201 protein-coding genes, 1 tRNA gene, 1 other RNA gene, 2 pseudogenes and 1 riboswitch (1 of these 206 running past the window's edge) are annotated in these 229195 nt (G+C 61.1%); of the genes and pseudogenes, 97 read left to right on the forward strand and 108 right to left on the reverse strand.

From position 1 onward, the window contains the following. Nucleotides 1-731: 731 nt before the first annotated feature. Nucleotides 732-1247, reverse strand: coding sequence for an ATP-dependent zinc protease (locus NAV33_RS05595; RefSeq protein ID WP_255977748.1), 516 nt, complete (start codon nt 1245-1247; stop codon nt 732-734). A gap of 146 nt (nt 1248-1393) precedes the next feature. On the opposite strand from NAV33_RS05595, the gene dbpA reads away from it, so the two are divergent. Then, nucleotides 1394-2773 carry an ATP-dependent RNA helicase DbpA gene (dbpA, locus tag NAV33_RS05600; protein WP_255977750.1) on the forward strand — a complete coding sequence of 460 codons (1380 nt, stop codon included), beginning with the start codon at nt 1394-1396 and terminating at the stop codon, nt 2771-2773. A 168-nt stretch (nt 2774-2941) separates the two neighbouring features. On the opposite strand, the gene NAV33_RS05605 is transcribed toward dbpA, so the two are convergent. After that, nucleotides 2942-4414, reverse strand: a complete 1473-nt coding sequence (locus NAV33_RS05605; RefSeq protein ID WP_255977752.1) for a PhoX family protein — start codon at nt 4412-4414, stop codon at nt 2942-2944. Between the two features lie 189 nt (nt 4415-4603). Here NAV33_RS05605 and yccS point away from each other — a divergent pair, with 189 nt between their 5' ends. Next, the gene (gene yccS / locus NAV33_RS05610; RefSeq protein ID WP_255977754.1) at nt 4604-6787 is read left to right on the forward strand and encodes a YccS family putative transporter; all 2184 of its coding nucleotides are present in this window, start codon (nt 4604-4606) and stop codon (nt 6785-6787) included. Here the strand turns inward: yccS and NAV33_RS05615 are convergent. Next, entirely contained in the window at nt 6778-7536 is a 759-nt protein-coding gene (locus tag NAV33_RS05615; RefSeq protein ID WP_255977756.1) for a substrate-binding periplasmic protein, read from the reverse strand. The two genes, yccS and NAV33_RS05615, sit on opposite strands and share 10 nt — an antisense overlap. A 161-nt stretch (nt 7537-7697) precedes the next feature. Between NAV33_RS05615 and NAV33_RS05620 the strand changes: the two genes are divergently transcribed. Continuing rightward, a complete protein-coding gene (locus NAV33_RS05620) occupies nt 7698-8882 on the forward strand; it encodes an NAD(P)/FAD-dependent oxidoreductase (RefSeq protein ID WP_255977758.1) in 1185 nt (394 codons plus the stop codon). A gap of 51 nt (nt 8883-8933) precedes the next feature. Here NAV33_RS05620 and NAV33_RS05625 read toward each other — a convergent pair whose 3' ends face one another. The 5 genes from NAV33_RS05625 to NAV33_RS05645 all read right to left on the reverse strand — a co-directional run bounded on the left by NAV33_RS05625 (nt 8934) and on the right by NAV33_RS05645 (nt 11624). Further along, a complete protein-coding gene (locus NAV33_RS05625) occupies nt 8934-9119 on the reverse strand; it encodes a hypothetical protein (protein ID WP_255977760.1) in 186 nt (61 codons plus the stop codon). A gap of 58 nt (nt 9120-9177) precedes the next feature. Further along, nucleotides 9178-9597, reverse strand: coding sequence for a hypothetical protein (locus NAV33_RS05630; protein ID WP_255977762.1), 420 nt, complete (start codon nt 9595-9597; stop codon nt 9178-9180). 319 nt (nt 9598-9916) lie between these two features. Further along, nucleotides 9917-10390, reverse strand: coding sequence for a hemerythrin domain-containing protein (locus NAV33_RS05635; RefSeq protein ID WP_255977764.1), 474 nt, complete (start codon nt 10388-10390; stop codon nt 9917-9919). 130 nt (nt 10391-10520) lie between these two features. Further along, a complete protein-coding gene (locus NAV33_RS05640) occupies nt 10521-10799 on the reverse strand; it encodes a DUF3509 domain-containing protein (RefSeq protein WP_255977766.1) in 279 nt (92 codons plus the stop codon). A 204-nt stretch (nt 10800-11003) separates the two neighbouring features. Continuing rightward, complete coding sequence (locus NAV33_RS05645; protein ID WP_255977768.1) at nt 11004-11624, reverse strand: class I SAM-dependent methyltransferase; 621 nt, start codon at nt 11622-11624, stop codon at nt 11004-11006. Between the two features lie 217 nt (nt 11625-11841). Here NAV33_RS05645 and NAV33_RS05650 point away from each other — a divergent pair, with 217 nt between their 5' ends. Continuing rightward, nucleotides 11842-12219: a response regulator gene (locus NAV33_RS05650; protein WP_255977770.1), complete on the forward strand. Its 378-nt coding sequence runs from the start codon at nt 11842-11844 to the stop codon at nt 12217-12219. Between the two features lie 102 nt (nt 12220-12321). On the opposite strand, the gene fba is transcribed toward NAV33_RS05650, so the two are convergent. The 7 genes from fba to NAV33_RS05685 form a co-directional block, all read right to left on the reverse strand. Next, nucleotides 12322-13386, reverse strand: coding sequence for a class II fructose-bisphosphate aldolase (fba, locus tag NAV33_RS05655; RefSeq protein ID WP_255977772.1), 1065 nt, complete (start codon nt 13384-13386; stop codon nt 12322-12324). Nucleotides 13387-13569: 183 nt separating this feature from the next. Beyond that, nucleotides 13570-13902, reverse strand: a complete 333-nt coding sequence (locus NAV33_RS05660) for an MliC family protein (protein ID WP_255977774.1) — start codon at nt 13900-13902, stop codon at nt 13570-13572. A gap of 27 nt (nt 13903-13929) precedes the next feature. Next, nucleotides 13930-14124: a hypothetical protein gene (locus NAV33_RS05665; protein ID WP_255977776.1), complete on the reverse strand. Its 195-nt coding sequence runs from the start codon at nt 14122-14124 to the stop codon at nt 13930-13932. A gap of 113 nt (nt 14125-14237) precedes the next feature. After that, the gene (locus NAV33_RS05670; RefSeq protein WP_255977778.1) at nt 14238-15401 is read right to left on the reverse strand and encodes a phosphoglycerate kinase; all 1164 of its coding nucleotides are present in this window, start codon (nt 15399-15401) and stop codon (nt 14238-14240) included. A gap of 46 nt (nt 15402-15447) precedes the next feature. Then, nucleotides 15448-16491, reverse strand: a complete 1044-nt coding sequence (epd, locus tag NAV33_RS05675) for an erythrose-4-phosphate dehydrogenase (protein WP_255977780.1) — start codon at nt 16489-16491, stop codon at nt 15448-15450. A 141-nt stretch (nt 16492-16632) separates the two neighbouring features. Next, nucleotides 16633-18630, reverse strand: coding sequence for a transketolase (gene tkt / locus NAV33_RS05680; RefSeq protein ID WP_255977781.1), 1998 nt, complete (start codon nt 18628-18630; stop codon nt 16633-16635). A 106-nt stretch (nt 18631-18736) separates the two neighbouring features. Further along, nucleotides 18737-19657, reverse strand: a complete 921-nt coding sequence (locus tag NAV33_RS05685; RefSeq protein WP_255977783.1) for a LysR substrate-binding domain-containing protein — start codon at nt 19655-19657, stop codon at nt 18737-18739. Nucleotides 19658-19824: 167 nt separating this feature from the next. Between NAV33_RS05685 and NAV33_RS05690 the strand changes: the two genes are divergently transcribed. The 6 genes from NAV33_RS05690 to NAV33_RS05715 all read left to right on the forward strand — a co-directional run bounded on the left by NAV33_RS05690 (nt 19825) and on the right by NAV33_RS05715 (nt 26351). Then, nucleotides 19825-20721, forward strand: a complete 897-nt coding sequence (locus tag NAV33_RS05690; protein WP_255977785.1) for a TauD/TfdA family dioxygenase — start codon at nt 19825-19827, stop codon at nt 20719-20721. After that, nucleotides 20718-21320 (forward strand): LysE family translocator, encoded by a 603-nt coding sequence (locus tag NAV33_RS05695; RefSeq protein WP_255977787.1) that lies wholly within the window; start codon nt 20718-20720, stop codon nt 21318-21320. The genes NAV33_RS05690 and NAV33_RS05695 overlap by 4 nt, the downstream gene beginning before the upstream one ends. A gap of 82 nt (nt 21321-21402) precedes the next feature. Further along, nucleotides 21403-22404, forward strand: coding sequence for an ArsR/SmtB family transcription factor (locus tag NAV33_RS05700; protein WP_255977789.1), 1002 nt, complete (start codon nt 21403-21405; stop codon nt 22402-22404). Nucleotides 22405-22418: 14 nt separating this feature from the next. Further along, nucleotides 22419-23609: a methionine adenosyltransferase gene (metK, locus tag NAV33_RS05705; protein ID WP_255977791.1), complete on the forward strand. Its 1191-nt coding sequence runs from the start codon at nt 22419-22421 to the stop codon at nt 23607-23609. Between the two features lie 193 nt (nt 23610-23802). After that, nucleotides 23803-25716 carry a phospholipase effector Tle1 domain-containing protein gene (locus NAV33_RS05710; RefSeq protein WP_255977793.1) on the forward strand — a complete coding sequence of 638 codons (1914 nt, stop codon included), beginning with the start codon at nt 23803-23805 and terminating at the stop codon, nt 25714-25716. Continuing rightward, entirely contained in the window at nt 25713-26351 is a 639-nt protein-coding gene (locus NAV33_RS05715; protein ID WP_255977795.1) for a DUF2931 family protein, read from the forward strand. Before NAV33_RS05710 ends, NAV33_RS05715 begins: the two co-directional genes overlap by 4 nt. A 64-nt stretch (nt 26352-26415) precedes the next feature. Here NAV33_RS05715 and NAV33_RS05720 read toward each other — a convergent pair whose 3' ends face one another. Both NAV33_RS05720 and NAV33_RS05725 read right to left on the reverse strand, forming a co-directional pair. Then, the gene (locus NAV33_RS05720; RefSeq protein ID WP_255977797.1) at nt 26416-27177 is read right to left on the reverse strand and encodes an ABC transporter permease; all 762 of its coding nucleotides are present in this window, start codon (nt 27175-27177) and stop codon (nt 26416-26418) included. Next, nucleotides 27174-28103: an ABC transporter ATP-binding protein gene (locus tag NAV33_RS05725; protein WP_255977799.1), complete on the reverse strand. Its 930-nt coding sequence runs from the start codon at nt 28101-28103 to the stop codon at nt 27174-27176. The genes NAV33_RS05720 and NAV33_RS05725 overlap by 4 nt, the downstream gene beginning before the upstream one ends. Before the next feature lie 290 nt (nt 28104-28393). Between NAV33_RS05725 and ligB the strand changes: the two genes are divergently transcribed. After that, complete coding sequence (gene ligB, locus NAV33_RS05730; RefSeq protein ID WP_255977801.1) at nt 28394-30064, forward strand: NAD-dependent DNA ligase LigB; 1671 nt, start codon at nt 28394-28396, stop codon at nt 30062-30064. A 54-nt stretch (nt 30065-30118) separates the two neighbouring features. Continuing rightward, the gene (locus NAV33_RS05735; RefSeq protein ID WP_255977803.1) at nt 30119-30499 is read left to right on the forward strand and encodes a DUF1090 family protein; all 381 of its coding nucleotides are present in this window, start codon (nt 30119-30121) and stop codon (nt 30497-30499) included. A 24-nt stretch (nt 30500-30523) separates the two neighbouring features. Here NAV33_RS05735 and NAV33_RS05740 read toward each other — a convergent pair whose 3' ends face one another. Then, nucleotides 30524-30970: a c-type cytochrome gene (locus NAV33_RS05740; RefSeq protein WP_255977805.1), complete on the reverse strand. Its 447-nt coding sequence runs from the start codon at nt 30968-30970 to the stop codon at nt 30524-30526. Between the two features lie 72 nt (nt 30971-31042). Further along, nucleotides 31043-31477: a hypothetical protein gene (locus tag NAV33_RS05745; protein WP_255977807.1), complete on the reverse strand. Its 435-nt coding sequence runs from the start codon at nt 31475-31477 to the stop codon at nt 31043-31045. A gap of 159 nt (nt 31478-31636) precedes the next feature. Here NAV33_RS05745 and NAV33_RS05750 point away from each other — a divergent pair. The 4 genes and pseudogenes from NAV33_RS05750 to NAV33_RS05765 all read left to right on the forward strand — a co-directional run. Beyond that, nucleotides 31637-31756: pseudogene (locus NAV33_RS05750) on the forward strand (sodium:proton antiporter); the annotation flags it as partial. Nucleotides 31757-31926: 170 nt separating this feature from the next. Beyond that, a riboswitch (S-adenosyl-L-homocysteine riboswitch) is annotated at nt 31927-32012 on the forward strand. Nucleotides 32013-32035: 23 nt separating this feature from the next. Further along, nucleotides 32036-33445, forward strand: coding sequence for an adenosylhomocysteinase (gene ahcY, locus NAV33_RS05755; protein ID WP_255977809.1), 1410 nt, complete (start codon nt 32036-32038; stop codon nt 33443-33445). A 72-nt stretch (nt 33446-33517) separates the two neighbouring features. Beyond that, nucleotides 33518-34369 (forward strand): methylenetetrahydrofolate reductase [NAD(P)H], encoded by an 852-nt coding sequence (metF, locus tag NAV33_RS05760; protein WP_255977811.1) that lies wholly within the window; start codon nt 33518-33520, stop codon nt 34367-34369. Between the two features lie 234 nt (nt 34370-34603). Further along, nucleotides 34604-36433, forward strand: coding sequence for a DEAD/DEAH box helicase (locus NAV33_RS05765; RefSeq protein WP_255977813.1), 1830 nt, complete (start codon nt 34604-34606; stop codon nt 36431-36433). 95 nt (nt 36434-36528) lie between these two features. Here NAV33_RS05765 and adeC read toward each other — a convergent pair whose 3' ends face one another. The 5 genes from adeC to NAV33_RS05790 form a co-directional block, all read right to left on the reverse strand. After that, a complete protein-coding gene (adeC, locus tag NAV33_RS05770) occupies nt 36529-37959 on the reverse strand; it encodes an AdeC/AdeK/OprM family multidrug efflux complex outer membrane factor (RefSeq protein ID WP_255977816.1) in 1431 nt (476 codons plus the stop codon). Beyond that, the gene (locus tag NAV33_RS05775) at nt 37956-41093 is read right to left on the reverse strand and encodes an efflux RND transporter permease subunit (protein WP_255977818.1); all 3138 of its coding nucleotides are present in this window, start codon (nt 41091-41093) and stop codon (nt 37956-37958) included. Before NAV33_RS05775 ends, adeC begins: the two co-directional genes overlap by 4 nt. Nucleotides 41094-41118: 25 nt before the next feature. Then, nucleotides 41119-42243, reverse strand: a complete 1125-nt coding sequence (locus NAV33_RS05780) for an efflux RND transporter periplasmic adaptor subunit (protein ID WP_255977820.1) — start codon at nt 42241-42243, stop codon at nt 41119-41121. Between the two features lie 240 nt (nt 42244-42483). Next, the gene (locus tag NAV33_RS05785; protein ID WP_255977823.1) at nt 42484-43056 is read right to left on the reverse strand and encodes a YceI family protein; all 573 of its coding nucleotides are present in this window, start codon (nt 43054-43056) and stop codon (nt 42484-42486) included. Nucleotides 43057-43077: 21 nt separating this feature from the next. Next, the gene (locus NAV33_RS05790) at nt 43078-43632 is read right to left on the reverse strand and encodes a cytochrome b (protein WP_255977825.1); all 555 of its coding nucleotides are present in this window, start codon (nt 43630-43632) and stop codon (nt 43078-43080) included. A gap of 167 nt (nt 43633-43799) precedes the next feature. On the opposite strand from NAV33_RS05790, the gene NAV33_RS05795 reads away from it, so the two are divergent. Beyond that, nucleotides 43800-45206, forward strand: a complete 1407-nt coding sequence (locus NAV33_RS05795) for an adenosylmethionine--8-amino-7-oxononanoate transaminase (protein ID WP_255977828.1) — start codon at nt 43800-43802, stop codon at nt 45204-45206. 94 nt (nt 45207-45300) lie between these two features. Further along, a complete protein-coding gene (locus NAV33_RS05800) occupies nt 45301-46017 on the forward strand; it encodes a 16S rRNA (uracil(1498)-N(3))-methyltransferase (protein WP_255977830.1) in 717 nt (238 codons plus the stop codon). Nucleotides 46018-46105: 88 nt separating this feature from the next. On the opposite strand, the gene NAV33_RS05805 is transcribed toward NAV33_RS05800, so the two are convergent. From NAV33_RS05805 to pilG, 8 genes are all read right to left on the reverse strand, one after another. Then, nucleotides 46106-46576, reverse strand: a complete 471-nt coding sequence (locus tag NAV33_RS05805) for a chemotaxis protein CheW (protein ID WP_255977832.1) — start codon at nt 46574-46576, stop codon at nt 46106-46108. Beyond that, nucleotides 46573-47625 (reverse strand): chemotaxis protein CheB, encoded by a 1053-nt coding sequence (locus NAV33_RS05810; protein ID WP_255977834.1) that lies wholly within the window; start codon nt 47623-47625, stop codon nt 46573-46575. Before NAV33_RS05810 ends, NAV33_RS05805 begins: the two co-directional genes overlap by 4 nt. Continuing rightward, entirely contained in the window at nt 47618-54844 is a 7227-nt protein-coding gene (locus NAV33_RS05815) for an Hpt domain-containing protein (RefSeq protein WP_255978171.1), read from the reverse strand. Before NAV33_RS05815 ends, NAV33_RS05810 begins: the two co-directional genes overlap by 8 nt. 11 nt (nt 54845-54855) lie before the next feature. Further along, complete coding sequence (locus NAV33_RS05820) at nt 54856-55722, reverse strand: CheR family methyltransferase (RefSeq protein WP_255977836.1); 867 nt, start codon at nt 55720-55722, stop codon at nt 54856-54858. A gap of 58 nt (nt 55723-55780) precedes the next feature. After that, nucleotides 55781-57829, reverse strand: a complete 2049-nt coding sequence (locus tag NAV33_RS05825) for a methyl-accepting chemotaxis protein (protein ID WP_255977838.1) — start codon at nt 57827-57829, stop codon at nt 55781-55783. 77 nt (nt 57830-57906) lie between these two features. Then, nucleotides 57907-58443, reverse strand: a complete 537-nt coding sequence (locus NAV33_RS05830; RefSeq protein WP_255977840.1) for a chemotaxis protein CheW — start codon at nt 58441-58443, stop codon at nt 57907-57909. Nucleotides 58444-58484: 41 nt separating this feature from the next. Then, the gene (pilH, locus tag NAV33_RS05835; protein WP_021206021.1) at nt 58485-58850 is read right to left on the reverse strand and encodes a twitching motility response regulator PilH; all 366 of its coding nucleotides are present in this window, start codon (nt 58848-58850) and stop codon (nt 58485-58487) included. A gap of 44 nt (nt 58851-58894) precedes the next feature. Then, nucleotides 58895-59302, reverse strand: a complete 408-nt coding sequence (gene pilG / locus NAV33_RS05840; RefSeq protein WP_255977842.1) for a twitching motility response regulator PilG — start codon at nt 59300-59302, stop codon at nt 58895-58897. Between the two features lie 236 nt (nt 59303-59538). On the opposite strand from pilG, the gene gshB reads away from it, so the two are divergent. The 7 genes from gshB (at nt 59539) to NAV33_RS05875 (ending at nt 65512) form a co-directional block, all read left to right on the forward strand. Continuing rightward, the gene (gene gshB / locus NAV33_RS05845; protein WP_255977844.1) at nt 59539-60489 is read left to right on the forward strand and encodes a glutathione synthase; all 951 of its coding nucleotides are present in this window, start codon (nt 59539-59541) and stop codon (nt 60487-60489) included. 177 nt (nt 60490-60666) lie between these two features. Continuing rightward, the gene (locus NAV33_RS05850) at nt 60667-61563 is read left to right on the forward strand and encodes an energy transducer TonB (RefSeq protein ID WP_255977846.1); all 897 of its coding nucleotides are present in this window, start codon (nt 60667-60669) and stop codon (nt 61561-61563) included. Between the two features lie 123 nt (nt 61564-61686). Further along, nucleotides 61687-62256, forward strand: coding sequence for a YqgE/AlgH family protein (locus NAV33_RS05855; protein ID WP_255977848.1), 570 nt, complete (start codon nt 61687-61689; stop codon nt 62254-62256). Beyond that, a complete protein-coding gene (ruvX, locus tag NAV33_RS05860) occupies nt 62253-62702 on the forward strand; it encodes a Holliday junction resolvase RuvX (protein ID WP_255977850.1) in 450 nt (149 codons plus the stop codon). Before NAV33_RS05855 ends, ruvX begins: the two co-directional genes overlap by 4 nt. Continuing rightward, a complete protein-coding gene (gene pyrR / locus NAV33_RS05865; protein WP_255977852.1) occupies nt 62702-63214 on the forward strand; it encodes a bifunctional pyr operon transcriptional regulator/uracil phosphoribosyltransferase PyrR in 513 nt (170 codons plus the stop codon). The genes ruvX and pyrR overlap by 1 nt, the downstream gene beginning before the upstream one ends. Before the next feature lie 10 nt (nt 63215-63224). Next, nucleotides 63225-64241, forward strand: coding sequence for an aspartate carbamoyltransferase catalytic subunit (locus tag NAV33_RS05870; protein WP_255977854.1), 1017 nt, complete (start codon nt 63225-63227; stop codon nt 64239-64241). After that, nucleotides 64241-65512: a dihydroorotase gene (locus NAV33_RS05875; RefSeq protein ID WP_255977856.1), complete on the forward strand. Its 1272-nt coding sequence runs from the start codon at nt 64241-64243 to the stop codon at nt 65510-65512. Before NAV33_RS05870 ends, NAV33_RS05875 begins: the two co-directional genes overlap by 1 nt. A gap of 59 nt (nt 65513-65571) precedes the next feature. Here the strand turns inward: NAV33_RS05875 and NAV33_RS05880 are convergent, their stop codons facing one another. Then, nucleotides 65572-65967, reverse strand: coding sequence for an NINE protein (locus NAV33_RS05880; RefSeq protein WP_255977858.1), 396 nt, complete (start codon nt 65965-65967; stop codon nt 65572-65574). Nucleotides 65968-66104: 137 nt separating this feature from the next. Between NAV33_RS05880 and NAV33_RS05885 the strand changes: the two genes are divergently transcribed. After that, the gene (locus NAV33_RS05885; protein WP_255977860.1) at nt 66105-67316 is read left to right on the forward strand and encodes a putative DNA modification/repair radical SAM protein; all 1212 of its coding nucleotides are present in this window, start codon (nt 66105-66107) and stop codon (nt 67314-67316) included. Next, nucleotides 67316-68140 carry a TIGR03915 family putative DNA repair protein gene (locus tag NAV33_RS05890; RefSeq protein ID WP_255977863.1) on the forward strand — a complete coding sequence of 275 codons (825 nt, stop codon included), beginning with the start codon at nt 67316-67318 and terminating at the stop codon, nt 68138-68140. The genes NAV33_RS05885 and NAV33_RS05890 overlap by 1 nt, the downstream gene beginning before the upstream one ends. Before the next feature lie 8 nt (nt 68141-68148). Here NAV33_RS05890 and NAV33_RS05895 read toward each other — a convergent pair whose 3' ends face one another. Continuing rightward, nucleotides 68149-69294 (reverse strand): PilT/PilU family type 4a pilus ATPase, encoded by a 1146-nt coding sequence (locus NAV33_RS05895; RefSeq protein WP_255977865.1) that lies wholly within the window; start codon nt 69292-69294, stop codon nt 68149-68151. Nucleotides 69295-69375: 81 nt separating this feature from the next. Continuing rightward, the gene (pilT, locus tag NAV33_RS05900) at nt 69376-70410 is read right to left on the reverse strand and encodes a type IV pilus twitching motility protein PilT (protein WP_255977867.1); all 1035 of its coding nucleotides are present in this window, start codon (nt 70408-70410) and stop codon (nt 69376-69378) included. A gap of 66 nt (nt 70411-70476) precedes the next feature. Between pilT and NAV33_RS05905 the strand changes: the two genes are divergently transcribed. The 10 genes from NAV33_RS05905 to NAV33_RS05950 all read left to right on the forward strand — a co-directional run bounded on the left by NAV33_RS05905 (nt 70477) and on the right by NAV33_RS05950 (nt 79140). Next, nucleotides 70477-71190, forward strand: a complete 714-nt coding sequence (locus tag NAV33_RS05905; protein WP_255977869.1) for a YggS family pyridoxal phosphate-dependent enzyme — start codon at nt 70477-70479, stop codon at nt 71188-71190. A 12-nt stretch (nt 71191-71202) separates the two neighbouring features. Beyond that, the gene (gene proC, locus NAV33_RS05910; protein WP_255977872.1) at nt 71203-72030 is read left to right on the forward strand and encodes a pyrroline-5-carboxylate reductase; all 828 of its coding nucleotides are present in this window, start codon (nt 71203-71205) and stop codon (nt 72028-72030) included. Nucleotides 72031-72039: 9 nt separating this feature from the next. Beyond that, nucleotides 72040-72630: a YggT family protein gene (locus NAV33_RS05915; RefSeq protein ID WP_131649514.1), complete on the forward strand. Its 591-nt coding sequence runs from the start codon at nt 72040-72042 to the stop codon at nt 72628-72630. Nucleotides 72631-72750: 120 nt separating this feature from the next. Then, nucleotides 72751-74712, forward strand: a complete 1962-nt coding sequence (locus NAV33_RS05920) for a dynamin-like GTPase family protein (RefSeq protein ID WP_255977875.1) — start codon at nt 72751-72753, stop codon at nt 74710-74712. An 80-nt stretch (nt 74713-74792) separates the two neighbouring features. Further along, nucleotides 74793-75932, forward strand: a complete 1140-nt coding sequence (gene metX, locus NAV33_RS05925; protein WP_255977877.1) for a homoserine O-succinyltransferase MetX — start codon at nt 74793-74795, stop codon at nt 75930-75932. Nucleotides 75933-75941: 9 nt separating this feature from the next. Then, the gene (gene metW / locus NAV33_RS05930) at nt 75942-76541 is read left to right on the forward strand and encodes a methionine biosynthesis protein MetW (protein ID WP_255977880.1); all 600 of its coding nucleotides are present in this window, start codon (nt 75942-75944) and stop codon (nt 76539-76541) included. A gap of 24 nt (nt 76542-76565) precedes the next feature. Beyond that, entirely contained in the window at nt 76566-76988 is a 423-nt protein-coding gene (locus NAV33_RS05935) for a DUF4426 domain-containing protein (protein ID WP_255977882.1), read from the forward strand. After that, nucleotides 76985-77581 carry an RdgB/HAM1 family non-canonical purine NTP pyrophosphatase gene (gene rdgB / locus NAV33_RS05940; protein ID WP_255977884.1) on the forward strand — a complete coding sequence of 199 codons (597 nt, stop codon included), beginning with the start codon at nt 76985-76987 and terminating at the stop codon, nt 77579-77581. Before NAV33_RS05935 ends, rdgB begins: the two co-directional genes overlap by 4 nt. 89 nt (nt 77582-77670) lie before the next feature. Next, complete coding sequence (gene hemW / locus NAV33_RS05945; RefSeq protein WP_255978173.1) at nt 77671-78807, forward strand: radical SAM family heme chaperone HemW; 1137 nt, start codon at nt 77671-77673, stop codon at nt 78805-78807. A 9-nt stretch (nt 78808-78816) separates the two neighbouring features. Next, the gene (locus NAV33_RS05950; protein ID WP_046161601.1) at nt 78817-79140 is read left to right on the forward strand and encodes a DUF3392 domain-containing protein; all 324 of its coding nucleotides are present in this window, start codon (nt 78817-78819) and stop codon (nt 79138-79140) included. A gap of 74 nt (nt 79141-79214) precedes the next feature. Here NAV33_RS05950 and NAV33_RS05955 read toward each other — a convergent pair whose 3' ends face one another. The 5 genes from NAV33_RS05955 to NAV33_RS05975 form a co-directional block, all read right to left on the reverse strand. Continuing rightward, nucleotides 79215-80552, reverse strand: a complete 1338-nt coding sequence (locus NAV33_RS05955) for a DUF1329 domain-containing protein (protein ID WP_255977887.1) — start codon at nt 80550-80552, stop codon at nt 79215-79217. 175 nt (nt 80553-80727) lie between these two features. Beyond that, the gene (gene trmB, locus NAV33_RS05960; RefSeq protein WP_272887227.1) at nt 80728-81438 is read right to left on the reverse strand and encodes a tRNA (guanosine(46)-N7)-methyltransferase TrmB; all 711 of its coding nucleotides are present in this window, start codon (nt 81436-81438) and stop codon (nt 80728-80730) included. A gap of 68 nt (nt 81439-81506) precedes the next feature. Beyond that, nucleotides 81507-82301 carry a thiazole synthase gene (locus tag NAV33_RS05965; RefSeq protein WP_255977889.1) on the reverse strand — a complete coding sequence of 265 codons (795 nt, stop codon included), beginning with the start codon at nt 82299-82301 and terminating at the stop codon, nt 81507-81509. Nucleotides 82302-82390: 89 nt separating this feature from the next. After that, a complete protein-coding gene (thiS, locus tag NAV33_RS05970; protein WP_255977891.1) occupies nt 82391-82591 on the reverse strand; it encodes a sulfur carrier protein ThiS in 201 nt (66 codons plus the stop codon). 106 nt (nt 82592-82697) lie between these two features. Then, nucleotides 82698-83072 carry a DUF423 domain-containing protein gene (locus NAV33_RS05975; RefSeq protein WP_255977893.1) on the reverse strand — a complete coding sequence of 125 codons (375 nt, stop codon included), beginning with the start codon at nt 83070-83072 and terminating at the stop codon, nt 82698-82700. A 70-nt stretch (nt 83073-83142) separates the two neighbouring features. Between NAV33_RS05975 and mtgA the strand changes: the two genes are divergently transcribed. Both mtgA and NAV33_RS05985 read left to right on the forward strand, forming a co-directional pair. Beyond that, nucleotides 83143-83859: a monofunctional biosynthetic peptidoglycan transglycosylase gene (gene mtgA / locus NAV33_RS05980; protein ID WP_255977895.1), complete on the forward strand. Its 717-nt coding sequence runs from the start codon at nt 83143-83145 to the stop codon at nt 83857-83859. A gap of 187 nt (nt 83860-84046) precedes the next feature. Next, a complete protein-coding gene (locus NAV33_RS05985; RefSeq protein ID WP_255977897.1) occupies nt 84047-86611 on the forward strand; it encodes a hybrid sensor histidine kinase/response regulator in 2565 nt (854 codons plus the stop codon). Between the two features lie 97 nt (nt 86612-86708). Here NAV33_RS05985 and rpoH read toward each other — a convergent pair whose 3' ends face one another. The 4 genes from rpoH to ftsY all read right to left on the reverse strand — a co-directional run bounded on the left by rpoH (nt 86709) and on the right by ftsY (nt 90662). Further along, on the reverse strand, nt 86709-87563 hold the full coding sequence (gene rpoH / locus NAV33_RS05990) for an RNA polymerase sigma factor RpoH (protein WP_255977899.1): 855 nt from the start codon (nt 87561-87563) through the stop codon (nt 86709-86711). A 110-nt stretch (nt 87564-87673) separates the two neighbouring features. After that, complete coding sequence (gene ftsX / locus NAV33_RS05995; RefSeq protein WP_255977901.1) at nt 87674-88684, reverse strand: permease-like cell division protein FtsX; 1011 nt, start codon at nt 88682-88684, stop codon at nt 87674-87676. Next, entirely contained in the window at nt 88681-89352 is a 672-nt protein-coding gene (gene ftsE, locus NAV33_RS06000) for a cell division ATP-binding protein FtsE (protein ID WP_025243434.1), read from the reverse strand. The genes ftsX and ftsE overlap by 4 nt, the downstream gene beginning before the upstream one ends. Next, nucleotides 89349-90662, reverse strand: coding sequence for a signal recognition particle-docking protein FtsY (ftsY, locus tag NAV33_RS06005; RefSeq protein ID WP_255977903.1), 1314 nt, complete (start codon nt 90660-90662; stop codon nt 89349-89351). Before ftsY ends, ftsE begins: the two co-directional genes overlap by 4 nt. A 236-nt stretch (nt 90663-90898) precedes the next feature. On the opposite strand from ftsY, the gene NAV33_RS06010 reads away from it, so the two are divergent. From NAV33_RS06010 to NAV33_RS06025, 4 genes are all read left to right on the forward strand, one after another. After that, nucleotides 90899-92251, forward strand: coding sequence for a M16 family metallopeptidase (locus tag NAV33_RS06010; RefSeq protein WP_255977905.1), 1353 nt, complete (start codon nt 90899-90901; stop codon nt 92249-92251). Next, the gene (locus NAV33_RS06015; protein WP_255977907.1) at nt 92244-93785 is read left to right on the forward strand and encodes a M16 family metallopeptidase; all 1542 of its coding nucleotides are present in this window, start codon (nt 92244-92246) and stop codon (nt 93783-93785) included. Before NAV33_RS06010 ends, NAV33_RS06015 begins: the two co-directional genes overlap by 8 nt. Next, entirely contained in the window at nt 93785-94384 is a 600-nt protein-coding gene (gene rsmD / locus NAV33_RS06020) for a 16S rRNA (guanine(966)-N(2))-methyltransferase RsmD (RefSeq protein ID WP_255977909.1), read from the forward strand. Before NAV33_RS06015 ends, rsmD begins: the two co-directional genes overlap by 1 nt. 106 nt (nt 94385-94490) lie before the next feature. Next, nucleotides 94491-95516: a hydrolase gene (locus tag NAV33_RS06025; RefSeq protein WP_255977911.1), complete on the forward strand. Its 1026-nt coding sequence runs from the start codon at nt 94491-94493 to the stop codon at nt 95514-95516. Nucleotides 95517-95532: 16 nt separating this feature from the next. Here the strand turns inward: NAV33_RS06025 and pelG are convergent, their stop codons facing one another. From pelG to NAV33_RS06065, 8 genes are all read right to left on the reverse strand, one after another. Next, complete coding sequence (pelG, locus tag NAV33_RS06030; RefSeq protein ID WP_255977913.1) at nt 95533-96903, reverse strand: exopolysaccharide Pel transporter PelG; 1371 nt, start codon at nt 96901-96903, stop codon at nt 95533-95535. Nucleotide 96904: 1 nt separating this feature from the next. Next, nucleotides 96905-98425: a GT4 family glycosyltransferase PelF gene (gene pelF / locus NAV33_RS06035; protein WP_255977916.1), complete on the reverse strand. Its 1521-nt coding sequence runs from the start codon at nt 98423-98425 to the stop codon at nt 96905-96907. Then, nucleotides 98422-99411: a HEAT repeat domain-containing protein gene (locus tag NAV33_RS06040; RefSeq protein ID WP_255977918.1), complete on the reverse strand. Its 990-nt coding sequence runs from the start codon at nt 99409-99411 to the stop codon at nt 98422-98424. The genes pelF and NAV33_RS06040 overlap by 4 nt, the downstream gene beginning before the upstream one ends. Then, on the reverse strand, nt 99389-100762 hold the full coding sequence (locus NAV33_RS06045) for a PelD GGDEF domain-containing protein (protein ID WP_255977920.1): 1374 nt from the start codon (nt 100760-100762) through the stop codon (nt 99389-99391). Before NAV33_RS06045 ends, NAV33_RS06040 begins: the two co-directional genes overlap by 23 nt. Then, nucleotides 100762-101280, reverse strand: a complete 519-nt coding sequence (locus NAV33_RS06050) for a penicillin-binding protein activator LpoB (protein ID WP_255977922.1) — start codon at nt 101278-101280, stop codon at nt 100762-100764. Before NAV33_RS06050 ends, NAV33_RS06045 begins: the two co-directional genes overlap by 1 nt. Nucleotides 101281-101306: 26 nt before the next feature. Further along, on the reverse strand, nt 101307-104852 hold the full coding sequence (locus tag NAV33_RS06055; protein WP_255977924.1) for a tetratricopeptide repeat protein: 3546 nt from the start codon (nt 104850-104852) through the stop codon (nt 101307-101309). Next, nucleotides 104830-107694, reverse strand: a complete 2865-nt coding sequence (locus NAV33_RS06060) for a bifunctional glycoside hydrolase 114/ polysaccharide deacetylase family protein (protein WP_255977926.1) — start codon at nt 107692-107694, stop codon at nt 104830-104832. The genes NAV33_RS06055 and NAV33_RS06060 overlap by 23 nt, the downstream gene beginning before the upstream one ends. Nucleotides 107695-107859: 165 nt before the next feature. After that, nucleotides 107860-108510: a TetR/AcrR family transcriptional regulator gene (locus NAV33_RS06065; protein WP_255977928.1), complete on the reverse strand. Its 651-nt coding sequence runs from the start codon at nt 108508-108510 to the stop codon at nt 107860-107862. 137 nt (nt 108511-108647) lie between these two features. On the opposite strand from NAV33_RS06065, the gene NAV33_RS06070 reads away from it, so the two are divergent. The 4 genes and pseudogenes from NAV33_RS06070 (at nt 108648) to NAV33_RS06090 (ending at nt 111802) form a co-directional block, all read left to right on the forward strand. Beyond that, a complete protein-coding gene (locus NAV33_RS06070) occupies nt 108648-110078 on the forward strand; it encodes a coniferyl aldehyde dehydrogenase (RefSeq protein ID WP_255977930.1) in 1431 nt (476 codons plus the stop codon). A gap of 29 nt (nt 110079-110107) precedes the next feature. Next, nucleotides 110108-110633 (forward strand): annotated as a pseudogene (locus NAV33_RS06075) (twin-arginine translocation pathway signal protein). 296 nt (nt 110634-110929) lie between these two features. Continuing rightward, the gene (coaD, locus tag NAV33_RS06085; protein WP_255977932.1) at nt 110930-111412 is read left to right on the forward strand and encodes a pantetheine-phosphate adenylyltransferase; all 483 of its coding nucleotides are present in this window, start codon (nt 110930-110932) and stop codon (nt 111410-111412) included. A 138-nt stretch (nt 111413-111550) separates the two neighbouring features. Next, complete coding sequence (locus NAV33_RS06090; RefSeq protein ID WP_255977934.1) at nt 111551-111802, forward strand: YfhL family 4Fe-4S dicluster ferredoxin; 252 nt, start codon at nt 111551-111553, stop codon at nt 111800-111802. Nucleotides 111803-112068: 266 nt separating this feature from the next. On the opposite strand, the gene NAV33_RS06095 is transcribed toward NAV33_RS06090, so the two are convergent. From NAV33_RS06095 to NAV33_RS06105, 3 genes are all read right to left on the reverse strand, one after another. Further along, nucleotides 112069-112410, reverse strand: coding sequence for a multidrug transporter (locus tag NAV33_RS06095; RefSeq protein ID WP_255977936.1), 342 nt, complete (start codon nt 112408-112410; stop codon nt 112069-112071). Nucleotides 112411-112536: 126 nt separating this feature from the next. Continuing rightward, nucleotides 112537-113349 carry a bifunctional DNA-formamidopyrimidine glycosylase/DNA-(apurinic or apyrimidinic site) lyase gene (gene mutM, locus NAV33_RS06100; protein WP_255977938.1) on the reverse strand — a complete coding sequence of 271 codons (813 nt, stop codon included), beginning with the start codon at nt 113347-113349 and terminating at the stop codon, nt 112537-112539. Nucleotides 113350-113404: 55 nt separating this feature from the next. Continuing rightward, nucleotides 113405-114268, reverse strand: coding sequence for an HDOD domain-containing protein (locus NAV33_RS06105; protein WP_255977940.1), 864 nt, complete (start codon nt 114266-114268; stop codon nt 113405-113407). Between the two features lie 118 nt (nt 114269-114386). Here NAV33_RS06105 and NAV33_RS06110 point away from each other — a divergent pair, with 118 nt between their 5' ends. The 4 genes from NAV33_RS06110 (at nt 114387) to NAV33_RS06125 (ending at nt 120490) form a co-directional block, all read left to right on the forward strand. After that, on the forward strand, nt 114387-114929 hold the full coding sequence (locus NAV33_RS06110; RefSeq protein WP_255977941.1) for a type 1 glutamine amidotransferase domain-containing protein: 543 nt from the start codon (nt 114387-114389) through the stop codon (nt 114927-114929). A 119-nt stretch (nt 114930-115048) separates the two neighbouring features. After that, entirely contained in the window at nt 115049-116245 is a 1197-nt protein-coding gene (locus NAV33_RS06115; RefSeq protein WP_255977943.1) for a class I SAM-dependent rRNA methyltransferase, read from the forward strand. A gap of 512 nt (nt 116246-116757) precedes the next feature. Further along, nucleotides 116758-118596, forward strand: a complete 1839-nt coding sequence (gene ilvD, locus NAV33_RS06120) for a dihydroxy-acid dehydratase (RefSeq protein ID WP_255977946.1) — start codon at nt 116758-116760, stop codon at nt 118594-118596. 355 nt (nt 118597-118951) lie between these two features. Further along, complete coding sequence (locus tag NAV33_RS06125) at nt 118952-120490, forward strand: nucleobase:cation symporter-2 family protein (RefSeq protein WP_255977948.1); 1539 nt, start codon at nt 118952-118954, stop codon at nt 120488-120490. Between the two features lie 106 nt (nt 120491-120596). Here the strand turns inward: NAV33_RS06125 and NAV33_RS06130 are convergent, their stop codons facing one another. Continuing rightward, nucleotides 120597-120956 (reverse strand): DUF1090 domain-containing protein, encoded by a 360-nt coding sequence (locus NAV33_RS06130; RefSeq protein ID WP_255977951.1) that lies wholly within the window; start codon nt 120954-120956, stop codon nt 120597-120599. A 211-nt stretch (nt 120957-121167) separates the two neighbouring features. On the opposite strand from NAV33_RS06130, the gene NAV33_RS06135 reads away from it, so the two are divergent. Next, nucleotides 121168-122556: a uracil-xanthine permease family protein gene (locus tag NAV33_RS06135; RefSeq protein ID WP_255977953.1), complete on the forward strand. Its 1389-nt coding sequence runs from the start codon at nt 121168-121170 to the stop codon at nt 122554-122556. Here NAV33_RS06135 and NAV33_RS06140 read toward each other — a convergent pair whose 3' ends face one another. Then, the gene (locus tag NAV33_RS06140) at nt 122557-123666 is read right to left on the reverse strand and encodes an NAD(P)/FAD-dependent oxidoreductase (RefSeq protein ID WP_255977955.1); all 1110 of its coding nucleotides are present in this window, start codon (nt 123664-123666) and stop codon (nt 122557-122559) included. 116 nt (nt 123667-123782) lie between these two features. On the opposite strand from NAV33_RS06140, the gene NAV33_RS06145 reads away from it, so the two are divergent. After that, nucleotides 123783-124238 carry a metallophosphoesterase family protein gene (locus tag NAV33_RS06145; protein WP_255977957.1) on the forward strand — a complete coding sequence of 152 codons (456 nt, stop codon included), beginning with the start codon at nt 123783-123785 and terminating at the stop codon, nt 124236-124238. 76 nt (nt 124239-124314) lie between these two features. Here NAV33_RS06145 and folA read toward each other — a convergent pair whose 3' ends face one another. Then, nucleotides 124315-124830: a type 3 dihydrofolate reductase gene (gene folA, locus NAV33_RS06150; protein WP_255977959.1), complete on the reverse strand. Its 516-nt coding sequence runs from the start codon at nt 124828-124830 to the stop codon at nt 124315-124317. Between the two features lie 151 nt (nt 124831-124981). Here folA and NAV33_RS06155 point away from each other — a divergent pair, with 151 nt between their 5' ends. Next, nucleotides 124982-126100: a glycerophosphodiester phosphodiesterase gene (locus NAV33_RS06155; RefSeq protein WP_423836642.1), complete on the forward strand. Its 1119-nt coding sequence runs from the start codon at nt 124982-124984 to the stop codon at nt 126098-126100. Nucleotides 126101-126365: 265 nt separating this feature from the next. Here NAV33_RS06155 and NAV33_RS06160 read toward each other — a convergent pair whose 3' ends face one another. Further along, a complete protein-coding gene (locus NAV33_RS06160; RefSeq protein WP_255977961.1) occupies nt 126366-127556 on the reverse strand; it encodes a CaiB/BaiF CoA transferase family protein in 1191 nt (396 codons plus the stop codon). Between the two features lie 217 nt (nt 127557-127773). Between NAV33_RS06160 and NAV33_RS06165 the strand changes: the two genes are divergently transcribed. The 6 genes from NAV33_RS06165 to NAV33_RS06190 all read left to right on the forward strand — a co-directional run bounded on the left by NAV33_RS06165 (nt 127774) and on the right by NAV33_RS06190 (nt 133846). Beyond that, entirely contained in the window at nt 127774-128751 is a 978-nt protein-coding gene (locus NAV33_RS06165; protein WP_255977963.1) for a Bug family tripartite tricarboxylate transporter substrate binding protein, read from the forward strand. Between the two features lie 10 nt (nt 128752-128761). Next, nucleotides 128762-129259, forward strand: coding sequence for a tripartite tricarboxylate transporter TctB family protein (locus NAV33_RS06170; protein WP_255977965.1), 498 nt, complete (start codon nt 128762-128764; stop codon nt 129257-129259). 24 nt (nt 129260-129283) lie between these two features. Beyond that, nucleotides 129284-130804 (forward strand): tripartite tricarboxylate transporter permease, encoded by a 1521-nt coding sequence (locus NAV33_RS06175; RefSeq protein WP_255977967.1) that lies wholly within the window; start codon nt 129284-129286, stop codon nt 130802-130804. Nucleotides 130805-130915: 111 nt separating this feature from the next. Then, the gene (locus NAV33_RS06180) at nt 130916-132310 is read left to right on the forward strand and encodes a DUF2868 domain-containing protein (protein WP_255977969.1); all 1395 of its coding nucleotides are present in this window, start codon (nt 130916-130918) and stop codon (nt 132308-132310) included. After that, nucleotides 132303-132476, forward strand: a complete 174-nt coding sequence (locus NAV33_RS06185; RefSeq protein ID WP_255977971.1) for a hypothetical protein — start codon at nt 132303-132305, stop codon at nt 132474-132476. Before NAV33_RS06180 ends, NAV33_RS06185 begins: the two co-directional genes overlap by 8 nt. After that, nucleotides 132473-133846, forward strand: coding sequence for a GTPase/DUF3482 domain-containing protein (locus tag NAV33_RS06190; RefSeq protein ID WP_255977973.1), 1374 nt, complete (start codon nt 132473-132475; stop codon nt 133844-133846). The genes NAV33_RS06185 and NAV33_RS06190 overlap by 4 nt, the downstream gene beginning before the upstream one ends. Nucleotides 133847-134059: 213 nt before the next feature. On the opposite strand, the gene NAV33_RS06195 is transcribed toward NAV33_RS06190, so the two are convergent. Beyond that, a complete protein-coding gene (locus NAV33_RS06195) occupies nt 134060-135019 on the reverse strand; it encodes a DMT family transporter (protein ID WP_255977976.1) in 960 nt (319 codons plus the stop codon). A gap of 88 nt (nt 135020-135107) precedes the next feature. On the opposite strand from NAV33_RS06195, the gene NAV33_RS06200 reads away from it, so the two are divergent. Next, the gene (locus tag NAV33_RS06200) at nt 135108-136022 is read left to right on the forward strand and encodes a LysR family transcriptional regulator (protein WP_255977978.1); all 915 of its coding nucleotides are present in this window, start codon (nt 135108-135110) and stop codon (nt 136020-136022) included. Between the two features lie 320 nt (nt 136023-136342). On the opposite strand, the gene phoU is transcribed toward NAV33_RS06200, so the two are convergent. From phoU to NAV33_RS06225, 5 genes are all read right to left on the reverse strand, one after another. Beyond that, nucleotides 136343-137068 (reverse strand): phosphate signaling complex protein PhoU, encoded by a 726-nt coding sequence (gene phoU, locus NAV33_RS06205; RefSeq protein WP_255977980.1) that lies wholly within the window; start codon nt 137066-137068, stop codon nt 136343-136345. 174 nt (nt 137069-137242) lie between these two features. Then, entirely contained in the window at nt 137243-138073 is an 831-nt protein-coding gene (pstB, locus tag NAV33_RS06210; RefSeq protein ID WP_255977982.1) for a phosphate ABC transporter ATP-binding protein PstB, read from the reverse strand. Between the two features lie 80 nt (nt 138074-138153). Beyond that, nucleotides 138154-139824: a phosphate ABC transporter permease PstA gene (gene pstA, locus NAV33_RS06215; RefSeq protein WP_336605354.1), complete on the reverse strand. Its 1671-nt coding sequence runs from the start codon at nt 139822-139824 to the stop codon at nt 138154-138156. Nucleotides 139825-139907: 83 nt separating this feature from the next. Next, nucleotides 139908-142184, reverse strand: a complete 2277-nt coding sequence (locus NAV33_RS06220; protein WP_255977984.1) for an ABC transporter permease subunit — start codon at nt 142182-142184, stop codon at nt 139908-139910. A 218-nt stretch (nt 142185-142402) separates the two neighbouring features. Then, nucleotides 142403-143374 carry a PstS family phosphate ABC transporter substrate-binding protein gene (locus tag NAV33_RS06225; RefSeq protein ID WP_255977986.1) on the reverse strand — a complete coding sequence of 324 codons (972 nt, stop codon included), beginning with the start codon at nt 143372-143374 and terminating at the stop codon, nt 142403-142405. Between the two features lie 219 nt (nt 143375-143593). On the opposite strand from NAV33_RS06225, the gene NAV33_RS06230 reads away from it, so the two are divergent. Next, nucleotides 143594-143995: an acyl-CoA thioesterase gene (locus NAV33_RS06230; protein WP_255977988.1), complete on the forward strand. Its 402-nt coding sequence runs from the start codon at nt 143594-143596 to the stop codon at nt 143993-143995. Nucleotides 143996-144005: 10 nt separating this feature from the next. Here NAV33_RS06230 and NAV33_RS06235 read toward each other — a convergent pair whose 3' ends face one another. Further along, entirely contained in the window at nt 144006-145208 is a 1203-nt protein-coding gene (locus NAV33_RS06235) for a GGDEF domain-containing protein (RefSeq protein ID WP_255977989.1), read from the reverse strand. Between the two features lie 169 nt (nt 145209-145377). On the opposite strand from NAV33_RS06235, the gene NAV33_RS06240 reads away from it, so the two are divergent. Then, the gene (locus NAV33_RS06240) at nt 145378-146286 is read left to right on the forward strand and encodes an AEC family transporter (protein ID WP_336605355.1); all 909 of its coding nucleotides are present in this window, start codon (nt 145378-145380) and stop codon (nt 146284-146286) included. A gap of 16 nt (nt 146287-146302) precedes the next feature. Here NAV33_RS06240 and NAV33_RS06245 read toward each other — a convergent pair whose 3' ends face one another. From NAV33_RS06245 to recC, 4 genes are all read right to left on the reverse strand, one after another. After that, nucleotides 146303-146752: a hypothetical protein gene (locus tag NAV33_RS06245; RefSeq protein ID WP_255977991.1), complete on the reverse strand. Its 450-nt coding sequence runs from the start codon at nt 146750-146752 to the stop codon at nt 146303-146305. Between the two features lie 134 nt (nt 146753-146886). Continuing rightward, the gene (gene recD / locus NAV33_RS06250; protein ID WP_255977993.1) at nt 146887-148740 is read right to left on the reverse strand and encodes an exodeoxyribonuclease V subunit alpha; all 1854 of its coding nucleotides are present in this window, start codon (nt 148738-148740) and stop codon (nt 146887-146889) included. A gap of 199 nt (nt 148741-148939) precedes the next feature. Next, entirely contained in the window at nt 148940-152488 is a 3549-nt protein-coding gene (gene recB / locus NAV33_RS06255) for an exodeoxyribonuclease V subunit beta (RefSeq protein WP_255977995.1), read from the reverse strand. Next, the gene (gene recC / locus NAV33_RS06260) at nt 152485-155796 is read right to left on the reverse strand and encodes an exodeoxyribonuclease V subunit gamma (RefSeq protein ID WP_255977997.1); all 3312 of its coding nucleotides are present in this window, start codon (nt 155794-155796) and stop codon (nt 152485-152487) included. The genes recB and recC overlap by 4 nt, the downstream gene beginning before the upstream one ends. A 224-nt stretch (nt 155797-156020) precedes the next feature. On the opposite strand from recC, the gene NAV33_RS06265 reads away from it, so the two are divergent. Then, a complete protein-coding gene (locus NAV33_RS06265) occupies nt 156021-157706 on the forward strand; it encodes a Na/Pi cotransporter family protein (RefSeq protein ID WP_255977999.1) in 1686 nt (561 codons plus the stop codon). 122 nt (nt 157707-157828) lie between these two features. On the opposite strand, the gene NAV33_RS06270 is transcribed toward NAV33_RS06265, so the two are convergent. The 4 genes from NAV33_RS06270 to NAV33_RS06285 form a co-directional block, all read right to left on the reverse strand. Then, entirely contained in the window at nt 157829-160378 is a 2550-nt protein-coding gene (locus NAV33_RS06270; RefSeq protein WP_255978002.1) for a TRAP transporter permease, read from the reverse strand. A gap of 151 nt (nt 160379-160529) precedes the next feature. After that, complete coding sequence (locus tag NAV33_RS06275; protein ID WP_255978004.1) at nt 160530-161495, reverse strand: TAXI family TRAP transporter solute-binding subunit; 966 nt, start codon at nt 161493-161495, stop codon at nt 160530-160532. A 369-nt stretch (nt 161496-161864) separates the two neighbouring features. Beyond that, nucleotides 161865-163283, reverse strand: coding sequence for a sensor histidine kinase (locus NAV33_RS06280; protein ID WP_255978006.1), 1419 nt, complete (start codon nt 163281-163283; stop codon nt 161865-161867). Further along, entirely contained in the window at nt 163276-163947 is a 672-nt protein-coding gene (locus tag NAV33_RS06285) for a response regulator (RefSeq protein ID WP_255978008.1), read from the reverse strand. Before NAV33_RS06285 ends, NAV33_RS06280 begins: the two co-directional genes overlap by 8 nt. A 403-nt stretch (nt 163948-164350) precedes the next feature. On the opposite strand from NAV33_RS06285, the gene NAV33_RS06290 reads away from it, so the two are divergent. From NAV33_RS06290 to NAV33_RS06305, 4 genes are all read left to right on the forward strand, one after another. Beyond that, nucleotides 164351-165325 carry a tripartite tricarboxylate transporter substrate binding protein gene (locus NAV33_RS06290; RefSeq protein ID WP_255978010.1) on the forward strand — a complete coding sequence of 325 codons (975 nt, stop codon included), beginning with the start codon at nt 164351-164353 and terminating at the stop codon, nt 165323-165325. Nucleotides 165326-165560: 235 nt separating this feature from the next. Beyond that, on the forward strand, nt 165561-166004 hold the full coding sequence (locus tag NAV33_RS06295; RefSeq protein ID WP_255978012.1) for a tripartite tricarboxylate transporter TctB family protein: 444 nt from the start codon (nt 165561-165563) through the stop codon (nt 166002-166004). Nucleotides 166005-166007: 3 nt separating this feature from the next. Then, nucleotides 166008-167519, forward strand: a complete 1512-nt coding sequence (locus tag NAV33_RS06300) for a tripartite tricarboxylate transporter permease (RefSeq protein ID WP_255978014.1) — start codon at nt 166008-166010, stop codon at nt 167517-167519. 1 nt (nt 167520) lies between these two features. After that, nucleotides 167521-168546: an AbrB family transcriptional regulator gene (locus tag NAV33_RS06305; RefSeq protein ID WP_255978016.1), complete on the forward strand. Its 1026-nt coding sequence runs from the start codon at nt 167521-167523 to the stop codon at nt 168544-168546. A gap of 171 nt (nt 168547-168717) precedes the next feature. Here NAV33_RS06305 and NAV33_RS06310 read toward each other — a convergent pair whose 3' ends face one another. The 4 genes from NAV33_RS06310 to NAV33_RS06325 all read right to left on the reverse strand — a co-directional run bounded on the left by NAV33_RS06310 (nt 168718) and on the right by NAV33_RS06325 (nt 171542). After that, nucleotides 168718-169947, reverse strand: a complete 1230-nt coding sequence (locus NAV33_RS06310; RefSeq protein ID WP_255978018.1) for a nucleoside recognition domain-containing protein — start codon at nt 169945-169947, stop codon at nt 168718-168720. Nucleotides 169948-170431: 484 nt separating this feature from the next. Beyond that, nucleotides 170432-170602, reverse strand: a complete 171-nt coding sequence (locus tag NAV33_RS06315) for a DUF1328 domain-containing protein (protein ID WP_003282841.1) — start codon at nt 170600-170602, stop codon at nt 170432-170434. Nucleotides 170603-170673: 71 nt separating this feature from the next. Next, a complete protein-coding gene (locus NAV33_RS06320; RefSeq protein WP_255978020.1) occupies nt 170674-170910 on the reverse strand; it encodes a hypothetical protein in 237 nt (78 codons plus the stop codon). Nucleotides 170911-171107: 197 nt separating this feature from the next. Then, nucleotides 171108-171542 (reverse strand): ferritin-like domain-containing protein, encoded by a 435-nt coding sequence (locus tag NAV33_RS06325; protein ID WP_255978022.1) that lies wholly within the window; start codon nt 171540-171542, stop codon nt 171108-171110. Nucleotides 171543-171823: 281 nt separating this feature from the next. Here NAV33_RS06325 and algB point away from each other — a divergent pair, with 281 nt between their 5' ends. From algB to NAV33_RS06340, 3 genes are read left to right on the forward strand one after another with little or no spacing between them, the layout of a single operon-like run. Further along, nucleotides 171824-173170, forward strand: a complete 1347-nt coding sequence (gene algB, locus NAV33_RS06330; protein ID WP_255978024.1) for a sigma-54-dependent response regulator transcription factor AlgB — start codon at nt 171824-171826, stop codon at nt 173168-173170. Then, nucleotides 173167-174954, forward strand: coding sequence for a KinB sensor domain-containing domain (locus NAV33_RS06335; protein ID WP_255978026.1), 1788 nt, complete (start codon nt 173167-173169; stop codon nt 174952-174954). Before algB ends, NAV33_RS06335 begins: the two co-directional genes overlap by 4 nt. 37 nt (nt 174955-174991) lie before the next feature. Then, on the forward strand, nt 174992-175399 hold the full coding sequence (locus tag NAV33_RS06340; protein ID WP_255978028.1) for a DUF1330 domain-containing protein: 408 nt from the start codon (nt 174992-174994) through the stop codon (nt 175397-175399). A 9-nt stretch (nt 175400-175408) separates the two neighbouring features. Here the strand turns inward: NAV33_RS06340 and NAV33_RS06345 are convergent, their stop codons facing one another. From NAV33_RS06345 to NAV33_RS06365, 5 genes are all read right to left on the reverse strand, one after another. Beyond that, nucleotides 175409-176185: an N-acetylmuramoyl-L-alanine amidase gene (locus NAV33_RS06345; protein WP_255978031.1), complete on the reverse strand. Its 777-nt coding sequence runs from the start codon at nt 176183-176185 to the stop codon at nt 175409-175411. Between the two features lie 160 nt (nt 176186-176345). Continuing rightward, nucleotides 176346-178163 (reverse strand): GGDEF domain-containing protein, encoded by a 1818-nt coding sequence (locus NAV33_RS06350; protein ID WP_255978033.1) that lies wholly within the window; start codon nt 178161-178163, stop codon nt 176346-176348. Further along, nucleotides 178160-179029 (reverse strand): endonuclease/exonuclease/phosphatase family protein, encoded by an 870-nt coding sequence (locus tag NAV33_RS06355; protein ID WP_255978035.1) that lies wholly within the window; start codon nt 179027-179029, stop codon nt 178160-178162. Before NAV33_RS06355 ends, NAV33_RS06350 begins: the two co-directional genes overlap by 4 nt. Nucleotides 179030-179035: 6 nt before the next feature. Then, nucleotides 179036-179665: a thiol:disulfide interchange protein DsbA/DsbL gene (locus tag NAV33_RS06360; RefSeq protein WP_255978037.1), complete on the reverse strand. Its 630-nt coding sequence runs from the start codon at nt 179663-179665 to the stop codon at nt 179036-179038. A 178-nt stretch (nt 179666-179843) separates the two neighbouring features. Next, nucleotides 179844-180476: a c-type cytochrome gene (locus tag NAV33_RS06365; protein ID WP_255978039.1), complete on the reverse strand. Its 633-nt coding sequence runs from the start codon at nt 180474-180476 to the stop codon at nt 179844-179846. A 273-nt stretch (nt 180477-180749) separates the two neighbouring features. On the opposite strand from NAV33_RS06365, the gene yihA reads away from it, so the two are divergent. Next, nucleotides 180750-181376: a ribosome biogenesis GTP-binding protein YihA/YsxC gene (gene yihA, locus NAV33_RS06370; protein WP_255978040.1), complete on the forward strand. Its 627-nt coding sequence runs from the start codon at nt 180750-180752 to the stop codon at nt 181374-181376. Nucleotides 181377-181573: 197 nt separating this feature from the next. Here yihA and gcvP read toward each other — a convergent pair whose 3' ends face one another. From gcvP to NAV33_RS06415, 9 genes are all read right to left on the reverse strand, one after another. Beyond that, the gene (gene gcvP, locus NAV33_RS06375) at nt 181574-184450 is read right to left on the reverse strand and encodes an aminomethyl-transferring glycine dehydrogenase (protein WP_255978042.1); all 2877 of its coding nucleotides are present in this window, start codon (nt 184448-184450) and stop codon (nt 181574-181576) included. Between the two features lie 106 nt (nt 184451-184556). Beyond that, the gene (gene gcvH / locus NAV33_RS06380) at nt 184557-184946 is read right to left on the reverse strand and encodes a glycine cleavage system protein GcvH (protein ID WP_255978044.1); all 390 of its coding nucleotides are present in this window, start codon (nt 184944-184946) and stop codon (nt 184557-184559) included. Between the two features lie 78 nt (nt 184947-185024). Further along, nucleotides 185025-186107, reverse strand: coding sequence for a glycine cleavage system aminomethyltransferase GcvT (gcvT, locus tag NAV33_RS06385; RefSeq protein WP_255978046.1), 1083 nt, complete (start codon nt 186105-186107; stop codon nt 185025-185027). A gap of 144 nt (nt 186108-186251) precedes the next feature. Further along, nucleotides 186252-187868: an ABC transporter permease gene (locus tag NAV33_RS06390; RefSeq protein ID WP_255978048.1), complete on the reverse strand. Its 1617-nt coding sequence runs from the start codon at nt 187866-187868 to the stop codon at nt 186252-186254. 81 nt (nt 187869-187949) lie between these two features. Then, the gene (locus NAV33_RS06395; protein ID WP_255978050.1) at nt 187950-188951 is read right to left on the reverse strand and encodes an extracellular solute-binding protein; all 1002 of its coding nucleotides are present in this window, start codon (nt 188949-188951) and stop codon (nt 187950-187952) included. A gap of 108 nt (nt 188952-189059) precedes the next feature. Then, the gene (locus tag NAV33_RS06400; RefSeq protein WP_255978052.1) at nt 189060-190280 is read right to left on the reverse strand and encodes a 2-octaprenyl-3-methyl-6-methoxy-1,4-benzoquinol hydroxylase; all 1221 of its coding nucleotides are present in this window, start codon (nt 190278-190280) and stop codon (nt 189060-189062) included. Nucleotides 190281-190379: 99 nt separating this feature from the next. Then, entirely contained in the window at nt 190380-191558 is a 1179-nt protein-coding gene (gene ubiH / locus NAV33_RS06405; RefSeq protein WP_255978054.1) for a 2-octaprenyl-6-methoxyphenyl hydroxylase, read from the reverse strand. Between the two features lie 2 nt (nt 191559-191560). Continuing rightward, the gene (gene pepP / locus NAV33_RS06410) at nt 191561-192892 is read right to left on the reverse strand and encodes a Xaa-Pro aminopeptidase (RefSeq protein WP_255978056.1); all 1332 of its coding nucleotides are present in this window, start codon (nt 192890-192892) and stop codon (nt 191561-191563) included. Nucleotides 192893-192906: 14 nt separating this feature from the next. Continuing rightward, on the reverse strand, nt 192907-193461 hold the full coding sequence (locus NAV33_RS06415) for a YecA family protein (protein WP_255978058.1): 555 nt from the start codon (nt 193459-193461) through the stop codon (nt 192907-192909). A 123-nt stretch (nt 193462-193584) separates the two neighbouring features. Here NAV33_RS06415 and NAV33_RS06420 point away from each other — a divergent pair, with 123 nt between their 5' ends. The 5 genes from NAV33_RS06420 (at nt 193585) to NAV33_RS06440 (ending at nt 195770) form a co-directional block, all read left to right on the forward strand. Next, the gene (locus tag NAV33_RS06420) at nt 193585-193794 is read left to right on the forward strand and encodes a TIGR02449 family protein (RefSeq protein ID WP_255978060.1); all 210 of its coding nucleotides are present in this window, start codon (nt 193585-193587) and stop codon (nt 193792-193794) included. After that, nucleotides 193791-194105 (forward strand): cell division protein ZapA, encoded by a 315-nt coding sequence (locus NAV33_RS06425; RefSeq protein ID WP_255978062.1) that lies wholly within the window; start codon nt 193791-193793, stop codon nt 194103-194105. Before NAV33_RS06420 ends, NAV33_RS06425 begins: the two co-directional genes overlap by 4 nt. 33 nt (nt 194106-194138) lie before the next feature. Then, a non-coding RNA gene (gene ssrS / locus NAV33_RS06430) (6S RNA) lies at nt 194139-194317 on the forward strand. Nucleotides 194318-194323: 6 nt separating this feature from the next. Continuing rightward, a complete protein-coding gene (locus NAV33_RS06435) occupies nt 194324-194926 on the forward strand; it encodes a 5-formyltetrahydrofolate cyclo-ligase (RefSeq protein ID WP_255978064.1) in 603 nt (200 codons plus the stop codon). A gap of 394 nt (nt 194927-195320) precedes the next feature. Further along, nucleotides 195321-195770 (forward strand): EVE domain-containing protein, encoded by a 450-nt coding sequence (locus NAV33_RS06440; RefSeq protein WP_255978066.1) that lies wholly within the window; start codon nt 195321-195323, stop codon nt 195768-195770. A 31-nt stretch (nt 195771-195801) separates the two neighbouring features. On the opposite strand, the gene NAV33_RS06445 is transcribed toward NAV33_RS06440, so the two are convergent. Beyond that, the gene (locus NAV33_RS06445) at nt 195802-196206 is read right to left on the reverse strand and encodes a flagellar basal body-associated protein FliL (protein WP_408101793.1); all 405 of its coding nucleotides are present in this window, start codon (nt 196204-196206) and stop codon (nt 195802-195804) included. Nucleotides 196207-196385: 179 nt separating this feature from the next. On the opposite strand from NAV33_RS06445, the gene NAV33_RS06450 reads away from it, so the two are divergent. Further along, nucleotides 196386-197363, forward strand: a complete 978-nt coding sequence (locus tag NAV33_RS06450) for an NADPH:quinone oxidoreductase family protein (protein WP_255978068.1) — start codon at nt 196386-196388, stop codon at nt 197361-197363. A gap of 102 nt (nt 197364-197465) precedes the next feature. Here the strand turns inward: NAV33_RS06450 and secB are convergent, their stop codons facing one another. The 3 genes from secB to NAV33_RS06465 form a co-directional block, all read right to left on the reverse strand. After that, nucleotides 197466-197960 (reverse strand): protein-export chaperone SecB, encoded by a 495-nt coding sequence (secB, locus tag NAV33_RS06455; RefSeq protein WP_255978070.1) that lies wholly within the window; start codon nt 197958-197960, stop codon nt 197466-197468. A 90-nt stretch (nt 197961-198050) separates the two neighbouring features. Continuing rightward, the gene (grxC, locus tag NAV33_RS06460; RefSeq protein WP_255978072.1) at nt 198051-198305 is read right to left on the reverse strand and encodes a glutaredoxin 3; all 255 of its coding nucleotides are present in this window, start codon (nt 198303-198305) and stop codon (nt 198051-198053) included. A gap of 2 nt (nt 198306-198307) precedes the next feature. Then, entirely contained in the window at nt 198308-198721 is a 414-nt protein-coding gene (locus tag NAV33_RS06465; RefSeq protein ID WP_255978074.1) for a rhodanese-like domain-containing protein, read from the reverse strand. Between the two features lie 145 nt (nt 198722-198866). Here NAV33_RS06465 and gpmI point away from each other — a divergent pair, with 145 nt between their 5' ends. The 4 genes from gpmI to NAV33_RS06485 all read left to right on the forward strand — a co-directional run bounded on the left by gpmI (nt 198867) and on the right by NAV33_RS06485 (nt 204025). Further along, the gene (gene gpmI / locus NAV33_RS06470) at nt 198867-200402 is read left to right on the forward strand and encodes a 2,3-bisphosphoglycerate-independent phosphoglycerate mutase (RefSeq protein WP_255978076.1); all 1536 of its coding nucleotides are present in this window, start codon (nt 198867-198869) and stop codon (nt 200400-200402) included. A 154-nt stretch (nt 200403-200556) separates the two neighbouring features. Further along, on the forward strand, nt 200557-201816 hold the full coding sequence (locus tag NAV33_RS06475) for a murein hydrolase activator EnvC family protein (protein WP_255978078.1): 1260 nt from the start codon (nt 200557-200559) through the stop codon (nt 201814-201816). A 43-nt stretch (nt 201817-201859) separates the two neighbouring features. Beyond that, on the forward strand, nt 201860-203197 hold the full coding sequence (locus NAV33_RS06480) for a S41 family peptidase (protein WP_255978080.1): 1338 nt from the start codon (nt 201860-201862) through the stop codon (nt 203195-203197). A gap of 132 nt (nt 203198-203329) precedes the next feature. Then, nucleotides 203330-204025, forward strand: a complete 696-nt coding sequence (locus NAV33_RS06485) for a divergent polysaccharide deacetylase family protein (protein ID WP_423836643.1) — start codon at nt 203330-203332, stop codon at nt 204023-204025. A 159-nt stretch (nt 204026-204184) separates the two neighbouring features. Here the strand turns inward: NAV33_RS06485 and hisF are convergent, their stop codons facing one another. The 5 genes from hisF to hisB all read right to left on the reverse strand — a co-directional run bounded on the left by hisF (nt 204185) and on the right by hisB (nt 207299). Next, nucleotides 204185-204955 (reverse strand): imidazole glycerol phosphate synthase subunit HisF, encoded by a 771-nt coding sequence (hisF, locus tag NAV33_RS06490; RefSeq protein WP_255978084.1) that lies wholly within the window; start codon nt 204953-204955, stop codon nt 204185-204187. A gap of 74 nt (nt 204956-205029) precedes the next feature. Continuing rightward, complete coding sequence (gene hisA / locus NAV33_RS06495) at nt 205030-205773, reverse strand: 1-(5-phosphoribosyl)-5-[(5-phosphoribosylamino)methylideneamino]imidazole-4-carboxamide isomerase (protein ID WP_255978086.1); 744 nt, start codon at nt 205771-205773, stop codon at nt 205030-205032. A 34-nt stretch (nt 205774-205807) separates the two neighbouring features. Then, nucleotides 205808-206068, reverse strand: coding sequence for a DUF2164 domain-containing protein (locus NAV33_RS06500; protein ID WP_025243529.1), 261 nt, complete (start codon nt 206066-206068; stop codon nt 205808-205810). Beyond that, on the reverse strand, nt 206068-206706 hold the full coding sequence (hisH, locus tag NAV33_RS06505) for an imidazole glycerol phosphate synthase subunit HisH (protein WP_255978089.1): 639 nt from the start codon (nt 206704-206706) through the stop codon (nt 206068-206070). Before hisH ends, NAV33_RS06500 begins: the two co-directional genes overlap by 1 nt. Beyond that, the gene (hisB, locus tag NAV33_RS06510; RefSeq protein ID WP_255978090.1) at nt 206706-207299 is read right to left on the reverse strand and encodes an imidazoleglycerol-phosphate dehydratase HisB; all 594 of its coding nucleotides are present in this window, start codon (nt 207297-207299) and stop codon (nt 206706-206708) included. The genes hisH and hisB overlap by 1 nt, the downstream gene beginning before the upstream one ends. Nucleotides 207300-207477: 178 nt before the next feature. Here hisB and panM point away from each other — a divergent pair, with 178 nt between their 5' ends. The 12 genes from panM (at nt 207478) to NAV33_RS06570 (ending at nt 219936) form a co-directional block, all read left to right on the forward strand. Then, complete coding sequence (panM, locus tag NAV33_RS06515) at nt 207478-207876, forward strand: aspartate 1-decarboxylase autocleavage activator PanM (protein ID WP_255978092.1); 399 nt, start codon at nt 207478-207480, stop codon at nt 207874-207876. Between the two features lie 162 nt (nt 207877-208038). Then, the gene (locus tag NAV33_RS06520; RefSeq protein ID WP_255978094.1) at nt 208039-210264 is read left to right on the forward strand and encodes an AsmA family protein; all 2226 of its coding nucleotides are present in this window, start codon (nt 208039-208041) and stop codon (nt 210262-210264) included. A gap of 11 nt (nt 210265-210275) precedes the next feature. Continuing rightward, a complete protein-coding gene (gene mutY, locus NAV33_RS06525) occupies nt 210276-211343 on the forward strand; it encodes an A/G-specific adenine glycosylase (RefSeq protein WP_255978096.1) in 1068 nt (355 codons plus the stop codon). After that, complete coding sequence (locus NAV33_RS06530; RefSeq protein WP_255978098.1) at nt 211340-211612, forward strand: oxidative damage protection protein; 273 nt, start codon at nt 211340-211342, stop codon at nt 211610-211612. The genes mutY and NAV33_RS06530 overlap by 4 nt, the downstream gene beginning before the upstream one ends. A gap of 169 nt (nt 211613-211781) precedes the next feature. Then, nucleotides 211782-211857: transfer RNA gene (locus NAV33_RS06535), tRNA-Phe, on the forward strand. A 438-nt stretch (nt 211858-212295) separates the two neighbouring features. Continuing rightward, entirely contained in the window at nt 212296-214350 is a 2055-nt protein-coding gene (locus tag NAV33_RS06540; RefSeq protein WP_255978100.1) for a BCCT family transporter, read from the forward strand. 234 nt (nt 214351-214584) lie between these two features. Beyond that, complete coding sequence (locus NAV33_RS06545) at nt 214585-215358, forward strand: ABC transporter ATP-binding protein (RefSeq protein ID WP_255978102.1); 774 nt, start codon at nt 214585-214587, stop codon at nt 215356-215358. Between the two features lie 14 nt (nt 215359-215372). Continuing rightward, on the forward strand, nt 215373-216128 hold the full coding sequence (locus tag NAV33_RS06550; protein WP_255978104.1) for an ABC transporter substrate-binding protein: 756 nt from the start codon (nt 215373-215375) through the stop codon (nt 216126-216128). Between the two features lie 63 nt (nt 216129-216191). Continuing rightward, nucleotides 216192-216887, forward strand: coding sequence for an ABC transporter permease (locus NAV33_RS06555; RefSeq protein ID WP_255978106.1), 696 nt, complete (start codon nt 216192-216194; stop codon nt 216885-216887). Next, nucleotides 216884-217573: an ABC transporter permease gene (locus NAV33_RS06560; RefSeq protein ID WP_255978108.1), complete on the forward strand. Its 690-nt coding sequence runs from the start codon at nt 216884-216886 to the stop codon at nt 217571-217573. The genes NAV33_RS06555 and NAV33_RS06560 overlap by 4 nt, the downstream gene beginning before the upstream one ends. A gap of 158 nt (nt 217574-217731) precedes the next feature. After that, on the forward strand, nt 217732-218628 hold the full coding sequence (locus tag NAV33_RS06565) for a D-hexose-6-phosphate mutarotase (RefSeq protein WP_255978110.1): 897 nt from the start codon (nt 217732-217734) through the stop codon (nt 218626-218628). A gap of 228 nt (nt 218629-218856) precedes the next feature. Beyond that, on the forward strand, nt 218857-219936 hold the full coding sequence (locus tag NAV33_RS06570; RefSeq protein ID WP_255978112.1) for an FAD-dependent oxidoreductase: 1080 nt from the start codon (nt 218857-218859) through the stop codon (nt 219934-219936). A 6-nt stretch (nt 219937-219942) separates the two neighbouring features. Here NAV33_RS06570 and NAV33_RS06575 read toward each other — a convergent pair whose 3' ends face one another. The 6 genes from NAV33_RS06575 to NAV33_RS06600 all read right to left on the reverse strand — a co-directional run bounded on the left by NAV33_RS06575 (nt 219943) and on the right by NAV33_RS06600 (nt 224306). Then, a complete protein-coding gene (locus NAV33_RS06575) occupies nt 219943-220647 on the reverse strand; it encodes a uracil-DNA glycosylase family protein (protein ID WP_255978114.1) in 705 nt (234 codons plus the stop codon). Next, entirely contained in the window at nt 220631-221158 is a 528-nt protein-coding gene (locus tag NAV33_RS06580) for a DUF3299 domain-containing protein (RefSeq protein WP_255978116.1), read from the reverse strand. Before NAV33_RS06580 ends, NAV33_RS06575 begins: the two co-directional genes overlap by 17 nt. Before the next feature lie 55 nt (nt 221159-221213). Further along, nucleotides 221214-221465, reverse strand: a complete 252-nt coding sequence (locus NAV33_RS06585) for a GlsB/YeaQ/YmgE family stress response membrane protein (protein ID WP_255978118.1) — start codon at nt 221463-221465, stop codon at nt 221214-221216. Nucleotides 221466-221566: 101 nt separating this feature from the next. After that, the gene (locus tag NAV33_RS06590) at nt 221567-222652 is read right to left on the reverse strand and encodes a 5-(carboxyamino)imidazole ribonucleotide synthase (RefSeq protein WP_255978120.1); all 1086 of its coding nucleotides are present in this window, start codon (nt 222650-222652) and stop codon (nt 221567-221569) included. Continuing rightward, a complete protein-coding gene (purE, locus tag NAV33_RS06595) occupies nt 222653-223144 on the reverse strand; it encodes a 5-(carboxyamino)imidazole ribonucleotide mutase (protein ID WP_255978122.1) in 492 nt (163 codons plus the stop codon). A gap of 262 nt (nt 223145-223406) precedes the next feature. Beyond that, entirely contained in the window at nt 223407-224306 is a 900-nt protein-coding gene (locus NAV33_RS06600) for a LysR substrate-binding domain-containing protein (protein ID WP_255978124.1), read from the reverse strand. Between the two features lie 194 nt (nt 224307-224500). Here NAV33_RS06600 and NAV33_RS06605 point away from each other — a divergent pair, with 194 nt between their 5' ends. Then, on the forward strand, nt 224501-225925 hold the full coding sequence (locus NAV33_RS06605; RefSeq protein WP_255978126.1) for an aspartate ammonia-lyase: 1425 nt from the start codon (nt 224501-224503) through the stop codon (nt 225923-225925). Between the two features lie 233 nt (nt 225926-226158). Here NAV33_RS06605 and NAV33_RS06610 read toward each other — a convergent pair whose 3' ends face one another. Next, on the reverse strand, nt 226159-226980 hold the full coding sequence (locus tag NAV33_RS06610) for a helix-turn-helix domain-containing protein (protein WP_255978128.1): 822 nt from the start codon (nt 226978-226980) through the stop codon (nt 226159-226161). Nucleotides 226981-227141: 161 nt separating this feature from the next. Between NAV33_RS06610 and NAV33_RS06615 the strand changes: the two genes are divergently transcribed. Together NAV33_RS06615 and NAV33_RS06620 are read left to right on the forward strand one after the other, a co-directional pair. Next, entirely contained in the window at nt 227142-228590 is a 1449-nt protein-coding gene (locus NAV33_RS06615; protein ID WP_255978129.1) for an alanine/glycine:cation symporter family protein, read from the forward strand. A gap of 55 nt (nt 228591-228645) precedes the next feature. After that, a protein-coding gene (locus NAV33_RS06620; RefSeq protein WP_255978131.1) for an asparaginase crosses the window boundary here: on the forward strand, nt 228646-229195 show its 5' portion. 449 nt of this gene lie beyond the right edge of the window; 550 of the gene's 999 nt are visible here — the first part of the coding sequence; it begins with the start codon at nt 228646-228648; its stop codon lies off the right edge, out of view.

Raw genomic sequence — 229195 nt, forward strand, 5'->3', positions numbered from 1 at the left:
CCACATCGTGAATTTAACAAGGAAGCGTGCTGAAAAGTAAGCCCCGACTTTAGTCTGACGGGGGCTGAATTGCCCGGCTGAGACGCCGTTTCTCTATTTCCTACGGACGGGAGGAAGGCCCCATTCATATTTCGTGAACTACGGCACAGGCAGCGCATACTTGCAGCGGGCGGGGCGCACATGACAGGGATGAGCCCTCACGATGTTCCTTCAAAAGCAAAGAACCACACCAGACTCACGCGAACCGTATGACCGTTCGGTTCAATCAACCCGCCAGACACAGCAAAACCGAGATCAACATCTTTTATTCCGCTATCGATCAATTACTTGCTTTCATCCAATAACGAGTCGCTTCTTAACGATTTCACAAGCAACACAAGAAAAACAACCGGCAGCACATTTAGTATTTAAATCCGCACGGCGATTAAATCTCGTTAAGACATAGTGTTTTATCTACACGGGCGGCATGCAAGCCGCACACACTTTCTTCATGCGAGCCGATGCGTTGTATTACTTCGGTTCTCTTCACGTACAGGCCCACGCATAGGATAGGAAGCAAACGAAACGCTGAAGTAGTGATAGGGCAGCGGATGTGCCTGAGCGACGTCAAGGACACGGCCGCTTGAAGTTACGGCCGATCAGCCCTTTCCAGGCATCGCTCGGAGCGAGCCACACGCCAGCGTTATAAATCTACCGACCGCCAATCGCCTGTTAGCAGCCTGACAGCTGCCTCAGCAGGTCGGACGACCTGCCGTGTACTTCTGCGCGGGATCGATGGCCGCTTCGAGATCGCTGATAGCCGTGGCGCCGATCAACAGCGGATAACTGAAATGACTGCGATCGGTAAGGTTCACTTCCGTTTCGCGCAACTGATCACCGATGCACAACTGCATTTCGACTACTGGGCGCTCGGCGACACCGGGGCCGCGCTCGGCATCGTTATTGGAGTTCGCGGCTTCTTCTGCGCGGGTCTTGATCTCAGCAATGCGCGCCAAGGGACGCTCATAAAACGTATCGCCAGCCCCCTCCACAGCCAGGCGGAACCGTACCCAGTCCTCGCCGTCACGCTCGAAATATTCGATGTCTCGAGCCGACAGCGACGCAGTCATGGCGCCGGTGTCCATTTTGGCTTTGAGGGTCTTGCCGAGGTCTTCGATCTTGATCTGTTCATAGCGGCCGAAGAGCGTTGGCTCTGCGGCGATGGCGGGAAGTGATAACGCGCTCAACAGCAACAACAAACGGGACAAAACAGCCTCCAAGATGTCCATTGACCTACTTGGGACCCGCCTGCACCTGCAACCGTTCCACCCGCAACGTTCCGCTTTGCCAGTAGCCACGCGACGTCGCATGGGCCTGTTAGACTGCGCACCACTTCCCCTTGCAGATGACTACCGTGCCCAGTTCAGCCTTCGCTACCCTGCCCCTCAGCCCCGCGACGCTAGCCAATCTCGACGCACTCGGCTACACCGAGATGACGCCGATTCAGGCCCAGAGTCTGCCCGTGATGCTCAAGGGCATGGACCTTATCGCGCAGGCCAAGACCGGCAGCGGCAAGACCGCCGCGTTCGGTATCGCATTGCTCGAACCGCTCAATCCGCGCTATTTCGGCTGCCAGGCATTAGTGCTGTGTCCAACCCGAGAACTGGCCGATCAGGTCGCCAAGGAGCTGCGCCGGCTGGCGCGCTCGGCCGACAACATCAAGATCCTCACGCTGTGCGGCGGCGTCTCCATCGGCCCGCAAATCGGCTCGCTGGAACACGGCGCGCACGTCATCGTTGGCACGCCCGGGCGCATTCAGGAGCACCTGAAAAAAGGCACACTGAAACTCGACGGGCTCAACACGCTTGTACTCGACGAAGCGGACCGCATGCTCGACATGGGCTTTTACGATGCCATCGCCGAAATCATTGGGCAGACCCCGAGCAAGCGTCAGACCCTGCTTTTTTCAGCCACTTACCCCAGCAGCATCAAGCAGCTCTCGGCCACGTTCATGCGCGACCCGCAGCAGGTCAAGGCCGAGGCGCTGCATGACGATTCGCAAATCGAGCAGCGCTTCTACGAGATCGACCCGGAAAACCGAATGGATGCCGTGGTGCGCATTCTCGCCAGTTTCCGTCCGGAAACCTGCGTCGCCTTCTGCTTCACCAAACAGCAATGCCAGGAACTGGTCGATCAGCTGACTGCCAAGGGCATCTCAGCCATGGCGCTCAATGGTGATCTGGAACAGCGCGACCGCGATCAAGTGCTGGCGATGTTCGCCAACCGCAGCCTGTCAGTGCTGGTCGCCACCGACGTCGCCGCCCGCGGTCTGGATATCGATGCACTAGACATGGTGATCAACGTCGAGCTGGCGCGCGATTCGGAGATTCACATCCATCGCGTCGGACGTACTGGACGCGCCGGCAAGAAGGGCATCGCCATCAGCCTGGTCGCCCCTGCCGAAGCCCATCGCGCGCGGGCCATCGAAGACCGCCAGGAGGCGCCGCTCAACTGGCAACCGCTGAGCGATCTGAAAGCGCAGCCCGGCGAGCCGCTGCAGCCGCCGATGATCACCTTGTGCATCGGTGCTGGCCGCAAGGACAAGTTGCGCCCTGGCGACATTCTTGGCGCACTAACCGGCGATGCTGGCATCCCAGGCACTCAGGTTGGCAAGATCGCAATCTTCGATTTCCAGGCCTTTGTCGCCGTCGAGCGCAGCGTCGCCAAGCCGGCGCTGAACCGCCTCAACGCAGGGAAGATCAAGGGACGGTCGTTGAAGGTACGGCAGCTATAGGCTGGAAGCTGGTAGCTGGAAGCTGGAAGCTGGAAGCTGGAAGCTGGACAGACCGTAGGGTGGATCACGATCCACCGATCCACCGAACCAAAGCAAGGTGGATGTAAAAAGCGACATCCACCCTACGTCAGGCCGGACGCTCTCAGCGTCCCGCCTCCGCCGCTCCCGTTACAACGACCCGCGCGCCCAAGGGCCCCAGATGGCGAATGTGATGCCCGGAGTTTGCGCATTCACAAAAAGAAAATGACCGCTGGGGTCGAAGCAGGCGCCGCAGAATTCCTTGTTCCGGTAATCGCCGCCGGAAACCCGCTTACCGGCAGCGGCAGCCTGAACGTCATCGAAGACTATGTTGTTCTTGGCGAAGATGTAGGCTTCGCCCGTGGTAGTCAGGCCGAGCAGCCGCTCACCAAAGCCGTACACATCCTGTGCGCCGCCGCCGTCTTCGCAAAGCAACAAGCCGCCCCGAGGGCTGACGGTGATGTTGTCCGGATTGTTGGCGATTTCTGCGTCGGTGGAAGCGAAGATGCAGGTCAGGCGGTCCTTGGTCAGGTCGTGCATCCATACCGCGCCGCGGCCATAACCGGCACGCCCTTGACTGTCGGTACCTGCACTGGTGTCGACAATGAACAGCTTTCCTTCGCTGTGCCAGATGCCCTCGCCGCGGCTCATGCTCAGCCCACCGGCTCGCCGCGCCTGGGCAAAGGGGCCGCTGCCTTCGGGCTGCGGCTCGAGATTTGGATTAGGTACTTCGACCCACTCGAGTTGATAGCTGTCGCCCTGCTTCGGCGCGAGCAGATCGGCCTGAGCGCTATTGCGCACCCGCGCTGCCTGCAGAATTCCGCCAGCCGCAAGGGAGCCGGGCTGCTGGCTCGCGTCGGTGGGAATGTAACGGTAGTAGCCGGCCTGGTTGCGTGCGTCTTCAGTCAGGTACACGTAGCTGTTGCGCGGATCCACCGCCACCGCCTCATGGGCGAAGCGGCCCATCTGGACGATTGGTTGGCCAGTCGTCAACGCCGGATCGGCGGTCACTTCGAAGACGTAGCCATGCGGGCGACCGCCGGCAGTGCTGTTATCGGCCGTGGTTTCCTCACAGGACAACCAGGTACCCCACGGCGTCACGCCGCCGGCGCAGTTGGTTCGGGTGCCACCCAGACTCGGCACGGTGCGTACCTCATGTTCGATACCACGTGAAAAGTACAGGTTGGTGGTACCGCCTGCCAGGCGCTGGCCGTTGGCGAGCGTGACGCCATCGTAAATACCGTTGGCCTCGATCAGCGCACCAGTGCCGGCTTCATGGTTGCGCACCAGCACGATTTCCGGGCCATGCTGCCCCCGGCGCACCTCAATTACGCCCATACCGTCATGGGAACCGGGCACCGGCTGGCCGTTTTCCATCATGTCCCCGGTCCAGGAAAAGCTCTTGTACTGAAAACCGTCGGGTAGCTGGAGCAACTCCAGGCCCGTGCTCAGATCTTTGGTCGGGCGCAACGGGCCGTAGCTGCTACGGGCCAGTCCGCGGCCTTGTGCGTTGCGCGCGGCAAAAGCCTGCAGCGTGCCGAGTAACGGCGTGGTGGCGACAACGGCGGCAATGGCGCTGCCCTTGAGCAGGTTTCGGCGGCTGGCATCATGTTCACGGTTCATGCGGTGTCCTCTTTTATCGAAGTGGGGAGGGGCGACATGAATCAAGCCAGCCGAATACGGCGAAACGATGACCAAGCGATTGCGTTCCGGTGATGCGGGACGGATGGTCGGTATAAGCTTTGCAGAGCTAGCCGTGACGTCCGCGCGAGATAGGCGTCCAACTCCCTTTACAGCCAGGCCGACTGCCGTATGCGTTCACCATCGATCAGCCAATCCCTGCGCCGTCTTTGGGCACTGGAGAAGTTCGGCTACAGCCTGCGCGTGTTGATCGCGCTGGCCGGCAGCATGGGCCTGAGCTGGTCTCTTGAGCAGCCTTCGATGGCGATCCCGCTGTTTCTCGGTGTGATTGCCAGCGCCCTGGCGGAGACCGACGACAGCTGGCTCGGCCGGCTTTCGGCGTTGCTGGTCACCCTTTTGTGTTTCAGCGTCGCAGCCGCCTCGGTGCAACTGCTGTTTCCCTACCCGCTGCTGTTCGCCTTCGGCCTGGCCGGCGCCGCGTTCGCCCTGGTGATGCTCGGTGCGTTAGGCGAACGCTATGCCACCATCGCCCAGGCCACGCTGATTCTCTCTATCTACAGCATGATCGCTGCCGACCAACGCGGCGGTGCGGCACTCTACCCGTGGCGTGACCCCTTGCTGCTGCTCGCTGGCGCGACCTGGTACGGGCTGCTTTCGGTGCTGTGGAATGCACTGTTCGCGCACCAGCCGGTGCAGCAGAGTCTGGCCCGCCTGTATCGCGAACTGGGTCAGTACTTCAAGCTCAAGGCGGCTTTGTTCGAGCCGTTGCGCCAGCTCGACGTGGAAGAGCGCCGGCTGCAGTTGGCGCAGCAGAACTGCCAGGTGGTCAGCGCACTGAACGCTACCAAAGAAACGCTTCTGCACCGCCTCGGCAATGGACGTCCGGGCGTGAAAATCAGCCATTACCTCAAGCTCTATTTCCTCGCCCAAGACCTGCACGAGCGCGTCAGCTCCTCGCATTACCCCTATCAAGCGCTAGCCGAAGCGTTCTTCCACAGCGATGTGCTGTTCCGCTGCGGGCGGCTGCTGCGGCTGCAGGGCGTGGCCTGTGCCGAGCTGGCCAACGCGATTCAACTGCGCCAGCCCTTCCGCTACAGCGAAGCCAATGCCCAGGCGCTGGCGGACCTGGAAGCCTCGCTCGACCACTTGCGCCTGCAGAGCAACCCCGCCTGGCGCGGCCTGTTGCGGTCGTTGCGTGCCTTGTCGGGCAATTTATCGACGATGCAACGCCAGCTCGCCAGTGCCAGCAACCCCGATGCGCTGGAAGGCGAGCAAGACAGCAGTTTGTTGGATCGCCAGCCGCAATCGCTGCGCGACGCCGTAAACCGTATCCGCCTGCAGCTGACGCCGACCTCGCTGCTGTTTCGCCACGCCCTGCGCATGAGTCTGGCGCTGATCTGCGGTTATGCCGTACTGCACGCGATCCACCCGGAACAGGGCTATTGGGTACTGCTGACGACCGTCTTCGTCTGCCAGCCGAATTACGGCGCGACGCGGATCAAGCTGGTGCAGCGAGTGACTGGTACCGCGCTCGGCCTGATAGCGGGCTGGGCGCTGTTCGACCTGTTCCCGAGCCAGCAGATGCAGGCGTTGTTCGCCGTGGTCGCCGGCGTGGTGTTCTTCGCCACCCGCAGCAGCCGCTACACCTTGGCGACCGCGGCGATCACGCTGTTGGTGCTGTTCTGTTTCAATCAGGTTGGTGACGGATATGGGCTGATATGGCCGCGCTTGGTCGATACCCTGCTGGGTAGCCTGATCGCCGCTGCCGCGGTTTTTCTGATCCTTCCCGACTGGCAGGGCCGCCGCCTCAATCAAATGGTTGCCAACACCCTCAGCCGCAGCGCCGACTACCTGCGTCAGATCATGCATCAGTACGAGAGCGGCAAACGCGACGACCTGGCTTACCGGCTGGCCCGACGCAACGCCCACAATGCCGATGCGGCGCTTTCCACCACATTGTCGAACATGCTTCTGGAGCCGGGACATTTCCGCAAGGATGCCGAGACCGGCTTTCGCTTCCTGATTCTTTCTCACACCCTGCTCAACTACCTCTCGGGCCTGGGCGCGCATCGCGAAAGCCTGCCGCACGACGCCCGCGACGAGATGCTCGAAACCGCCGCACAAAAACTGGCGATCAGCCTCGACGAACTGGCGACGGCGCTGAAGAACAATCAATCCGTGGCCGTTTACAGCGAAGAGGAAGAAGCCCTCGCGCAGCAGCTCGAGCAGGCGTCCGAAGACCTGGATGACAGCCACCGCTTGTTGCAGACGCAGCTGGGCTTGATCTGCCGCCAGTTGGCACCGCTGCGCAGCATGGTCAGCCACTTGATTCGCCAGGTACAGCCTCAGGGCTGAGGCAGCGACTCGGGCGCTGGTAGCCCGTGGCGGCGAAATATCTCGGCATAGGTGCCGTCCTTGAACATCGCGGCGATCTCGCGATCGAACGCGGCGATGATCGCAGCCTGTTGCGGATGGTCATTGCGTACCACGAGCGAGAGATTACTCAGGCTGAATTCTCCCGGCACGAATCGATAGGCATCGTGCCGATCCTTGAGCTCCCTGGCGAAATGAAACTGCGCCGTGCGCTCATCTTCCCGCGTCAGGTCGATTCGTCCGGCAACGAGCATTCTGGCAGCCTGAACGAAGTTGGAGGCGTAGCCCTTGTTGAGCCGAGCATCATTTTGCAGCGCTTCGCTATAGGCGTAACCACGAATAAGGGCAATTCGATAAGGAGCAAGGCTTTCCAAACCACGATAAACGATACCGCTATCGCGCCGCTGAACCCAACGCATGCGGTTGCTCAGAAACGGCCGCGTGTAACGGGCATAGGCCGCATGATGAGCGTTGGGCCAACCATTGATCATGTCGTAATGACCGAGTTTTAAGCCCAGCACAGCTCGCGCCCAAGGCACCTCGACATAGGACACTTGGTAACCCGCTCGACCAAGTGCCGTGCTGATTAGTTCTACTGACAACCCACCCGCGGGCAAGCGCTGATCCGTATAGGGCGGCCATGCGTTGCCAGCCAGGCGCAGCACCTGCGCGCCTGACGGGATGCTGATCAAAAGAGGCGTCAGCAGTAGGAAAAAACGTATCCATCTCACAAGGTTTTGTTCCGCTCCGATCCATGGCTAAGCGCCAGTTAGATTCAGAAAAGCACAAAACGGGCCGAGTCACGGTGCCCATATCTATGTTTGCTATCAGCCAACCCTGCACGCGTTTGGCCGGCGGAGTAACATGCCGCGTTTTCAGAACGAGGTGCGCGGTGGTGCGGACAGATGTAGTGGTGATAGGCGCAGGTGCAGCCGGCTTGATGTGCGCCTTCACGGCCGCAGCGAGAGGTCGCCGGGTTCTGCTGCTCGACCATGCCAACAAGGCCGGCAAGAAGATCCTCATGTCTGGCGGCGGGCGCTGCAACTTCACCAACATGTACACCGAGCCCGGAAATTTCCTTTCCGCCAATCCGCATTTCTGCAAATCCGCACTGGCCCGCTATACCCAGTGGGATTTCATCGAGATGGTCACCCGCCACGGCGTTCCGTATCACGAAAAAAAACTCGGCCAGCTATTTTGCGACAACAAGGCCAGCGACATCCTCGGCATGCTGCTGGATGAATGCCAGCAGGCCGGTGTCGACCTGCGCCTGAACACCGTGATGCAATCGGTCGAACGATCCGAAGACGGTTATTTGCTGCTTGCCAGCACTGGCGAAATCATCTGTCAGTCATTGGTGGTCGCAACGGGCGGTTTATCGATCCCAACCCTTGGGGCCAGCGGTTTCGGCTACCAGATTGCGCGCCAGTTCGGCCACACGGTGCTGCCGACGCGTGCCGGCCTGGTGCCCTTTACCATCACCGAGCCGCAGCTCAAGGGGATGTGCGAGGAGCTATCCGGCACGTCGGTGGAGGACTGCCTGGTGAGCTGCAACGGCCAGAGCTTCCGCGAAAACATCCTGTTTACCCATCGCGGGCTCTCTGGTCCAGCGATCCTCCAGGTTTCCTCGTACTGGCAGCCTGGTGATGCCATCGAGATCAATTTGTTGCCGCACCTGAGCCTCGTTGAATGGCTGAATGAGCAACGACACGAACGGCCCAATACCGAGCTGAAGACGCTCCTCGGTGAGCTGTTCACACGCAAGATGGCAGGGCTGCTTGCCGAACACTGGTTCACGTCCAGACCGCTTAAGCAATACAGCCCGGATGAACTTGAAGAGGTGGCGCAAAAGCTAGGTAATTGGCGGCTGGTCCCGGCGGGAACCGAAGGCTATCGCACCGCGGAAGTGACGCTGGGCGGGGTGGACACGCGTGAGGTGTCGTCGAAGACCATGGAATCGCAGAAGGCGCCGGGATTGTATTTTGTCGGCGAAGTGCTGGATGTCACCGGACACCTAGGCGGTTTCAATTTCCAGTGGGCCTGGGCGTCCGGCTACGCCGCGGCGCAATACGTCTAGCAGCCTCTATCGGTTGCACGCAGGTAAGGCCGGCTTAGCCATATTCAAGCTCTATTCGTTGGTACGATTCGACGGTGGCGAAATCTCGCGAGGTCCAGCCGGGTCGGTCGCAGTGTTCTGGTACTCCTGCTGATTTTCACTGGTGTTATCCAGCGCTGACGGCTCGTCGTCGGGCGAGCAAGCAGCTAGCAACAGTGAAAGGGGCAGCGCGGCGACGGCTATAAAAACTGATTTCATGCTGTTCTCCTGCGAGGGCGCTTCGTGAATTGCGTGAGGCGCCCAGCGTGCCAGTAAATTACTGCGAGGCACCCGTGCCGCTGCCCGTGGTGTTGGGCGCGGTGCCGGCACCCGATTCGGTGCCCATGCCGCTGCCGTTGTCAGCCGGCGCTGTGTTCATGTCGCCTGTAGCACCCGTGCCCATTCCGGTGCCGCTGCCTGACTCGACACCCGCGCCAGTACCGGTGCCCGTGGTGCCTGGGCCTGCGCCTGTACCGGCGCCTGTACCGGCGCCAGTGCCAGTGCCAGTGCCAGTGCCAGTGCCAGTGCCAGTGCCAGTGCCAGTGCCAGTATCGGACGGCGGCATACCGGTCGATGGTGCTGCAGGCTGTTCGGTGGTGGGCTGCGGTGGTGTTACCTCTCGTTCAGGGTCTTCATCCGGGCCGCAACCGACCAGCAGCAGACCGAGGACAGGGGCGGATAGATAAGCAAGACGCATGGGTAAACCTCCAGTAGTGGAGCCGACGGTGACATCGGCAAAAGCGGATATTGAAATCCTCTCGAAATTGACCCTGTCCTGCGCAGAGAGTGCCCAGGAGGTTGGGACCGAACCCTGCCGACCGCTCAACGGTGCCGAGCCCGGCACGGCGATGCCTCGGCGCTGCGCTCTGTGGAAACCTTTGGAGTTAAGCGGATCGAAACTGATGCCAGGCGAACGAACGTCGATCAATTTGCAGGAAAAAAACGGAGGGATTGCGGAACGTGGACTTAGCGTTTCGTGCCAGCGATGCCGGGGCGTTGCGCCCCGGCTCGGATGATCAGGCAGCCTGACGGGTGGTGAACTCTTTCTTCAGTCGATCCCTCAGCTCTACCATCTGCTGGCCCATTTCTTCCAGCCGCGCCTGATCGAACAGCTCGCGTGCCTTGGGGAACATTTCCGACTCCTCCTCCTCGATGTGATGCTCGAGCAGCTCCTTGCACACCTTCGCGCGACCGGAAAATTCCAGGCTCGCAGGGTCAGTGGCTTTGAGGTCGGGCAATACCAGGGAGTCCACCGCACGGTGTTCTTCCTTGGCCTCGTGGTACATCTTCACCTCTTCCTTACCACCCGCTTCTTTATAAGCGGGATAAAGAATCTGCTCCTCGAGCTGGGTGTGGATAGTGACTTCCATTTCCAGCTTCTGCAGCAATTCGGTACGGGTCTTGACAGCGCGCTCGGTGCTTTCAGTCAGGCGCGTCAGTATGTCCTTCACTTTCTCGTGATCGTCAATCAACAGGTCAATAGCGTTCATGCGGATTCCTCACGGCTTTTCATCAGGTTTTGCGAAGCATCCAGGCTCTTTTGGCCCGGTCGGATCGTCTGTGCCATCGCGCAGCGTCTGGAGGTCGACAGGTTTGCAGCAGCACACCTGCCGTTCGACCTCAGGCGTACTGATACGTCGGCAGTCCGGTGCGGCTCTGGCTCTGCAACCGCGCAATAGCGGGCGACATGCCGGCCTCTAAGGCCAGGTCGCGGCGGACCGAGCTGATAACCCATTCCAGCTGAACGTTGGTCTGGGTTTGTCCTTTGGATAAGGCACGCTTGATGATGTCCCGATCATCGTTGCGCAGGGTCAACAGAAGCCCGCCATCCGGACGAGCAGTGGTGACTACTTCAAACTCAGGAAACGCGGCAGCGAGAATTTTTTCAGCAACGATCATTATTGTGTACTCCGGTTATGTTCCAGCACTCAGGGGTAGAGCACCCTTCATGCCAACCGAAGCAACAAATTAAAATCCTAAAAAACAGTGACTTGCGTCACATAATAGCGTTTTGTACACATGCAAAACGCATGACGGTGCCGCTTTCGGCTTGCATTCTGCTCTGCCTGACGAAACAACCGCTGCCTACTGTTGTCCTGTAGCTCACGTCTTTCGCCAGACACTGGCGAGCCAGGGTTGCTGCTCGCGGGGCAAACCTGTCGGCCTGTAATAATGCTCGAGTTCAGCGAACCCGACCGACTGTAGCAACCCGCACCAAGTCGGCCAGTCATACCAGGTACCGTAGCGTGCACCGCTCCAGCCTTCCTGATTGTTGCCACGAGGATTGGAGCTGAACAGCACACCACCAGGGCGAAGCGCGGCATGCAGCTTCAGCAGCACCGCAGCGATTTCACGACTGGGAAGATGGAACAGCACTGCGTTGGCGAAGATACCGTCGAACGCTTCGGCTGGCAGATCCAACTGCAGAAAATCCTGATGCAGCACCTCGCAGCCGGTCTCGGCGCTCGCCATGCGCACGAAAGGCTCTGCACCATCCAGTCCAACGGCGATATGGCCGCGCGCGGTGAATGCCTTGAGATCGCGCCCGGGACCACAGCCCAGATCGAGAACCCGGAATGGAGGCTCGCCGCGAATGTGCCGCAGCAATGCATCGATATTCTGGCTGACATCATGATCGCGAGTGCCGTCGCGGAACGCCTCGGCATTGTTGCGGTAGTCGTCCAGGGTCAGGTCGGCGATGGCGCGGGCGTTTTCGTCAGGCATGGTTGGCTCCCGGATTTAACAGCCCGAGCCTAGCCGGACTGGACACAATTGCCAACGCGGGTGCGAGCCGCTAAGACAGCTAATACCAATAAGCGATTGACGGATGGCCGCGCTTCCCTGAACTTGCAAAGCGCCACAACGCTCCAAGTGCTGTCCCTGAGCCAAGTATTGCCGGACCGACGCAATACGTTCACAAAAAACATCGAGAATCGCTCCGATGAGCCAAGCACCTGCCAAAGTCGTTCTGCTCGTTGAGGACGAGCCCCATATTCTCTGCCTCTTATCTGACTATCTGGCCGGCGAAGGCTATAAAGTTCTGGAAGCGTCGGGCTCCGCTCAGGCTTTTGAAATATTGGCGACCAAGCCGCAGCTCGATTTGCTGGTGACCGACTTCAGATTGCCCGGTGGCGTTTCCGGGGTGATGATCGCCGAGCCGGCGCTGAGGTTGCGGCCAGAGCTGAAAGTTATCTTCATCAGCGGATACCCGATCGAGATCCAAGAGTCCGGAAGCGCCATTGCTCGCTCCGCCCCGATCCTCGCCAAACCTTTTTCACTGGATACCCTACGCTGCCAGATTCAGCAGCTGCTGGCCTGAGTCTCGCTATTAATCACAGCAAGACCGGAAGTTTCTAATCCCAACTAACCCCCAATAACGCAACGAGCCCGCACAGGGCGGGCTCGTTGTTCAGGGTGGGGCTCAGTTGACCTTGGGGTCCAACTCGCCGCGCGCATAGCGTTCGAACATAGCCTCCAGCGAGATCGGCTTGATCTTCGAGGCATTGCCGGCAGTGCCGAAGGCTTCGTAACGCGCAATGCAGATGTCGCGCATGGCGGTTACGGTCTTGGCCAAGTACTTGCGCGGGTCGAACTCGCTGGGGTTCTTCGCCATGAACTCGCGAATCGCACCGGTGGACGCCAGGCGCAGGTCCGTGTCGATGTTGACCTTGCGCACGCCGTACTTGATGCCCTCGACAATTTCCTCGACCGGCACACCGTAGGTTTCCTTGATGTCACCACCGTACTCGTTGATGATTTTCAGCCACTCCTGCGGGACCGAGGAAGAGCCGTGCATCACCAGATGGGTGTCGGGAATGCGCTTATGGATTTCCTTGATGCGCTGGATCGACAAGGTGTCGCCGGTTGGCGGCTTCGTGAATTTGTAGGCACCGTGGCTGGTGCCGATAGCGATCGCTAGCGCGTCGACCTTGGTCTTGGCGACGAAGTCGGCTGCCTCTTCAGGATCGGTCAGTAGCTGACTGTGATCCAGCGTGCCTTCGGCGCCGACGCCGTCTTCTTCACCGGCCATGCCGGTTTCCAGGCTACCCAGGCAACCCAGCTCACCTTCCACCGATACGCCACAGGCGTGGGCGAAGGCAACGGTCTGCTGGGTGACACGAACGTTGTATTCGTAATCGGACGGCGTCTTGCCGTCTTCCTTAAGCGAGCCGTCCATCATCACGGAGCTGAAGCCCAGCTGGATCGAGCGCTGGCAAATGTCCGGGCTGGTGCCGTGATCCTGATGCATGACCACAGGGATGTGTGGAAATTCTTCCACCGCGGCGAGGATCAGATGGCGCAGGAACGGCGCGCCGGCATATTTGCGAGCTCCGGCCGAAGCCTGGACGATCACCGGGGAGTCGGTCTTGTCGGCCGCTTCCATGATGGCTCGCATCTGCTCGAGGTTGTTCACGTTGAAGGCCGGCACGCCGTAGCCGAATTCGGCGGCGTGGTCGAGCATCTGGCGCATGCTGATGAGTGCCATGTTTTCCTTTCTCCCGGTTAGGGTCGATTAATCATGTAGAGCCTGCCGCAGGGGCTGGCGGTGTTCAAGCACCGCGCGATATGGCGTGGCATTGTAGAGGCGGACGGGCCAAAAGCCATCAGCTCTGGCAAAAACGCTGCAAATTCGCCAAGTACCGATCCGCAGGCATGGACCGCCGAGTCATTAAATGGTGATCAACGAAGCGCTGCAGCCATGGGCCAGCAACTTATCGTCGGCCACCTGGAAGACCAGCGCCCCACTACCCTTGTTGTGAAAAGCCACAACGCCGTCGCTATAGAAAGCACCACGGGTGGCAGGTTCCTTACGCAACGTATGTACCTGTTCGCTATTGCCGATTTTCAGGTCCACCGCCTGGCGACTTTCATCAGCATAGCGCCAGGCGATGTCCTGCTGGCTTTGGCATTTCCAACGTACAAAGGGTGCATCGGGACCGGATTGCCAATGACCGCAGCCGCTGAGCAGCAGCGCGGCAAACAGGATGGACAGGCCTTTCATCGCTTCTCCTTGCTTGGCTGCGTCGGGTCAGGGGCATTCCTGAGCGTCAGCGGCGGTTCCAGCGGTTGGGTCGCCAGTGCTTTGCATTTCAATGCGCTGGTCGTTCTGCGCGGTCGGGCTTTCAGCTGGCGGCGGGTCGATCACTTCGCAGAGCGAGTCCGGCGCGCCCCCGGCACAACCGGCCAGTCCAATACAGCAAACAGCTATAGCTGCGTAACGCATGGTGAGTCTCCATTCCTTATTGGGACAGAACAGAGACAGCACCAAACCCCAGGGGTTGCCTTAACCGTTGCGCTTGTTGCGCAAGAACAACCGAGCCCGCCCGGTGCAGACAATTACTGCGCCGCGCGCTGCTCTAAGACTTCTACCGCCGGAAGCACCTTCCCCTCGACGAATTCGAGAAAGGCGCCACCACCGGTAGAAATATAGGAGATCTGCTCGCCGACACCATACTTGTCGATAGCAGCCAAGGTGTCGCCACCACCGGCAATGGAGAACGCAGGGCTTTCTGCGATCGCCTGGGCCAGTACCTTGGTGCCGTTGCCGAACTGATCGAATTCGAACACGCCGACCGGACCGTTCCAGAGGATGGTCTTCGAGGACTTCAGCAGATCGGCAAAATTGGCAGCGGTCTGCGGGCCGATGTCGAGAATCATGTCGTCGTCGGACACATCGGCAACGGCTTTTACCGTGGCCTCGGCGTCCTCGGCAAAGGCCTTGGCCACCACCACGTCAACCGGCAGAGGCACGCTAACCTTGGCGGCGATGGCCTTGGCGGTATCGACAAGATCAGCTTCATACAGCGACTTGCCGACCGGAAAACCGGCGGCGGCGAGGAAGGTATTGGCGATGCCCCCGCCTACGATCAACTGATCGCAAACCTGGCTCAGGCTGTTCAGCACGTCCAGCTTGGTCGATACCTTGGAGCCGGCGACGATAGCCGCCATCGGCTTGGCCGGGCTCTTCAGCGCCTTGCCCAGCGCATCGAGCTCGGCGGCCAACAGCGGGCCGGCACAGGCAATCTTGGCGAACTTGGCCACACCATGGGTCGAACCCTGGGCGCGATGCGCGGTACCGAAGGCGTCCATGACGAAGACGTCGCACAGCGCGGCATATTTCTGCGCCAGTTCGTCGGTGTTCTTCTTTTCGCCCTTGTTGAATCGCACGTTCTCCAGCAGCACCAGCTCACCAGCCTGCACCGGCACTCCTTCGAGGTAATCCTTGACCAGCGGAACCTCGCGATTCAGCGCCTTGGACAGGTAATCGGCGACCGGCTTGAGACTGTCTTCCTCGCTGTAGACGCCCTCTTCCGGACGCCCAAGGTGCGAGCAGACAAGCACCGCGGCGCCCTTCTCCAGCGCCAGTTTGATGGTTGGCAGGGACGCCAGGATGCGTGCATCGCTTTTTACTGCGCCATCCTTTACCGGCACGTTGAGATCCTCGCGAATCAACACGCGCTTCCCCTGGAGGTCGAGGTCGGTCATCTTCAAAACGGTCATGTGATCTTCCTTAAGTTCAAGAACGGCGATTCGTTGGTGCGTCCGGCTAAGCGCGGTGGGCAACTCGCAGATAGTGTTCGGCCACGTCGAGCATGCGGTTGGCGAAGCCCCATTCGTTATCGAACCAAGCCAGCAGATTCACCAGCCGCGGCCCAGAAACTCGCGTAAGGCTGCCATCGACGATCGCTGAATGCGGATCGTGGTTGAAATCGCAGCTGGCATGGGGCAGCTCGGTATACGCGAGCAAACCCTTCAGAGGCCCGCCTTCAGCGGCTTCACGCAGTATCCGGTTGATTGTCTGCGCATCGGTATCGCGGGATGTCTGCAGCGTGATATCCAGGCAAGACACGTTCACCGTAGGCACCCGCACCGCTTTGGCCTGAATCCGCCCCGAGAGTTCCGGCAGCAGCCGTTCGATGCCGCGCGCCAGGCCGGTCGACACTGGAATCACTGACTGGAAGGCCGAGCGCGTGCGGCGCAGATCGTCGTGGTGGTAGGCGTCGATCACCGGCTGATCGTTCATCGCCGAGTGAATGGTGGTGATGGATACGTAGTCGAGGCCAACCGCGTCATTGAGCAGCTTGAGCAATGGCACACCGCAGTTGGTGGTGCAGGAAGCGTTGGAAACCAGCTGCTCGGCACCGCTTAGCTGGCCATGGTTGATACCCATCACCACGGTCGCATCGACATCCGCAGCGCCGGACATCGGCTGCGAGAACAGTACCCGCGGCGCGCCGGCGTCAATGAAGCGCTGACCACCGGCACGGGTGTTGTAGACGCCGGAACACTCCAGCACCAGGTCCACACCCAGCGCGCGCCAGTCGATGCCCTCCGGTGTCGATTCGCGCAGCACCTTCACGCAATGACCGTTGAGGTGCAGACAATCGCCCTCGACCCTGACTTCGCCAGGGAAACGGCCATGAGTGGAGTCGAAGCGGGTGAGGTATTCGAGGCTGGCCATGTCGGCCAAATCGTTGAGGGCAACGATTTCGAAGTCGAACGCCGCGTTACGCTCGTAAAAGGCGCGCAATACGCAGCGACCGATACGGCCGTAGCCGTTGAGGGCGATGCGATAGGATCGATTGGGCATGGTGCGTCCTGGTTATGTAGGAGCGAGGGGGACGCCTCGTCCTTCCGCGAACGGCTGGGCGCGTGTTCGCGAGCAAGCTCGCTCCTACATTCGGCAGCTACGTAGGGTGGATGACCGAAGCCATCCACCGAATCGTCGCGATCAGTCCTCAAGCAGCTCCTCAGCCACCGCAAGGATGTTGTCGACGGTGAAGCCGAAATGCTCGAACAGCTGGCCCGCCGGGGCCGACTCGCCGTAGGTGGTCATGCCGATGATCCGGCCGTCGAGACCGACGTACTTGTACCAATAATCAGCATGCGCCGCTTCGACGGCAATCCGCGCGCCGACTTCAACCGGCAGCACGGCCTGTTTGTACGCGGCATCCTGGGCGTCGAACACACTGGTGCAAGGCATGGAAACCACACGCACGTTGCGGCCCTGCGCGGTCAACTTGTCATAGGCCTGCACGGCCAGACTGACTTCCGAACCGGTAGCGATAAGGATCAGTTCCGGCTCACCCACGCAGTTCTTGAGGACATAGCCGCCTTTGGAAATCGAGGCTTCGGTCTCGTTGTCGCGGATGTGATACGGCAGGTTTTGCCGCGAGAAGATCAGCGCACTCGGACCGTCCTTGCGCTCGACGGCATGCTTCCAGGCCACGGCCGACTCGACGGTATCGGCCGGACGCCAAGTATCCAGATTCGGCGTACTGCGCAGGGCAGTCAGTTGCTCGATCGGCTGGTGCGTCGGACCGTCTTCACCGAGGCCGATGGAATCGTGGGTGAAGACGTAGAGCACGCGCTGCTTCATCAACGCGGACATCCGCACCGCGTTGCGTGCGTATTCCATGAACATCAGGAAGGTCGCGCCGTAGGGGATCAGGCCGCCGTGCAGGGCAACGCCGTTCATGATCGCGCTCATGCCGAACTCGCGCACGCCGTAGTACATGTAGTTGCCCGAAGCATCCTCGGCGACCACCGGCTTGCAGCCCTTCCATAGCGTCAGGTTGGACCCGGCCAGATCAGCGGAGCCGCCGAGCAGTTCCGGCAACAGCGGACCGAAGGCATTCAGGCAATTCTGGCTGGCTTTGCGGCTGGCTATGGTTTCGCCCTTGGTCGCCACTTCGCGGATGAAGTCAGAGGCTTTCTCGGCGAAATCTTCTGGCAGTTCACCCGCCATGCGGCGCTTGAACTCGGAAGCCAGTGCCGGGAATTCGGCCTCGTACGCAGAGAAGCGCTTGTTCCACTCGTTTTCGGCGTCAGCACCCTTCTGCTTGGCGTCCCACTCGGCGTAGATGTCGGCCGGGATTTCAAACGGGCCATGAGCCCAGCCCAGCGCTTCACGAGTCAGCGCGATTTCAGCGTCACCGAGGGCGGCACCGTGGGATTCTTCCTTGCCCTGCTTGTTCGGCGAGCCAAAGCCGATGATGGTTTTGCAGCAGATCAGTGTCGGCTGATCGCTCTTGCGCGCAGTGTCGAGGGCGATCTGGATTTCATCCGCGTCGTGGCCGTTGACATTGCGGATCACCTGCCAGCCATAGGCCTCGAAGCGACGCGGGGTGTCATCGGTAAACCAGCCGTGCACTTCGCCATCGATCGAAATCCCGTTGTCGTCGTAAAACGCGATCAGCTTGTTCAAGCCCAGAGTGCCGGCAAGCGAGCAAACTTCGTGGGAAATACCTTCCATCAGGCAGCCATCACCCATGAACACATAGGTGTTGTGGTTGACGATCTCATGGCCCGGACGATTGAACTGCGCCGCCATGATCTTTTCCGCCAGTGCGAAGCCAACGGCATTGGCCAGCCCTTGTCCCAGCGGGCCGGTAGTGGTTTCGACGCCTGCGGTATAACCGAACTCCGGATGGCCCGGGGTCTTGCTGTGCAGCTGGCGGAAGTTTTTCAGATCGTCAATGGACAGGTCATAGCCGGTCAGATGCAGCAGCGAGTAGATCAACATCGAGCCGTGGCCGTTGGACAGCACGAAGCGGTCACGGTCGGCCCACAGCGGGTTGGTCGGGCTGTGCTTGAGGTGGTCGCGCCAGAGTACTTCGGCGATGTCCGCCATGCCCATCGGGGCACCCGGGTGGCCGCTGTTGGCTTTCTGCACGGCATCCATGCTGAGGGCGCGGATGGCATTGGCTCGCTCACGACGGCTGGGCATCGCTGATCTCCTGCGGGGGTGTACGAAGAAAAAGGCCGCCATTTTCCCCTACCACGGGTGGCGGGGCAATGACTGAATAACGTGGCGATCTGCCGCTCCGACCCGCTTAGTCGAGCAGGCTTACGCCACGGCTGCCGATATCCGGTAGACGCTGCAGCAGGTAATCCTTCATCCGAGTGAGCGTACTCGGGGTTTCGCCGGACGCCGGCCAGACCAGGTAGTAGCTGTCGCCGGAGCGCACCGCCTGTTCAAATGGCAGCACCAGCGTGCCCTTGTGCAGCTCGGTGCCGACCAATGCCAGATCACCGATGGAAACGCCATGGCCCTGGGCCGCAGCGGAAATGCCAAGTTCCAGTGTGTCGAACAGCTTGCCCTGCTGCCAGGCAATCGCATCGATGAGTCCGACCCGCTGCAGCCAGCGCCGCCAATCGCGGCAATCGCGGGATGGGTGGATAAGCTCGGCGCTGGCCAAATGCTCCGGGGTCCAACGCCCGTCACCGAAAATATCTGGTGAACACACGGGCACCAGCCACTCGTCGAACAGCTTCACGCGGTTCCAATCGGCTGGAAATCCGCCGTGCCCGAGCAGAATCGCGCAATCGAACGGCTCGTTGTGAAAGTCCACCGCATCCAGATCCATCCAGGCGCTGGTGAGCTGCACCCGGTTTTGCGGGTGGGCCAGCTGGAAATTTTCCAGCTGGCCCAGCAACCAGCGCATGGTCAACGTCGAAGGTGCTTTCAGCCTAAGTGCGTTCTGCTGGCGATTGACCGAGATGCAGGCATTCTCGATGGTTCGAAAGCCCACCTTGAGCTCCTGCGCCAGCATACGTCCTGTGTCGGTCAGCGCCAGCTTGGAGCCGCGCCGCTCGAAGAGCTGGCAGCCAAGGTTTTCTTCCAGGGTTTTCACGTGCCGGCTGATTGCACTCTGGGTAATGCAGAGGCTCTCGGCAGCCTGAGTGAACGAGCCGAAACGTGCGGCGACCTCGAAGGCACGCAGCGCGTACAGCGGTGGCATCCGCAGCGTCATGCTACCTCGCTCCAGCATGAGTAAAACTCATCAAAGACGGCCGTTTTTTCCATTTTGCAACCCTCCGAACCCCACCAATACTGCGCCAGCAACCGAGCCAGCACTGCGATGGCATCGACACAAGAAAGAGGCATGTGCCTCTAAAAAAATGCTCAGGGAAGGATGACATGTCCAATCGCGACTTTGACCAGCTTTTGTCCGCCAGCGTCAGCAATGGAGGTCTGAGTCAGGAACAGATGGCGCAGATCCTGAACTTCAAACTGTTCGGCAACAAGCAGGGTTTTCTGTTGCTGGAAGACGCCTCGATAGGTGAAATACCGCCAACCCCCGCCTCGCGCGCCGACATGCACAAGCCTGACGACAGCAGCGAACGGCTGCTGCTGCAAGCGACCGCTCTGCTTGGGGAGCCGATCGGCTATGTACAGGAATCCAGCGGCTGTATCGTCAACAACTGCTTCCCGCAACAGACACAATCTCGCGCTGCCACGTCCGACAGCTTCGATACCGAGCTGGACCTGCACACCGAGAACGCCTTTCATTCGATCCAGCCAGACTATTTACTGTTGCTCTGCCTGCGCCAGGATCCTGCGGCGGAGGCGATCACCTATATCGCCTCGGTCGATCGCATCCTCGACTGCCTGGACCATGAGCAGCAGGCATTCTTCCTCAACGAACCGTACAACTTTCTCTCCGATTACGGCGCGACCGAAAAGAACCAGCGCATCGATATCAACAAGCACCAAACCGTGCTGTACGGGGACCCCGACGCACCCTTCTTTCGTTTCGATCCGCAGTTCATGATCGCCTACAGCGACCGCGCGCAAAGCGCACTGGACAAGCTGCGAGCCATCGCCTGGGAAGCGGTTGAACCGGTCAGGCTCACCCGTGGCGACCTGCTGATCATCGACAACCGCCGTACTGCGCACGCGCGCAGTCCCTTCACCGCCCGCTTCGATGGCAGCGACCGCTGGATGCAGCGCACCTTCGCCAGCTGCAACCTGCGTTATTACACCGAAAAACTGGGCAAACAGTCGCGCATATTCGAACTGGTAACCGAACTATGAATGCTACCTACCTCGCCTTTGCCGCCGCGGTCGCCTTACTGATCGCCTCCCCCGGTCCGGTCGTCGCACTGGTCATTGCCGATGCTCGGCGCAGCTGGCCTGCCTGGACCATTCTCGGCGGCGTAATCTCCGCACAGCTCCTGCTGGTCGCCGCGCTGGTACTGATCTACCTGGCACTCGACCTGGAGCCGGTCATTCTCGAATGGGGCCAAGTGCTCGGTGGGCTCTACCTGATCTGGCTCGGTGCCGACGGCCTGTGTGGCGGAGGAGAAGGAAATACGAACCTGCCTCGGTCAGAAGCCCACTATTTCTGGCGCGCCATGGCGGTGGGCCTGTCCAACCCCAAGGACATCCTGTTCTTCCTCGCGTTTCTACCGGGCTTTATCCTTCCGGCGCAGCCCTTCGCTCCACAGGCTTTGGCATTGATTGCCATCTGGGCGCTGGTCGATGTATCGATCCTGATCGCCTACAGCTTGTTATCGCGGCACCTGTCCAGCCACGAGAGGCTGCAGCGAGTACTCGATCTGTTGCCAAGCTTTTTCCTGCTGGGCCTCGGACTGGTCTCCTGTGGAATGGGGGTTACCAGCCTGGTGAATTGACTTCCCCCGGCCCGAGCCAATATCAAAACTTTTTGATACAGCCATTGCTGGACGAAAAACCACCGACTAGACTGCGCGGCCTATGAGCTTGCGCATCCCCCAGATTTCATTCGACGACAGCGACCAGCTCGCCGCCCTGTGCAAGGCCGGCGGCGACGCGCTGCGCCTGAACGTATTGCGGGCGTTGGCCAGCGATTCGTTCGGCGTGCTCGAACTGGCGCAAATCTTCGCCACCGGCCAATCCGGCATCAGTCACCACCTCAAGGTGCTGACCCAGGCTGGGCTACTGGCGACTCGGCGCGAGGGCAATGCAATCTTTTATCGCCGCGCTCTACCGCAAGGCGACAGCCTCGGCGGTACGCTGCACGCCGCGCTACTCGAAGAACTCGACCAACTTGCGCTGCCGGTCGATGTTCAGGCGCGGATCGCCGCGGTGCATGCCCAACGCAGTGCCGCCAGCGAGGGTTTCTTCGCGCGCATGGCCGACAGCTTCCAGGCACGTCAGGACCTGATTGCCGGTCTGCCGCACTACCGCGATAGCGTGGTGGCGTTACTCGATGCGCTGAGCTTCGCGCCCGGCGCGACGGCGCTCGAAGTCGGCCCGGGTGATGGCAGCTTTCTGCCCGAGCTGGCGCGTCGCTTCGCGCGAGTGGTGGCCATCGACAACAGCCCGGCGATGTTGGAGTTGGCTCGCGCGCGTTGCGAACAGGAGGCACTGGACAACGTCGAGTTGAAACTTGCCGATGCGCTACAGGACGAATGCCCTGTAGCAGATTGCGTGGTTCTGAACATGGTTCTGCATCATCTGGCAGCGCCGGGTGAAGCGATGAAGCAACTGGCGCGGCTGGTGAACGCGGGCGGCAGCCTGCTGATCACCGAGCTGTGCAGCCACAACCAGGGGTGGGCCAAGGAGGCCTGCGGCGACCTATGGTTGGGCTTCGAACAGGAAGATCTGGCCCGTTGGGCCGATGCCGCGGGGCTCACGCCCGGCGAGAGCCTCTACATTGGCTTGAAGAACGGTTTTCAGATCCAGGCCAGGTACTTTTCCCGGCCATCCGCTGATAGCCGACTCACCCACCGGTAATAGGAAACCGTTAGATGAGCGAATATTCTGTTTTCACCTCCGAGTCCGTGTCCGAAGGGCACCCGGACAAGATCGCCGACCAGATTTCCGATGCGGTGCTGGACGCCATCATTGCCGAGGACAAACACGCCCGTGTGGCCTGCGAAACCCTGGTCAAGACCGGCGTGGCGATCATCGCCGGCGAAGTCACTACCACTGCATGGGTCGATCTTGAAGAACTGGTCCGCAAGGTCATCCTCGATATCGGCTACGACAGCTCGGACGTTGGCTTCGACGGCGCCACTTGCGGCGTATTGAACATCATCGGCAAGCAGTCCCCCGACATCAACCAGGGCGTCGACCGCGCCAAGCCGGAAGACCAGGGCGCAGGCGACCAGGGCTTGATGTTCGGCTACGCCAGCAACGAGACCGACGTGCTGATGCCCGCGCCGATCCGCTTCTCTCACGCACTGGTCGAGCGCCAGGCCGAAGCGCGCAAATCCGGCCTGCTGCCGTGGCTGCGCCCTGACGCGAAATCACAGGTCACCTGCCGTTACGAAGGCGGCAAGGTAGTCGGCATCGACGCCATCGTGCTCTCCACCCAGCACAGCCCGGACGTGAAATACGCCGACCTGCGTGAAGGCGTGATGGAGCTGATCGTCAAGCATGTGATCCCGGCCGAACTGCTGCATAAGGACACCCAGTTCCACATCAACCCGACCGGCCAGTTCATTATCGGCGGCCCGGTGGGCGACTGCGGCCTGACCGGACGCAAGATCATCGTCGACACCTACGGCGGCATGGCCCGCCATGGCGGCGGCGCGTTCTCCGGCAAGGATCCGTCCAAGGTCGATCGTTCGGCGGCCTACGCCGGTCGCTACGTGGCCAAGAACATCGTTGCCGCAGGCCTGGCCGAGCGTTGCGAAATCCAGGTCTCCTACGCCATTGGCGTGGCGCAGCCGACTTCGATCTCGATCAACACCTTCGGCACCGGCAAGCTCAGCGACGAGAAGATCGTCGCGCTGGTCCGCGAGCATTTCGATCTGCGCCCATACGCGATCACTACCATGCTCGACCTGTTGCACCCGATGTACCAGGCGACCGCAGCTTACGGCCACTTCGGTCGCGATCCCTATGAAATGACGGTCGGTAACGACACCTTCACCGCCTTCACCTGGGAAAAGACCGACAAGGCCGACGCCTTGCGCGCGGCTGCCGGGCTGTAAAAACTCAGCGGCAAGCTGAGAGCTGCAAGAAAGCCCCGCCAGTCATGTGCTGCGCGGGGCTTTTTTGTGCTGTGCAAGTTCTCGCGTAACTGCTCAGAGCCTGCGAACCAGCCCATAAAAAACGGAGCGCCGTTTGCGCTCGCTATTGCCTTGCGGCAAGGTGCCGGCTCGCATACCGATAAGGAGATTGGTCATGTCTGGCAAACCCGCCGCACGCCTCAGCGATCCGACTGCCTGTCCGAAGACCGGGCACGGCAACAACCCCATCGCTACCGGATCACCCGATGTGCTCTTCGATGGCCTGTCCGCTGCTCGCCAGGGCGACTCGACCGGTTGCGGCAGCATGTTGGCGAGCAACCTCATCGCCAACGTGCTGATCAATGGCAAACCCGCCGCCACGCTTGGCAGCCTCGGCGATCATGGCAACGTGATCATCGGCGGTTCGGGGAGTGTTGTTATCGGCAGCACATCGACTCCGGCACCCTTTACGCCACCTGCGTCCCTTAGCCTCCAACCAGCGGTGCAAGCCCAGGCCTTCGATACGTCCACCTCGCCGCACTCGCCACTTCCGCAGCAACCGGCCCCCAGCCAGGCCCGAGCACTGGAGCAAGCAGACAATGATGCCCTGCATGGCCTGGAGGAAGAGGAGGAAGAGGAAGAACTCGACAGCCGCCAGGCCGTCACCCTGCGCATCGGCGTGTTCTTCGACGGCACCGGCAACAACGCCAGCAATAGTGCTATCGGCGCCCAATGCCGTGCTTCAACGCTCGGTATTGGTGAAGAGGAGGCGCAGGCCATCGTGCAGCGCTGCGAGGTCCACCATCTCGATCCGGACAGCAGCTACGGGAACGATGTCAGCAATATATGGCGACTATATGACCTGTATCGGGACGATTCCGGTCAGCCATTAGCCGCAGGGGCAAATCAGGCAGCCCTCCGTGCCTATGTGACTGGGATCGGCACAACGACCGGCGAGACGGACACGCCGTTTCCCGGACTAATGCTTGGCCGGGGTGACACGGGCGTGTTGGCCAAGGTCAACGAAGGTTTCTCGCTCATTTCACAGGCGCTGGATACATTCCAGCAGGCGAACCCGGGCTCGGTGATCGGAGCCTTGGAAATGGACATCTTCGGCTTCAGTCGGGGCGCGGCGGCCGCTCGGCATTTCGCCAATCAGGTATTGCAGCGCACCCAGGGTCCATTAGGTGCGCTGCACCGTCAGGGGAGATTAGCTTCTGGACCAAGATTCGATTGGCGCCGCGACGTCACCATTAACTTCATCGGCCTGTTCGATACCGTCGCGGCAATCGGCGGCTGGGATGACTGGGCCGACCCAAGCGATGCCATAAACGGTGGCATCGACCTTTATCTGGCGCCCGATGCGGCCCGCCAGGTCGTGCATCTGGTGGCTCGTGACGAGCATCGCCAAAACTTCTCTCTCAACAGGGTTTCCCCACCGCATCGCGAAATCGTCCTGCCCGGCGCCCACTCCGATCTGGGTGGCGGATACCTCCCCCAAGCCGTGGAACGACTCTATCTCTCTCGGCCTCGCCGTAACTGGGTCAGCCGGGAGACCAACCCGCTGCACACTGTCGCCTATCAGCAGGCACAGCAGGACACCGCCCTTGCCCACCAGGCCGACCTGATTGATCCGCAGGACCGCGCCGCCCGCCTGGAAGCCGATGTCTGGGAACATTTCCCGGCATTCAGCCAAAGCCGCACCGATGCGATGAAGTTCGTGATGGCTGCACCCTATTTGGAACGGACGATGTATGGGCATCTGTCTCGTGTGCATCTGCGAGTGATGCACGCACTGGCCATAGAGGCTGGCACACCCTTTAATCCCATTCAGGAAAAAGATCCTTCCTTAGCGCTTCCTGAGGAGCTTTGGTCCATCAATGACAAGCTACTGGCATGGGCGACAAGTGGCAGCGGGTCGCTGAATGAGGAAGAGGAACGCCTGCTGCGCCATCGCTATATCCACCTCTCGTCCAATTGGAACGCCGCAATCGGACCGGGCGGTAGCCAATGGGATGTGGTTTTCATCAATGCCCCGGCCGAGAATGGCCGGGCACACCACGACGATAGCTTAGGAGCGAAGCGATGAAATCGGTACTGCTCGGTCTGCTGTTTTTCCTGCTCTCCGGATGCGCCAATCCCGAACAGTACGCCGGCAACCTGCCCTACCCCTACTGGCGCCTTGGCTTTCTCGCTCCAGACTATATGGAGGTCTGGGTAGAAACGGCTAACGTGGAGGACACCCGCGGACAATACTTTCACCATGTCGGCAGCGGCATTGTTGCGGTACGAACCCCGCCAGAGGGCAAGGGCGATGCCGCAGGCTGGGGCGAGCGCTTCGGATGGGGCGCAGGCCGCCACGTCCCCGGCGCTGGTCTACCCAGGCGCATCTACGTCCGCTGGCAGTCGCTCGCTGAGCCACAAACCTACCGGGTAACGCTGGAAATCCCCGAGCGTGCCCGACGGCTAATGATGGAAAGACTCGACCCACCCTGCCGCACCAGCGAATACCGTCATGCCCTGACGCTGGGACTCGCCCCTGGTGGCGTGGTCAGGGGCTGGGTCATGAGCACCTGCGGCGGCCCCATCGAGGTTCTGCGCGGCCAGGCCGAAATCGAGCCAAAAGGGCCATATGGCGGGCAATCCGACGGCGCGTATTACTTCCTCTCAGACACCTCCAAAGCCTATATCGAAAAACACGGCATCCCGTACGGCTCTTGGTGATCCTTAGCAACCCGCTCGTGCGATAGCGAGACGCCCATCTGGAAGGCGTCTCGATTGGCAAGGCTCAGTTCTTAAGCCGATAGCCCGTCTTGAATATCCACCAGATAAGGCCCAGGCACAGCACCAAAAAGCCCAGCGTCATCGCCAGGCTGATCCCGACATTGACGTCAGAGACGCCATAGAAGCTCCAGCGGAAGCCGCTGATCAAATACACAACCGGGTTGAACAGGGTGACCTTCTGCCACAGCGGCGGCAGCATTTCGATGGAGTAGAAGCTGCCGCCGAGAAAGGCCAGCGGCATGACGATCAGCGACGGCACGATCTGCAACTTCTCCCAACCATCGGCCCAGATGCCAATGATGAAACCGAACAAACAGAAGGTCACCGCGGTGAGCACCAGGAACAGCGTCATCATCAGCGGATGTTGAATCTCATAGTCAACAAACAACCGCGCCGTCAGCAGAATCACAACGCCGAGGACCAGTGACTTGGTCGCCGCCGCGCCGACATAGCCAATAACGATCTCTAGATAGGAAACTGGCGCTGACAGCACCTCGTAGATGGTGCCAGAGTAGCGCGGCATATAGATGCCGAACGAGGCGTTGGAAATACTCTCGGTGAGCAGCGCCATCATGATCAGACCGGGAATGATGAAGGCGCCATACGGAATGCCATGCATGGCCTCCATACGCGAACCAATGGCCGAGCCGAACACCACGAAGTACAGCGATGTGGAAATAACCGGAGTAGCGATGCTTTGCAGCAGTGTGCGCCAGGTGCGCGCCAGTTCGAACAGGTAGATAGCTCGGATTGCATGGAGATTCATGTGCGGCTGCCTTTTACCAAGCTGACGAAAATTTCCTCCAGTGAACTCTGACTCGATTGCAAGTCCTTGAAATCGATGCCGTGCTCAGCCAGTCGTTTGAGCAGGTCGGCGATGCCGGTGTCCTCGTGCTGAGCATCGAACGTGAAGATCAGTTGATTGCCACCATCGCCTAGTTCCAGCGGATAACCGGCCAGTTCTGCTGGAATTTCCACCAACGGCCGCTGCAGATGCAAGGTCAGCTGCTTCTTGCCGAGCTTGTGCATCAGCGCTTTCTTGTCCTCTACCAGGATGATTTCGCCCTTGCTGATCACCCCAATACGGTCAGCCATTTCCTCGGCCTCTTCGATGTAGTGGGTGGTAAGGATGATGGTTACGCCGCGCTCGCGCAGGCCGCGCACCATTTCCCACATGTCGCGGCGCAGTTCGACGTCGACGCCGGCCGTGGGCTCGTCGAGAAACAGAATCGACGGCTCGTGAGACAGGGCCTTGGCGATCATTACCCGGCGCTTCATGCCCCCCGATAGCTCGATGATGCGCGCGCTCTTCTTGTCCCAAAGAGAGAGATCGCGCAGCAATTTCTCCAGGTAGGCATCGTTCGGCGCCTTGCCGAACAGTCCGCGAGAGAAGCGCACCGTTGCCCAGACGCTTTCGAAGCCTTCGTTAAATAGCTCCTGCGGCACCAGGCCGATCTTCGAGCGGGCCTCGCGGTAGTCGCCGATGATGTCGAAGCCGTCAACCAGAACCCGTCCGCTGCCTGGGTTGACGATGCCACAAACGATACTGATCAGCGTGGTCTTGCCAGCACCGTTGGGCCCAAGCAGGGCGAAGATTTCGCCCTTGCGGATCTGCAGGTCGATCTGTTTGAGCGCCGGATGCCCGGACGCGTAGGTCTTGCTCAGCTGTTCGATGGAGATCACAGATTGCACGGGGAGGTCTCTCCGGACTATGGATGCGCGATTGTAGTTGCTTGGTCGAGATGAGGCCCGTCATGTTGCGCTACTGGCCATGGTTGTAGGCATTTTTGCAAGCTGACTAGCCTTGCGCTGGGACGTGCTGCTGAACGCTATCGCTTCTGGCCGTTACGCGCCGTCATGGTTCATTCCGTGGCACTGCCGGCTGAAATACTCAACGGAAACGGCTCAACATGCGCTAGCGCACGGCCGTCACCTGTACAGCGAGTCAGAATGCAGCGTCTCCAACGAGCAAGGATGCTCTCATGCAACGTTTGATCGCGTTAGTTTTCTGTGTCATTTCCTCCGCCAGCCTGGCCGACTGCCCTGAGTGGCCCGACAATCGAGCCACCGAAGAAATAGCCGGACTCGAGCGGCAACTGGCCGGCTGGGACGACGCCTACCACCGCGGTGGCGTCTCGCTGGTCGACGATGAAATCTATGACCAGTCGCGACAACGACTCCGGCAATGGCAAGCGTGCTTCCCGACAGTCGTCTCGAACGCTGCGGATCCGCTGGCCGGCACCGCCGGGCCTGTTGCACATCCGATCGCACAGACCGGGCTCGCCAAACTTGCCGATGCGACGGCGGTGCGCGCCTGGATCGAGCCCCGCGAAGATCTGTGGATCCAGCCAAAAGTCGATGGCGTCGCAGTGACGTTGCACTACCGGAACGGACATCTGCTCCAGGCTGTCAGCCGCGGCGATGGTAATCACGGTCAGGACTGGACCGAGCGGGCCAGACAACTGCCGGCGATACCGCAGCAACTGGCGAGCGGCGATGAACTAGTCCTGCAGGGTGAGCTTTACTGGCGTCTGGACGCACATGTTCAGGCGGAAGCGGGTGGTGTCGGCGCGCGCGGCAAGGTCGCCGGGGCCATGGCACGCCAAGCGTTGGATGACATAACCGCGGCGCAGATCGGTCTGTTCGTTTGGGATTGGCCCAATGGCCCGGCGGGCATGCAGGCGCGCCTAAATGGCCTGGCCGCACTGGGCTTCGACGCAAGCGTTGAGCTGACCCAGCCTATTGCCAGCATTCAACAAGCCGAACACTGGCGCGACCACTGGTATCGCCATCCTCTGCCCTTCGCCAGTGATGGCGTGGTACTGCGCCAGGGCCGGCGCCCGGACGGCACGCGCTGGCAAGCCCAGCCGCCACACTGGGCGGCCGCCTGGAAATATCCGCTGCGCACCGCCTTGGCGCAGGTTCGCCAGGTGCAATTCAACATCGGCCGAAGCGGCCGGATTACGCCAATCCTCCAGCTTGACCCGGTGCAACTAGACGACCGCCGCATCGCCCGCGTTAGTCTCGGATCACTTGAAACATGGAAGGCACAGGATATCCGGCCTGGCGATCAGGTCGCGATCACTCTCGCCGGCCTGACGATTCCGCGATTGGATACCGTCGTCTGGCGCGCTCAGCAGCGCCTGAATATTAAGGTCCCAAACCCCGCCAACTACCATTCGCAGAGCTGCTGGCATCCTGATAACGGCTGCAACCAGCAGTTTATTGCGCGGCTCACTTGGTTGAGCAGCAAGCACGGGCTGGACCTGCCGAACCTCGGCCCCGGCACCTGGCGGGAATTGGTCGAAGCGGGAGCAGTAACAGGATTGCTCGACTGGCTGCACCTCGACGAAGCCCGCCTGCAGCAAATCCCAGGCTTCGGCCAGACCAGCGCCGAGACCCTGGTAACCAGCTATCGGCTGGCTCACGAGCGCCCATTTGGCGCCTGGCTGCGAGCAATCGGACTGCCGCCGAGCGGCGATGCGGAAATCGACGCGAATTGGGACACCCTGGCTGCAAGAAGCGTGGCGCAATGGCAGGCCGAACCGGGTATCGGCGCCACGCGTGCGCGACAACTGCGGGCGTTCTTTTCGGCGCCAGAAGTGCTGAAGCTGCGCCAGCAGCTGCGCACCGCACGGATCGCCGGGTTCTGAGGGCACTTAGGCGATTCAGTCCAGTCTTAAACCTAAGAATAAAAAGGAGTGCGCATGTCCGCCCGGCGAACCATCCTCACCTTGCTGCTTCTCAGCTTTAGCGGTGCCCAGGCATCCATTGCAGCCCCGAACCCCGTCGAGGCATGCCGCGATGCGCGTAAAACGATCGGAGAACAGATTCAGGATGCCCGCCTGAAGGGTGACGACAGCCAGCGCGTAGCGCTCGAAGAGCGTCTGCAGAGTCTTAACGAGCGCTGCCGCGGCATGGTCCCGTTACAGTCCAATCATGTGGCGGTAGAAAAGGCGACTCGCCTGACCAGCGAGCGCGAGGCGCAATTACGCGAAGCATTGGGCACGGGCGATGCGCAAATGATCGAGCTGCATAAGCGGCGCCTGGATCAAGCCCGTAAACAACTGGAAGCCGCCAAGCGTTAAACGGCCGCGATCCGCAAGCAAGCGTCAGTACGCGCGAAATTTCTGATGGCAGGCTTCACAGGCATCTTCTACACGCTGAAAGGCCGGCGCGACACTTTCGGCAGTCACAGGCACCTTAGCCGCCGCGGCCACCAGCGCAGCAGTGTGCGCCTCGAGCTCGCGAGCCATCTGGTTGAAACGTTCCTGCTGCTGCCAGACATCGTCGCGGGCATCGCTTTGATCCTCCTTGACCTCCGGGTAGTACTGCCAGGGCTGCCGCGATAACTCGTCCAGCTTCGCCGCGCCGCTGACGAAGCCCTGCGGATCAAAAGCCAAACGGCCACGCAGCATGCCACCGAGGTCTTCCTTGGTATCGAGCATTTGTTGGTAGATGGCCTTGCGCTTGCCGAGTGGAGAATTGGGATCGATGCGGTCACAGCCCGCGAGCGCAAAAACGGCGATCAGCGACAAACTCAACGGCATCAGCTTCATGATTCAATCACTCGGGCATTGAACGGCCGGCGATTATCCCTGCTGCCGGCCATTTCACCAAACGCCACGAGGCTACCGCGACCATTCACCGCCGGCGCTTTCGCAATCGATTTTTGCCTGGGCACGATCGGTCGTTTGATAGTTGTATGTGACGATACGTGCGTTTTCAGGCACGGTTGTCGGCGCTGGGGTGTCCGTTGCCTGGGTGCCAGTGGCGCGCTCGTTGGCGAGGGTTTCTGGTGTCAGCGCGGCGGTACAGACACCAAAATGGCCAGACGGGCAGTTCTCGACAATCTTCCGACGCGAGTTCTTGACCGCCTCGTTATCACGGCAGACCCAGTCAATATCGTTATCGTCCATGCCCTCATAGCGAAAACATTTTTCGGTGACCACCGGTGGCGGCACTGCACCGGACGTCTCGGCGGAGACATAGCAGGAATTGGCGGCAACTGGCAGGCTAAACGCGACGGCAATGGTAAGCAGAACAGAACGGAACAAGAGGTTCATGTTGGCAGCTCCTGAGGGTCATTCGCCCGGCGAGGTTCACCGAACCTCTTCGTGTGACCGCCCTGGCGCAAGTTGAGTTCGGCGCTGGTGAAAGGCACCAATGGCGCGCGGCCGGGTCCACCCCGCAGTCGATCTTGAAACCGCTGAATCGGGGTTCGCATGCTTGAGCTCTCGACAATATTCATCAGCCCCTCCGCGCTACTCGCCTACCTCAACTACCGCTTCATAGGCCTGCCGCCGACCATTGGCGTCATGGCCACGGCGATGGTTATCTCGCTCGATTCGGGTATAGGGCTTGAGCACCGGCCGCATGGTGCGCCATATCTGTACTCGCGACAGCGTAGACGGTCGTTGAGCAAGGGGCGCTGCAACGGACTTGGGATTGCTCGCAGTCACGGCTATAATCGCCGGGCTTTACACCGCCGACACCGTTCGGCCGTGCCCGCCACCTGTCCGAGGGGCGCTGCAGCAGGTATGAAGACCTGTCAGGCTCGGATGGGGCGTTAACCATACGCATCAACGGCGCCCATTCGCACAAAACGAATGGAGAACTCTTCAATGAGCGCTGTCATGACGCCTGCAGGTTTTAACGATTTCAAGGTCGCCGACATTTCCCTGGCCGACTGGGGCCGTCGCGAGATCATCATCGCCGAATCGGAAATGCCTGCCCTGATGGGTCTGCGCCATAAGTACGCCGGCGAGCAGCCGCTCAAAGGCGCAAAGATCCTTGGCTGCATCCACATGACCATCCAGACTGCCGTGCTCATCGAAACGCTGACCGCACTCGGCGCCGAAGTACGCTGGTCCAGTTGCAACATCTTCTCGACTCAGGATCAGGCCGCCGCCGCCATCGCTGCCGCCGGCATCCCGGTGTTCGCCTGGAAGGGTGAAACCGAAGAGGAGTACGAGTGGTGCATCGAGCAGACCATTCTCAAGGACGGCCAGCCATGGGCCGCCAACATGATCCTCGACGACGGCGGCGACCTGACCCAGATCCTGCATGACAAATATCCGCAGGTGCTCGAGCGCGTGCACGGTGTGACCGAGGAAACCACCACCGGCGTGCATCGCCTGCAGGACATGCTGAAGAAAGGCACCCTGAAGATCCCGGCCATCAACGTCAACGACTCGGTTACCAAGAGCAAGAACGACAACAAGTACGGCTGCCGTCACAGCCTCAACGACGCCATCAAACGCGCCACCGACCACCTGCTATCCGGTAAGCAGGCGCTGGTCATCGGTTACGGTGACGTGGGCAAGGGCTCGGCACAGTCGCTGCGCCAGGAAGGCATGATCGTCAAGGTGTCGGAAGTAGACCCGATCTGCGCCATGCAGGCCTGCATGGACGGCTTCGAGCTGGTCTCCCCTTACAAAGACGGCTTGAATGACGGGACCGATGCGTGCATCGACACTGCACTGCTGGGCAAGATCGACCTGATCGTCACCACCACCGGCAACGCCAACGTCTGTGACGCCGGCATGCTCAAGGCGCTGAAAAAGCGTGCTGTCGTGTGCAACATCGGTCACTTCGACAATGAGATCGACACCGCCTTCACGCGCAAGAACTGGGCATGGGAAGAGGTCAAGCCGCAGGTGCACAAGATTCACCGCACCGGCCCGGGCAGCTTCGATGCGAACAACGACGACTACCTGATCCTGCTGGCCGAAGGCCGTCTCGTGAATCTGGGCAATGCCACCGGCCACCCGAGCCGGATCATGGACGGCTCTTTCGCCAACCAGGTACTGGCGCAGATCCACCTGTTCAACGAAAAGTTTGCTGACCTGCCGGTTACCGAGAAGACCAAAAACGTCACCGTCATGGTGCTGCCGAAAAAGCTCGACGAGGAAGTCGCAGCCGAAATGGTCAAGGGCTTCGGTGGCGTCATCACCCGCCTGACACCGACGCAGGCCGAGTACATCGGCGTGGAAGTCGAAGGTCCGTTCAAACCGGATAGCTACCGCTACTAATCGAGGCCGAGCCGGTGATCAGGAGCAGACTCGCCTGCTCCTGACTGGCGCTTGCCGCAGAAAGGAATGTTCATGTCACAACCACGTAGCCACAGCTTCAGCTTCGAGTTCTTTCCCACCAAGACCGACGCTGGGCACGAAAAACTGATGGTGACCGCCAGGCGTCTAGCCGAATACAAGCCGGACTTTTTCTCCTGCACCTATGGCGCAGGGGGATCGACTCGCGGCCGCACGTTAAACACCGTGTTGCAGCTCGACGGCGAAGTGAAGGTGCCGACCGCGCCGCACCTGTCCTGCGTCGGCGACAGCAAGGCCGAGCTGCGTGAGCTGCTCAAGTTGTACAGGGAGGCTGGTATCAAGCGGATCGTCGCGCTGCGCGGCGACTTGCCGTCCGGTATGGGCATGGCCAGCGGTGAGCTACGCTACGCCAACGAACTGGTCGAGTTCATTCGCGCCGAAACGGGCGATCACTTTCATATTGAAATCGCCGCCTATCCGGAGATGCATCCGCAGGCGCGCAATTTCGAGGATGACCTGGCCAACTTCGTGCGCAAGGCCAAGGCCGGTGCCGACAGTGCCATCACCCAATACTTCTTCAACGCCGACTGTTACTTCTACTTTGTCGAGCGCGTGCGCCAACTGGGCGTGGAAACGCCGATCGTGCCCGGCATCATGCCGATCACCAACTACAGCAAGCTGGCGCGTTTCTCCGATGCCTGCGGTGCCGAGATCCCGCGCTGGGTGCGTAAGCAGCTTGAGTCCTATGGCGATGACATGGACAGCATCCAGGCCTTCGGCGAGCAGGTGATCACCGAGATGTGCGAGAAGCTGCTCGCCGGCGGCGCACCGGGATTGCACTTCTATACGTTGAACCAGGCCGAACCGAGCCTGGCGATCTGGGACAATCTCAAGCTGGTGCGTTGATTCATCGATTCAGCTCCCTGCAAAACAGGGAGCTGGTCAATGAACCTGCGAACTGCCACACTGTCCTAGCAATGCGGCGTTAACAGGCTCTGTTATACTCCGCGCTTCCGCCAGGCTTACGCCCGGATGTCAGCATCTTCCGATGCGACAGGACCGGACGGGATCGCACGCCAGTCGCGATTCGAGCCAGGCATGACCATCCCAGGGCCTCGCCCTATACAGACAGGATTACTCATGTCCTTTGCTTCCCTCGGTCTCTCCGAGGCTTTGGCCGGTGCCGTCGAGGCCGCCGGTTATACCCAGCCTACACCAGTGCAACAGCGGGCCATTCCCGCCGTGTTGCAGGGACGCGACCTGATGGTCGCCGCACAGACGGGAACCGGTAAGACCGGTGGCTTTGCCCTCCCCGTGCTGGAAATTCTTTTCCCGGGCGGCCACCCCGACCGTGAGCATCGCCATGGCCCTCGCCAGCCGCGTGTCCTGGTGCTGACGCCGACTCGTGAGCTCGCCGCCCAGGTCCACGACAGCTTCAAGGTCTATGCCCGCGATCTGCCGCTCAAAAGCGCGGTGATCTTCGGTGGTGTGGGCATGAACCCACAGGTCCAGGCCATCGCCAAGGGTCTCGACATACTCGTCGCCTGCCCTGGCCGCCTGCTTGATCTGGCCAACCAGAAGGCCGTCGATCTGTCCCACGTGGAAATTCTGGTCCTCGACGAAGCCGACCGCATGCTCGACATGGGCTTCATCCATGACGTCAAGAAGGTCCTCGCCAAGCTGCCGACCAAGCGCCAGAACCTGCTGTTCTCGGCGACCTTCTCCAAGGACATCACCGATCTCGCCAGCAAGCTGCTACACGAGCCGGAGAAGATTCAGGTCACGCCGCCAAACACCACGGTCGAGCGCATCGAGCAACGCGTATTTCGCTTGGCTGCCTCACATAAGCGCGCTCTACTGGCTCACCTGATCACTCAGGGCGCCTGGGAACAGGTGCTGGTTTTCACCCGCACCAAGCATGGCGCCAACCGCCTCGCCGAGTATCTCGACAAGCACGGCCTGCCGGCTGTCGCGATTCACGGCAACAAAAGCCAGAACGCTCGCACCAAGGCGTTGGCCGACTTCAAGGCGAACGCCGTACGTATCCTGGTTGCCACCGACATTGCTGCCCGCGGCTTGGATATTGATCAGCTGCCGCATGTGGTCAACTTCGAGCTACCGAATGTCGAGGAAGATTACGTCCACCGCATCGGCCGTACCGGCCGTGCCGGACGCAGCGGCGAAGCGATTTCGCTGGTGGCGCCCGACGAGGAGAAGCTGCTAAAGGGCATCGAGCGGATGACCAAGCAGAAAATTCCGGACGGCGATCTGATGGGCTTCGACGCCAGCACCATTGAGGCGGAGAAGCCCGAAGTGCGCGAGCCACGGCAGCCGCGCCCTGCTCGCAACGGCGAGCGTAAGCCACGCGCCGAACGCGCCGCGAAAACGACTGAATCGAGCAGTGAACCCAAAGAGCGCGATCGTAACCGCCGCAGCCGCAACAAGCCGCGCAGTGCAAATGCCAGCCAGGGTTCGACGACACAAGGAGCGGCGGCTGCACCGGTCAGCCGCCCGCCTCGCCTGCCCAGCGACCGGGACCCGGAAGTGTTCCTCGATGACGATCTGGACAACTTCGGTAATCGGGTTGATTACGTCAGTCCATACCAGAACAAGCAGGGCCGTGGTCGTCGTCCCGGAGCCCCCGCTCAGCCTGGATCCACTCAGCCGCGCGGCGCAGGCCAGCGCGGGGGCGGCGCCGCCTCGACAAGCGGCGCTGCTCAGGGCAAAGGCAAACGTCAAGGCCAAGGCCAGTCAACTCGCGGCGGCCAGTCACGGCGCAAGAACGAAGGCCGTCGGATCGATAATGAGGGCGGGGCTCGTCAGGACATTGCTGCCAAGCCGAAGGAAAAGCAGCCATTGATCATCCACAAGGAATCGAAGATCGATCGGCTGCCCAGCGCTGAGCAACTGGATCAGCTGCCAACAAAACCACGCGGCGAAAAGCCAGCATTGCTAACCCGCAATCGCTGATTCGAGACGCAAACAAAAAACGCCGCCTTCAAGGGCGGCGTTTTTGTTGGTGCTGCTGATCGAGAAAGTTGGATTACAGCCAGCGACGACCAATCCTAGCCTTCGCTAGGCACCGGATCGGCCTCCGCATCCCAACCGCCACCCAAGGCCTTGAACAGATTGACTTCGCTAACCATCTGCGCCAACCGGTCGCTAATGAACTGCTGCTGCACGTCGAACAGCTGCCGCTGGGCATCGAGCAGCACCAGATAGCTGTCGACACCGGTCCGGTAACGCCGCTCAGCGAGACGGTAATAGTCTTCACTGGTTTCCAGCAGGTCACGCTGCGCTTGAACTTGACGGATGTAGGTCGCCTGTGCGGCCAGACCATCGGCCACTTCGCGGAATGCGGTCTGGATAGTTGACTCGTACTGCGCAACCTGAATATTGCGGCTGATTTCGGCATAGTCGAGATTGGCTCGCAGTTGGCCGGCATTGAAGATCGGCACACTGATGCTCGGCGAGAAGTTCCAATAGCTGGAACCACCATCGAACAGGCCGGACAATTCGCTGCTCGCCGTACCCACCGCGCCGGTCAGACTGATACGCGGAAAAAATGCCGCTCTGGCCGCACCAATGTTCGCGTTGGCAGCGCGCAGCTGGTATTCGGCCTGAATGATGTCGGGGCGCTTGTAGAGCAAGTCGGAAGGCAGGCCGACCGGCAATGTCGCCAGCAGATCACGCTTCAACCGGTCGTCGGTCGGCATGGAGACCGGAATGTTCTGTCCGAGCAGCAGCGTCAACGCGTTGCGATCCTGCGCCACCTGACGGGTATAACGCTCGATGCCCACCCGGGCGGTATCGGTCGCGCTGCGCGCCTGGCTCAACTCCAGAGCCGAGGCGACACCTACGTCGAAGCTGCGCTGGGTGAGTTCGAGGCTTTCCTCGAACGCCTTCAGCGTGTCGCGACTGACCTGTAGCAGCGCCTGGTCGGCCTGCAAGGTCAACCAGGCATTAGCGACACTGGCGATCAGGCTGATGCGCGTGCTGCGCTGCGCTGCCTCGGTGGCAAAATATTCCTGCAGCGCCTGCTCGCGAAGGCTACCCAGCCGGCCGAACAGGTCCAGTTCCCATGCCACCCCGAGCGTCGCACTGTACTGGCTGCTGATACCGTCCTGCCCGGTCTGGTTGAGATCGCCAGGAGTACGAGTGCGGCTGCCGGAGCCGTCGGCGCTCACTGCAGGTAATAGGTCGGCGCGCTGGACGCGATACAACGCCCGATAAGCATCGACATTAAGCGCCGCTGCGCGCAGGTCTCGGTTGTTTTCCAGCGCCACACCGATCAGCTGGCGCAGCGCGGGGTCGCGGAAGAACTCCTCCCACGCCAGATCCATCTGCTGCCCTTGAGCCCCGTTGACGGCGCTGGTGTAGGCTTCGCCTTCGGGCCAGCTCGTAGCGGTCGGCGCATCCGGGCGCTGGTATTCGGGAATCAGGGAGCAGCCGCTCAGCGCTGCCATCAGCGCCAGGCTCAATACGGACTTGTTCATTGTGCATCTCCCTTTGGCTCTTCGACAGCCGTCTTCCTGCGATCGCCAAGCGAAGACACCAGAACATAGAACAACGGTACCCAAAAGATCACTAGCACGGTTGCCGTCAGCATGCCGCCGATTACGCCGGTTCCGATAGCATGCGAGCTGCCTGCACCAGCGCCGCTCGCGAGGGCCAGCGGAACCACGCCGAGGGTAAAGGCCAGCGATGTCATGACGATCGGCCGCAAGCGCATACGGCACGCCTGTACCGCCGCATCGAAGCGACTCACGCCCTGTTCGTGCAAATCCTTGGCGAACTCGACGATAAGAATAGCGTTCTTCGCGGTCAAACCGATGGTGGTCAACAAGCCGACCTGGAAGAACACATCATTGGACAGCCCCCGTCCCATGGTCGCCAGCAGCGCACCAATGACGCCCAACGGCACCACCAGCATTACCGCAAACGGGATGGACCAGCTTTCATACAGTGCGGCCAAGCAAAGGAATACCACCAGAAGCGATAGCGCATAGAGTGCTGGCGCCTGGTCACCTGATAGACGTTCCTCGTAGGACAGGCCAGTCCAGGAGATGCCAACCCCTTCCGGTAGTTGCTGGGCAATCTCTTCAACTGCCGCCATGGCATCGCCGGAACTGTAACCCGGTGCGGCCTGACCCATGATTTCCATCGCGGACACCCCATCGTAGCGAGACAGCTTGGGAGATCCATAAACCCATTCGCCACTGGCGAAGGCGCTAAATGGCACCATTTCGCCTTCGTCGTTGCGTACGAACCATTTATCCAGGTCTTCGGGATTCATCCGTGCGCTGGCCTCGCCTTGCACATATACCTTCTTCACCCGCCCGCGGTCGATAAAGTCATTGATATAACTTGAACCCCAGCCAATCGATAGCGTGTCGTTGATCGCACCGAGCGATACGCCCAGCACCCGAGCCTTTTCATCATCGATCAACAACTGATATTGAGGTTCGTCGTTCAAACCGTTGGGTCGTACAGCTGTCAACGCCGGATTCTGCGCAGCCAGGCCCAGGAACTGATTGCGCGCCTCCATGAGCACGTCATGACCAACGCCAGCACGGTCTTGCAGATAAAAGTTAAAGCCGGTCGCGTTGCCCAACTCCATGACCGCCGGCGGTGCAAAGGCGAACACCATGGCGTCACGAAGAGTATTGAAATGCGCCTGCGCCCGCTTAGCTACCGCGGATACGCTCAGTTCAGGGTCAGCGCGCTCATCCCACGGACGCAGCCCGATGAATGCCATACCCGAATTCTGCCCACGGCCAGCGAAATTGAAACCCGTAACGGTGAACACGGATTGCACCGCTTCTGATTCTTCGCGCAACAGATATTCACGCATTGCGTCGACGGTCTGCTGAGTCCGCTCGGCTGTGGACCCGGCTGGAGTCTGCACCTGAGCAAAGAGCACGCCTTGGTCTTCTTCCGGCAGGAACGAGCTGGGAATCCGGGTGAAAAGAACAGCCATTATCACGACGATAATGACATAGAGCAGCAAAAAGGGGATTTTTCGACGCAGTATCGTTATCACGCCTCGCTCATAACCACCGACGCCGCGATCAAAGGTGCGATTGAACCAGCCAAAGAAGCCCCGTTTCTCTTCGTGATGACCTTTAGGAATAGGCTTTAGCAAGGTGACACAAAGCGCAGGCGTGAAGACCAGCGCCACCAGCACCGATAGCGCCATCGCGGAGGCGATAGTGATTGAAAATTGTCGGTAGATGACGCCGGTGGATCCGCCGAAGAACGCCATCGGCAAAAATACAGCTGACAGCACGAGGCCAATGCCAACTAATGCGCCTTGGATTTGCGTCATGGATTTGCGCGTGGCCTCGAGCGGGGAAAGGCCTTCTTCGGCCATTACCCGCTCGACGTTTTCGACCACCACGATGGCATCATCCACCAGCAATCCGATAGCCAGAACCATCGCAAACATTGTCAGCGTGTTTATGCTGAAGCCAAACGCCGCGAGAATGCCAAACGTACCCAGCAACACCACAGGCACCGCCAATGTCGGAATTAGCGTGGCGCGAAAGTTCTGAAGAAACAGGTACATCACCAGGAAGACCAGAACGATGGCCTCAAGCAGCGTATGCACTACGCCGGTAATCGAAGCTGATACCACTGGTGAAGTATCGTAGGGATAGACCACCTCCATCCCCTCGGGGAAGAAGGGCTCCAATTCGGAAATCGTCGCGCGAATTGCCTTCGCCGTATCCAGTGCGTTGGCACCGGTGGCCAGCTTGAGCGCGATGCCTGAAGCCGGCTTGCCGTTATAAAGCACACTAATGGCGGCGTTCTGCTCGCCCAGCTCAACGCGGGCGACATCGCCCAGGCGGACCTGCGAGCCGTCGCCATTGACCTTAAGCAGGATTTCACGGAACTGCTCAGGCGTTTGCAGGCGAGTCTTACCTATTATGGTGGCGCTCAGCTGTTGCCCAGGCACCGCTGGCAAGCCACCGAATTGTCCGGCCGAAACCTGGACGTTCTGCTCGCGAATCGCATTGCCCACGTCAACCGGGGTAAGACTGAAATTATTCAACTTGGCTGGGTCAAGCCAGATGCGCATGGCATATTGCGACCCGAACACTTGGAAATCGCCAACGCCAGGCGTTCTTGAGATCGGGTCTTGAATGTTGGACACGATGTAGTCCGATAGGTCGGCCCGATTCATGCTGCCATCGGTCGATACCAGACCGACAACCATCAGAAAGTTCCTGACTGCCTTCGTTACCCGAATGCCCTGCTGCTGGACTTCCTGCGGCAATAGCGGCGTGGCTAGCTGCAGCTTGTTTTGCACCTGAACCTGTGCGATGTCCGGATTGGTGCCCTGCTCGAAGGTCACGGTGATGCTCATACTGCCGTCGGAGTTGCTTTCCGAAGACATGTAGCGCAAACCGTCGATACCGTTGAGCTGTTGCTCGATGACCTGGACTACGGTGTCTTGCACGGTCTGGGCGGAAGCGCCCGGATAGGCGACCTGAATACCCACTGCAGGCGGTGCGATACTCGGGTATTGGTTGACTGGCAGCCCGAGAATGGACAGCCCGCCGGCAAGCATGATCACTAGAGCGATCACCCAGGCGAAAATTGGCCGATCGATAAAAAATCTAGACATTAGGTGATTATCCTTGGCTCAGCCTTTACTGGACCTGTGGCTGGGCAGCGGCAACGTTGGTAGCAGGCACGGGCTCGACTTCGACGCCTGGGCGAATGAACTGTAGGCCTTCGGTGATCAAGCGGTCGCCGGCATTGAGCCCCTCGCTGACCAGCCACCGATTGCCAACGGCGCGCGATGCAGTAATCTGACGCACCTCGACTTTGTTGTCGGCATTGACCACCAATGCAGTCGCCTGACCGCTCGGCGTCCGGGTGACGCCCTGCTGCGGTGCGAGAATAGCTTCGCTCTTGACTCCTGCGACCAGTTGCGCATGGACGAACATGCCTGGCATCAATATCTTGTCCGGATTCGGGAAAACCGCACGCAGCACAACCGAGCCCGTTCCGGCGTCTACTGACACCTCGGAAAATTCGAGCTTGCCCTCATGCGCGTATGTGCTTCCGTCCTCAAGCATCAGGGTCGCTTTTGCAGCGTTTTCACCGGCTTTTTGTAGCCGCCCTTCGGCCAGATCGCGACGCAGATTGAGTAGGTCCCGTGCTGGCTGGGTGACATCGACGTAGATCGGGTCGAGCTGTTGAATGATTGCCAGCTCTTGGGCCTGGCCTGCGGTGACCAGCGCGCCCTCGGTAACGGCCGAGCGGCCGATACGTCCGGAAATGGGCGCGAGCACCTTGGTATAACGCACATTAATTTTCGCGCGCTCCAGATCCGCCTCGGCCTGCAAGTTGGCAGCGCGAGCCTCGTCATAAGCCTGTTTGCTTACCGCCTGCTCTTCAACCAGCAATGCGTAGCGATCAGCGAGGGACTTGGTCGATGCGAGGCTGGCCTGAGCACTCTTATACGTGGCCTGATAGATCGCATCGTCGATTTGATAGAGCTGCTGGCCAGCCTTGACCTCGCTGCCCTCGGTAAACAGACGCTTCTGAATGATGCCATCGACCTGCGGGCGCACCTCGGCGATACGAAACGGCTGTGCCCGCCCCGGAAGTTCCGTGGTAAGCGCAAACGGCTCGGCTTCAAGTGCTACGAAGCCGACTTTGGGAATTTGCTGGGCGGCGGGCGCAGCGGCCTCTTCCTGACAACCGACGAGCAGAGAAGCAGCAGCGAAGATGGTGATCAGAGCAGCACTGGCTGGCTTGATTGACATGGAGAGAGACCTCGTTGAACAGACAGAGCCGGAGCAGAACAGCCCTGGCAGACTCGAATGGCAGAATGCGATTAATATACTTACATTCATGAATGTCTGTAAACAAGCGATCACAATGTAAATGCCGTGAATCAAGCGATTCCAGAGCCATCCGCCAGCATTATGGGCGTGACCGCATGATCGTATAAAGCAGAACGCCGGCGTCAGAGCCGGCGTTCCACAGTGCAATGCCCGTCGTGCTTACTGACGAACACCTTCTACCGAGATGATCAGATCCACGGTCTGCGAAGCTGGGCCGAGGTCCATCTTGATGTCAAAATCTTTCAATTTTAGCGTTGTGGTGCCTTCGAAGCCGGCGCGGTAGCCGCCCCACGGGTCCTTGCCTTCGCCGATGAATTTAGCCGCAATCACGACTGGTTTGGTCACGCCGTTGAGCGTCAGGTCCCCGGTAATATCAGCCGTACCCTCACCGGTGGATTTTACCGAGGTGGATTCAAAGGTAGCGGTTGGGTGCTCGGAGACGTTGAGAAAGTCATCACTGCGCAGATGCTTGTCACGCTCGGCATGGTTCGAATCGATGCTGGCGGTCTGCAGCGTGACGTTGACTTTGCTCGCTTCCGGCTGCTCGGCATCGAAACTGAAGTTACCGTCGAACTCCTTGAATGTGCCCCACAGCCAGCTGTAGCCAAGATGACTGATCTTGAAATTGACGAAGGCGTGTTGGCCCTTCGTATCGATCGCATAATCGGCGGCAACGGCCTGCCCTGCGAGAATCATCGAACCAAGAGCAAGTGCAGCGAAGGTTTTCTTCATGGAGTTCTCCTTTGAGTGCTATCAGGCATCGGCGCGGCCGAACATCCGTTTAAGGGTCGGATCGCGATCGATGAAGTGGTGCTTCAGTGCCGCGAGGGCATGCAAGCCGGAGAAAATCACCAGCCCCCAGGCGAGGTATTCGTGGATCAGGCCGGCGATGTCCTCCTGGTTCGGGATCGATGTGATCAATGCAGGCACCTCGAACCAGTCGAACACGCTGATTGCACGCCCATCAGCGGTGGAAATCAGGTAACCGGAAATCATCAGGACAAACAGGCCAAGATAAAGAATCCCGTGCCCTGCCTTGGTTGCAAGGCGCGTAGTACGTCCATGGCTAGCCAGCGGAGCTGGGCCGCTACTGAAAAATCGCCAGATGACCCGTATCACCATCAGCCCGAGGAGAAGCAGCCCGACGCTCTTGTGAATATCCGGCGCAGTGCGATACCAGCTGCTGTAATAGGTTAGGCCCACCATCCAGTAACCCAGCGCGAAAAGCCCAATCACAGCAATCGCCACCAACCAGTGCATGACGATGCTGACCAAGCCGTAGTTGCTGGATGAGTTTCGCCATTGCATCGGTAAGCCCCGGATTTGAGATGCGATAAGCCTAACGACTAACCGATCGAAATGAATCTCATTTTTCGTTTCAAAATATCGAGCATGCAGATAGATCAATTGAATGGCCAGGCCGATAGACCGCTTTCTGCTAGGCTGCGCCGATTTCACCCGCGTAAGGAGCGACGATGAGCCTGAACGACAGCTGGATGCAGCGCGACCTATCCGTACTCTGGCATCCCTGCACCCAGATGAAAGATCACGAGCAGCTTCCGCTGATTCCGATTCGTCGTGGCGAGGGTGTCTGGCTCGAAGATTTCGACGGCAAACGCTACCTCGACGCGGTCAGCTCCTGGTGGGTGAACGTATTCGGCCATGCGAATCCGCGAATCAATCAGCGCATCAAGGATCAGCTCGACCAGCTCGAACACGTGATGCTCGCCGGCTTCAGCCATCAGCCGGTGGTCGAGCTCTCCGAGCGGCTGGTAAAGATTACGCCGCCCGGCCTCGACCGGGTGTTCTACACCGACAACGGCTCGACCGGCATCGAGGTCGCGCTGAAGATGAGCTTCCACTACTGGCGCAACAGTGATCAGCCGAACAAGCAGCGCTTCGTCACCCTTACCAACAGCTACCACGGCGAAACCGTCGCGGCGATGTCGGTTGGCGACGTGGCTTTATTTACCGACACCTATAAGCCGTTGCTGTTGGACACCCTCAAGGTGCCCAGCCCGGATTGCTTCATGCGCCCCGACGGTATGAGCTGGGAAGACCATTCGCGCAACATGTTCGCTCATATGGAGCAGACCTTGGCTGAGCATCACGCGGAGATTGCGGCGGTGATCGTCGAGCCGCTGATCCAAGGCGCCGGCGGCATGCGCATGTACCATCCGGTTTACCTCTCGTTGCTGCGTGACGCTTGCGATCGCTACCAGGTGCACCTGATCCTCGACGAGATCGCCGTTGGCTTCGGCCGCACCGGAACCATGTTTGCCTGCGAGCAGGCGAACGTTACGCCCGACTTCCTCTGCCTGTCGAAGGCACTAACCGGGGGCTATCTACCGATGGCTGCGGTCCTGACGACCGACAAGGTGTATCAGACGTTCTACGCTGACTACTCGACGCTGCGCGCATTCCTGCACTCTCACACCTATACCGGCAACCCGCTGGCCTGTGCCGCCGCTCTGGCGACGCTCGACATTTTCGAGCAAGACCATGTGATCGAAGCCAACAAGGCACTCGCCGCGCGCATGAACAAGGCCACCGCTCATTTGCGCGACCATCCGCAGGTCGGCGAAGTACGGCAGACCGGCATGGCGGTGGCCATCGAAATGGTTCAAGACAAGATTAGCAAGACCTCATATCCCTGGCAGGAACGGCGCGGGCTCAAGGTTTACCAGCATGCGCTGCAGCGCGGCGCCCTGCTACGCCCCCTTGGCAGCGTTGTGTACTTTTTGCCGCCTTATACCATCACAGAAGAGCAGATCGACTTTCTTGCAGAGGTCGCTACCGAAGGCATCGATATCGCGACGCGAGCAACTGTAAGCGTCTCGGTGGTGCCGGGCGCGCCCAGCGAGTTTCGCGACCCGGGCTGATAGCGGCGGCAAGCTTCAAGCAGCCAAGAACTGCAAGCCGGACGGTCGATGCTTTAAACTTGCCGATTCCAACTTGCCGTTTGCAGCTGCTCTTATGCGCCTTTCCCGCTTCTTTATCGATGCCCCGCTTTCTCTCGGTATTCATGCGCTTCCCGAAGCCTCTGCACACTATATAAGTCGCGTGCTGCGGCTATCGGCAGGTGCGGCCGTGCAGCTATTCGATGGCAGCGGCGACGAATACCGCGGCGAGTTGGCAGAAGTAGGCAAAAAGCACGTCAATGTCGAACTTCGCGAGCAGCTTCGCGGATTGCCGGAGCCAATGCTACGGATTCACCTTGGCCAAGGTTTATCTCGTGGAGAGCGGATGGATTGGGCGATCCAGAAAGCGACGGAACTGGGCGCCACAGAGATTACGCCGGTCGTCAGTGAACGCTGTGAGGTACGTTTGAAGGATGAAAGGGCTGACAAGCGCCTTGCCCATTGGCGTCAGATCGCCATAAGCGCATGCGAGCAATGCGGTCGCTCCATCATTCCGATTATCCATCCACCGACGCCACTGCATGAGTGGCTGGCCATCGAAGCGGAGCTGAAGCTGGTCCTGCATCCGGTGGCCGAACCGCTGTCAGCTCACCAACCGCCAGCCACACTGGCGTTTCTGATCGGCCCCGAAGGCGGACTGACTGACGCGGAAGTCGAACAAGCACGACTCTCTGGATTCCGGCCTGCTCGCCTTGGCCCGCGTGTCTTGCGTACAGAAACCGCACCGGTGGTGGCGTTGAGCCTGGCCCAGCAACTCTGGGGCGATTTTTAACCTGCAAGCAAATCAGGGCAGTGGCTGGCGCCGAAAGCCGGTCAGGCCTTTCGCTTGCATTTGAGTCCTGCGGCTGCCTTTATCATCGTCAGATCAGCCCGGCGTCTGCCAGCTTCTGCTCCAGCGCGACCATATCCGGAATTCGCGCCTCGACGTCGCCTAGATTGACCGCTTCCAGCTCCAGCGGCGCCAGCGCGACATCTGACCGAGCCAGGCTTGGATCGACCTTGATTGAGCGGGGAATGCCCTGAACCAACAACGCGATGAATTTCACATGATCGCGGCCGCCCAAGGCGTTCAGAACCGCCACTCGTGCTCCCGGACCCGTTTCGGGATGACCATCGGACGCCGCCTCGAATGACAGCAGCGGCAACGTGAGGTCTCGCCACGGTACCTGGCCAAGAAACCAGGACGGCGTTCCCTGAGCAGGCTGCGGCGCGCGGTAGGGGATCAGCTCCGCAACGGCGACGTTGGGTAGCAGCAGCGTGCGATCGGCTAATGGAACCAGCAGGCCGGTAATGCTCGCTGGGGCTTCCTGAGTAACAACAGATTGGCTCATGGGGTATCCAGTTGCAGAGCCGCAGCGGGCTGGCAAGCCTGTTGCGTTAGGTGATTGACCAGGGCTTGGGCCAGTTCGCGCGGGTCCCCACTGAGGGAGCTATAACCGCCTTCGCGAAGGCTATCCGGCATACTCGAGCAGACACAGGACTCAGCACGCTGGGTCCAGACTTTGCCACCCTGGCGCAACACGTAAGCGGCTGCAGCATTTCCGTCGCTGCCCATGCCGCTGAAGGCAATGACACCACAACGGCTGCCAAACTGCTGAGCCAGATTGAGCATCATCTGATCGATAGATGGGCTGTAGGGCTCGGGCCAGCTACGTCCGCTAAGCAGCATGGTGCCATCCTTGCCGAACCCCATCTCTTGGCCGATGGGCGCGATCACGACTTCCCCACAGCGAATCGCGTCGTTCTCGCGGCTCTGATTGACGCTCCATTGGCTGTGACGACCCACCACTTGCGATAACGCCGACTCGAAGCTTGCCTCGATATGCTGTGCATATACGAAGCCAAGCGGCAGTCCGCTTGGCAACGCATCGAGAAATGCTTTCACTGCCTCGGGACCACCCAGAGATGCGGCCAGCAACCAGACCTCACGAGCCGGTTCGCCAACTACCGAACTGGCGTTTACTAGGCTGCTCGGCAGCTCCAGGCGCGCGGGGCGGTGCTCTTCGTCTCGCAGAACCTCGAGGCGTGGACCAACGACCCGGGAGGGATCACCTACAAGTCGCTTCAGTTTGCCGAACAAACGCCGCTCCCAGCGCGGATAATGCTCGGAGTGACGCTCCGGGGCATGCCCCTCGCCGAACAGCACCGGGCAGTGGTCGCGTTCGAGCAGCGCGTTGACCAGTGGCGAATCCTCAGTCTGCGCCAGATCGACGAGCCACAGGTCGGCTTCGAGCGCTTCCAAGTCCGCTTCCTGCAGCCGTGCAGGATCGCTGTTGAGAACTACCTGATAGCCATTGGCGCTCAATGCCTGCTGCAGGACATGTCGTTGCAGCGAGGTGTCGGCGATAACGCCGATGCGTGCCGCAGCCATCTCACTCATGGCTCTTGACCAATTGTTGAATGGTCTCGAGCAGCAGGGATTCCTGATACGGCTTGCCGAGATATTCGTTCACACCGATAGCCATTGCTCTATCCCTGTGCTTTTCGCCGGTTCGCGATGTGATCATGATGATCGGCAGATCTTTGAGATGCTCATCGTGACGCACCAGTGTTGCCACCTCAAAACCGTCCATACGTGGCATCTCGATATCCAGCAGCATGACGTCCGGCTTACGCTCTTGCAGCTGGGTGATGGCGTCGACACCATCCTTGGCGGTCAGCACGTTCATGCCGTTCCGCTCGAGAAGACGGCTGGTTACCTTACGCACGGTAACGGAATCGTCCACCACCATGACCAGCATAGGCCGATCGACCTCCACCTCGCCCGGTTCGTCTTCACCAAGCAGGCGCAGCGGTTGCTGCTGCGTGAGCAGATGTGCATGCAGCACACGAATTGTCGCGAGCAGATCCAGAATCACCACCACGCGACCGTCGCCCAGGATAGTTGCACCGGAGATGCCCGGTACAGTAGCGAACTGCGGACCCAAGCCCTTAACCACGATTTCGCGCGAGCCGGCGAGGCTGTCGACCTGCACCGCCACGCTGTGCTCGTTCGAACGCACCAGAATCACCGGTAGGGGCAGACTCTGGCCGACCAGTTTCGGCCGTTGACCGTTGTTCAGCAGCTCTCCCAGATAACGCAACTCGTAAGTCTGCCCAGCGTATTCGAAGCGGGAGGCGCCCGGCTGGTAGTAAGCTTCCAACTCATAAGGCGACACACGCACGATACCTTCGATGGTATTCAGCGGAATCGCGTAGAGGTCTTCACCTGAATACACCATCAGCGCACGGTTGACCGATACGGTAAATGGCAGACGGATCAGGAAGCGCGTGCCACTGCCGAGCTTCGACTCGATGCTCATCGAACCGCCGAGCTGTTTTACCTCCGAGTGCACCACATCCATACCGACGCCGCGGCCTGATATCTGGGTTACTTGTTCGGCGGTGGAGAAACCTGCCTCAAGAATGAATTGCAAAACCTCATGGTCCGACAGGTCTCCGCCGGGAACCGTCAGGCCGCGTTCAATTGCCTTGCGACGCACTGCGTCAAGATTGATGCCCGCTCCATCGTCGCTTAGTGCAAGGACGATGTCCCCACCTTCGCGCGTCAGATCCAAGCGGATGTTGCCCTGCTCAGGTTTACCTGCGGCGGCACGCTTGGCAACGGCTTCGATACCGTGATCCACGGCATTGCGAAGCATGTGCTCGAGCGGCGCGACGATACGCTCAAGTACGCTGCGATCCATTTCGCCCGTTGCGTTGCCAACATGGAATTCGACCTGTTTGCCCAGCTCGCCGGCAACCTGACGGACAATGCGGCGCAACCGCGGCACCAGCCGATCGAAGGGCACCATGCGCGTGCGCATGAGACCTTCCTGAAGCTCCGTATTGACCCTAGCCTGCTGCAACAGCAAGGTTTCAGCATCGCGGTTGCGCGCGGCCAGGGTTTCTTTCAAATCAAGCAGGTCGGAGGCCGACTCGAACAGAGCGCGGGACAACTGTTGGAGTTGCGAGTGGCGGTCCATTTCCAGCGGATCGAAGTCATCGTATCCAGCACGCTCGGCTTCGGCCTGATAGCGGCTGAGAATCTGCGCCTGGGTTTCGGTGTCCAGTCGTCGCAACTGATCACGAACCCGCTCGATGGTGGCTTCCATCTCGCCCAGCGTGAAACCGACATCACTGACCTGCTGCTCGACCCGACCGCGGAAAATCGAGGTTTCACCCGCCAGGTTAACCAATCCTTCCAACAGATCGGCAGGTACCTTGACCAGCTCCTGCGGCGCACGACGTGACGCGGCGTCCAGCGCAGCCTGCTCGGCGCGACGTATGAAAGGCAACACCTTAGCCGAAGCGTTGGCCGTTGGCGCCTGGGCGCTGGCGGCAACGATCGGGGTTTCGAGAATGATTATCGGCGAGTCGGATTGCGGCTCCGGGAGACTCATTGGCGAATGCCCGGCTGAGCTCGCATCAGATTCGCTCGCCAACCGGGAGCGCATCGATTCGACTTCCTTAAGCAACGCGTCATAACCGCGTTGTACATCCACAAACAAACTGTCCGTCCAGGGTGCGCCCTGCTGCTGGGCATCGCTAAGGCGCTGCTCGAGGTCATGCGCCATATCGCCCAGGCAGCCTTGAGCCGCCAGGCGTGCACCGCCCTTGAGCGTATGCAAAATGCGCATCATGTCGACCAGTGGAGCGGCGCTGTCACGCGAGGCCTCCCAGCGACCCAGCGCGGATTCCATTTCCTCCAGAAGGTCATCCGCTTCTTCTACGAAAATGTCCAGAATCTCGACTTCAGCGGCGTCCTGAGCAGCATCTTGCGCCGCCCTCAGCGCGACGCTACTCGGCATGCTCAACTGCTCTTCGGGATTCGCCCGAAAGCGCCGAATGGTTTCGATCAGGTCCAGACCGCTCGGCAGCTCGCGATAGGAGCGCACCGCATCGAGCATCGCCGCCAACCGGTCGTGACAAGTCTGCAACAGGGTGAAAAGCGTCGGGCTCGCCCGGTAATTGCCGGCACACAATCCCTCGTACAGATACTCCAATTCATGCGCAAGATCGCCAATCTCACGAATGTCCGCCATCCGCGCACCGCCTTTAAGGGTGTGCAGATCACGCTGCAGTGCTTCGACTTCAAAGGTATTGTCAACATCATCCATCCAGCGCTGCAACGACATACCGGCACGCTCGACGATGTCGAAGCCTTCTTCGAGAAATATCTCTACCAGTTCGGGATCACGATCCTCCCAGCTTCCGGCACCCACGTTGGCTGACTCCGCTACCGCTGGCGGCGCCTGGATATCGAAATGCTCAGACTCCTCTGCCTCAGCGCCGCACTCTTCAACCGGCTCCGCGCCCTCTTCCGAAATTTCTGGTTCGGAGATCAAGGCATCGCCTAATCGCTGTTCGGCTTCAGCCTGATCGGCATCGGCATCGGCATCGGCTGAATTTGCATCGACTTGACCAGCCATCCCTTCGGTCACGAGCCCGTCATGATCGGTCGAGCCTGGCAATTCCGATGCGCCGGGTTCACCGGCGAACGGTTCGACGCCCTGCGCTACGACGCCGGCAGTTATTGTTTCATCGGGCATCGAAACATCACTTTCGAAAGGCGGAGTGACGCCTTGACGATAGGCACGAATGCGCTCGGTGAGCTCGGCCGCGCCATCCATTGGCTTGTGTGCCTGAAGTTGCTCCAGCTGCACCGCAAGCTGATCGTGGCTGCGAAGCAGCAGCGTGGCGAGATCGCTGGTATGAACGTAACGACCGTCTGAAAGACCTTCATAGAGCGTTTCGAGCTCATGCGCCAAATCGCCGATCGGACGGATTTCAGCCATCCGTGCACCACCCTTGAGGGTGTGCAGATCACGTAGCAGTGCAGAGAGAGCCAGCTGGTTGGCAGGGTCGCCCAGCCAGCGTTCTAGCGCGCCACTGGCGCTTTCAAGCAGGTCAACGGCTTCGTCGAGGAAAATCTCGACCATTTCCTCGTCCTGCTCGTCGTGCTCCGGCTCGGACGCGGCAGGCCAGGCTTCGGCTTCGGCTTCGGCTTCGGCTTCGAGAGCACCTTGCGAAAACTCATCAACCGCAGCAACGGTAGGATCTTCCTGATATGCGTCGGTGCCCGGTAGCTCGTATGTCAGGGGGTTGATTGCCTGGGCAAGCAGATCCTCGAGGCGAGCGACCAGCTCAGGCTGGCCAGTGACCTGCAGCCCAGCGGCGACCTGATCCATCATGCCAACCAGCGCTTCATGACCTTGCTCGACGTCATCGAAGAAACGTGCGCTGACCGCAAGGCGGCCGTCCTGTACTACGGCATACAAATCGAGCAACACCTGGCAGAGCGCGTCGATCTGCGGCAGATCGGCCATTTGCGCACCGAGTCCGAGAGTCGTCAGCTCCTCCAGCAATGCAGTCAACTCCTGGCGCTCGGCCGGGTGCTCACGCCAGCTGCGCAAAAGATCTTCAGCGTCCAGCAGGATGTTCATGCCTTCCGACAGAAACAGTGCGATCATGCCAGGGTCGCGTGGCTCGCCGTGTTCGTTCTCGCCACGCTCGCCCGCCAGGCGAGTCTGATGCAGTGCATGCACTTGCGCGATGAAGTCATCGGCGCCCTCGATGGGTGCCAGCGCTTCACGTTCGAGGTTCTCCAGTCCTCGACGCAGCAGTTGTTCTGCAGCATGCAGAAGTTCCGCCTCGGCCAGATTCATTGGAATCAGATTGGCCTTGAACTCCTTGACCATCTTTTCGAGCGGTGTGGCAATTTCTGCGACCGGCAGAATTCCGGCCATATGTGCGCTTCCCTTGAGGGTATGCAGAGCACGCTGCAATGCATCGGTCACCGGCTGTGGAAGGCGCTGCGTGCAGTCGGCTAGAAAGTCGACCAAAGTGGTGAGATGGGACTCCGCCTCGTTGCGGAAAATTTCTAGCAGCTGTGGATCCAGCACATCATCGGCAGGGGGGTGCTCCTGCATCGCCAGCGAATTGACTTTGACGCCGCCCTGCGGATCAGGATCTATAGGTTGCCCTTTGGCCAGTGCATGGGCGTCGGCCGCCAACCGATCGACGTCGTCGCGCTGACGCTGTGCCTTGGCAGCAAATTCCTCAACCAATGCCGGCATGAGCGCGACGACGTCGGCGATTAGTTTCTTTACCGGCTCGCTTGCATCAATGCTGCGGTCGAGGACGCGGTTGAGCAAGTTTTCAACAGACCAGGCCAGCTCGCCGATAATCAGCGCACGCACCATGCGGCCGCTGCCCTTGAGCGTGTGGAAAGCTCGCCGTACTTCGCCTAGCGCATCCTTGTCAGAAGTGTCGGCGCACCATCGGGGCAGGTATTCGCCGATGGTTTCGAGTACCTCGGCGGCTTCCTCAATGAAGACTTCGAGCAGGTCGTCATCGACCGGCTCCTCCCCCTCAGGAGGTGGCAACAAACTCGGCGGAACATTCTGCGCGGGCGGATTGATCGCGACGATCGGGGCAGCCATGACGTCGTCCAAGCTCATCGCGGGTTCGGCGGCAGCTGGCTGCTCCGCCAGCTCCGGCAGCACGACCTCAGGCATATTCAGCTCGGCCATTTCAGCCTCGCTCCACTCCACCGAGTAGCCGAGCGATTCATCGGCACCCTGGTCGTCGGATACCACCGTCAGGTCATTAATTTCGGTGGCGGTCGTTTGCGAAAACGATGCCTCGGATAGCTCGAACACATCGTCCGGCGAGGCGGATCGTTCGTGATGTTGTTCGTCGGTACCGCCGTCTTGCTCGACACTCCAATCCACACCCAATCCCGAGTCGGTCGACGGCTCTGCATCGGATGGAACGCTCGACTCGAGCTCAAGATTGTCCTGATCCAAGCGCTTAGTGCCCAGAGAGTCCAACGCTGGCTCCGGCAACAGAACCTCTATCTCATTCAGCGGATCGGACAGCTCGACGTCCGCAGCGGAACCGACCTCTTCGCTACCGACAGTCGATGGTTGCTCACGTAGTGGGTAGCCCAGCGCCTGCAGGCTCTCTTCGGCCACATCGAGAATCAGATCACCCTGCGAGCCGCAGTCTTCGCTTAGGCGCTCAAGATAATATTCAACACTGGTTATCGCATCGGCGAGCGTATCTAGGCTTTGCCAATCAGGGATCGCCTGTTGCGCGAGCAGTTGCTCCTGAATATAGCGGTTGCAAGCGTCCAGTAACGCCGCGGCCCGCGCGAGCGGTATCATCGCAAGCCCGCCACGCGATTGAGTCAGCAGCTCGGGCACGCGCGCCAGATGCTGATGATTCCATTGCGAGGCAATGAACTCGATAATGGCGTCCTTAGCCTGCTCAAGGCCCGTTCGCGCTTCACGAATGACCAGTTGATGGATCTGCGCAACATCAGTAGTCGGAAGGTGGCTCTCTTCGCCTTGCTCGTCAGACGTGCCACCAACCATGCCGGCCAGTGTCGCCTCGACATACAACAGTGCACCTGCCACATCCATCAGAGCAGCATCATCGGGCTGCTGTTGCCCTTGCGCCAGAGCTTCGACCACACCAATCTGATCGAGAACGATCCTGCGGGGCTGGCCGAAGCCCAAAACTGCAAGCGTATCGGCGATCTGCTTGAGCGGTGCCCGTAGCGCACTCAGGTCGGCCAATCCCTTTCGATCGCTGCGTACAAACAGATCCAGGCTGTCCTTTACCCGAACCAGTTCTTCACACAATGCAGCTACAACCGAGCGCATGGCCCCGCGATCCGGGCCCGCCAGCTGGGCTCGCTCCTCGTCGACCACGGTGCTGTCGGGTAGTGCGTCGTCCAGGCTGTACTTGGCCTTCAAGGCCTGGATCCGCGAAGATTGTGCGGGCGCCTTGGCGATGTAAAACAGAAGGTTCTTGATCAACTCGTCAGGCGCAGCCTGGTTGATACCGTCCGCACCCTGCGCGACGAGACGCTTGAGCTCCTTATCCACCTGGCGCAACAAGGTACGGACCGAGGGGCTGTTAACGACGCCACCGCTGGCTAATCCCTCGATTATGCCCGACGCAATCTGCCACAACGCGCCTAATGGCGCGTCTTTGCAGAGCATTTCCAGGCGAGCGAAAACTCGCGCCATGTAGCCCAGGTTGGTTGGCATATCCTGATTGCGGATAACCCCGACCAACGCAACTTGCAGCATCTGTCGTAACTTGCGTAACAAGCTTGGAAGATCAGCCGTTTGCCGCTGAGCCAGAAATTCGGTCGAAAGTGCCGGAAGACGAGCGGACATGTTAGGCGAGAACAGACTGGTCTCCGAGAGCAGCTTCTCGCCACGCGCGGCACGTAGGTCATTGAGCAACGGCAGCACGACCATAGGCAGATCGCGGCGAGCACTCTGGATGCGATCCAGATACACCGGCATTTGCAGAATCGCCTGCATGAGCACTTCAAGCGCTTCTGCCTGGCTGGCGACACGCTCGTCCAGCAGAGCACGGGCAAGCTGCTCCATTTCTTCGGCAAGCAGTGCGGCGCCGTAGAATTCAACCATCTGCAAGGTGCCATGCACCTGATGCACGTAGGTCAGGCAGAAGCGCATCCGCGTCGAGTCTTGCGGGTTTTCGACGAACGCTTCCAAAGCCTGCCGCGCCTGCTTTAGCGTTTCGGCAATCTCGCCTTTCACCCACTCCAGGGCGACATAATCGTGCCGATCACCCATAGCGACTCCGCTCATAAACTTTTCCGGGTAAAGGCCAAAACCTGACTATCAGCTACCGGCACCAAGTCCGGATGCTGCCAGCCGACCACCTCGCCTGCACCAATAACCAACAATCCTCCAGGAGCCAGGCGCTCGACAAGGCGACTGAGGATTTCGCGGCGACGCCAGCGACGGAAGTAGATCAACAGGTTTTGACAAAAAATGACGTCCATATCGGACATTGGCGCGCCGGCCAGCTCCAGCACATTGAGTCTGGCAAAGCACACACGCGCTGCCAGGCTGGGTATCACTTGAAATCGATCATCCGGCAGCGGCTGAAAATACCGCCTTTGCAGTTCAGGCTCCACCTGTTCGAGCCGGCGTTGGCTATAGATGCCCTCCCGCGACTTGCCCAGCGCACTTAGGCTGATATCGGTACCGATCACACCGTAACGCGCGCCGCCACCGTTATATGTCAGTGCCTCGGCAGCGCAAATCGCCAACGAATAGGTTTCTTCACCGCTTGAACACCCCACGCTCCATAGCGACCATGGAAGCGCATCATCACGCAACTGGCGACGCCGCTGCATATAGGCTGAAAGGAGTGCGAACGAAGGGGGATGCCGAAAGAAGCGAGTCTCCTGCACCGTTAACCGATCCATCAAAGTCGACCATTCCACCGCGCCTCGAGGGCCGGCTGTGACCTGGCGATAGTAGCTGGTGTAATCAGCCACACCGACCTCACGCATGCGGGTACTCAGGTTCGCCTGCAGAAATGACCGCCGTTGCTCGGACACGACCATGCCGGAACGCTCTTCGAGCAATGCCTGCCAGTCATGGAACTCCGCGGACGACATATCGGCCAAGGGTCTCAGTGACCATTCAACGCTTGGCTGCATGTCCTGCCCCTTACTCATGAACTTTCACAGCAGCCGTTGCCGGCCGCCGTGCTCTCAGTCAGGCCTGATCCTGAGTTTCCGGCAATGTGAAGCCGGATACCGAATGGCGCATCTCGTTAGCCATCTTCGCGAGGTTACCGATGCTCTTCGCGGTAGCAGTGGTGCCCGAAGATGTCTGCGAGGTAATTTCCTGAATGACGTTCATGGTGTTGGAGATATGACCGGCCGACGAAGCCTGCTGGCGTGCAGCGTTGGAGATATTCTGGATTAGCGCCGCGAGGCTCTTGGATACCTTCTCGATCTCTTCGAGTGCGACACCCGCGTCCTGGGCCAGGCGAGCACCTCGCACTACCTCGGAGGTGGTCTGTTCCATGGAGATAACGGCTTCGTTTGTATCGGTCTGAATAGTCTTGACCAACGCTTCGATCTGCTTCGTAGCAGCTGAGGAACGCTCCGCAAGGCGTTGTACTTCGTCCGCAACAACCGCAAAGCCTCGACCTGCGTCGCCGGCCATGGAGGCTTGAATGGCTGCGTTCAACGCGAGGATGTTGGTCTGGTCAGCAATGTCGTTAATCAGGCTTACGATGTCACCGATCTCCTGAGACGACTCACCGAGGCGCTTGATCCGCTTGGAGGTGTCCTGGATCTGCTCACGGATGTTATCCATGCCAGTGATGGTGTTGTGCACCACCTCGTTACCTTTGTTGGCGATGGCTACGGAGCGCTCCGCTACAGCCGATGATTCGGCGGCGTTCGCCGATACTTGGTCAATCGATACCGCCATTTCGTTGATCGCCGCCGACGCGCCGGCAATCTCCTGAGCTTGATGCTCGGAAGCCTCAGCCAGATGCATCGCGGTTGCCTGTGTCTCTTGGGCCGCGCCTGACACCTGAACCGCCGTCTGGTTGATCGTTTCGACTAGGTCGCGCAACTGGTCGATGGAATAGTTGATCGAGTCAGCGATGGCACCGGTGAAATCCTCAGTAACTGTCGCAGCCACCGTCAGGTCACCGTCGGCAAGATCGCCGATCTCGTCCAGCAGACGCAGAATTGCCGTCTGGTTACGCTCATTCTTTTCGGCGGTTTCACTCAAGCGGCGACGCGTTTCCTGAACCATGACCAGACCGATCAACATGATCGAGGCCAGGGCCAGGGCACCGAGTACGTACCCCGCGAAAGTATTGACGTAACGAGCATCGGCACGACCCTGGAGTCCTTGGGTCAAGGTCGAAGTCTTGTCGAGTAGGGTCTGCGAAACCTCGAAGATGCTGTTGGATGACTCACGCACCTGGAACAGTTCCGGTGAAGTTTCAAGAATCTCGTCCACAGAGCCGGAAACGAACTGGAAAAGTTCCGAAATTGCCGCCAGACGATCCAGCGCTTCGACATCGCTGACGCGGGTAATGCCCATGGCCTCATTGCCCTCAAGCATCGCGCTGAGTACCCGACCAAAAAGGCTTGCATCACGACCGAACATGTCAGCGGCCTGAACTGAGTCCTGGTCACCGGAAAGCACCTTGTTCACCGAGCCAAGAATACGTTCAGCGAGCAAGGACTGGCGCTGAGCCACAGAAACCTGAGCGGCCGGCGCGCCACTTTCGAGAAGAATGTCGACGACCTCTTCGTACTCGACCTGCAACTGCGGAATGGTTTCGGCGAGCGTTGCAGCTACCTGATGCAGGGAAAGAACGGTCTGTTCGCTGGAGAGAATCGCGTCAGTGTTCTGCCGCAGCGTATCCCAGTCTTGTTGTACCGCAGCGACCTCAGCTTGCAGCGACTGCGGGACGGCAGGCAGACCGATTCGCTCGTCACCCTCGGACAAATACCCCCAACGCTGGCTGAAGTCATTTCGTGCATCTTTCAACGAGCCGAACGCTTCCGGAGTACCGGCTGCCGCTTCCACCGCGTTTTTTGCGATGCGCTGGGAGAGAACTCGCAGCTCACCTGCGTGTCCAATATATTCATTGTCATAGTCGGCCTGAGTATTGATGTACGCGAAATTCACGAACAACAACACCATCGACACGATAAGAAGGATAAACAGCCCGGCGATCAACGTATTGCTACGTATCCCTGCCAGCAATGCATTTGCGTTCATTTTTTTCATTTTTCCGGCCCCCGCCTGGACCACCCGTACGTTTCCTTCCAAGAACCAAAAGGCCGGCATCAGCCGACCCACCTAAATCAATACGCCACGTCCAGGAATGTCTGATGCGCGGCAAGCGCATGCGGACTAAATACCAACCAGGGCTGCTCGCGCTGAAAGACGCCATGAATGAAAGGTTGAATCGATGCCTCGACCGGCGGCAGCTGCTCGGAAAAAGCATCTACCGGGAAATGTTGCATGCCGAACACCTCATCGACGGTAAGCCCCGCAAACACTTCTTTATGATCGACTATCAGTACTCGCCGCTGCTTGCGCAGCGGCGAGAGTTCAAGACCGAAATAGCCGCAGAGATCCATGACCGGCAGCAACCTGCCACGAACGTTGGCTACCCCCTTGACCCAGGGCTTTACGCCCGGCAAAAGCGTATAGCGCGGCTCATGCAGTATCTCGCCGACCTCTCCCATCGGTGCGACAAACAGGCGCCCTCCCATCCGAAAACCAATACCGGCCCAGGTCTGGATAGCTTCCTGCTGAGATGGCAGACCAGCAGCCAGCATTCGACACCGAACATCAATTTCCAGGAGTCGCTGAAACGGCGTTGGCAAATCCGACATGCTGGCAACATCCCTTTGTCCGAATTACGAATCCGCCGAAATCAACCGGCAAGTACGGCGTTCAGGGTCTTAAGCAGTGTCGCTTCATCCACTGGTTTGGTCAGGTAATCCTTAGCACCCTGACGCTTGCCCCAGACCTTATCGGTTTCCTGATCCTTGGTGGTCACAATGATCACAGGAATGTGACTGGTTTCAGCATCTTTGGTCAGCTGGCGAGTAGCCTGAAAACCATTCAGGCCCGGCATGACGATATCCATCAAGACGGCGTCAGGTTTCTCCTGGCGGGCAAGCGCTACGCCATCCGCGCCATTTTCGGCTTTGAGAACGACATGCCCATGCTTTTCCAGCATGGCTGTCAGCTTGTACATCTCGGTCGGCGAGTCATCAACAATCAGAACGCGAGCCATGATTTCTCCGTGGGAAAGGCTTCAGCGGCACACAGGGCCGAACTTCAGGATACTTGCTCTACCGGTGCAAAATCAGGCACGTGCGCCTTGATTGCACCAAGCAACTCTTCTTTGCTGAAAGGCTTGGTGAGGTACTGGTCCGACCCCACGATCCGCCCCTTGGCCTTGTCGAACAGGCCATCCTTGGAGGACAGCATGATTACAGGGGTGGACTTGAAAGAACTGTTGTTCTTGATCAGCGCACAGGTCTGATAACCATCAAGTCGGGGCATCATGATATCGACGAAAATTATGCGCGGGTGTGTATCCGCTATTTTGGCGAGCGCATCGAAGCCATCCACCGCCGTGATCACATCACAACCTACCTTCTTCAGCAGCGTTTCGGCGGTGCGACGAATCGTTTTCGAATCGTCGATCACCATGACCTTCAAGCCCTCGGAGTGCTGTTCCATTTCGCCCTACCATCGCCTCGGTGAGTCGTAGTTTATCGTTATGTCAGTGCACCGGAGGCCCTGCCATCGATGGGCTGCACCCAATCGCCGGACCTTTTTAGCACACTCCTCATGCGCAAGCCATCTACTGCCAGGGCAGCGGGATTTTCCTTGACCCAACGCACAACCGCCGCCAATCTGCGTCGACATTTCAGGCCACGGCAGCTTCGTTCTGCCCCCTCGTTGGAGATCATCACATGACTGTTCGCGTCGGGATCATCATGGACCCAATCGCGCAGATCGCCTTCAAGAAGGACAGCTCTCTCGCCATGCTGCTGGCAGCCCAGGCTCGCAGCTGGACGATCTATTACATGGAGCAGCGCGATCTCTATCAGCTCGGCGGCGAAGCGCGGGCCCGCATGCGCTCGATACAAGTCTTCAACGACCCCCTGCGTTGGTACGAGGCAGGAGAAGAGATCGACAGCGCATTATCCGAGCTCGACGTCATCCTGATGCGCAAGGACCCGCCTTTCAACAGCGAGTATGTGTACGCAACCTATCTACTTGAGCTTGCCGAACAGGCCGGTACGCTGGTGGTAAACCGTCCGCAAAGCCTGCGCGATTGCAACGAGAAGTTCTTCGCCACTCAATTTCCACAGTGCACGCCACCGACGCTTGTCAGCCGACGGTCCGACATTTTGCGGGAGTTCGCCCGCGAGCAGCGTGACATTATTCTCAAACCGCTGGATGAAATGGGTGGCGCCTCGATTTTTCGTCATCGCGAAGGAGATCCGAATCTTTCGGTGATTCTTGAGGTGCTGACCGAACATGGCAGCCGACAAATCATGGCGCAGCGCTATATCCCGGCCATCAAGGACGGTGACAAGCGAATTCTGATGATTGATGGCGAGCCAGTGCCTTACTGCCTGGCTCGCATTCCTGCTGCTGGGGAAACCCGCGGAAACCTCGCCGCTGGCGGGCGCGGCGTTGCGCAACCACTTTCCGATCGCGACAGAGAGATTGCCGCCATCGTAGGGCCTGAGTTGCGCAAGCGTGGGCTGTTGTTCGTTGGGCTGGATGTAATCGGTGATTACCTCACCGAAATTAACATCACCAGCCCGACCTGCATTCGCGAGATCGATAATGCCTTCGACACGCATATTGGCGAACGACTAATGGACGCGATTGTCGGGAAGCTGAAGCGCTAGAAGCCGCAAGCTAATAAAAGAGGTGGCTGACGCGGAAAGCCTTTCCGCTCTCGCACCTAGCTTGTGCTTGTGTCTCGCAACCGCTTTTATGACCGACCTAACAGCTTTGAACTTGAAGCTTGCGGCTTCACGTTCAAAGTCTGCAGACTGCGCGCACTTCGAGCCGACTGAAATGCGATGAACGCCGCTACACGCCAACCTATTCCTGCCAGCTCCGGCGTCCGCCCGGCGGACCGCCTCGGTTTTACGATATTTCTTGCCGCCGCGCTGCATGCCGCCCTGATCCTGGGTCTCGGCTTTACCCTGGCCGAACCGAATCAGATCAGCAAGACGCTCGAAATCACGCTGTCCACCTTCAAGAGCGAAGACAAGCCCAAAGAGGCCGACTTCCTAGCCCAGGACAACCAACAGGGCAGCGGTACGCTGGAGCACAAGGCATCGCCGAAAACGACCGAGCAGGCGCCCTTTCAAGATACCCAGGTACGCAAGGTGACTCCGGCTTCCTCGCCGCCACCTAGCAGCCGCAGCGAGGCGCCTAAAACCGCCGTCGCGACCCGCGCGCCACAGCCGGACAAGACACCGGAAAAGTCCCAGAAGAACAAGCCACAACCACAGACGCAACCGGCACCTGTTTATGACAGCTCGCAGCTGAGCGCAGAAATTGCCAGCCTCGAAGCGGAACTTGCGCAAGAGCGACAGGAATACGCCAAGCGTCCGCGCGTCAGCCGTCAGAACAGCGCCGCCACCATGCGCGACGTCAGTGCCTGGTACCGTGACGAGTGGCGCAAGAAGGTCGAGCGCATTGGCAATCTCAATTACCCCGGCGAAGCCCGCCGCCAACAGATCTACGGCAGCCTGCGAATGCTGGTGGTTATAGACCGCAACGGCACCGTGCGGGAGCTTCGGGTACTCGAATCCTCCGGCCAACCAGTGCTCGACGAGGCCGCCATGCGCATCGTTAGACTCGCGGCCCCTTTCGCCCCGTTCTCGGGCGAGCTGGCGCAAAAGTTCGACCAGGTAGAGATCATCAGAACCTGGCGCTTCGAGCGCGGCGATCGGCTATCGAGCCAATAAAGCCGCCGTCTTGCACCGGAATGCCGCCAAGCTGTTTCGCTTTTCCTTTTACGCTTGTGGCTTGCAGCTTGCCGCCGCTTTTTGAAGCTTGAAGCCGCCACGCCGAAGCCCGAAACTAGCCGCATGAAAATCGCCACGACGTCCTATCTCAAGCATCACTTCCTGATTGCCATGCCGCATATGGCAGACCCCAATTTTGCCCAGGCCCTGATTTACCTGGTGGAGCACAACAGGGATGGCGCAATGGGCCTCATCGTCAATCGCCCAAATGGGCTGAATCTGACCGACATACTTGAACAACTGCGCCCAGACGAACCCGTTACTCTCGCTAGCCAATATCTGCCGATTCTCTCCGGCGGGCCGGTACAGACCGACAGAGGGTTCGTGCTGCACCCTGCCGACATCCATTTTCAGGCGACTCTCGACTTGGGTCAGTTGGGCATGACCACCTCACAGGATGTGCTTTTTGCTATTGCCGACGGTTACGGCCCCAAACGACACCTTATTGCCCTGGGCTATGCAGGTTGGGAGCCGGGTCAGCTTGAGGCGGAGCTGATCGACAATGTCTGGCTGAGTTGCCCGGCACAGCCAGACATACTCTTCGACGTTCCGCACGATCAACGCATCAATGCCGCCGCCGCATCCCTGGGGGTCGATCTTAGGCTGCTCAGCAGCCAGGTCGGGCACGCATGAGCGCTTTGCGTCTGTTACTCGGCTTTGACTACGGCACCAAGCAGATCGGCGTCGCCGTCGGCCAGATGATTACCGGCCAAGCCCGCGAGCTTTGCGTACTGAAAGCACAGAATGGCGTGCCCGACTGGTCACAAATCGAGGCATTGCTGCGTGAATGGCAGCCGGACGCACTGGTGGTAGGTTTGCCGCTGAACATGGACGGCAGTCCCAGCGAGATGAGCGCACGGGCAGAAAAGTTTGCCCGTCGTCTTAATGGCCGCTTCAACCTTCCGGTACATACCCACGACGAGCGACTGACCACGTACGAAGCAAAGGGTGAGCGCCTTCGCGGCGGCCAGCAAGGCGGCTATCGCGAGCGACCGGTGGACGCGCTTGCAGCGGCCCTTTTGCTCGAAGGCTGGCTGGCTGCACGACTGTCTGATGACGTGGCCTTCAAGGAGAAATGATGACCCTGCCCAACCCCGAACAGCTGCTTCCAGAAATGGCCGCCGCACTGGACCAGCACCTGAGCAGCCACGGCGTCGCCGAGCCGAAATTCATTGGCATCCGCACCGGTGGCGTGTGGGTGGCCCAGGCGTTGCTGACATTGCGCGACAAAGACGAATCGCTGGGCGTGCTGGACGTCTCTTTCTACCGCGACGACTTCACCCAGAACGGCTTGCATCCGCAGGTTCGCCCGTCAGAATTACCGTTCGAGATTGAAGGCCAGCATCTGGTTGTGATCGATGACGTCCTGATGAGCGGCCGCACCATCCGTGCCGCTCTCAACGAACTGTTCGACTATGGCCGTCCCGCCAGTGTCAGTTTGGTCTGCCTGCTCGACCTCAACGCTCGCGAACTGCCAATCAGGCCGGACGTGGTCGGTGCAACGCTTTCGCTTGCACCTGAGCAGCGCGTCAAGCTGATCGGCCCGGCACCGCTCGCGCTCGAGTATCAGACCCTCGCTTCCGCCAATTGAGATCCTTGCGATGACGCCCACCGACGCCAAGCGCCCGCTGCAGTTGAACGACAACGGTCAGCTGCGCCATTTCCTATCATTGGATGGCCTGCCCCGCGAACTGCTTACCGAAATCCTCGACACCGCCGACTCCTTTCTCGAGGTCGGGGCCAGGGCGGTTAAGAAGGTCCCGCTATTGCGCGGCAAAACTGTCTGCAACGTGTTTTTCGAGAACTCCACGCGCACGCGCACCACCTTCGAACTGGCAGCCAAGCGGTTGTCGGCGGACGTGATCACGCTGAACGTCTCGACTTCGTCTACCAGCAAGGGCGAAACGCTTACCGACACGCTTCGCAACCTCGAAGCCATGGCTGCAGACATGTTCGTCGTGCGCCACGCCGATTCGGGTGCGGCGCATTTCATTGCCGAACACGTCTGCCCCGACGTGGCAGTAATCAACGGCGGAGACGGACGCCATGCGCACCCAACCCAGGGCATGCTCGATATGCTCACCATCCGCCGACACAAAGGTGATTTCACAAAATTATCGGTCGCCATCGTTGGCGATATCCTGCACTCGCGCGTAGCGCGTTCCAACATGCTTGCGCTAAAGACACTAGGCTGTCCGGATATTCGCCTTATTGGCCCAAAGACCCTGCTACCGGTAGGCCTGGAGCAATATGGCGTCAGCATCTACAACGACATGGATGAAGGCCTGCGCGATGTAGACGTGGTCATCATGCTGCGCCTGCAACGCGAGCGCATGCAGGGTGGGCTACTGCCCAGCGAGGGCGAGTTCTACCGCCTCTATGGTCTGACCACTCAGCGCATGGCGCTGGCCAAGCCGGACGCCATCGTTATGCATCCGGGACCGATCAACCGCGGCGTAGAAATAGAATCGGCCGTGGCAGATGGTATCCAGTCCGTCATTCTCAATCAGGTGACCTACGGTATTGCGGTTCGCATGGCTGTGCTTTCCATGGCCATGAGCGGCCAAACCGCACAACGACAAATAGAAAACGAAAACGCCGCCGAGGAGCAGAACTGATGCCAACCCAGATCCTCGGTGCTCGCCTGATTGATCCTTCCACCGGCCGCGATGAAGTCACCGATCTTTATTGTCAGGACGGCAAGATATCCGCCATTGGTCAGGCACCTGCTGGCTTCAGCGCAGTACATACCATAGATGCCCAAGGCTTGGTTGCAGCGCCGGGCCTGGTCGACCTTGCGGTCGCGCTACGCGAGCCGGGTTACAGCCGCAAGGGCACTATCGCCAGCGAGACACTGGCCGCCACCGCTGGCGGCATCACCAGCCTGTGCTGCCCGCCGCAAACCAAACCGGTGCTGGATACCGCCGCGGTCGCAGAACTGATTCTCGACCGAGCACGCGAATCCGGCCACGCCAAGGTCTTTCCGATCGGCGCGCTGACGCGCAATCTGGCTGGCGAACAACTGTCGGAACTAGTCGCGCTACGCGATGCGGGTTGCGTAGCCTTCGGCAATGGCCTGGCCAATTTCACCAGCAATCGCAACCTGGGCCGCGCGTTGGAATACGCAGCGACTTTCAACCTCACTGTTGTGATCCATTCCCAAGACAGCGACCTTGCCGAAGGCGGTCTCGCCCACGAAGGCCCGTCGGCAGCCTTCCTCGGCCTCGCCGGAATTCCCGAGACCGCAGAAACTGTTGCACTCGCCCGCAACCTGTTGCTGGTGGAGCAAGCAGGCGTGCGAGCACATTTCAGCCAGCTCACCACCGCCCGCGGTGCGCAGATGATCGCCGACGCCCAGGCACGCGGCCTGCCGGTCACAGCTGACGTCGCGATGTATCAACTGATTCTGACCGACGAAGCACTGCACGGATTTTCCAGTCTCTACCACGTACAACCGCCGCTACGCAGCGCTGCGGACCGTGACGGCCTGCGCGAAGCGGTCAGGACCGGGGTCATTTCGGCGATTTCCAGTCATCATCAGCCTCACGAGGCGGATGCCAAGTTGGCGCCTTTCGGGGAAACCGAGCCCGGCATCAGTAGTGCGGAAATCTTGCTGCCGCTGGCTCTGACGCTAGTGGAGGATGGTCTTCTGGATCTACCGGCCCTGCTTGCACGCCTGAGCAGCGGTCCGGCTGCGGCGCTGCAGTTACCGGTCGGGCGCCTGGCGGTCGGCGAAGCCGCGGACCTGGTTCTGTTCGACCCGCGCAGTTCGACCCTGGCTGGCGAAGCCTGGCATTCGAAAGGCCGCAATTGTCCCTTCATTGGTCACTGCCTGCCAGGCGCGGTGCGCTATACGCTTGTCGACGGCCGAGTCGCTTTTCAGAGCTGAGCATTAATCAGCGGCCCAGACCGACCAGAACCACGCTGGTCGAATCTGCGCCGCTTACGTCAACGCTTTTCTAGGTTGCGCATCGACACTTGGCTGTTCAGTGTCCAGAAGTCATACAAGACGCCTATAAAAAACAGCCCGCCCGTGCAGAGATAAATCAGTCCGGTGATCCACTTGCCCTGGTACATCCGGTGCACGCCAAAAATCCCTAGAAAGGTCAGCAGAATCCAGGCGACTGTGTAATCAATCGGGCCAGGTTGAAAGCGCAGGTCGGCCTCGCGATCCATGGAGGGGATTAGAAACAGATCGATGATCCAGCCAATAAAAAACAGGCCGAGCGTAAAGAACCAGATGGTGCCGGTGATCGGCTTGCCGTAGTAGAAGCGGTGCGAACCGAGGAATCCAAAAATCCACAGGAGATATCCGATCAACTTGCTATGGGTGTTCTGCCGCATCTGAGCCTCTCTATCTGTTTTGGCGTTGCGTCGTTCAGCTTATCTGAATTCCTGCGGCTCAGACCTTCTGCCGAGTGGACGTTGCTCCATGAAACAGTCGTGATACTGTATGCACAAACAGTATCACGACAGCCGATATGCAACTAATCGATAAACTTAGCGTACTCGCCGATGCTGCTAAATACGACGTGTCCTGCGCTAGCAGCGGCGCGCCAAAGCGCAGTTCAAAAGGCCGGAGCGGATTGGGCGCCACGGATGGCATGGGCATCTGCCACAGCTTTACACCTGACGGCCGCTGCGTGGCGCTGCTGAAAATTCTACTGACCAACTTCTGCCTGTACGACTGCCAGTACTGCGTGAACCGACGATCGAGCGACGTGCCTCGCGCCCGTTTCACGCCCGAAGAAGTAGTCACGCTGACCCTGGACTTCTACCGCCGCAACTGCATCAGCGGCCTGTTTCTCAGTTCCGGGATCATTCGCTCGGCGGACTACACCATGGAGCAGCTGATCCGCGTGGCCAAGCTGTTGCGCGAGGAGCACGAGTTTCGGGGCTACATCCATCTGAAGACCATTCCCGACGCTGATCCGCAGCTTATTGCAGAAGCCGGCCGTTACGCCGACCGCCTCAGCGTCAATATCGAACTACCTACCGAAAGCAGCCTGATCCGCCTGGCGCCGGAAAAGCAGGTCGTGACCATCAAGCAGGCCATGCAGTCGATCCACCAGGGCGAGACCGAAGCCAATGCAGAAAAAAGCGCGCCGCGTTTCGCTCCTGCCGGGCAAAGCACGCAGATGATCATCGGTGCCGACGCTACCGACGACAGCACCATCCTGCATACCGCACAGGCGTTATATGGTGATTTCCGCCTGCGCCGCGTCTATTACTCGGCGTTCAGCCCCATCCCACACAGTCCCAAGACCGTTCCCTTCGAGGCGCCGCCACTGTTGCGTGAGCATCGGTTGTATCAGGCCGACTTTCTCATGCGCGGCTACGGCTTCAAGGCCGGCGAACTGCTCACAGGGCCAGGGAATCTGGCGCTCGATATAGACCCGAAACTCGCCTGGGCGCTTTTCAACCGCGAGCATTTTCCTGTCGACCTGAACCGGGCCGAGCCGGCGCTGATTGCGCGCATCCCCGGAATTGGAATACTCAGCGCCAAACGCCTAGTCGCCCTGCGCCGGCAAAAGCGCATCCGCTTCGAAGACCTGACACGCCTTCGCTGCTCGCTGGAAAAAGCCAAACCTTTCGTCATCACCCAAGACTACCGACCGAGCCTGGCGAACCTGGAATCCGCCGCCTTACGCCATCAGTTCAGCGAAGGTCCTGTGCAGATGGGGCTATGGTGATGCGTCAGATAAGCTTCGACGGCAGCTTCGCTGGCTGGCGCGACGCCGCGCGTGATCTGCTCCGCTGCGGGGTCGCGCCCCACCAGGCAGAGTGGCTTGGCGGTAGCGATGCCGGCGGCCTGTTCGACGAGCCCGATGCGCTCGAACCGATCGAGCCGGCGCCACCGGTACGCATCCCGCGGCAATTGGTCGTCGAGCTGGAAAACGCGGCGCGCTTCCGCATCGATGACCGCTGGAGCTTGCTGTATCGCATCCTCTGGCGGGTCGCCAAAGGCGATCAAACGGCTCGGCTAGTCGGCGATATCGATGGCAGCGAACTGCATTCGCGAATCAAGGCGGTACGCCGCGAAGCGCATCATATGCATGCCTTTCTACGCTTCAGCCCGGCAAGCTCCGAGAGCGCTCCGGACTATGTGGCCTGGTTCGAGCCTGCGCACGACATTCTGTGCAGTGCGGCACCGCACTTCGCCGAACGGATGGGGCTACATTCCTGGCTGATTGCAACGCCGAATGATGCAGTGCTATGGGATGGACAGGACATGCATTACGCCAATCCTTGTCCGCCCGCTTGGCGACAGCTGGCGCAGACAGCAAAAGATCCTGGCGTAGAACTGTGGAAGACCTACTACGAAAGCACCTTTAATCCGGCTCGACTCAATCGCGGCGTGATGCAGAGCAATCTGCCAGTGCGCTTCTGGAAGAATCTGCCGGAAGGAATGCTGATTCCTCAACTCATGAGTCGCGCGCGAGCCGGGGCACAATGTGACGGCCAAGCTGACAGCGTGACCAATAAGGCCGGCAAGCGTATCGGCCGGCCTCGTTAGCGCAACGACTAGCGAAAGCTGCGCCCCGGATCGTCATTGCTGACCTCCAGCGTCAGCCCCTGGGAGACGCTACTCAGGTGCTCACCGTCGGTTTCCGAGCCCAGCTTGATCATCAGGCGCAGGTCGTTGGACGAGTCAGCGTGCAGCAAGGCGTCTTCGTAGGTGATTTCACCTTGCACGTAGAGGTTGTATAGCGCCTGGTCGAAAGTCTGCATGCCAAGGTCGGTCGAGCGTTTCATCAGCGACTTGAGTTCATGGACTTCGCCCTTGCGGATGAGGTCGGCTGCCAGCGGGGTATTGATCAGCACCTCGATGACCGCGCGACGTCCCTTGCCGTCGGGCGTTGGAATCAGTTGCTGGGCAACGATAGCCTTGAGGTTCAGCGACAGGTCCATCCAGACCTGCTGATGCCGGTCGGCGGGGAAGAAGTTGATGATCCGGTCCAGCGCCTGGTTGGCGTTGTTCGCGTGCAAGGTCGCCAGGCAAAGATGCCCGGTCTCGGCGAACGCGACCGCGTAGTCCATGGTCTCGCGGGTCCGCACCTCACCGATGAGAATCACGTCGGGCGCCTGTCGCAGGGTGTTCTTCAGCGCTACATCGAAGGAATCGGTGTCAATGCCAACTTCGCGTTGGGTGACGATACAGCTTTGGTGCTGATGGATGAACTCGATAGGGTCTTCGATGGAGATGATGTGCCCGCTGGAATTCTTGTTGCGGTAACCGATCATCGCCGCCAACGAGGTCGACTTGCCGGTACCGGTCGCACCGACGAACAGCACCAGCCCGCGTTTGGTCATGGCGAGCTTCTTCAGTACGTCCGGCAGTTTGAGATCTTCGAGCGTCGGGATATTGGTCTCGATGCGCCGCAGCACCATGCCGGCGAGATTGCGCTGGTAAAACGCACTGACACGAAAACGGCCGATGCCCCGCGCGCTGATGGCGAAGTTGCATTCGTGGTTTTCAGCGAACTCCCGGCGCTGTTGCTCGTTCATGACCGCGTGCACGGTTTCGCGAGTCATCTCCGGCGACATCGGCGTTTTGTTCACCGGCATGATCTTGCCGTTGACCTTCATCGACGGCGGCACACCAGCGGTAATGAACAGATCGGAGCCGCCCTTTTCCACCATCAGGCGCAACAGTTTCTCGAATTCCATCATCGTTCTCGTAGTCTGGCAAAGCCGCGTTGAAGCGAAACGGAGGCGCTGGCGATCGCGCAGCCAGGCTTCCTGCTGAGGTTAGAAGTTTTCCGGCTGCTTGGCTTTTTCCTTGGCGCTATCTCGAGAGACAAGACCCTTGGCAAGTAAACCCTTGAGGCATGAATCGAGCGTCTGCATGCCCAGCGAACCACCGGTCTGAATCGCCGAATACATCTGCGCCACCTTGTCCTCGCGGATCAGGTTACGGATCGCCGGAGTACCGATCATGATTTCGTGGGCCGCCACCCGGCCGCCGCCGACCTTCTTCAGCAAGGTCTGGGAAATCACCGCCTGCAGCGACTCGGAAAGCATCGAGCGGACCATGGATTTTTCTTCCGCTGGGAACACGTCGACTACACGGTCGATGGTCTTGGCAGCCGAGGTGGTGTGCAGGGTACCGAACACTAGGTGCCCGGTTTCCGCCGCGGTGAGCGCCAGGCGGATGGTTTCCAGGTCGCGCATCTCACCGACGAGGATGATGTCCGGGTCTTCCCGCAGCGCCGAGCGCAGCGCTTCGGAAAAGCCCAGGGTGTCGCGATGCACCTCGCGCTGGTTAACCAGGCACTTCTTCGACTCATGAACGAATTCGATCGGGTCTTCGATAGTGAGAATGTGGTGATATTTGGTGTTGTTCAGGTAGTCGAGCATCGCCGCCAGGGTGGTCGACTTGCCCGAACCGGTAGGGCCGGTCACCAGCACCAGGCCGCGCGGCACATCGGTAATCTTGCGGAAAACCTCACCCATGCCGAGATCCTCCATGGTCAGGACCTTGGACGGAATGGTCCGGAACACCGCGCCGGCACCGCGGTTCTGGTTGAACGCGTTGACCCGGAAACGCGCCACGCCAGGCACTTCAAAGGAAAAGTCGGTCTCGAGGAACTCTTCGAAATCCTTGCGCTGCTTGTCGTTCATGATGTCGTAGATCAGCGCGTGTACCTGCTTGTGATCCATCGCCGGAAGGTTGATCCGGCGAACATCGCCGTCAACGCGGATCATTGGCGGCAAGCCGGACGAAAGGTGCAGGTCAGACGCACCCTGCTTGGCACTGAAGGCCAGCAGCTCTGTGATATCCATGGGACTCCCCAATTACAAGCAAGCAGGTAGAATGCCGCGCAGACCCTAAGGTGGCAGGCGCAGGTAATGTCCACGATAGAGAGCAATATTGCAAAGGTCACAGCGCGCATCCGTGAGGCGGCGCAAGCTGTAGCGCGCGATCCCGACGAGGTGCGCCTGTTGGCGGTAAGCAAGACGCAATCGGCCGACGCCATTCGCCAGGCTTGCGACGCCGGCGTGCACGATTTCGGCGAGAACTACTTGCAGGAAGCGCTCGAAAAACAGGCCGATCTCTCCAACCTCCCTCTTGTCTGGCATTTCATTGGCCCCATTCAGTCGAACAAGACCAAGTCGATCGCCGAGCACTTCGACTGGGTTCACTCAGTTGATCGCCTGAAGATCGCCCAGCGCCTATCCGATCAGCGGCCTGCCGAATTGCCGGCACTCAACATCTGTCTACAGGTCAACGTCAGCGGCGAGGCCAGCAAGTCGGGCTGCGAGCCGCAGGACGTGCCCGTGCTAGCCCGCGCAATTGCCACGCTGCCTCGTCTGCGGCTGCGCGGGCTGATGGCAATTCCCGAACCGACCGAAGACCTCGCCGAGCAACGCGCCGCGTTCGCCCGCTTGCGTCAGTTGCAAAGCGAACTCGGCCTCGGTCTCGATACACTTTCCATGGGCATGAGCCAGGACCTGGAGGCCGCCATCGCCGAAGGTGCCACCTGGGTCCGCATCGGCACTGCCCTGTTCGGCGCCCGCGCTTATCCGTCGCAGACAGATACGGTCGCCCCTCCGCATGATTAAAGGAACTCACGCATGAGCACTCCCCGTATCGCCTTCATTGGCGGCGGCAATATGGCCGCGAGCCTGATCGGCGGGCTGCGAGCCCAAGGCATTCCAGCCAGGTCCATCTGCGCCAGCGATCCCGGTGCAGACAAGCGCGCCGAGCTTGAAACCACCCACGGAATCGAGACCTTTGACAACAACGGCCAGGCGATAGCCAACGCCGACGTTGTGGTGCTGGCGATAAAACCGCAGGTAATGCAAACGGTCTGCCGGGACCTGGCTGGTCACCTGCAGTCGAATCAGCTGATCGTTTCGATCGCTGCCGGCATCAACTGCGCGAGCCTTCAGTACTGGCTGGGCGAGCAAGCGCCGCGGGCAATCGTGCGCTGCATGCCGAACACGCCTTCACTGCTGCGTCAGGGTGTCAGCGGGCTCTACGCCAACGCCCAGGTCAGCGACACGCAAAAGCAGCAGGCTGAGCAGTTGCTGTCGGCGGTCGGCGTGGCGCTGTGGCTCGATGAGGAAAGCCTGATCGACGCCGTTACCGCCGTATCCGGCAGTGGACCGGCGTATTTCTTTTTGATGATCGAAGCCATGACGGCGGCTGGCGAACAGCTCGGTTTGCCGCGCGCCACTGCCGCTCAACTGACGTTGCAGACCGCGCTGGGCGCGGCGCGGATGGCCTGTGAGAATGATCTAGAAGCAGCGGAACTACGGCGCCGGGTTACGTCACCGAACGGAACCACCGAAGCGGCGATCAAAGCCTTTCAGGCAGGCGGCTTCGAGACCCTGGTACAACAGGCGGTAAACGCAGCCGCGCAACGCTCGGCCGAACTCGCCGAACAATTGGGCAAATAAGGAATCTTCATGTCGCAACTCTCGCAAGCCCTGATCCTGATCATCCAGACGCTCGGCAGCCTTTACCTGCTGATCGTGCTGCTGCGCTTCATCCTGCAATTGGTCCGTGCCGACTTCTACAACCCGCTGAGTCAGTTCATCGTGCGTGCCACTCACCCATTGCTACGGCCGTTGCGCCGGGTGATTCCCAGCATCGGCGGGCTCGACCTGTCGTCATTGGTACTGGCAATCATTGTGCAGATACTGCTGATGGCGGCGATCCTGATGATCGCTTACGGCACTATCGGCAATCCGCTACAGCTGCTGGTCTGGGCCATGATTGGTGTCACCGGCCTGTTCCTCAACATTTTCTTCTACGCGCTGATCATCAGTGTGATTCTGTCTTGGGTTGCGCCCGGCAGCCACAATCCTGGCGCCCAGTTGGTCAGCCAAATATGCGAGCCGGCGCTAGCGCCCTTTCGCCGCCTGCTGCCTAATCTTGGCGGGCTGGATATATCACCGATCTTCGCGTTCCTCGCGATAAAGCTGTTGGATATGTTGGTAATCAACAACCTGGCCATGATGAGCCACATGCCCAACATCCTGCGCTCGCTGATTTAAAAGTTGCTACCGCCCATTCGCCTCATGCAGCGTTTGGGCGGTAGTTCACAGCAGCTTGATTGACCCACACAAGGCGACTGGGATAATCGCCCGATTACGCCTATCAGGAACATCACGATCATGGAACGACTCGACCGGCAGGTGGATGCCTATGTCGCCTGGAAACGCGACCTGATTCGTGAAATCACCCGCTACCGCAGCTGGCTAGCGCATAACCGCCTGACCTCCGACGCGGTCGATGCAAGACTGGAACGCGCGCTGAAGTTGCTGCGCACCGATCACATTACCCTGGCGTTCGTCGGCGAGTTTTCACGCGGCAAGACCGAGCTGATCAACAGCCTATTCTTTTCTAGCTACGGCCAGCGCATTCTGCCCTCGCGGGCGGGTCGCACCACCATGTGCCCCACCGAACTATTCTTCGATCCGCGCGCGGAACGCTCTTATATTCGCCTGCTACCCATCGAATCGCGTCTGGAAGACACCAGCATCGCTCAGCTCAAACGCACTCCACATTTCTGGCGGAACATTTCGCTGGAGCCGGGCAATCCGGACAACATGGTCGAAGCCTTCACTCAGGTTGCCGCCACCAAGTCGATGCCGGCGGAGCAAGCCATTCAGCTCGGCTTTCACCCCGACTCACTGGAGAGCTCGGATATCGGCGGCGAAGTGCTGGTGCCGGCCTGGCGGCATGCCATGGTCAACTTCGATCACCCACTGTTGCGTCAGGGCCTGCGCATCCTCGATACACCCGGTCTCAACGCGCTGGGTAGCGAGCCGGAACTCACCCTTTCGATGCTGCCGAATGCCCAGGCGATAATTTTTCTACTGTCGGCCGATGCCGGCGTTAGCGCCAGCGACATGGATATTTGGCAACAACACATCCGCCAGCTCGACGATGGCAACCGGAACCGTCTGTTCGCCGTGCTGAACAAGATCGACGTGCTCTGGGATGACGTCTCAGGCGATGCATTCGTCCAGGCCGCGATTCAACAGATGCAGACCAGCACAGCACAGCAGCTTGGCATCGCTGTTGAAGACGTGCTTCCCCTGTCGGCCAAACAGGCGCTGCTGGCCAAGATCCGCGGCGACCAGGCGCTGCTGGAACGCAGCCAACTGGCAGCACTGGAGCAGCTGCTTTGTGATCGCATCCTGGCGCAGAAAGAGCGTCTTCTGGAACAACAAGTGGTGCGTCAGGTAATCGCGCTCTTGCAGAACAGTCAGCACATCCTGAACCAGCGCCTGAACAAGGTGCGCGAGCAAAGCGAGCTGCTCGACAGCCATCGTCAGGATAGCGGCCAAATGCTGGTGGAGCTTACCGCCCGCACCCGCCACGATCACAATCAGCACCACAAGCGCCTGCTGCAGCTGAAAACCAACCAGCGCCTGCTGCAACGCCAGGGCGAACTATTACGTGGGACGGTGCGTGCCGAACGCCTGGATGAGCACCTGACACGCCTGCGTCGCAGCCTGACTGGCAGCCTGACGACACTGGGCATCAATCTCAGCATTCTGCACTTCTTCCGCTCGGTCGAGCAGGATCTGGGCGCGCTCGAGAATGAAGCGGCACTGGCGAACAAGATAGTGTCGGCGATTTACCGGCGCCACAACGAAGAGAACCCCTTGCACGGCGTGGACTCGCCGCTGTTCCGCCTTGCGCCCTACCAGAAGGAGTTGAAGGGCTTGCAGAACAAGGCCGATCAGTTCCGTCTGCAGCTCAAGACCTTGCTCACAGAGCAGCGCACCCTGACCCGACGTTTCTTCGCCACCTTGGTGCAGGAAGTGATCGGAATGCACCAGCGTCTGCGTCAGGAAGCCGAACAGTGGGCCGGCGAAGCCCTGATGCCACTAATGCAGCATTCGCTGGAGCACAAACAGCAGCTCGAAGCGCACATGCTGCGCCTCAAGAGCCTGGCGCAGAACAGCCAGCAAAGCAGTCAGCGCGGCCGCCTGCTGGCGCGCTACAGCCTTGAGCTGGAAGAGCAACTGGCGCAGGCCGGCGAAATGCTACGGCTGCTGCGCCGCCCGGCACCGATCCGACGCCAAGGCAAAGTCGTCAGCCTCACCAGCGCCAGCGTAGGCTGACTGGCTTGCGATTTAAGGATGAATTGGCGCGCGCTAACCTTTAGACTTTGCCGCCTTCTTCCAGCACGAGCTCAGGGTCGATGCCCACTGCTATTCCAGCCGATTCCGTTGGTCTGGTGAGTCCGAAGGTCGCGCATTTCGCCGAGCCGCTGGCACTCGCCTGCGGCCGCACGCTCAACGACTACCAGTTGATCTATGAAACCTACGGTGAACTGAACGCCGCGCGCAGCAACGCCGTGCTGATCTGCCATGCCCTGTCCGGCCATCACCATGCCGCCGGTTTCCATGACCTGGACGAGCGTAAACCCGGCTGGTGGGACAGCTGCATCGGGCCGGGCAAAGCGATCGACACCAACCGCTTCTTCGTTGTTAGCCTGAACAACCTCGGCGGCTGCAACGGCTCGACCGGCCCCAGCAGTATCAATCCAGCGACAGACAAGCCTTACGGCGCGGACTTCCCGGTGGTCACGGTGGAAGACTGGGTCAACAGCCAGGCGCGACTAGCCGATGTGCTAGGAATCGAGCAATGGGCGGCGGTGGTCGGCGGCAGCCTGGGCGGCATGCAGGCGATGCAATGGACCATGAGCCACCCTGAGCGCGTCCGCCACTGCGTGGCCATCGCCTCGGCGCCCAAATTGTCGGCGCAGAACATTGCCTTCAACGAAGTGGCACGTCAGGCGATCTTGTCCGACCCGGAGTTTCATGGCGGTCACTTTCAGGAGCAGAACGTGATTCCCAAGCGTGGGCTGATGCTGGCACGGATGGTCGGGCACATCACCTATCTTTCCGATGACGCCATGGGTACCAAGTTCGGCCGAGGCCTGAAGAGCGAGAAGCTCAATTACGACTTCAACAGTGTCGAATTCCAGGTTGAGAGCTATCTGCGTTATCAGGGCGAAGAATTTTCAAGTCGCTTCGATGCGAATACTTATCTGCTGATGACCAAGGCACTGGATTATTTCGACCCGGCCGCGGCCTATGACGACGATCTGGCCAGAGCCTTGTCGACTGCCAAGGCGGATTTCTGCGTGATCTCTTTCACCACTGATTGGCGTTTCTCGCCGGAGCGCTCGCGTGAGATCGTCGACGCGCTGATGGCGGCACGCAAGAACGTCTGCTATCTGGAAGTCGACGCGCCCCAGGGCCACGATGCGTTCCTGATCCCGATCCCCCGCTATCTACAAGCCTTTCGCGGTTACATGAACCGCATCGCCGTATAAGGAACCCACATGCGCGCCGATCTGGAAATCATCCAAGACTGGATACCGGCGGGTAGCCGTGTGCTCGACCTCGGTTGCGGCAACGGCGATTTGCTGGCCTGGCTGCGAGACAACAAGCAGGTCAGTGGCTACGGCCTGGAAATCGATCCTGACAACATCGCGGCCTGTATCGAAAAGGGCGTCAACGTCATCGAGCAGGACCTCGACAAGGGCCTGGGCAACTTCGCCAGCGACAGCTTCGACATGGTGGTCATGACCCAGGCCCTGCAGGCGGTTCATTACCCCGATGAGTTGCTCAAGGAAATGCTCCGAGTCGGCCGCGAATGCATTATTACTTTTCCTAACTTCGGTCACTGGCGTTGCCGCTGGTACCTGGCCAGCAAGGGCCGCATGCCGGTGTCAGAGTTTCTCCCCTACACGTGGTACAACACGCCAAATATTCACTTCTGTACCTTCGAGGATTTCGAAAGGCTGTGCCGGGAGCGCGGTGCCCGCGTACTCGAACGCCTCGCCGTTGACCGGCATCACAAGCATGGTTTGGCGAGCCGCATATGGCCCAACCTGATTGGGGAAATCGGCATCTATCGCGTCACCGGGCCCGCCCGCTGACCTGCTTCATATGGAGGACTATTCTTGAAACGCAGCCTGATCTACCTGCTCACCCTACTGTTCGCCTTGCCTGCGCTGGCCGAACGCAAACACAGCGTCGGTCAACACGACGTGCATTACATCGCCTTCAATTCGAGCTTCTTGCAGCCCGACATCGCCGCTGCCGCCGGACTGGTGCGCAGCAAGGCCCAGGGCGTGGTCAACGTCTCGGTGCTCAAGGCTGGCAAGCCAGTGGCTGCGCAGGTCAGCGGCACGGTGAAGAACCTGCTGGGCCAGGATTACCCACTGACCTTCAAGCAGCTCAAGGAAGGCGACGAAGCCATCTACTACCTCGCTCAGTTCCCGTTCGAATCGCGCGAGACGCTGCGCTTCAACCTGAACGTTCAGCCGACGGGCGCCGCCCCGATCAACTTCGACTTCACCCAAGAATTCTTCCCGGACGAATGATGCCTTTTAAAGAACTGGTGCTGGCCAGTCATAACGCCGGCAAGCTCAAGGAACTACAGGCCATGCTGGGCGACGCGGTGCACGTGCGCTCGATTGGCGAATTCAGTGATGTAGAGCCGGAAGAAACCGGTCTGTCCTTCGTCGAGAACGCCATTCTCAAGGCGCGAAACGCGACGCGAATATCCGGATTGCCGGCGCTCGCCGACGATTCGGGACTAGCCGTGGACCACCTCGGCGGCGCGCCGGGCATTTACTCGGCGCGCTACGCAAACGGCCAGGGCGATGCGGCGAACAACGCCAAGCTGCTGGATGCACTGAAAAACGTGCCGGATGCAGAGCGTGGCGCTCAGTTCGTCTGTGCACTCGCGCTGCTCCGACATGCCGACGACCCGTTGCCGATCATCTGCGAAGGCCTGTGGCATGGCCGTATTCTCCATGCGGCCCAGGGTGAACATGGCTTCGGCTACGACCCGCTGTTCTGGGTACCGGAGCGCGACTGCTCCAGCGCCGAGATGGTTCCGTCGGACAAAAACCAGCTCAGCCACCGCGCCCGGGCCATGAGGTTGCTGAAAGCGCGGTTGGGGATCGCTTGAAAACCGCTAAAGACCCAAGGCTGAATGCTGGACGAAAAAGCGACACCCTCGTTCAGCCTCTAGCGTCCAGCGAAGACCAGGCACAAGCGATCGAGCTGCCGCCTCTAGCGGCCTACATCCATATCCCCTGGTGCGTGCGCAAGTGCCCGTACTGCGACTTCAACTCACACGCCGCTGGCCCGGAGCTGCCTGAAGACGCCTATATCGCTGCGCTGCTCGCCGATCTTGAATGCGAACTGGATCAGGTGCAGGGCCGCAGGCTTACCTCGATCTTCTTCGGCGGCGGCACCCCGAGCCTGTTTTCCGCCGAGGTACTGGGCCGGATTCTCGATGGGCTGGAGCAGCGGGTAGGATTTGCCGACGGAATCGAGATTACCCTGGAGGCCAACCCAGGCACCTTCGAACAGACGAAATTCCGCGACTACCGCAGCCTCGGAATCAATCGTCTGTCGATTGGCGTCCAAAGCTTTCAAGCCGCCAAGCTAAAAGCGCTGGGCCGCATCCACGACGGCGACGAAGCCATTCGTGCCGCGGATATGGCGCGCGCAGCCGGCTTCGATAATTTCAACCTCGACCTGATGCACGGGCTGCCTGAGCAGAGCCTGGACGATGCGCTGAGCGATTTGCGCATTGCCATTGCACAGCAACCGACGCACCTGTCCTGGTACCAGCTCACCGTCGAGCCGAACACCGAGTTCTGGAGCAAACCACCCAAGCTGCCAGAAGACGAAACGCTATGGGATATTCAGGAAGCCGGCCAGGCATTACTGGCGGGGCACGGCTACGGTCAGTATGAGACGTCCGCCTACGCACAACCCGGACGCCAGGCGCGGCACAACCTGAACTACTGGACCTTCGGCGATTTCCTCGGCCTCGGCGCTGGGGCGCACGGCAAGTCGACCCGGCCCGACGGGCAGATTCGGCGCAACTGGAAGACTCGCCTGCCCCGGGATTATCTCGATCCGGCAAAGCGCTTTCGTGCTGGCGACAAACGCCTCCAGCAGAACGAATTACCGTTCGAATTCCTGATGAATGTGCTGCGCCTCACTGACGGTGTCCCTACGCTGTTGTTCACTCAGCGCACCGGTCTGCCGCTGGATTTGCTAGCCGAAGCCCGGCGCAAAGCCGAAGCCCGAGGCCTGTTGGCAAGCGATCCGGAACGACTGGTCGCCACAGCCAAAGGCCAGTTGTTTCTGAACGACCTGCTGCAACTTTTCCTGCCCTAAGGACCCTGCATGGATCTTGTACTCGACCTCATCGCCACCCTGTCGCGCTGGAGCCGTCACCACCTGTTCGACATTTCCCTGGCAATCATGGCCACGCTCTTCGTGCTATTCGGCCCGGCGCTGAACGCCTGGGTACAGAAGAACATTGGCGGACTGAACTTCGTTCTGCGCACGCTGGCCTTCGTGGTGTTCTGCGCACTGGTCTACGGCCTCGGGATCATCTATCTCAGCCCTTGGCTAGCCAAAGGCCTGGCTCAGTTCAACAACTACACCCTTGCACCGGTGCTGCTGTTGGTGCTGTTTATCATTGGCGTGGTCGCCGACCGCAACTGACCGCACCCCTGACATAAAAAAACCGCCTGAACAGTCTGTGAACAGGCGGTTTTCTTTTGGCATGCACCAATCGCTTAGTTGGCGCCCCGACGTAGCGCTGCCGGCGAGAAGTCTCGTGGCCCCATTTTGGCGTTGAAGTCGTACATCGGCTCGTTGTTGTCGAGTCCGTCGACGAAATAGTTGTCATCCTTCAGGTGGTACAGCGTCTCTAGCGTGCTGCCAAACATTGGCACCTCGTAATAGCTGATCGGATGGCTTTCCTGCAGGCCGATCAGCTCGTTGTTCTCGTCGTACAGATCGACCGCCAGAATCTGCCAGCTGTCTTCGTCAATGTAGAACCGGCGCATGTCGTAAGGATGGCTGAAGCCCTTGCGCAGCGTAGCCTCGACGATCCAGACGCGATGCTGTTCATAGCGCAGCAGTTCGGGGTTCAGCGTGCGTGGGCCGACGATCGATTCGTAAGGGATGCCCTGCTGATGAACCGCGTAGCTGTTGTAGGGCACCAGCATTTCGCGCTTGCCGACCAGCTTCCATTCATAGCGATCCGGGGCGCCATTGAAGGAGTCGACCACGTCAGCCGTGGCCAGCCCGCTGGTGTCCGGCTGCAGCGAGTCGTAGGCCAGCGAAGGCAAACGCCTCACACGTCGGTCGCTCGGGCTGTAGCGCCAAGCCTTGCGGATCGCCAGCACCTGATCCATGGGGTCCTGCACGACCAGCGAGGTGCCGGAGAGCTTCGCCGGTGCGGTGACCCGGTACTTGTAATAAAGAAGGGTGTTGTCCAGCTGCGCTTTGTCCATTCCCTCACGGTTGTAGACGTAATAGATATGCCGGTCCCGCTTGATCAGGTTGGCCCTGCCGTTGATCACCACGGCCTGGTTGTTGATCATGTGGGTCTGCTCACCCTTGTAATGAAGGATGTGGTTCCAGATCACTTCCATGCCGTCTTGCGGTAGCGGAAACGGAATGCCGGCGACAGCGCCCTTGATTCCGTTGCCGTTGGCAATCAGTTCGGCAGACACGGCGTTGGTGCGCGTCTCGTCATAGATGCGCTGTGGGGCCGCGGCGCTGCGGCGTGACGGAAATACGCGTAGATGAAAGTCCGAATGCCGCTCGATCAGCGCCCGCAGGCCTTCGGGCAGGAGCGCGGCGTATTGCGCGACATTGCTGCTGTCGACCCGATAAAGCACCGGATCGGCCGCGTACGGGTCCGGATGATGCATTCCGACCGAGTAGCTGGCCGGCGGCTGTACCCCACCAGTCCAGGCCGGGATGCTACCGCTGGCGTTGGCCGACCGCTCGGCCCCCAGCGGGGTCAGGTCCTGCCCCAGGCGCGCAGCCTGGGTTTCATCCACCTTGGCCTGTGCCTGACTGGCGCAGGCCGCCAGTAGCAGAATTCCAAACTTTCTAAACATTTTTGCTCCTTTGCAGCGCAACGGGCACGCCGCACGTAACGACCGCTGCCAGCAGGCAGGGCTCTCTTGAGGCGTTGGGGAGGTTGTGCCGTCCTGGCATTCGTTGTTTTCAGATCTTCCTTGGGCCGCGTGAAACGGCTCTAGCGGGCGCAGCTATGGCACCCACGCTTGCTAGTCAGTCGATGCGTTCGAACTTCAGATCCCAGACCCCGTGGCCCAGGCGCTCACCGCGGCGCTCGAACTTGGTCGTCGGGCGCTCCTGCGGACGTTCAATGTACTGCCCGCTTGCAGCCTGGTTGCGATAACCAGGCGCGACGCTCATGACGTCGAGCATGTACTCGGCATAGGGCTCCCAATCGGTCGCCATATGCAGCACACCACCAATTTTCAGTTTCTGTCGCACCAGTTCGGCGAATGCCGGCTGGACGATGCGCCGCTTGTGGTGGCGACTTTTGTGCCAGGGGTCGGGGAAAAACAGCAAGACCCGGTCCAGGCTGGCGTCGGGGACGCATTCACGCAGCACTTCAAGCGCATCGCAACTGTAGACCCGCACGTTATCGAGATTTTGTGACAGAAGTCCGCTCAGCAGCGCACCCACTCCTGGCGAATGCACTTCCACGCCGATGAAATCCTGCTCAGGCGCTGCCGCGGCCATTTCCAATGTGGAATGACCCATACCGAAGCCGATTTCGAATGTCCGCGGCGCCTGCCGGCCAAACACCTGGTCGAAGTCGCGCAGGCCATCACTCAATTCGAGGCCGAACCGCGGCCAGCCTTGATCCAGGCCGCGCTGCTGACCTTCGGTCATGCGTCCTACACGCATCACGAAACTTTTGATGGTGCGCATGCGCCGTTGGCCATCGGCCGGGATGGAAGTGTCACTCATGAACGAACCTGCAAAATAACAATGACCAGCCGCGCGATTGGATGAGCGCGCGGCTAGGAAGGGAGAAATTAGCGGATCAGGCCTTCCAGAGGCGAAGAGGCGCTGGCATAGAGTTTCTTCGGCATACGCCCCGCCAGATAGGCTAGACGTCCAGCATCGATGGCGTACTTCATGGCCTCGGCCATCAACACCGGATTCTGCGCGTGGGCGATGGCGCTGTTCATCAGCACCGCCTCACAGCCCAGCTCCATCGCGATGGTCGCGTCGGACGCCGTGCCCACACCCGCGTCGACGAGCACTGGCACCTTGGCTTCTTCAAGGATGATGCGCAGGTTGTAAGGATTACAGATGCCCAAGCCGGTGCCGATCAAACCGGCCAGCGGCATCACCGCGATACAACCCATGTCGGCCAGCTGGCGCGCGATGATCGGATCATCGCTGGTGTAGACCATCACATCGAAACCGTCCTTGACCAGCACTTCAGCGGCCTTGAGGGTTTCGATCACGTTGGGAAATAGGGTTTTCTGGTCGGCCAGCACTTCCAGCTTGACCAACTTGTGCCCGTCGAGCAGCTCGCGGGCGAGACGACAGGTACGGACGGCCTCGTCGGCGTCATAGCAGCCGGCGGTATTAGGGAGAATGGTGTAGCGGTCCGGCGAGATGACGTCGAGCAGATTCGGCTCGCCCGGATTTTGACCGATATTGGTGCGGCGCACGGCTACGGTGACGATCTCGGCGCCCGAGGCTTCGATCGCCGTGCGGGTTTCTTCGAGATCCTTGTACTTGCCAGTGCCCACCAGCAGACGCGACTGATAAGTGCGGCCAGCGAGTGTAAAGGGTTTGTCGTGCGGAACTGGGCTCATGGGACCATCCTGTTCAGACGTTATAAAGCGAGAAGTACGCCGCCGCACGGAGCGGCATCCGGAAAAAATATGCGATGCGGCGTAGACCGCTAACCACCACCAATGGCATGCACGACTTCGATCTGGTCGCCTTCGACCAGCACGGTCAAGGCATGTTGGCTGCGTGGAACGATGTCGCGGTTAAGTTCGACCGCCAGCCGGCGCCCAGTCAGTTCCAGGCGTTGCAGCAGATCGGCCACCGACTGACCGTCAGGGAGCTCATAGCGCTCGCCGTTCAACTGAATGTGCATAGTGATCGCCACCATTGCGAAGGGGTCAGCATTCTAGCCCGATCAACCCGGACCACCAAGGCGGCGAGCGTCGCCATTCATCCGTGTATCGCCGGCGTCGCTGTGGTCAGCCTCGAAGATTCCACGCCGCTAACATCAGACAGATCCAGCCCGCCAGAAAAGCCGTGCCGCCGATTGGGGTGATGATGCCGAGCTTGCCCACACCCGTCAGGGTGAGCAGGTAAAGACTGCCAGAGAACAGCAGGACGCCCAGCGCGAATAGGCAACCTGCCGCAACCAGCAGACGGCTCGGCGCGTGCAGTGCGAGCAGGGCCACACCAAACAGCGCCAGCGCATGGATCAACTGATACTGCACGCCCGTTTGAAACACCGCGAGATAGTCGGCGCCGAGGCGGCTTTTCAGGCCATGGGCGGCGAAGGCGCCCAGAGCAACGCCGGTCAGCCCGAAAAATGCGGCAAGCAGAAGAAAGGAACGAATCATTCGGTAGTGTCCGGTCAGGGAGTTTGAGCGCCGTTATAATGCCCGTTCTCCCTGGCTGCGACCACGACCCATGTTCCGAGCCCTGCTGCGTCGCCTTTCTAAATTGCTGCTATGGCTGGCCGCGCTTTCCGTGCTGCTGGTATTGGTGCTGCGCTGGGTTCCGCCGCCCTTCACCGCACTTATGGTCGAGCGCAAATTGGAATCCTGGAGCAGCGGCGAAAGCATCGACCTTCAGCGCACCTGGCGACCATGGAAGGAATTGCCAGACAACCTGAAAATGTCGGTCATTGCCGCCGAAGATCAAAAATTTGCCGACCATTGGGGCTTCGATATCGCTGCCATTCGCGCCGCGTTAGCCCATAACGAACGCGGTGGCTCGCTGCGGGGCGCCAGTACCCTGAGCCAACAAGTGGCGAAGAACCTGTTTCTCTGGTCCGGGCGCAGTTGGGTGCGAAAAGGGCTCGAGGTCTGGTTCACTGGCTGGATCGAGCTCCTGTGGCCGAAACAACGCATCCTTGAGGTCTACCTGAACAGTGTCGAATGGGGCAGCGGAATTTTCGGCGCAGAGGCGGCGGCGCGGCATCATTTCAGTGTCGGCGCGCCCTATCTTTCAGCCGCTCAGGCCAGCCAGCTAGCCGCCGTGCTGCCCAATCCGCGCGAGTGGAATGCCGGCCGGCCTGGCCCGCATGTTCGCCACCGCGCCGCCTGGATTCGCCAGCAGGTACGGCAGCTGGGCGGTAGCCATTATCTGAACAGCATGCGGAAATCCACAGCCAGACGAAACTGAGCGACGCCAGCGATACCGGCGCGGCCTGACGGAGCGTTATGGCAGTAAGCCATCTCAACGAGTAAGCTGAAACTCACATGTTGCGAGATGCGCGGCACTTCCCCCGCACGCAGAAAGGCCGCCGGGGCAGACGGACCAATGCCGTAATTTCTCGCCCATTCGCCACTGAACGCATGGCAGCGAAAGCATGAGCGAAACCGTGACCGAACACAGCGCACCCCTAAACAAGGTGCGGCAACTCTTCAACTGGCGTAACAGCATCGCCTGGCTCGTCCTGGCTTTCACATTGCTGGTGCAGTTGATCATCCTTAAGCAACTGGAGCTGAAGGAAGATCGCGCCGCAGGCCAGCAATTCGAGTTTCTGGTAGAAAAAACCACCGAAGCCATCGGCAAGCGCATGATCAACCATGAGCAGGTTTTACTTGGCGCAACAGGATTGTTCGACGTCAGCGGTGAGGTCTCGCGTGAACAGTGGCGCGCCTATAACGAGCGTCTGCAACTGGCCGAGCGCTACCCCGGAATTCAGGGAGTCGGATTCGCCAAGGCCGTACGCCCCGAAGGTCTTGCGGCCCACATCCAGAGCGTCCGCGGCGAAGGATTCGCAGATTACGACGTTCATCCACTCGATAGGGATCGCGCGCTCTATACGCCCATCGTCTACCTTGAGCCGTTCCGTGAACGCAACCTCGCCGCTTTCGGCTATGACATGTTCGCCGAACCGGTGCGCCGGAAAGCCATGCTGCAAGCAGCCGAGTCAGGGCAGACCCGCATTACCGGCAAGGTCACGCTCCGACAGGAAACCCACGGAACGGTGCAGGCCGGCGTACTGATGTATGTGCCGCTGTACCAACCTGGCGCGCCGACCGACTCGCCACAACAGCGTCTGCAGGCGCTCCGAGGCTTCGTCTATAGCCCCTATCGGATGGACGATCTAATGCGTGGAATTCTCGGAGCCACCGACCCGAACCTCAGCTTGCACATTTATGCCGGCGACCAGGAACGGCCAGAGCATCTCATCTTCGCCAGTCGTGAGCTGCCACGTGCCGAATCTGCCCGGCACAGCGAAGTCGCACGGCTCGACCTCTACGGGCAGATATGGACCCTGCGGCTGGAGAGCCTGCCGGAGTATGATCGCTTCTTTCATGTCAACAACGAGCTGGTCATCGGCCTTGGTATTGGCCTGAGCCTGCTGCTGTTCTTCCTGACCTCATCGCTCTCGCTAAGGCGTAGCCGCGCCGAGGCGCTGGCGCAGCAGATGACCGAGCATATCCGGGAGAACAAACGCGCCCTTCAGCTCAGTGAGGAGCGTTTGAGTCTTGCGCTGAAAGGCAGTAACGACGGCCTTTGGGATCTGAACCTCGACGCCGCAACCTTCTACGCATCGCCGCGCGCCTGGCACATGCTCGGCTACCGCCCCGGCGAGCTGCAGTCGGATCTGAAACTATGGGAACAGGTTCTGGTGCCCGACGACCTGCCTCAGGCCAAAAGGCAGTTGGCGCATACCATGCTCTCGACGGTCGATCATTTCACCACCGAACTACGCTTCCAGCATAAAAGCGGAAAGGTGATACCAGCTCTGATCCGCGGCTACATCCAGCGCGATCGGAATGGTCAGCCGCTGCGCATCAGCGGCACCAGCATGGACCTGACCGAGCACAAGCGCATCGAGCAGATGAAAGACGAATTCGTCTCAACCGTTAGCCATGAATTGCGCACGCCGCTGACCTCGATCAGTGGTGCCCTGGGCCTGGTTACCGGTGGCGCGCTGGGCGAGGTGCCACCACCCATGCGGCAGATGCTGGAAATTGCTCATCGCAACAGCCTGCGCCTGGGTTATCTGATCAATGACCTGCTGGACATGGAAAAAATCGCGGCGGGCAAGATGTCCTTCGATATGCGCGAACATTCGCTCAGCCGACTGCTGGACGAGGCGCTGGCAAGCAACCAAGCCTTCGCCAGCCATCTCGGCGTGAACTGCCTACTGCGTAACTCTGCCGCAGTCAGCGTTTGGGTCGATGGTCTGCGCCTGCAGCAGGTGCTGAGCAATTTCCTCTCCAATGCCATCAAGTACACCCCGGAAGGTGGTGAAGTAACATTGCACTGCAGTCTGCCCGATGCAGGCCATGTGCGCATCAACGTTACCGACCAAGGCCCAGGTATTCCCCAAGGCTTCCAGGCGCGGGTATTCGAAAAATTCGCTCAGGCAGATGCCTCGGACAGCCGTCAGAAAGGCGGTACCGGCCTGGGATTGGCGATCACCAAGGAGTTCATCGAGCGAATGGGCGGGCGGGTCGGCTTCGATACAGCAGAGGGTCAAGGCACGACGTTCTGGTGCGAACTGCCGATAATTGAATCATCCGGCTCTGCGACCGACCAGGGCCAGCTACGGCTACTGGTTGTCGAAGACGAGCCGGATACTGGCCGCTTGCTGCACCTGATGCTGCGCGATGCCGGCTACTCGGTCGATCGCGCGCAGAGCCTGCATGCCGCGCGGGGCAAGCTCGCCAGCGTCCGCTACGAGGCGATGACACTCGATCTGCATTTGCCCGACGGCAGCGGGCAAGAGCTGATCGACGAGGTACGCCGCAATCCCGACACGCAAGCATTACCGATTATCGTGATATCAGCCGCTAGCCAGTTCGAGCAGAACGACAGCGATACCAGCATCACCTGGCTACATAAACCCATCAGCGCGGCGCAGCTGCTGATCGCACTCACCGATACCCTGGAAAACTCCCGGTCCATTCCTTGAACCGCCGGAACGCGGGCTGCCGACAAGGGCGTGACCTGACAGGTATAAAAAAGGCGCTACAGGCAAAACCTGTAGCGCCCTCTTAGGCTCTGGAAAATCAGGCCTGAATCGAGCCCTTGAGCTTGTTCATGGCATTCTTTTCCAACTGGCGAATACGCTCTGCAGAGACCCCATATTTGGCGGCGAGGTCATGCAGAGTCGCCTTGTTGTCACTCAGCCAACGCTGTTGAAGGATATCCCGGCTACGCTCGTCCAGCGTTTCCAGCGCCTCGTGCAGGCTGGAATTGGAATTGTCGCTCCAGTCGGCATCCTCGAGTTGCCGCGCCGGATCGTAGCGATGATCCTCCAGATAATGCGCAGGCGACTGGAAGGCACTGTCGTCATCGGCGTCGGCCGACGGATCGAACGCCATGTCGTGCCCCGTCAGACGGCTCTCCATCTCGCGCACTTCACGGGCTTCAACGCCGAGGCTGTCGGCAACCCGCTCGACTTCGTCGTTGTTCAGCCAGGCCAGGCGTTTCTTCTGGCTGCGCAGATTGAAGAACAGCTTGCGCTGCGCCTTGGTCGTGGCGACCTTGACGATGCGCCAGTTGCGAAGAATGAATTCGTGGATTTCGGCTTTGATCCAGTGCACCGCAAAAGACACCAGGCGCACACCCATCTCGGGGTTGAAGCGCTTGACAGCCTTCATCAGGCCGACGTTACCTTCCTGGATCAGGTCGGACTGGGCCAGACCATAACCGGAATAGCTGCGGGCGATGTGTACGACGAAACGCAGGTGGGCAAGCACCATCTGGCGAGCGGCCTCGAGATCCTGTTTGTAGAACAGGCGCTCAGCCAGCTCGCGTTCCTGCTCGACCGTCAGCAGCGGAATGCTGTTGACCGTCTGCACGTAGGCCTCGAGATTGCCTCCCGGGACCAGGGCTTGAACAGGTTGCAGAGAAGTTGTCATGCAGGTCCTCCGATAATGAAGCTGCAGCAGTTTAGCATTGCCGGGTGAGACTGCAAGCTTGGGGTAAAATTCCCTTACACCTATTAAATTACTTAAATATCAATGAGTTATCATCGCGGCGCAAGCTCACTCAAATGCCGCGCAACAGCCAGCCAGGCGCCGATATAGCCCAGCAGCAAGGCACCGAGAACCAGCGATAGGCCATCTCCGACCGGCACCCCGGCCAGACCGAAGTCACTGCCATACAGGCCGGCCAAGCCAGTCACCGCCTCGTTCAACCAGCCCAGCCCGTAAGCCAGCAGCGACCAGGCGATCAGTCCGGCACCCAGACCGTACAGGGCTCCCATATAAAGAAACGGTCGCCGTACGTAGCCATCGGTTCCACCGACCAGCTTGACCACTTCGATCTCGGTACGGCGGTTCTCAATGTGCAGACGAATGGTGTTGCCGATCACCAGCAATAACGTCGCGATAAGCAGCAGGCTGAGGCCGAAGACGAAGCGATCGCCGAGTTTCAGAATCGCCGTCAGCCGCTCGACCCACAGCAGGTCGAGCTGCGCCTGCTCCACGCCGGGCAACTCGGCCAGGCGCTGGCGCAAGGCTTCGAGGTTGTCTCGGTCGACCTCGCTGGGCGTCACCAAGATCACTCCGGGCAAGGGGTTTTCTGGCAGCTCGCGCAGCGCCTCGCCCAGTCCCGATAGCTGTTGAAACTCTTCCAGCGCCTCCTCGCGACTGATCCAGTCAGCTTCCGACACATCCGGCATCGCCAGGATCTGCTCGCGAAGCGCCTGGCCCTCCTGCGCATCCACATCCAACTGCATGAACAGTGAAATCTGCGCCGCACGCTGCCAGGACCCACCGAGCCGCTCGACGTTGTCCAGCAGCAGCGCCAGGCCCATCGGCAAACTCAGCGCGACGGCCATGACCAGACAGGTGAAGAAGCTGCCGATCGGTTGTTTGATCAGCCTGCCAACACTATCGACCATGCTGGCACGGTGGCTTTCCAGCCAGGCGTGAAACAGCGTCTTGAAATCCGGCTCGTCGCTTCTGGGCTGCTCAGGCTTGTTCCGCACGCCACCCGCGCGCTCGGCCGGGTTCGGATTATTCTCGGGTGCGCTCATCGTGCCGCCTCCCCGTCGCCAATCAGGCGACCACGCTGCAGGGTGAGCATGCGATGACGCATGCGGGCGATCAGCGCCAGGTCGTGACTGGCGATCAGCACGGTGGTACCGAGGCGATTGATATCTTCGAAAACACCCATGATTTCAGCGGCCAGTCGCGGATCGAGGTTGCCAGTTGGTTCGTCGGCGAGCAGCAGAGCCGGCCGATGCACCACTGCGCGGGCGATGCCGACGCGCTGCTGCTGGCCAGTGGAAAGATCCGAGGGGTACTGCAACGCCTTGTCCTTGAGGCTCACCCGCTCCAGCGCGGTCATGACTCGCTGACCGATCTCGCGCTTGTTCAGCCCCAGTATCTGCAAAGGCAGCGCGGCATTGTCGAATACGGTGCGATCGAACAGCAGCTGATGATTCTGGAATACCACGCCGATCTGCCGGCGCAGGAACGGGATCTGCGCATTGCTAATCCGCGACAGGTCCTGCCCGGCCAGTAGCAGCTTGCCGCTGGTGGGGCGCTCCATCGCCAGCAGCAGACGCAGCAGGGTGCTCTTGCCTGCGCCGGAGTGGCCGGTAACGAAGAGAAACTCTCCGCGCTGCACATGGAACGACAGCTCGTGCAATCCGGTGTGACCGTTGGGATAACGCTTGCCGACCTGTTCGAATCGAATCATGACGAGACGTTACCCCCGCTCACCCCTTTCTCGGCAAATAGCGCATTGACGAAAGAGTCCGCTTCGAAAGTACGTAAATCATCGATGCCTTCGCCAACACCGATATAGCGGATCGGCGTGCCGAACTGCTTGGCCAGCGCGAAGATCACCCCGCCCTTCGCCGTACCGTCTAGCTTGGTCAGTGCCAGGCCGGTGAGCTCCACGGCCTGATTGAACTGGCGGGTCTGGTTGATGGCGTTCTGGCCAGTGCCGGCGTCGAGCACCAGCAGCACTTCATGCGGAGCCGTCTCGTCCAGCTTACCGATGACCCGACGGACCTTCTTCAGCTCTTCCATCAAGTTGTCCTTGGTATGCAGACGACCGGCGGTATCGGCAATCAGCACATCGATGCCGCGGGCTTTGGCGGCCTGCACGGCGTCGAAGATCACCGAAGCGGAATCCGCGCCGGTGTGCTGGGCGATCACGGCGATCTTGTTGCGCTCGCCCCAGACCTGTAGTTGCTCCACGGCGGCCGCCCGGAAGGTGTCGCCGGCAGCGAGCATGACTTTTTTGCCCTCGAGCTGCAGCTTCTTTGCCAGCTTGCCGATGGTGGTGGTCTTGCCGACGCCGTTGACACCGACCACCAGAATCACGAAAGGCTTTTTGCCGGCTTCGATCACCAGCGGCTGCTCGACCGGCTTGAGCAGGCTGGCCAACTCTTCCTGCAGCGCCTTGTACAGCGCGCCGCTGTCGGCCAGTTCCTTGCGCGACACCCGGCGCGCGAGGTTCTGCATGATTGCCGTGGTTGCCTCGACGCCGACATCGGCTGTCAGCAAGCGGGTCTCCAACTCATCCAGCAGATCGTCGTCGATGGCCTTCTTGCCGAGAAACAGGCTGGCCATGCCCTCGCCGATACTGGCGCTGGTTTTCGACAAGCCCTGCTTAAGCCGCGCAAAGAAACCGATTTTGGCAGCCGGCTCGGCAGTGGTAACAGGTGCCGGCTCGACGGCGATCTCGGCGAGCGCCGGTGCCTCGGGAATTTCCTTGGTCTGAACGACTTCTGGGATGGGCTCAGGTTCGGGCTCAGCCTGGAGCACTGCTTCCGGTTTGAGCTCCGGTTCGGTTTCCGGCTCGGGCTGAGCATCTGTCGGGCGCGGCTCAGCGGCCGGGATCGCATCGACCTCGTCGGCGAACGGCTGGCTGTCTTCCAGCGGCTCGGCAGCGGGCGGCTCAGCCGCCGGGGTCTGCGGCTTCTTGCGCAACCAGCCGAACAAGCCTTTCTTTTCGCCAGCCTCGGCCGGCGCCTTCTTATCGTCGTTGGAACCAAACATGGAGAAGATTTTCTCAAGAGGGCGAACGCCGGCGGCCACGCCACCGGCCAGACGGGGGCTATCCTAGCACTGCGCAACCGCCTGCGCTAAGCGCGGGCAGCCACCCGCCACGCGGCGCGATGCATATCCAACGTTCCGCCGCTTTGCCCTGACACCGACGCCCCAGTACCATGCCCTGTGTGCTCCCGCCTGCCGACGTCACTCGGCGGGATTTATCCCTGAACGAGCCCCTGAATATGCCCTTGATGCTACGCCGCGCCGCAGCCCTGTTACTCGGCGCTCTGTACCTGCCATTGGTCGTCGCAGCCGACACCCAACCCACCCACGAATTCTTTCTGGATAACGGCCTCAAGGTGATCGTGCGCGAGGATCATCGCGCCCCGGTGGTGGTATCCCAGCTCTGGTACAAGGTCGGGTCCAGCTACGAGTCGCCCGGAAAGACCGGGCTTTCCCATGCGCTCGAACACATGATGTTCAAGGGCAGCCGCAAGCTTGAAGCAGGCGAGGCGTCGCGCATCCTGCGTGAACTGGGTGCCGAGGAAAATGCCTTCACCAGCGACGACTACACCGCTTATTACCAGGTGCTCGCACGTGATCGTCTGGCCGTTGCCTTCGAATTGGAGGCCGATCGCCTGGCGAGCCTCAAGCTGCCGGCCGACGAATTCGCTCGTGAGATCGAAGTGATCAAAGAAGAACGGCGGCTGCGCACCGACGACAAACCCAGCGCCCTGGCCTTCGAGCGTTTCAAGGCCATGGCCTACCCCGCCAGCGGTTACCACACGCCTACGATTGGCTGGATGGCGGATCTTGAGCGCATGACCGTGGAGGAACTGCGCGCCTGGTACAAAGCCTGGTATGCACCCAACAACGCTACGCTGGTGGTGGTCGGTGATGTCACGCCGGACGAAGTCCGTAGCCTGGCCGAGCGCTATTTCGGACCTATCGACAAGCAGCCGGTGCCCATTGCCAAGCGCCCGCTGGAGCTGGATGAGCCAGGCGAGCGCCGCCTGCAGTTACATGTGCAGACGCAGGTGCCCAGCCTGATCATGGCCTTCAATACCCCCGGCCTCGCCACGAGCGAGAATCCGACGCAAATCCACGCCCTGCGCCTGATCAGCGCGCTGCTCGATGGTGGCTACAGCGCGCGCCTGCCGCAGCAACTCGAGCGCGGCCAGGAGCTGGTGACCAGCGCCTCGGCCTGGTACAACGCCTACGCTCGCGGCGACAGCCTGTTCGTTCTCAGCGCGGCGCCCAACATACAGAAGGGCCGAACCCTTGAAGAAGTAGAGGACGGTCTCTGGCAGCAACTCAACCTGCTCAAGCAGACTGCTCCCTCGGCAGAAGAACTCGAACGGGTCCGCGCTCAGGTTATCGCTGGCCTGGTTTACGAACGTGACTCGATCACACAACAGGCCACCACCATCGGCCAGCTGGAAACCGTGGGACTGTCCTGGCGACTGATGGACGATGAACTCAGCGCCCTGGAGGCGGTGACTCCAGAAGACATCCAGCAAGCCGCCCGCACTTATTTCACCCGCTCGCGCCTGAGCGTTGCCCATGTTCTGCCCGAGGAGACCGGCGATGATTGATCGCAACTTGGTGCGTCGCAGCCTGCTTGGCCTGGCGCTGGTGTCCTGCCTGGGGCTGGCCGCCTGCGATGGAAAAACCGGCGAAACCGCTGCATCGATTCCCGTACCGACCGAAGAAACAGTTGCCACGCCGGCAGAATCCGGACAAGCCATCGCCAAGGCAGCCGAAGAGGATAAGTCTCGGCTGGAATCGCTGGACGAGCTTGGCGACCAACCTCTGCCGCGACGTGAGCTGGATATTCAGAGCTGGCAAACCGAAGGCGGCGCCAAGGTGCTGTTCGTCGAGGCCCATCAGCTCCCGATGTTCGACCTGCGCCTGACCTTTGCCGCCGGCAGCAGCCAGGACGGCGGTGTGCCGGGACTGGCCATGCTCACCAACGCCATGCTCAACGAAGGAATCGAAGGCAAGGACGTCACCGCCATCGCCGAGGGTTTCGAAGGGCTCGGCGCCGACTTCGGCAATGGTTCTTACCGCGACATGGCGATCGCCAGCCTGCGCAGTCTCAGCACGGCGGACAAACGAGAGCCGGCGTTGCAACTGTTCAGCCAGGTGCTGGGCCAACCGACTTTCCCGGCGGAATCGCTGCAGCGGATCAAGAACCAGGTACTCGCCGGCTTCGAATTCCAGAAGCAAAACCCCGGCAAGCTGGCAAGCCTCGAACTGTTCGAGCAACTCTACCAGGACCATCCCTACGCACACCCCAGCGAAGGCACACCGGAATCGATCCCCGGCATCACTGCCGAGCAGCTGCGCGGATTTCATGCCAAGGCCTACACCGCTGGCAATGCCGTGATTGCCCTGGTCGGCGATCTCAGCCGCGAGGAAGCCGAAGCCATCGCCGCTCAGGTTTCCAGTGCGCTGCCGCAAGGGCCGGCACTGCCACCACCACCCGTGCCGAACGAGCCCACTGCCGGCAAGCACCACATCGACTTTCCTTCCAACCAGACCCACCTGCTACTCGCGCAACTGGGCATCCCCCGCGGGCACCCGGACTACGCCGCGCTCTACCTGGGCAACCAGATCCTGGGCGGTGGCGGCTTCGGCACCCGCTTGATGGAAGAAGTCCGGGAGAAGCGCGGGCTGACCTATGGCGTGTATTCGGGCTTCAGTCCGATGCAGACCAAGGGCCCGTTCATGATCAATCTGCAGACCCGCGCCGAACTCTCCGAAGCGACTCTCGGGCTGGTGCAACGCCTGGTCGCCGAGTTCCTTGAACAAGGCCCGACGAAGGCCGAACTCGAACGCAGCAAGCGCGAAACCGCTGGTAGCTTTCCCCTATCCACCGCCAGCAATGCCGATATCGTTGGCCAGCTGGGCAGCATCGGCTTCTATGATTTGCCGCTGACCTACCTCGAAGATTTCATGCAACAGGTCCAGGCACTGTCGGTCGAAGATGTCAGGACCGCGATGAGCAAGCACCTCAGCGCGGACGGCTTCGTGATCGTCACTGCGGGCCCGCAAGTCGAGCAAAAGCCGCTGCCGGCACCGAGCGAAAAACCCATTGAGCAACCCAGCAGCGTTCCGGAGCATTGATGGCCAACCCACCCATTCGTCCTTCCGCTCATGGTGGTCAGGGGCAGCTACGCATTATCGGGGGCGAATGGCGCAGCCGGCGCTTCAGTTTTCCCGACGCCGAAGGGTTGCGACCGACACCTGACCGGGTACGCGAAACACTATTCAACTGGCTCGCGCCTTATATGTCCGGTGCGCGCGTGCTCGATCCTTTCACCGGTAGCGGTGCGCTGTACCTGGAGGCGCTCTCCCGCGGCGCCAGCATGGCCCTGGCGTTGGATGTGAACGCCAACGCCATCGCCAGCCTGCGCAAGCATCTGGACACGCTCAAGTGTGGGCAGGGCCAATTGCTGCAAAGCGATGCCCTGCGCTACCTGGAAACCCAGACACCAACGCCTTTCGATCTGGTCTTTCTCGACCCCCCATTCAACAAGAACCTGCTGCAACCCGCCTGCCAATTGCTGGAAACCAACGGCTGGCTGGCCAAACACGCCTGGGTCTATACCGAAAGCGAAGCTGTGCCTTCGAGCCTCGGCCTGCCCGGCAACTGGCGGCTGCACCGGGAGAAGCAGGCCGGCAAAGTGCACTACGCGCTGTGGGAGCGCAGCGGCGAGTCGTAGCCATTCGCCTGCTTGATGACATCAAGGTGATGAGCACAGCAACCAGACGTGAACCAACCAGAACCGCGGTACCGACCCGTACCGTAACCAGCAACGGGGCCATTCAGTGTCCGTGACCTTTCCTGACATCGCCGCCGAACCTGAAACGAGCCCGGCCTTCGCACCGGCCTGCTGGCTACCTGGCGGGCACCTGCAGACCCTCTGGAATCCCTTCTGCCGGCGCTCGCCTGCGCTGCCGCGCCGCCGCGAGCGCCTGTGGCTCACCGACGGGGATTTCATCGATCTCGATTGGCACGGCCCGCACGATCCGGCGACTCCACTGGTACTGGTTCTACATGGGCTGACCGGCTCTTCGAGTTCGCACTACGTGCTCGGCCTGCAACAACGACTGGCCGCCACAAACTGGGCCAGCGTGGCGATCAACTGGCGCGGCTGCTCGGGCGAACCGAACCTGCTACCGCGCGCCTACCATTCCGGTGCCAGCGATGATCTTGCCGAAGTCATCTCGCATCTGCGCGCCAGCCATCCGCTGGCGCCTCTGTACGCGGTGGGCTACTCGCTGGGTGGCAACGTGCTGCTCAAATATCTCGGCGAGACGGGCAACAGCGCACCCTTGCAGAAGGCCGTGGCGGTCTCCGTACCGTTCCGGCTGGATCAGTGCGCCGACCGCATCGGTCTGGGCTTTTCGCGCGTATACCAGGCGCACTTCATGCGCGAGATGGTGGGCTATGTGAAGGACAAGCAACGCTTATTCACCCAGCTGGGTGCCGCGGATCATCTGTCCGCCCTGGAACGGCTCGGCTCGCTGAAAGGCCTGCGCACCTTTTGGGATTTCGACGGCCGCTTCACCGCCCCGCTGCATGGCTACACCGATGCCAGCGACTACTACCGCCGTGCGTCGAGCCGCTATTTTTTGCCGGATATCCGCATCCCGACGCTACTGATCCAGGCGGAAGACGACCCCTTCGTGTTTCGCCACAGCGTGCCCGAACCGGCTGAACTTTCATCGACCACAACGCTGGAGCTGCACCGCAGCGGCGGACATGTCGGCTTCGTCGAAGGCTCACCGACCAAGCCGCGCTACTACCTGGAGCGGCGGATACCGGAGTGGCTGGCCGCAGGCAGCGACTGAGTAACCAAAACCCAGCTCAGCGGCCAAGCATGAAGGTTTCGTACTCAAGATCATCCAGCGAACTGGATAGACGAACCAGCCCAAGCAGCACGCAAGCCAGTACTGAGAGAGTGAAGCCGTAGCCGAAGAAACTCGGTCCCAGCTGCTGGCTGGCCATGGTCAGCGCGGCATTGAGCAGAACGAAGATCAGGCACAACTCCAGGACGATGCTGCGCTTGTCGAGATAGAAGAAGACGTTCAACAACGCCATGAACACGACCTGGATGCTGACGCCGATCAGGTCAACGTAAAACAGCGGCAGGTAATAGGCGGACATACCCAACCATGCCAGCAACTGCGGGGCGATCAGGAACAGCAACACGACAGTCAGCCCCTGAACCTTGCAGATTTCCAGCAACCCTTGGCGCACGGAAAGGATCATCTGGTGTTTGAGCTGGCCGATATGCTGCAAGGTCTCGCCACCGCGAATGGCCGAATAGACGCGGTCATACCACTCGGCAAAGTCCGTTTCGATGCGCACCAGAAATACCGCCATGCCAGGGATAATCGCCAGATAGGCCAGGAAGATCGGCAGGTCATAAAGCATCGAAGCCCGCAGTGGCCCGATGACTTGATTGGAAGTGCTGGGATTGAACCAGAACAGAATCTTGTCGATCCAGATACCGAGGTTGTAGCAAAGACCGGTCAGCAACAGGCTGATAAATACCTGCTTGCGTTTCAGAAAATCGAAAGCCACCAATTGTTTGGCCGGGTATTCCCGCAATATGTCGAACAGGAACATGAAGAACAGGCTGGCGTGCCCTATCAGCAAGCCCATCAGCAATCCTTCGAGCTTGAGGAACCGTAGCAGGAACGAACACAGCACCATCAGCGAATAGCCTGCCACCATCACTAGCAAGATGCGGTTGTAGGCCTTCATTCCAGACAGGAAAACGATCGTCAGCCACAGGTTGCAGAGCACCACGAAGTTGGCCAGCATCAGCAACCGGTAGAGGAACGGTTGGTCGAACAGCACGCTCAGCAGGGCGAAGCCTAGTACTCCCGACGACACGGTAACGACCAGCAGGATGCCCACCAGGTTCGGCAGGATGCGCTCCTCCTGCTTCTCGAACAGCCGGTCGGAGATGAAACGGGTGAAGAACAGCTGGGCGCCCCCGGTAATGATCAGCGAGGCCGCCATCAGATAAGTCACGCTGACCAGAAACTGGCGAATCAGCAGTTCGGGGATTACTACACCCAAGCTCATAACGCCGATCACCATGACGCTGATGATGGACAACACCCAGGGGCCAGAACTGATCAGCCCTGCGTAGAGATAGGCTCTAAGCGTTGCGGTGTAGGAATCGCGAGAAAGAATTTTGCGCAGCTCGAATCCGATACCGGCCATGTCAGACGGCTCCCATGGCGTTGCGATAGAGGGTGCGATAACGCTCGAGCATCAGTGCGTCGGTGTAATAGCGGTTGACGCGTTCCAACCCCACCGCCTGCGCCGCCCGCCAGCGCTCGGAATCGCTCAGCAGGTCGACGATGGCGCGCGCGGTGGCCTGCGGATCGGCAATGGGTACTACCTCACCGGCGCGCCCCAGTGCGGGTTGTTCGTCCGGCGCTCCTTCGATCAACTCTCGGCATGAGCCCACGTCGCTGCTGACCACCGGCGTGCCTGCAGCCCAGGCCTCGAGAATGACCAGCGGTTGCGCCTCGCTGATAGATGTCAGCACCATCAGCCCCAGGCTTGGCAGCAGCTCGTGTATCTGACGAAAGCCGAGAAACTTAACGCGGCCTTCCAGCCCCAAACTGATCACCAGGCTGCGACATTCGGCAGCGTATTCCCGATCTTCTTCATCAGGTCCGACTATCCAACCCTCTGCTTCAGGAATGGCGCTGATCACGCCGCGCATGGCGCGGATGAAGGTTTTCACGTCCTTGATCGGCACCACTCGGCCGACCAGCCCGACAATCGGAGGGATGCCTGGCGGCCGACGTTCCAGCGCATCGACCCAGCCGGACATGGCGATACCGTTGGGGATGACACGGGTGCGCGCTGGTTCCGCGCCATCGGCGATTTGCCGTTGGCGGTTGCCGTCGTACAGGGCGATGATCGGATCGGCCGAGCGATAAGTCAGCAAGCCGATCCGCTCGAAAAATCGGATCCAGAGCCGGCGAACATAGCTGAATTCGGCATCCAGGCCCATGCGCAAAGCTTCGTCCGGGCTGTCGGATATCCAGCTGGCCTGGGCCAGGTCGATCTTGCGCTCCTTGGTATAGATCCCATGCTCGCTAAGCAGATAGGCGCATTGCCAGCGGCGCTGAAGAACACTCCCTACCAAACCCGCATAGCCAGTGGAAATGGCATGCAGTGCACGCGCTCGCGGCAGCCGTGTGATCGCCTGCGCCAGCATCACCAACGGCGCTTGCATGGTGCGCAGCGTCCAAAAGTAATTGATGAACGATGGGTCGCTGCAATGCCGCGTATAACCTTCGGTGATCGCATCCCAGCTCGCCCGGCTGTGCAGTACGTCGTCCAGCGTTAGCCGGCACGAGGCCAGCATCTCGAGAATCGCTTCGCCCTGCTCCGCATCCGGCGGGTCCGGGTGATGGAAAAACTGGTGCATCTGGTGCATCGGCTCGCGTGAACCCTCGCGCTTGGCGGCGGCGACCGCATCCCCCGGCCGCCATGCGCTTTCCAGAAAATGTTCCTCGATATGCACCACATTCGGCGGGATCTTGTACTGGCGCTTGGGATAGGCCTCTCGCTGTCCGCCAATGAAAAACACCGAAAAGGTGAACTCCGGCAGGCCAAGGATCAACTGATTTACCCAGCTGGATACACCGCCACGCACATAGGGCCAGGTGCCCTCGAGCAGCAGGCAGATATCAGCGACAGGGGCTTCGGGTAGATTCTTGGTCACAACCAGTATTTCCCTAAGGCGGCAAATGGTGGGCGGTTCAACACATCCTCCGGCAGCTTTGCCAACTGCTCCGGGACCTCCGCATAGCGCCTCTCGATAAATGCGATCTCTGCGCGAAAAGGCGCCAGTTGCTGCGCGCCGACGCCCGCGGCCTCGGCATTCGCCAGGTGTGTCTTGGCGGCATCCAGGCGCTTGTGCTCCAGTGCGATGCGTCCTGCCAGGACGTGCGCGTAGGGATTGTCAGCATCAGCGAGGGTTTGCTCGACATGTTCTCGGGCCTGGCCAAGCACATGGTCGAGCACGCTTCCCTGGGCCAGCCCCAAGTAGGCCAACTCCCAGTACCAGCGCGCCAGGGCGTCGTGCAGCGCAGCCTTGTGCCGGGTATCGGCGGTAGCCAACTGCTGGAGTGCCATTTCGATACGATGGTTGATCTCGCTCTCCTGCTTGTCGAGCATGGAATAAGCCAGCAGCCGTACGTCATCGGCTGGATCGCGCAGCGCCAATTTGAGCATCGGAATCGCCTCGCGGCCCGGCATGCGCCGCGTGGCGAAGAGCGCCGCCAATCGCTTCTCCGTGTCCGGTGCATGGCGCAAGACATCCTTCAGGCCGCCATCGCTGAACATCAGCTCACGGCCGCGTTCCTGCGGGCGAAACGGCAGCTCGGGCACAGCCATTGAGTCCCAACTCTGCTCCTGTCGACGACGCGGCAAATACAAAGCCGGGAACAGCGCAGCCGCGACGCCCACGGCCCCCAGCAGCGGCACGAAAAAGGCCAGACTGAAGATGAATAAGGGACTCCAGGGCAACGGAAACTTGTAACGCCGCGGCAATACCAGCCAGATGCCACCGCTGAGCATGGCACTGCTGAGTGCGTGCGCAACTATGTATAGGAGCGTCGCCTGAACAAGCCCGAGGGACTGGCGGAAGGCGGCCCAGCTGCCCACCTCGAACAGCAGCGCGCCGCTAAATAGCCACTTGCTGATCATTCAGGTCGCACTCACGGAAAAGAAAATTACGCAGCGCATCGCGGCCATTTGCCGTGCCGAGGTCATGGTCGAGCACGCGCACGTCCAGGCTCTCGAGCGATTCGCTGGTGCCGAAGCGTTCACCGAGCAGGGTGTTCAGACGGAACAGATAGCCTTGAGCGCCTTCGGCAGAAGTCAGCGGCAACAACACCAGCACACAGGTATTGCCGCGCTGGTTGCTCAGCCTGAGCTGCAGATCCAGGCCGCGCCGGCTGTCTTCGATCAGACGCAGCACCTCGGCGCCGCGCGGCGAGGCGCTTATCTCGAACGAGAACAGACAGGCGTCCAGCCCGTGCCGCTGCGCATCGGTCAGCGAGCGCTTGAGATTCTGGCTGAACAGCTGGCTGTCCATGTCCTGCAGATGACGCGTTTGCGGGTCGCTGAGCATCAAGTCGGCGATATGCCCGGCGAGAATCGCCAGTAGTCCGAAGATCCGCTCGTTGAACGAGAAGAACGGCATCTGCTCCACCGCCAGCAGCGCCACGACGAGCCCTTCGGTATCGACCAGCGGCACACATAGCTGGTATTGCGAGTGCTGGCGGTGTTCGCCACGCTCGAGTAGTTGCTCGCGAATGCTCACCAGTTCACCGCGTTGCACGCACATGCGCACCAGCAGATCATCGGTGTTCATAGGCGCCGCTTCACCGATCAGACTCAAGGGCTCCGGCACGACGCTGCCACCGTGCACGCGATACAGACCGGCGGCCCGGAACGAGCCGTACTGCGCGAGTAGATTCATTACCGGCTCGGCCAATGCGGCAAGCGTATCGTCACCGCGTGGCAGGTTGCGCAGTTGGTTGCGCAGCCCGTACAGGGAACTGCGCAGGCTCTGGTCATTGCCGGCAACGCGCTGTTCGAGACGGTCATGCGAAATGCGCAGGATGTAGTGCGCGCGGGTGAACTCGTCGAGTCGCAGCTGCCGATAATCGTTGGCCAGGTCGAGCCGTTCCAGCCGGCGTTCCCAGATATCACGAAACTCACCCACCAACATGCCGCTCACCAATACTCCGACGATGAATGAGGCGGGCATTTCTGGATAAATCCCGTCACCGAAACGGTGATAGGCGATCAAGGCGAGGATCAGCAGCACGGCACTGACCAGGCCGCGCATGAAGCCATAGCGCATACCCAGCAGCAGCGGCGCCATCACCGGCCAGGGGAAAGTGCCGTGGACCATCAGCGGATCGTCAGGCGAAATCCAGTAGCCGAGCGCGATCGCCATCCCGCTGAGCAACCAGGTCTCCAGCCAGGAGACAGCACCGCTGGCACGTGGCGCCAGGCTGAAGTCCTTGTGTGCCGATCCGATCGCCATTATTCGAGACGCAACGCGCCGGCCAGCTCACGCAGCACCTTCTGCGCCGTGCCTGCGAGGCTTTCGCGGGACCAGCCGGCACGCGCACCACTGTTGCTCCACACTACGCGACCGCTAGCCACCTCGATCACTTGCAGGCTCATGCCCACTGCGGGCTCACCGTCGAGCCCACTCTTGTATTGCCATTCCTCGACGCTGCCGCTGATGACGTAATCGAGCCGCTCGGCTTGAGCCCAGGCCATCGCATGGTTGAACCGTTCACGATCATCGATCAGTGGCGCCACACCCTGAGCCACGAAAGGATAGTGGCGCGGCTGCAGACCGCGCTCGGCAAGTACGCTGAGCAGGATCTGTTCGGCTCGCTCACCGGCCTGGGGCGCCTGGGAGTAGTTGACGATCGGCACCAGCCCCCAAGCCGCATCGCGCGGCAACGCCGAAGCGCTCTGGTCGGTGAAGCTGGAGCAGCCGCTGAGGAAAAACGCCACAGCCAGCAAGGCCAGGCAGCGAATGGATGACATGGTTGATTCTCCTTGTAGATCGCGCATCAGCGTCCGAAACGGGCGCTATAAGTCATGCCCAGTGTTCCACCCGGTTCGCCGTCACCGCTGCGCGGTGCGGACTGGAAGCCAAAGGTGAAGGCCAGTTCATCGTCGCCGAGCACTCGCATGCCGACGCCAGTGGTGATCGCGTAATTGGGCTGCTGCTCCGTCCACTGCCAGCCCGCCAGCAGATCGAGCAGCCAACTGTATTGAGCTGTTCCTTGGTTCAAAGCGCCTGGAAAACCACGCCGCCAGGTACTACCGACATACAGCTGGCCGAAGCGGTCTTGAAGCAGGTCGGCTGCCAATGCTGGCTCCGGCCCGTTCGTCTGTATCGAACTCAACTCGCCCGCCTGGCTGTACCTCGAGTAGCTGAGCCCGCTACGCAGGGTCCAGCTCGGCCCCTCGAAAAAAACCGCATGGCTCAGTTCGAGATTGAACTGATGACCGTTACCCACGGCTTCGCCATCCAAAGTGCTGAAGCGCTGATGAGCCAGCGACCAGCTGAGCTGATCGCGCGCGCTGATCCCATGGCGACCATTGATGCTCAGCGCGTCGCGCCTGCCCAAGGCCCGCAGCAGTCCGCTTTCTTCGGCCTGGCGGTGCCAGTCGAACTGCAATTCAAGCGCGTCGGAATCGCCCAACTGCAAGCTGCGCGAAACGCTCGCCCCGCGACGCTCGCCCTCATCGTGCTGGCTGCGGTCCAGCGCAACGCCCAATGCACCGTTGGCCAGCGTACGGGTCAGTTCCAGCTCGGTTGTCTGCTCGACTCCGGGTCGCGTACCTAACAACCCTGTACCGGAATAGTCGAGCCGCGCCAGGGACAGCTGCGCATGCCAATCTGCATCCACTTGCCTGGCGATTCGTGCCGTCTCGCCCTGAAACCGAATGGTGCCGAAATCCTGCTGGCGCATACCGAACTGGAAGCCCTGCGGTCTGCTCTCCTGCAACGCCAGGCTTTGTCTCAACAGCTGCTGGCGTATCGCAGCGGGTTGTTCGGCGGACAATGCCGCAAGGCTCTTTGCCAGCGGCTGACCAGTGCCGCCCAGCCGCATCAGGGCTTCGACGCGCTGCGCCGGGTCCAGCCCGTCCTGCGCCAGCAAGCGCTCGAGCAGGCCGCGGTTGTTTGCCTGCAACGCTTGCTGCAACTCGGCGTACTGATTGATCCGCAAACCGTTGCGGCGCCCCCAGGAGATCCATTCGCCCTTCGCTGCCGTTTGACCCAATGCATCGAGCTGGGCGCTGAACTGCTCGAACCACAGTTGCAGCATCGGCCGGGATCCATCGCGCCAGCGCAGCGCCTGTTCCGTAGCCAAACGGGTCGACCAGCTGTTGCTCAATAACCGCAGATACGTCTGGTACCGGGCCGGATTCGCCGCGGCCGTGTGCATTTGGCTCGTGCCTAGCAGATGGCGACGCAGGCGTAACGCGCGATCGCTATAGCCGGTACTGTCCAGGACGTCGGCATAAGCCGCCTGCACGAGCCAGTCGTTGGGGTTGGCATGCAAATACAGATCGAACCAGCGCAAAGCCTCGTCATTGCGGTTGAGCAGTAGGCTGGCACTGGCAAACGGCAGCCATAAGCGACTGCTGCCGGTTGCCAGAGGACGCCACTGAGCCAGTAACGGCACCAATGCATCGGCCTGATTGTGATCGATGTAGTGCCACAGCAGCTGCTCACGGAACCGGTTCGAGCGCGGAAACCGGATCAACGCCTGCCGGTATAGCCGCCCTGCCTCGGCAGAATTGCCCGCTCGTTCGGCCAGCAACGCACGTGCGCTCCACAGAGCCGCGACCGATCGGCTGTCTGGCATCCGCTGCCCTTCGGCAACCAGCACCTCGAGCCGCGCCATGTCATCAAGGTCCTCGGCGAGCTGTAGCGCCCGGCTGAGGTTCGCCGGTGTGCGGTTGCGCTGCCAGCTGGCGATCATCACATCCAGGGCGGTGGCCGGTGAACTGCGGCTGTACAGCCTGATCAGGCGTTCCTCGCCAGTATCGTCCAGGTCAACACCCAGGGTTTCGAGCCTGCGATAGCTGTCCAGTGCATCGGCGTTGCGTTCCAGTTCCCAGGCAAGCTCGGCGCGAAGATGCCAATAGGCTTCGTCAGTGACCGCGTCCGCATCCAGGTCATTTAGTACCTGCCAGGCGCCTTTCGGGTCGAACAGCTCCCAGTTGACCCGCGCCCAGCTCACCCGCTGGTCAACGTTCAGCCCGAAGCGGCGTTCGATCTCGGCCCAAAGCTCGGCCTGCGCGGCTAGTTGCTGGGTCTGTTCGAGAACCAGTTGCAGGCGCAGCCAGGCCAGTTGATGGTCGGGGTGCAACTGCAGGTAACCACGCAGCCAGCGCTCAGCCTCGCTTGGCGTACCACGAGCCTGGTGGCTGTAAACCAATGCCTCCAGCTCCGCGTCCGATAGCCGACGCTGCTCGGACAGCGCCGCCAGCAGCGCGACGGTGTGATCGAAGTCGAACAGCTGTGCGGCCAGGCGCCAAGTATGTTCGCGTATTGCCGGACGGTCATCGGTCTCGACCAACCGCAGCCAGAAGTCCAGCGCCTGAGCGGAGTGACCGGTCCATTCGCCGAGTTGAGCCAGTTGTTCGAGCCGCGCGGCATTCAGCGGGCCTATGGTCGCCAGACGCTGGCCGATCAACCAAGCCTCGTCGATCTCCCCGGCGGCCAAGCGCAGGTCAAACTCCACGTTGAAGGCCGCTACGTCATCCGGTGCCAGCGTGCGCCATCGCGCCACGGTTTCGCTCGCCAGATCGAAGCGCTGGCTACCGACCGCTGCCTGCGCCGCCGAGCCAAACAGCGCGCCATCGGCTTCGGTCAGTAACGTCAGGTTGCGGTGGATCAACTCGGCGGCTTGCTCAGCGCGATCGGCCGACCGCAGGGCAGAGAATGCCTGCTGCAGGTATTGGTGTTTTTCAGCTCTGGTTTGCGCGGTTGAAATCAGTCCGGTGAATATTTGCGCGGCCAACAACGGTTCACCCGCCGCCAGATGGGCACGGGCGGCCTCGCCCAGCCAGTAGGCACGTTTGGGTACGTCGCGCTTCGCCAGATCACGGTAGATCGGCGCAGCCAGTCGGGGAGCTGACAGCGCGAGCGCGTAGCCGGCCTGACGAACCAACTGGTCGATAGAAAGAGTGCCGCTCTCCACGCCACGCAGTTGATCGAGCAATCTTTTGCGCGCCTGATCCGATATGCCGTCAGGATTGGCCGTGGCCTCGAGAATCGCCAGCTCCATGAGATAGAAGCGCACGCTACCCGCCTCGCTTGCGGCCAGCTGAAACACATGCGAGCGCGCGCGTGCATAGTCGCCCAGCTCGATCAGTTGCTCGACCAGTTTCCGGCGCAGGTCGGTATCGTCCGGATGAGCTTCGAGCAACAGTTCGGCATAGTTGATGGAGACAGCATCGGGCCGCTTTTCACCGGGCATGAAGACATCTTCGCCAGCGTAGGTCCAAACCAGCACCCCGCCCACCAGTACCACTACCAGCAGCATCGTCCAGGGACTCAGCAGACGTGCGGACTCAGTGGCAGCGTAGTTGCGCATCGGCCATCCGCTTCATTGGTAGATCGAACTGCCACAGGCCATCATTGCCGGTCGCCTGATAGCGCTTGCCCTCGACATCCAGCGAACAAGCCGCCGCCGCGCGCACCGAAAAGCGCAGCGGCACTTCACCGGCGAAGGACAGCCTGATACTGCCATCGCCGAGATACTCCCACGCGAGCAATGGCAGGTTGGCTTCCTCGAGCGCGGGACGCGGATCGCGCTCGCGGCGCAGGGCCAGCACGGCATTGGCGTCGCTCAGGTGTACATAGCGCCCCTGCGGCAGGTCACGCACGCCAGCGACACCGCTCGAACGCGCAAGGTCAGGCCAGCCCAGCGCCGGATCCAGGCGTAGGGTGCGCAGGCCATCCAGGCCGCGAACTTGCCAGCGACCATCTGGCAAGCGCGCCAGACTGGCCTGATGCAAGCCGTGCATGCGGGTGATGTATTGGCTCATCCATAAGGAGATCGGTTGCTCGGCCTGCATCGAGCGGTAGATGTCCTGCATTACCTTGATCGAGGCCTGCTTGGTCCCCGAGTAGAAGTGGTAATAAAGGTGCAACCCGCGCAACCGCCGAGGGCTATCGGTCAGCGCAAACGTATCGAGCACGCCTCGAAAGCCGTAATAAGGGCCCTTCCAGAGATTGGTATAGAGGTTCTCGTTGATGACCGGCGCGTAATACTGAACGCCCCCCGCGGTGGGCCTGATCAGCGGTGACAGACCTGTCAAGGATGGGTATGCGCGGGTTAGCGCAGTGGTGCCACCATTGACGTTGGCCAGACCTGCCTCGTAAGCCAGCTTGATGGTCGCTGCGTCCGGTAAAGCATCACCCGACCAGAAAATCATTTTCACCGGTTTGTCGGCAGTGGTCAGACGCTGGTTGATATAGGCCGTGGAACCAAACACCTCACGCTTGAAATCAAGCTTGTCGTAACCCGGGATAGCCATCATCAACCCGTACTCGGCGGTGAACCCTTCACGATGTTGCGCCCGCTCCGGCTGCCAGAAGTACGGGTGACTGAATGAGTGGGTTGCGACCTCGACCTTGGGGTCGGCAAAAATCTGCCGGGCGATCGGCTCCAGTTCGCGTGCCAAGTGCGGGAAACGGCCCTTGGGCCCGATCTCGCCCTCGATCACCGAGACGGATGTCAGAAACGGATGTGGCTTGATGAAGGCATCGAACACCTCGCGCCCGGCATAGGGGGAGCCGGTGACCTCGGCGCGTGACAGGAAGCCATCCCCATCGATGTGCACCGTGGCGATCCTGCGGCCGTTCTCGGTGGTTGCATCCGGTCGTGGCAGTGGCGGCAATTGCAAGGCGCGCTGCAAAAAAGCGAAGGGATCGAGCATCCAGCGCTGGCTACCCGGACCCTCCTCGATAACATAAGGCTTCAGAGCGATGCCGCCCCAAGGCCCGGTTGCCACCGGCACGTATCTACGCTTTTCGCTATCGACCAGCACCAGCCCCGGCGTCGTCGCGCCACTTTCGTGGACCGTCAAGGCTACGAGATCGCGAACCCGGATCGTCAGCGGCGCCTCGAATTGCCCCAGTAGCGTCTCGTCCTGGCTGGCGACGACGACCTCTCCCTCCGCTGGCGCACCGACACGACGCAGGCCCATGCGGTTGAGCAGATCGTCGTTGTCCAGTGGAAGGCCACCCATGATCGCCAGCGGAACGCCTTCATCCATCCGTGCCGATAGCCACCGGTTGAACACCGCGGGTTCGTCAGGGGGGCCGCTGGTCATCCAGGTAACGACGCCAGCATAAAGCCCGCTCATCGGCCCATCGGGCAATTGGTCAGCAGGCAGATAGTCGACGCGATAACCGATGTATTCCAGCAGGCCGCCAAGAAAAAGATGGCCTCGGTTGGATTCCAGCGGGCTCTCGCGGCGGTCGTAGACCAGCGCGATGCGCCGCGGCTGTACCTCCACGCCGCTAACGCCGAGGTAATTCAGTTCGGGCATCGTCACGAAGGGTACGAAGCCCTCGCGCTGTAATCGCAGGGCTAACGCTCGCGCCTCGTCACGACGCGAGGCTGGTAAATAGTCGATCGCAATCAGGGGTACGCCCTGGGCGCGCAACGGTTCGAGATGCGTTTCCAACCAGTCGCGGTCGTCTTGGGGAACCGTTCGGTAGCGCCCGGTATTGGCATCCCAACCGGAATGAATCGACTCCACAGCCACTGCCGAGGCGACTCCAGGCAGTTCCGGCAGCACTTCGAAACCGCGATTGAAGATGAGCTCGAGGGTCGGCTGGCGGTGCTTGAGCTCGATGAGAAAGTCTCGTAATGCGACCCGCTGCGCCTCTCGCTCGTCCGCTGGAAGCAGCTGAAAACTGTCAAGGGTATCGAGAAACAGTCCTGTATAGCCCTGCTTTGCCAGCTCGCCAGCACGATTCAGCAAATAGTCACGCCAGGCCTGCGAAGTTATCAGCATGACGTGGCTGTTCCAGGCCTGGTTACGCACGCTGCTGGCGCCTTCCGCCAGAGCGCTGCTCGACCCACTGAAACTTCCATCGAACTCACCCACCGACAGGTAGGCGAACGGCTGGCTGCCTTGATCGCGCAAAAATCCGATGTCAGCAGTGTTCGCGTGAGCAGATTCGAGCACCACCCAATCGAACTGGGACAGTTCGGCGAGAGGCGGGCTATCGGCGTACCAGAACACCACGCTGCGTGGTGCTTGCGGGTTGCCCATCACTGGTCCGTCAGCCGCAAACAGAGCGGCGCAGAACAAGGCCAAAACGGTGCCGATTAGCCCCGTGAAGACGCGCGATGCCAAAGACAAACGCCGCGCATTGCCCGTTGCGTCGATTCGACAGACGAAGGCATGAAAGAACCGCATGGTTCACTCAGAGTCATTTGTGAACCGGTATTAATCCATATGCAAAACACCAATACAAGCAAAATGCCACTATTGGTGACAAGAGTTTGACCCACGCAAAGAGAAACGCCAATAAACCACTGAAACCAAAAGATAATCGCCCTTCAGTGAGACCGCCGTCTTCAATCAGAAATGCAAAGTCACCGACAGCCGCTGCTGCAGAACCTCGAAAGCCCCACGCGCTTGCGGCACGACAAACCCATCCTCAAGCATCAGCAACTGATAGATACCCCGCTGCAGCATCGTTTCGCTAAGCGCGGTCGCGCTGCTTACCGTACAAAGAAACCGCACCCAAGACGTCATGATGATCCAGGCATTAACTGACAGCGCCTCCACCTGGGCAGACGTCATGTCGAGAATGCCGGCTTCGACGAAACCCTGATAGATCCGCTGCGCGCTCATCAAATGGCGCTTGGCGAACAGGCGGTAGCGCTCCGCCAGTTGATCATCGTTGCTCAATAGATGCTCGAGATCCCGGTGCAGAAAGCGGTAGTCCCACATGACCGAGAGCAGCGCTTCGAGGTAAGCGGTCTTGTCGTCGATGGTCAGCGCGCGACCTTCGGGTAGTTGCAGGAAGCCATCGACGCCCGCCTCGTAACGGTCGAACAGCTCGGCGATGATCATCTGCTTGTTGCGAAAGTGGTAATAGAGATTGCCCGGTGAAATCGTCAGATGCGCGGCGATGTGGTTGGTGGTCACGCTCCGCTCGCCCTGAGCATTGAACAGTTCGAGGCTGGCCTGAAGGATGCGATCGCGGGTTTTCGATTTCGGAGACATTGCGGGAGAGGTTCATCCGTCGCGCTAAAACTGGAGTGCAAAGGTAACCCAGCAATCACGACAGAGCACCTCGATTGACAGGCTAGAGTCTTTACTCTAATAAAGCTCATCATTGCACATTTTTTGGAGCATCGCCCATGCTTGCCGACATCGCCTACCTGGACCAGACGCGCCTGGAAACCGAACGCCTCCAGCCGCTGTTCGAGCGCCAGCGCAGCGCCTTTCAGGCCAACCCCAGCCCGCTCGCAGAGGATCGTCTGCAATGGCTGGAGGCACTGCACGATATCCTCGCCGGCAATCAACAAGCGTTGATCGATGCTATCAGTCAGGACTTTGGCAACCGCTCGGCAGACGAAACGCGGCTTGCGGAAATCATGCCCAGCCTGCACGGCATTCGTTACGCCAAGCACCATCTCCGCAAATGGATGAAGCCATCGCGACGCCGCGTGGGAATGGCCTTTCAGCCGGCCAGTGCGCGAGTGGTTTATCAGCCGCTCGGCGTGGTGGGCGTCATCGTGCCCTGGAACTATCCGCTATACCTCGCCATCGGCCCGCTGGTCGGTGCACTGGCCGCAGGCAACCGGGTGATGCTGAAGCTGAGCGAGTCCACCCCGGCCACCGGTCTGTTGCTCAAATCGCTGCTGGCGCAGATATTTCCAGAGGATCAGGTGGCGGTAGTGCTCGGCGAGGCGGACGTGGGCATAACCTTCTCGCGACTGCCCTTCGATCATCTACTGTTTACCGGCAGTACCAGCGTCGGCCGGCATGTGATGCGCGTCGCCGCGGAGAACCTAACACCGGTCACGCTTGAGCTGGGCGGCAAGTCACCAGCCATAGTCTCGAAGGATGTACCGCTGACCAACGCCGCCGAGCGCATCGCCTTCGGCAAGACGCTGAACGCCGGGCAGACCTGCGTTGCGCCCGATTACGTGCTGGTGCCGAAGAATCGTGTCGATGGTTTCGTCGAGGCCTATCGCGGCGTAGTCCGGCGCTTCTATCCGCAACTGGCCGACAACCCCGACTACACCTCGATCATCAACCAACGCCAGCATGTGCGGCTACAGAGCTATCTCGACGATGCCCAGGCCAAAGGCGCGCGGGTTTTGCCCCTGTTCGATCAAGCCCAGGAGCGGCGCATGCCGCACTATCTGTTGCTCGACGTAAACGATGATATGCAAGTGATGCAGGACGAGATCTTCGGGCCGCTGCTGCCGATCGTGCCCTACGACGACATCGAACAGGCGCTTGCTTACGTCAATGCGCGCCCTCGCCCGCTGGCGCTGTACTACTTCGGCTACGACAAGGCCGAGCAGCGCCGCGTATTGCGCTACACCCATTCCGGTGGCGTCTGCCTCAACGACACCTTGCTGCATGTCGCCCAGGACGATCTGCCATTCGGCGGCGTCGGCCCGTCGGGCATGGGCCATTACCATGGGCACGAAGGCTTTCTGACCTTCAGCAAGGCCAAGAGCGTGTTCATCAAACAGCGTTTAAATGCAGCCCGCTTGATCTACCCGCCGTACGGCAAGCCCCTGCAGAAGCTGATCTACAAACTGTTCGTGCGCTGATCTCTGCGCGCGCTGGTGAGATAACAACGATGACTATCGCCGCCTTACCGCTTTCCCGGCGCGGCCTGCTCAAGGTTGGCCTGTTCGGCAGCGCGACCCTGACCGGTGCCGGCCTTCTCGGTAGCCTGTTCGGCTGCAGTGGTGAGCGTGCTGCGAGCGGTTTCGTCCTGCTGCGCGATAGTGATCTGCCTATGCTGCGCCGCCTGATACCGGTGGTGCTGAAGAACGCCGCAGCAGATATGCCAGCGGCGGTACAGGGAACATTGGCGAGCCTTGACCAGGGGCTCGCTCACTTGTCGCCAGCGCTCTCACATCAGGTATTGCAGTTGTTCGACCTGCTCAGCCTGCCGTTTACCCGAGGTCCTCTGAGCGGTATCTGGGGCGGCTGGGAGCAGGCACCGAGTGAAGACATCCATGCGTTCTTGCAGCGTTGGGAAAACAGCTCGCTGACGCTGCTGCGCCAAGGCCACGCCTCACTGCTGCAGATGATCGGCATGGTATGGCCGCCCGGAATCCTGGAGCCACTGCGGTTATCCCGGCCCGCCTGCCGTCTAGCCTGTTAGCGATTCGCCTGCCCTGCCGCCCACCGATACCGAGGACCCAAGATGCCCGTTGCCGACCCCTTTGCCGATGGCATCGCTCGCGGCTGGGTTTCCCACCAGCATCGGTGCCAATCCCCAATTATCGATCTACGGACTAGCCGCCAAACTCGCCAGTCAATTGGCCGAGCGATTGAAAAATGCCTGAACAGCGGCGTTGTGCCACTCCCGGCGGTGATCCGCTTTGATGCTTTACGCTGCCGATACCGAGCCGCTACCATCCACCACCCACGCATGCGTCAGGACGCCGCGATGAATCGAGTGCTGTATCCAGGAACCTTCGATCCAATCACCATGGGCCACACCGACCTGGTCGAGCGCGCCTCGCGCCTGTTCGACGAGGTGATCATCGCTGTCGCTGCCAGCCCTAACAAGAATCCCCTGTTTCCGCTCGAACAGCGCGTGGCGCTAGCCCAGGAAGTGACGGCGCATCTGCCGAACGTCAAGGTGTTGGGCTTCTCCAAGCTACTGGCTCACTTCGTCATCGAACAGAAAGCCAATGTCCTATTGCGCGGCCTGCGCGCGGTTTCCGACTTTGAATACGAGTTCCAGTTGGCCAATATGAACCGACAACTGGCTCCCGATGTGGAAAGCCTGTTTCTCACTCCGTCGGAGAAGTTTTCCTATATTTCTTCGACGCTGGTACGCGAGATCGCCCGGCTCGGCGGCGATGTCAGCAAGTTCGTCCACCCCTCGGTGATGAAAGCGCTGACCGAGCGTTACGCCTCGCGTTAAGCGCATTCAGCTACGCGGCGAATAAGCGGTCCCGACAAACTCCGATCGTTGCCGCGTGCACCGGGCGAGCTGATGCGGCAAAATTGGCGCGTCGTATTTACCTGCGCTGCGGCTCGCCCCGCAGCTGGAGTTAGCTGGATGTCCCTGATAATCACCGATGACTGCATCAACTGCGATGTGTGCGAGCCCGAGTGCCCGAACAACGCGATTTCCCAAGGCGAGGAAATCTACGTCATCGATCCCAACCTCTGCACCGAATGCGTCGGCCATTACGATGAGCCGCAGTGCCAACAGGTCTGTCCGGTGGATTGCATTCCGCTCGATGAAAGCAATGTCGAGAGCAAGGATGAATTGATGCAGAAATACCTGATCATCACCGGCAAGGCCTGATCAGCAAACCTTCGCGACCTCATCCGCTAGGTGGGGTCGGCTAGTCCCCCTCTCGCTCGATCCACAAACTAACCTTCGTCGCTCCGATAACGCGTTCCGCGTTCCGGATGCGCCTGCGCGCGCCGACGAAGACCCCGCAGCTGCGTGCCGGCATTTAGGAACGCAATCGGCGATTCAGAAACAACGCGGCTTCGCACGCAGTCAAGCGGCGAAGCCGTAGGGAAGCAGGTCGATAGCGGTTCCGACCTGATGATGCAGGCCGAGCATCAGTCCTGGCGGTTGTAGCCGACGCGGGTGCAACCCAGGCAGCGGGCAAAAGCCGCGGCGCCAGGCTCGACGACCAGCGCCTGGCCGGTTTCCTTGATTCCACCACCCATGGCGCTGAACGGCAGGCTGACAACGAACAGGCCGGCGCCGATAACAGTGGCGGCAATCAGCAGCGGACGAGCGATCAGCAGATCGCCGACGATGGAAAAGGCTTTGGGGGCTTCGACGGCGTACATGGGATCGCCGCTGGCGTTCTGCTGCACCGATTGCGCCTGGGCCGGCATCGCCAGCAGGCCAGTGGTCAGGGCCAAGACAACAGCAGTGGAGCGAAACAGTTTCATGGTGTGGTCCTTCAGCTGGGCGAAACGAGGCAGATAATTGTAGTGACGGTCACTATAGCAGTGGCCATCGGTTGTTGATCGTGAACACCGTCAATGCCTGCGCAGTCGCATGGCAGATCGTCGGCGTCATCGTTGACAACGTCCGCAATAGACGCTGGCGCGCTGACCCAGGCGAATTTCCCGCAGGGTCGAGCCGCAGCTCTTGCAGAAATCCCCGCCGCGCCCATAGACGAACAGCTCCTGCTGGAAATATCCCGGCTTGCCGTCGCCACCGACGAAATCGCGCAGCGTAGTGCCGCCGCGCTCGATGGCGTAGGCCAGGATGCGTTTGATTTCCACGGCAAGCTTCAGATAACGCGCCCGCGATACCGTCCCCGCGGCTCGGCGCGGATCGATGCCAGCAGCAAACAGCGCCTCGCTCGCATAGATATTGCCGACGCCAACCACCACCGCGTTATCCATGATGAAGGGTTTGATCGCCATGCTGCGGCCCCGCGACAGCTGGAACAAGCGCTCGCCGTCGAAGGCCTCGCTGAGCGGTTCGGGTCCGAGGCTGGCGAGCAGAACATGACTCAACGGCGCATCGCTCCAGAGCAGCGCACCAAAGCGCCGCGGATCGGTGTAGCGCAGCGCCATACCGGACTCGAGGAGGATATCGACATGCTCGTGCTTGCCCACCGGGAGGTCCCCCGGCACCAGGCGCAGGCTGCCAGACATGCCCAGGTGAGCGATCAGCGTACCGACCTCGGCCTTGATCAGCAGATATTTGGCGCGCCGCTCGACCGCCTCGATACGCTGGCCGGACAGGCGTATGTCCAGATCTTCTGGAATCGGCCAGCGCAGCCGCCGCTCGCGCACGATGACGCGGATGACACGCTGACCGACGAGATGCGGCTCGATGCCGCGGCGGGTGGTTTCGACTTCTGGAAGTTCGGGCATACGAGCAATCGACAATGGACCGGGAGGCGACCTTAGCAGCTAATGCGCCGTCGGGTCAGCCGACGCCCAACTCGCGAATGCTGTCGCGCTGGCATTCGAAGTCGTACTCCGACAAACCAACGTATTCGAGGACCAGCTGCGCCACGGCGTCCCACTCATGATCCTCTGGCTGCTCGCCCAGCACTCGATGGCAGGCGCAGATGTGCTCGGCCATTTTCAGGATCGCCAGCAGCGTCTTGATCTGCGGATCGCTCCATTCGTCGTTGAACAGCGCCAGCGCGTTGTGGTGGTTGGCGATGGCTTCGCACAGATGCTGCGGCAGCTTCCACGAACGAGCCACGAAATAGCCCACCACCGCGTGGTTGGTGTTCAGTACGCGATTCTCGACGTCGGTGATGCGCGTATCTGCCCCTACGCTGGCATAGGCCTCTTCCAGCACCGCCATGTACTCAGGAAAGCGGGTGAGCATCAGCGGGATGCCGCAGTTGTGGAACAGTCCGAGGGTGTAGGCCTCGTCGGGTGACGGGTGACCGATGCGTTTAGCCAGGGTGAGACAGGTGCTAGCCACGTCCTGCGCCGAATCCCAGAAGCGGTTGAGGGTAACGATGGCCGCATCGGTAAGCTCGCCGCGGATCGATTGCGCATTGATCAGGTTGATCACCGAGTTGCAGCCCAGCAGATTGACCGCTTGCTGAATCGAGGCGATGCGGTTGGCCAGACCGAAGAAGGGCGAGTTGACTGTCTTCAGCAGCGCACCGGAGAGCCCCGGATCCTGGCTGATGAGTCGTGCAATGGCACGCAGATCGGGGTCCGGCATGACCTGCTCCATCTGCAGATCGACCATGATCTGTGGCTGCGGGGGAACGCTGATTCCCTGCAACACGCTGCGGATCTGCTCGTCGGTGAGTTCGATGGACATGAAGGCGGTCTAACCTCGCGACTAGCACAAGGCCACTATAGAAAGAATGCGAACTTTGGCCGAGTTCATGGTCGGATTTCAAGTAGACCAATTTGCAAACCGACGAGGAGGAAACGAAATGGCCGATTCTCTGAAAGGCAAACGCGTAGCTATCCTGGTAACCGATGGCTTCGAACAGGTCGAAATGACCGGCCCGAAGGACGCACTCGAGAAAGCCGGTGCCACCGCCGAGATCATTTCTTCATCCAATGGCGAAGTGACCGGGTGGAACCACACCACACCCGCTACCAAGTTCCATGTCGACAAGACCTTCGACAGCATCCGCATGGAAGACTACGACGCCGTGCTGCTACCCGGCGGCGTAGTCAACTCCGACACCATCCGCACGGATGACATGGCTCAGGAACTGGTTCGGGATGCGGCGCGGGCGAACAAGACCATTGCCGTTATCTGCCACGGCGCCTGGCTGTTGGCCTCAGCCGAACTGGTCAAGGGCAAGCGCATGACCAGTTGGCCGTCACTGACCGACGACTTGAAAAACGCTGGCGCCGAGTGGGTGGACGAGCAAGTGGTTATCGACGGTCACCTGATCAGCAGTCGCAAGCCGGACGACATTCCTGCGTTCAGCGAAGCGCTGGTAAAGGCGCTCGCCGCGGCCTGATGGCCCATGGCCTGGCTCAGCTAGGAGTTACAAGCAAGGGGAGCGTGCTTTTCCTTGCCGCCTGAGGCTTGCAGCTTGTGGCTCCTATACAATGCCCGTCTTTTTCCGGGAGCCCACTGATGACCCTGCCCAGCCTGCGCCTCAAAGCCAACGCCGATCGCCGACTGCGCGCCGGCCATCTGTGGGTCTATAGCAACGAGGTCGACACCGCCGCCACCCCGCTGAGCGGTTTCGCCGCTGGTGATCAGGCGATCCTCGAAGCGGCTGGCGGCAAGCCGCTGGGCATCGTCGGCATCTCGCCGAACAACCTAATCTGCGCCCGCTTGCTGTCGCGTGACCTCAAACACAGCCTGGACAAGTCGCTACTGGTGCATCGCATCCAGGTCGCCCTCTCCCTGCGCGAGCGACTGTTCGATCAGTCCTGCTATCGCCTGATCTATGGTGATTCGGACCTGCTGCCAGGCCTGGTGGTGGATCGCTTCCATGATCATCTGGTGGTGCAGCTGGCCTCGGCCACCATGGAGCGCAACAAAGACGCTGTGCTCGAAGCCCTGGTTCAGGTGCTCAAGCCGCGCGGCGTGCTGTGGAAGAACGATTCCAGCGCACGCGATGCCGAGGGCCTGGAGCGCTATGTCGATACCGCCTTCGGTGTGGTGCCGGAATGGGTCGCTCTCGAAGAGAACGGCGTGAAGTTCGAAGCGCCGGTGCTGCAAGGCCAGAAGACTGGCTGGTTCTACGACCACCGTATGAACCGCGCGCGTCTGGCGCCCTACGTCAAGGGCAAGCGCGTGCTCGACCTGTTCAGCTACATCGGTGGCTGGGGCGTGCAGGCCGCGGCATTCGGCGCCAGCGAAGTGTTCTGCGTCGACTCATCGGCGTTTGCCCTCGATGGTGTCGAGCGTAACGCCGCGCTCAATGGCGTCGCCGAGAAAATGACCTGCGTGGAAGGCGATGCCTTCGAGGCGATGAAGGAACTGAAAAACGCCGAGGAGCGTTTCGACGTCGTCATCACCGACCCGCCAGCCTTCATCAAACGCAAGAAGGACATCAAGAACGGCGAAGCCGCTTATCGCCGGCTAAACGAAACCGCCATGCGCCTGCTGAACAAGGACGGCATCCTCGTCAGCGCCTCCTGCTCCATGCATCTGGAAGAAGACAACCTGCAGAACATCCTGCTCGGCAGCGCACGGCATCTGGATCGCAATATCCAGCTGCTCGAACGCGGAGGCCAGGGCCCTGACCATCCGGTGCATCCGGCGATTCCCGAGACCCGCTACATAAAAAGCATCACCTGCCGCATTCTGCCGAACGGTTAAAGGACAGCTCGGTCGATTAGCCTGTCGGGCATGCTTCAATGCGCCAATCCCATGCGCAAACCTGGTCTCGGTGGGCTGAAGCGGAACGCCGCCCGGCCTACCCTACGAAAGCCGTTCCTTGCCTTCAGCTATGTAGGGTGGGCTTCAGCCCACCGGGATTAGCGTTGCGTCCGGAATCGGTGCCCTGAGCACCCGATATTTCGTCGGCAATCTGCACGCCGCTGGCCCCGGTTACCGGCCTGGCAGACGGCTCCGGCCATCCCACAAGCCACCACGATGCCAGCACACCAGCTCCCGCCGACCATCAGCCTTTCCCCGACGCCGTTGGCGAGCGTAGAATCGAGCCCATTCCTCGCCATCATCCCCCGGCGAGCCAGTGGGCCCAGGCCGCCCGAGCGATACCCCGCCTCGATCCGGTCCCTCCGCACGCACGGTCACCTGCCGTTGCACGCGGCGCAGGTGACGCTCACCATAAGTACTATTCGACCAGCTGATTAGCCGCAGGAACCGTCATGCCCGATTACCGTTCGAAAACCTCCACGCACGGCCGCAACATGGCCGGTGCCCGCGCGCTGTGGCGTGCCACCGGCATGAAGGACGAAGACTTCAAAAAGCCGATCATCGCCATTGCCAACTCCTTCACCCAATTCGTGCCCGGCCACGTGCACCTGAAAGACTTGGGCCAGCTGGTCGCGCGCGAGATCGAGAAGCACGGCGGCGTCGCCAAGGAATTCAACACCATCGCGGTCGATGACGGCATCGCCATGGGCCACGACGGCATGCTCTATTCGCTGCCCAGCCGCGAGATCATCGCCGACTCGGTGGAATACATGGTCAACGCGCACTGCGCCGACGCCATTGTCTGCATTTCCAACTGCGACAAGATCACTCCCGGCATGCTCATGGCCGCGCTGCGCCTGAACATCCCGGTGGTGTTCGTCTCCGGCGGCCCGATGGAGGCCGGCAAGACCAAGCTGGCCAGCCATGGCCTGGACCTGGTTGACGCCATGGTCATCGCCGCGGACGAAAGCGCCAGCGATGAGAAGGTCGCGGAGTACGAGCGCAGCGCCTGCCCGACCTGCGGCAGTTGCTCCGGCATGTTCACCGCCAACTCGATGAACTGCCTGGCCGAAGCCCTGGGCCTCGCCCTGCCCGGCAACGGTTCGACCTTGGCCACCCACGCTGACCGCGAGCAGCTGTTCCTGCGCGCCGGCCGCACCGCCGTCGAGCTGTGCCAGCGCTATTACGGTGAGGGCGATGAGTCAGTGCTGCCGCGCAACATCGCCAGCCGCCGCGCCTTCGAGAACGCCATGACCCTGGACATCGCCATGGGCGGTTCCACCAACACCATCCTTCACCTCTTGGCTGCCGCTCAGGAAGCCGAGGTGGACTTCGACCTGCGCGCCATCGACGCCCTGTCACGCAAGGTGCCGCAGCTGTGCAAGGTCGCGCCGAACATCCAGAAGTACCACATGGAAGACGTGCATCGCGCCGGCGGTATCTTCTCCATCCTCGGCGAACTGGCCCGTGGCGGCCTGCTGCATACCGACGTATCCACCGTGCACAGCCGTAGCCTGGAAGAAGCCATCGCCCAGTGGGACATCACCCAGACCCAGGACGAGGCCGTGCACACCTTCTTCAAGGCAGGCCCGGCCGGCATCCCGACGCAGACGGCATTCAGCCAGTCGACCCGCTGGGACAGCCTGGATGATGACCGCGAGAACGGCTGCATCCGCAGCGTCGAGCACGCCTACTCCCAGGAAGGCGGTCTGGCCGTGCTTTACGGCAACATCGCCCTTGACGGCTGCGTGGTGAAGACCGCGGGCGTGGACGAATCCATCCACGTGTTTGAAGGTACGGCGAAGATCTTCGAAAGCCAGGACAGCGCCGTAAAGGGCATCCTCAGCGACGAAGTGAAGGCTGGCGACATCGTCATCATCCGTTACGAAGGCCCGAAAGGCGGCCCGGGCATGCAGGAAATGCTCTACCCGACCTCGTATCTGAAGTCCAAGGGCCTGGGCAAGGCCTGCGCCCTGCTCACCGACGGCCGTTTCTCCGGCGGCACCTCCGGTCTGTCCATCGGCCATGCCTCGCCGGAAGCCGCCGCAGGCGGCGCTATCGGCCTGGTGCAGGACGGCGACAAAGTGTTGATCGACATTCCCAACCGCAGCATCAACCTGCAAGTCAGCGATGAGGAGCTGGCCCACCGCCGTATCGAGCAGGACAAGAAAGGCTGGAAACCCGCTGCGCCGCGCGCGCGCAAGGTAACCACGGCGCTCAAGGCCTACGCCCTGCTCGCCACCAGCGCCGACAAGGGCGCGGTGCGCAACAAGGCGATGCTGGAAGACTGACCGGCGGCGCCTATCGTCCTTTCATGTGCGCGGCCTTCGCTGGAAGGCCGTTCACTTGACGCTTTGATACTCACGGTTGGTCTACGCCTCGCCCAGTCCGACCAAATCCCTCCACTCCCCCATCGACGCCCGCCGCGGCCGCTGAAATTGCGTCTCCGTCGCAACCAGTCGTCGGTTTGTTGTCCCCCTTTTTCGCGCAAAAAATCGCTCGGAAGGCCTTGATCCGCGTGCTGGCGCAACTGGCTGCCATTGGAGCCACACTCGCATAAGTCGAAATGTATACAAATTGGTAGTCAATTCGACAATCAATTGTCTACATTAGGCCAACAAGAACAACAGCGAGAAAGGGATCACCATGACACTCTCATCCGCAAAAACATCTCCCGAGAAGCGCCCGGAAGATGAAAATCTCGGTATCGGTGCCAACCTGGCCTACGGCCTGCAGCATGTCCTGACCATGTATGGAGGCATTGTCGCGGTACCGTTGATCATCGGCCAGGCGGCCGGCTTGTCACCAGCCGACATCGGCCTGCTGATTGCCGCCTCGCTGTTCGCCGGCGGGCTCGCAACCCTGCTGCAAACCCTTGGCCTGCCATTCTTCGGTTGTCAATTGCCACTGGTGCAGGGCGTATCCTTTGCCGGCGTGGCGACCATGATCGCGATCATCGGCAGCGATGGCGCCGGAGGCATTCCCGCAGTGCTTGGAGCGGTGATCGCCGCCTCACTGATCGGTTTGTTGATCACGCCCATATTCTCGCGAATTACCAAATTCTTCCCACCGCTGGTCACTGGCATCGTCATCACCATCATCGGTTTGACCCTGATGCCGGTTGCGGCGCGCTGGGCAATGGGCGGAAACAGCCAGTCGCCGGAATTTGGCAGCATGGCCAACATCGGCCTGGCTGCCTTTACGCTGGCTGCCGTGCTACTGCTCAGCAAGCTCGGTAGCGCCAGCATCTCGCGGCTTTCGATTCTCCTGGCCATGGTGATCGGTACCGTGGCAGCGGCGTTCTGCGGCATGGCCGATTTTTCCGGCGTGCTCGACGGCCCTCTGGTAGCGTTGCCTACACCGCTGCACTTCGGCATGCCGGAGTTCCACGTGGCGGCGATCCTGTCGATGCTGATCGTGATCATCGTCACCCTTGTGGAGACCTCGGCAGACATCCTCGCGGTCGGTGAAATCATCGATACCAAAGTCGACTCCAAGCGTCTGGGCAACGGTCTGCGTGCCGACATGATTTCCAGCAGCCTGGCGCCTATCTTCGGCTCCTTCACCCAGAGCGCTTTCGCCCAGAACGTCGGCCTGGTAGCCGTGACTGGCGTGAAAAGCCGCTACGTGGTGGCTACCGCCGGCCTCATCCTGGTCACACTCGGCCTGCTTCCGGTCATGGGCCGGCTGATCGCCGCGGTGCCCACCGCGGTGCTCGGCGGTGCCGGCATAGTGCTGTTTGGTACCGTAGCGGCGGCCGGTATCCGGACCCTGGCCCAGGTGGAATACCGCAACAACATGAACCTGATCATCGTCGCAACATCGATCGGCTTCGGCATGATCCCGATCGCCGCGCCAACTTTCTATCACCACTTCCCGGCCTGGTTCGAGACTATCTTCCACTCCGGCATCAGCTCGGCGGCGATCATGGCGATCCTGCTGAATCTGGTGTTCAACCACCTGAAGGCCGGCAACTCGGACCAGCAGTCGGTGTTCGCCGCCGCCAGCGAGCGCACCCTGCGCTATCGGGACATCGCCGCGCTGCACGACGGCGACCACTTCCACGACGGCAAGCTGTTTGACGTGGACGGCAACGAGGTGCCAGTGATCAGTCCCGACGACCATGGCGCACCTTCGCAGGCACCACAAGCCAAGGTGACAGCCGCAGTCCCGACTCACGGATAAGGCGCGGCACTACAACCCCGGCTGACGACAATGCCCGCCTCATCGAGACGGGCATTGTTTTTTGTACCGCGTGCAGCATCGGTACTGTTACGCCAGGTTCTCAACGTTAGTCTTTCAATATCTCGCGCAACTCTTCTCTGGATTCGTCCAGCTTATGCTTGCGCGCTTTGATTTTCTTCGGATCGCCATCACGCAACGCCTTCTGCAGATCGGCCTCACGCTCGCTGATTTCCTCCTGCGCCTCGTCGATATCCTTCTGCCGGTCGGCCCGCAGTCCCGCCTCGGTACAGTTAGTTCGGGCCTTGCTCAGCGCTGTTTCCAGGCCGCGAATATGCCCGGTGTTGCCCTGATCACGGGCATTCTCCAGCTGGCGGCGAATCTCTGCTTCCTTTTCGGCACAGCTTTCCTGCGCATGCGCCAGCCCAATAGTGAGCAACAGTATTGTCATTGCGACGGCGGTTTTCATTCGGAGATCCTCCTCGATTGGCCCTAATGATAGTAGTGGGCATGTGGCCAACCGATTGGGTCACGCTCGGTGCTGCAGTTCTGGAAAATCCAAGACGACGATTCAACAGGCCTGTGGCGAGCAGCTGCAACGTCGTTTGGACCTTGCTTACCGTACTGTCCGGACAGCATACCGGTCAGTAGAATCGCGCTCTTTCGCTGGAAGGACGGCCATGAGCGCTCCCGACAATAAAACCGCCCCCGAAACACCGGATGAACTGGTCTACGGGCTCGATGACCGTCCGCGTCCGTGGATTACCGTTCTCGCCGCCCTGCAGCATCTGCTCGCGATCATCGTGCCGATCGTCACGCCCGGCCTGCTGATTTGCCAGGCCATTGGCGTATCGCCGCGGGATACCAACATCATCGTCTCCATGTCGCTGGTGATATCCGGGATTGCGACCTTTCTTCAATGCAAACGCTTTGGCCCGCTCGGTGCCGGCCTGTTGATCGTGCAGGGCACCAGCTTCAATTTCGTCGGCCCGCTGATCGCTGGCGGCGTGCTGATGGTCAAGCAAGGCACACCGGTCGAGGCCGTGATGGCGGCGATCTTCGGCGTAGTGATTGCGGGTTCCTTCATTGAAATGGGCGTCTCGCGTGTCCTGCCGTTCATCAAACGCCTGATCACACCACTGGTCACCGGCATCGTGGTGCTGATGATCGGCCTGACGCTGATCAAGGTCGGCCTGATCAGCATGGGAGGCGGCTACGCGGCCATGGGCGACGGCACTTTCGCCAACCGCGAGAACCTGCTGCTTTCCGGCGTCGTGCTGGCGGCCATCGTCGTGCTCAATCGCTTACCGGTTGTTTGGATGCGCAGCTGCGCGATCATCATCGCTCTGGCCATTGGCTATGCGTTGGCGGCGTATCTCGGTCGCCTGGACTTCACCGGCATGCGCGAAGCGGAGCTGTTCGAAGTACCGATGCCGTTGCACTTCGGCCTGGGCTTCTCCTGGAGCCTGTTCATCCCGATGGTAGTGATCTATCTGGTCACCTCGCTTGAAGCCATCGGCGACATCACGGCCACCAGCAAACTTTCGCGTCAGCCGGTCGAAGGCCCGTTGTGGATGCAGCGCATCAAAGGCGGCGTACTGGTCAATGGCGCCAACTCGCTGCTGGCGGGGGTGTTCAACACCTTCCCCAGCTCGGTGTTCGCACAAAACAACGGCATCATCCAGCTGACCGGCATCGCCAGCCGCTACATTGGCATGTGGATCGCCGTGATGCTCGTGGTGCTCGGCCTGTTCCCGGCGGTCGCCGGCGTGCTGCAGGCTGTGCCCGAGCCAGTCCTGGGCGGTGCCGCACTGGTAATGTTTGGCGCGGTGGCGGCAGCTGGCATCAACATCCTTGCCGGCATTCAGCTGGATCGCTGCGCGCTGTTGATCATCTCGGTATCGCTGGCGCTCGGCCTTGGCTTTTCCCAAGTGCCGGAGTTTCTTGCTCATCTTCCGGCCGGGCTGCGCAGCGTGCTGGAATCGGGCGTGGCCACAGGCGGCATCTGCGCACTGGTGATGAATTGGTTCCTCCCGGAATCGCCAGCCGCTACGCGCGAAGAGGCCTGATCAAACGGTGCGCCCGAGGCGCTGGCACACCTCGTCGGCAATCGCCAGGCATGCAGTCAGCCCTGGCGATTCGATGCCGAACAGGTTCACCAAGCCGGCAATGCCATGCTGCGCCGGGCCGTCGATGCGAAAATCAGCGGCCAGCTCACCGGGACCGCTGATCTTCGGTCGGATACCGGTGTAAGCCGGTTGCAGCGCGCCATCCGGCAGCGCAGGCCAGTAGCGGCGGATTGCGGCATAAAAACTATCAGCACGGCGGGCGTCCAACTGGTAGTCGAGTGATTCGACCCACTGCACGTCTGGGCCGAAACGGGCCTGACCGCCGAGATCTAGCGTCAGGTGCACACCTAGCCCGCCGGGCTCGGGTAACGGATAGACCAGATGCCGGAAAGGTGTCGGCGCCGACAGGCTGAAATAACTTCCCTTGGCGAAATAACGCGGCGGCACCGACTCGGCAGGCAGGCCGCGAGTGTGCGCAGCGATCACTGGCGCCGCGTGCCCGGCGCAATTGATCACCGTCGTAGCGAGCAGAATCATCGGCTCATCACCGCCCACATCGACACGCAGCCCCTCGTCCAACACGTCGATCGCATCCACCGGCGCGCGCAGCGCCAGCAGCGCACCTGCCGCCTCGGCGTCACCCTGCAGCGCCAGCATCAACGCATGGCTGTCGACGATTCCGGTACTTGGCGACAGCAGCCCGGCGACGGCGTTGAGCTGCGGCTCCAGCGCTTTCACCTCGTTGGCATCGAGCCGCTGCAGATCGTCGACGCCGTTGGCCGCCGCGTGCTCCTGCAATGCCAGAAGTCCCAACAGTTGTGACTCATCGGTCGCGACAATCAGCTTGCCGCAGCGCCGATAAGGCACGCCGTGGCTGTCGCAGAACGCGTACAGCGCATCCCTTCCCGCCACGCACAGGCGCGCCTTCAGCGAGCCTTGCGGATAGTAGATGCCGGCATGGATGACTTCGCTGTTGCGCGAACTGGTACCCGTGCCGATGGCAGCCTCGGCTTCCAGCACCAGCACTTCGCGCCCTGCCAGCGCCATGGCGCGCGCCACGGCCAGCCCTACGACGCCAGCTCCGATGACAACGCAATCGACCCGTTCCATACACACCCCCGCCCCAAAACGGTCGCTAGACTGCCGCAATATCGAACCGCGGCCAAGTCTCGCTTGCCCAATGCTCGATACCCAACATTCAACACTCAATTATGACTGGAGCCAGCATGCGCATCGGCGTCATCTCCGACACTCACGGGCTGTTGCGGCCAGAGGCACTCGCCGTGCTACAAGGCTGCGAGCGGATCATTCACGGGGGCGATATCGGCAAGCCGGAAGTGCTCGACGTATTGCGGGAAATCGCGCCGCTGGAGGTGATCCGCGGCAATGTCGACTCCGACGCTTGGGCTGCGATGATCCCCGAGCGGTTGGACCTGCGACTCGGCGGGCTGCGCATCCACGTGCTGCACGATCTAAAGACGCTGGACCTCGACCCGGTCGCGGAGGGCATCGACATAGTCATCGCCGGCCACTCGCACCAGCCCGTGATCGAACAGCGCGAAGGCGTGCTTTATCTCAATCCCGGCAGTGCCGGACGCCGCCGCTTCAAATTGCCGATCAGCCTGGCCCTGCTGGATATCGAGGATGGCCAGCCGCGCGCTCAGTTGGTCACGCTTGGCTGACATTTAGCATTTGCGGAGATTGATCCGGGAATACAAGCAAGGATGCTCACCTCGCCAATTCAAGAGACAGCTAGACTCAGCGCCGCTGCCAAGTCTCGAAACTGTATGCGGGCGCTTCGCCTACAGCCGCATGCGCCTGGCAATCAATGCACTGCCATTCGGATTCGTCGAAGGCAGGGAAGAAAGCATCGCCTTCGGGATTAGCATCGATGCGTGTGAGGTAAAGACGCTGGGCCCTACCCAAACCTTGCGCGTACAGCTGCGCTCCACCGATCAGCATCAGTTCGTCGACACCCTGCTCGCGCGCCCACGCCTCCGCGCGGCGTAATGCTTCGTCCAGGCTGGTGAAGGTTTCGGCACCGTCGAGCACCAGATCCGGCTGACGGCTGACTACCAGATTCAGCCGACCCGGTAGCGGGCGACCGAGCGAATCCCAGGTTTTGCGGCCCATGATGATCGGCTTGCCGAGCGTCGTGGCCTTGAAGTGTTTGAGATCGGCAGGCAGATGCCACGGCATCTGATTATCGAGCCCGATGACGCGGTTTTGCGCGAGGGCCGCGATCATTGCGAGCGGAAGAGAGGTCTGATTCATGGCGGCGAGAATATCAGAGCGTCAGGCGGTAGGTCAGCGGACGCTGGATAAACGTCGCGATCATCCAATCGTCATCTTCGCTCCACCAAAGCGTCAACCCGCCGTCATTCAAGCGCGTCAGTCTAATCGTTCCATCCCGAGGAGACGCCCCATGGCCCGCCCAACCCGCGCGACCCTGAGCCACTGGTTTACCGCTTGCGGTCTGCTGTTGCCAATCACTGCGTTCGCTGCCCCGGCTGACATGTCGAGCGAGGCGAAGCTGCATGACGGTCGCGCCGAACCCAGGCCGCTGGTCATTGCCCACCGCGGCGCCAGCGGTTACCTCCCCGAGCACACCCTCGGCGCTTATGCGCTGGCCATTCTGCAGGGCGCCGACTACATCGAGCCGGATCTGGTGATGACCCGCGACGGCGAACTGGTCGCGCGCCACGACAACGAGCTGGGGTTGACCACCGATGTATCCCAGCACCCTGAATTCGCCGATCGCAAGCGCACCCAAATGGTCGATGGCGTCAGCCTTACAGGTTGGTTCAGCGAAGATTTCACCCTGGCGGAGTTGAAGACATTACGGGCGATCGAACGCATCCCGGCGATTCGTCCCGGCAACGCTCGGCTCGACGGCAGCCTGGAAATCCCAACGCTGCAGGAAATCATCGATCTGGTAAAAACCATGCAACTGAGCGAACGCCGGCGCATCGGTCTGTATCCCGAAACCAAGCATTCAACCCACTTCCAGCAGCTCGGCCTGGCGATGGAAAAACCGCTGGTGCGTACCCTCCACCGCAACGGCTATGCGGGGCGCCACGCGCCGGTGTACATCCAGTCGTTCGAAGTGGACAACCTGAAAACACTCAGCCGCCTGACGCAGCTGCGCCTGGTGCAGCTGTTCGGCGGCGGCCAGCCCTACGACCAGCAAGTGCGCGGCAGCGACCTGACCTACGCGCAGATGGCCACAGCTGAAGGGCTCAAAGCGATCTCGCGTTACGCGGCGGGCGTCGGGCCGGACAAGAGCTACATCATTCCGCGCGACGCCAACGGCAATCTTGGCGAGCCCACCGACTTCGTCCCGAACGCCCATGCGGCGGGGCTGAAGGTGCACCCCTATACGTTCCGCGCCGAGAACGCGTTTCTGCCGACCAGCCTGCGCAACGGCAGCTCACCGGCCGACCGCGGCGACGTCGAGGCCGATATTCGTGCGTACCTGGATACCGGCATCGACGGGCTATTCATCGACCAGCCGGACATCGCTGTGAAACTGCGCGCGCAATAAAGCGCGTTCGAACAAGGCCCAGCCGGGATGGCTGGGCCTTCCGCGGTTGATCGCAGGATCTGCAGCCAAGCCAGCTCAGGCAATCACGGCGGCCTCGTGCAACTCGGTCAGCCGCATAGGGTGGGCTTCAGCCCACCGTTTGCAACCCTTGGCGGTGGGCTGAATTTCACCATTTGCAAACCTAGTCGGTGGGCTAAAGCCCACCCTACGGTGTGCCAACCGAGGCTGACGCGGAGCGGCCGTTCGGCCGCAACTTACCATCCGTTCAGCGAATCACGGCGGCCTGGCGCAGCGATGCCAGTTCGGCCTCGCTTTTGCCGAGCACCCGCTGCAACACCTCATCGGTATGTTGCCCATGCAGCGGCGGCGCCTTCATCGGCACGGTGGGCGTTCGCGATAACCGTAGCGGGCTTCGCACCATGCGCACCTCGCCGGCAACCGAATGCTCGGCGCTGATTACCATTTCGCGGTAGCGTGCCGTCTCGGTGTCGAACGCCTGAGCGACGCTCTTCACTTCCCCGACGGGAATCCCCTGGTTGCGCAGCGCGGCGATCAGCGCCTCGTTCTGCCACTCGGCAAAAGCCGTCTGAAGCAATGGCAGCAGCTCTTCGCGATGCTCGGTACGGCCCTTATTCTGAGAAAAGCGCGGATCGCCATGCAGCTCCGGCCGCTTCAACACCTCCAGGCAAAGTCGCCGATATTGCTCGTCATTACCGACTGCCAGGGCGATGGTGCCATCGGCGGTTTCGAACAGCTGATAGGGAACGATGCTGGCGTGAGCATTGCCGTAGCGCTGCGGTACCGTGCCGGTGTTGAGATATCCCGAAGCGATGTTGGCGAGAAAGTGCAGCGCGCTGTCGGACAGGGCGATATCCACCGACTGCCCCAGGCCGGACTTCTCCCGCTCATACAGAGCAGCGAGGATGCCTTGCACGGCGTTCATGCCGGTGACCAGATCGATGAAGGCCACACCGAGGCGCATCGGCTCACCGTCTTTTTCGCCGGTGATCGACATGAAGCCGCTCTCGGCCTGGATGATGAAGTCATAACCCGGACGATTTTCCAGCGGATTGCCGCGCCCGTAACCGGTTATCGAGCAATGGATCAGGCGTGGATTGATCGCCGCCAGCGTCTCGTAGTCGAGCCCGAGGCGCTTGAGGCTTGCCGGCAGAAAGTTCTCCACCACCACGTCGGCCTGAGCGGCCAGATCGAGTATCAGCTGACGCCCCTGCGGCTTGCGCATGTCTATGGCCAAGCTCTCTTTGTTGCGATTGGCACTGAGGTAGTAGGTGGAAATACCGGCCTTGGCCGGGGGCATCCAGCTGCGAGTGTCGTCGCCCTCCAGACTCTCGATTTTCCACACCTCGGCGCCAAGGTCCGCCAGTGCCATGGTCGACCAAGGGCCGGCGAGGATACGCGTCAGATCCAGTACCTTGATGCCTTGCAGAACGCTCATCGCACCTCCTTTTGGTATTTGTGAACAGACAAGGCATCGAAATTGGCTCAAGTGGGTCGAAACCACAACAGATGGCCTATGCGCATATGTGCGATTACCGAACGGAATTTTCGTTCGCTGTGCGACCGGTAGGGCTCTGCCCCTTTAAGGTGTCCGGGGCCGTCTGTTAGACCACTGGCTGCATCCTGCCGTACAACTACAAGAAGAGAATATCGCCATGCCCCTCACCCTGAAGCGCACGCTGTGCCTGCTCATGCTGGCCGCCACCTTCCCTCTCGCCTCACTGACCCAGGCCGCTGACTGGCCGACCGACACAGTTCGCCTGGTGGTGCCCTACGCCCCCGGCGGCACCACGGACGTACTGTCACGCAAGGTCGCGGACCTGCTGCAGCAACAGATCGGTACCGTTGTCGTCGAGAACCGCCCGGGCGCCGGCTCGACCACCGCCACCGGGCAACTGGCCCGCGGCGGTCGAGGCGCCGATCACACCATTCTCATGGCCTCGCCGGGGCACACCATCGGCCCGGTGATCTACAAGAAGCTGCCCTACGATCCGGTGAAGGATTTCAAATTCATCCGCAACGTCATCGAAATTCCCAACGTCATGGTCGTGCCGGCAGATAGTCCTTACGACTCGGTAGAAGCGTTCATGGAAGCTGCCAAGACGAGAGAAATGACCTTCAGCTCCGCCGGCGTCGGCAGCTCAATTCACATGTCCGGCGAGCTGTTCAAAACCATGACCGGCTCCAAGATGACCCACGTGCCCTTCCGCGGAAGCGGCGAAGCACTGCCGGCCTTGCTTAGCGGTGACGTCGACGTCTCTTTCGAGAACATGCCGACCGTGCTTTCACACATCAAGGCCGGCAAGCTCAAGGCGCTGGCGGTCACATCCGCCGAGCCTTCGCCTTATCTGCCGGGCGTCGAGCCGCTCTCGAAGATCGGTGCCGACCTGGGCCTCGGTGACTTCGTCACCACGGCATGGTTTGGGCTGATTGCCGATGACAGCATGTCGGACGAAGCCGTAAAGACGCTGCAGGACGCGCTGGACAAGGTGATGGCGGACGAAAGCTTCAAAGACTTCGTCGCGCAGATCGGCGGCGAAGTGGCACCGCAGGAAGGCGACGCCTTCCGCGACTACGTCGAGCAGGACGTTCAGCGCTGGCAGCGCGTCGCGGGCCAGGCCGAGCTGCAGTAGGGAGACGGTCATGACCCTCGCCAACGGCCGCCCTCGCTGGGCCAACCTCAACACGCTGCTGGGCGCGTTCTGGCTGGTGGCGGCGCTGGTGTTTCTGTTTTACCTGGTGCCGAACCATATCGACGAAGCACCGATGGTCGACAACGCCATGCAGTCGCCACGCTGGCTCCCCAGCGTGGCCGGCTGGCTGGTCGCCGCGCTGTCGCTGGCGCTGATCGTCGAAGGCTGCCTGCGCCCGCCGGTGCGCCCGACCGCAGACGACGACAGCGGGACCGCGCCGCCCTGGCGCTGGCTGCTGATGCTCGCCGGGCTGGGCGCTTACTGGTTGCTGTTCGAAGCACTTGGCGCCATCGCGGCCGGCATACTCGGCACCTTGCTGCTGTTTGCCGCGCACCCGGTGCGAAAACCCTGGCTCTACCTACTGGCGATCGCACTGCCGTGGCTGGTGAGCCTGCTGTTCATTCACGTGCTGAACGTCCCGCTGCCGTCCGGCACGCTGTGGGATTGACCCACCCCTCTCGCGAGTGACCGAATGGAAAATTTTTCCGAAGTCCTGAGCCTGTTCCTCAGTGTCGACAATTTCATCGCGATCGGCATCGGCGTGCTGATTGGCGTGGTGGTCGGCGCGATTCCAGGGCTGACCGCGACCATGGCCGTCGCCCTGGCACTGCCCTTCACCTTCACCCTCCAACCGGTGACCGCCATCCTGCTGCTGGTCGGGATCTATAAGGGCGGCATGTACGGCGGCTCGATCACCGCCATCCTCATCCATACGCCTGGTTCGCCGGCCGCCGCCTGCACACTACTCGACGGCTATCCGCTGACGCAGCAGGGCAAGGCGAAAAAGGCGCTACAAATGGCGCTCTATTCGTCGTGCATCGCCGACTTGCTATCGAACCTGGCGCTGATCCTGTTCGCCTCCTACCTGGCAAAGATCGCACTGAACTTCGGTCCGCCTGAGTTCTTCTGGCTGATCTGCTTCTCGCTGACGATCATCATCTCCATCGCTGGCGAATCTGCGATCAAGGGCCTGATCGCCGCGGCGCTCGGAGTAATCGTCGCCTCGATCGGCATGGACGTGGTGTACGGCAGCCAGCGCCTGACCTTCGATAACTACAACCTGATGGACCGCGTGTCCTTCGTTCCGCTGCTGATCGGCCTGTTCGCCGTGCCGGAAGTCATCGACTTCTACCTCAAGAAGGCCGCGCCGCATATCCGTGCTACCTCGGGCGGAGCCGGGCTGACGCTGAAGGAACTCAAGGCGAGCCTGAAAACCATCGTACGCGGCTCGCTCATCGGCGTGATCATCGGCGCAGTGCCTGGCACCGGAGCCACCGCCGCCTCCTTCATTTCCTACAGCGAAGCCAAGCGGCGCTCAGCCAACCGGGAGAACTTTGGCAAAGGCGAGCTCGAGGGTGTGGCCGCGGCTGAATCAGGCAACAACGGCGTGGCTGGCGCCACACTGATTCCGCTGTTGTCGCTGGGCATCCCGGGAGATGTGATCACCGCAATCATCCTTGGCGCATTCATGATCCACGGCCTGACCCCCGGCCCAGTGCTGTTCCAAGAGAACCTGACGATCGTTTACGCGCTGTTCTGCGGGATCATGCTGAGTTCAGCGGTGTTGCTCTTCGTTGGCCACGGGGTGATCAAGTACTTCTCGCTGGTGGCGGACATCCCCAAGGAGATCCTGCTGCCGATCGTGCTGATGTTCTGCGTCTACGGCGCTTTTGCGGTGAACAACAGCCTGTTCGATATCGGCCTGATGCTGCTGTTCGGGGTAGTCGGTTATATTTTCAACCGCACCGGATTCGCCACCGCCCCCTTCCTGCTCGGCTTCATTCTCGGTCCGATGTTCGAAGACAACCTGCGGCGCACACTGCTGATCGGCCGTGGCGACCCGATGATCTTCTTCCGCGGACCGATTACCTGGATTTTCATCGTGCTCACCGCGTTGTCGCTGTTCTTCGCCGTTCGACGCTACTGGCAGGAGCGCATCAGGGTTCGCGAAGCCACGGCAGATGATGCGGCGAACCCCGGAGCGATCAAATGATTGGCGGCGGTTAGCAGGAGATCCGCGCGTTGCGCGGGCGGGACGGCCATTTCACCCTTCCGGCGGCAACGGTTATTCTCGGGACCGAGTTCGTCTATTAAGAGAAACCGCGTGTCCGCATCTCTCCCGCCGCCATCCAATCCACTCGACCGCCTTTGGCTCACCGAAGCCGTGCGCCTGCGCGAAGAGCACGCCGGGCCGCTGGATGATGATGAGGCCAACCGTCAGGCTCGCGCTCAGGGCGGCGAACTGGCCGAGCTGATTGAGTTTCGCGCGCTGTGGCTGGCACGCCGTGGCGGTTTGATCGATGCATTGCGGCACTGGCGTCAAGGCGCGCGGCTGGCCGGCTTCGCGCTAGTTTTGCTGGCACTGCTCACCGGTGCCGGGCTAGCGCTAGCGGCACTGGGTGACGGCGTGCAGCCAGTCAACGTGTTCTGGGCGCTGGGCAGCCTGCTCGGGTTGAATCTGCTGACATTGCTTGGTTGGCTGCTGGGCTTCGTGCTGGCCGGTGACAGCGGCGGCGCGCTGGGCCGGTTGTGGCTCTGGCTCAGCGAGAAGCTCGCGCGCGATGCTCGTGCGATGCAGCTGGCGCCTGCGCTACTCGTAGTGCTGGAGCAGCGCCGCATCGGTCGCTGTCTGCTCGGGATGGGCGTGCACGGGCTGTGGCTGCTGGCGATGGTCAGCGCACTGTTGACCTTGCTGGCGCTGCTCGCCACGCGGCGCTACGGCTTCGTCTGGGAAACCACCATCCTTGGCGAAGGCACGTTCATCAATCTGACCCAGGCGCTCGGAATGCTGCCCTCGCTGCTGGGTTTCAGCGTGCCGGATATCGACCAGATCCGCGCCAGCGGAACCTTGAACAATGGCTTCGAAAGCGCGCGGCAGAGCTGGGCCGGCTGGTTGGTCGGCGTATCGCTGATCTACGGGCTGCTGCCGCGCTTGCTGCTGGCACTGTTCTGCCTGTGGCGCTGGCGACGCGGCCGCGCCTTGCTCCGCCTGGATCTGCAACTACCCGCCTACCGCCTGCTACGCGAGCGACTGCAACCGCCCAGCGAGCGCCTCGGCATAAGCGACGCGGCACCGGAACAGCTGTATTCGCCCAGCATCGGTACGCATCTGGACGGCAGCGAAGGCGCGGTGCTCGTCGCCATCGAGCTGGACCCGAGCCATCCCTGGCCACCGAAACTGCCGACGGGGATCGCCGACGCCGGCGTATTGGACGACCGCGAGCAGCGTCGGCGCCTACTGGAACAACTGACCCGCTTTCCGCCGCAGCGCCTGGCCATCGCCTGCGATCCGCGCCGCTCGCCGGATCGTGGAACCCTGGCGCTGATCGGAGAGCTGAGCCGTTGTGCCGCCGAAAGCCGCGTCTGGTTGCTCCAGCCGCCCGCCGGCGAAGCGCTGGACAGCCACCGCTTGCAGGACTGGAAGCAGGCGCTGGACAGCCTCGGCCTGCCCTATTACTGCAGCGCACCGCTTAACTGGCTGGAGAGTGGGCATGATTGATGGCCTCGGCTCGGTTTTGGTAGGAGCTAGCTTGCTGGCGATCAAAGCGACCTCGGCGACGGGATCGCCAGCAAGCTGGCTCCTACAAAAGCAGCAGATGGTCCTGGCGGATTTGCGGTTAACCCATGGCTACGCACATGCCATAGCAGCGGAGTCCGAGCCATGAGCGCGCCCCTGAAACTCGCCCTCGTCGGCCATACCAATGTCGGCAAGACCTCGCTACTGCGTACGCTGACCCGAGACGTCAGCTTTGGTGAGGTTTCGCACCGGCCAAGCACCACCCGTCACGTCGAAGGAGCACGACTTTCCGTCGATGGCGAGCCGTTGCTGGAGCTCTACGACACGCCTGGCCTGGAAGACGCCATCGCCCTGCTCGACCATCTCGAGCGAATCGAACGCCCCGGTGAACGCCTCGATGGTCCGGCGCGTACCGCACGGTTTCTCGACGGCAGCGAGGCGCGCCAGCGTTTCGAACAAGAAGCGAAGGTGCTGCGCCAGCTGCTCGCCAGCGACGCCGGGCTCTACGTGATCGACGCCCGCGAGCCGGTACTGGCCAAGTACAAGGACGAGCTGGCAGTGCTGGCCGGCTGCGGCAAACCGCTCTTGCCGGTGCTCAACTTCGTCGCCCAGCCCGGTCACCGGGAGGACCAGTGGCGCGAGGCACTTGCGCGGCTGGGGCTGCATGCGCTGGTGCGCTTCGACAGCGTGGCGCCGCCGATCGATGGCGAGCGCCGCCTGTATGAAAGCCTGGCGCTGCTACTGGAGCAGTCCCGCCCCAAGCTGCAACGTCTGATCGACGATCACGAAGCCCAGGCCGCTGCGCGCCTCAGCGAAGGCAACCGCCTGATCGCCGAATTGTTGGTGGATGTCGCCGCCTGCCGCCGCAGCGTCGCCGCCCAGCCCGAACTCGAGCGCGGCGCAATCCGCGAACTGCATGACGCCATCCGCGCCCGCGAGCAACGTTGTGTCGAAGCCTTGTTGCGTCTCTACGGCTTCCGCCCGCAGGACGCCGCAGCGGCCGACCTGCCATTGCTCGATGGCCGCTGGGGTGATGACTTGTTCAATCCCGAAACACTCAAGGAATTGGGTGTGAAGATCGGCGGCGGAATGGCCGCAGGCGCGGCAGCCGGGGCCGGTGTCGACCTGATGGTAGGCGGCATCACGCTCGGCGCCGCCGCGTTGCTCGGTGCCATCGCCGGCGGCGGTGCACAGACCGCGCGGCACTATGGAAATCGTCTGCTGGGCAAGCTCAAGGGTGAGCGCGAACTAACCGTCGATGATGCGGTGCTGCGCCTGCTCGCCCTGCGCCAGCGACAATTGCTGGGCGCCCTTGCCGCGCGCGGGCATGCCGCGATGGACGCGATTCGCCTCGATGCGCCGGACGATAAAGCGTGGCGCGAGGGCAAGCTGCCCGAGGCGCTGCATCGTTGCCGTGCGCATCCGCAGTGGTCGTCGCTGAACCTCGGCGCACGCCTGGAGCAGGTCGAGCGGCAACAGCAACTGGCGGAACTGGTCATTAGCTTGCAGCGCAGCTAGCAGGCTGCGGCGGGATTGGTACGGCGGCTGCAGAAACCCGTAGGGTGGGCTTTAGCAGGTAGGGTGGGCTTTAGCCCACCGAGCGCCGGTTGGCCGGCCGACACACTCCCGAGTGACTTCTGGTGGGCTGAAGCCCACCCTACAATGCTGCGATTCATCCTCCGTTCGGCAACCACAGGCTGTAGGGTGGGCTTCAGCCCACCGTTTCGCCACTCACAGCGCCTCGCCCTTCCTCGACGGGCTGAAGTCTCCATCCGTTGCGGGCCGGCACTCGCTAATGACCGCAACCGGCGCCGCCGAACGGCCGAGACGCAAGGTACCCAGCGCCGCCACCATGATCAGCAGTCCTCCTACCCAGCCCAACAGTTCCAACCGCTCGCCCAACCAGAGCCCGGCGATAATCGCGCCGAACAGCGGCTCAGACCCCATCAGCAGCGACACTCGCGTCGCGCTGGTACGGCCCAGCGCCAGGTTCTGCGCATAGAGTGCGAACAGCGTAGCGAAGAACACCAGATACAACGTCGCCGCCCAGAACGTTGGGCTCTGCGGTAACGCCGGCAAACCACCAGGTAACGTGAAACCCAGTACCAGACAGCCCGTCGCGACAACACCACTCTGCACGGCCGTTAACGCCAACGGCGGTACCTGCATGTCGGCCGTCAGGCGTCGGGTCAGGCACACCAACAGCGCACGCAGCAGCGCCGCAGCCAACATCAGCCCATCGCCGAGATTGAGCGACAGGCTCGTACCGCCTGTCAGCAGCCAGACGCCGACCAGCGACAGTGCGCAGGCCGCGAACAATCGATTGCTCGGTCGCTGGCGCAGCATCGCCCACTCCACGAAAGGCGTGAACAGCACGCACAGACTGATAAGAAAGGCAGCGTTGCTGGCACTAGTGAGCATCACGCCCCAGGTCTCGCAGAGGAAGATCCCCAGCATCACCAGCCCCAGCGGCAATCCAGGCCGAACCGCTCGTTGGCCGTCACCGCGCAGCTGCGGCAACAACAAGATGAAGGTCAGGCCAAAGCGAATCGCCAGAAACCCCAGCACCGGATAGAACCACAGCGCCTGCTTGGCCACTGCGTAACTGCTGCCCCAGATGATCGCCACCATCAGCAGCATGGCGTCGGCCAGCCAGAGCTTGCGTCGCGCTACACCACGCCAATTTTGCATCGTGCCCACCATCTCAACTGAACGAGCGGATTGTCCATTGATACGCTGAGGTCGATAATCCTGACATTCGGCAAAGGACTTGTTCGTTATGGGAATAAATGACAAAACGGCACTGCTGCCCGGCATGGCCATTTTTGTGCGCGTGGTCGAGGCTGGCAGTTTTTCCGCTGCGGCCCGGCAGCTGGGCACGACCGCCTCGGCAGTGAGCCGTCAGGTGGCGCGGCTGGAGCAGCAGCTGTCGCTGCGATTGCTGGAGCGCACCACGCGCCAACTACGGCTGAACGAAGCCGGCAGCGAGTTCTATGTGCATTGTCGGACGATGCTGGACGCCGCCGATCAGGCACTGGCCATCGGCGAACGGCTGATGAGTGGCCCGCGCGGACTGGTGCGTTTGAGCGTGCCCAAGGCCTACGGCAAGTTCGTCATCAGCCCATTGATGCCGGGCTTTCTGCGGCGTTACGCCGATGTCGACGTGCAGCTGCAAATCAGCGACCAGAGCCCGGATTTGATCGAGGACGGTTTCGACCTGTTGATTCAGGTCACTAATCAGCCCCCGGATGGGCTCGCTGGCAAACCGTTGGGGCCAGTACGCCAGGTTCTTTGTGCGAGCCCGCAATACCTGCAAGAACACGGCACACCCCAGCACCCGCAGGAACTGCTCAGGCACAGCTGCCTATATCTCGGCGAACGTGCGGGCGACAACCGCTGGCATTTCAGTAACGGCGAGCAGCAGGAGGTGGTGACGGTGCGTGGTCGCTATATCAGCAACCACAGCGAGGCGCGGCTGGAAGCGGCGTTGGCCGACCTGGGTATCACCGTTTTGCCGCACTTCACTGCGGCGCAGGGGCTGGCGAAAGGAAGATTGCGCGAGGTGCTGCCGCAGTGGCGCTATACCGGTTCTTACCAGGGCGCGGCTTGGCTGTTGTGGCGGCAGAACCAGCATCTGCCGCCGAAGCAGCGGGTATTGATCGACTATCTAAGCGAGACGTTGGCGCCGCGCTGACCGTCGTGCATAACTCAGTCATGCAGGGTGAAGCAGTTGTGGGTGGGTCGGACGGCGTTCTGCTTCAGCCCACCGATCGGCCTCGGGTGGCTTCTGGTGGGCTGAAGCCCACCCTACGGAGCTGAAGCGGAGCGCCGCCGGCCCACCCGACTAGACCGGGCTTTGGTAGGGTGGGCTTCAGCCCACCGGGTAACCGTTTGATTGGCCGCTCCGAGGCGGGTTCTGCTGCAGCGAAGGGCCTTCCGGTCGACCTATGGTTGCTGATCGCCGAACTCAGCGAGCCGCGACAGACTGCCTGAGCGGACGCCGACGCCTGACCATCAATCGCGCTTGTTGGCGACTTCCTCGGCCATGCGCGTCAGCCCCAGATGACGCACGTCGGTGCCGCGCACCAGGTAGATCACCAGTTCGGCAATGTTGCGTGCGTGATCGCCGATCCGCTCCAGCGAGCGCAACACCCAGATCACACTGAGCACGCGGGAGATCGAGCGCGGGTCTTCCATCATGTAGGTGACCAGCTCGCGCAGTGCGGTTTTGTATTCGCGGTCGACGGTCTTGTCGTATTGCGCCACCGACAATGCCAGTTCGGCATCGAAACGGGCGAAGGCATCCAGCGACTCCTGCACCATCTTGCGCACCTGATCGCCGATGTGACGAACCTCGACGTAGCCACGTGGCGACTCGCCGTCTTCGCACAGCTCGATGGCGCGGCGTGCAATTTTGGTGGCCTCGTCACCGATGCGCTCCAGATCGATCACTGATTTGGAAATGCTGATGATCAGGCGCAGATCGGACGCCGCCGGCTGACGACGCGCGAGGATGCGAATGCATTCCTCGTCGATGTTGCGCTCCATGTGGTTGATCTGGTCATCCACTTCACGAACCTGCTGCGCCAGCCCGGAATCGGCCTCGATCAGCGCGGTGACCGCATCATTGACCTGCTTCTCCACCAGTCCGCCCATGGCCAGAAGATGGCTGCGCACCTCTTCCAGCTCGGCGTTGAACTGCTGGGAAATGTGTTGGGTATGGCTGTCTTTGCTGATCATTTTTTCGCTCCGAGGAGGCTGCCGCTAGGCGGCGCTGGTGCGCAGCGCACCTGGAAATAGTCGAGTTAACGTTGAGGCCCTTGGGAAATTTTCACTGGCGCGGTGGGCGTGCGCTGACAGTACGAGTAGTACGGCAAGCGCGCCCGACAAAGCCAGAGGAGATTTCCCATGGCATCAACCGTAGCGGCCGGTGATGTAGTCCTCTGTCTGTTTTTTCGCCGGATTGGTGAACAACGTATCGGTGTCGCCGTACTCGATCAGCTTGCCCATGTACATGAACGCGGTGTAGTCGGAGACGCGCGCGGCCTGCTGCATGTTGTGGGTGACGATGACGATGGTGTACTTGGCTTTCAATTCGTAGATCAGCTCTTCGACTTTTAGCGATGAAATCGGGTCGAGCGCCGAGCTCGGTTCGTCGAGCAACAGCACTTCGGGCTGTACGGCGATGGTTCGGGCGATGACCAGACGCTGCTGCTGGCCGCCGGAGAGGCCGAGTGCGGACTCGTGCAGGCGGTCCTTGACCTCTTCCCACAGCGCCGCGCCCTTGAGCGCCCATTCGACGGTCTCGTCGAGTACGCGTTTCTGCTTGATGCCCTGGATGCGCAGGCCATAAACCACGTTCTCGTAGATGCTCTTGGGGAACGGGTTGGGCTTCTGGAAGACCATGCCGACGCGACGGCGCAGGTCGGCAACGTCTTCGCCCTTGCGGTAGATGTTATGGCCATCGAGGTTGATCGCACCTTCGATGCGGCAGCCATCGACCAGATCGTTCATCCGGTTGAAGCAGCGCAGCAGCGTGGACTTGCCGCAGCCGGACGGGCCGATGAAGGCCGTCACGCGTTGGCGCGGGATGTTCATACTGACGTTGTGCAGCGCCTGCTTCTCACCGTAAAAGAGGCTCAGATCGGGCACTTCGATGGCCACGGCCTCGTTATCCAGGCTCAGCGCGCGCTTGTCACGACCCAGCGCGGATATATCGATGGAATGCGTCTTTGCTTGTGACATGGAATGTCTCCGTATCGCTGAAGGCCAGAAGTGCGGGCGGCGAATCGTGCAGCGCCGGCCTCCAGCGTGTCTGTCGGCAGTTAATGATCAAGCGCTTTGTATTTTTCGCGCAGATGGTTACGAATGATGACCGCACTGAGGTTGAGCGTTGCGATCACCAGCACCAGCAGAAACGCCGTCGCATACACCAATGGTCGTGCAGCCTCGACGTTGGGGCTCTGGAAGCCGACGTCGTAGATGTGAAAGCCCAGGTGCATGATCTTCTGATCGAGGTGCAGATAGGGGTAGTTGCCGTTGAGCGGCAGGCTCGGTGCCAGCTTGACCACACCCACCAGCATCAGCGGCGCAACTTCACCAGCCGCGCGCGCCACGGCGAGGATCAGACCAGTCATCATCGCCGGGCTGGCCATCGGCAGCACCACCTTCCACAGCGTCTCTGATTTGGTCGCACCGAGGGCCAGCGAGCCTTCGCGCAGGATTCGCGGAATCCGCGCCAGCCCTTCCTCGGTGGCGACGATCACCACCGGCAGGGTCAGGATCGCCAAGGTCAGCGATGCCCACATCAGGCCCGGCGTACCGAACACCGGTGCCGGTGCCGCTTCTGGATAGAAGATGCGGTCGAGCGAGCCGCCCAGTACGTAGACGAAGAAGCCCAGGCCGAACACGCCGTAGACGATCGACGGCACGCCGGCGAGGTTGTTCACCGCAATGCGAATGATGCGGGTGAGCAGGCCCTGTTTGGCGTATTCACGCAGATAGACCGCTGCGATTACGCCGAACGGAGTGACGATCACCGCCATGATCAGGGTCATCAGTACAGTGCCGAAGATGGCCGGGAAGATACCGCCTTCGGTATTCGCCTCCCGCGGTTCGTCACTGACGAACTCCCAGACCTTGGCGAAGTAGAAACCTATTTTGTCGACCGCCGACATGGAATTCGGCCGGTAGGCGCGCACGATCTTGCCGAGGCTGAGCTCCTTTTCCTGGCCGTCCATGGTGCGCATGGTGATGCTGTCGCGATTGAAACCCTCGTAGAGCGAGATCAACTCGCCTTCGAGCGACTTGTACTCGGCGTCCCACTCGGCGCGCTCGGCGTCGAGCTGGGCCTGGGCGGCCGCGTCGAGCTGACCGTCGAGCTCCAGCTTGCGGGTTTTCAGGCGTAGGCGCTCGAGGCCATAGTTGATGCGCCCGATGTCGACCTGCTCCAGCCGAGCGATCTGCGCATGCAGTTCATCGATGCGCTCTATGCGCTGCTGCAGCTCGGCCCAGGCTGCGTCACCTTCGGCGACCAGTTGGCCGCTTTCCTTGACGTTCAGCAGCTCGCCATAGAAGTTGCCCCACTCGCGACGCTCCAGCGCGACCAGATCGGCAGGCTTGCGCTGGTTGCTCAGCCATTCGCCGATGACCCAGGAGAAGTCCGCGCCATAGACCTCGCGGTTGCCCACTTTCAGCAACTCGCGCGTCATGAACTCGCCGCCCTCGACATCCACCGGCAGGCCACTGGCGGCCAGACGAGCGCGGGGTACCTCTTCGGCCTGTACCACCTCACCGGCCATTACTCGCGGCTCGGCACCGGGCACCTGATAATCAGCGACCACGATGTCGGCCGGCCAGAAATGCTCCAGCCCGCGCACGGCGATCACCGCCAGCAGGCCGAGGGTCATGATCACGGCGATGGAAACGGCGCCAGCGTTCATCCAGACCCAGGGGCTGCCGCTCTTGATCCAGGTTTTCAGCGAATCCTTTTTCACGGATCGATACCTTTGTCGAAATCTTGTCGCAGCCGTCACCAGCTGCGTCCTTGCACGCCCGCAGGCGTGCCTTTGTTACAGGCTTACAGGCTGGCGTACTTGCGGCGCAGGCGCTGGCGGATCAGCTCGGCCAGGGTGTTCATCACGAAGGTGAACATCAGCAGCACCATCGCGGCGAGGAACAGCACGCGGTAGTGGGTGCTGCCCACTTCCGACTCGGGCATTTCCACCGCGACGTTGGCCGCCAGGGTGCGCATGCCTTCGAAGATGTTGGCTTCCATGATCGGCGTATTGCCGGTGGCCATCAGCACGATCATGGTTTCGCCCACCGCACGGCCCATGCCGATCATCAGCGCCGAGAAGATGCCGGGGCTGGCGGTCAGCAGCACCACGCGAGTGAGCGTCTGCCATGGCGTCGCACCGAGCGCCAGCGAACCCAGGGTGAGGCTCTTGGGCACGCTGAACACGGCGTCTTCGGCGATCGAATAGATCGTCGGGATCACTGCGAAGCCCATCGCCAGACCAATTACCAGAGCGTTGCGCTGATCGAACGGAATGCCCATGTCGTTGGACAGCCACAGGCGCATGTCACCGCCGAAGAACCAGTTCTCCAGATGACCGCTGACAGCCAGGGAGCCCCAGCCCACCGCCAATATCACCGGAATCAGCAGCACCGCTTCCCAGCCATCCGGCACGCTCAGGCGGACGTTTTCCGGCAGACGGCTCCATAACCAGCCCGCCAGCAGGATGCCGATCGGTGTGAGCAGCAACAGGCTGAAGATGCCGGGGAGGTGGTTTTCCAGATAGGGGGCGAGAAACAGCCCGGCGAAGAAACCAAGGATTACCGTCGGCAGCGCTTCCATCAGCTCGATCACCGGCTTGACCTTGCGGCGCAGCGCCGGGGCCATGAAATAGGCGGTGTAAAAGGCCGCGCAGATAGCCAGCGGCGCCGCCAGCAGCATGGCGTAGAAGGCTGCTTTGAGGGTACCGAAGGCCAGCGGTGACAGGCTCAGCTTGGGCTCGAAGTCGCCGGTGGCGGAGGTCGACTGCCACACATAGTCAGGCTCCGGATAGTTCTCGTACCAGACCTTGCCCCACAGCGCGCCCCAGGAAATTTCCGGGTGCGGGTTGTCGATCACGAAGCGCTGCAGCTGATCACCCGACTCCACCAGCAGGCGTGTGGCCCGCGGCGACAGGGCGGCAACTGCCGCGCCATCGGCGACCTGCTCTGTCAACAGAGTGCGGTGCGCGGTGCTGTGAAAAATCCCGAGGGTACCGGCGCCATCGAGGGCGAGAAAACCTTTGCGGCGCTCTTCGGGAATGATCTGGGTAATCGGCTGGCCGTCCAGTTGGAAGTTGCGCACGTTCTTCAGTTCGGACTGACCATCGTCGCCACGCACCATGAACCATTGACCGATGCCACCGGCCGAATCGCCGACCATCAGCGAGATGCCCCCGAGCAGCGATGCGACTGTGGTGATTTCGCCCTTGCCATTGAGCAGCTTGTAGCGGCCGTTGAGCTGTTTGCGGCGCAGATCGAACACATCGACACTGGCGCGGCCGCTCACAGCGAACAGCCACATATGGCGCGGATCGATGCGCAGCGCCTTGATCGGCTCGGAGAGTTGCGGCAGATCCAGACGTTCCTGCTCCAGGCTGGTTTCGCCTGTCATCAGGTTTTCAGTAGCGGATATCTTCAGCGCCTGTAGCGCTCCATCGGTAGCGCCAGCGACCATCAACGTGTCGCCATTCAAGCTGACCGCAGCGTGAGCGATCGGACGCCCCTGTGGATCAAGCTGCAGCGGCTCCTGGCCAAACGGATAGTCCAGCTGTGGCGTGATGGTTTTCTTGCCGTTCGGGTAGCTGATTTTGTAGTTGTGCTCGGCGACCAGTACCTGGCCGTTGTCCAGGCCGAGTACGAAGCGGCGGTTACCCGGGGTGTCCTGACCGATCGACACGATACGGCTGCCGGCAGGCAGTGGCAGCTCGATGTCGCGCAGAGATTCGCCGGTCTGGACGCTGAAGAAGCGCACCTGGCCATCGCTGCCGAGGCGCATCGCGACCTGATTCTGCTCTTCCATCGCCAGCAACAGCGGCTCGCCAGCATCGGCCAGCCAGGCCGGCTGCTGCGCGTCGCGCGCCTCCAGCTCAGCCCCCTGAAACATGGGCAGGACGACCTGGGCGAGGTAGAAGAAAATGAGGGTGATCGCGCCGAGCACGGCGAGGCCACCGATGGAGACATACCAACGCGCCAGGTTGTCTTTCAGCGCGCGGATACGGCGCTTGCGTTGCAGAGCCGGTGTATTGAAGTCCAGCCGTTGCACATCGGAATTCGCGCTCATGGTCTCTATATCGTTCATGCGAAGGTCCTGGCCGTTCAGGCCGCTGAAACTGCTGCGCTCAGTTGGGCGCGAGTCGTTTTCCGCTGGCTGCTGATGGCCGGTCGGGCGCCTAATCTAATCAAGCTGTGTGACAGAAAAATTACAGCAGGATGACGCGACGACGCCCACCAGCGCGAAAAGCGTGGCGGGCGTTGTATTCAGGCTCGCAGCAGGTGCGGCAAGCCTGACATCGGGTCTTAGTTTTCCAGACCCAGTTCCTTCAGCGTCTTGTCGACGACTTTCTTCGGCAGCGGGATGTAGCCGTCCTTGACCACGACTTCCTGACCCTGCTTGGAAAGCACCAGCTTGAGGAACTCGGCGTCGATCGGGCTCAGCGGCTTGTTCGGCGCCTTGTTGACGTAGACGTAGAAGAAGCGCGCCAGCGGGAACTTGCCGGCCAGGGCGTTTTCTTCGTTGGCTTCGAAGGCTTCGCCACCTTTGGACAGGGGAACGGCGCGGACGCTGGAGGTCTTGTAGCCAATACCCGAGTAGCCGATGGCGTTCAGGGTGCTGGAGATCGACTGCACCACCGAGGCCGAACCTGGCTGCTCGTTGACGTTGGGCTTGAAGTCACCTTTGCACAGAGCTTCTTCCTTGAAGTAACCGTAGGTACCGGATACCGAGTTACGACCGAACAGCTGAATAGGCTTGCTCGCCCACTCGCCGGTCAGGCCAACATCGCCCCAGGTGGTGATGTCTTTCTCGCCGCCGCACAGGCGGGTGCTGGAGAAGATCGCGTCGACCTGCTCGATATCGAGGCTCTTGATCGGGTTGTCCTTGTGCACGAACACGGCGAGGGCGTCGATGGCGACCGGTACCTCGGTCGGCTTGTAGCCGTACTTCTCTTCGAAGGCCTGGATTTCGTTGTCCTTCATCGGACGGCTCATCGGGCCGAGGTTGGCCGTGCCTTCGGTGAGTGCCGGCGGCGCGGTGGAAGAACCGGCAGCCTGGATCTGAATGTTGACGTTGGGGTAGCTGCGCTTGAAGTCTTCGGCCCACAAGGTCATCAGGTTGGCCAGGGAGTCGGAGCCGACGCTGGACAGGTTGCCGGAGACGCCGGAGGTCTTCTCATAAGTCGGCAGTGCCGGGTCAACCGCGGCAACTGCGTTTGCAGCACCTACGCCAGCGGCTACGAAAGTCAGGGCCGCCATCAAACGATTCAGTGTCATACCTTGCTCCTAGCAGGGGTGTGCTCGAGTGTGTTGGAACGGGGGCCATTGTCTGCAGGCCGTGTGAACACTCTATGAACGGAATATGACAATCTGGTGACGATCAGTAACTTGCTCCATGTGGTCGCTGCGGTCACGTACAGCCGCTATACTCGGCCCCGGCCTGCACTACCGCGGGTTTTTCGCGCCTGAACAACAATCGCGCCGCGAGTCCGACCGATGAACGAATACGAACAGGAAGACCCAATTCCGCAGGGCGATCTGGCCCTCCAGCTGACCGCCTTGCCGCGCGAAACAAACGGCTTCGGTGACATTTTCGGTGGCTGGCTGGTATCGCAAATGGATCTGGCCGGAACCGCCATGGCCAGCCGCGTTGCCGCTGGCCGCGTGGCAACGGTGTCGATCGACCGCATGGCCTTCATGGTTCCGGTCGCCGTGGGTGCGCAGCTATCGTTCTATACGCAGACGCTGGACGTCGGGCGCAGCTCGATTCGCATGCTGGTAGAAGTCTGGAGCGATGACCCACTCTCCAGCGAATGGCGCAAGGTTACCGAGGCGGTGTTCGTCTTCGTCGCCATCGACGGCAGCGGCCGCACCCGCCCGGTTTCACCGCGCCGCTAAGCACCAACGATCACGCCGCCTTCGGCTGTGCGGCATACACGGCGTAGCGATTCTTGCCAGCCTGCTTGGCCTGGTACAGCGCAGCATCGGCAGCCTGATAAAGCTGCTCGGGGGTATAGCCCGGCTGCAGCATGGCGACCCCGACGCTAGACGTGACATTTCCGCTATGCGCCGAAGCCGGATGTGGCAGCGCCCGGTCGGCGAGCATCGCCAACAGCTGACTGGCGATCGTTTGCGCCGACTCGGCGTCGCAGTGATAGAGCACCAACGCAAATTCCTCACCGCCGACCCGTGCCGCCAAGTCCAGCGGCCGCCGCGCGAAGCGCCCAAGCAGCTCGGAGAATTCTCTGATCAACGCATCGCCGGCCGGATGGCCGAGGTTGTCGTTGTAACTCTTGAAGTCATCCAAGTCGAGCAGCAGCAATGCCAGCGGTTGGCGCTCGCGCCGCGCCTGCAAAAGCGTCTGCTGCAGCGCCATGTCGAAGCTGCGGCGGTTGGCCAGCCCAGTCAGCGCGTCGTGTTGTGCAACCCAGCCCAGCAGCTTGCGCATGAGAAATTGCTCACGCTGCGAATATTCGTGGACGTAACGGCTGATCGCCCCGAGTACCAGCAAAATCAGGTAATAGCTGACCGAAATCCAATGCACTTGCATTTCGCTAGCCGAAAGAATCATGGCGGCGATCAGCACATCGAACAAGACGATCGCCGCAGCGCAGCTCAACGCGCGCCAGAACGTGATGCCGAGAAAGAAAAACGAACAGACGATCAGCAGACCGGCACCGTAGCGAAAGGCGAGCTCGGGCTGCATCGTCTCGTACTGGATATCGATCCGCGCGGCGACCAATCCAATCAGCACGATAAATAGTGGAAATAGCCGATTGGCGATGACCCGTGCGCGCCTGTAAAAAAGGGTCACTACCAGAATCGCCATTCCAGGCATCATCTGTAGCAGGCGTAGCAAGGTCAGCTCGCGCAGCCAGCCCGGGTCCGAATGGGCGAACAAATGCCGTTCGACGTACAGATAACCGCCGACCACCAGAATCAGCAGACAGGCGCCAAGCTGCTGCGCCAAGCGGGCTTGACGGTTCAGGTAGCGGCGAAACTCGCGCTCCAGTTCCGGCGCAAATGACAGGCGGCGAAAACCTTCGCGTAGCTGCGTCCCGTAGGGCGTATCCCGAAAATCTTCGGCGGACTGGTTCTCGAGAAGTTGCATCGATGGTGCTCATGTACAGGCGCGACGCATGATATCACTTAGATATCATTGCGCTCGCTTTCCCGATGAACGCACCCAGTACCGCCGACTTTGCGCTGCCCACGTCTAGGTTGCGGTCGCAGGCGCGACACTCCACTATCCACCCACCTGCACCACTGGATGTATACGCGTGACTGTCCTTCTTCTCGCTCTCTGGCCCTTGTTCGCCCTGATTATTGCCGGCTATTTTTTGCGGCTGCGTGAGTTTCCCAGCGAGGCTTTCTGGCCTGGCGCAGAGCGAATCAATTACTTCGTCCTGTTTCCTGCGCTGCTGTTCAGCAGTCTGGCCACCGCACCGCTGGACAACCCCGCGCTGCCGCGACTAGCCGGGGCGGTAATGCTGGGTCTGGGGTTGGCATGGCTCGCGCTGCTGATAATGAAGCGCGTACGTGGCTGGCCTGCCGCTCGCTTCGGGGCGTTTGCCCAAGGCGCGCTGCGCTTCAATACCTACCTCGGCCTTGCGGTGGTCGGCAGCTTTTTCGGCAAGGAAGGCCTGGCAATGGCCGCACTGATGCTGGCGTTGATGGTGCCGACGGTGAACGTCATGTCGGTCTGGGCCCTGACCGCCGAACGTGGCGTCAGCGTGCGCTCGCTCCTTCTGCCGATCGTCAAGAATCCGCTGATTCTTGCCTGTCTGACCGGTGCCCTGGTCAATTTTTCCGGCTTCGGCCTTCCTTGGGGCATTGACCGCCTGCTGAGCCTGCTGGCCGCCGCCAGTCTGCCGCTGGGCCTGCTTTGCGTAGGGGCGGCCTTGAAGCCGAAGGAGTTGGGCGGAGAAATTCCAGCGCTGGGCTGGAACAGCGCGCTGCGGCTGATGGCCGTTCCGTTGCTTGCCTACGCCGTGGCTCGCCTGCTCAGCCTGCCGGCGATGGAGACGACGATCATTGTGCTGTTCTTCGCGCTGCCCACCGCACCGACCGCCTATGTGCTGACCCGCCAATTGGACGGCGATAGTCACCTGATGGCGGGCATCATCACCCTGCAGACATTGTTAGCCGCCGCCAGCCTGCCGCTGGTACTGACACTGCTGGGCAGCTGATCCGTTGATGATCGGCCTAGCGCACCACTTGGCTACGTAAAGCGCGTAGCAGCAAAAGCGCCATACCCACACCAAAGGTAGCCAGTACCAGCAACGGGCCAAGATGGCCAACCAACTCCTGTAACCAGACCAGAAGGCGTACCAAGACACCCAAGCGCCTGCCGGCGGCATCGGGATCGGTCACGTAGGCGCCCTGTTCCCATATTTCGTAAGCCGCTTTGAGCGGTAACAGGGTCAGCGGAATCAACACCAGGCAGATCCAGTAACCCGTCCGGCGGCGCGGGCCGAGCAAGCCCCAAGGTTGATAAGCGGCGCGAATCAGTTGGAAGAAACAAACGGCGTAATAACCCACCAGCAGCAGGAAGACCCCATTGGCCAGCGATGGCGCGAGCCAGACAGCGCGTAGCGCAGCGCCCGCTAGCAGCAGGCTGAGCAAGGCCCAGGTGGCAAAGAAAAGCTTTTTCATCGGTTGTTCCGACTGTCGGGTTTTGCAAAGACGCATCGGAACAGATTTCAGCCGCGTAGATGTAAAACCGCTTCACGGAAACGGGTAGCTAGGCGCGGCGATTTGCGGGCTTCGATCACACTAGCCATCCGGTGTCAGAACAGGCTGAGCTGGTCGCCCGGTGGTGGCTCGCTGGGTAGGCGTTCGGCGAACGACTCGGCAGTTGCCTGCCGCGTTCCGTCCAACGCGAGGCGATCCGCTAGTCCCGCCGCTCGCTCGGCACGGGTTGTCACCGCCTCGGCCAGACGCGCCGGCAGCGCCCAGATTTCCACCTTCTGTTTGGCACGGGTAATCCCGGTGTAGAACAGAGAGCGCGTCAGCAGCGGGCTGGGCTGCTCCGGCAGCGCCAACAGAACTTCGGCGAACTCCGAGCCCTGGCTCTTGTGCACGGTCATCGCAAAGGCGCTGTCGTGGCTCGGCAGCCGCGCCGGGGCGAAGCCGCGATATCCCTCGTCCCCCTCGAAAAACACGCGCAGGCCGTGCTCGGTTTTCAGGCACAGGCCGATGTCACCGTTGAACAGCCCCAGCGCGTAGTCGTTCTGCCGGACCATCACCGCACGACCCGGATACCAGCGTTCGCGGGCCGGCACGCCGAGGCGTCGCTTGAAGCGCGTCTCCAGCGCCTCGTTGATGCCGGTGACGCCAAAGGCGCCCTCACGCTGAGCGGTCAGCGCACGAAAGCCGTTGAAGGCAACGAACGCGCCCGCCGGGTCCGCTTGCCGTGCGGCCTGCAGGTAAGGCGAGTAACCCTGCTCCAGCCGTTCGATCAGCGAGGTGGGGCTGGGTGCCGCGTTCCAGGCCAGATCGGCGCGATCTTCTTGCAACAACGCGACGGTGCCTGTGGCGTCACCCCCGTTGATCCGCCGCGCCAATTCGCCGATGCCGCTGTCACCGGCGAAGCGATGGCTGTGGGTCAGCAGCACCACCGCGTCGCCGAGGCGCGAGCGCGGCGTCTCGACCGGCACTTGTTGGCCGGTGATGCGCTGCAGATCCATCGCCGCCTGGGCGTCGAAACCGCGCCCCTCGCAGAGTTCGGCGAACACCGCGCCGGCCTCCACCGCCGCCAATTGATCCTTGTCGCCGAGCAGAATCAACCGCGCCTTCGGTGGCAATGCAGCGACCAGCTTGGCCATCAGCGCCAGATCAACCATCGACGCCTCGTCCACCACCAGCACGTCCAGCGGCAGCGGGTTGGCCGCGTCGTGACGCACCCGAGGGCTGTCGCCGCGGCTGCCGAGCAGCCGATGCAGCGTGCGCGCCTCGTCCGGCAGCGCGTCCTTGAGCGCATCGCTTATCGGTAAATTGGTCTTGGCATTGCGAATCGCCTCGGCCATGCGCGCCGCCGCCTTGCCAGTGGGCGCGGCCAGACCGATGGCGAGGCGCTCGCCCCCAGGCTGCTCCAGCAGCGCCGCCAGCAGCCGCACCACAGTGGTGGTCTTGCCGGTGCCGGGGCCGCCAGAAATCACTGCCAGCCGACGGCGTACCGCCTGCGCCGCAGCCAGACGCTGCCAGTCCGGGCTTTGCTGGTTGAAGGCGAACAGCCGCGCCAGGCTTTCGCTCAGCTGCTGTTCGTCGACCTCCGGCGCATCTGCCGCACGCAGGAGCAGCTGCTCGGCCAGTTGCTGTTCATAGGCTTGGTAACGGGCCAGGTAGAGGCGGTCGCCAACGAGCGTGAGCGGGACGTATTCATCGGGCCCACCGACCAGCGGGGATAGCTTCAGCTGCTCACGCCAGCCAGCAAGTGGCGGCAGGCTGACATCGTGATCCGGCCAGGGACGCTTGCCGGCCAAGCTCCCCAATAGCAAACAAACGTCGCCGTTACCAAGCGCCTCGCAACACAGCGCGGCGCCGAGCAGCACCGGCTCGGATGCCATCGGATCGAGGCGCCGCAAACTGTCAATGAAGGCACGCTCCAACGGGCCGAGCGGCAGGTCCGAGCGAAGCGTCATTGCGCGTCCCTCCACGCGGTAGGCATCGCGCCGTTCAAGCGGTGGGCTGAAGCCCACCCTACAGAAAAATTGGAGCGCGCCGGCTCCAGGCTTGCCACCCGTAGGGTGGGCTTCAGCCCACCAAAACGTGCAGCACCCCATATGCGTTGCGCTGAAGCAAACCTCCGCTCGCCCCACTTCACAGAACATGCTTCTCGCATCATCTACCCTCCTCGAACAGCCGATCCAGCGCATCGAGCAGCGCATCGTCCGGCCGTGCAAAGTACACGCCCGCCTCGGGCATGCCGCGCAGGAACAGATAGTAGGCGCCGCCCAGCTGTTCGTCGCGGAAATCCGCCAGGCGCTGGCGCAGGAAGCGGCGCAACGCTACGAGATAGATCAGGTATTGCAGGTAGTAGTGCTCGCCGGCCAAGGCGTGCAGCAGTCGCTCGCCGCCGTAGTAGCTGGCGTCCGGGCCGAGCCAGTTGGACTTGTAGTCGGCGATGTACCAGCGGCCGTCGTGCTCGAATGTCAGGTCGATAAAACCCTTGAGAAAGCCTTTGAGGCTGTCGAACTCCAGCCGCGCCGCCGCCTCGCGCAGAGGTGCGGCAAGGCCGTTGGCCGGATCAGTCAGCAGCGTGCGCAGGCGCGTCACATCGAGATCCTGAACCGGGAAGGTGAAGCCCAGTTCGGGCAGCCGCCGTGCCGATTGCAGACGGGCCAGGGTGAGGCCGGCGCCGTCCAGATCCGTCTCCAGCATCTTTTGCAAATGGGCCGTGGCGATGTCCTTCCACTCCAGCGGCAAGCCATAGGCCTGCAATGCCGGCTCGACCAGCGCCGGCAGCTCGCCCTTGCCGCGCGCCCAGTCTTCGAGGATCGCGTGCAGGCAGGTACCGGCACGGGCGCCGCGAGGGAATGCGAAGAAGCCGTTGCCCGGCTCGCCGGCATTGGGGATCGCCAGGGCGTCGCGGTCCGGCGCTTCCATATGCATACCAGCAGCCAAGCCGGAAAAACTGCCGATACGCCAGGCGCTGTGCAGGCTGCGGTTGAGCTGCGATAGTTGCTGCGGTGGCGACGCACGGCCCGGTCCCTGAGCGTTCGTATCGCGCTGTTCGAGTGGCAGGCAGGCCATGCTGCCCTCGCTTCCCTGAACCAGACGCTCGATCGCCAGACGCAGGGCGCCGCCGTCGAGATCAGCCAGATGATGGCCCAGCTCGGTCAACGGCTGATCACCTGGGAGTTCACGACCGTGCAGCAACCAAGCCAGGGCGCTGCTGTGCAGACCTTCGTCCGCTAGGCTGCCATCCTTCTTCGGCTTGCACAGACACACCGGGCCCCAGTGCAGCCAGAGCCGATCACGGGCGCGGGTCAACGCGACGTAGGCCAGGCGCAGCTGTTCGGCGAAGACTTCCTGGCGGGCACGTTCGAGGTTCTCCTCCAATTCGTCACTGCCTAGATCCAGCAGCGGTTGGCCGCTGGCATCATGGCAGCGGGCGCTGTCGCGGTTCTTGCCGAGCAGCTTGCCGTCCCAAAGGAAGGGGCAGAAAACCAGCGGATATTCCAGGCCCTTACTGGTATGGATGGTGACGATCTGCACCCGCTCGGCATCGCTTTCCAGGCGCAGCAGCGCTTCTTCACCCGCGCCTTCGCTGCTGCGCTGCATGTTGAACCACGCCAGTAGCGCTTCCAGCCCCGGGCGCAGCAGGCTTTCAGCCTGCAACAGCTCGCTTAGGTGCAGCAGGTTGGTCAACCGGCGCTCGCCATCGACCCGTGCTAGCAGCCGCTCGGCCACTGCCTGCTCGTCGAGCCACGCTCGGAAGACGCGCATGAAGCCCTGCTGTTGCCAGAGCTGGTGGTAACGCTCGGCGGCTTCACGTTCGGCGTCCCACTGCTGCTGATCGTCCTGGCAGCGGGCGAGATCGGCGGCGCTGCGCCCCAGCAGGCGTGTGGCCAATGCATAGCGCAGCAAGCCTTCGCGGCCGGGCTCGGCGTAGGCGGCGAGCACTGCGGCGAGCTCCGTGGCCTCCTCGCTGCGCCAGACGCTGTCGCGTCCGCGACGCACACTCGGCACGCCGCGCGCGGACAGTTCATCGGCGATCATCCCGGCCTGACGATGGTTGGCCACCAGCACAGCGATATCACCACCTTTCAATGGCGTAAACGCGCCCTCCTTATCGAAACCGGCACGGCCCTCGACGGCGCCCGCCAACTGAAGGGCGATGCGCCGTGCGGTGTCGCTCGCGGCCAGTTGCGCTGCCTCGCCCTTGCCCAAGGGATCGTCGCCCAACCAGACCAGCGACAGCGGTGCCGCATCGCCCTCCTCCACCAGACGCAGGCTGGCCCGCGGTTTGTCGGCGGCGCCTACCGGCGGGTAGCGCAGGCCATTTTGTGCAAACGGCTGCGGATGGTCGAACAGCTGGTTCAGCGCGTCGATCAGCTCAGGCGTCGACCGGTAGTTGGTCGGCAGGTTGAAAGGTTCGCGATCCGCCTGTTGCTTGGCGGTCATGTAAGTCGCCAGGTCCGCACCACGGAACGCGTAGATGGCCTGTTTAGGATCGCCGACGAAACACAGTGAGGCCTCGCTGGCCTTGGCATAGATGCGGTTGAAGATGGCGTACTGGATCGGATCGGTGTCCTGAAATTCGTCGATCAGCGCCAGCGGATAGGTAGCACGTAGCGAGGCCGCCAGGTCTTCGCCGACCGCTCCTTGCAGCGCCTGATCCAGGCGATTGAGCAGGTCGTCGAAAGCCAGCAGTCGCTGCGCCGCTTTACGCTCCGGCAGTTCGCGGTTGAGCCGTTCGAGTAGCGCGACCTGCAGCGCAATCAGCCGCTGCTTGCCTGCCGGCAGCGCCTCGGCCACCCGGTCGGCCAGCTCGTCCAGCGCATGGGCCAGTTCGCACACTGGCGCGTCGAAGCCCTTTTTGCAGGCCTTGCTCAAGGCGCGTACGCCAAACTTGGCGGCGCCGTCGGGCAGATCGAACATCACCGCCGGATCGGCGAAATAGGAGTCCAGTTCGGCCCGCCACGGTTCGAACTTGATGCTTTTATGGGTGCTCTGGCTCAGGCCGCCGTGATCTGACAGCTCGGCGACCCAGCCTCTTCCAGCCTCGCGCCACAACGCGGCGGCATGCTGCCAGGCCGCTTCGGCCGGCCGCAGGTCGGCTGCAACGGGCGCATCCTGCGGCTCAACGCGCAGATAAGGTTTGCCCAGATGACTGCGCAGCCGCTGGCGCAACCACAACGGGGTAATCCGGCTCTTGGCCAGAAAGCGCGCCCAGGCCGGGTCGGCTTCGGCCAGCTCGCTACGCCAGGCATCGGCGAGCAGTGCGTCGATGATCTCGCGGTCGTCGGCGGTCAGCTCGCTGTCGAAATCGCCGCCGGCCTCGAAGGCCGCGTCCTGCAGGGCACGCTGGCAGAAACCATGGATGGTGAAGATCGCGGCCTCGTCGAAGCCATGCACAGCCAGCAGCAAGCGGCGGCGCGAGGCTTCGTCCGGGTAGCGCGCATGGAGGCGGTTGAGGAAGTCGTCGCCGCTCGGCGTGCCTTCGTACACCGCCAGCAGATCGGCGAGCCGCGCGCGGATGCGCTCGCGCAGCTCGGCGGTCGCAGCGGTGGTGTAGGTGACCACGAGGATCTGCCCCACCGACAACTGCCGCTCCAGCAGGAGCCGGGCATAGAGCGCGGTGAGCGTCCAGGTCTTGCCGGTGCCGGCACTGGCCTCGATCAGCGAGCGGCCATCGAAGGGCGAATCGAGCAGGTCGAGCTTCATTCTTCTTGCTCCTCGTTGGCCAACGCATCCAGAGCCGGGCCGATCAACTGTTCGGCCAGCGTTTCGAAGCGCTCGTCGAGCGGATCGCGATCGCGGAAGGCCAAGGCATTCCATGGGTCTTCGGACTCGGCGGCGATGGGGCTGAATTCAGCACCCAACCAGGCTTCGCGGGCGCGTTTGCGTGCGGTATCGAGCGGTTCGCTGCCGCGGCTCGGGTTGCGATAACCCTTGGCGAAGGCATGGCTGCTGCGCGGCAACAACGGCAGCGGCTCACGGATCGCGCAGCGATAGGCGGCGAGCCAGGGTTCGAGCAACTGCGCCGCGTTCGCCAGCGGCCCCAGCTGCCAGTCGCCGGCCGGCGAGAGCATCAGGCTGTTGCGCTCGATGCCCGCCGTAGCGGACAGATTGAGCAGTAGATGGCGCAGCCAGAACGGCGGCAGGTCCCATTCGCCGAGACGGCCCAGCTTCCAGCCGAACAGCCCGCCGGGGGTCACACCGTCGAGCCAGCCATGCACGCGCACGCCCGCCAGGGTGATGTCCACGGCCAGCGGTTCGGGTACCGCGTCGGGACGCAGCTCGAACAGCCGCGGCGCAAAGGCGCGCACCGGTCCACGCAGCTTGCCCCACAGCGCCTGGCCCAGCTCGCCGGTGGGTAGCCAGCCCGCTGCGCAGGCCATGCGGCGCTCATCCTCGTCGCTCCAGTGATGTTCCAGCGCTTGTAATGACAGCCGCCGCAAGCCGTTCCAGGCGGGCATTTCCAGGTCGAAAGGTTCGTCGCTGGCGAGCGATTCCTGCGCATCGGCCAAGCGCAGACCCAGGCGCTGTTCGAGCAGGAAACGAGCAGGGTGACGGAAGCACTGCAACAGTTGCGACGGCTCGATGGTCAGCCAGGCCTCGTCGGGCTCGGCCAGCAGACTGGCGAAGGGCTGCGTGCTGGTCTGTGGCGGCTCGGCCAGGCGCTGGGCGGCGCGAAACCAGGGCAGCGAATAGCCAGCGCAGGGCGCGTTGGCGAAGTTGCGCGGCGAGAACGGCTGCAACGGGTGGGCGATGAGGATCTTCTCGCTGGCCTTGGGCTCCTTCGGCTGCGAAACATCGGTGTTGGCGGGTTCGCGAGCAAGCTCGCTCCTACAGAGAGCGGTCATGTCGATGGCTTCCAGCACTTCGCTGAGCAGCACCGACGGTGGCAGCACGGCGTTGTCCCGCGGGTCGCGACCGACATAGGACAGGTACAGCGCCTCGCGCGCCGAGAGCAGGGTTTCCAGCAGCAAGTAGCGGTCGTCGAGTCGCCGCGCACGATCGCCACGACGCGGGTGACGGCCGATCAGGTCGAAGCCCGACGGCGGCGTGCGCCGCGGGAAGGCGCCGTCGTCCAGACCAAGCAAGCAGACCACACGGAACGGCAGGCTGCGCATCGGCACCATGGTGCAGAAGGTCACCGCACCGGTCAGGAAGCCAGAGGCGCCGCCGCCCTGCTGCAATGCGGCGCTGAGTTGTTGATGCACCAGTTCCAGCTCGATGGGGCGTTCAAGGTCCGCCGCCTGCGCTTGGTCGCGCAGCGAAGCACAGGCCTGGGATAGCAACAGCAGGGTTTCGCCGGCCTCGCGTTCGTCGAACAGGGTATCGAGCAGCACTTGCAGATCGTCCGCCCATTCGGCCAGCGGGCGTGGCCGGGCCAGCTGATCGGCCAGTTTGCCGAGGCGCTCGACGAACTCCACCAGCCGACCCAGCAGCTGGCCCCGCGCACCTTCCAGCGCATCCAGCGGCCAATGCTCACCGAGCAGCGGCGCAGAATCGCCGGCCAGTTGTGGTGGCGCGGCGAAGCCGAGCATCAATCGATCCAGCCCTTGGCGCCACGTAAAGGCCGGTTCGTCCGGCAAGCCCAGACGCGCCCGCTGACTGCCATCGCGCCCCCAGCGCACACCCGCCTCGCGCAGCCAGTCGCGTAGCAGTGGCAGATCTTCGCTTTCGATCCCGGCGCGGCGGGCGATGGCCGGTTGCTCCAGCCAGGCGAGGATTTCTTCGGCGGCGAAGCGACTCTGCGCCAGCATCAGCAGTTCGAGAAAGGCCTCGATCAACGGCACCTCGGCGCGCAGGCTGCGGTCGGCGAGGCTGTAGGGAATGCGCGGACTGCCCTCGCGTGGCGCGAACACCGCTTCGATGAATGGGGCGTAGCGCTCGATATCGGGGGTCAGCACCACCACTTGGTCCGGGCTTAGCGCCGGGTCGGCGGCAAAGCGCGCCAGTAGTTGGTCGTGAAGAATCTCCACCTCGCGCAACGGCGAATGGGCGATATGCACTTCCAGCGAGCGATCACCTTCAGCCAGCGTCATGCGCTCGTCGGGCTGGCGGGTGCGCAGGCGCAGGATGTCGTTCTGCAGCGCGTGCAACAGGCTGTCGTCGCGCAGGTCTTCGTCTTCGGAATACAGGCCGATTTCCTGGCTGCCTTCGCTCGTCGCAAGGCTGAACAGCGAGTCGAAGAAGTCCCGGCCCTGTTTGCCCAAGCTCGCCAACAGCGGATGGCCGACATCCAGATACCAATCGTCTGCACCGCTTTCCGGCTGTCGCGCCAGCTCGCGAATATCGCGGATTTCGCCCCAGGCTTCGCGGCTCGGGTTGAGCGCGCAGACGACCACGTCGATATGCCGGGCCAGGCCATCGAGCACACGCAGGTGGTGCGGCGGCAGGCTACTGATGCCGAATACCAGGAGCCGCTCGGGCAGGCCGGGCAAGGGTTCGTCGTCATAAAGACGCTGCAGCAGATCGTCGAGCAGACGGGCGCGATGCGGATGGCCGTCCTTGGTCAGTTCACGCCAGAGCAGCGCTTGCCAGGCTTCGTCGGGGCCCAGGTCACGAGTTTCGCCGCGCTCCCAGGCGGCCAGCCAGTCGTCGCGGTAGAGCAGGTATTGATCGTAAACATCGGCGATCTTCGCCGCCAAGGACAAGCGCCGCCGCTCGTCGCCACCGTCCAGGTATTGCGACAGGCGCGGCGCTAGTTCGAGGTTGGCCGGCTCGCACAGCCAGCCATAGAGACGCCAGGTCAGGGTCGACGGGGAAAACGCCGATTGCTCCGGCAGGCTGCCCAGCACCGTGCGGCTCAGGTCCCAGACGAACTTGGCCGGCAACTGCATTTCCAGCTGCATGGCGATGCCTTGCTTGCGCGCCAGTTCCAGTGTCAGCCAGCGGCCCATGCCCTGGCTCGGCACCATCACCAGCGCTGGCGCGAAGGGGTCGCTCAGTGGCTGGGCGAGCAAGGTGGTCGCCAGTTCGCCGAGGGTTTCCAGATCGGGGGCGTGGTAAAGGCTTAGCATGGGCGGACCGCGTCGAAATGAGATAAGTAGGTTACAGGCCACCTGCGTAACGAGCGAGTGACACCGGCCAGTTTGCTCTAAGCCTGCGACAAGCTGTGTCGCGCCTGTGAATGACAGTTCCGTGAACGGGCCAACTGCCTCAGGGTCAACCGAATATCCCGCGATGTGTATCGCGCCGCTCGGCGCTATTTGGTGTCGTTGTCTTTCGCCGGAGAAACCGCCTGATGTTGACGTTGTTGCACCTGCTGTCTTCCATCGCTCTGCTGATCTGGGGTACGCATATCGTGCGCACCGGCATCATGCGGGTCTATGGTTCGCATTTACGGCGGCTGCTGGGCCACAGCATGGCCAATTCCCCGCTGGCATTCAGCGCCGGTATCGGTGTCACCGCGTTGGTGCAAAGCAGCAATGCCACCGCGTTGCTGGCTATATCCTTTGTCGCTCAGGGGCTGATGGCGCTGCCCACTGCGTTAGCGATCATGCTCGGCGCGGATGTCGGTACGGCGCTGATGGCACGCGTACTGACGCTTGATCTGTCATGGCTGTCGCCGTTGTTTACGCTGGTCGGGGTCTGCCTGTTTCTGTCGCGTAAGCAGACCCGTGCGGGCCAGCTTGGCCGCGTGCTGATCGGGCTGGGGCTGATCATCCTCGCCTTGCAGCTGATCGTGCAAACGGCCGAGCCAATCACCGAAGCGCGCGGCATGCGTGTGCTGTTCTCGTCGCTCGCCGGGGACACTCTGCTCGCCGTGGTCGTGGGTGCGGTGTTCGCACTGCTCTCCTATTCCAGCCTGGCAGCCGTGCTGCTCACTGCGACCCTGGCCAGCGCAGGCCTGATTAGCCTGCCGGTAGCCCTCGGCGTGGTCATCGGGGCGAATGTCGGCAGCGGCGTGCTGGCCTGGCTCAACGCCAGCCCGCAACCGGTACCGGCGCGTCGGGTGGCGCTGGGCAATCTTCTTTACAAGCTCGCCGGATTGTTGGTGTTGCCGTTTCTGCCGGTACTGGTGAGCTGGATAAGCACGCTCGGGTACAGCGCCGAGACCGACGTGATCGCCTTTCATCTGGCCTACAACTCGCTGCGCTGCCTGCTATTGCTGCCGACCGTGGGCTTGATGTCACGTCTCTGCGAATGGCTACTGCCGGAGCGTGTGCTGGACAATGGCATCGCCCAACCACGCCACCTCGACCCCACCGCGCTCGATACGCCGAGCCTGGCGCTCGCCAATGCCACGCGCGAAACCCTGCGCATCGGCGATCTGGTGGAAACCATGTTGGCGCGCCTGCTGGAGGTGCTTCGTGAGGATCGGCCGGAACCAGGCGAGGAGATCCGTCGCCTGGACGATGACGTCGATGCGCTCTATAGCGGTGTAAAGCTCTATCTGGCGCGGATGCCGCGTGAGGACCTGGCCGAACAGGAAAGCCGGCGCTGGGCGGAAATCATCGAGTTGGCGATCAACCTGGAACAGGCCGGAGACATCATCGAGCACATGCTCGGCAAGGTGCAAAACATCAAGACATCCAAGCGCCGCTCTTTCTCCGACAGCGGACGGGACGAACTGGGCCAGCTGCACGCCCTGCTCAGCGCCAACCTCGCGCTGGGCCTGTCGGTATTCCTGTCCGGAGACTCGCACAGTGCGCGGCAGCTCTTGCAGCAAAAGCGCCAGTTCCGTAAGCGCGAGCGCGAGCTGGCCCACGCTCATGTGCACCGGCTGCATCAGCAGGTGGTCGAAAGTATCGAAACCAGCGCCGCCCACTTGGAGCTGATCGCCGATATGAAGCGTCTGAATTCGCTGTTCTGCAGCGCCGCCTATGCCGCGCTGGAGGGCTCGGGTGGCGGCAAGGGCCGATCCGCGGCAGAGGCAGACCGCGATTCGCTTACCGTCAAGCATCGGCTGCCCGGCAAGCCGGCCTAAGACGGAATTGGCGGCCTTCGCCGCGCTGGCCTCCCAGTGACGTCAAGCCCAGGTTTCAAAAGCAGAAACCCCGGCGATGCGTGAGCAAGGCCGGGGTCAGCTGGTTCAGCAAAACGCGCCGATCAGCGCAGCCTGCGCCGCCGCTGCATCCAAATCACCAAGCCGAAAAGCGCGAGGCCGGGTAGCCACATCCACTCTTTGGCCACTCGATCGGTGGGCGCGCGAACCGCGAGGATTTCCTGATCGAATTCCAGACCCAATTCGGCGGCTGGGCTACCGAAGGTCACATTGTCGACCAGCACCTTGCCGTCTTGCTCATAAGTCATCAGGCCGATCTTTTCCAGCTTCTCTTCTCCCGACGCTCCATCCGGAACCGCCAGTAGCAGGCTGAACTCGCGCATGTCACCTACTGCGTCCTCACCGCGGATGCGCAGGCGAAGCTGGCTGTCCTCGTCCACCACTTCCAGCGCCTGAGTCAATTGCGCCGGCGGGATGTCGCGGTAGGGGTCGTGCACCATGTCCATCCAGAATCCCGGCCGGAACAGGGTGAAGGCGACCAACAACAGCAGAACGCTTTCATACCAGCGGTTACGCACCAGGAAAAAGCCCTGAGTACCGGCGGCAAAGATCAGCATTGCGCCAGTGGCGACCATGAAAATCAGGATGCCATGCCAAAGCCCGACATCGATCAGCAACAGATCGGTGTTGAAGATGAACAGGAATGGCAGCGCTGCGGTGCGCAAACTGTAGTAGAACGCCGTAATTCCGGTCTTGATCGGATCGCCTTTGGATACCGCGGCAGCGGCGAACGAGGCCAGCCCCACCGGCGGCGTGACATCGGCCATGATGCCGAAGTAGAAGACGAACAGATGCACGGCGATCAGCGGCACGATCAGCCCGTTCTGCTGCCCCAGCGCCACCACCACCGGTGCCAGCAGACTGGACACTACGATGTAGTTGGCGGTAGTCGGCAGGCCCATACCGAGGATCAGGCTGAAGACCGCGACGAGCAGGAGCATCAGGAAGAGATTGCCCATCGACAGCATTTCGACCAGATCGGCCAGCACCAGACCGACGCCGGTCTGCGAGACCGCACCGACGATGATGCCCGCCGCCGCGGTGGCGATACCGATACCGATCATGTTGCGCGCGCCTGCGATCAGACCTTCGCGCAGGTCGACTACGCCATCCATAAAGCTACCGTGCTGATGACTGCCGTCGCGGCGCATCCAGGTGAGCAGAGGGCGCTGGGTCAGGAGGATGATCACCAGCATCACCGTGCCCCAGAACGCCGACAGGCCGGGTGACAGCCGTTCGACCATCAGGCACCAGACCAGCACCACCACGGGCAACATGAAGTGCAGCCCCGAGAGCAGCACCGCACGGGTGTTCGGCAGCTCTTCCAGCGGCTTGTCCGGATCTTCAGCTGGCAGCGGCGGATTGCTCGCCGCAATTTTCAACAGCGCCAGATAAGCCAGCGCCAGCAGCACCGATATACCCGGCAGCGCGTAATCGCCGAGGACCGGCTTGAGCCAGCCAAGACCGTAGTAGACCGCCAGCGAAAGCCCGGAAATCAAGGCAGCCCCGAAGGCAAAGCCAGTCAAGCGACGCAGCCAAGGCTTGTGCTGGTGCGTGCCGATTGGCTGCATGTTCTGCTTGAGCGCTTCCAGATGCACGATGTAGAACAGCGCGATGTAGGAAATCGTCGCCGGCAGAAAGGCGTGTTTGATGATTTCCACATAGGGAATGCCGACGTACTCGACCATTAGGAACGCCGCAGCGCCCATTACCGGCGGCATGATCTGGCCGTTGACCGAGGACGCCACCTCCACCGCACCGGCTTTTTCCTTGGAAAAGCCGACCTTCTTCATCATCGGAATCGTGAAGGTACCGGTGGTGACCACGTTGGCAATCGACGATCCCGAAATCATGCCCGTCAGCGCCGAGGACACCACCGCCGCCTTCGCCGGGCCGCCACGCATGTGGCCGAGCAGGCCGAACGCCAACTGGATGAAATAATGCCCAGCGCCGGCGCGGTCGAGCAGTGCGCCAAACAGCACGAAAAGAAAGACGAAACTGGTGGATACGCCCAGGGCGATACCGAACACGCCCTCGGTGGTGATCCACTGGTGATTCGCCATTGCGGTAAAACTCACGCCGCGATGTGCCAGCAAACCCGGCATATAGGGTCCGGCCAGGCTGTAGATGATGAATATCAGCGCGATGATCGCCAACGGTGGACCGAGCGCACGGCGAGTGGCTTCCAGCAACAACGGAATGCCAATGCAGGCCGTGACCAGATCCGCGGTCGTCAGGTTGCCCGGGCGATTTGCCAGTTGCTCGTAGAAAATAAACAGGTAGGCGGCACTGGCGGCGGCTACCAGGCCCAGTGCGATATCAGTCAGGGGTACTCGATTGCGCGGCGAGCGTTTGAAGGCCGGATAGGCCAAAAACGCCAACAGCAGTGCGAATGCCAGGTGAATCGAGCGGGTTTCGGTGTCATTCAGCACACCGAAGCGCAGCATGAACGGTAGCGGCGAGGCGATCCACAGCTGGAATAGCGACCAGAGCAGCGCCAGGCCCGCTATCAGTTTCGCCATGGCGCCTTCGGGCAGTCGCGCCCCGACGTCCTTGGCAATGAGCTCTTCAGTGGACAGTTGATTGTCTTGCATGAAATGAGGCCTGTTTTTCAAGTAGCGGAACCACGAAAACCCGTGGCACTGGGCTCACGGGTTTTCAGGCGAATGCGGCGGATAAAGGACCGCCGCACCGATGCAGCAAACCAAGGCATGCCGCAGCATTTCTCTGCGGTCTGCCGGGCCGTTACATCCAGCCTCGTTCCTTGTAGTAGCGCACAGCGCCTTCATGCAGGGGCGCAGACAGGCCAACCTTGATCATGTCTTCCGGCTTGAGATCCTTGAATGCAGGGTGCAGACGCTGGAAGCGTTCGATGTTCTCGAACACCGACTTGACCAGCTTGTAGACCACTTCGTCGTCGACCTTGGACGTAGTGGAAAGCACCGCCTTGCCGCCGATGGACTGAGTGGCGCTGTCGTTGCCCTTGTACATGCCGCCCGGGATTTCAGCCTTGGTGTAGTAACTCTTCTCAGCCAGCAACTTGTCGATTTCCGGGCCGGTAATCGGCACCAGAACCGCGTCGACAGTGGTGGTCGCTTCCTGAATCGCGCCATTGGGGTGACCAACGAAGTAGGTCATGGCATCGATGTTGTTGTCGCCCAACGCGCTGGCCAGTTCGGCCGGCTTGAGTTCTGCGGCGAGACTGAAGACCGACTGATCCCAGCCCTTCTCTTTCATGATCTCTTCCAGCGTGTCGCGCTGGCCGGAACCGGGATTGCCGATATTGACGCGCTTGCCCTTGAGATCATCCAGGCTCTTGATATTGGCGTCGCGACGCGCCAGTACGGTGAACACTTCACTCTGCAGGGAAAAGACTGCGCGGAGGTCTTCCATTGCGCCTTCCTTCTCGAAGGGCGCAAGGCCTTCCATCGCCTTGTACTGATGGTCCGACTGCATGATGCCGAAATTGAACTCGCCGCTGCGCAGGCCGTTGACGTTGGCCACACCGCCGCCACTGGCTGGGGCATTGCACTTGAGGTTTTCGGCGTTACGGTTGACGAAGCGGCAAATAGACTGACCGGCAACGTAGTAAACGCCCGTCTGCCCACCGGTACCGATGGTGACGAACTGCTCTTGCGCCTGAGCCATACCGCTCAGCCCAGCCCCCGCCAATGCGGCGGAAAATATCCATGCCAAGGATTTGCCTTTCATGGATTCACTCCTTATTGGTTGTTTTGGATTGTCCCGCTTTGCCTCGTGAGCCTTCGCGAGAAGTTCGAAGTCTAGCAGGCCATCAGCCACCGCGAGCAGCGTCTGCTGCAGATGATTGGTACACCTTGCGAATCGCCATTGCCCTGCCGCTGCGCCGGATCGATGAACCGAACTAGAGACCGATCGCGCAGCCCAGCGTTCACATAAGCTGTAAGTGCATGGCACCTGCAAAAAGACGTGCGCTTTCGCTCTCGCTGGCGTGTTTTGGCGTTTTGCCTAACGATCTAGGCATGCTGACCGCAAAGCCGTGTGCGGAATTTAGCGTGCAGCACCAGGTCTGCAGTCCGCTTATCGGCTAGCGCCGAGCGGTTACTCGGCTGAGTCAGCTGGGATCGACGGAAACCTCAGCGTGACCAACAGTCCGCCCAACGAGCCTTGACCCAGTTCGATGGTGGCGCGGTGCGCACGGCTGATTTCGCCAACGATGGCGAGCCCGAGGCCGGCGCCCTGACCTTGGTGTTGGATCCGGTAGAAGCGCGCAAAGACCTTCTCACGCTCCGCGGGCGGTATTCCCGGACCGTCGTCCTCCACTTCCAACACGCCGCCGTCCTTCACTCGCAGCACCACGTTGCCGCCATTCGGCGTATGCGCCAGAGCGTTGTCCAGCAGGTTGCTCAGCAGCTCGCTGAGCAAGGTCGGCTCGCCATGGATCCACACCGGCTGCTCAGCCTCCAGTGCCAAGGCGACGCCGCGCTTGTGCGCCAGCGCCGCCATCGCCAGTCCCAGCTCGCGAGCCAGCCGGCTCAGGTCGAGACGCTGCGCCCCGCCTTCGGCGATGGACTGCGCGCCGCTTTCGATGCGCGCCAGCGAAAGCAGCTGGTTGGCCAGGTGAATCACCCGATCGGTGTGTTCCTCAGCTTCTTCCAGGGTTTGCTGCCAGCGTTGCGGCTGCTGTTCACGCAGGCCCAGTTCGATGCGCGCCTTGAGCGCGGCCAGTGGCGTGCGCAGCTCATGGGCTGCATCGGCGATGAACTGCGCCTGACGCTCGAACTGGCCACGCAGGCGATCAGTAAAATGATTGAGCGCCACCACCAGCGGCTTGAGTTCGCGCTGCACCGCCACCAGCGGCAGCGCCCGAAGATCATCAGGCTGACGCAGCTCGACCGCCTCGCTAAGCTTGCCCAGCGGTCGCAGCGCAGCACTGACAGCGAGCCACACCAGCAGCAGCGAAGTGACGGCTAGCAGGCCGACGCGCCACAGAGTGTCGGTGAGCAAGCTGCGCGCCAGGCGTTCGCGGGCGCCGAGCGTCTCGGCTACGCGGATTTCGGCGATGCCGGTGAGCTCCGGCTCACTGACCGGTTGCAACAGACTGACCAGACGTACGCCCTCGCCCTTGAACTCGCCGTCATAAAAGCGCGCCAGCGCCGGATAGTCATCGGTACGCCGGACCTTGAGCCCCGGCGCTGGCAAATGTTCGTAGCCGCTGACCAGGCGACCTTCGGTATCCAGCACTTGGTAGTAGATGCGTCCGGCGCTGTCATAGGCGAAGGTGTCCAGCGCCACGTAGGGCACGTTGGCGCGCAGCTTGCCGTCATTGGCCACCAGCCCCTCGGCGATGGCGCGGGCAGAGGCCAGCAAGGTGCGGTCATAAGCAGTATCTGCGGCGGCCCGGCCATTCCAGTAAGCGCTCCAGCCGCTGAATAACAGCAACAAGGCCAACAGCACCGCCAACCTGCGTAGCAGCCCGGCGCGCAGGCTCCCGGCACGTGGCGGCACGGCCTCAGGCATCCACCGACTCCAGCAGATAACCCAGCCCGCGGAAGGTGACGATACGCACCGCGCTGCCCTCGAGCTTCTTACGCAGGCGGTGGACATAGATTTCGATGGCATCGGCGCTGGCCTCTTCGTCGAGGCCGAAGACCTGCGCCGCCAGCTGATCCTTGCTCATGACCCGTCCGGGCCGGGCGATCAGCGCCTCGAGCACCGCCTGCTCACGCGAGGTCAGGCTCAGCGGTTGTTTGTCGAGGCTGAACCGCCGCGCATCCAGATCGTGAACCAGCACACCGCAGCTCTGCTGGCGCTCGCCGCCGGCCACGCTGCGGCGCAGCAGCGCCTTGACCCGCGCTTCCAGCTCGGACAGCTCGAAAGGTTTGGCCAGATAGTCGTCGGCGCCGAGGTTGAGTCCATGCACGCGATCGGTGACTTCGCCACGCGCGGTGAGCATGAGTACCGGCAGAGTCTTGCCGCGTTCACGCACCCGCGCCAGAACTTGAAAACCATCGAGCCGGGGCAGACCGACGTCGAGAATCGCCAGCGTGTAATCCTCGGTGGCGAGCGCCAGATCGGCCGCCACGCCATCATTGAGCAAGTCCACCGTCCAGCCGGCTGCACGCAACGCCTGCGCCACACTTTCAGCCAGTTGGGGGTGGTCCTCGACCAGAAGAATCCGCATTGCCTGTCCTCTGCCATATACGGAACGGGACGCCAGTGTAGCGACAAGGAATGCGGCACGCTGCTTTCAGTCTTGAAAGCCTGGTGAAAGTTTCGACGCCTAGCATCGCTCTCCAGGTGGCTCGACCCACCTGAAACGGCACACCGCCGTCACAACAAAAACAAGAGTGGAGATGCAGAATGCTGACTGCTGTCAGAAACTACCCGCCCCTGCGTGTATTCGCCCCAGCCGCCATCGCCTCGCTGGCACTCCCGGCTCAGGCCGGCACCAACAAATCAGCACTCGCGAAATCATGCTCCGCTCGGATTCACCCGTGACGCCGATGAAAAAGGCCGCCTGATCGTCAGCTACAGCCTGCCGATCTGGTAAAGCCGCCCACAATAAGAATCCGAAGGAGACACTCATGAAAACTGCAATCCGCCGTTTTGCCCTGCTCTCGTCCTGCCTGGTGCTGTCCAGCCAACTGATGGCCGAGCCCAAGCGCCCTGAATGCATCGCCCCGGCCAAGCCTGGAGGCGGTTTCGACCTGACCTGCAAACTGGCCCAGAGCGGCCTGAAGAATTCCGGTCTGCTCGAAGCACCGATGCGCGTCACCTATATGCCCGGCGGTGTCGGTGCGGTCGCCTACAACGCGGTGATCGCTCAGCGTGCCGACGATCCGGCGACCATTACGGCGTTCTCCAGCGGTTCGCTGCTGAACCTGGCGCAAGGCAAGTTCGGTCGCTACGACGAAACCAATGTGCGCTGGCTGGCTGGTATCGGCACCGATTACGGCGCCATCTCGGTCCGTGCCGATGCGCCTTACCAAAACCTCGACGATCTGATCGCCGCGGTGAAGAAGGACCCCAGCAGTGTCGTCTTTGGTGCTGGCGCCACCATCGGTGGGCAGGACTGGATGCAGACCGCACTGATTGCCCGCGCCGCTGGCGTGGATCCGAAGAAGCTGCGTTATGTGGCTTTCGAGGGCGGCGGTGAGACCCTCACTGCGATGCTTGGCGGCCACGTGCAGGTCACCAGTAGCGGCCTGGGTGAGGTCGCGCCACAGCTCGAAGCCGGCAAGATTCGCATCCTCGCGGTGCTCTCCGACGAGCGCCTGCCGGGCGAGATGAGCGAAATCCCAACCGCAAAGGAACAGGGCTTCGACATCAGCTGGCCGGTGATTCGCGGCTTCTACATGGGGCCGGAAGTCAGCGACGAGGACTTCAACTGGTGGAAGACCCAGTTCGACACGCTGCTGGCCGCTGAGGATTTCGCCAAGCTGCGCGAGCAGCGCGACCTGTTCCCGCTGTCGATGACCGGTGACGAACTCAAGGCGTTCGTCGACAAGCAGGTCAAGGAGTACAAGGCGCTCGCCGGCGAGTTCGGTCTGGTCAAGTAATACCCTGCTGGCAGTGGCTTCCGGTCCTGGTCGTGTGAAAAAGTAGCGAGCGAAGGTTAGGCAAAGCGCAAAAATAGGTGGGAAGCGGGCTGGGCTCGCACGCGAGTTTACTGCTGTAAATGAGCATTCCGACCGGGCTGCGATCCAGCGTGTTTTTAACGCGGCATAACCGAGCGCAGCAGTTTTCACACGCATAAGGACGAAGCCGCTGCTGGCTCCTCTGAGGTAATCCACCATGTACGTTCGTGTCTTTGCCGCGGCCTGGCTGCTCGCCTGTGCCGGTCTCGCGCTGCTCGCCTGGAGTTTCGAGGCGCCTTTCGCCTACGACCCGGTCGGTCCGCGCGCCTATCCGCTGCTGCTGCTGTTTCTGATGGCCTGCGGTGCGCTCTGGCTGCTCTGCAAACCACATGGCGAACCGACGCCGCCGTTCGACTGGGCGATGGCCCGGCGAGCCCTTCTCTGCGTGCTGGTACTGCTGGCGTACGCGCTGCTGTTCGAAAAGCTCGGTTTCGTCATCACCACCGCGCTGGCCTGCTTCGCGCTCGGCCTGCTGTTCAATGGCCGACTCTGGCCCTGCGTGATCAGCGGAGTGCTGATGGGTGTGTTGCTCCATGGCTTGTTCGACGTGTTGCTTGATGTGCCACTGCCGCTCGGCGTGCTGCGCCTGTTGGAGAACTGAAAAATGGAAACACTGAATTTCTTGATGCAGGGCTTTGATGTCGCCACCCGCCCGACCAACCTTCTGGTGGCGCTCTTCGGCGCCTTCGTCGGCACCGTCGTCGGTCTGCTTCCCGGTCTGGGCCCGATCAATGGCGTGGCGCTGTTGCTACCGTTGGCCTTTGCCCTGGGTTTACCACCGGAAACGGCGCTGATCCTGCTCGCTGCGGTGTACCTGGGCTGCGAATATGGCGGACGTATTTCGGCGATCCTGCTCAATGTGCCGGGCGATGCCGCCGCGGTCATGACCACGCTCGATGGCTACCCGCTGGCACGTCAGGGCAAGGCTGGCATTGCGCTGTCGCTCTCCGCGGTCAGCTCGTTCATGGGGAGCATGATCGCCACCTGTGGCGTGGTGCTGTTCGCCCCGCTGCTGGCGAAGTGGGCGGTGGCTTTCGGGCCTGCGGAATACTTCGTACTGATGATCTTCGCCATCGCCTGCCTCGGCGGCATGGTCGGTGACAAGCCGGTGAAAACACTGATGGCGGCATTGATCGGCCTGGGTCTGGCAACCGTCGGGGTGGATTCGACCACCGGTGTCTACCGCTTCACCTTCGGCAGTGTCAGCCTGTCGGATGGCATCCAGTTCGTCATCGTGGTGATCGGCTTCTTCAGCGTCAGCGAAGTGCTGCTGATGCTGGAAAAGACCCACAGCGGGCAAAAGGCAGTGAAGGCCAGCGGGCGACTGCTGTTCAATTTCAAGGAGTTCTCCCTGACCTTCTGGACCATGGTGCGCAGTGCTTTGGGGGGCTTCGTCATCGGCACGCTGCCCGGTGCCGGCGCAACCATCGCCAGCGCCATGACCTACATGAGCGAAAAGCGCATGGCCGGCGCCAGCGGCAAGTTTGGCGAAGGCGATCTACGTGGTCTGGCGGCGCCGGAAGCGGCCAACAATGCCTCCGCCTGTGGCTCGCTGATTCCCATGTTGACCCTTGGCGTGCCTGGTTCGGGCACCACGGCGGTAATGATCGGTGCGCTGACCCTGTACAACATCACGCCCGGCCCGCTGCTATTCGAGCAGCAACCGGACGTGGTCTGGGGCCTGATCGCCTCGCTGTTCATCGGTAACGTAATCCTGCTGATCATGAACATTCCGCTGGTCGGGCTGTTCTCCAAGATGCTCAGCGTGCCCAACTGGGTGCTTGTACCAGCCATCACGGCAATCAGCCTGGTCGGCGTATATTCGGTACACAGCACCACATTCGACCTGGTGCTAATGGTCGGGCTCGGGGTGTTCGGCTACCTGTTGCGCAAATTGGACTTCCCGCTGTCGTCGCTGATTCTGGGTTTCGTACTCGGCGAGATGATGGAAGACAACCTGCGCCGCGCGTTGTCGATCTCGGCAGGCGACCTGGGCATCCTGTGGGGCAGCCCGATCACTCTGGCGTTGTGGGCGATGGCAGTCCTGATGCTGGCCATGCCGGGCATTCGCTGGTACCTCGGCCGTCGCCGCGCCACGCTGGCAGTCCAGAACTGATATGCACGGCTACCGGTTGCCGGTCTGGTGGGCAACACCGCTGGTGGGCACCCTCGGCGGTTGGCTGGCGAGCCTGGCGAACTGGCCGCTACCGTGGATGGTCGGCTCGCTGTTGGCGGTCATCGTTGTTCGCTGCAGCGGCTGGCTGCTAAAGGAAGTCCCGCATGGCCGACAGACCGGGCAATGGCTGATCGCCAGCGCCATCGGCTTGCACTTTACCAGCGAGGTCATGCAGCAGGTGCTGGAGCATTTCGGCGTGATTCTCGCCGGTGCACTGGGCACGCTGCTGCTGAGCCTGATCGGTCTGTTCATTCTGCTGCGCAGCGGCACTGACCGCGCCACAGCTTTCTTCGCCAGCATGCCCGGGGGCGCCAGTGAAATGGTCAATCTGGCCGGTCGTCACTCGGCACAGCCGGCGAAAGTCGCCGCGGCGCACAGCCTGCGTTTGCTGCTGGTGGTACTGATCATCCCGGCGTTGTTCACCTGGAGCCTGCCTCCCGTCGACGCACCGCCACCGGCACCCGTTAGCTGGCCATGGCTGGCGTTGCTGCTGCCAGCCGGCGCGTTGCTGGCACTTCTATGGAAAAAGCTCGACCAACCCAACCCCTGGATGCTCGGCCCGTTGACCGCCTGCGCGGTGGCGAGCGTGACATTCGACCTGAACCTGAGCCTGCCTGAAGGTGCCGGCCAGCTCGGGCAATGGCTGATCGGCTGCTCGCTGGGTTGTCACTTCGATCGACCATTTTTTCGCAGCGCTCCGCGGTTCTTGCTAAATATTCTGCTGTTCACGCTACTGGCAATGCTCGCCGCGGCGGGCCTGGCTGAAGCGCTGGGCTGGGCGGCGACCCTCAACCAGACGTCTTTGACACTGGGGATGATGCCTGGCGGGATTACCGAGTTATGCCTCACGGCGGAGGCGTTGCAGCTATCGGTGGCGTTGGTGACGGCGTTACAGGTGTTGCGATTGTTCCTGGTGATGTTCCTGGCCGAGCCGTTATTTCGGTTGTGGCAACGGGCGACGCTTTGATCCGCCGCTTGCTGGATTTTTGAGCACTATCATCAGCGTGAGCCGATACGGCGCTTGGTGGGTTACGCGACGCGCCAGCTTCGTGTGGTTATTTGCTTCGACGAGCATGCGTCGCTAACCCACCCTACATTGCTACTCGCCACAGCCTTTCCTCCGCCCTCGCAAGATCAATCATCCAAAAAACCAATAGCACACCAGAATTGCCGCGGTGATGCCGGCGAAATCCGCCACCAGTGCACACCCAACCGCATGCCGGGCGCGTTGGATGCCGACCGCACCGAAATACACCGCCAGCACATAGAAAGTGGTCTCGGTGCTGCCCTGCACCGTCGCCGCCACCAGCGCCGCGAAGCTGTCGACGCCCTGGTTCTGCATGGTTTCGATCAACATCGCCCGCGCGGCGCTGCCGGAGAAGGGCTTGACCAGTGCCGTGGGCAGCGCGTCGACGAAGCGGGTATCCCAGCCCAACACTTCAACGAGCCAGCGAATCCCGTCCAGGCCAAAGTCCAGCGCGCCGGACGCCCGCAATACGCCGATCGCGCAAAGCATGGCGATCAGATAGGGCAGCAGGCTTTTCGCCACATCGAACCCTTCCTGCGCGCCTTCGACGAAGCTTTCATAGACCGGCACCTTACGCAGCGCGCCGACGATCAAAAAGGCGATGATCAGGCCGAATAGGGTCAAATTACCGAGCAGCGATGACAGCGAAGCCAGCGCCGTGGCCGACAGCCCGGCAAGCAGCGCCATGAAGCCGCCCAGCAGCAGCGCACCGGGAATGAAATAAGCCAGCACCACCGGATCCCAGATGCGCAGCCGTTGCACCAGCGCCACCGCCAGCAATCCCGCCAGCGATGACGCGGTCGTCGCGAGCAGGATAGGCAGGAACACCAGCGTTGGATCCTCGGCACCCTGCTGCACGCGATACATGAAAATCGAGACGGGCAAAAGCGTCAGTGAGGAGGTGTTAAGCACCAGGAAGAGAATCTGTGCGTTGCTCGCCACCGTCTTGCTGGGATTAAGCTCTTGCAGGGCACGCATGGCTCGCAGGCCGATAGGTGTGGCGGCGTTGTCCAGCCCCAGACCGTTCGCGGCGAAGTTCAGCGTGATCAGCCCCAACGCCGGATGCCCGGCTGGTACTTCTGGCATCAGACGGCGGAACAGCGGACCCAGCAGACGCGCCAGCTGTTCGATCAGACCGGCTTTCTCGGCGATGCGCAAGAAGCCGAGCCAGAGCGTCAGCGTGCCGAACAGCACGATCATGATTTCTACCGCCAGTTTGGCCATGGCGAACAGGCTTTCGACCAGCGCGGCGAAGATCGCCGGATCGCCACCGACCAACCAACGAGCAAGCGCAGCAACCGTGGCGATCAGAAAAAAGCCCAGCCATAGGCCGTTGAGCATGTCGTTCTCCCGAAAGTGATTGGGCGCGATGATAACGGCGCAGACGGGCAACGACCATTGTGCTCAGCGTCGAGACAGCCAGCAGATTCGCGAATTGCCTGAGCGAACCTGATCAGCCTTAGCCTGAGACCGCGAGGGCGTTCGAATTGAGCTGGGAGCGACGCTGCGCGAGCGGCAGCATGGGACAGGAGAATGGTGACGATTCGTTTGATCGCAAGCCAGAGGCGGTCTGAGCCACCTCCGGTTGCCTTTCACTGAACCTGGTCCGTTAGCAGGAAGTACTCCATGTACCTCTAGGTCGCTCCGTTAACAGAGCATCCCGACCCCATGGTTCGCCCGCTACGCGGGCTGACGAGTGCTCGGTAGATCACTCGAAGTTACTGCGAGCCTCGCGCCGCTGGCGCGAAGAGCTAGGAATATCGGCATCCCGCCTGCGTTGCCTCCGTTAGGTTTTGCAGCCGCCCTTGCGGGCGGCATCATTGCATCAAACGCGCGGGCCCCGGCCTCGACCGAAGATCAGCGATGCTACGAATAGCACCAGGAAAACCACGAACAGGATCTTAGCGATGCCCGTTGCGGTGCCTGCGATACCACCGAAGCCCAGTACAGCAGCGATGATGGCGATGATCAGGAAAGTAATAGCCCAACTCAGCATGGTGTGACTCCTCTTCGTTCAGGAACTTCTTCAGCGGGACCGCCATTTTGATCAGCTATCGGAGCGACCACTTAGAAAACCCAGCGCTGCCCTGACCGCACCTGCATGTAATCGATCGTTTTCGGTGCCGGCCCGGTTTGCACGATCCCTACTGGTTGAGCGTCATACATGTGAATTCGTTCCGCTGATTCATGCTGTGCCTGGCTGAGCGGTTGCGACATCGGCCGCTCGGCACCCACGATGAGCATCACAACCGCAGCGGTAAGAAAACCTTTGCTGACCAGTGAGAAACGCGCTTGACGATTCATCCTCAACTCCTTCTAAGCATGCGGGGCAGTCTGTCTTTCCAGTTACATTGCAGACGTCATGCCAGCCTATAAAAATAGATTTTTCCCTTTATTTTCAAATACTTAATAAGACAAATCTTTGAGGCGTCAACTTAAATTGCACGATACCTACAATCGGCGCCGGGCGATTTGCACGACGAACTAATCCCTCCCGCTCGTCAGTGATCGTCACGGTGGTTGAGCTTGTGGATACGCTCGTGACAGGCACGAATTTTCGGCAGTTCGATAGCTAACAAGGCCCGTACATCGGGTTCGGCCGATTTCAACGCGTCTTCGAATGCCGCCAGGATGCGTTCCTCGGCTTGATCGAGCTGATCGATGTATACCGCATCGGCATGACCGAGCCGCGCCTTGGTGTCCGCATACATTTCGCGTAACTTGCCGGCCGTGGTGCCGCCTTGGGCAGGTTGTTCCTGGTTAGCCGCGACCTTCACCGACAACGCCTGGATGATGTGGGTCTTGGCCTGTGCCATGTCGCGAAACAGATGCTGCAGCTCGATGTCCTTCACCACGTCCAGCGCATGCTGGTAAAAGTGTTGGCCGTCACGAGTGATCTCGATCAGCTCGTTGAGTTGAGTCATGTTCTGATTCATGGGTCCTCCGGTTCAGGTGCGAATGCGTACCCGACTGCGGCCGCAAGCGCCGTGCCAGCAGCAAAAACAGTGTTGTGCTTTTATAATCAGGTACTTGCCGTGCCGCCTCGCTTGAGGATTGATTGCATGGTGCAGGAAAGACCCGCAAATACCGTGCAACTTGCAAGACTTTTCGTAGACTAAAGCAGGCGCCAACGCGCGCTCGGCATCTTTAGGAACACAGCACCGCGATTTCTACCCGATTTGCAGACAAAGACCGTCTTTGTCTGATTGGAGCATTCATGGAACAAACGACCGACGCCGGTGGCCGCATTCTTCTGGTAGATGACGAGGCCGCGATATTGCGTACCTTCCGCTACTGCCTCGAGGATCGCGGCTATACGGTGGTAACGGCTGCCAGCGCCTCGCAAGCTGAAGCCATCCTGCAACGCCAAGTGTTCGACCTGTGCTTTCTGGATCTGCGCCTCGGCGAAGACAACGGCCTCGATGTCCTACAGCAGATGCGCGTGCTTGCGCCCTGGATGCGCGTGGTGATCGTTACCGCACATTCGGCCGTGGACACTGCAGTAGATGCGATGCAGGCGGGGGCGGCGGACTATTTGGTCAAGCCTTGCAGCCCCGAACAGCTGCGTTTGTCGGCCGCCAAGCAACTGGAAGTCCGCCAGATGGCGGCGCGCCTGGAAGCTCTGGAAGGCGAGGTGCAGAAACGCAACGACGCGTTGGGTTCGTACAGCCCAGCGATGATGAGCGTGCTGGAAACCGCCCGGCAGGTTGCCGACACCGATGCCAACATCCTCATCCTCGGCGAATCCGGTACCGGCAAGGGCGAGCTAGCACGGGCAATTCACAATTGGAGCCGGCGGGCGAAGAAGGCGTTCATCACTATCAATTGCCCGTCGCTCTCCGCGGACCTGATGGAAAGCGAGTTGTTCGGGCACAACCGCGGCGCCTTCACCGGCGCCACCGAAAGCACCTTGGGCCGGGTCAATCAGGCCGATGGCGGCACGCTGTTTCTCGACGAGATCGGCGATTTTCCCTTGGCGTTGCAACCCAAACTGCTCCGTTTCATCCAGGACAAGGAGTACGAGCGAGTCGGTGATCCGGTCACACGGCGCGCCGACGTACGCATCCTCGCGGCGACCAATCTAAATCTCGAAGAAATGGTGCGCGAAGGCCGCTTCCGGGAAGATCTGCTCTACCGCCTGAACGTCATCACCCTCAACCTGCCACCAATGCGCGAGCGCCCGGAAGATCTGGTGACCCTGGCCGAGCGTTTCCTAGCCTTCTTCGTCAAGAGTTACGGCCGCCCGGCACGTGGCTTCAGCGACGGCGCCATCGGTGCCTTGAAAGCCTATCGCTGGCCCGGCAACGTGCGCGAGCTACGCAACGTGGTCGAGCGAGCGAGCATCATCTGCCCGCAGGAAATGATCGAAGTCAGTCATCTTGGTTTGGCCGACCAAGCGGTCAGTAATGCCCCGCGCATCGGCGAGCCGCTTAGCCTGGAGGCTCTAGAGAAAGCGCATATAGCCGGCGTGCTGAGCACCAGCGACACCCTCGAACAAGCCGCCCGGATTCTGGGCATCGACGCCTCGACGCTGTACCGAAAGCGCAAGCAATACAGCCTATGAAGCTCCAGATGAAGCTGAGAACCCGTCTATTTCTGGGCTTTTCCGCGTTGATGACTGTAGCGCTGCTGGGGCTAGTACTGGCGCTGGTCAGCGTGGTGCAGATGGCTCAGAGTCAGGAGAAGCTGATCCGCGACAACTTCGGCGTCATCGAGGTTAACCAGCAACTACGCCAGGCACTGGGTAATCATCTGCTTCTGCTGATGCGCGAGGATCGCGACAGCGCGGCGTTCAGCGAATCCCGTGGCGCGTTCCAGACTGCGCTATCGCAAGGATTGTCCGAGGCGTCCGAAGAGCATGACCGGCAGGCGTACCAGGCGATCGGCGACGCTTACGCCAGCTTTATCAACGAGCTGGAAGCCCCATCCAGCTTGAACTGGACACTGCTCGAAGACAACGCCTTGAGCCAGTCCTTCAACCGCGTGCGCGAGTTGATGGTCGATATGCAACAGAGCGCTTACGACCAGATCCGCGACACCGAGATTCGCAGCCGTGAGCGGGCCCAGCTGCTTGCCGGGCTGCTCGGCCTGACCGGCATCGCAGTGCTGTTGATCGGCTTCGTCACGGCACACAGTTTTGCCCGCCGCTTCGGTGATCCTATCGAGCAACTGTCCAGCGTCGCCGACCAGATCGGCCGCGGTGATTTCAATATCAGCCTACCCGCCTCGCCCATCGCCGAGCTGTCCTCGCTGATCCGCCGCTTCGGTCTGATGTCGCAGGCGCTGCATCAGTTCAAGCAGACCAATGTCGAGGCGCTGGTCAATGGCCAGCAGCGCCTGCAAGCCCTGCTCGACAGTATCGACGACGGTCTGCTGATCATCGACCGCCAGGGTCGGCTGGAGCACGCCAACCCCGTGGCACAGCGGCAGCTGGCGTGGGAAAGCGAACATCTCGGCTCGACGCTCAGCCAAGCGCTCGGCTATCCCGAACTGGACGAGGCGGCCCAGCAAGTTCTCGACGACAGGCCACTGTCCGGGCCGCCGGAGGATTTGGTCATCGAGGCGGACGGTGAGCGGCGTTTATTATCGTGGCGCATGAGCCCGGTTAACCACCATGACGGGCGCATCAGCGGTGCCGTGATGGTGCTTCACGATGTCACCGACCAGCGCACCTTCGAGCGCGTGCGCAACGAATTCGTCTTGCGCGCATCGCATGAACTACGTACGCCGGTGACCGGCATGCAGATGGCGTTCAGCCTGTTGCGCGAGCGCACCCATTACCCCGACAACAGCCGTGAGGCTGACCTGCTCAGCACCGTGCATGAGGAAATGCAGCGCCTGGTCACGCTGATCAATGACCTGCTGAATTTTTCGCGTTATCAGAGCGGTCAGCAGAAGCTGGAACTGGTGCCCTGCGACCCGGCCGAGCTGCTTGGGCAAGCCGGCCATCGATTTCAAGCTGTTGCCGCGCAGAACGACATTGAGATCAAGCTGGAACTGCAATCGCCACTGCCCAGCCTGCTGCTGGATCGGCAGCAGATGGAAAGGGTGCTCGACAACCTCCTCAGCAACGCACTGCGACATACGCCGGACGGCGGCGAGATCCGCCTGCTGGCCAGGCATCACGGCGAACGGGTGATTCTCAGCGTCGAGGACAACGGCGAGGGCATTCCTTACAGCCAGCAGGCGCGAATTTTCGAGCCGTTCGTGCAGATCGGCCGCCGCCGCGGTGGTGCCGGACTGGGCTTGGCCTTATGCAAGGAGATCGCCCAGCTGCATGGTGGTCGTATCGGCGTGCATTCGCGAATCGGCCACGGCACCATCTTCTACATCGCCCTGCCGATTTGAGCCAGGCAGGGCCTTGAAGAACAACAAGGAGCCGTCCATGCCCAGTCTCAACCCCAGCCCGCAGCAATTGGAGCGGTTCGCCGCGCAGATGCCAGCCGGCGAGCCGATCCTCATGCTCAACCTGCTGCGTTTCAACAGCGAGGCAGCCTACCCTGCCGGTAGCGGACAAACCCCATGCAGCGGCAAGGCGGCCTACGCTCGTTACAGCCGCACCGCGCTATACAAAGTGCGGGCCGCCGGGGGCGACGTTCAACTGATGGCCGAAGCTCAGGTTGCATTGATCGCACCGGAGCAAGAACGCTGGGACGAAATGTTGTTGGTGCGCTATCCCTCGCCGGAAGCTTTCCTGGCGATGCTAGCGGACCCGGAATACCGCGCGGCGACCATCCACCGTACCGCTGCGTTGGCCGACTCACGGTTGATCGGCTGTAGCCCTCGCGCCTGACAGCTCGCGTTAACGCTCCGCTCCCAGCACGGCGAGGAGCGCTGCGGTTTCGGCATCGGGTTCGCCATCGAAGCGTGTCGGGCGGTATTTCATCTGGAATGCCGCGATGACATTGCGGGTTTCCAGATCAAGGTGGCCGTGCTCCGGCACCTTATAGCCCTGCCTGACGAGTTGCGCCTGGAACCAAGCGACGTCTGGCAGCTCCCGCGCGAACAGCCTGCGCTGATGGGCGACCGCGCCGGCATCCGGCCAGGACATCAGGCCTGCGTCAGCCAAACGCTTCCAGGGAAACAATGGGCCGGGATCGACCTTGCGCTGCGGAGCAATATCGCTGTGGCCAACGATGGCGCCGGGTTTCAACCCGTGACGCTGCATGATGTCCTTGAGCAGCACGATCAGCGCATCGATCTGCTCCTCGGAATAGGGATACCAGAGCCGCCCCCGCTCGTCTTCGATATAGCCGCGGTTGACCAGCTCGATGCCGATGGAGCTGGAGTTGAGCCAGGTACGGCCGTTCCATTGGCTCTCGCCGGCATGCCAGGCGCGGCGATCCTCATCCACCAGACGGTAGATGGTCGCTGGCGATTCACCGATCAGGTAATGGCTGCTGACGCCGTCGCCCTTGAGGATTTCCAGCGAGCGCTGCAGGTCGCTGGAGGTGTAATGCAGAACGATGAACTGCGCCCGGCTGTCCTGACCCAACGATGTATGGCTGGTATCGATCCGCGGACCGCTGGCGCAACCCGCCAGCGACAGGGCAATCGTGAACAAAATCAAAGCTTTCATCGGCACCTCTGGTCGACAGCGAAATGACGCAGACTGGCGGCATCTTGGGACCGGTCACTGCGCGCGGAACGTAGCGGCCAGCAGAACAGCGCCGACATTGCGGGGCTGGGAGAAGAAAGAAATTATACCCAGGCGACCTGGAGGGTCCCAGACCGATTGGTCAGCCCGCTTCGATACAGTTGCGGCCGCCACCCTTGGCCCGGTAAAGCGCTCGGTCGGCGCGCTCGAACACCCGCTCGGCGTCATCGCTCTCGGCGAAGCCTGCGAGCCCACCCGAAAGGGTCACCTGAATACGCGAGCCCTTGAAGTGAAATGGACAATTTTCAATGCCCGAGCGCAGGCTTTCGATGAGCTGCTGCCCGGCATCGAGCGGCGTCTCGGGGAGCAGCAGCGCGAACTCCTCGCCACCGAAACGGGCAATGAAATCGGTCTTGCGCAGTCTTTTCCGTAGCTCGTTAGCGATGATTTTCAACACACGGTCACCGGCAAGATGGCCGAAACTGTCGTTGATTCGCTTGAAGTGGTCGACATCGAGCACCGCCAGAAGCAGCTGTCCACCGTAGCGTTGCTGGCGCGCCACTTCCATGCCCAGCCGTTCGTCCCAGGCCGCACGATTGGGGAGCTCGGTGAGCGGGTCCCGTAATGCCTTTTGTCGCTGCGCTTCGAGGTGCTCGCGCATCTCGGTGGCGGCCTGTTCAAGGCTCGCAACCCGCTCGACCAGCGTGCCCAGCCGCTCGCTCAGCTGTTTCTCATGCTCACCGCGCTGCCGTTCATAAGCGCCGACGGTCTGCAGCAGACCATCGAGTCGCGCCTGGACCGCCTGCTTCAAGCTCGGCAGATCCTCGGCTTCCAGCATACTGACCTGCAGCCCATCGACCTGCTGGCGCAGCTCGTCATCCAGCGCCTGCGCGGTTTCCTGGCTTTGCGTATGGTCTTCATGAGCCACGCAAAGGCTGTCGTGCATGGTCGCCAGACGTTCGTTGAGTAGCTTCAGGTAGCTTTCGAATTCACTCTGTCCCTGATTGGCTACCGCAATCAGTAGCTGCGCCAGATCATCCAGGACGGGCACCAGCTCATACCAGTTCAGACCATGTTGTATGCGCTCGCGCAGCGACAACGCCTGCGGCTGCTGGTGTTCCGGCAGTTGTAGATCGTCAAGCAAGTGGAACAGAGTTGACTCCACTCGCTCGGCAATGGCGCTGTAAGCCACTTCCGGCGATGCGGGCAGCAAATAGCGATTCGCTTCGTCGACACCAGCCGCAACTACCGCAGCGTCTGCCTCTTCGCTCTGTACGCTAACGGCCTCGCCATCCAACCTGCCATCTGTAACCGCTTCAGGTTGCCGGAGCGACACAGCACCGGCTGTTTCCATGATTTCTAACAAAACTGTCGGAACGGTATCGGGCACAGTCTGCGAAGCCATCTCGACGGTGTCGGGGACGCTATCTGCGCTGCGTTCACGCTGGCCGAACAACCGACCCAGCAACCCCACCGAGCTCGGAGCACCAGCCATTTGCAGGGTCAATGCTCGATCTTGAAGCTCGCCCAGCTCACCAAGCAGAACGGGCAGTTCACGCGGCTGCGCGGCGCGCTCGTTGAGCTGTCGGGCAAAAGACTTCAGAGGCTTGCGGACCTCACTGGGCAGCGGTAGCGCCAGCAACTGCGCCGCCAGCCGGTGCAGCGCCTGGGTAAGGCGTTCGAGGCGATCCTTTTTGCTTCTTTCGGTATCTAGCACCGCACGTTCAAGGCGCGGCACCAGCGCCCCGAGACGGTCGTCCAGATCGTCATCGCGCAGGACTTCGCGCAACTCGCGCATGCACTGCTCAACGGCCGGATCGGCACCGTCCACCGCGAAGCTGCTACGCACTAGGCTGCGGCGCAACAAATCCAGACGCGTACTCCAACGCGCTTCGAGCAGTTCCTGCTGTTCCAGCGAACTCAGGTACTTTTCCTTCCAGCGCTGCGCTTCATCGCTCATGTTGGCGCGCCCACCGGTACTGGCAGTGCGCCGCCATGCAGCGAGTCGGGCAAGCGAATCTCTACGGCCACCGGTAGGTGATCCGAGGTGGCCTGTGCCAACACATCGACGCGTTCGAGCGTCAGGCTGGGACTCAGCAGTATGTGATCCAGGCAACGCTGCGGACGCCAGCTCGGGAAGGTCGCCTCGATCTGTGGGGCCTGAAGACTGAGATCACGCAGCGGCGAGTGCTCCAGCAAATCGCTGGCATGGGTATTCATGTCGCCCATCAGGATCTGATGGCGATAACCGCCTATCAGCTCGCGAATATAAGCTAGCTGGCGCGTTCTTGCGCCTCCGCCGAGCGCAAGATGCATGACCACCACCACCAGCGCATCCTCGCCTTCGCCGAACCGCAACAGGATGGCGCCGCGACCGGATGGGCCGGGCAGCGGATGGTCTTCCAGCCCCTGCGGCTCGAGACGGCTGAGTACGCCGTTGCTGTGTTGGGCGAAGCGGCCAAGATTGCGATTCAATTGCTGGTACCAGTACGGGAACGACCCAAGTTGGGCGAGATGTTCCACCTGATTGATATAGCCAGAACGCATACTCCCGCCGTCGGCCTCCTGCAGGGCCACCAGGTCGTAATTACCGAGCATTTCACCAATGCGCTGCAGGTTCCCGGCTCGCCCCGGATGCGGCAACAGATGCTGCCAGCTGCGAGTGAGATAGTGATGGTAGCGCTCGGTGCTGATACCCACCTGGATGTTGAAACTGAGCAGCCGCAACCGGCCATCGCAGGGAAGTCCGCTGGCATCCAGACAAAGCGGATTGACACGGGCCTGGCCGGGTCCGGCCAGGCGTGGTGAACTCCAGCGGCGTAGCATTGGCGCTTACTGAGCTGCGCGTTCTTTTTCGATGAGGAAGTCTGCGACTTCCAGCGCCCGCTCTGGGCCACCCGCTGAACCGATGTCGAAACGGTACTTGCCGTTGACGATCATCACCGGCACGCCGGTGATCTGGTAAGCCATCGCCAGCTTCTTGGCCTGCTCGGCACGGCTCTTCACACCGAACGATTCATAGGCCTTTAGAAACGCGTCCTGGTCGACGCCCTGCCCCGCAAGGAACTCAGCCATCTTCTCCGGCGTGTCCAGCTTGTTGCCGTCGCGGTGATAGGCATTGAACACCGCGTCATGAACTTGCTGCTCGACGTTCATCGCTTCCAGCGCGAGGAACATCTGGCCGTGGACATTCCAGACACCCCCGAACATGGCGGGAATACGTTTGAAGTTAACGTCGTCAGGCAGTTGCTCGATCCAGGGGTTAATGATCGGCTCGAACTGGTAGCAATGCGGGCAGCCATACCAGAACAGTTCGACCACCTCAATCTTGCCCGGCTCAGCTACCGGTACGGGATTATTCAGCTCGACGTACTCTTTGCCCGCCTGGAATTCCGCTGCATGAGCCGACAAACCGAACAGGCTGGCGGTAACGAGAACGGCACTGAGAACGAGTTTACGCATGGTGACTCCCTTGGCTTTGAGCGGCTGACCGATAGCGCCACAGGCTGCAGTAAAACACTCATGCTCGCCAGCGCTTTTCGCCGCTTTTCAATATCTTGACAATCATTCTAGCGGTGCCAAAAACGAAAAAGGCGTCCAGGTTATGACCTGAACGCCTTTTTTCTGAGAGCCGTTGCTGTCAGTGCAGACCCTGAATGTAGCTCGACAAAGCTTCGATGTCCTTGTTACTCAACTTGGACGCGATGGTACGCATAATCATCGCATCGCCATCGTTGGTGCGATTGCCTTCGCGAAAATTGGTCAGTTGCTTGGCCGTGTAGGCTGCGTGCTGTCCGCCTAGCTGCGGGAAGCCCGCCAGGTCATTGCCGACGCCATTCGGTGCATGGCAACCAATGCATGCCGGCATGCCCAGGTCGAGCTTGCCACCGCGGAACAGTTTTTCGCCCTGAGCGACCAAAGCCGGATCGGCCATGCCGACAGTCATCTTCTGGCTGGCGAAGTAGGCGGCGATATCGGCAAGGTCCTGATCGCTGAAGGGATCGAGGATGCCGGTCATTTCAAGCACCTTTCGGCCGACGCCAGGTTCCGCGTTAGGGCTGCTACCCGCCTTGATGTCTTGCAGCTGCTTGAACAGATAGCGCTCGCCCTGACCTGCCAGTTTGGGGAAGTTCGGTGCGGCACTGTTGCCATCGGCACCGTGGCATGCGCCACAGACTGCAACCTTCTCCTGACCGGCTTCGGCATTTCCAGCGGCGTGGGCCATACCGGTGATGCCAAGGGTCAACAGCAGACTCACGAGTACTTTGTTCATCAGCTCATCCAACTACGGCTAAGGGTTTAAAGAAGAATCTTATTCGGCAAGCCGACCGCTCGGGCCGCGACAATGCTCGTTATGGTGGCATGTGGCACCGATATCGAAAAGGCGTGCAACCCGCTTATCGGCGCTCCGATCGGAGGCCGACGAGACTACTGCGCGGGGCTCGTTTCAGACCAAAGCGCACACAAAATCTGCGGCATTATATACTTGTGATCTTGAAACGGAAATGAACCATTGCCGCACCCCCGCGCACTCACCGGAACGTCCATGCTCCCCAAAAACCCGATTCTCGGCCTCTGCCAGCAAGCCACTTTCATGACCAGCGCCGCCAAGGTCGACCAATGTCCGGCAGACGAGGGCCTGGAAGTCGCCTTTGCCGGGCGCTCCAATGCGGGCAAATCCAGCGCGCTGAATACCCTGACCCACGCCAGCCTCGCCCGCACATCCAAAACGCCGGGGCGCACCCAACTGCTCAACTTTTTCCGCCTCGACGATCATCACCGCCTGGTCGATCTTCCTGGCTACGGCTATGCCAAGGTGCCGATCCCGCTGAAACAGCATTGGCAACGCCACTTGGAAGCCTACCTGAGCAGCCGTGAAAGCCTTGCCGGCGTGTTTTTGATGATGGATATCCGCCACCCGCTGACCGAGTTCGACAGGATGATGCTCGACTGGTCCAGCGCCAGCGAGATGCCGTTGCACATTCTCCTAACCAAGTCCGACAAGCTCGCTTTTGGCGCGGCGAAAAACGCCTTGCTGGCGATTCAGCGAGATATTCGCAAGGGCTGGGGAGACGGCGTCAGCGTACAGCTATTCTCGGCGCCGAAGCGGCAGGGCGTGGAAGAAGCGCAGCTCAAATTGGCCGAGCTGCTGGGCATGCTCGAAGCGGAATAGCTCACCCGCCGCACCGCACCCTACTTTTGCAGCACCGTAGGGTGGGCTTCAGCCCACCGCAGCAAAAGCAAAGCACCGACCTCGTCATTGGTGGGCTGAAGCGAAACGCCGCCCGGCCCACCCTACACTCGATCAGCACAGGAAGCTGAAGCTGCATTCGCTTTTAACCTCTCCAGCGCTTTTATCGTCTTCCCGCTTTAACTCCGATAATCCTCGACCGGGACGCAAGCGCAAAACAGGTTGCGATCACCGAAGACGTTGTCGGCCCGGTTTACCGCCGGCCAGTACTTGTGTGCCTGGGTGTGAGCGCTCGGAGTCACCGCCTCGGCGATGCTATACGGGCGATCCCACAGGTTGGTGACATCGGCCAAGGTATGCGGCGCGCGCACCAGCGGATTATCCTCGGCGGGCCAGCCTCCGTCCTGCACCTTGGAGATCTCCGCGCGGATGCTCAACATCGCCTCGACGAAGCGGTCCAGCTCAGCTTTCGACTCGCTCTCGGTGGGCTCGATCATCAGCGTGCCGGGTACCGGGAACGACATGGTCGGCGCGTGGAAACCATAGTCGATCAAGCGCTTGGCCACGTCCTCTTCGGTGATGCCGGTCTGCGCCTTTAAAGGTCGCAGATCGATGATGCATTCATGCGCCACGCGACCGTTGCGGCCGCTGTAAAGCACCGGGAATGCATCGCCCAGGCGCATGGCCAAGTAGTTGGCGCTGAGGATCGCGACCTCGGTGGCGTCGCGTAGCTGCGGCCCCATCATGGCGATATACATCCAGCTGATCGGCAGGATGCTCGCGCTGCCCCAAGGCGCCGCGCTGACCGCACCGTTCTGCGGATTCGGTCCTTGCAGCTCGATTACCGGGTGATTAGAAACGAAGGGTGCCAGGTGCGCCTTGATGCCGATCGGGCCCATGCCTGGACCACCGCCGCCATGGGGGATGCAGAAGGTCTTGTGCAGATTCATGTGCGAGACGTCGGCACCGATATCCGCCGGTCGCGCCAGGCCAACCTGAGCGTTGAGGTTGGCCCCATCCATGTAGACCTGGCCACCTTGGGCATGGATCGCTTCGCAGATCTCGCGAACACCTTCCTCGTAGACGCCATGGGTCGACGGATAAGTGATCATCAGGCAGGACAACTTGTCCCCGGCTTCTGCGGCCTTGCGCTTGAGATCTTCCAGATCGACGTTGCCAGCCTTGTCGCACTCGACGATAACCACGCGCATGCTGACCATCTGCGCCGATGCCGGGTTGGTGCCGTGGGCAGACGACGGGATCAGGCAAATGTCGCGCTGACCTTCACCGCGACTCTCGTGATACTTGCGGATTGCTACCAAGCCGGCATATTCGCCCTGGGCGCCGGAGTTCGGCTGCATCGAAATCGCATCGAAGCCGGTGATGGTACAAAGCCAGGCTTCCAGCTCCTCGATCATCAGCTTGTAGCCCTGGGCCTGCTCGCGAGGGGCGAACGGGTGCAAATTGGCGAATTCCGGCCATGTGATGGGAATCATCTCGCTAGTGGCGTTGAGCTTCATGGTGCAGGAACCGAGCGGAATCATTGCCTGGTTCAACGCCAGATCCTTGTTCTCCAGTTGCTTGAGATAACGCAGCATCTCGGTTTCGCTGTGATGAGTATTGAACACCGGATGAGTCAGGTACTCGCTGCTGCGCTGCAACCCGGCCGGGATACCGCTGGCGATTTCGCCGGCATCCAGCTTGGCCACGTCCAGCTTGTGATCGGCGCCGAGGAAAACGGCAAGCAGTTGCTCGACCGTTGTCTCACTGCAAGTCTCGTCGAGACTGACACCGAGCTTGCCGCGACCGAGGATGCGCAGGTTGATTCGCGCCGCCCGAGCACTTTCTAGAATCGCCCTCTGCGCGCCGCCCACTTCGAGAGTCAGGGTGTCGAAGAAATGCGTGTTGAGTCGCTGAACGCCGTTCTGCTCTAGAGCGCTGGCCAGAATCGAGGTCAGTCGATGGGTACGCTGGGCGATACGCTTGAGCCCTTCGGGACCGTGATATACGGCATAACAGCTGGCTATATTGGCCAGCAGCACCTGCGCGGTGCAGATGTTGGAGTTGGCCTTCTCGCGGCGGATGTGCTGCTCGCGGGTCTGCAATGCCATACGAAGCGCGGTGTTGCCGCGGGCATCCTTGGATACGCCGATGATGCGACCCGGCATGGCGCGCTTGAATTCGTCACGCGTGGCGAAATAGGCCGCATGCGGGCCGCCGTACCCCATCGGTACACCGAAGCGCTGGGTCGAACCCAGTACCACGTCGGCACCCAGCTCGCCCGGCGGGGTAAGCAACAGCAGGCTGAGCAGATCGGCAGCAACGCAGGCCAGCGCCTGCTTGGCGTGCAGTTGCTCGATGGCCGGACGCAGATCGCGAATCTCCCCGTGGGTATCGGGGTATTGCAGCAGCGCACCGAAGACGTCCTGCCCATCGATATCTTCGATCGCACCAACCACCAACTCGAAGCCAAAGGCTTCGGCACGGGTCTGCATCACCGAAAGCGTCTGTGGATGACAGTTTTCGTCGACGAAAAAGCGGTTGCTCTTGTTCTTCGCCATACGGCGCGCCAGCGTCATGGCCTCAGCTGCAGCAGTCGCCTCATCAAGCAGCGAGGCGTTGGCCAGATCGAGGCCGGTAAGGTCGATGGTCAGTTGCTGAAAGTTCAGCAGCGCCTCGAGACGCCCTTGAGCAATTTCCGGCTGATAAGGCGTGTAGGCGGTATACCAGCCCGGATTTTCCAGCACGTTGCGCAGGATTACTGGCGGGGTGATGGTGCCGTGATAGCCCATGCCGATCAGGCTGGTCCAGAGCTGGTTTTGCTCGGCGTAGCCGCGCAGGCGAGCCAGTGCGCCCTGCTCATCCAGCGCCGCCGGCAGTGCCAGCTCACTCTGCAGGCGGATCGCCGGCGGCACGGTCTGTTCGACCAACTGCTCGCGGCTGGACAGGCCTAGCGCGTCGAGCATGGCCTGCTGTTCAGCCGCATCGGGACCGAGATGACGACGCAGAAACGCGTCGGGTTGCTGGAGCTGGGAAAGGCGCGGCACTAGGGACATGACTGCTACTCTCGAAAAAGGAAAGCCCCGGCTTACAGGCCGTGTGAAAACTGTTGTGCTACGTTTTCACACGGTCTGTATAGCGGGGCTCTTTAATAGGGAACGCTTAGGCTTCGGCGTCGCAGGAGGCCTTATAGCCATCCGCGTCGAGCAGCTTGTTCAATTCCGAAACGTCGCTCGGCTGGAGGCGGAAGAACCAGCTGCCATAGGGTTCGCCGTTGACCATTTCGGGCGAGTCGGAGAGCTGCTCATTGACGGCGACCACTTCGCCGGAAATCGGTGCGTAAATATCCGAAGCGGCTTTCACCGACTCCACTACGCCCGCCTGCTGACCGGCGGTAAGCTGCTGGCCGATCTCCGGCAGTTCCACATACACCACGTCGCCCAGCGCTTCTTGGGCGTGATCGGAAATGCCGATGCTGACACTGCCGTCTGCTTCGAGGCGGGCCCACTCGTGGCTGGCGGCGTAACGCAGATCGCTGGGAATGTTGCTCATTTTAAGTCCTCAAAAAACTGTTCGGTTTGCGGGCACGAAGCAGATTCAGCACCCGCCGCAGGAAGCAGATGGCCGAATTTACACCAGTACTTTGCCGTGGCGCACGAAAGTCGGCTGCACCACACGCACCGGATACCATTTACCGCGGATCTCCACTTCCGCACGATCGCCCGTTCCAGCAGGAACACGCGCGAGCGCGATGGACTTGCCAAGGGTAGGCGAAAAACTGCCACTGGTGATCTCACCTTCGCCAGCGCCGTTAACACGCACCACCTGATGGGCGCGCAGTACACCGCGCTCCTCGAGCACCAGGCCGACCAGTTTCGGCAGATCGCCGTTGGCCTTCTGCGTTTCCAGCGCGGCGCGGCCGATAAAGCCACGGTCAGCCGGCTCCCACGCTACGGTCCAGCCCATGTTCGCCTGCAACGGCGAAACCTCTTCGGTCATGTCCTGGCCATACAGATTCAGCCCGGCTTCCAGGCGCAGGGTATCGCGCGCGCCCAGTCCGATCGGGGAAATGCCCGCACCGACCAGTTCGCTGAGAAAGTCCTGTGCCTGATCGGCCGGGAGGATGATCTCCAGCCCATCCTCGCCGGTATAGCCGGTGCGGCCAATGAACCAGTCACCGGCGGCACGACCTTGAAACGGCTTGAGTTCTTGAATCAGCGCAGCTCTGGGCTGAGTAACCAGCTCCGCAGTTCTGGCCCGTGCTTGCGGCCCTTGGATCGCGAGCATTGCCAGCTCAGACCGCTCCTTGATCTCGACGGAAAATCCTTCGGCCTGCGCCTGCATCCAGGCCAGATCCTTGTCACGGGTGCTGGCGTTGACGACCAGACGATAACCCCAGTCGGTCAGGTAGACGATGAGATCATCGATCACCCCGCCGCGCTCGTTGAGCATGGCGGTGTACAGCGCCTTACTCACCTCTCCAAGGCGACTCACATCATTGGCCAACAGGTGTTGGAGATAGGCCTTTGCATCGGTACCAGCGATGTCGACAACCGTCATGTGGGAAACGTCGAAAACTCCACAATCACGTCGCACCTGATGATGTTCTTCTACCTGGGAACCGTAATGCAGCGGCATGTCCCAGCCGCCAAAATCGACCATCTTGGCGCCGAGTGCGAGGTGCTGATCATAGAGGGGAGTACGCTGACCCATGGGTTTCTCCTTCCGGGCAGGTCGCCGAAGCGGCGTGGGTAAAGCTTATTAGAGTCGGGTACGTGGCCCCGACGATTTTTGAATGGCGCGCATTGTAGCCCCAAGGTTGTGACAGGTCACGGTGAGGCGATGGAGTGAGCGCGGTCACCCGATCCGCCGGGCCGAACGACGAATCAGCAGGATCACCGGCAGCAAGCCGACCAGCACCAGCGTCAGTGCTGGCAGCGCGGCACGCGCCCATTCGCCCTCGCTGGTCATTTCGAAGATTCGCACCGACAACGTGTCCCAGCCGAACGGCCGCATCAGCAGCGTTGCCGGCATTTCCTTCAGCACGTCGACGAACACCAGCAAGGCGGCACTCAGCGTGCCAGGCAACAACAGCGGCAGATAGACCCGAAAGAACAGCGCTGACCCGCCGACGCCCAAGCTGCGCGACGCCTGCGGCAGCGACGGGCGAATGCGTGCCAGAGCACTTTCCAGCGGCCCGAATGCCACCGCCATGAAGCGAATCAGATAGGCCAGCAGCAACGCACCGAGACTACCCAGCAGGATTGGCTTGCCGGCACCACCGATCCAGGCGGAGAACGGGATGACCAGCTCGCGATCGAGATAGCTGAACGCAAGCATGATTGACACCGCCAGCACCGACCCCGGCAAGGCATAACCAAGATTCGCCAGTCCCACAGCTGCCCGCACCGAGCGCACTGGCGCCTGCCGCCGGGCAAAGGCCAACAGCAGTGCGACCGCGACCGTAATCAGCGCAGCGATCCCGCCCAGGTAGAGCGTATGCAGGATAAGTCCGGCATAGCGCTCGTCGAGATCGAAGCGCCCGCGTTGCCAGAGCCAGACCAGCAGCTGCAGCATCGGAAGGACGAAGGCACATAGAAATACCAGGCCGCACCAGCTGGCAGCAGTGAAAGCCTTGAACCCGCGCAGTCGATAGAGTGCAGCAGATCGCGCCCGATCATTCGCGGGCCTGGCGGCGCCACGCGCACGGCGCTCGCCGTAAAGCACCAGCATTACCGCCAGCAGCAACAGGCTGGCTAGTTGAGTCGCGCTGGTGAGACTGAAGAAGCCGTACCAGGTCTTGTAGATGGCGGTGGTAAAGGTGTCGAAATTGAATACCGCGACAGCGCCGAAATCAGCCAGCGTTTCCATCAGCGCCAACGCCAGTCCGGCGCCAATGGCCGGTCTCGCCATCGGCAGCGCCACGCTCCAGAACGCCTTCCACGGCGACTGGCCGAGGACTCGCGCCGCCTCCATCAATCCCTTGCCTTGGGCAATGAATGCCGCGCGCGCAAGCAAATAGACGTAGGGGTAAAACACCAGCACCAGAACGGCAATCACGCCGCCCGTGGAGCGGACCCGAGGAAAGCGAATGCCGCTGCCGAACCACTCGCGCGCCAGCGTCTGCACCGGGCCGGCAAAATCCAGCAGACCGATAAAGACAAACGCCAGCACATACGCCGGGATCGCGAAGGGCAGCATCAACGCCCAATCCAACCAGCGCCGCCCAGGGAATTCGCACAGGGCGGTCAGCCAGGCCAAGCTGACGCCCAGTACGATCACGCCGACGCCGACACCCAGCACCAGCGTCAACGTATTGCCCAGCAAACGCGGCATCTGGGTTTCCCACAGGTGCGACCAGATATTGGTGTCGATGTCGTTCCAGCTGAACAACAGGACACTTAGCGGCAGCAATACCAACGCGGCGACTGCGAAAGTGATGGGATACCAGCGGCGCTCGACGGGGTGGGACACTCAAGCCTCGGAAGCAAAAAGACAACGCCCCCGGCATGCCGGGGGCGTTGAGTATAACGACAGCCGTAGCTGCAAGCTGCCTTAACGCCAGCCCGCCCGATCCATCAGCATGATCGCTTCGGCCTGCCGCTCGCCGGCAACCTCTACCGGAATGGTGTCAGCCTTGAAGTCACCCCAAGCGGCTACTTCGGCAGACGGTTTCACATCTGGATTTGCCGGAAACTCCATATTGGAGTCGGCGAAGATGCTCTGCGCCTCGGCAGTGGTCATCCACTCGACCAGTTTCTGCGCGGCTTCGGGGTGCGGCGCATGCTTGGTCAGACCGATACCGGAGAGATTGACATGAACGCCACGGCCTTCCTGATTCGGCCAGAACAGCTTGGCTTTCAGCTCCGGATCCTGCGCATGTAAACGGCCATAATAATAGCTATTGACGATGCCCACATCGCACTGCCCCGCATCGACTGCCTGAATCACGGCGTTGTCGTCGGCAAAGACGTCGGTAGCCAGGTTGTTCACCCAACCCTCGATGATCTCTTCGGTTTTCTCGGCACCGTGGGTTTCGATCAAAGTGGCGGTCAGCGACTGGTTGTAGACCTTCTTGCTGGTACGCAGGCACAGGCGGCCTTCCCAGTTCTTGTCGGCCAGTGCTTCGTAAGTGCTCAGCTCGCCTTCCTCGACGCGCTCGGGGGAGTAGACGATGGTTCGGGCACGCAGCGAGAGGCCGGTCCAGGCGTCGGTGGAGGAGCGGTACTGAGCGGGAATATTGTCTTTCACCACTTGGGATTTCATCGGCTGCAGGATGCCCATTTCCTCGGCCTGCCAGAGGTTGCCGCCATCCACCGTCAGTAGCAGATCCGCAGGAGTGTTTTCGCCTTCGGCCTTGATACGGGCCATTAGCGGCGCTTCCTTGTCGGTAATGAACTTCACGTTCACACCCGTCTTGGCCGTGTAGGCATCGAAAACGGGCTTGATCAGCTCGTCGATCCGAGAGGAATAGACCACCACTTCATCGGCAGCTTGTGCAGCGCTCGACAGCGCAGTGAGCGCCAGAGCAGCGAGTAAACCTTTGCTTGCCTGCATGGATCAGCCTCTTATAAATTCGTGAACGAGGCCAAATAGTAGTGAATGTCATTTAGTTTCTCAACGCGGCATTATCGCTGACCACGATGAATGTTCGCTGATCCGTTGTCAGAGCCGTGCCAGATCCGGTAGATCGCCGCTCAATCCCAACGCCTGCCGCACGAACATCGCCTTCGCCTCAGGTAGCGCCTGCACACCCTTCAGGCCGGCGTTGCGCAACCAGCGCAGCGGCAGTGGATCGGCCTGAAACAAGCGCTCGAACCCCTCCATCGCGGCCATCATCGCCAGGTTATGCGGCATCCGCCGACGCTCGAAACGTCCAAGCACACGCGGATCGCCAAGTTGGACACCGCGAGCGGACGCTGCGAGCAGGACTTCGGCGAGCACCGCAGCGTCCAACAGTCCGAGATTTACACCCTGCCCTGCCAGCGGGTGAATGGTGTGCGCGGCATCGCCGATCAAGGCCAGGCCCGGCTGTACGTAGCGCTTGGCATGGCGTTGACGCAACGGGATGCATAAACGCGGATCGGCTTCGAGCACTTCGCCCAGACGATATTCGAAGGCCCGCCCAAGCGTCTGGCGAAACGCATCATCGTCCAGTGCCATCAGGCGTTGTGCCTCGTCTTCGGTGACCGACCAGACGATCGAACACCAGTAATCATCGGCCTCGCGCCGTAACGGCAGAAACGCCAGCGGGCCGTCATCGGTAAAGCGCTGCCAGGCCGTTTGCTGATGCGGCTCGGCACAACGCACGCTGGTCACTATGGCGTGATGCAGATAGTCCCATTCGCGGGTCTCGCAGCCAGCCAGGCGGCGCACCGCCGAATTGGCGCCATCAGCGGCAATCAGCAGACCGGTGCTGAGCTGCTGCCCGTCAGCCAGCGTCAGGGTCCAACCGGCTTCATTCTGATGCAACTGTTCGAGGCGCGCGCCAGGCATCAGCTCGATCGCGTCGTTAGTTTTCAACGCATCCAGCAGAGCATCTTGGACCACACGGTTTTCGACGATGTGTCCGAGCACCTCGGCATGCACCGACGCGGCAGAGAAGTGGATCTGCCCAGTACCGGAACCGTCCCACACGTGCATGTCGGAATAAGGGCTGGCACGCCGATCGACGATGCCCGACCAGGCGCCGACGCGCTCGAGAATCCGCTGACTGGCCGCAGACAATGCGCTGACGCGCGGCTCGAACGGATCGGCGACCGCAAAGGCCTGGCTTTCCAACGGGCCCGCGTCGATCAGTTTGACGGTCAGCCCGGAATGCTGCAGCGCCAGCGCCAGCGTGCTGCCGACCATCCCGGCGCCAACGATGATGAGATCCGCTTGCATCACTTCTCTCCTGCGTGCCGGGCCTGCGGCTGCGGCTTATATAGAGGGCCTTCGTTCCCACGCGACCAGCGCGTCCCGCACATCCGGCGGCCCCGCAAATCAGAGTTTGCGTACGCCCAACCCCATCGCCTGACGTGCGAACCATTTCTTGGCGGGTGGCAAAAGGTCCAGCGCAACCAGGCCGAGATTACGACCGGCAATAGCCAGACGCCCTGACTCGCCAAACAGCTGGGTCAACTGGTCGGAAAAGCCGACCGTAAGCCGCTGATCCGAACGCTGGCGTCTGTGGTAAACCTGCAGCACGCCCAGCTCACCCAGCCGCTGCGGACTACTCAACAGCATCGAAGCAAGCGCCTCGGTATCTCGCAGCGACAGGTTGTAACCCTGCCCAGCAATAGGATGCAAACTGTGCGCAGCATTGCCGAGCACGACCAGACCGGAGCGAACCTGCTCATCGGCCTCGATCAGCATCAGTGGGTAAAGATGCCGCGCCCCGACCTGCTGGAAGCCACCGAGACGATAGCCGAACGCCTGCTGCAGCTCATCAAGAAATTCCGCTTCGGGAAGTGCGACCAGGCGCGCGGCGTCCTGCTCCGGACGCGTCCAGACCAATGCGCAGCGATTGTCCTGTAGCGGCAGCAGCGCCATCGGCCCTTCGTCGGTAAAACGCTCGAAGGCCTGGCCGCCGTGGGGTTTACCCGGCGTCACGTTGGCGATCAGCGCCGATTGATCATAGGGGGTGCGCTTGATCTCGATGCCAAGCTGCTCGCGCAACGCGGATCGCCCGCCATCGGCAAGCACCGCCAAATCGCAGTCGAGCTGTTTTCCGTCAGTCAGCGTCAGCTGATAGCCGCCTGCCGACGCTTGCATGCGTTCGACTTCGGCGGGGCAATGGCGAACCACCACCTCATCATCCAGCGCCTGCCACAGGCAATGGCCAATCCATGCGTTCTCCACCACATAGCCCAACGCTGGCACCTGCTCGGTGCTGGCATCCAGTCGAGTGGCGCCAGCGCGACCGCGATCGGAAACATGAATATGAGTGATCGGCTGGGCACGCTCGGCAATCCGCCCCCAGACGCCCAACCGTTGATAGATCAGGCGGGTGCCGTAAGACAGTGCCGTGGAGCGCGCATCGTAGCTTGGCTGATACTCGTTGCCCGGCTCGAACGGCTCGATCAGTTCAATCGTCCAGCCGTACTCCTTGGCGCCCTTCTGTAGCGCCAGCGCCAGACTGGCACCGACCAGACCGCCACCAACGATGGCCAGCGTGCCCATGGCTACGCGACCTCGGCGGCTGCCGCCATCAATGTCTCGATCTCGGCGACGCTCTTGGGCACACCGCCAGTGAGAATTTCGCAGCCGGTGCGGGTCACCACTACGTCATCCTCGATGCGTACACCGATGCCGCGCCATTTCTTCGCCACGTCCTGGTTGTCGAAAGCGATATAGATACCCGGCTCGACGGTCATCGCCATGCCGGGCTCGAGCACCCGCCATTCACCACCGATCTTGTAATCGCCGACGTCATGCACATCCATGCCCAGCCAGTGACCGGCACGATGCATATAGAACGGTTTGTAGGCTTCCGTAGCGATCAGCTCGGCGACATCGCCTTGGAGCAGCCCCAGCTCGACCAGACCGGCCGTGATGATCTGCACCGTCGCTTCGTGCGCTTCGTTCCAATGTTTGCCCGGTGCGATGTGCTTGAAGGCTTCTTCATTGGCCGCCAGCACCAGCTCGTAAATAGCTTTTTGCTCTGGCGAAAAGCGGCCATTGACCGGGAACGTTCGAGTGATGTCGCTGGCGTAGCAATCAATTTCACAGCCGGCGTCGATCAGAACCAGATCACCATCTTTGAGCGCGGCATCATTCTCCCGATAGTGCAGGATGCAGGCATTCTTCCCCGCTGCGATGATCGAGCCGTACGCCGGCATTTTCGCGCCACCCTTGCGGAACTCGTAGTCCAGCTCCGCTTCGAGATGGTATTCGTACAGCCCGGCACGGCTGGCTTGCATGGCGCGGACATGGGCGCGCGCGGAGATTTCCGCCGCATGCTTCATGACCTTCACTTCGTTCGCCGATTTGTACAAACGCAGGTCGTGCAGCAAATGATCGAGGGCGACGAACTCGTTCGGCGGCTGGGCGCCTTGGCGGGCCTTGGAGCGGATGGTGTTGATCCATTCCATCAGCCGGTGATCGAATTCCTGGTTGCTGCCGATGGCGTAGTAAACACGCGAGCGACCTTCTATCAACCCCGGCAAGATGTCGTCGATATCGCCGATGGGAAAGGCATCGTCGGCACCGTATTCATTGATGGCGCCGTCCTGCCCCGCCCGCAGCCCATCCCACAATTCGCGGGCCGGATCACGTTCACGACAGAACAGCACGTACTCGCCGTGTTCGCGGCCGGGAATCAGCGCAATCACCGCTTCAGGTTCGGGAAAACCGGAGAGGTACTGGAAATCGCTGTCTTGACGGTAGATATGCTCGACATCGCGGTTGCGGATGTACATCGGCGCCGCTGGCAGAATCGCGATGCTGTTGGGCTCCATCTCCGCCATTAGCGCCTTGCGCCGACGGGCGTAATCCGACTTCGGGATGCGGTTCATGTGCAAACTGGTCCTCAATGCAAGGAGGGCTTGGGTGTCGGCGGCACCGGCTTGGCGCATTCGGTAAACAACAACAACGGCGCGACACGCAGATATTCCATGACTTCCATGTAATCGCTTTCGCCATCCTCGGACTCGTCCAGCGCATCCTGTATCTGAGCAATCGCGGCCAGATCCTGCAGGACCTCCATCGCCTCGCTGCTCAGCGCACGATCGCCAGCGACCAGACCGAAGCCGGTAAGAAAGCTCTGACACCACTGGCCCAGCGCGAGCGCACGCTCAGCCAGCGGTGCATCGTCTGAGGGCAGCAGTAGCACAATGGCGATGTCGTCGCCGGCGAGTTCGCCTTTAACCATCTCCTGCAATCCGATAAGCGCCTGACGAACCGAGTCCTCCGGCGCGGCACCGAGCAGCTCGGTGGCGTCGACCAGCCAAGACTCGGCATCGAATCCGGCACCTGCGCAGCTGCGTCCTAGCAACAGGCCGTGCAGCTCGGCGGGTGTGACGGGTTGGGCACTGTTGGCCAGCAGTGTGGCGAAAGCAGCATACGGCGAGTTCTGAATGGGCATTGGCGGCTAGGCGCACAGAGGCGCTAATGTCTAGAATGAAGGCCTTGTATCCTAGCATCGGCGCACGAGCCAAGACCATCGAAGCCGGATCGCCCAACGCTCGCGCCACTTACCGGGAATCCCATGGAAGACGCCGACCTGCAATTACTGACCGCCAGGCTGGAACAGCTGATTCAGCGCATCGAGCAACTCAAGGCGCAAAATCACCTGCTGCTCCACAGTGAGCAGGCGTGGCGTGAGGAACGCGCTCATCTGATTGAAAAGAACGAAATGGCCCGGGTGAAGGTCGAATCAATGATTTCGCGCCTGAAAGCCCTGGAGCAGGACTCATGACCCAGCCGAACACCGTTACCGTGCACATCATGGACAAGGAATATTGCATTTCCTGCCCGCCCGAAGAACGCAGCAACCTTGAAGGTGCAGCGAGTTACCTGGATCGCAAGATGCGCGAAATTCGCAGTAGCGGGAAAGTCATCGGTGCCGACCGCGTCGCAGTGATGGCCGCGCTCAATATCACGCACGAACTACTGCACAAGCATGATCGCCTGGATGCTGAGGCTAACAGCGCCCGTGCGCACGTCCGAACCTTGTTGGAGCGGGTCGACAGCGCCCTGGCCACCGATCCAAACCCTTCTGGCAACTGATGAACGGCAGGCAGATTGCGTTATAATCCCGCCAACTCCCTGGCATGTTCGCCAGTCGGCGATGACCCTCTCCCGATAAGCAACACCATGGAGGCTACACGTAGTGCCGGTGTGCATGTCCGCCTGACGGAAAGCCTTAAGGTACTCTGTAGTCGCCACCTTGAACTCTCGGGTTCAAGGGCCTACGCGGGCAGCGGCATGCTGGGGAGCCTGATTCTATGATCGTAGCCGAAGGCCTCTCTCGCCGGGTGCTGCGACGCCAGTTGCGGCAAGCTCGCCGCCAGCTCTCCCCCGTCCAGCAGCGTCGAGCGGCGAAAGCGCTCTATCGACAGCTGGCCCAGCATCCGCTTTTTCGCCGCGCCAGCCACATTGCCCTGTACCTGCCCAACGATGGCGAAATAGATCCTCGACCGCTCTTGCTGGAAGCGCAACGACGCGGCAAGGCAACCTTTTTGCCCGTGCTCAACGCCTGGCCGCGAACACGAATGCTGTTCCAGCGGATCATGCCGAACGAACGTCTGAAGCCAAATCGCTTCGGTATCGCCGAGCCGGGCTTTCGCCCCGCGCGGCAGCGACCGATTTGGACGCTCGACCTGGTTCTGATGCCACTAGTGGGATTTGACGAGTACGGCGGCCGCCTGGGTATGGGCGGAGGCTTTTATGATCGCAGTCTGGCGTATCGCAAAAGGCGCAAAAAAGGTCACAAACCGACTCTTTTGGGACTCGCCCATGAATGCCAGAAGGTTGATCGTTTGCCGATGGAAATCTGGGATGTGAGCCTGCAGGCTACGGTGACGGATCGCGGCTGGTATGCGAAATGAGGCGGGACGATCCAAGACGGTGTCGCGGCCGCATCCATGCGGCTTAGCTGATTAGCGCTGAAGTTGTTGCGAGTGGCTGATTGGAACCATCGAAGATGCGTCAGCCGATTGCTCCCATAGCCCCTGAGTATAGCCCGTGGTTACTACGCCGAGACCAAAAATCAGCACCAAGACCCAAAGAATATCTGGCTTGCGTTTCATAGTTTTCGCCTCCCCCTGCCAGGCGAACAATCTTGCATCGAGTCAGTTCGTTTTCGTTTTGGACTCGACACTGCCAACCTCAAGCGCGGCATTCTCCGCCATGCCTCGGTACAGCGCAAACAAGCGTCGTGACCGGTTGTCGGGGAATTTGCATTCGAGAACCCTTTCCAAGCAATAGCGATGAGCAAAAAACATGCCGTACTGGCTGATGAAATCCGAACCCGATGAATTTTCCATCCAGAACCTGCAGCAACTCGGCACGGGACGCTGGGATGGCGTACGCAACTACCAGGCCCGCAACTTCTTGCGCGCGATGGCAGAAGGAGATTCTTTCTTCTTTTATCACTCCAGCTGTGCGGCGCCAGGCATTGCCGGAATCGGCAGGATCACGCGCGCCGCCTATCCTGACCCAACCGCACTCGAACCTGACAGCCCCTATTTCGACGGCAAGGCCAGCGAAACGAAAAATCCGTGGAGCGCGGTCGACGTCTGCTTCGTCGAGCGCTTCTGCTCCACGCTGACGCTACCGCAGCTGAAGATGGAATCGGCTCTGGCACAACTGGCGCTAGTGAAAAAAGGCAACCGACTCTCGGTAATGCCGGTTAGCGAAAGCGAGTGGCACGCCATCCTGGCCATGCGCTGATCCAGCCGGACTTTCCGCCGCGCCGCGGGCGCTACTGGATAATCAGATTATTGAACAACAGGTCGTCCACCAAGGGCTCGCCTTCTTCTTGAGTGAGCACTGCCTGCACCTGCTTGAGCGCTTCCTGCCTAAGCGCTTCTTTAGCCTCGACAGTACCCAGGCTGGCGTCCGTCTGCTGTGAAAACAGCGACACCAGTTGGTTGCGAATCAACGGTTCGTGGTGCTTGACCTTCGCCTCCGCCTCGCTGCCGCTGACGCGCAGCGCGATATCTGCCTTGTAGTACTTCAGCCGGCCATCCGAACCGTAATTACCGACCAATGCAGGCACCAGCGCGTAATAAATGGTTTTCGTCGCAGCCGCATCGGCTTCGGATGTTTCGGCCAGAGCCGGCAATGCCATGCCAAGAGCCAGACAAAGGAAAAGAATTCGCGTCACGGGGCAACTCCAGGGAAAACAGCGATCAGCATAACCAGTGCCAGGCGCGGACCCAAGCCCGGCCTTATGTATTGCCATCAGGACAGACCATGCTCGTTGCGCCGGATGAGCAGCCTTCTAGACTGACCGGACAAAGCGGCCACGGCCTCATTCACCTGATAACGATAAAAGGAAATCTGATGAAAGCTGTCCTGTGCAAAGAATTCGGCCCGGCCGAAAAACTCGTCATTGAAGAAGTCGATAGCCCACAAATCAAGAAGGGCGACGTGTTGCTCGATGTGCATGCCGCCGGTGTCAACTTTCCAGACACACTGATGATCGAAGGCAAGTATCAATTCAAGCCGCCCTTCCCATTCTCGCCGGGTGGCGAGGCTGCTGGAGTGGTCGCCGCGGTCGGCGAGAAGGTCACCCACCTCAAAGTTGGCGACCGGGTAATGGGGCTGACTGGCTGGGGCAGCTTCGCCGAACAGGTCATCGTTCCGGGGCATAACGTAATGCCGATTCCTCCGGAGATGAATTTTGAAACAGCCGCCGCGTTCAGCATGACGTACGGCACTTCGATGCATGCGCTGAAACAGCGCGCCAATCTGCAACCCGGCGAAACCCTGCTGGTGCTTGGCGCATCCGGAGGCGTTGGTCTGGCGGCAGTAGAAATCGGCAAGGCTATGGGCGCCAAAGTAATCGCCGCCGCCTCCAACGCTGAGAAGCTCGCGGTCGCGAAAAACGCGGGTGCTGACGAGCTGATCAATTACACCGAAACGAGCATCAAGGAGCGCCTGAAGGAGCTTACGGGCGCCCAGGGCGTGGACGTAATCTACGATCCGGTGGGCGGTCAGCTGTTCGAAGAGGCGTTCCGCAGCATCGCCTGGAACGGTCGCATGCTGGTAGTCGGTTTCGCTGCTGGCGACATCCCGTCGCTGCCGGCAAATTTACCGCTGCTCAAGGGCGCTTCGCTGATCGGGGTGTTCTGGGGCAGCTTTGCGCAACGCCAGCCGCACGACAACGCCGCCAACTTCAAGCAGCTATTCGCGTGGCATGCCGAAGGCAAACTCAAACCGCTGGTATCGCAGATTTTTGCCCTCGAACAGACCGCTGAAGCGATCAATACGCTGGGTCAGCGCAAGGCCGTGGGCAAGCTGGTCGTAAAGGTGCGCTAACGCAAGCTGGAAGCGAGGCAGGGTGGGCTTCAGCCCACCGTGACGGGATCGCCATCTGCTTGTGGTGGGCTGAAGCCCACCCTACGGCCGCCGGAGTTTTTATCAGTGAGCGGTAGCCGGCGCTTCGTTGCCCGGCTGCATGCGCGCCATTTCTTGGGCATACAGCGCATCGAAGTTCACCGGTGCCAGCATCAATGCCGGGAAAGAACCACGGGTGACCAAGCTATCCAAAGCCTCACGCGCATAGGGGAACAGAATATTCGGGCAGAACGCGCCAAGGGTGTGGCTCATGGCCTGTGCTTCGAGTCCTTTGATCAGGAAGATGCCGGCCTGCTGAACTTCCGCGATAAAGGCGACTTCTTCACCGGTCTTGACCGTTACAGACAACGTCAGCACCACTTCATGGAAATCGCCTTCCAGCGACTTCTGCTTGGTGTTCAGGTCCAGCGCAACGCTTGGATTCCACTCCTGGCGGAATATCTCAGGACTCTTGGGCGCCTCGAAGGAAAGGTCGCGAACATAAATCCGCTGCAGGGAAAACTGTGCACCTTGCTCTTCCTGAGCCGCGGCCGCGCCGTTGTTTGCTTGTTCAGTCATGTGAAGCCTTCTTGTTGTGCGTGTTGTATGTAAATCGCCCTGGCAGGGCCGGCTCTCACCAGCGTCTGCAGCAGGTTCCGTTAAATCGAATCAAGCCTGCAGCATCGCATCCAGCCGACCGGCCCGCTCCAGCGCATGCAGCTCGTCGCAGCCACCGATATGCTCGTCGCCGATCCATATCTGCGGAACCGAGGTACGCCCGGCCTTGCTTGCCATTTCCGAGCGCAACGCCGGCTTGCCGTCTACGGCAATTTCTTCGTAGTTGACACCCTTGCGATCGAGCAGACTCTTCGCCCGAACACAAAACGGGCACCAGGCGGTGGTATAGAGGACGACTTTAGGCATAGTTACTTGACCACTGGCAGATTCTCGCCGCGCCAGCTGGAAATCCCTCCGGACAGCTTGGCGGCAGTAAAGCCCGCCTTCTGCAGCTCGCGGCAGGCCGTTCCGGCGTGCTGGCCCATGGCATCGACGACGATGATCGTCTTGCCCTTGTGCTTTTCCAGCTCGCCTAGTCGGCTGACCAGTTTCTCGTAGGGAATGTTCAATGAATCGACGATGTGGCCGGCGTCGAACTCCTTCTTCGCCCGCACGTCCAAGACCACGCCTTCTTCGCGGTTGACCAGGCTGGTCAGCTCGCGATTGCTCAGGCTCTTGCCGCCCTTGCGCGCTTCGGTAAAGGCCAGAAGGATCAGCAGCACTAGAAAGATGCTGACCAGAACATAGTGGTTAGAGACAAATTCAATCAGGTTAGCGACCATCAACAGGGTACCCAGAGGATAAAATGCGGGCCAGTATACACAGCCCACCCCATCAGGCTGAACCCTAGCGAATCGTGACGCCAAACCGGCTAGCCAGTAGACTCGCCGCCATTTTTATGCGCCCCCCGTGCAAGGAGCCAGACACATGCCTGCCGCGCCAAAACCCTTGGTATTGATCATCCTCGACGGCTTCGGACATAGCGACAGCCCGGAATTCAATGCCATTCACGCAGCAAACAAGCCGGTCTATGACCATCTGTGCGCTACTCAGCCACACGGGCTGATCTCCGGCAGCGGCATGGACGTAGGTCTACCGGATGGCCAGATGGGCAACTCCGAAGTCGGCCACATGAACCTGGGCGCAGGCCGCGTGGTGTATCAGGATTTCACCCGCGTGACCAAATCGATCCGCGACGGCGATTTTTTCGAGAACCCGAACATTTGCGCTGCGGTCGACAAGGCTGCCAGCGCCGGCAAGGCGGTGCATATCCTTGGCCTGCTGTCAGACGGTGGCGTTCATAGCCATCAAGACCATCTGGTCGCCATGGCGGAACTGGCGGCCAAACGTGGCGCCGAGAAAATCTACCTTCACGCCTTTCTCGACGGCCGCGATACCCCGCCGAAAAGCGCGCAGCACTCCATCGAACTGTTGCAGGCCACCTTTACACGCCTGGGCAAGGGCCGCGTCGCCAGCCTGATCGGCCGCTACTTCGCCATGGATCGTGACAACCGCTGGGATCGGGTCGAGCAGGCATACCATCTGATCGTCGACGGCAAGGCCGACTACCACTCTGATTACGCGGTCGATGGTCTGATTGCCGCCTACGAGCGCGGCGAGAGCGACGAGTTCGTCAAGGCCACCACCATCGGCGAGCCGGTGCGAGTGGAAGACGGCGACGCAGTGGTATTCATGAACTTCCGCGCCGACCGCGCCCGCGAGCTGACGCGCTGCTTCGTGGAGCCTGATTTTAACGAATTCCCACGTGCCCGCATGCCGCAACTGGCCGGCTTCGTGATGCTCACGCAATACGCCGCGAGCATCCCAGCGCCCAGCGCTTTCGCACCGGAAGCGCTAACCAACGTGCTCGGCGAGTACCTGGCGAACAACGGCAAGACCCAGTTGCGCATCGCCGAGACGGAAAAATACGCTCACGTCACCTTTTTCTTTTCTGGCGGCCGCGAGGAGCCGTTCGCCGGCGAGGAGCGCATCCTGATCCCGTCGCCGCAGGTCGCCACCTACGACATGAAGCCGGAAATGAGCGCGCCGGAAGTGACCGACCGCATCGTCGACGCCATCGAGAACCAGCGGTACGACGTCATCATCGTCAACTACGCCAACGGCGACATGGTCGGCCACACGGGGGTCTTCGAGGCAGCAGTGAAAGCTGTGGAATACTTGGATATGTGCGTTGGCCGCATCGTCTCGGCACTGGAGAAGGTCGGCGGCGAAGCCTTGATCACGGCAGACCACGGCAATGTCGAGCAGATGGAAGACGTCATGACGGGGCAGGCGCACACCGCTCACACCTGCGAGCCGGTGCCGTTCATCTATGTCGGCAAGCGCAACCTGACGATCCGCGAAGGCGGGGTACTCGCCGATGTGGCGCCAACCATGCTGACCCTGCTGGGCCTGCCGGTGCCGCCGGAAATGACCGGTCGCTCGATCGTCGAGCTGAGCTGAACCACGTCGCCCCGAACTGACAGGCCATGATGCCGGTGCGTCTGCAAAGGCGTACCGGTTATCGTCGCGGCTATTTACGGCGCAAGGCTTGCAGCTTGCCGCTGGTTTTTTAGGCATACTACGGTGGTCGTTGAACTCTCGGTTACACCCTCTCATGCCTCGTATTTTTCTCGCATTCGCGCTTTTCTGCCTGCTTGGTTCGGCTATCGCCGACGAGCGCGCTGACGCCCGCAAACAGATCGAAGCGGCGCGCAAAGATGTAGCCGAGCTACAGAAACTGCTCAAGCAAATCGAGCGGGAGAAGTCCGCCGTACAGAAGCAGCTGCAGACCACCGAAAGCGAAATGGGCCAGCTGGAAAAGCAGGTCGACTCACTGCAGCAGGAGATCGATCGCAGCGAAGCGGAGCTGGAACGCCTCAATGAAGAGAAGACCACCCTCGAAGGCGCCCGCATCGAGCAGCAGCGGTTGATTGGCATCCAGGCGCGCGCCGCTTACCAAAGTGGCCGGCAAGAATATCTGAAGCTGCTGCTCAACCAGCAGAACCCGGAAAAATTCAGCCGCACCCTGACCTATTACGACTACCTCAGCAAAGCTCGCTTCGAACAGGTCGAGAGTTTTAACGAAACGTTGGCTCAACTGGCCAATGTCGAAGCCGGCATCGAGGCGCAACAGGCGACACTCGCAGAGCAGCAGGATGGATTGAAGGAGCGGCGCGCCCAGCTCGCCGAAGTCCGCGAGGAACGCCAACAGACACTGGCCAAGCTCGACCGCGACATTTCCGGTCGAGACCAGAAGCTCAAAGCCCGCAAACAGGAACAGGCGCAACTCGAGCGCGTTCTCAAAACCATCGAGCAAACCCTGGCCCGCCAGGCACGCGAAGCCGAGCAGGAACGTCAGCGAGCCTTGGCACTCGCACGCCAGGAACAGTCACGCCAGCAGCGTTCCGGTAGCACCGCTTCAGTACCTTCCGGCCCGTTGGTTTCAAGTGCAGGCGGCAATTTCGGCGGCCCTTTCTCCAGCGCCAAGGGCAAGCTGCCCTGGCCGGTGGATGGAAGATTGGTCGCTCGCTACGGCACTCCGCGCGGCGGCGACGCTCGAACCAAGTGGGACGGCGTCCTGATCGGTGCCGACATCGGCACACAGGTTCGCGCGGTGCATGGCGGTCGGGTGGTATTTGCCGACTGGCTGCGTGGCGCCGGTCTGCTGGTGATCCTCGATCACGGCAACGGTTACCTCAGCCTGTATGGCCACAACCAGAGCCTGCTTCGCGACGCAGGAGAAATAGTCAAGGCTGGCGATCCGATCGCCACCGTAGGAAACAGTGGCGGGCAGGAATCTGCCGCACTGTATTTCGCCATTCGCCAACAGGGTCGCCCGAGCGATCCGGCACAATGGTGTCGTGCGCAAGGATAAGCCGGTTCGGCTGCTAGCGCGCCCCTCACAACTGGAGTCAGACATGCTGCACCTGTGCCGTTTCGCCCGTCCATCCACCCTAGCCCTGGCCATCATGCTGGGGATGTACGGTAGTGCCTGGGCTCAGCAACCACCGGCAGAGCTGGCGCCAGAGCCGATCACGCTGGAAGCTCCGACCACCAAGGCACCGCTGCCGCTGGAAGAGCTGCGCACCTTCGCCGAGGTGCTGGACCGAATCAAGGCCGCGTATGTCGAGCCAGTCGATGACAAGACCCTGCTGGAAAACGCCATCAAGGGCATGCTCAGCAATCTCGATCCGCACTCCGCTTATCTCGAACCCGAAGCTTTCGCCGAGCTGCAGGAAAGCACCAGCGGCGAGTTTGGTGGTCTCGGGATCGAGGTCGGCATGGAGGACGGCTTCCTCAAGGTCGTATCGCCAATCGATGACACCCCGGCATCCAAAGCCGGCATCGAGGCAGGGGATCTGATCGTCAAGATCGATGGAAAGCCGACCAAGGGCATGTCGATGATGGACGCAGTCGGCATGATGCGCGGCAAGCCCGGCAGCGATATCTCGCTGGCGCTGGTGCGCGAGGGCGGCAAACCCTTCACGGTCAAGCTCACCCGGGCGATCATCAAGGTCAACAGCGTCAAGAGCCAACTGCTCGAACCCGGCTACGGCTATCTACGCGTCACGCAGTTCCAGATCAATACCGGTGAGGAGGTCGGCAAAGCGCTCGCGCAGCTGCGCAAGGAAAACGGCAAGAAGCTCAACGGACTGGTGCTCGATCTGCGCAACAATCCGGGCGGCGTGCTTCAAGCGGCTGTCGAGGTGTCCGATCATTTCCTCACCGACGGTCTGATCGTCTATACCAAGGGCCGTATCGCCAACTCCGAATTGCGCTTCAATGCCGACCCCGCAGATGCCAGTGAGGGTGTTTCGCTGGTCGTGCTGATCAATGGTGGCAGCGCCTCTGCATCTGAAATCGTCGCCGGCGCCCTGCAGGACCAGAAGCGCGGCGTAGTGATGGGCACCGACAGCTTCGGCAAAGGCTCGGTACAGACCGTGCTGCCACTGAATAACGACCGCGCGCTGAAACTCACCACAGCCCTTTATTACACGCCCAATGGCCGCTCGATCCAGGCCCAGGGCATCAAGCCGGATATCGAAGTGACCCGTGCCAAGCTCACCCGCGAACAGACGGCCGAAGGCGTTCGGGAAGCGGACCTCGCCGGCCATCTGGGCAACGGCAATGGCGGCCCGGATCGCCCGTCCAGCACCCAGATCGCCAGCGACTCTCCGCGCCCTCAGGACGAGGATTTCCAGCTCGGTCAGGCACTGAATCTGCTCAAGGGCTTGAATCTCACCCGCGGCCAGTAACGGATGTGTCGGCTTGCACTTCTGCTATTGGGTATCTTTGCGCCGTTGCTCGTAACCGGCGCTCCGGCTGGCGGCGGCAATCCCGTAGAGCCGCGACACACTGGAACGGAACATCTGGCTGCAGTATCGAGAATGCCGAAACTGGCCTTGGTGATCGACGACTTGGGCCAGAACCCCACCCGAGACGGACGGGTTCTGGCATTGCCTGGCCCGGTGGCCATGGCGATTCTGCCGGATACTCGCTACGCGACCTCATTGGCTGAACGAGCCAACGCGGCGGGCAAGACTGTCATGCTGCATCTGCCGATGGCTCCCGCCAACGGTCCCTACGCTTGGCAGCCTCAACTGCAGCCAGGGGAGCTGGCGCGCCGTCTGGACCGCGCACTATCGAAGGTCCCCCATGCAAGCGGCGTAAACAATCACATGGGCAGCCAGATGACCGATCGGCAGCTGCCCATGACATCGCTGATGGCTGAGTTACAGCAGCGCCACCTGTTCTTTCTCGACAGCCGCACCGGTACCAGGACGGTCGCGGCGGCCGTCGCGCAACGCATCGGATTGGCCAGTCTGTCCCGCGACATCTTTCTCGATGACGACCCCAGCCCCGCCGCCGTTGCCGCGCAGTTCCATGCGGCCTTGGAGCTGGCGCGCAAACAGGGCTCAGTGGTGATCATTGGGCATCCTCACACCAGCACGCTTGCGGTTCTGGAGCGCGAGCTGCCGCGTCTGCAAGATGCGGGAATCGACTGGGTGGACGTCGGTCAGATGATCGCCACGCGGGGCAATCGGGCAGTGGTCGCTCACGGCGCCGGCGGTATCTACCGCTGACGGCCCCTTCAAAGATAGCGGCGGCGCAGACGCCGGATCACCCGTTGTCCAGAGCTTGGCGCCGCTGCTCTGCAGCTTTTCTACATTGGCTGGCCGCAACGCCGGCTATCGCTACAGCCGTGCATCGTGAAAGATTTCTAAACAGCCAAAGGGGCAGGCTCAACGCATCACGATGCCGCAGCTGGCCATATAGGCCTTGGCTTCCGGCACGGTGTATTCGCCAAAATGGAAAATGCTTGCTGCTAAAACCGCATCGGCTTTGCCTTCGATAACGCCGTCGGCCAGATGCTGGAGGTTGCCGACACCGCCGGAGGCGATTACCGGGATATGCACGGCTTCACTGATGGCGCGGGTTACGCCGAGGTCGTACCCGCTTTTCACGCCATCCTGATCCATGCTGGTCAGCAGGATTTCGCCCGCACCCAATGCTTCCATCTTTTGCGCCCAGAGCACCGCGTCCAGCCCGGTGGGCTTGCGACCGCCGTGAGTGAAGATTTCCCAGCGCGGCACTTCGCCCGGCTTGGAGACTCGCTTGGCATCGATGGCGACGACGATGCACTGCGAACCGAAACGCTCGGCAGCCTCGCCGACGAATTCCGGTGTAAACACCGCGGCGGTATTGATCGATACCTTGTCAGCACCAGCATTGAGCAGGTTGCGAATGTCCTGCACGCTGCGCACGCCACCGCCGACGGTCAGCGGAATGAACACTTGGCTGGCCATGCGCTCGACTGTGTGCAACGTGGTGTCGCGGTTGTCGACGCTGGCGGTGATATCGAGAAAGGTGATCTCGTCGGCGCCCTGCTCGTCGTAGCGCCGGGCGATCTCCACCGGATCGCCTGCATCGCGGATGTTCTCGAACTGGACGCCCTTGACCACGCGACCGTTGTCCACGTCGAGGCAGGGAATGATGCGTTTTGCCAAAGCCATAGCGGATTTCCCGTAGGGTGGGTGCAACCCACCAAAGAATGCATCGATTACGGTGGGCTACGCCCACCCTACGTTTATTCGTCCTTGAACTTCAGATCACATAGCGCCTGCGCCTCGGCCACATCCAGCGTGCCTTCGTAGATCGCACGGCCGGTGATGGCGCCGATGATGCCGGGGGTATTGGTATCCAGCAGTTTCTGGATATCGCCGATGTTGTGGATACCGCCCGAGGCGATCACCGGGATTCGACTGGCTTTGGCCAGCGCCACGGTGGCCTCGACGTTGCAGCCCTGCATCATGCCGTCCTTGGCGATGTCGGTGTAAACGATCGCCGAGACGCCATCGGCCTCGAAGCGCTTAGCCAGATCGACAGCCTGCACGCTGCTGACCTCGGCCCAGCCGTCGGTAGCGACGAAGCCGTCTTTAGCATCCAGGCCAACGATGACTTTGCCCGGGAAGGCACGGCAGGCCTCGCCGACGAACTCTGGTTGCTTGACCGCCTTGGTGCCGATGATCACGTAACTGACGCCAGCGCGGACGTAATGCTCGATGGTTTCCAGCGAGCGAATGCCTCCGCCGATCTGGATCGGCAGGTTCGGGTAGCGCTTGGCGATCGCCGTGACCACCTCGCCATTGACTGGCTGGCCCTCGAAGGCGCCATTGAGGTCGACCAGGTGCAGGCGGCGGCAGCCGGCCTCGACCCACTTGGCGGCCATCGCCACCGGATCATCGGAAAACACGGTGGCGTCATCCATCAGACCCTGACGCAGACGCACGCAGGCGCCATCCTTGAGATCGATCGCGGGAATAATCAGCATGGCTTGAACCTGTTCAAATCGGTATCGGTTAAGGTCAGCTCTTTTCGAGCGCCCATAAGTCGCTTTCGATGCTTTCGAACCGCTCTTTCAGGTGCGTCTGCACATCGAAAATCGCCTTGTTGTAATACAGCGGAGCGATTTCCCGCGCGAATAGATCAAGCACTTCCTGCGCCTCGAAGGAGCCAAGCTCCAACTCGAAACGGTCTTCCAGAAAGCGCTTTATGATCTGCTGCGCAGCCTGCTCCTGAGCGGAATCCAGCGTCAGGACCGGTGCCTTGAGCTTCGCCCGGCTCATTACCAGCGGCCGTCCCAAGCGGCAAAATTCTGCAGCAGCTGCAGGCCGTGGGTGTGGCTTTTCTCGGGATGGAACTGCACGGCAAAGCGCGAGCCGTCCGCCAGCGCCGCGGCGAAGTCCTTGCCGTAATGGCCGCGACCGACCGCCTGCCGCGGATTGCCCGCCTCGATGTAATAACTGTGCACGAAGTAAAAGCGGCCATCGGCAGGAATGTTGTGCCACAGCGGGTGGCTAACCGTCTGCTCCATCTCGTTCCAACCCATGTGCGGCACTTTCAGGCGCTCGCCGCCCTCTTCCATATCCTTGCCGAAGAAGCGCACCTGGCCAGGAAACAAGCCGATGCAATCGACACCGCCGTTCTCCTCGCTGCGCTCCATCAGGGCCTGCATACCCACGCAGATGCCGAGGAAGGGACGGTCGACGCTGACTTCCCGCACCAGCTCGTCGAAGCCCAGGCGACGGATTTCGGCCATGCAATCGCGGATCGCACCGACGCCGGGAAAGACCACGCGGTCAGCCTCGCGGATGACCTGCGCATCGCTGGTGATCAGCACCCGGCCGGCGCCGACGTGCTCGAGCGCCTTGCCAACCGAGTGCAGGTTGCCCATGCCGTAATCGATGACAGCGACGGTCTGCATTACAGGCAACCCTTAGTCGACGGCATCTGCCCTGCCATGCGCTCATCCAGCGTCACCGCCATGCGCAACGCGCGGCCGAAGGCCTTGAATACCGTTTCGATCTGGTGATGGGTGTTGTGCCCGCGCAGATTGTCGATGTGCAGGGTAACCAGGGCATGGTTGACGAAGCCCTGAAAGAATTCCTGGAACAGATCGACATCGAACCCACCGACGGTGGCGCGAGTGTAGGGAACATGCATCTGCAGGCCCGGACGCCCGGAGAAATCGATCACTACGCGCGACAGCGCTTCGTCCAGAGGCACGTAGGAGTGCCCATAACGGGTCATGCCTTTCTTGTCGCCGACGGCCTTGGCGAAGGCCTGGCCGAGGGTGATGCCGACGTCTTCCACGGTGTGGTGATCATCGATATGCAAATCACCCTTGCACTCGATATCCAGATCGATCAAACCGTGGCGGGCGATCTGATCGAGCATATGCTCGAGAAAAGGCACACCAATGGCAAAGCGGGCCTTGCCACTGCCATCGAGATTAATAGTGGCCTTGACCTGGGTTTCCAGGGTATTGCGCTCTACGCATGCCGTACGTTCGGACATCGACAGCTCCGCTGATCGTGGGGCTAAAAAAGAGCGGCATTATAGGCGCAAACCCCCCAGCGGGGATACGCGCCTGGCGGCTCGATGCCTTGCAGCGGGATCGAAGCGCCGGGGTGTCGTGCGCTTGCAGGTCGGCACGGTTATGCTTGCCGGCAACCACACAGAGCACCAGGTCAGCATGCCCGTATTCGTCGAAACCCTCACCGAGCCCAGCCAGCAGGATCGCATCGATCTGGCGAAGATTTTCGCCGACGCGCCTATCTGGTTACTTGCCCCCTATGCGGATGCCGCAGCGCTGATCGAGGCAGCATTGACCGATGGCAGCCTGATCGCCGGTCGCTTCAACGACCGCCTGCTCGGCGCGGCCCTGCTGCAGCGCGGCGAGCAGCATTGGCGCCTGTCACACCTGTGCGTACGCAAGATCACACGCCGCCGTGGTGTGGGCAAACGCATCCTTGAGGAAAGCCGGCGCCTGGCAGGCGAAGCCGGCAAGATGCTGCATCTGGCGGCGCCGCCGGAACAGCTCGAAGCCCAGGCATTGGCAGCGCGGGTGCATTTGCCGTTGGATCCTCTGTAGCTATAGATCACCGCGTAGCAACGCCTGCTGGACTTTTAGAGCGCATCGGCCACTCGCAGGAACCACAGCCACAGGCGCCACTCAAACGGCAGCTGCGACGTAAGCCATGGCTCGCGGCGCTATACTCGCTGCTTTTGAACGCCAAACACAAAGGACCTGTCCATGAAAGCGCTCGGCAAGACTTTGGGCCTGGTAATCCTCGGGTTGCTGCTCCTCATCGTCGCACTAGGCTTCGCCCTGACGCATCTGTTCGACCCCAACGACTACAAGGACGAAATCCGCGCGCTTGCCCGCGACAAGGCCGGACTTGAACTGGATATTGGCGGGGACATCGGCTGGAGTCTTTTCCCCTGGCTCGGCCTGGAACTGCACGAGACCACTCTGGCCAGCGTGCGCACGCCGCAGCAGCCCTTCGCCGACCTGCGCATGCTCGGCCTCTCGGTGCGGGTGCTGCCGCTGTTCAGCCGCGAAGTGCAGATGAGCGACATTACACTCAACGGCCTCAATCTGACCCTGGCACGCGACGAAAACGGCAAAGGCAACTGGGAAGGAGTAGGCCAGCCGGCCGCCAGCGAAGAACAGCCCGGCGAGACACCACCAGCGGAGCAGACCGAGCCCCCTACCGAGGATCAAAAACCAGACAGAACCAGCCGCCCGCTGCGGCTCGACATTGACAGCTTGACCGTCAGCGATGCACGGGTGGCCTACCACGACGCGCAGAGCGGCCAGCAATTCAGCGCCGAAGGCATCGAGCTGACAACCGGCGCGATTCGCGAAGCCACATCGATTCCGGTCAAGCTCAACGCATTCTTCGGCAGCAACAAACCGGTGATGCGTGCACGGACCGAACTACAGGGCGCGCTGCGCTTCGACAACAAGCTACAGCGCTACCAGCTCGAAAACCTGCGACTGAGTGGCGAGGCCTCCGGCGAGCCACTACAGGGCAAGACGCTATCCTTCAGCGCTCAGGGACAACTGCTGGTCGACCTGGCGGCAGACATTGCGGAATGGACCAGCCTGAAGTTCACCGCCAATCAGCTGCGCGGTCTTGGCGAGCTGAAGGCACGCGACCTGCTGGACCAGCCAAAGATCGCCGGCACCCTGTCGATCGCCGAGCTCAACCTGCGCGCATTTCTCGACGGCGTCGGCCAGCAACTCCCGGCAATGGCCGACACTACTGCTCTGAGCAAAGCCGAACTGGTCACCCGTCTGGCCGGCACGTCGACCAGCCTGACGTTCGAAGAGCTCAACCTGAAGCTGGACGACAGCATCTTTACCGGCCAGATCGGCATCAGCGATTTCACCAAGCAGGCACTGCGGGTCGATCTCAAAGGCGATCGAATCAATCTCGACCGTTATCTGCCGCCGTCAAGTGCAGACGACTCGGCCGGCGCGGCACGCCAGAGCGAGGTGGACGCCACCGAAGCAGCCGTAATTGGCACTGGCACCACACCTTTGCCCGACAAGCCCACCCAGCAGGCCTGGAGCGAGGCCTCGGTGCTGCCGATCGGAGCGCTGCGCAACCTCGACACGCAAGTCAATCTGGACATCGGCAGCCTCACCGCAATGAAACTGCCGCTCGACAGCTTCGTATTCAGAGCCCGAACCGCCGATGGCCTGCTGGCGCTGGAAGAAATGCGCGGCGGTATCTACAACGGTCAGATGGAAGCCTCGGCCAGCCTCGATGTAAGGCCCGCGGTACCCCTGATAACAGCACAAACGCGCCTCGCACACGTCCCGGTCGAGCGCTTGCTTGAAAGCCAGGGCGAGGAGGTAGTGATCAAGGGCCTGCTCAACCTGGACAGCAACATCCGCACCCAGGGCAATAGTCAGAAGGCCTGGATCGACAACCTCAACGGCAAGATCGGCTTCATCATCGACAACGGCATCCTCGTCGACGCCAACCTCGAACAGCAACTCTGCCGCGCCATCGCCACGCTCAACCGCAAGCCGCTTACCAGCGAGCCGCGCAGCAAAGACACGCCTTTCCGCGAGCTGAAAGGCAACCTCACTCTGCGCAACGGCGTGGCTAGCAATCCCGACCTCAAGGCGAGCATTCCCGGTCTGACAGTGAACGGCAACGGCGATGTCGACCTACGCGTACTGGGCATGGATTACCGCATCGGCATCGTCATCGAAGGCGACAAGGGCGCGATGCCTGACCCGGCCTGCGAAGTAAATGAGCGTTATGTCGGTATCGAATGGCCGCTGCGCTGCCGCGGACCGCTGGAACTGGGCGCCAAGGCATGCCGCTTCGACAATGACGGCCTCGGCAAGATCGCCGCGAGGCTTGCCGGGGAAAAGCTCAACGAGACAATCGAAGAAAAGCTTGGCGACAAGGTCAGCCCCGAATTGAAAGACGCATTGAAAGGCCTGTTCAGCCGATGAGTCCCGAGCCAATGAGTGCCGAACAGTTCGGCGCGGCCGTTCTCGACTGGTACGACCGCCACGGCCGCAAAGACTTGCCCTGGCAGCAAGGCATTACGCCGTACCGGGTCTGGATATCGGAGATCATGCTGCAGCAGACTCAGGTCGGCACTGTGCTGGGTTATTTCGATCGTTTCATGGACGCTCTACCTACGGTCGAAGCATTGGCCAGCGCGGCCGAGGACGAAGTGCTGCACCTGTGGACCGGACTCGGCTATTACAGCCGCGCGCGCAATCTGCACAAGACAGCCAAGCTGATCGTTGCCGAGCATGGCGGTGAGTTTCCGAAGTGCGTCAATCAGTTGGCCGAGCTGCCCGGTATTGGCCGCTCCACGGCCGGTGCGATCGCCAGCCTGAGCATGGGTCTGCGCGCGCCGATACTCGACGGCAACGTCAAGCGCGTACTGGCGCGCTATGTCGCTCAGGATGGCTATCCGGGCGAGCCAAAAGTCGCCAAACAGCTCTGGGACGTGGCCGAGCGCTTTACCCCGCAAGATCGGGTCAACCACTATACCCAGGCGATGATGGATCTCGGCGCGACGCTCTGCACCCGCAGCAAACCAAGCTGCCTGCTCTGTCCGTTGAAAGCCGGCTGCCGTGCGCATCTGCTCGGCCGAGAAACCGAGTTTCCGGTACCCAAACCCCGCAAGGCGCTGCCGCAGAAGCGCACCCTGATGCCCTTGCTGGCGAACCATGAGGGTGCCATCCTGCTCTATCGCCGCCCTTCGACCGGCCTCTGGGGCGGACTTTGGAGCTTGCCGGAGCTGGACGATCTGGCCGCACTCGACCCGCTCGCCGAGCGTCACGCCCTGCAATTGCAGGAACGTCGAGCATTGCCCGGCCTGACTCATACGTTCAGCCATTTCCAATTAGCCATCGAGCCCTGGCTGATCCGGGTTCAGCCCAAGGCCGGCGCCGTGGCCGAGGCAGACTGGCTCTGGTATAACCTCGCCGCCCCGCCGCGACTGGGCCTTGCCGCCCCAGTGAAGACGCTGCTCAAGCGTGCCACCGCTGAATTGAACGCAGGAGAAATGTCATGACTCGCACCGTGAACTGCCGTAAGTACAAAGAAGAGCTCCCCGGCCTTGATCGCCCGCCGTATCCAGGTCCGAAGGGCGAGGATATCTACAACAACGTATCGAAGAAGGCCTGGGATGACTGGCAGAAGCACCAGACCATGCTGATCAATGAACGTCGACTGAACATGATGAACACCGAGGATCGCAAGTTCCTGCAGGCGGAAATGGACAAGTTCTTCTCCGGCGAGGATTACGCCCAAGCCGAAGGCTACGTACCGCCGAGCGAATGATTCGATTACAAGCGAGTACGGCCTCAACCATGCTCGCGCTGTGCTCCTTCGCCGTAGCGGCCCGCAGCAACGAAAAATCCGATCGCAAAGCTAAGCGCCCGTTCTGGCTAAATATTTTCCCGGCCGCGCTTGACAGGCAAAAGCCAAATCCGTCTAATAGCGCCCCGTTGCCCAGGTAGCTCAGTCGGTAGAGCAGGGGATTGAAAATCCCCGTGTCGGCGGTTCGATTCCGTCCCTGGGCACCACTAATACCGAAAACCCCAAGTGAAATTAATCTCCTTGGGGTTTTTTATTGCCTGCGATTTGTGCCAGTAGCCCGCTATGGTCCAGCCGGCACTTCACGGAACGAAACCCTACTAACCGCGCGCCTAGGCAACTAACTGCCAGCCAACCAACAATAGGGCGTGCAAAATCAAAACTCAGCTTCGAGCGCGCCATGCGCCGCCGGGGCTGACATCGTTCCGATCGGCTCAAGCCATCCGTTACTCGGCGTCAAGGCCGTGCCCGTCAGGTTCGTGCTTTCCCTTTCTCAAGTCGGCTGATGCGAACGCATCTTCATCGATTCCGATTACCGAGTGAGCATTCCTCGGCAAATCACCGTCTACCCTTCTGACAGCAGTTTCGCTTTCGGAGCCATAGCGCGTTTCCGTCCCTCTCTCTCCAACCAGAGCCCAGAACGACATATGGAAGCAGAAAAGAAACTCCCCAAGGCCATCATCCTCTTCCCCGTGTTCATCCCTGCAGTGGTAGTGACCCTGCTTCTGGTGATCGGCACGATTAGTAACCCAGACCTGGCAGGCGAGGTATTCAGCTCGACGCTGGCGTTCATCACCCGCTCGTTCGGCTGGTTCTACATGCTGGCGGTGGCTTTCTTTCTTGTGTTTATCGTCGGCATCGCGAGCACCAAATGGGGCAACATCAAGCTCGGCCCTGATCACGCCGAGCCGCAGTACAGCTTCCCTGCCTGGTTTGCCATGCTGTTCTCTGCAGGCTACGGCATCGCGCTGCTGTTCTTCGGCGTAGCCGAGCCGGTGCTGCACTTCTCCACGCCGCCGGCCGGCGCGCCGGAAACCGTGGATGCCGCCAAGCAAGCGATGCAGATCGCCTTTTTCCACTGGGGCTTCCATATCTGGGCGATTTACGGCCTGACCGGCCTGGTGTTGGCCTATTTTTCGTTCCGCCACGGTCTGCCGTTGTCGATGCGCTCGGCGCTGTATCCGATCATCGGCGAACGCATTCACGGTCCAATCGGGCATGTGGTGGATGTGTTCGCAATTCTCGGCACGCTGTTCGGCATCGCCACTACCCTCGGCCTTTCGGTTACTCAGATTAATGCTGGCCTCAACTACCTATGGCCGCAGATTCCCATCAGCACCATGGTGCAGGTCATTTCCATCGTGGCGATTACGGCGCTTGCGACCTGCTCGGTGGTGGCCGGGATGGACAAGGGCATCAAGAACCTGTCGCTATTGAATATGGCGCTGGCCATCACGCTGATGCTGTTCGTTTTCCTCGTGGGGCCGACTATCTTCATTCTTGAAACCTTTCTGCAGAACACCGGCAGCTATCTCAACAACATCATCGAGCGCACCTTCAACCTGCAGGCCTACAGCCGCAGCGACTGGATTGGTAACTGGACGCTGTTCATCTTCGGCTGGACCATCGCATGGTCGCCGTTCGTGGGCCTGTTCATCGCGAAGATCAGCCGCGGCCGGACCATTCGCCAGTTCGTCTTCGGCGTGATGTTCGTGCCGACGATCTTTACCTTCCTCTGGTTCTCGATCTTCGGCGACACCGCCCTGCATCTGATCATGGTCGAGGGCTACACCCAACTGATCAACGACGTGCAGAGCGACCACGCCATCGCACTGTTCAAACTCTTCGAACACCTGCCGCTGAGCTCCATCACCTCCTTCGTCGCCGTGGTTCTGATCGCCACCTTCTTCGTCACCTCAGCCGACTCCGGGGCGTTGGTAATTGACTCGCTGGCGGCGGGCGGCGTGGCGCAAACACCAATCTGGCAACGGGTGTTCTGGGCAACTTCGGCGGGCTTCGTCGCCATCGCGCTGCTGGTTGCGGGCGGCCTAAGCGCCTTGCAGACCATGGCAATCACCAGTGCGCTTCCGTTCGCCATCGTCATGATTATTGCGGCGCTGGGCATGTGGCGCGCCCTGGTGATCGAAGGTCATCACGAAGTCAGCTTGCAAAACCACATGCAGGGCAGCCGGCTGGCCAGCAATGCCGGGCCCGGACTATGGAAAAAGCGCCTGGCCGGACTGGTCAACTTCCCCAGCCGCGAGGAAGCGGAAAACTTCATCGCCACCAATGTGCTCAAGGGCATGCGCCGGGTGCAGCGCGCGCTGGCCGAACAAGGCTGGCCGGCCGAGGTGCATACCGATGAGCATAATTTGCGCGTCTACCTGGAGGTCATTAAGGAAAACCAGGTCGATTTCATCTACGAGATCCGCCTGGTCGGCTATGCCATGCCGTCCTTCGTGCTCACTGAGGATCCGGATACAAACGAGCAGTACTACCGCGCCGAAGTATTCCTACGCCGCGGCGGCCAGCACTACGACGTCTATGGTTACGACCAGCAGGACATCATCAGCGACATACTTGATCAGTTCGAGAAATACCTGCATTTCCTGCATATCTCGCCCGGCAGCCTGCCCTGGAAGATGGACGAGCACGACGAGATGCTCAGCAACGAACCCGATGCACCAAAGCCCGAGCCGTAAGACGCAAAAGAACGCAAGTTCATCTATATATAAAAGGCGATCCGCTTCGCAGCAGACAAGTCACTCGATCATGCAGTGACTGGCCGGTCAGTCTCATGGCAAACGGCGCCACGCTTGGCGCATGCCCCAGCCCATGCTAGGTTTGCGCCTCGCCAGGATGGCGAGCAGTCGGCCGGAGCGCAATTTAAACAGAAAAGGACCATGCGACGCCCTGGTCCGAGAAGAGGAAGCTCAATGGCTGAGGCCATATCCGCACTGGAAATCCGCAACCTGCACAAGCGCTACGGCGATCTGGAAGTACTCAAGGGCATCTCGCTGACAGCGCGCGACGGTGATGTGATCTCCATCCTCGGCTCGTCCGGCTCCGGAAAATCCACGTTCCTGCGCTGCATCAATCTGCTGGAAAACCCCAACGAGGGCGAGATCCTCGTCGCTGGCGAACAACTGCGCCTGAAGCGTGCAAAAGACGGCGATCTGGTTGCCGCGGACGCCAAGCAGATCAACCTGATGCGCAGCAAGCTCGGCTTCGTGTTTCAGAATTTCAATCTCTGGCCGCACATGAGCGTGCTGGACAACATTATCGAGGCGCCACGCCGCGTGCTTGGCCTGAGCAAGGCCGAAGCCACTGAAAGCGCCGAAGCGCTATTGGCCAAGGTGGGCATCGCCGACAAGCGTCATGTTTATCCCAGCCAGCTGTCCGGCGGTCAGCAGCAACGTGCAGCGATCGCGCGCACCTTGGCAATGCAGCCGCAGGTAATTCTGTTCGACGAGCCAACGTCGGCACTCGACCCGGAAATGGTACAAGAAGTGCTTGCAGTGATCCGGTCGCTAGCCGACGAAGGTCGCACCATGCTGCTCGTCACTCATGAAATGAACTTCGCCAAGCAGGTTTCCAGTGAAGTAATTTTTCTTCATCAGGGCCGGATCGAAGAGCAAGGAACGCCCGAGCAGGTGTTCGACAACCCCCAATCGGCACGCTGTAAACAGTTCATGTCCAGCCATCGCTAATGGAGCAACACCGCATGAAAAGCTATAAGAAGATTCTGCTGACCGCCGCCGCCACCCTAATGATCGGCACCAATGTCATCGCCGCCGACAAGCTGCGTATCGGTACCGAGGGCGCCTACCCGCCCTTTAACCTGATTGATGCCAGCGGCCAGGTGGTTGGCTTCGACCTGGATATCGCCCACGCCCTCTGCGCCAAGATGGAGGTGGAGTGCGAAGTGGTCACGTCCGATTGGGACGGCATCATCCCTGCGCTGAACGCCGGCAAGTTCGACTTCCTCGCCGCCTCCATGTCCGTCACCGAGGAGCGCAAGCAGGCCGTCGACTTTACCGACCATTACTACACCAACAAACTGCAGTTCGTGGCGCCGAAATCGGTCGACTTCAAGACAGACGAAGACTACCTCGATGGCAAGGTCATCGGTGCCCAGCGCGCCACCATCGCCGGCACCTGGCTAGAAGACAACATGGACGACGTCGTCGAAATCAAGCTCTACGACACCCAGGAAAATGCCTATCTGGACCTGGCCTCGGGCCGCGTCGATGGCATCCTCGCCGACTCCTTCGTACAGTGGGAATGGCTCAAGAGCGACGCCGGCAAGGACTTCGAATTCAAGGGCGAGCCGGTATTCGACAACGACAAGATTGCCATGGCCGTGCGCAAGGACAACGATGAGCTGCGTGAGAAGCTGAACAAGGCACTGGCGGAAATCATTGCCGACGGCACTTACGAGAAAATCAACGCCAAGTACTTCCCCTTCAACATTTATTGATCTGTCTGAACCAAAGCCCGGCCGCCGATAACTGGTAGGTCGGGCTTTGGTGTTTGAGCCCTTATGATTCCCGACCTTCATGGATTCGGTCCGGCGCTGGTCGCCGGCACCTGGATGACCATTCAGCTGGCCCTCGCATCCCTGGCCCTGGGCCTGGTGCTCGGTCTGCTCGGCGCACTCGCCAAGACTTCTCCGTACGCGGCCCTGCGCTGGGTCGGCGGCACCTACTCGACGATCGTCCGCGGTGTGCCCGAACTGCTCTGGGTACTGCTGATCTATTTCGGCACCATCGGCTTGGTACGCGGCATCGGTGAGATCTTTGGTATCGAAAATCTCGCCCTCAGCCCCTTCGTCGCCGGCACCATCGCCCTCGGCCTTTGCTTCGGCGCCTATGCGACCGAAGTGTTCCGTGGCGCCCTGCTCGCCATTCCCAAGGGCCACCGCGAAGCTGGCTTGGCGCTGGGTCTGGGCAAACGCCGCATCTTCCTGCGGCTGATCCTGCCGCAGATGTGGCGCCTGGCCCTGCCCGGTCTGGGCAACCTGTTCATGATTCTGATGAAGGACACCGCGCTGGTCTCGGTGATCGGCCTGGAAGAGATCATGCGCAGCTCGCAAATCGCCGTGACCGCCAGCAAAGAGCCCTTCACCTTCTTCGTCGTCGCCGCCTTCATTTATCTCGGCCTTACGGTCATCGCCATGACTGGCATGTACTTTCTCGAAAAACGCGCCGGACGCGGTTTTGTCAGGAGCGCCGCATGAGTTGGGAATTGTTCGTCAAGTGGCTACCAGACTTTCTCGAAGGCGCCTGGCTGACGTTGCAGCTGGTCGGCGTGTCGGTCATTACAGGGCTGATCCTTGCTTTGCCGCTGGGCATCGCGAGGTCTTCGCGCATTTTCGCGGTGCGCGCGTTGCCCTATGGCTACATCTTCTTCTTCCGCGGCACGCCGTTGCTGGTGCAATTGTTTCTGGTCTATTACGGCATGGCGCAGTTCGAGGTCGTGCGCGAAAGCGTGCTGTGGCCTTTTCTGCGTGATCCCTACTGGTGCGCGATCATCACCATGACATTGCACACAGCCGCCTATATCGCTGAAATCCTGCGTGGCGCGATCCAAAATGTGCCCGCGGGCGAAGTCGAAGCCGCTCGCGCGCTGGGCATGTCCCGCCGCCAGGCGCTGTGGCATATCATCCTGCCGCGCGCGGCACGTATCGGTCTGCCGGCCTACAGCAACGAGGTGATACTGATGCTCAAGGCCAGCGCCCTGGCCAGCACCATCACCCTGCTCGAACTGACCGGCATGGCGCGCAAGATCGCCGCACGCACCTATATGCACGAGGAAATGTTCCTCACCGCTGGCCTGATCTATCTGATCATCGCGTTCGTGCTGATGCAGGGCTTCAAGCTGGTGGAGCGCTGGCTGCGCGTGGATGCCTGCCAGGGGCGCTGAATCGAGAGTCTCGCTTCCGATCAACCTTGGCGCCAGCCGCGGACTGCTCGATACGTTACCGATCCGCCCCTGCCATTGACTCAAAGTCCCGCGGCGGTGGAATCCTCCGGCGTGGGCAGGGTCAGAAACAACCCGATCATATTGCCAACGAGACCGCCATGCCCGCCGACATTCAGCGCATCGAAATGGACCAACTTGCCTGCTGGCGCCTCCGTAACGGTGATGCCGAGGTGATCGTTGCCGAACAGGGCGCGCAGGTACTCAGCTATCGCCAGGGCGATGCGACGCCGGTCATCTGGCTTAGCGAAGAGGCCGCTTTCGAGAAGGGGCAGGCGGTGCGCGGCGGCGTTCCGGTGTGCTGGCCCTGGTTTGGCGATCTGGCACGCAATCCTCAAGCAGTAAAGGAAGCGTACCTGGGCAACCAACCGGCTCCGGCGCACGGTCTGGTACGTAGCATCGACTGGGTATTGCAGGACTCACGCAGCGATGCCGACAGCGCCAGCCTGGAATTTTGCTGCAATGCCGATCGCACCCTGCCCGGCTGGCCACACGCTGTCGAACTGAACCTGCAGATCCGCCTGGATCGGAAAGGCCTGCACCTGTCGCTGACCAGCCACAACCAAGGCGATGCCCCGGTCGCTCTGTCCCAGGCGTTGCACAGCTATTTCGCCATCAGCGATATCCGTCAGGTCGCGGTAGAAGGTCTCGATGGTCGCCCCTATATCGAAACCCTGGATAACTGGCAGCAGCGCCTACAGCAGAGCGACCTCCGTTTCAGCGGCGAGACCGACCGCATCTACCTGGATCTCCCCGCGACCTTGAGCCTGCGCGATCCCGGCCTCAATCGACGAATAACCCTAGAGACTCGCGGCTCTCGCTCGGCCGTGCTCTGGAATCCATGGATCGCCAAGGCGCAGCGCTTGTCGCAATTTGCCGACGATGCCTGGCAGCGAATGCTCTGCATTGAAACCGCCAATGTGCTGGGCGACATGGTCCGGCTGGGCGCTGGCGCTAGCCATACCCTGAGCGTCTCGATTGGCGTCGAGGCGTTGTAGCAGCCAAACACCAGTCTGAAACGAAGAGGCGGCAGGCATCCAGCAGCATTGAATCTATACTGCAAGCGACCATCCCGCCGCTGCCGGCATACCGCCAGGTTTCGGCTTAGGGAGCCTGCCAGCCAGTCGCAGTGCCCTGGAGGACCTGTGTCATGGAAGCCCCGCTACTTCAAGCAGACCTCAACCAATTCGCCGCCATTTGCATCAGTTTTTTTCAGCTGATGCGCCATGAATAACGATTTCGACCTGCTGCTTGCCGGCGCGGGGCACAGCCACCTCGGCGTACTGCGCCAGTGGGCCAGTCGTGAACGTCCCATGGGCCGAATCGGCCTGGTCTCGGCCGAACCCCACGCCTGGTATTCGGGCATGATGCCAGGCCTCATCGCCGAGCATTACCAGACCCGCCAGTGCCGCGTCGCGCTACCCAAGCTCTGCGCGGCGGCGGAAGTGGAGTTCATCCAGGGCACCATGGTCGCGCTGCTCCCTGAAACACCCGAATTGTTGCTGGCAACTGGCGAGACGCTGCGCAGTACCTGGATGTCACTCAACCTGGGTTCCTTGCCTTGGCTACCGGAGCAGAGCGGCGACGGCATGGAGCTGCTTTCGGTCAAGCCGTTCGCCGAATTCATTCGCCGCTGGCAACAGTGGGAGGAGATTCCCGAAGGGGTAGCGGTGCTCGGTGGAGGCGCAGCGGGCGTCGAGTTGGCATTGGCTATGGCCGCGCGAGTGCCGACACTCAGTCTGTTCACCGAGGGCGAGTTGCTTGCTGGACATCCGCCGCGCCTGCGCCGTCTCGCGCTGCACCATCTGCAACGTACCGATGTAGCGGTTCACGAACAGACGCCGATTCAGGCGGTGCATGGCAACACGCTGGTCGGCGATGGGCAGATCCGCTGGCAAGGTCGACGCCTGGTCGTCGCAACCGGCCCCAGCCCGCTGGAATGGCTACGCGAATCTGGTCTGCGCTTGGATGCACGCGGCTTCATCGATGTATCGCCGTCGCTGCAGAGCCGCTCGCATCCACACGTTTTTGCCAGCGGCGACTGTGCGAGCCTTCCCGGCGCCGCACGCAACGGCGTCCAAGCGGTGCGCCAGGCTGGCGTGCTGGCGACCAATTTGGGGCAGGCAGCGATCGGCCAACCATTGCGTCACTATCATCCACCGTCCCATAGCCTCGCCCTTCTGGCCGACGGCCACCGCGGAGCGATGCTGAGCTGGGCGGGAGTGGCAGCGGAAGGCAGGTTGTTGTGGCGTTGGAAAGATCACATCGACCGTAGCTTCATGCGTCAGCACGGTGCCGAAGATTGACCCAGTTCAATCGAGCAGCTGCTGCAGACGCGCCTCCAGCAATGCCGGAAAACGTTTGAACCAGGCCAGGTTGCGCGGCGATGGATGCGGCAAGGGGTGCAGACGAAACGCCCGCGTGGCGCCCTGCTCCGTCGCCAGTTCGATATCGAAATGCGCAGTGAAACGGTCTTCGCGCTGCCAGTACGCTTCGAGCTGTTGGCGCACCTCGCGCGGCTGCTCCATGCCGAACCAGAGAAACGCCTCTCGACCGAGCGTGACGATGTCACGACCATGCCAGTTATCGATCAGCAGGCGCCGCATGAGCGGATGAAAGCGGCGCTTGATAGTCATCGACCAGGCACGGTTGCCGAGCGGCTTGTAGGGTACGGTGTTGATCCAGAAGAAGGCTTGGCCAAGCGCACGCCCGGCCTCGAAATCGGGCATTTCTTCGCCGTGCAGATGCTGGTAGAGCACACGGCGCACCAGCTGACCACCACTGCCAATGAACGGCTCACCATATCGGACCTCTTCACGGCCAGGGTCACGACCGAAAAAGGCAAGAGGCGCGTCGGCACGGCCGAGCCCAATGATCGGCTCCAGCGGATCCTTGTCGAATTTCTGATAGACCGACACATCAACGCCTTCGATCTCGGACGCGAGCGCGCGAAATGCTTCGCGCTCTGCCTGATCGAGCGGTATCGGGTCCCGTTTCGGCTTAGAGGTCGCTTTCATCCACCAAGGACACCTTGGCTGCGGTTATTACGTACGCCGCGTCGGCCAGATCATTGCTGACCGGCTCGATCCGCAGCGTGCCGTCCACCCAGAGCGGTGCATAGATGTCATCCAGAGCGATGCCAGCCGGATAGCGGACCATCACGATCTGGTTCGGCGGCGGCGGCGGAACATGAATACAGGCGCCTGGATAGGGAACCAGGAAAAACTCGGTATTGCGTCCCTTGCTGTCGGTTTCCAGTGGCACCGGATAACCGCCGAGGCGGATCGTCTGGCCGTTCAGTGCCGGCACAGTCTTGGCCGAATACATCACTTCTGGCAAACCGGCACCCTGTTTAAGCCCACCCTGGTCGCTAAAGCCGTTGGCCTCGGGAGAGTTGTGCTCGATTTCCGGCATTTCCTCCAACGCTCTGCGGTCTTCGGCGGGCATCAATTCGAGCCAGTCGAGTTCAGCTGGCGCAGCGTGAGCGACGGAAGCAAAGCACAGCAGCGAGAAAACTATCGAGCGCATGAGAACCGAAGAATTCGAAGAAAACGGGGCCGCCAGAGGCGCGGCCCCCGACGGATCAATGTTTACGGCTAGTAACCATGCCGTAAATCACCAGCAGGATGATCGCACCGACCACCGCACCGATAAAGCCTGCAGCTTCGCCCGCTTCATAGAGACCGAGCGCCTGACCGCCATAGGTGGCCAGTAGCGAACCGCCGATACCCAGCAGGATGGTCATGATCCAGCCCATGCTGTCGTTGCCGGGCTTCAGGAAGCGTGCGATGAGGCCTACGATCAGGCCGATGATGATGGTTCCGATGATGCCCATTGGCAGTCTCCTCAGGTCCGAAAAATACGCGCTACGTATCTTCGGACCTGAGGCGGACTAGGCAGTTCGCCGCCAAATGCTGCAGGCCAGACGGCCGGTGATCAGTCGCGGGCGATCAGCGACTCGACAGCCGTAATCTGTCGGTCCAGCGTGGCGCGGTCGGGGCAGCGCAGCGTGGCGTGGCCGACCTTGCGTCCGACTTTGAACGCCTTGCCGTAGTGATGCAGGTGACAATCCTCGACGGCGATGACCTTCTCCACCTGCGGCACTTCCCCAATGAAGTTCAGCATGGCGCTTTCGCCCAGCTTCGCCGTCGAGCCTAGCGGCAGCCCGGTGACGGCGCGCAGATGATTCTCGAACTGGCTGCATTCGGCGCCTTCGATGGTCCAGTGACCGGAATTGTGCACGCGCGGCGCGATCTCGTTGGCCTTGAGCCCACCGTCAACCTCGAAAAACTCGAAGGCCAGCACGCCGACGTAGTTCAGCTGCTGGAGTACGCGGCTGGCGTAATCCTCGGCCAGCGGCTGCAGCGGATGACTGCTGCTGGCCACCGACAACCGCAGGATGCCCTCTTCGTGCGTGTTGTGCACCAGCGGATAAAAACAGGTTTCGCCATCGCGACCGCGCACGGCAATCAGTGAGACTTCGCCGGTGAACGGCACGAAGCCTTCCAGGATGCATGGCACACTTCCCAGCTCGGCAAAGGCATTGGCGACATCGGCCGGCTTGCGCAGGACTTTCTGACCCTTGCCGTCATAACCAAGCGTGCGTGTCTTGAGTACCGCCGGCAGGCCGATGCTGGATGCGGCGACGTCAAGATCTGCCTGGGACTGGATGTCGGCGAATTCCGGCGTAGGAATGCCGAGGTTCTTGAACATGGATTTCTCGAACCATCGGTCACGCGCGATGCGTAGCGCCTCGGCGCTGGGGTAAACCGGCACGAACTGCGAGAGGAAGGCCACGGTTTCGGCCGGCACACTCTCGAACTCGAAGGTCACCAGATCCACTTCATCGGCCAGCTGGCGCAGGTGATCCTGATCGCCATAGTCGGCGCGCAGATGCTCGCCGAGGGCGGCGGCACAAGCGTCCGGTGCCGGATCGAGGAAGGCGAAGTTCATGCCCAGCGGCGTCCCCGCCAGGGCGAGCATGCGGCCCAGTTGGCCGCCACCGATCACGCCAATTTTCATTTACGCGTCCCTCGGGTCCGGATTGTCGAGTACCGTCTGCGTCTGCTCGTCGCGGAATTTCTTCAGCGCCGCGTGATACTCGGGAAATTCGTGGCCGATGATGCTGGCCGAAAGCAGCGCCGCATTGACCGCGCCGGCCTTGCCGATGGCCAGGGTGGCAACCGGTACGCCAGCGGGCATCTGTACGATTGACAATAGCGAATCCACGCCGGAGAGCATCGACGATTGCACCGGCACACCGAGCACCGGCAGGTGCGTCTTGGCGGCACACATGCCCGGCAGATGAGCAGCACCGCCAGCACCGGCGATGATCACGCGCAACCCGCGCGCTTCGGCCTGTTCGGCGTATTGGAACAGCAGATCAGGGGTGCGGTGTGCGGACACCACGGTGACTTCGTGCGGAATGCCGAGTTTTTCCAGCATCTCGGCGGTGTGGCTGAGGGTGGACCAATCGGACTTGGAGCCCATGATCACGCCTACCAGTGCGGTCATCGTCGTGCCTCTTCGTGGTGCGCTGCGCAGCGCTACAAAACAACAAGCCACGCAACAGGAGCGTGGCTTGCATGTAGGGCAAACCAGCGAAAGGCGCTGGTTCGAAGGCGCGGCATTATACCGGAAAGCCGTAGATGTCGCGCAGCCTGGCGTTACGACCTGTCTGCGTACCTGCAAGGTCGATTTCATCGGATGAATGGCGCTTTTTCCCTTCACGGTTTTTCGCGCCGAAAGGAACGCCACCCGGTCCGCCCTCGCTGCCTTATCCCGCGTCACCCTCCAGCTTGCGCCAGAGCAACCGTACCGTCGCCTTGCGCACCAGGGCACAGCGATATAGTCGAATTTCCAGCGGCAGCCGCCAGGTTTCGTCGCCGCACTCCACCAGTTCGCCGCGCTGCAGTTCGGCGGCGATGCTCAGACGCGGCACCCAGGCGACGCCGAGCCCTTGTAGGGCCATGCTTTTCAAGCTGTCGGCCATGGCGGTTTCGTACACCGTGGTGTAGCGCAGGCGGCGCTGGCGCAGCAGGCCGTTGACCGAACGACCGAGAAAGGCGCCGGCGCTATATGCCAGCAGCGGCACGCTCTGCCCACCTTCGAGATCAAACAGTGCAGTGCCCTGCGCATCCACGGCGCAGACCGGCAGCATCTCGCTATGAGCCAGGTGCATGGATGGGAAAATCTGCGGGTCCATCTGCAGCGCGGCATCCGGGTCGTGAAAGGCCAGCATCAGGTCGCAAGCACCTTCGCGCAAGGCATGTACCGCATCGCCTACGTTAGTCGCCATCAGCCGCGTGCTAGGGTTCAGGCCCAGCTCGCGCAGGCCAGCAATCCACTGCGGGAAAAAACCGAGCGCCAGCGAATGCGCGGCGGATATCTGCAGCACTTCGCCCTGCTGGCCCTCCAGATGATGCAGATGACGCAGCACCTCACCGAGCTGCTCGACCAGGCTACGCGCAGTGATCAAGAATAGCTGCCCGGCCTCAGTCAGCTCCACGGGCGTGCGCGCGCGGTTCACTAGCGTCAAGCCGAGACTGTTTTCAAGGCTGCGGATGCGCCGGCTGAATGCGGGCTGGGTGACGAAGCGCCGTTCTGCCGCCTGGGAAAAGCTTCGCGTCGCCGCCAATGTGACGAAATCTTCCAGCCATTTAGTTTCGATGTTCATGCCGGCTCCTGGCTGGCTTGGTTTTTTTGCTATCGAATGCCCAGCAATAACGCTTGTCATCGAAACGGCGTCACAGCTTTATTATGCCGATCGCGCATGAGGCAGCGTTTAACGGCATTGGCCGGAAACAGGCCACGGCCCTTATGGTAGTGGCCTTCGCGGTAAATACCGCTTTCTCTCGGATGAGAATCCTCATGTCATCTGCTGCATCATTCCGGCTCGAAAAAGATCTGCTCGGCTCCCTCGAAGTACCCGCTGAAGCCTATTTCGGCATCCAGACCTTGCGCGCCGTGCACAACTTTCGCCTATCTGGTGTTCCGCTGGCGCATTACCCCAAGCTGGTGGTCGCGCTGGCCATGGTCAAGCAGGCGGCGGCGGACGCCAACCGCGAGCTCGGACACCTCAGCGAGGCCAAGCACACGGCGATCAGTCAGGCCTGCGCGCACCTGATCCGCGGCGAGTATCACGATCAGTTCGTCGTCGACATGATCCAGGGCGGTGCCGGCACCTCGACCAACATGAACGCCAACGAGGTGATCGCCAACTTGGCGCTGGAATACATGGGCCACGCCAAGGGCGAGTACCGTCATTTGCATCCAAACAACGACGTGAACATGGCGCAGTCCACCAACGACGCCTATCCCACGGCCATCCGTCTCGGCCTGCTGCTGGGTCACGACACGCTGCTGGCCAGCCTCGACAGCCTGGTACAGGCCTTCGCCGGCAAGTCGGCCGAGTTCGCGCACATCCTCAAGATGGGCCGCACTCAGCTGCAGGATGCGGTGCCGATGACCCTCGGCCAGGAATTCCGCGCCTTCGCCACCACCCTTGGCGAAGACCTCGAGCACTTGCGCTTGATCGCACCACAGCTGCTGGTCGAGGTGAATCTCGGCGGCACCGCCATCGGCACCGGCATCAACGCCGATCCCAACTATCAAGCCTTGGCCGTGCAGCGCCTGGCGACCATCAGCGGCCATCCGCTGAAGCCCGCCGCCGACCTGATCGAAGCCACCTCCGACATGGGCGCCTTCGTCACCTTCTCGAGCATGCTCAAGCGCCTGGCGGTGAAGCTGTCGAAGATCTGCAACGACCTGCGCCTGCTCTCCAGCGGCCCGCGCACCGGCATCAACGAAATAAACCTGCCGCCGCGCCAGCCGGGCAGCTCGATCATGCCGGGCAAGGTCAACCCGGTGATTCCAGAGGCGGTCAACCAGGTCGCCTTCGAGGTGATCGGCAACGACCTCGCGCTGACCATGGCCGCCGAAGCCGGCCAGCTGCAGCTCAACGTCATGGAGCCGCTGATCGCCTACAAGCTATTCGACTCCATCGGCCTGCTGCAGCGCGCCATGGACATGCTGCGCGAGCACTGCATCGTCGGCATCACCGCCAACGAAGATCACTGCCGACGCCTGATGGAAAACTCCATCGGCCTGATCACCGCACTGAACCCCTATATCGGCTACGAAAACGCTACCCGCATCGCCGGCCAGGCGCTGCTCAGCGGCCGCGGCGTGCTGGAACTGGTACGCGAAGAGCAGTTGCTGGACGATGCCACCCTCGATGACATCCTGCGTCCCGAAAACATGATTGCGCCGAGATTGGTGCCGTTAAAGGGGTGACGCCCACGCGCCACTGGGTGCGGCAATAAGGCGCCCGGTTAGCGGGCGCCGTTCATGCCGGAACTCCCGTCAAATACCCTGAACGCTGCTGAGGTCCTACCGATTGGATGATGGCGCAAGAGCGCCATCGCAGCCTGGATCGCTTTACCGTATCCGCTCATCGCCTCGCCCAGGCTCGCCTCTTAGCCAGGGGCCCCGCTTGGCCGGTTGTCGGAACCGGGCAACCCACTTTTTTATTCGATTTCGAACAGTCCGTCTCGCAGCGACGCCGACGCAAGCCGCTCACGGATTTCCGGGTCGATCCGCGGGTCATCCATGGCATAGAGCATCACCTGGCGATAAGCGTTGACCCGGTTGATCTCCTTGCCCAGGTACTCCCAAACCACGCGGGTGCAGGCCGGGGTACGACGGTCGCCGCTGGAGACGCCGGTCTTCAGGCCGTTCAGGCGATTGATGCGGCTTTTGAAGCTGGGAATCAGGATCGTCTGGCTCATCTCGTTGTCTGTCAGCGACTCATAGTCGATGAGAAACAGGCGGTCCTGCAGATAAAAGGCAGCGCCCAGGTAGCGGCAGCGCACCACCCAATCTTCGGCCTTGGGATTGTCGGCGCGCGACTGCTCCTGGCGCTCCTGCCGTTCAAAGACGAAGCTGCCGCGATCCTCACGCAGATGCACTAAAGAAAGCAGAATTTGCCCGGGAACCGACAGGCAGTTGGCGTATTCGAAATAATAGCCGCAGTAACGCGACAGGCTGCTGGCGTTGTCGCGCAGTGGCTGGAACAGCTCGAGCAAGGGATCGCTGGCAGCGATGCGCTCCTGATCGTGGCTGCGTATGCCGATCAGCTGTGCGAATTGTTCGCTCGGCAGACCCAGCTCGTAACTTTCGACACCGAAGAAATCACAGATACGTTTTAGGTTGTGCGCTGTCGGCCGGCTTTGTCCGTTGATGTATTTGTTGAACTGGGCGCGATTGATAGCCAGTTTGCGGCACACCTCAGCAATGGAGCGGTAGTGGCTGCAGAGCAGCTTCAGGTTAGTGCCAAGATGGTCGTACATGTGATTTCCAATGATGCAAGCGGCGCGATATTAGCATCAACTCGCGTCAGTTCGCCGCGATCTGCGTAATTGCCTGCAAGGCGCGCTTGACTAACCATTTCGGGGCCGCACGTACAGTGACGCGGCCTCGCCCATCCAGAACAACAAGAGACAACCTCATCATGCTCGATCTTCTCAATGACCTGCTCTGGAGCAAGGTCCTCATCGTCGCACTGGTCGGTCTCGGCCTGTATTTCTCGATTCGCTCACGCTTCGTGCAGTTTCGCTACTTCGGCGACATGTTCAGCATCTTTGCCGAAGCGTTCCAGCGTCAGCCGGGGCAGCTCAGCTCATTCCAAGCGCTGATGCTCTCCGTAGCCGGCCGTGTAGGCGCCGGCAACATCGCCGGCGTCGCCGTAGCGATCATGCTCGGCGGTCCCGGCGCAGTATTCTGGATGTGGCTGGTTGCCCTGCTCGGCATGGCCACCAGTTATTTCGAGTGTTCTCTGGCGCAGCTGTACAAGCGCCGTGAGGCCGACGGCACCTATCGTGGCGGCCCGGCGTTCTACATCCTGCATGGCCTGGGTCAACGCTGGCTGGCAGTGATCTTCTCAATTCTGCTGCTGGTTACGTTCGGTTTCGGCTTCAACGCGGTGCAGTCCTACACCGTCGCCACATCGCTGAACGATACCTTCGGCCTGCCGACATGGATCAGCGGACTGGCCCTGGTCTGCGTGATCGGCGCCATAATCTTTGGCGGCATTAAGCGCATCGCCAGCATGGCCGACGTGCTGGTACCAATCATGGCGTTCTCCTACATCGGTATGGCACTGGTGGTGATCGGCATGAACATTAGCGAGGTGCCGGAAGTCCTGGGGCTGATCGTGCGCAGCGCATTCGGCCTGGAGCCTGCATTCGCAGGCGGCATCGGCGCGGCGATCATCATGGGCGTCAAACGCGGCCTGTTCTCAAACGAAGCCGGCCTCGGCAGTGCACCGAACGTCGCCGCCGTGGCGCAGGTCAAACACCCGGCCGCGCAGGGTATCGTCCAGTCGCTCAGCGTGTTCATCGACACCCTGCTGGTGTGCACCAGCACCGCGCTGATCATCCTGCTTTCAGGCGTCTACCAGCCAGGCAGTGAAGAAGTCGCGGGCGTGGTTCTGACTCAGACCGCACTGGCCGCAGAAGTCGGCGAGTGGGGCAGGATTTTCGTCAGCACCGCGCTGCTGCTCTTCGTCTTCACGACCTTGGTATACAACTACTACCTTGGTGAAAACGCGCTCAGCTTCTTTAGCACCAAACGTTCGCTGCTGCAGGTGTACCGCGTGTTGGTGATTGCGCTGGTGTTGTGGGGCTCCATGCAGGATCTGTCCACCGTATTCGGCTTTGCCGACGTGACCATGGGGCTGCTGGCGCTGGTCAACCTCGCGGCTGTGTTTCTGCTGTTCAAGACTGGCATCCGCCTGATGCGTGACTACGACAACCAGCGCAAATCCGGCGTGAAGACACCCGTGTTCGATCCGAAGGCTTATGCTGATTTGGACCTCGATCACGCCGCCTGGCCGAACAAGCTGCCCGGCACGGTACCGACAAGTGGTACCGTCAGCCCATCCCCGGTTCGTCAGCAGTAGCCTGCGAGTGTCATGAACAGGGGGCTCGACCCCCTGTTTTATTTAGGAGTCCTCCATGCCGGCTTCCAGAAATATCCTGGTGCTGTATACCGGCGGCACCATCGGCATGCAGCAAAGCGCCGAGGGTCTGATGCCCGCCTCCGGTTTCGCCAGTCGACTGCGTGAGCAGCAGGACCAGCAACCACAGCTGCAGCTGCAGCTGCCTGACTGGCAGTTTCGCGAATTGTTACCCCCCATCGACAGCGCCAACATGAACCAGGCCAACTGGCTGGCGATAGCCGAGGCCATTCGCGCCGGCGTCGAACAGGACGGCTGCGATGGCGTGCTGGTGCTACACGGCACCGACACCCTGGCCTACAGCGCCGCGGCCTTGAGCTTCCTCCTGCTTGGGCTCGACGTCCCGGTGCTGCTGACCGGCGCCATGCTGCCAGCCGGTGCGCCCGGCAGCGATGCCTGGAGTAATTTGTTCGGCGCCATGCAGACGCTTCACACCGGCGTCGAGCCGGGTGTACATCTGTACTTCAGCGGCCAGCTGATGCATGGCGCGCGGGCCAGCAAGCGGGGCACCGCCACGCTGGATGCCTTTGCCGTCCAGCCTCGCCAGC

Origin of the sequence: Stutzerimonas stutzeri, assembly GCF_024448715.1 — a bacterium.
Taxonomy (GTDB): Bacteria; Pseudomonadota; Gammaproteobacteria; order Pseudomonadales; family Pseudomonadaceae; genus Stutzerimonas; species Stutzerimonas stutzeri_AR.

What these genes read in the sequence shown, in the direction of transcription:
- NAV33_RS05800 (WP_255977830.1), top strand. Translation starts at nt 45,301, where the DNA reads ATGCGCCTTTCCCGCTTCTTTATCGATGCCCCGCTTTCTCTCGGTATT.
- coaD (WP_255977932.1), top strand. Translation starts at nt 110,930, where the DNA reads ATGAATCGAGTGCTGTATCCAGGAACCTTCGATCCAATCACCATGGGC.
- NAV33_RS05660 (WP_255977774.1), bottom strand. Translation starts at nt 13,902, where the DNA reads ATGAAAGGCCTGTCCATCCTGTTTGCCGCGCTGCTGCTCAGCGGCTGC.
- NAV33_RS06570 (WP_255978112.1), top strand. Translation starts at nt 218,857, where the DNA reads ATGAATAACGATTTCGACCTGCTGCTTGCCGGCGCGGGGCACAGCCAC.
- NAV33_RS06530 (WP_255978098.1), top strand. Translation starts at nt 211,340, where the DNA reads ATGACTCGCACCGTGAACTGCCGTAAGTACAAAGAAGAGCTCCCCGGC.
- rdgB (WP_255977884.1), top strand. Translation starts at nt 76,985, where the DNA reads ATGATGCCTTTTAAAGAACTGGTGCTGGCCAGTCATAACGCCGGCAAG.
- NAV33_RS05785 (WP_255977823.1), bottom strand. Translation starts at nt 43,056, where the DNA reads ATGAAGAAAACCTTCGCTGCACTTGCTCTTGGTTCGATGATTCTCGCA.
- recC (WP_255977997.1), bottom strand. Translation starts at nt 155,796, where the DNA reads ATGCTAAGCCTTTACCACGCCCCCGATCTGGAAACCCTCGGCGAACTG.
- NAV33_RS06300 (WP_255978014.1), top strand. Translation starts at nt 166,008, where the DNA reads ATGGAAACACTGAATTTCTTGATGCAGGGCTTTGATGTCGCCACCCGC.
- NAV33_RS05885 (WP_255977860.1), top strand. Translation starts at nt 66,105, where the DNA reads ATGCAACTAATCGATAAACTTAGCGTACTCGCCGATGCTGCTAAATAC.
- pelG (WP_255977913.1), bottom strand. Translation starts at nt 96,903, where the DNA reads ATGGCCGGTATCGGATTCGAGCTGCGCAAAATTCTTTCTCGCGATTCC.
- NAV33_RS06315 (WP_003282841.1), bottom strand. Translation starts at nt 170,602, where the DNA reads ATGCTGAGTTGGGCTATTACTTTCCTGATCATCGCCATCATCGCTGCT.
- NAV33_RS05815 (WP_255978171.1), bottom strand. Translation starts at nt 54,844, where the DNA reads ATGGGTGATCGGCACGATTATGTCGCCCTGGAGTGGGTGAAAGGCGAG.
- NAV33_RS05955 (WP_255977887.1), bottom strand. Translation starts at nt 80,552, where the DNA reads ATGTTTAGAAAGTTTGGAATTCTGCTACTGGCGGCCTGCGCCAGTCAG.
- gshB (WP_255977844.1), top strand. Translation starts at nt 59,539, where the DNA reads ATGACTGTTCGCGTCGGGATCATCATGGACCCAATCGCGCAGATCGCC.
- NAV33_RS06360 (WP_255978037.1), bottom strand. Translation starts at nt 179,665, where the DNA reads ATGCGTAAACTCGTTCTCAGTGCCGTTCTCGTTACCGCCAGCCTGTTC.
- NAV33_RS06055 (WP_255977924.1), bottom strand. Translation starts at nt 104,852, where the DNA reads ATGCGCAACTACGCTGCCACTGAGTCCGCACGTCTGCTGAGTCCCTGG.
- metW (WP_255977880.1), top strand. Translation starts at nt 75,942, where the DNA reads ATGCGCGCCGATCTGGAAATCATCCAAGACTGGATACCGGCGGGTAGC.
- NAV33_RS06045 (WP_255977920.1), bottom strand. Translation starts at nt 100,762, where the DNA reads ATGGCGATCGGATCGGCACACAAGGACTTCAGCCTGGCGCCACGTGCC.
- NAV33_RS06580 (WP_255978116.1), bottom strand. Translation starts at nt 221,158, where the DNA reads ATGCGCTCGATAGTTTTCTCGCTGCTGTGCTTTGCTTCCGTCGCTCAC.
- NAV33_RS05870 (WP_255977854.1), top strand. Translation starts at nt 63,225, where the DNA reads ATGACGCCCACCGACGCCAAGCGCCCGCTGCAGTTGAACGACAACGGT.
- thiS (WP_255977891.1), bottom strand. Translation starts at nt 82,591, where the DNA reads ATGCACATTCAGTTGAACGGCGAGCGCTATGAGCTCCCTGACGGTCAG.
- NAV33_RS06365 (WP_255978039.1), bottom strand. Translation starts at nt 180,476, where the DNA reads ATGAACAAAGTACTCGTGAGTCTGCTGTTGACCCTTGGCATCACCGGT.
- fba (WP_255977772.1), bottom strand. Translation starts at nt 13,386, where the DNA reads ATGGCACTCATCAGCATGCGCCAGATGCTCGACCACGCCGCCGAATTC.
- NAV33_RS06195 (WP_255977976.1), bottom strand. Translation starts at nt 135,019, where the DNA reads ATGCAAAATTGGCGTGGTGTAGCGCGACGCAAGCTCTGGCTGGCCGAC.
- NAV33_RS05765 (WP_255977813.1), top strand. Translation starts at nt 34,604, where the DNA reads ATGTCCTTTGCTTCCCTCGGTCTCTCCGAGGCTTTGGCCGGTGCCGTC.
- rsmD (WP_255977909.1), top strand. Translation starts at nt 93,785, where the DNA reads ATGGCCAACCCACCCATTCGTCCTTCCGCTCATGGTGGTCAGGGGCAG.
- NAV33_RS05745 (WP_255977807.1), bottom strand. Translation starts at nt 31,477, where the DNA reads ATGAACCTCTTGTTCCGTTCTGTTCTGCTTACCATTGCCGTCGCGTTT.
- gcvH (WP_255978044.1), bottom strand. Translation starts at nt 184,946, where the DNA reads ATGAGCAACATTCCCAGCGATCTGCGTTACGCCGCCAGCCACGAGTGG.
- NAV33_RS05715 (WP_255977795.1), top strand. Translation starts at nt 25,713, where the DNA reads ATGAAATCGGTACTGCTCGGTCTGCTGTTTTTCCTGCTCTCCGGATGC.
- NAV33_RS05630 (WP_255977762.1), bottom strand. Translation starts at nt 9,597, where the DNA reads ATGCGTCTTGCTTATCTATCCGCCCCTGTCCTCGGTCTGCTGCTGGTC.
- NAV33_RS06395 (WP_255978050.1), bottom strand. Translation starts at nt 188,951, where the DNA reads ATGCAGGCAAGCAAAGGTTTACTCGCTGCTCTGGCGCTCACTGCGCTG.
- ubiH (WP_255978054.1), bottom strand. Translation starts at nt 191,558, where the DNA reads ATGGGCACGCTGGCCATCGTTGGTGGCGGTCTGGTCGGTGCCAGTCTG.
- NAV33_RS05855 (WP_255977848.1), top strand. Translation starts at nt 61,687, where the DNA reads ATGAAAATCGCCACGACGTCCTATCTCAAGCATCACTTCCTGATTGCC.
- NAV33_RS06010 (WP_255977905.1), top strand. Translation starts at nt 90,899, where the DNA reads ATGCCCTTGATGCTACGCCGCGCCGCAGCCCTGTTACTCGGCGCTCTG.
- gcvT (WP_255978046.1), bottom strand. Translation starts at nt 186,107, where the DNA reads ATGGGTCAGCGTACTCCCCTCTATGATCAGCACCTCGCACTCGGCGCC.
- NAV33_RS06110 (WP_255977941.1), top strand. Translation starts at nt 114,387, where the DNA reads ATGGCCGATTCTCTGAAAGGCAAACGCGTAGCTATCCTGGTAACCGAT.
- NAV33_RS06200 (WP_255977978.1), top strand. Translation starts at nt 135,108, where the DNA reads ATGGGAATAAATGACAAAACGGCACTGCTGCCCGGCATGGCCATTTTT.
- NAV33_RS05665 (WP_255977776.1), bottom strand. Translation starts at nt 14,124, where the DNA reads ATGCGTTACGCAGCTATAGCTGTTTGCTGTATTGGACTGGCCGGTTGT.
- mutM (WP_255977938.1), bottom strand. Translation starts at nt 113,349, where the DNA reads ATGCCCGAACTTCCAGAAGTCGAAACCACCCGCCGCGGCATCGAGCCG.
- NAV33_RS06425 (WP_255978062.1), top strand. Translation starts at nt 193,791, where the DNA reads ATGACCCAGCCGAACACCGTTACCGTGCACATCATGGACAAGGAATAT.
- tkt (WP_255977781.1), bottom strand. Translation starts at nt 18,630, where the DNA reads ATGCCCAGCCGTCGTGAGCGAGCCAATGCCATCCGCGCCCTCAGCATG.
- NAV33_RS06590 (WP_255978120.1), bottom strand. Translation starts at nt 222,652, where the DNA reads ATGAAAATTGGCGTGATCGGTGGCGGCCAACTGGGCCGCATGCTCGCC.
- NAV33_RS05905 (WP_255977869.1), top strand. Translation starts at nt 70,477, where the DNA reads ATGTCCACGATAGAGAGCAATATTGCAAAGGTCACAGCGCGCATCCGT.
- mutY (WP_255978096.1), top strand. Translation starts at nt 210,276, where the DNA reads ATGAGTGCCGAACAGTTCGGCGCGGCCGTTCTCGACTGGTACGACCGC.
- NAV33_RS05695 (WP_255977787.1), top strand. Translation starts at nt 20,718, where the DNA reads ATGAATGCTACCTACCTCGCCTTTGCCGCCGCGGTCGCCTTACTGATC.
- NAV33_RS06070 (WP_255977930.1), top strand. Translation starts at nt 108,648, where the DNA reads ATGCTTGCCGACATCGCCTACCTGGACCAGACGCGCCTGGAAACCGAA.
- NAV33_RS05640 (WP_255977766.1), bottom strand. Translation starts at nt 10,799, where the DNA reads ATGATCGTTGCTGAAAAAATTCTCGCTGCCGCGTTTCCTGAGTTTGAA.
- yihA (WP_255978040.1), top strand. Translation starts at nt 180,750, where the DNA reads ATGCTCCCCAAAAACCCGATTCTCGGCCTCTGCCAGCAAGCCACTTTC.
- pstB (WP_255977982.1), bottom strand. Translation starts at nt 138,073, where the DNA reads ATGTCACAAGCAAAGACGCATTCCATCGATATATCCGCGCTGGGTCGT.
- NAV33_RS06325 (WP_255978022.1), bottom strand. Translation starts at nt 171,542, where the DNA reads ATGAATCAGAACATGACTCAACTCAACGAGCTGATCGAGATCACTCGT.
- NAV33_RS06440 (WP_255978066.1), top strand. Translation starts at nt 195,321, where the DNA reads ATGCCGTACTGGCTGATGAAATCCGAACCCGATGAATTTTCCATCCAG.
- NAV33_RS06125 (WP_255977948.1), top strand. Translation starts at nt 118,952, where the DNA reads ATGACACTCTCATCCGCAAAAACATCTCCCGAGAAGCGCCCGGAAGAT.
- NAV33_RS05735 (WP_255977803.1), top strand. Translation starts at nt 30,119, where the DNA reads ATGTCCGCCCGGCGAACCATCCTCACCTTGCTGCTTCTCAGCTTTAGC.
- NAV33_RS05965 (WP_255977889.1), bottom strand. Translation starts at nt 82,301, where the DNA reads ATGAGCCCAGTTCCGCACGACAAACCCTTTACACTCGCTGGCCGCACT.
- NAV33_RS06285 (WP_255978008.1), bottom strand. Translation starts at nt 163,947, where the DNA reads ATGCGGATTCTTCTGGTCGAGGACCACCCCCAACTGGCTGAAAGTGTG.
- NAV33_RS06015 (WP_255977907.1), top strand. Translation starts at nt 92,244, where the DNA reads ATGATTGATCGCAACTTGGTGCGTCGCAGCCTGCTTGGCCTGGCGCTG.
- NAV33_RS05720 (WP_255977797.1), bottom strand. Translation starts at nt 27,177, where the DNA reads ATGAATCTCCATGCAATCCGAGCTATCTACCTGTTCGAACTGGCGCGC.
- hisB (WP_255978090.1), bottom strand. Translation starts at nt 207,299, where the DNA reads ATGTCCGAACGTACGGCATGCGTAGAGCGCAATACCCTGGAAACCCAG.
- NAV33_RS06095 (WP_255977936.1), bottom strand. Translation starts at nt 112,410, where the DNA reads ATGAAACTGTTTCGCTCCACTGCTGTTGTCTTGGCCCTGACCACTGGC.
- NAV33_RS06225 (WP_255977986.1), bottom strand. Translation starts at nt 143,374, where the DNA reads ATGACACTGAATCGTTTGATGGCGGCCCTGACTTTCGTAGCCGCTGGC.
- pilH (WP_021206021.1), bottom strand. Translation starts at nt 58,850, where the DNA reads ATGGCTCGCGTTCTGATTGTTGATGACTCGCCGACCGAGATGTACAAG.
- NAV33_RS05875 (WP_255977856.1), top strand. Translation starts at nt 64,241, where the DNA reads ATGCCAACCCAGATCCTCGGTGCTCGCCTGATTGATCCTTCCACCGGC.
- hisF (WP_255978084.1), bottom strand. Translation starts at nt 204,955, where the DNA reads ATGGCTTTGGCAAAACGCATCATTCCCTGCCTCGACGTGGACAACGGT.
- folA (WP_255977959.1), bottom strand. Translation starts at nt 124,830, where the DNA reads ATGAATCAGACCTCTCTTCCGCTCGCAATGATCGCGGCCCTCGCGCAA.
- NAV33_RS05635 (WP_255977764.1), bottom strand. Translation starts at nt 10,390, where the DNA reads ATGAACGCTATTGACCTGTTGATTGACGATCACGAGAAAGTGAAGGAC.
- NAV33_RS06565 (WP_255978110.1), top strand. Translation starts at nt 217,732, where the DNA reads ATGCCCGCCGACATTCAGCGCATCGAAATGGACCAACTTGCCTGCTGG.
- NAV33_RS06155 (WP_423836642.1), top strand. Translation starts at nt 124,982, where the DNA reads ATGGCCCGCCCAACCCGCGCGACCCTGAGCCACTGGTTTACCGCTTGC.
- ahcY (WP_255977809.1), top strand. Translation starts at nt 32,036, where the DNA reads ATGAGCGCTGTCATGACGCCTGCAGGTTTTAACGATTTCAAGGTCGCC.
- pilT (WP_255977867.1), bottom strand. Translation starts at nt 70,410, where the DNA reads ATGGATATCACAGAGCTGCTGGCCTTCAGTGCCAAGCAGGGTGCGTCT.
- ligB (WP_255977801.1), top strand. Translation starts at nt 28,394, where the DNA reads ATGCAACGTTTGATCGCGTTAGTTTTCTGTGTCATTTCCTCCGCCAGC.
- NAV33_RS05805 (WP_255977832.1), bottom strand. Translation starts at nt 46,576, where the DNA reads ATGAGCCAATCTGTTGTTACTCAGGAAGCCCCAGCGAGCATTACCGGC.
- NAV33_RS05700 (WP_255977789.1), top strand. Translation starts at nt 21,403, where the DNA reads ATGAGCTTGCGCATCCCCCAGATTTCATTCGACGACAGCGACCAGCTC.
- recD (WP_255977993.1), bottom strand. Translation starts at nt 148,740, where the DNA reads ATGACGCTTCGCTCGGACCTGCCGCTCGGCCCGTTGGAGCGTGCCTTC.
- NAV33_RS06170 (WP_255977965.1), top strand. Translation starts at nt 128,762, where the DNA reads ATGACCCTCGCCAACGGCCGCCCTCGCTGGGCCAACCTCAACACGCTG.
- NAV33_RS06310 (WP_255978018.1), bottom strand. Translation starts at nt 169,947, where the DNA reads ATGCTCAACGGCCTATGGCTGGGCTTTTTTCTGATCGCCACGGTTGCT.
- NAV33_RS06520 (WP_255978094.1), top strand. Translation starts at nt 208,039, where the DNA reads ATGAAAGCGCTCGGCAAGACTTTGGGCCTGGTAATCCTCGGGTTGCTG.
- grxC (WP_255978072.1), bottom strand. Translation starts at nt 198,305, where the DNA reads ATGCCTAAAGTCGTCCTCTATACCACCGCCTGGTGCCCGTTTTGTGTT.
- NAV33_RS06190 (WP_255977973.1), top strand. Translation starts at nt 132,473, where the DNA reads ATGAGCGCGCCCCTGAAACTCGCCCTCGTCGGCCATACCAATGTCGGC.
- NAV33_RS06615 (WP_255978129.1), top strand. Translation starts at nt 227,142, where the DNA reads ATGCTCGATCTTCTCAATGACCTGCTCTGGAGCAAGGTCCTCATCGTC.
- phoU (WP_255977980.1), bottom strand. Translation starts at nt 137,068, where the DNA reads ATGATCAGCAAAGACAGCCATACCCAACACATTTCCCAGCAGTTCAAC.
- NAV33_RS05880 (WP_255977858.1), bottom strand. Translation starts at nt 65,967, where the DNA reads ATGCGGCAGAACACCCATAGCAAGTTGATCGGATATCTCCTGTGGATT.
- NAV33_RS05690 (WP_255977785.1), top strand. Translation starts at nt 19,825, where the DNA reads ATGTCCAATCGCGACTTTGACCAGCTTTTGTCCGCCAGCGTCAGCAAT.
- NAV33_RS06475 (WP_255978078.1), top strand. Translation starts at nt 200,557, where the DNA reads ATGCCTCGTATTTTTCTCGCATTCGCGCTTTTCTGCCTGCTTGGTTCG.
- NAV33_RS05890 (WP_255977863.1), top strand. Translation starts at nt 67,316, where the DNA reads ATGCGTCAGATAAGCTTCGACGGCAGCTTCGCTGGCTGGCGCGACGCC.
- NAV33_RS06185 (WP_255977971.1), top strand. Translation starts at nt 132,303, where the DNA reads ATGATTGATGGCCTCGGCTCGGTTTTGGTAGGAGCTAGCTTGCTGGCG.
- secB (WP_255978070.1), bottom strand. Translation starts at nt 197,960, where the DNA reads ATGACTGAACAAGCAAACAACGGCGCGGCCGCGGCTCAGGAAGAGCAA.
- adeC (WP_255977816.1), bottom strand. Translation starts at nt 37,959, where the DNA reads ATGAACAAGTCCGTATTGAGCCTGGCGCTGATGGCAGCGCTGAGCGGC.
- NAV33_RS06140 (WP_255977955.1), bottom strand. Translation starts at nt 123,666, where the DNA reads ATGGAACGGGTCGATTGCGTTGTCATCGGAGCTGGCGTCGTAGGGCTG.
- NAV33_RS06545 (WP_255978102.1), top strand. Translation starts at nt 214,585, where the DNA reads ATGGCTGAGGCCATATCCGCACTGGAAATCCGCAACCTGCACAAGCGC.
- NAV33_RS05850 (WP_255977846.1), top strand. Translation starts at nt 60,667, where the DNA reads ATGAACGCCGCTACACGCCAACCTATTCCTGCCAGCTCCGGCGTCCGC.
- NAV33_RS05710 (WP_255977793.1), top strand. Translation starts at nt 23,803, where the DNA reads ATGTCTGGCAAACCCGCCGCACGCCTCAGCGATCCGACTGCCTGTCCG.
- NAV33_RS06540 (WP_255978100.1), top strand. Translation starts at nt 212,296, where the DNA reads ATGGAAGCAGAAAAGAAACTCCCCAAGGCCATCATCCTCTTCCCCGTG.
- NAV33_RS05625 (WP_255977760.1), bottom strand. Translation starts at nt 9,119, where the DNA reads ATGAAATCAGTTTTTATAGCCGTCGCCGCGCTGCCCCTTTCACTGTTG.
- NAV33_RS06265 (WP_255977999.1), top strand. Translation starts at nt 156,021, where the DNA reads ATGTTGACGTTGTTGCACCTGCTGTCTTCCATCGCTCTGCTGATCTGG.
- NAV33_RS06130 (WP_255977951.1), bottom strand. Translation starts at nt 120,956, where the DNA reads ATGAAAACCGCCGTCGCAATGACAATACTGTTGCTCACTATTGGGCTG.
- gpmI (WP_255978076.1), top strand. Translation starts at nt 198,867, where the DNA reads ATGCCTGCCGCGCCAAAACCCTTGGTATTGATCATCCTCGACGGCTTC.
- NAV33_RS06065 (WP_255977928.1), bottom strand. Translation starts at nt 108,510, where the DNA reads ATGTCTCCGAAATCGAAAACCCGCGATCGCATCCTTCAGGCCAGCCTC.
- NAV33_RS05895 (WP_255977865.1), bottom strand. Translation starts at nt 69,294, where the DNA reads ATGGAATTCGAGAAACTGTTGCGCCTGATGGTGGAAAAGGGCGGCTCC.
- NAV33_RS06500 (WP_025243529.1), bottom strand. Translation starts at nt 206,068, where the DNA reads ATGAGCCGGGCGAAGCTCAAGGCACCGGTCCTGACGCTGGATTCCGCT.
- NAV33_RS06090 (WP_255977934.1), top strand. Translation starts at nt 111,551, where the DNA reads ATGTCCCTGATAATCACCGATGACTGCATCAACTGCGATGTGTGCGAG.
- ruvX (WP_255977850.1), top strand. Translation starts at nt 62,253, where the DNA reads ATGAGCGCTTTGCGTCTGTTACTCGGCTTTGACTACGGCACCAAGCAG.
- NAV33_RS06340 (WP_255978028.1), top strand. Translation starts at nt 174,992, where the DNA reads ATGCCCAGTCTCAACCCCAGCCCGCAGCAATTGGAGCGGTTCGCCGCG.
- NAV33_RS05915 (WP_131649514.1), top strand. Translation starts at nt 72,040, where the DNA reads ATGTCGCAACTCTCGCAAGCCCTGATCCTGATCATCCAGACGCTCGGC.
- NAV33_RS06050 (WP_255977922.1), bottom strand. Translation starts at nt 101,280, where the DNA reads ATGTCATCCATTCGCTGCCTGGCCTTGCTGGCTGTGGCGTTTTTCCTC.
- NAV33_RS05795 (WP_255977828.1), top strand. Translation starts at nt 43,800, where the DNA reads ATGAGCCTGAACGACAGCTGGATGCAGCGCGACCTATCCGTACTCTGG.
- NAV33_RS06450 (WP_255978068.1), top strand. Translation starts at nt 196,386, where the DNA reads ATGAAAGCTGTCCTGTGCAAAGAATTCGGCCCGGCCGAAAAACTCGTC.
- NAV33_RS06145 (WP_255977957.1), top strand. Translation starts at nt 123,783, where the DNA reads ATGCGCATCGGCGTCATCTCCGACACTCACGGGCTGTTGCGGCCAGAG.
- metX (WP_255977877.1), top strand. Translation starts at nt 74,793, where the DNA reads ATGCCCACTGCTATTCCAGCCGATTCCGTTGGTCTGGTGAGTCCGAAG.
- NAV33_RS06040 (WP_255977918.1), bottom strand. Translation starts at nt 99,411, where the DNA reads ATGATCAGCAAGTGGCTATTTAGCGGCGCGCTGCTGTTCGAGGTGGGC.
- pyrR (WP_255977852.1), top strand. Translation starts at nt 62,702, where the DNA reads ATGACCCTGCCCAACCCCGAACAGCTGCTTCCAGAAATGGCCGCCGCA.
- NAV33_RS06420 (WP_255978060.1), top strand. Translation starts at nt 193,585, where the DNA reads ATGGAAGACGCCGACCTGCAATTACTGACCGCCAGGCTGGAACAGCTG.
- NAV33_RS06585 (WP_255978118.1), bottom strand. Translation starts at nt 221,465, where the DNA reads ATGGGCATCATCGGAACCATCATCATCGGCCTGATCGTAGGCCTCATC.
- NAV33_RS06060 (WP_255977926.1), bottom strand. Translation starts at nt 107,694, where the DNA reads ATGCGGTTCTTTCATGCCTTCGTCTGTCGAATCGACGCAACGGGCAAT.
- NAV33_RS06575 (WP_255978114.1), bottom strand. Translation starts at nt 220,647, where the DNA reads ATGAAAGCGACCTCTAAGCCGAAACGGGACCCGATACCGCTCGATCAG.
- NAV33_RS05810 (WP_255977834.1), bottom strand. Translation starts at nt 47,625, where the DNA reads ATGAGTGAGATGGCTGCGGCACGCATCGGCGTTATCGCCGACACCTCG.
- NAV33_RS06245 (WP_255977991.1), bottom strand. Translation starts at nt 146,752, where the DNA reads ATGAAAAAGCTTTTCTTTGCCACCTGGGCCTTGCTCAGCCTGCTGCTA.
- NAV33_RS06320 (WP_255978020.1), bottom strand. Translation starts at nt 170,910, where the DNA reads ATGAATCGTCAAGCGCGTTTCTCACTGGTCAGCAAAGGTTTTCTTACC.
- yccS (WP_255977754.1), top strand. Translation starts at nt 4,604, where the DNA reads ATGCGTTCACCATCGATCAGCCAATCCCTGCGCCGTCTTTGGGCACTG.
- recB (WP_255977995.1), bottom strand. Translation starts at nt 152,488, where the DNA reads ATGAAGCTCGACCTGCTCGATTCGCCCTTCGATGGCCGCTCGCTGATC.
- NAV33_RS06175 (WP_255977967.1), top strand. Translation starts at nt 129,284, where the DNA reads ATGGAAAATTTTTCCGAAGTCCTGAGCCTGTTCCTCAGTGTCGACAAT.
- hisA (WP_255978086.1), bottom strand. Translation starts at nt 205,773, where the DNA reads ATGCTGATTATTCCCGCGATCGATCTCAAGGATGGCGCCTGCGTGCGT.
- NAV33_RS06290 (WP_255978010.1), top strand. Translation starts at nt 164,351, where the DNA reads ATGAAAACTGCAATCCGCCGTTTTGCCCTGCTCTCGTCCTGCCTGGTG.
- NAV33_RS06355 (WP_255978035.1), bottom strand. Translation starts at nt 179,029, where the DNA reads ATGCTACGCCGCTGGAGTTCACCACGCCTGGCCGGACCCGGCCAGGCC.
- NAV33_RS06350 (WP_255978033.1), bottom strand. Translation starts at nt 178,163, where the DNA reads ATGAGCGATGAAGCGCAGCGCTGGAAGGAAAAGTACCTGAGTTCGCTG.
- NAV33_RS06275 (WP_255978004.1), bottom strand. Translation starts at nt 161,495, where the DNA reads ATGAAAGGCAAATCCTTGGCATGGATATTTTCCGCCGCATTGGCGGGG.
- NAV33_RS06105 (WP_255977940.1), bottom strand. Translation starts at nt 114,268, where the DNA reads ATGTCCATCGAACTCACCGACGAGCAGATCCGCAGCGTGTTGCAGGGA.
- trmB (WP_272887227.1), bottom strand. Translation starts at nt 81,438, where the DNA reads ATGAGTGACACTTCCATCCCGGCCGATGGCCAACGGCGCATGCGCACC.
- NAV33_RS06235 (WP_255977989.1), bottom strand. Translation starts at nt 145,208, where the DNA reads ATGCAACTTCTCGAGAACCAGTCCGCCGAAGATTTTCGGGATACGCCC.
- NAV33_RS06560 (WP_255978108.1), top strand. Translation starts at nt 216,884, where the DNA reads ATGAGTTGGGAATTGTTCGTCAAGTGGCTACCAGACTTTCTCGAAGGC.
- NAV33_RS05975 (WP_255977893.1), bottom strand. Translation starts at nt 83,072, where the DNA reads ATGATTCGTTCCTTTCTTCTGCTTGCCGCATTTTTCGGGCTGACCGGC.
- metK (WP_255977791.1), top strand. Translation starts at nt 22,419, where the DNA reads ATGAGCGAATATTCTGTTTTCACCTCCGAGTCCGTGTCCGAAGGGCAC.
- NAV33_RS06270 (WP_255978002.1), bottom strand. Translation starts at nt 160,378, where the DNA reads ATGCAAGACAATCAACTGTCCACTGAAGAGCTCATTGCCAAGGACGTC.
- NAV33_RS05825 (WP_255977838.1), bottom strand. Translation starts at nt 57,829, where the DNA reads ATGAAAAAAATGAACGCAAATGCATTGCTGGCAGGGATACGTAGCAAT.
- NAV33_RS06550 (WP_255978104.1), top strand. Translation starts at nt 215,373, where the DNA reads ATGAAAAGCTATAAGAAGATTCTGCTGACCGCCGCCGCCACCCTAATG.
- ftsE (WP_025243434.1), bottom strand. Translation starts at nt 89,352, where the DNA reads ATGATTCGATTCGAACAGGTCGGCAAGCGTTATCCCAACGGTCACACC.
- pepP (WP_255978056.1), bottom strand. Translation starts at nt 192,892, where the DNA reads ATGAACCGCATCCCGAAGTCGGATTACGCCCGTCGGCGCAAGGCGCTA.
- ilvD (WP_255977946.1), top strand. Translation starts at nt 116,758, where the DNA reads ATGCCCGATTACCGTTCGAAAACCTCCACGCACGGCCGCAACATGGCC.
- NAV33_RS06435 (WP_255978064.1), top strand. Translation starts at nt 194,324, where the DNA reads ATGATCGTAGCCGAAGGCCTCTCTCGCCGGGTGCTGCGACGCCAGTTG.
- NAV33_RS06335 (WP_255978026.1), top strand. Translation starts at nt 173,167, where the DNA reads ATGAAGCTCCAGATGAAGCTGAGAACCCGTCTATTTCTGGGCTTTTCC.
- NAV33_RS06305 (WP_255978016.1), top strand. Translation starts at nt 167,521, where the DNA reads ATGCACGGCTACCGGTTGCCGGTCTGGTGGGCAACACCGCTGGTGGGC.
- algB (WP_255978024.1), top strand. Translation starts at nt 171,824, where the DNA reads ATGGAACAAACGACCGACGCCGGTGGCCGCATTCTTCTGGTAGATGAC.
- NAV33_RS06480 (WP_255978080.1), top strand. Translation starts at nt 201,860, where the DNA reads ATGCTGCACCTGTGCCGTTTCGCCCGTCCATCCACCCTAGCCCTGGCC.
- NAV33_RS06280 (WP_255978006.1), bottom strand. Translation starts at nt 163,283, where the DNA reads ATGCCTGAGGCCGTGCCGCCACGTGCCGGGAGCCTGCGCGCCGGGCTG.
- ftsY (WP_255977903.1), bottom strand. Translation starts at nt 90,662, where the DNA reads ATGTTTGGTTCCAACGACGATAAGAAGGCGCCGGCCGAGGCTGGCGAA.
- NAV33_RS05645 (WP_255977768.1), bottom strand. Translation starts at nt 11,624, where the DNA reads ATGCCTGACGAAAACGCCCGCGCCATCGCCGACCTGACCCTGGACGAC.
- NAV33_RS05950 (WP_046161601.1), top strand. Translation starts at nt 78,817, where the DNA reads ATGGATCTTGTACTCGACCTCATCGCCACCCTGTCGCGCTGGAGCCGT.
- NAV33_RS06135 (WP_255977953.1), top strand. Translation starts at nt 121,168, where the DNA reads ATGAGCGCTCCCGACAATAAAACCGCCCCCGAAACACCGGATGAACTG.
- pilG (WP_255977842.1), bottom strand. Translation starts at nt 59,302, where the DNA reads ATGGAACAGCACTCCGAGGGCTTGAAGGTCATGGTGATCGACGATTCG.
- NAV33_RS05605 (WP_255977752.1), bottom strand. Translation starts at nt 4,414, where the DNA reads ATGAACCGTGAACATGATGCCAGCCGCCGAAACCTGCTCAAGGGCAGC.
- NAV33_RS06485 (WP_423836643.1), top strand. Translation starts at nt 203,330, where the DNA reads ATGCCGAAACTGGCCTTGGTGATCGACGACTTGGGCCAGAACCCCACC.
- NAV33_RS05740 (WP_255977805.1), bottom strand. Translation starts at nt 30,970, where the DNA reads ATGAAGCTGATGCCGTTGAGTTTGTCGCTGATCGCCGTTTTTGCGCTC.
- metF (WP_255977811.1), top strand. Translation starts at nt 33,518, where the DNA reads ATGTCACAACCACGTAGCCACAGCTTCAGCTTCGAGTTCTTTCCCACC.
- NAV33_RS05670 (WP_255977778.1), bottom strand. Translation starts at nt 15,401, where the DNA reads ATGACCGTTTTGAAGATGACCGACCTCGACCTCCAGGGGAAGCGCGTG.
- NAV33_RS06345 (WP_255978031.1), bottom strand. Translation starts at nt 176,185, where the DNA reads ATGAAAGCTTTGATTTTGTTCACGATTGCCCTGTCGCTGGCGGGTTGC.
- NAV33_RS05790 (WP_255977825.1), bottom strand. Translation starts at nt 43,632, where the DNA reads ATGCAATGGCGAAACTCATCCAGCAACTACGGCTTGGTCAGCATCGTC.
- NAV33_RS05820 (WP_255977836.1), bottom strand. Translation starts at nt 55,722, where the DNA reads ATGCAGCCAAGCGTTGAATGGTCACTGAGACCCTTGGCCGATATGTCG.
- NAV33_RS06220 (WP_255977984.1), bottom strand. Translation starts at nt 142,184, where the DNA reads ATGAACGATATAGAGACCATGAGCGCGAATTCCGATGTGCAACGGCTG.
- NAV33_RS05830 (WP_255977840.1), bottom strand. Translation starts at nt 58,443, where the DNA reads ATGTCGGATTTGCCAACGCCGTTTCAGCGACTCCTGGAAATTGATGTT.
- NAV33_RS05650 (WP_255977770.1), top strand. Translation starts at nt 11,842, where the DNA reads ATGAGCCAAGCACCTGCCAAAGTCGTTCTGCTCGTTGAGGACGAGCCC.
- proC (WP_255977872.1), top strand. Translation starts at nt 71,203, where the DNA reads ATGAGCACTCCCCGTATCGCCTTCATTGGCGGCGGCAATATGGCCGCG.
- NAV33_RS06160 (WP_255977961.1), bottom strand. Translation starts at nt 127,556, where the DNA reads ATGAGCGTTCTGCAAGGCATCAAGGTACTGGATCTGACGCGTATCCTC.
- NAV33_RS05780 (WP_255977820.1), bottom strand. Translation starts at nt 42,243, where the DNA reads ATGTCAATCAAGCCAGCCAGTGCTGCTCTGATCACCATCTTCGCTGCT.
- NAV33_RS06165 (WP_255977963.1), top strand. Translation starts at nt 127,774, where the DNA reads ATGCCCCTCACCCTGAAGCGCACGCTGTGCCTGCTCATGCTGGCCGCC.
- NAV33_RS06465 (WP_255978074.1), bottom strand. Translation starts at nt 198,721, where the DNA reads ATGGTCGCTAACCTGATTGAATTTGTCTCTAACCACTATGTTCTGGTC.
- epd (WP_255977780.1), bottom strand. Translation starts at nt 16,491, where the DNA reads ATGCCCAATCGATCCTATCGCATCGCCCTCAACGGCTACGGCCGTATC.
- NAV33_RS06115 (WP_255977943.1), top strand. Translation starts at nt 115,049, where the DNA reads ATGACCCTGCCCAGCCTGCGCCTCAAAGCCAACGCCGATCGCCGACTG.
- NAV33_RS06555 (WP_255978106.1), top strand. Translation starts at nt 216,192, where the DNA reads ATGATTCCCGACCTTCATGGATTCGGTCCGGCGCTGGTCGCCGGCACC.
- NAV33_RS06600 (WP_255978124.1), bottom strand. Translation starts at nt 224,306, where the DNA reads ATGAACATCGAAACTAAATGGCTGGAAGATTTCGTCACATTGGCGGCG.
- NAV33_RS05775 (WP_255977818.1), bottom strand. Translation starts at nt 41,093, where the DNA reads ATGTCTAGATTTTTTATCGATCGGCCAATTTTCGCCTGGGTGATCGCT.
- NAV33_RS06400 (WP_255978052.1), bottom strand. Translation starts at nt 190,280, where the DNA reads ATGCAAGCGGATCTCATCATCGTTGGCGCCGGGATGGTCGGCAGCACG.
- gcvP (WP_255978042.1), bottom strand. Translation starts at nt 184,450, where the DNA reads ATGTCCCTAGTGCCGCGCCTTTCCCAGCTCCAGCAACCCGACGCGTTT.
- NAV33_RS06230 (WP_255977988.1), top strand. Translation starts at nt 143,594, where the DNA reads ATGAACGAATACGAACAGGAAGACCCAATTCCGCAGGGCGATCTGGCC.
- NAV33_RS06605 (WP_255978126.1), top strand. Translation starts at nt 224,501, where the DNA reads ATGTCATCTGCTGCATCATTCCGGCTCGAAAAAGATCTGCTCGGCTCC.
- NAV33_RS06610 (WP_255978128.1), bottom strand. Translation starts at nt 226,980, where the DNA reads ATGTACGACCATCTTGGCACTAACCTGAAGCTGCTCTGCAGCCACTAC.
- ftsX (WP_255977901.1), bottom strand. Translation starts at nt 88,684, where the DNA reads ATGAGCGCACCCGAGAATAATCCGAACCCGGCCGAGCGCGCGGGTGGC.
- rpoH (WP_255977899.1), bottom strand. Translation starts at nt 87,563, where the DNA reads ATGACAACTTCTCTGCAACCTGTTCAAGCCCTGGTCCCGGGAGGCAAT.
- NAV33_RS06415 (WP_255978058.1), bottom strand. Translation starts at nt 193,461, where the DNA reads ATGCCCATTCAGAACTCGCCGTATGCTGCTTTCGCCACACTGCTGGCC.
- NAV33_RS06295 (WP_255978012.1), top strand. Translation starts at nt 165,561, where the DNA reads ATGTACGTTCGTGTCTTTGCCGCGGCCTGGCTGCTCGCCTGTGCCGGT.
- NAV33_RS05920 (WP_255977875.1), top strand. Translation starts at nt 72,751, where the DNA reads ATGGAACGACTCGACCGGCAGGTGGATGCCTATGTCGCCTGGAAACGC.
- purE (WP_255978122.1), bottom strand. Translation starts at nt 223,144, where the DNA reads ATGACCGCACTGGTAGGCGTGATCATGGGCTCCAAGTCCGATTGGTCC.
- NAV33_RS05685 (WP_255977783.1), bottom strand. Translation starts at nt 19,657, where the DNA reads ATGACGCTGCGGATGCCACCGCTGTACGCGCTGCGTGCCTTCGAGGTC.
- NAV33_RS05985 (WP_255977897.1), top strand. Translation starts at nt 84,047, where the DNA reads ATGAGCGAAACCGTGACCGAACACAGCGCACCCCTAAACAAGGTGCGG.
- mtgA (WP_255977895.1), top strand. Translation starts at nt 83,143, where the DNA reads ATGTTCCGAGCCCTGCTGCGTCGCCTTTCTAAATTGCTGCTATGGCTG.
- hisH (WP_255978089.1), bottom strand. Translation starts at nt 206,706, where the DNA reads ATGCAGACCGTCGCTGTCATCGATTACGGCATGGGCAACCTGCACTCG.
- panM (WP_255978092.1), top strand. Translation starts at nt 207,478, where the DNA reads ATGCCCGTATTCGTCGAAACCCTCACCGAGCCCAGCCAGCAGGATCGC.